General features: G+C 45.6%; 200 protein-coding genes, 2 tRNA genes, 2 rRNA genes, 3 pseudogenes and 1 riboswitch (2 of these 208 running past the window's edge). Of the genes and pseudogenes, 114 read left to right on the top strand and 93 right to left on the bottom strand.

Annotation, left to right across the window (positions count from 1 at the left end):
• The 3 genes from E7747_RS00925 to E7747_RS00935 all read right to left on the bottom strand — a co-directional run.
• Positions 1 to 15, bottom strand: a tRNA-Thr gene (locus E7747_RS00925) (it extends 59 nt beyond the left edge of the window).
• Between the two features lie 137 nt (positions 16 to 152).
• On the bottom strand, positions 153 to 1,574 hold the full coding sequence (locus E7747_RS00930; RefSeq protein ID WP_136413502.1) for a DUF4270 family protein: 1,422 nt from the start codon (positions 1,572 to 1,574) through the stop codon (positions 153 to 155).
• Between the two features lie 27 nt (positions 1,575 to 1,601).
• On the bottom strand, positions 1,602 to 2,426 hold the full coding sequence (locus tag E7747_RS00935; RefSeq protein WP_136413503.1) for a glycogen/starch synthase: 825 nt from the start codon (positions 2,424 to 2,426) through the stop codon (positions 1,602 to 1,604).
• A 278-nt stretch (positions 2,427 to 2,704) separates the two neighbouring features.
• Here E7747_RS00935 and E7747_RS00940 point away from each other — a divergent pair, with 278 nt between their 5' ends.
• From E7747_RS00940 to E7747_RS01055, 24 genes are all read left to right on the top strand, one after another.
• Positions 2,705 to 3,565, top strand: coding sequence for a sigma-70 family RNA polymerase sigma factor (locus E7747_RS00940; RefSeq protein WP_123613127.1), 861 nt, complete (start codon positions 2,705 to 2,707; stop codon positions 3,563 to 3,565).
• 150 nt (positions 3,566 to 3,715) lie between these two features.
• On the top strand, positions 3,716 to 4,879 hold the full coding sequence (locus E7747_RS00945; RefSeq protein WP_136413505.1) for a DUF4861 domain-containing protein: 1,164 nt from the start codon (positions 3,716 to 3,718) through the stop codon (positions 4,877 to 4,879).
• Positions 4,880 to 5,045: 166 nt separating this feature from the next.
• Complete coding sequence (gene gadC, locus E7747_RS00950; RefSeq protein ID WP_136413507.1) at positions 5,046 to 6,659, top strand: putative glutamine/gamma-aminobutyrate antiporter GadC; 1,614 nt, start codon at positions 5,046 to 5,048, stop codon at positions 6,657 to 6,659.
• A 377-nt stretch (positions 6,660 to 7,036) separates the two neighbouring features.
• Positions 7,037 to 7,582: a UpxY family transcription antiterminator gene (locus E7747_RS00955; RefSeq protein WP_136413509.1), complete on the top strand. Its 546-nt coding sequence runs from the start codon at positions 7,037 to 7,039 to the stop codon at positions 7,580 to 7,582.
• 160 nt (positions 7,583 to 7,742) lie between these two features.
• Complete coding sequence (locus tag E7747_RS00960; RefSeq protein ID WP_136413511.1) at positions 7,743 to 9,146, top strand: nucleotide sugar dehydrogenase; 1,404 nt, start codon at positions 7,743 to 7,745, stop codon at positions 9,144 to 9,146.
• Positions 9,147 to 9,157: 11 nt separating this feature from the next.
• Positions 9,158 to 9,607 carry a GIY-YIG nuclease family protein gene (locus E7747_RS00965; protein ID WP_123613122.1) on the top strand — a complete coding sequence of 150 codons (450 nt, stop codon included), beginning with the start codon at positions 9,158 to 9,160 and terminating at the stop codon, positions 9,605 to 9,607.
• A 59-nt stretch (positions 9,608 to 9,666) separates the two neighbouring features.
• Positions 9,667 to 10,683, top strand: coding sequence for an acyltransferase family protein (locus tag E7747_RS00970; RefSeq protein ID WP_123613121.1), 1,017 nt, complete (start codon positions 9,667 to 9,669; stop codon positions 10,681 to 10,683).
• Positions 10,684 to 10,798: 115 nt separating this feature from the next.
• Positions 10,799 to 12,064, top strand: a complete 1,266-nt coding sequence (locus E7747_RS00975; protein WP_394366334.1) for a lipopolysaccharide biosynthesis protein — start codon at positions 10,799 to 10,801, stop codon at positions 12,062 to 12,064.
• Positions 12,065 to 12,086: 22 nt separating this feature from the next.
• On the top strand, positions 12,087 to 13,280 hold the full coding sequence (locus tag E7747_RS00980; protein ID WP_123613118.1) for an O-antigen ligase family protein: 1,194 nt from the start codon (positions 12,087 to 12,089) through the stop codon (positions 13,278 to 13,280).
• Between the two features lie 26 nt (positions 13,281 to 13,306).
• Positions 13,307 to 14,395, top strand: coding sequence for a glycosyltransferase (locus E7747_RS00985; RefSeq protein ID WP_123613117.1), 1,089 nt, complete (start codon positions 13,307 to 13,309; stop codon positions 14,393 to 14,395).
• Entirely contained in the window at positions 14,392 to 15,522 is a 1,131-nt protein-coding gene (locus tag E7747_RS00990; protein WP_136413515.1) for a Coenzyme F420 hydrogenase/dehydrogenase, beta subunit C-terminal domain, read from the top strand. The genes E7747_RS00985 and E7747_RS00990 overlap by 4 nt, the downstream gene beginning before the upstream one ends.
• The gene (locus E7747_RS00995) at positions 15,519 to 16,661 is read left to right on the top strand and encodes a polysaccharide pyruvyl transferase family protein (RefSeq protein ID WP_123613115.1); all 1,143 of its coding nucleotides are present in this window, start codon (positions 15,519 to 15,521) and stop codon (positions 16,659 to 16,661) included. The genes E7747_RS00990 and E7747_RS00995 overlap by 4 nt, the downstream gene beginning before the upstream one ends.
• Positions 16,658 to 17,617: a beta-1,6-N-acetylglucosaminyltransferase gene (locus E7747_RS01000; protein WP_123613114.1), complete on the top strand. Its 960-nt coding sequence runs from the start codon at positions 16,658 to 16,660 to the stop codon at positions 17,615 to 17,617. The genes E7747_RS00995 and E7747_RS01000 overlap by 4 nt, the downstream gene beginning before the upstream one ends.
• Positions 17,618 to 17,622: 5 nt before the next feature.
• On the top strand, positions 17,623 to 18,441 hold the full coding sequence (locus E7747_RS01005; protein ID WP_123613113.1) for a glycosyltransferase family 2 protein: 819 nt from the start codon (positions 17,623 to 17,625) through the stop codon (positions 18,439 to 18,441).
• A gap of 14 nt (positions 18,442 to 18,455) precedes the next feature.
• Entirely contained in the window at positions 18,456 to 19,451 is a 996-nt protein-coding gene (locus E7747_RS01010; protein ID WP_136413517.1) for an NAD-dependent epimerase/dehydratase family protein, read from the top strand.
• A gap of 70 nt (positions 19,452 to 19,521) precedes the next feature.
• The gene (gene gmd, locus E7747_RS01015; RefSeq protein ID WP_136417003.1) at positions 19,522 to 20,616 is read left to right on the top strand and encodes a GDP-mannose 4,6-dehydratase; all 1,095 of its coding nucleotides are present in this window, start codon (positions 19,522 to 19,524) and stop codon (positions 20,614 to 20,616) included.
• 180 nt (positions 20,617 to 20,796) lie between these two features.
• Positions 20,797 to 21,738, top strand: coding sequence for a GDP-L-fucose synthase family protein (locus tag E7747_RS01020; protein ID WP_136413519.1), 942 nt, complete (start codon positions 20,797 to 20,799; stop codon positions 21,736 to 21,738).
• Positions 21,739 to 22,063: 325 nt separating this feature from the next.
• Positions 22,064 to 22,462 (top strand): FKBP-type peptidyl-prolyl cis-trans isomerase, encoded by a 399-nt coding sequence (locus E7747_RS01025; protein ID WP_123613109.1) that lies wholly within the window; start codon positions 22,064 to 22,066, stop codon positions 22,460 to 22,462.
• Between the two features lie 41 nt (positions 22,463 to 22,503).
• Positions 22,504 to 23,061 carry an NUDIX hydrolase gene (locus E7747_RS01030; protein WP_123613108.1) on the top strand — a complete coding sequence of 186 codons (558 nt, stop codon included), beginning with the start codon at positions 22,504 to 22,506 and terminating at the stop codon, positions 23,059 to 23,061.
• Between the two features lie 118 nt (positions 23,062 to 23,179).
• Positions 23,180 to 24,178, top strand: a complete 999-nt coding sequence (locus tag E7747_RS01035) for a class II fructose-bisphosphate aldolase (RefSeq protein ID WP_123613107.1) — start codon at positions 23,180 to 23,182, stop codon at positions 24,176 to 24,178.
• A gap of 118 nt (positions 24,179 to 24,296) precedes the next feature.
• Positions 24,297 to 25,124 (top strand): GLPGLI family protein, encoded by an 828-nt coding sequence (locus E7747_RS01040; RefSeq protein ID WP_136413521.1) that lies wholly within the window; start codon positions 24,297 to 24,299, stop codon positions 25,122 to 25,124.
• 111 nt (positions 25,125 to 25,235) lie between these two features.
• Positions 25,236 to 26,573 (top strand): dGTP triphosphohydrolase, encoded by a 1,338-nt coding sequence (dgt, locus tag E7747_RS01045; RefSeq protein WP_136417004.1) that lies wholly within the window; start codon positions 25,236 to 25,238, stop codon positions 26,571 to 26,573.
• Positions 26,574 to 26,604: 31 nt separating this feature from the next.
• Positions 26,605 to 27,897 carry a TPM domain-containing protein gene (locus E7747_RS16745; RefSeq protein ID WP_175578476.1) on the top strand — a complete coding sequence of 431 codons (1,293 nt, stop codon included), beginning with the start codon at positions 26,605 to 26,607 and terminating at the stop codon, positions 27,895 to 27,897.
• Complete coding sequence (locus tag E7747_RS01055; RefSeq protein WP_136413523.1) at positions 27,891 to 29,276, top strand: alanine/glycine:cation symporter family protein; 1,386 nt, start codon at positions 27,891 to 27,893, stop codon at positions 29,274 to 29,276. The genes E7747_RS16745 and E7747_RS01055 overlap by 7 nt, the downstream gene beginning before the upstream one ends.
• Positions 29,277 to 29,367: 91 nt before the next feature.
• On the opposite strand, the pseudogene gap reads toward E7747_RS01055, so the two are convergent.
• Positions 29,368 to 30,377 (bottom strand): annotated as a pseudogene (gene gap, locus E7747_RS01060) (type I glyceraldehyde-3-phosphate dehydrogenase).
• A gap of 359 nt (positions 30,378 to 30,736) precedes the next feature.
• Here gap and mscL point away from each other — a divergent pair.
• Positions 30,737 to 31,174 carry a large-conductance mechanosensitive channel protein MscL gene (gene mscL, locus E7747_RS01065; protein ID WP_123613102.1) on the top strand — a complete coding sequence of 146 codons (438 nt, stop codon included), beginning with the start codon at positions 30,737 to 30,739 and terminating at the stop codon, positions 31,172 to 31,174.
• A 146-nt stretch (positions 31,175 to 31,320) separates the two neighbouring features.
• Here mscL and glyA read toward each other — a convergent pair whose 3' ends face one another.
• The 6 genes from glyA to E7747_RS01095 all read right to left on the bottom strand — a co-directional run bounded on the left by glyA (position 31,321) and on the right by E7747_RS01095 (position 35,894).
• Positions 31,321 to 32,601 (bottom strand): serine hydroxymethyltransferase, encoded by a 1,281-nt coding sequence (gene glyA / locus E7747_RS01070; protein WP_136413525.1) that lies wholly within the window; start codon positions 32,599 to 32,601, stop codon positions 31,321 to 31,323.
• A 64-nt stretch (positions 32,602 to 32,665) separates the two neighbouring features.
• The gene (locus E7747_RS01075; protein WP_123613100.1) at positions 32,666 to 33,226 is read right to left on the bottom strand and encodes a flavin reductase family protein; all 561 of its coding nucleotides are present in this window, start codon (positions 33,224 to 33,226) and stop codon (positions 32,666 to 32,668) included.
• Positions 33,227 to 33,228: 2 nt separating this feature from the next.
• Positions 33,229 to 33,690, bottom strand: coding sequence for an aspartate carbamoyltransferase regulatory subunit (pyrI, locus tag E7747_RS01080; RefSeq protein WP_136413527.1), 462 nt, complete (start codon positions 33,688 to 33,690; stop codon positions 33,229 to 33,231).
• Between the two features lie 56 nt (positions 33,691 to 33,746).
• Entirely contained in the window at positions 33,747 to 34,661 is a 915-nt protein-coding gene (pyrB, locus tag E7747_RS01085) for an aspartate carbamoyltransferase (RefSeq protein WP_136413529.1), read from the bottom strand.
• 130 nt (positions 34,662 to 34,791) lie between these two features.
• A complete protein-coding gene (locus tag E7747_RS01090) occupies positions 34,792 to 35,346 on the bottom strand; it encodes a hypothetical protein (protein ID WP_136413531.1) in 555 nt (184 codons plus the stop codon).
• Positions 35,347 to 35,396: 50 nt separating this feature from the next.
• Positions 35,397 to 35,894: an RNA polymerase sigma factor gene (locus tag E7747_RS01095; protein WP_123613096.1), complete on the bottom strand. Its 498-nt coding sequence runs from the start codon at positions 35,892 to 35,894 to the stop codon at positions 35,397 to 35,399.
• Between the two features lie 159 nt (positions 35,895 to 36,053).
• Here E7747_RS01095 and E7747_RS01100 point away from each other — a divergent pair, with 159 nt between their 5' ends.
• Together E7747_RS01100 and E7747_RS01105 are read left to right on the top strand one after the other, a co-directional pair.
• Positions 36,054 to 36,989 (top strand): ABC transporter ATP-binding protein, encoded by a 936-nt coding sequence (locus E7747_RS01100; RefSeq protein ID WP_136413533.1) that lies wholly within the window; start codon positions 36,054 to 36,056, stop codon positions 36,987 to 36,989.
• A 21-nt stretch (positions 36,990 to 37,010) separates the two neighbouring features.
• On the top strand, positions 37,011 to 38,321 hold the full coding sequence (locus tag E7747_RS01105) for an ABC transporter permease (protein ID WP_123613094.1): 1,311 nt from the start codon (positions 37,011 to 37,013) through the stop codon (positions 38,319 to 38,321).
• 114 nt (positions 38,322 to 38,435) lie between these two features.
• Here E7747_RS01105 and E7747_RS01110 read toward each other — a convergent pair whose 3' ends face one another.
• The gene (locus E7747_RS01110; protein WP_136413535.1) at positions 38,436 to 39,809 is read right to left on the bottom strand and encodes a glycoside hydrolase family 43 protein; all 1,374 of its coding nucleotides are present in this window, start codon (positions 39,807 to 39,809) and stop codon (positions 38,436 to 38,438) included.
• A 328-nt stretch (positions 39,810 to 40,137) separates the two neighbouring features.
• Here E7747_RS01110 and E7747_RS01115 point away from each other — a divergent pair, with 328 nt between their 5' ends.
• From E7747_RS01115 to E7747_RS01240, 26 genes and pseudogenes are all read left to right on the top strand, one after another.
• Entirely contained in the window at positions 40,138 to 41,232 is a 1,095-nt protein-coding gene (locus tag E7747_RS01115) for a hypothetical protein (protein ID WP_136413536.1), read from the top strand.
• A gap of 102 nt (positions 41,233 to 41,334) precedes the next feature.
• Complete coding sequence (locus E7747_RS01120) at positions 41,335 to 43,014, top strand: OmpP1/FadL family transporter (protein ID WP_123613091.1); 1,680 nt, start codon at positions 41,335 to 41,337, stop codon at positions 43,012 to 43,014.
• Between the two features lie 70 nt (positions 43,015 to 43,084).
• Positions 43,085 to 45,133, top strand: a complete 2,049-nt coding sequence (locus tag E7747_RS01125) for an AAA family ATPase (RefSeq protein ID WP_136413538.1) — start codon at positions 43,085 to 43,087, stop codon at positions 45,131 to 45,133.
• 420 nt (positions 45,134 to 45,553) lie between these two features.
• Entirely contained in the window at positions 45,554 to 46,615 is a 1,062-nt protein-coding gene (locus tag E7747_RS01130) for a hypothetical protein (RefSeq protein WP_136413540.1), read from the top strand.
• Positions 46,612 to 47,097, top strand: a complete 486-nt coding sequence (locus tag E7747_RS01135; RefSeq protein ID WP_136413542.1) for a hypothetical protein — start codon at positions 46,612 to 46,614, stop codon at positions 47,095 to 47,097. Before E7747_RS01130 ends, E7747_RS01135 begins: the two co-directional genes overlap by 4 nt.
• A gap of 2 nt (positions 47,098 to 47,099) precedes the next feature.
• Positions 47,100 to 47,747, top strand: coding sequence for a hypothetical protein (locus E7747_RS01140; protein WP_136413543.1), 648 nt, complete (start codon positions 47,100 to 47,102; stop codon positions 47,745 to 47,747).
• A gap of 67 nt (positions 47,748 to 47,814) precedes the next feature.
• On the top strand, positions 47,815 to 49,251 hold the full coding sequence (locus tag E7747_RS01145; protein WP_136413545.1) for an oligosaccharide flippase family protein: 1,437 nt from the start codon (positions 47,815 to 47,817) through the stop codon (positions 49,249 to 49,251).
• A 467-nt stretch (positions 49,252 to 49,718) separates the two neighbouring features.
• Positions 49,719 to 49,868: pseudogene (locus tag E7747_RS17415) on the top strand (DapH/DapD/GlmU-related protein); the annotation flags it as partial.
• Between the two features lie 21 nt (positions 49,869 to 49,889).
• Positions 49,890 to 51,026, top strand: coding sequence for a glycosyltransferase WbsX family protein (locus tag E7747_RS01155; RefSeq protein WP_136413548.1), 1,137 nt, complete (start codon positions 49,890 to 49,892; stop codon positions 51,024 to 51,026).
• Positions 51,014 to 52,234, top strand: coding sequence for a hypothetical protein (locus E7747_RS01160; RefSeq protein ID WP_136413550.1), 1,221 nt, complete (start codon positions 51,014 to 51,016; stop codon positions 52,232 to 52,234). Before E7747_RS01155 ends, E7747_RS01160 begins: the two co-directional genes overlap by 13 nt.
• A complete protein-coding gene (locus E7747_RS01165) occupies positions 52,212 to 52,766 on the top strand; it encodes a 4Fe-4S binding protein (RefSeq protein WP_136413552.1) in 555 nt (184 codons plus the stop codon). The genes E7747_RS01160 and E7747_RS01165 overlap by 23 nt, the downstream gene beginning before the upstream one ends.
• 5 nt (positions 52,767 to 52,771) lie before the next feature.
• Entirely contained in the window at positions 52,772 to 53,401 is a 630-nt protein-coding gene (locus tag E7747_RS01170) for a Coenzyme F420 hydrogenase/dehydrogenase, beta subunit C-terminal domain (RefSeq protein ID WP_262710054.1), read from the top strand.
• 35 nt (positions 53,402 to 53,436) lie between these two features.
• Complete coding sequence (locus E7747_RS01175; RefSeq protein WP_168185176.1) at positions 53,437 to 54,450, top strand: polysaccharide pyruvyl transferase family protein; 1,014 nt, start codon at positions 53,437 to 53,439, stop codon at positions 54,448 to 54,450.
• Positions 54,447 to 55,793 (top strand): glycosyltransferase, encoded by a 1,347-nt coding sequence (locus E7747_RS01180; RefSeq protein ID WP_136413558.1) that lies wholly within the window; start codon positions 54,447 to 54,449, stop codon positions 55,791 to 55,793. Before E7747_RS01175 ends, E7747_RS01180 begins: the two co-directional genes overlap by 4 nt.
• Before the next feature lie 61 nt (positions 55,794 to 55,854).
• Positions 55,855 to 56,205, top strand: a complete 351-nt coding sequence (locus tag E7747_RS01185; RefSeq protein WP_136413559.1) for an acyltransferase — start codon at positions 55,855 to 55,857, stop codon at positions 56,203 to 56,205.
• 249 nt (positions 56,206 to 56,454) lie between these two features.
• The gene (locus tag E7747_RS01190; RefSeq protein WP_136413561.1) at positions 56,455 to 57,681 is read left to right on the top strand and encodes a transposase; all 1,227 of its coding nucleotides are present in this window, start codon (positions 56,455 to 56,457) and stop codon (positions 57,679 to 57,681) included.
• Between the two features lie 45 nt (positions 57,682 to 57,726).
• Positions 57,727 to 58,830: a glycosyltransferase family 4 protein gene (locus tag E7747_RS01195; protein ID WP_136413563.1), complete on the top strand. Its 1,104-nt coding sequence runs from the start codon at positions 57,727 to 57,729 to the stop codon at positions 58,828 to 58,830.
• A gap of 10 nt (positions 58,831 to 58,840) precedes the next feature.
• On the top strand, positions 58,841 to 59,908 hold the full coding sequence (locus tag E7747_RS01200) for a DUF1972 domain-containing protein (protein ID WP_136413565.1): 1,068 nt from the start codon (positions 58,841 to 58,843) through the stop codon (positions 59,906 to 59,908).
• A gap of 7 nt (positions 59,909 to 59,915) precedes the next feature.
• On the top strand, positions 59,916 to 60,821 hold the full coding sequence (gene rfbA, locus E7747_RS01205; protein WP_136413567.1) for a glucose-1-phosphate thymidylyltransferase RfbA: 906 nt from the start codon (positions 59,916 to 59,918) through the stop codon (positions 60,819 to 60,821).
• A 2-nt stretch (positions 60,822 to 60,823) separates the two neighbouring features.
• Positions 60,824 to 61,399 carry a dTDP-4-dehydrorhamnose 3,5-epimerase gene (rfbC, locus tag E7747_RS01210; RefSeq protein WP_136413569.1) on the top strand — a complete coding sequence of 192 codons (576 nt, stop codon included), beginning with the start codon at positions 60,824 to 60,826 and terminating at the stop codon, positions 61,397 to 61,399.
• A complete protein-coding gene (gene rfbD / locus E7747_RS01215; RefSeq protein ID WP_136413570.1) occupies positions 61,396 to 62,268 on the top strand; it encodes a dTDP-4-dehydrorhamnose reductase in 873 nt (290 codons plus the stop codon). The genes rfbC and rfbD overlap by 4 nt, the downstream gene beginning before the upstream one ends.
• The gene (locus E7747_RS01220) at positions 62,258 to 63,403 is read left to right on the top strand and encodes a dTDP-glucose 4,6-dehydratase (protein WP_136413572.1); all 1,146 of its coding nucleotides are present in this window, start codon (positions 62,258 to 62,260) and stop codon (positions 63,401 to 63,403) included. The genes rfbD and E7747_RS01220 overlap by 11 nt, the downstream gene beginning before the upstream one ends.
• Positions 63,404 to 63,550: 147 nt before the next feature.
• Positions 63,551 to 64,747 carry a GHMP family kinase ATP-binding protein gene (locus E7747_RS01225; RefSeq protein WP_123613075.1) on the top strand — a complete coding sequence of 399 codons (1,197 nt, stop codon included), beginning with the start codon at positions 63,551 to 63,553 and terminating at the stop codon, positions 64,745 to 64,747.
• 37 nt (positions 64,748 to 64,784) lie between these two features.
• A complete protein-coding gene (locus E7747_RS01230; protein WP_136413574.1) occupies positions 64,785 to 65,516 on the top strand; it encodes a nucleotidyltransferase family protein in 732 nt (243 codons plus the stop codon).
• A gap of 34 nt (positions 65,517 to 65,550) precedes the next feature.
• Positions 65,551 to 66,609, top strand: coding sequence for an NAD-dependent epimerase (locus E7747_RS01235; RefSeq protein WP_136413576.1), 1,059 nt, complete (start codon positions 65,551 to 65,553; stop codon positions 66,607 to 66,609).
• A gap of 18 nt (positions 66,610 to 66,627) precedes the next feature.
• Positions 66,628 to 67,938 carry a nucleotide sugar dehydrogenase gene (locus E7747_RS01240; RefSeq protein WP_136413578.1) on the top strand — a complete coding sequence of 437 codons (1,311 nt, stop codon included), beginning with the start codon at positions 66,628 to 66,630 and terminating at the stop codon, positions 67,936 to 67,938.
• 92 nt (positions 67,939 to 68,030) lie between these two features.
• On the opposite strand, the gene E7747_RS01245 is transcribed toward E7747_RS01240, so the two are convergent.
• From E7747_RS01245 to miaB, 4 genes are all read right to left on the bottom strand, one after another.
• Positions 68,031 to 68,118: transfer RNA gene (locus E7747_RS01245), tRNA-Ser, on the bottom strand.
• A 236-nt stretch (positions 68,119 to 68,354) separates the two neighbouring features.
• The gene (locus tag E7747_RS01250) at positions 68,355 to 68,882 is read right to left on the bottom strand and encodes a 30S ribosomal protein S16 (RefSeq protein WP_136413580.1); all 528 of its coding nucleotides are present in this window, start codon (positions 68,880 to 68,882) and stop codon (positions 68,355 to 68,357) included.
• A 343-nt stretch (positions 68,883 to 69,225) separates the two neighbouring features.
• Positions 69,226 to 69,867: a YqgE/AlgH family protein gene (locus E7747_RS01255; RefSeq protein WP_136413582.1), complete on the bottom strand. Its 642-nt coding sequence runs from the start codon at positions 69,865 to 69,867 to the stop codon at positions 69,226 to 69,228.
• 224 nt (positions 69,868 to 70,091) lie between these two features.
• Positions 70,092 to 71,432: a tRNA (N6-isopentenyl adenosine(37)-C2)-methylthiotransferase MiaB gene (gene miaB / locus E7747_RS01260; protein ID WP_136413584.1), complete on the bottom strand. Its 1,341-nt coding sequence runs from the start codon at positions 71,430 to 71,432 to the stop codon at positions 70,092 to 70,094.
• 75 nt (positions 71,433 to 71,507) lie between these two features.
• Here miaB and E7747_RS01265 point away from each other — a divergent pair, with 75 nt between their 5' ends.
• Both E7747_RS01265 and E7747_RS01270 read left to right on the top strand, forming a co-directional pair.
• Entirely contained in the window at positions 71,508 to 71,999 is a 492-nt protein-coding gene (locus tag E7747_RS01265) for a hypothetical protein (protein WP_136413586.1), read from the top strand.
• Positions 72,000 to 72,108: 109 nt separating this feature from the next.
• Positions 72,109 to 73,608, top strand: coding sequence for a succinate CoA transferase (locus E7747_RS01270; RefSeq protein WP_136413588.1), 1,500 nt, complete (start codon positions 72,109 to 72,111; stop codon positions 73,606 to 73,608).
• 92 nt (positions 73,609 to 73,700) lie between these two features.
• Here the strand turns inward: E7747_RS01270 and E7747_RS01275 are convergent, their stop codons facing one another.
• Entirely contained in the window at positions 73,701 to 74,684 is a 984-nt protein-coding gene (locus tag E7747_RS01275) for a gliding motility protein GldB-related protein (RefSeq protein ID WP_136413590.1), read from the bottom strand.
• 200 nt (positions 74,685 to 74,884) lie between these two features.
• On the opposite strand from E7747_RS01275, the gene E7747_RS01280 reads away from it, so the two are divergent.
• The 5 genes from E7747_RS01280 (at position 74,885) to E7747_RS01300 (ending at position 81,335) form a co-directional block, all read left to right on the top strand.
• A complete protein-coding gene (locus E7747_RS01280) occupies positions 74,885 to 76,036 on the top strand; it encodes an N-acetylmuramoyl-L-alanine amidase family protein (protein ID WP_136413592.1) in 1,152 nt (383 codons plus the stop codon).
• Between the two features lie 95 nt (positions 76,037 to 76,131).
• Positions 76,132 to 77,055 (top strand): MlaD family protein, encoded by a 924-nt coding sequence (locus E7747_RS01285; protein ID WP_136413594.1) that lies wholly within the window; start codon positions 76,132 to 76,134, stop codon positions 77,053 to 77,055.
• Positions 77,056 to 77,413: 358 nt separating this feature from the next.
• Positions 77,414 to 77,977, top strand: coding sequence for a Crp/Fnr family transcriptional regulator (locus E7747_RS01290; RefSeq protein ID WP_123613063.1), 564 nt, complete (start codon positions 77,414 to 77,416; stop codon positions 77,975 to 77,977).
• 98 nt (positions 77,978 to 78,075) lie between these two features.
• Positions 78,076 to 80,676, top strand: a complete 2,601-nt coding sequence (locus E7747_RS01295; protein WP_136413596.1) for a TonB-dependent receptor — start codon at positions 78,076 to 78,078, stop codon at positions 80,674 to 80,676.
• An 11-nt stretch (positions 80,677 to 80,687) separates the two neighbouring features.
• Positions 80,688 to 81,335: a GLPGLI family protein gene (locus tag E7747_RS01300; RefSeq protein WP_228449223.1), complete on the top strand. Its 648-nt coding sequence runs from the start codon at positions 80,688 to 80,690 to the stop codon at positions 81,333 to 81,335.
• A 251-nt stretch (positions 81,336 to 81,586) separates the two neighbouring features.
• On the opposite strand, the gene E7747_RS01305 is transcribed toward E7747_RS01300, so the two are convergent.
• From E7747_RS01305 to E7747_RS01325, 5 genes are all read right to left on the bottom strand, one after another.
• On the bottom strand, positions 81,587 to 82,591 hold the full coding sequence (locus tag E7747_RS01305) for a HipA domain-containing protein (RefSeq protein ID WP_136413600.1): 1,005 nt from the start codon (positions 82,589 to 82,591) through the stop codon (positions 81,587 to 81,589).
• Positions 82,584 to 82,913 carry a HipA N-terminal domain-containing protein gene (locus E7747_RS01310; RefSeq protein ID WP_123618267.1) on the bottom strand — a complete coding sequence of 110 codons (330 nt, stop codon included), beginning with the start codon at positions 82,911 to 82,913 and terminating at the stop codon, positions 82,584 to 82,586. The genes E7747_RS01305 and E7747_RS01310 overlap by 8 nt, the downstream gene beginning before the upstream one ends.
• Positions 82,914 to 82,926: 13 nt before the next feature.
• Positions 82,927 to 83,127 carry a helix-turn-helix domain-containing protein gene (locus tag E7747_RS01315; RefSeq protein ID WP_135040515.1) on the bottom strand — a complete coding sequence of 67 codons (201 nt, stop codon included), beginning with the start codon at positions 83,125 to 83,127 and terminating at the stop codon, positions 82,927 to 82,929.
• Positions 83,128 to 83,254: 127 nt separating this feature from the next.
• The gene (locus tag E7747_RS01320; RefSeq protein ID WP_228449224.1) at positions 83,255 to 84,226 is read right to left on the bottom strand and encodes an ISAon1 family transposase; all 972 of its coding nucleotides are present in this window, start codon (positions 84,224 to 84,226) and stop codon (positions 83,255 to 83,257) included.
• Positions 84,195 to 84,566: an ISAon1 family transposase N-terminal region protein gene (locus E7747_RS01325; RefSeq protein ID WP_136413602.1), complete on the bottom strand. Its 372-nt coding sequence runs from the start codon at positions 84,564 to 84,566 to the stop codon at positions 84,195 to 84,197. The genes E7747_RS01320 and E7747_RS01325 overlap by 32 nt, the downstream gene beginning before the upstream one ends.
• A gap of 542 nt (positions 84,567 to 85,108) precedes the next feature.
• Here E7747_RS01325 and E7747_RS01330 point away from each other — a divergent pair.
• Both E7747_RS01330 and E7747_RS01335 read left to right on the top strand, forming a co-directional pair.
• The gene (locus tag E7747_RS01330) at positions 85,109 to 85,894 is read left to right on the top strand and encodes a metallophosphoesterase (protein ID WP_136413604.1); all 786 of its coding nucleotides are present in this window, start codon (positions 85,109 to 85,111) and stop codon (positions 85,892 to 85,894) included.
• Complete coding sequence (locus E7747_RS01335; protein WP_136413606.1) at positions 85,878 to 86,459, top strand: metallophosphoesterase; 582 nt, start codon at positions 85,878 to 85,880, stop codon at positions 86,457 to 86,459. Before E7747_RS01330 ends, E7747_RS01335 begins: the two co-directional genes overlap by 17 nt.
• A 65-nt stretch (positions 86,460 to 86,524) precedes the next feature.
• On the opposite strand, the gene E7747_RS01340 is transcribed toward E7747_RS01335, so the two are convergent.
• The 29 genes from E7747_RS01340 to E7747_RS01475 all read right to left on the bottom strand — a co-directional run bounded on the left by E7747_RS01340 (position 86,525) and on the right by E7747_RS01475 (position 115,247).
• The gene (locus E7747_RS01340) at positions 86,525 to 86,923 is read right to left on the bottom strand and encodes an antitoxin VbhA family protein (protein WP_136413608.1); all 399 of its coding nucleotides are present in this window, start codon (positions 86,921 to 86,923) and stop codon (positions 86,525 to 86,527) included.
• A complete protein-coding gene (locus E7747_RS01345; RefSeq protein ID WP_136413610.1) occupies positions 86,913 to 89,660 on the bottom strand; it encodes an AAA domain-containing protein in 2,748 nt (915 codons plus the stop codon). Before E7747_RS01345 ends, E7747_RS01340 begins: the two co-directional genes overlap by 11 nt.
• 47 nt (positions 89,661 to 89,707) lie before the next feature.
• Complete coding sequence (locus tag E7747_RS01350; RefSeq protein WP_168185178.1) at positions 89,708 to 89,965, bottom strand: winged helix-turn-helix domain-containing protein; 258 nt, start codon at positions 89,963 to 89,965, stop codon at positions 89,708 to 89,710.
• 112 nt (positions 89,966 to 90,077) lie between these two features.
• A complete protein-coding gene (locus E7747_RS17340; RefSeq protein WP_317130216.1) occupies positions 90,078 to 90,425 on the bottom strand; it encodes a winged helix-turn-helix transcriptional regulator in 348 nt (115 codons plus the stop codon).
• On the bottom strand, positions 90,401 to 91,147 hold the full coding sequence (locus tag E7747_RS01355) for a Fic family protein (protein ID WP_317130217.1): 747 nt from the start codon (positions 91,145 to 91,147) through the stop codon (positions 90,401 to 90,403). The genes E7747_RS17340 and E7747_RS01355 overlap by 25 nt, the downstream gene beginning before the upstream one ends.
• Positions 91,148 to 91,191: 44 nt before the next feature.
• On the bottom strand, positions 91,192 to 92,193 hold the full coding sequence (locus E7747_RS01360) for a toll/interleukin-1 receptor domain-containing protein (RefSeq protein ID WP_136413614.1): 1,002 nt from the start codon (positions 92,191 to 92,193) through the stop codon (positions 91,192 to 91,194).
• 8 nt (positions 92,194 to 92,201) lie between these two features.
• Positions 92,202 to 92,879, bottom strand: coding sequence for a hypothetical protein (locus E7747_RS01365; protein ID WP_136413616.1), 678 nt, complete (start codon positions 92,877 to 92,879; stop codon positions 92,202 to 92,204).
• 37 nt (positions 92,880 to 92,916) lie between these two features.
• Complete coding sequence (locus tag E7747_RS01370) at positions 92,917 to 93,837, bottom strand: ATP-binding protein (RefSeq protein ID WP_136413618.1); 921 nt, start codon at positions 93,835 to 93,837, stop codon at positions 92,917 to 92,919.
• 90 nt (positions 93,838 to 93,927) lie between these two features.
• A complete protein-coding gene (locus tag E7747_RS01375; protein WP_136413620.1) occupies positions 93,928 to 95,034 on the bottom strand; it encodes an IS4 family transposase in 1,107 nt (368 codons plus the stop codon).
• A 105-nt stretch (positions 95,035 to 95,139) separates the two neighbouring features.
• The gene (locus E7747_RS01380) at positions 95,140 to 96,036 is read right to left on the bottom strand and encodes a helicase HerA domain-containing protein (RefSeq protein ID WP_136413622.1); all 897 of its coding nucleotides are present in this window, start codon (positions 96,034 to 96,036) and stop codon (positions 95,140 to 95,142) included.
• 2 nt (positions 96,037 to 96,038) lie between these two features.
• Positions 96,039 to 97,190, bottom strand: a complete 1,152-nt coding sequence (locus E7747_RS01385) for an SIR2 family protein (RefSeq protein ID WP_168185179.1) — start codon at positions 97,188 to 97,190, stop codon at positions 96,039 to 96,041.
• 141 nt (positions 97,191 to 97,331) lie between these two features.
• Positions 97,332 to 99,596, bottom strand: coding sequence for an LlaJI family restriction endonuclease (locus E7747_RS01390; RefSeq protein WP_136413626.1), 2,265 nt, complete (start codon positions 99,594 to 99,596; stop codon positions 97,332 to 97,334).
• Entirely contained in the window at positions 99,593 to 101,275 is a 1,683-nt protein-coding gene (locus E7747_RS01395; RefSeq protein WP_136413627.1) for an AAA family ATPase, read from the bottom strand. Before E7747_RS01395 ends, E7747_RS01390 begins: the two co-directional genes overlap by 4 nt.
• A 403-nt stretch (positions 101,276 to 101,678) precedes the next feature.
• The gene (locus E7747_RS01400) at positions 101,679 to 102,866 is read right to left on the bottom strand and encodes a DNA cytosine methyltransferase (protein WP_136413629.1); all 1,188 of its coding nucleotides are present in this window, start codon (positions 102,864 to 102,866) and stop codon (positions 101,679 to 101,681) included.
• Positions 102,863 to 104,035 (bottom strand): DNA cytosine methyltransferase, encoded by a 1,173-nt coding sequence (locus tag E7747_RS01405; protein ID WP_136413631.1) that lies wholly within the window; start codon positions 104,033 to 104,035, stop codon positions 102,863 to 102,865. The genes E7747_RS01400 and E7747_RS01405 overlap by 4 nt, the downstream gene beginning before the upstream one ends.
• 219 nt (positions 104,036 to 104,254) lie before the next feature.
• Positions 104,255 to 104,767, bottom strand: a complete 513-nt coding sequence (locus E7747_RS01410) for a very short patch repair endonuclease (RefSeq protein WP_136413633.1) — start codon at positions 104,765 to 104,767, stop codon at positions 104,255 to 104,257.
• A gap of 6 nt (positions 104,768 to 104,773) precedes the next feature.
• A complete protein-coding gene (locus E7747_RS01415; RefSeq protein WP_136413635.1) occupies positions 104,774 to 105,358 on the bottom strand; it encodes a hypothetical protein in 585 nt (194 codons plus the stop codon).
• Positions 105,358 to 105,963 (bottom strand): response regulator, encoded by a 606-nt coding sequence (locus tag E7747_RS01420; protein WP_136413637.1) that lies wholly within the window; start codon positions 105,961 to 105,963, stop codon positions 105,358 to 105,360. The genes E7747_RS01415 and E7747_RS01420 overlap by 1 nt, the downstream gene beginning before the upstream one ends.
• 5 nt (positions 105,964 to 105,968) lie before the next feature.
• Positions 105,969 to 108,071, bottom strand: a complete 2,103-nt coding sequence (locus E7747_RS01425) for an ATP-binding protein (protein ID WP_136413638.1) — start codon at positions 108,069 to 108,071, stop codon at positions 105,969 to 105,971.
• Positions 108,071 to 109,153 carry a DNA cytosine methyltransferase gene (locus E7747_RS01430; RefSeq protein ID WP_136413640.1) on the bottom strand — a complete coding sequence of 361 codons (1,083 nt, stop codon included), beginning with the start codon at positions 109,151 to 109,153 and terminating at the stop codon, positions 108,071 to 108,073. Before E7747_RS01430 ends, E7747_RS01425 begins: the two co-directional genes overlap by 1 nt.
• A gap of 237 nt (positions 109,154 to 109,390) precedes the next feature.
• Positions 109,391 to 109,894, bottom strand: coding sequence for a hypothetical protein (locus tag E7747_RS01435; protein ID WP_136413642.1), 504 nt, complete (start codon positions 109,892 to 109,894; stop codon positions 109,391 to 109,393).
• Positions 109,895 to 109,984: 90 nt separating this feature from the next.
• Entirely contained in the window at positions 109,985 to 110,743 is a 759-nt protein-coding gene (locus tag E7747_RS01440) for a hypothetical protein (protein WP_136413644.1), read from the bottom strand.
• Between the two features lie 18 nt (positions 110,744 to 110,761).
• Positions 110,762 to 111,736: a relaxase/mobilization nuclease domain-containing protein gene (locus E7747_RS01445; protein WP_136413645.1), complete on the bottom strand. Its 975-nt coding sequence runs from the start codon at positions 111,734 to 111,736 to the stop codon at positions 110,762 to 110,764.
• The gene (locus tag E7747_RS01450) at positions 111,717 to 112,082 is read right to left on the bottom strand and encodes a plasmid mobilization protein (RefSeq protein ID WP_136413647.1); all 366 of its coding nucleotides are present in this window, start codon (positions 112,080 to 112,082) and stop codon (positions 111,717 to 111,719) included. Before E7747_RS01450 ends, E7747_RS01445 begins: the two co-directional genes overlap by 20 nt.
• A 185-nt stretch (positions 112,083 to 112,267) precedes the next feature.
• The gene (locus E7747_RS01455) at positions 112,268 to 112,678 is read right to left on the bottom strand and encodes a DUF3408 domain-containing protein (RefSeq protein ID WP_136413648.1); all 411 of its coding nucleotides are present in this window, start codon (positions 112,676 to 112,678) and stop codon (positions 112,268 to 112,270) included.
• Position 112,679: 1 nt separating this feature from the next.
• Positions 112,680 to 113,102 (bottom strand): DUF6371 domain-containing protein, encoded by a 423-nt coding sequence (locus tag E7747_RS17180; RefSeq protein ID WP_136413650.1) that lies wholly within the window; start codon positions 113,100 to 113,102, stop codon positions 112,680 to 112,682.
• Positions 113,092 to 113,457, bottom strand: coding sequence for a DUF6371 domain-containing protein (locus E7747_RS17185; protein ID WP_136413652.1), 366 nt, complete (start codon positions 113,455 to 113,457; stop codon positions 113,092 to 113,094). Before E7747_RS17185 ends, E7747_RS17180 begins: the two co-directional genes overlap by 11 nt.
• Entirely contained in the window at positions 113,444 to 114,856 is a 1,413-nt protein-coding gene (locus E7747_RS01470) for a DUF3987 domain-containing protein (RefSeq protein WP_136413654.1), read from the bottom strand. The genes E7747_RS17185 and E7747_RS01470 overlap by 14 nt, the downstream gene beginning before the upstream one ends.
• 4 nt (positions 114,857 to 114,860) lie before the next feature.
• Positions 114,861 to 115,247, bottom strand: a complete 387-nt coding sequence (locus tag E7747_RS01475; RefSeq protein ID WP_136413656.1) for a helix-turn-helix transcriptional regulator — start codon at positions 115,245 to 115,247, stop codon at positions 114,861 to 114,863.
• A 267-nt stretch (positions 115,248 to 115,514) separates the two neighbouring features.
• Between E7747_RS01475 and E7747_RS01480 the strand changes: the two genes are divergently transcribed.
• Positions 115,515 to 116,039, top strand: coding sequence for a GNAT family N-acetyltransferase (locus tag E7747_RS01480; protein WP_228449225.1), 525 nt, complete (start codon positions 115,515 to 115,517; stop codon positions 116,037 to 116,039).
• 68 nt (positions 116,040 to 116,107) lie between these two features.
• Here E7747_RS01480 and E7747_RS01485 read toward each other — a convergent pair whose 3' ends face one another.
• From E7747_RS01485 to E7747_RS01505, 5 genes are all read right to left on the bottom strand, one after another.
• Positions 116,108 to 117,421 (bottom strand): hypothetical protein, encoded by a 1,314-nt coding sequence (locus E7747_RS01485; protein WP_168185180.1) that lies wholly within the window; start codon positions 117,419 to 117,421, stop codon positions 116,108 to 116,110.
• Positions 117,422 to 117,597: 176 nt separating this feature from the next.
• Positions 117,598 to 118,134, bottom strand: coding sequence for a hypothetical protein (locus E7747_RS01490; protein WP_136413662.1), 537 nt, complete (start codon positions 118,132 to 118,134; stop codon positions 117,598 to 117,600).
• A 4-nt stretch (positions 118,135 to 118,138) separates the two neighbouring features.
• Positions 118,139 to 119,431, bottom strand: coding sequence for an ATP-binding protein (locus tag E7747_RS01495; RefSeq protein ID WP_136413664.1), 1,293 nt, complete (start codon positions 119,429 to 119,431; stop codon positions 118,139 to 118,141).
• Positions 119,432 to 119,558: 127 nt separating this feature from the next.
• On the bottom strand, positions 119,559 to 120,665 hold the full coding sequence (locus E7747_RS01500) for a tyrosine-type recombinase/integrase (RefSeq protein ID WP_136413666.1): 1,107 nt from the start codon (positions 120,663 to 120,665) through the stop codon (positions 119,559 to 119,561).
• Positions 120,666 to 120,733: 68 nt separating this feature from the next.
• Positions 120,734 to 121,471 carry a helix-turn-helix domain-containing protein gene (locus E7747_RS01505; RefSeq protein ID WP_228449226.1) on the bottom strand — a complete coding sequence of 246 codons (738 nt, stop codon included), beginning with the start codon at positions 121,469 to 121,471 and terminating at the stop codon, positions 120,734 to 120,736.
• A gap of 418 nt (positions 121,472 to 121,889) precedes the next feature.
• On the opposite strand from E7747_RS01505, the gene E7747_RS01510 reads away from it, so the two are divergent.
• The 11 genes from E7747_RS01510 (at position 121,890) to E7747_RS01560 (ending at position 132,381) form a co-directional block, all read left to right on the top strand.
• Positions 121,890 to 122,108: a hypothetical protein gene (locus tag E7747_RS01510; RefSeq protein WP_136413670.1), complete on the top strand. Its 219-nt coding sequence runs from the start codon at positions 121,890 to 121,892 to the stop codon at positions 122,106 to 122,108.
• A 119-nt stretch (positions 122,109 to 122,227) separates the two neighbouring features.
• The gene (locus E7747_RS01515; RefSeq protein ID WP_136413672.1) at positions 122,228 to 123,133 is read left to right on the top strand and encodes a GLPGLI family protein; all 906 of its coding nucleotides are present in this window, start codon (positions 122,228 to 122,230) and stop codon (positions 123,131 to 123,133) included.
• 93 nt (positions 123,134 to 123,226) lie between these two features.
• A complete protein-coding gene (locus E7747_RS01520; RefSeq protein ID WP_136413674.1) occupies positions 123,227 to 124,210 on the top strand; it encodes a TolB-like 6-bladed beta-propeller domain-containing protein in 984 nt (327 codons plus the stop codon).
• A 55-nt stretch (positions 124,211 to 124,265) separates the two neighbouring features.
• Entirely contained in the window at positions 124,266 to 125,141 is an 876-nt protein-coding gene (locus E7747_RS01525; protein ID WP_136413676.1) for a GLPGLI family protein, read from the top strand.
• Positions 125,142 to 125,154: 13 nt separating this feature from the next.
• Positions 125,155 to 126,024, top strand: coding sequence for a GLPGLI family protein (locus E7747_RS01530; protein ID WP_136413678.1), 870 nt, complete (start codon positions 125,155 to 125,157; stop codon positions 126,022 to 126,024).
• Between the two features lie 202 nt (positions 126,025 to 126,226).
• On the top strand, positions 126,227 to 126,718 hold the full coding sequence (locus tag E7747_RS01535; RefSeq protein ID WP_168185181.1) for an RNA polymerase sigma factor: 492 nt from the start codon (positions 126,227 to 126,229) through the stop codon (positions 126,716 to 126,718).
• A gap of 28 nt (positions 126,719 to 126,746) precedes the next feature.
• The gene (locus tag E7747_RS01540; protein ID WP_136413682.1) at positions 126,747 to 127,259 is read left to right on the top strand and encodes a hypothetical protein; all 513 of its coding nucleotides are present in this window, start codon (positions 126,747 to 126,749) and stop codon (positions 127,257 to 127,259) included.
• A 23-nt stretch (positions 127,260 to 127,282) separates the two neighbouring features.
• Entirely contained in the window at positions 127,283 to 128,086 is an 804-nt protein-coding gene (locus tag E7747_RS01545; RefSeq protein ID WP_136413684.1) for a GLPGLI family protein, read from the top strand.
• A gap of 8 nt (positions 128,087 to 128,094) precedes the next feature.
• A complete protein-coding gene (locus E7747_RS01550) occupies positions 128,095 to 130,692 on the top strand; it encodes a carboxypeptidase regulatory-like domain-containing protein (protein ID WP_168185182.1) in 2,598 nt (865 codons plus the stop codon).
• Between the two features lie 121 nt (positions 130,693 to 130,813).
• A complete protein-coding gene (locus E7747_RS01555) occupies positions 130,814 to 131,638 on the top strand; it encodes a GLPGLI family protein (RefSeq protein WP_136413688.1) in 825 nt (274 codons plus the stop codon).
• Between the two features lie 8 nt (positions 131,639 to 131,646).
• Positions 131,647 to 132,381: a formylglycine-generating enzyme family protein gene (locus tag E7747_RS01560; RefSeq protein ID WP_168185183.1), complete on the top strand. Its 735-nt coding sequence runs from the start codon at positions 131,647 to 131,649 to the stop codon at positions 132,379 to 132,381.
• 122 nt (positions 132,382 to 132,503) lie between these two features.
• On the opposite strand, the pseudogene E7747_RS01565 reads toward E7747_RS01560, so the two are convergent.
• A pseudogene (locus E7747_RS01565) lies at positions 132,504 to 134,122 on the bottom strand (ABC-F family ATP-binding cassette domain-containing protein).
• 226 nt (positions 134,123 to 134,348) lie between these two features.
• On the opposite strand from E7747_RS01565, the gene E7747_RS01570 reads away from it, so the two are divergent.
• From E7747_RS01570 to galK, 3 genes are read left to right on the top strand one after another with little or no spacing between them, the layout of a single operon-like run.
• Complete coding sequence (locus tag E7747_RS01570) at positions 134,349 to 135,392, top strand: aldose epimerase family protein (RefSeq protein WP_136413692.1); 1,044 nt, start codon at positions 134,349 to 134,351, stop codon at positions 135,390 to 135,392.
• Positions 135,393 to 135,414: 22 nt separating this feature from the next.
• Entirely contained in the window at positions 135,415 to 136,320 is a 906-nt protein-coding gene (locus E7747_RS01575) for a sugar phosphate nucleotidyltransferase (protein WP_136413694.1), read from the top strand.
• Positions 136,321 to 136,369: 49 nt separating this feature from the next.
• On the top strand, positions 136,370 to 137,512 hold the full coding sequence (galK, locus tag E7747_RS01580; protein ID WP_136413696.1) for a galactokinase: 1,143 nt from the start codon (positions 136,370 to 136,372) through the stop codon (positions 137,510 to 137,512).
• A 155-nt stretch (positions 137,513 to 137,667) separates the two neighbouring features.
• On the opposite strand, the gene aspT is transcribed toward galK, so the two are convergent.
• Positions 137,668 to 139,374 carry an aspartate-alanine antiporter gene (gene aspT / locus E7747_RS01585; protein WP_136413698.1) on the bottom strand — a complete coding sequence of 569 codons (1,707 nt, stop codon included), beginning with the start codon at positions 139,372 to 139,374 and terminating at the stop codon, positions 137,668 to 137,670.
• Positions 139,375 to 139,632: 258 nt separating this feature from the next.
• On the opposite strand from aspT, the gene E7747_RS01590 reads away from it, so the two are divergent.
• The 3 genes from E7747_RS01590 (at position 139,633) to E7747_RS01600 (ending at position 146,942) form a co-directional block, all read left to right on the top strand.
• The gene (locus E7747_RS01590) at positions 139,633 to 141,621 is read left to right on the top strand and encodes a DUF262 domain-containing protein (protein ID WP_136413700.1); all 1,989 of its coding nucleotides are present in this window, start codon (positions 139,633 to 139,635) and stop codon (positions 141,619 to 141,621) included.
• Between the two features lie 2 nt (positions 141,622 to 141,623).
• Positions 141,624 to 144,206, top strand: coding sequence for a DUF262 domain-containing protein (locus E7747_RS01595; protein ID WP_136413702.1), 2,583 nt, complete (start codon positions 141,624 to 141,626; stop codon positions 144,204 to 144,206).
• A 264-nt stretch (positions 144,207 to 144,470) separates the two neighbouring features.
• Positions 144,471 to 146,942, top strand: a complete 2,472-nt coding sequence (locus E7747_RS01600; protein WP_136413704.1) for a transglycosylase domain-containing protein — start codon at positions 144,471 to 144,473, stop codon at positions 146,940 to 146,942.
• A 42-nt stretch (positions 146,943 to 146,984) separates the two neighbouring features.
• A riboswitch (cobalamin riboswitch) is annotated at positions 146,985 to 147,201 on the top strand.
• 484 nt (positions 147,202 to 147,685) lie between these two features.
• Here the strand turns inward: E7747_RS01600 and E7747_RS01605 are convergent.
• The gene (locus tag E7747_RS01605) at positions 147,686 to 148,312 is read right to left on the bottom strand and encodes a porin family protein (RefSeq protein ID WP_123613039.1); all 627 of its coding nucleotides are present in this window, start codon (positions 148,310 to 148,312) and stop codon (positions 147,686 to 147,688) included.
• A gap of 161 nt (positions 148,313 to 148,473) precedes the next feature.
• Here E7747_RS01605 and E7747_RS01610 point away from each other — a divergent pair, with 161 nt between their 5' ends.
• Positions 148,474 to 149,673, top strand: a complete 1,200-nt coding sequence (locus tag E7747_RS01610) for a C1 family peptidase (RefSeq protein WP_136413706.1) — start codon at positions 148,474 to 148,476, stop codon at positions 149,671 to 149,673.
• 92 nt (positions 149,674 to 149,765) lie between these two features.
• Here E7747_RS01610 and E7747_RS01615 read toward each other — a convergent pair whose 3' ends face one another.
• Positions 149,766 to 150,713 carry a DMT family transporter gene (locus E7747_RS01615; protein WP_136413708.1) on the bottom strand — a complete coding sequence of 316 codons (948 nt, stop codon included), beginning with the start codon at positions 150,711 to 150,713 and terminating at the stop codon, positions 149,766 to 149,768.
• 170 nt (positions 150,714 to 150,883) lie between these two features.
• On the opposite strand from E7747_RS01615, the gene E7747_RS01620 reads away from it, so the two are divergent.
• Entirely contained in the window at positions 150,884 to 151,957 is a 1,074-nt protein-coding gene (locus E7747_RS01620; protein WP_136413710.1) for a hypothetical protein, read from the top strand.
• A 32-nt stretch (positions 151,958 to 151,989) separates the two neighbouring features.
• Here the strand turns inward: E7747_RS01620 and E7747_RS01625 are convergent, their stop codons facing one another.
• Positions 151,990 to 152,580 (bottom strand): Maf family nucleotide pyrophosphatase, encoded by a 591-nt coding sequence (locus E7747_RS01625; RefSeq protein ID WP_136413712.1) that lies wholly within the window; start codon positions 152,578 to 152,580, stop codon positions 151,990 to 151,992.
• Positions 152,581 to 152,849: 269 nt separating this feature from the next.
• On the opposite strand from E7747_RS01625, the gene E7747_RS01630 reads away from it, so the two are divergent.
• From E7747_RS01630 to E7747_RS01640, 3 genes are all read left to right on the top strand, one after another.
• On the top strand, positions 152,850 to 153,419 hold the full coding sequence (locus E7747_RS01630; protein ID WP_136413714.1) for a flavin reductase family protein: 570 nt from the start codon (positions 152,850 to 152,852) through the stop codon (positions 153,417 to 153,419).
• Between the two features lie 291 nt (positions 153,420 to 153,710).
• Positions 153,711 to 155,291: a sigma-70 family RNA polymerase sigma factor gene (locus E7747_RS01635; RefSeq protein ID WP_136413716.1), complete on the top strand. Its 1,581-nt coding sequence runs from the start codon at positions 153,711 to 153,713 to the stop codon at positions 155,289 to 155,291.
• An 84-nt stretch (positions 155,292 to 155,375) separates the two neighbouring features.
• Positions 155,376 to 156,149 carry a class I SAM-dependent methyltransferase gene (locus E7747_RS01640; RefSeq protein ID WP_123613033.1) on the top strand — a complete coding sequence of 258 codons (774 nt, stop codon included), beginning with the start codon at positions 155,376 to 155,378 and terminating at the stop codon, positions 156,147 to 156,149.
• 21 nt (positions 156,150 to 156,170) lie between these two features.
• On the opposite strand, the gene E7747_RS01645 is transcribed toward E7747_RS01640, so the two are convergent.
• Together E7747_RS01645 and E7747_RS01650 are read right to left on the bottom strand one after the other, a co-directional pair.
• The gene (locus tag E7747_RS01645) at positions 156,171 to 156,656 is read right to left on the bottom strand and encodes a pyridoxamine 5'-phosphate oxidase family protein (protein WP_123613032.1); all 486 of its coding nucleotides are present in this window, start codon (positions 156,654 to 156,656) and stop codon (positions 156,171 to 156,173) included.
• A 5-nt stretch (positions 156,657 to 156,661) separates the two neighbouring features.
• The gene (locus tag E7747_RS01650) at positions 156,662 to 156,982 is read right to left on the bottom strand and encodes a DMT family transporter (protein WP_136413718.1); all 321 of its coding nucleotides are present in this window, start codon (positions 156,980 to 156,982) and stop codon (positions 156,662 to 156,664) included.
• Between the two features lie 173 nt (positions 156,983 to 157,155).
• Here E7747_RS01650 and E7747_RS01655 point away from each other — a divergent pair, with 173 nt between their 5' ends.
• The 5 genes from E7747_RS01655 (at position 157,156) to bla (ending at position 162,611) form a co-directional block, all read left to right on the top strand.
• Entirely contained in the window at positions 157,156 to 157,611 is a 456-nt protein-coding gene (locus E7747_RS01655) for a Crp/Fnr family transcriptional regulator (RefSeq protein WP_228449297.1), read from the top strand.
• A gap of 171 nt (positions 157,612 to 157,782) precedes the next feature.
• Positions 157,783 to 159,906, top strand: a complete 2,124-nt coding sequence (locus E7747_RS01660; RefSeq protein ID WP_136413721.1) for a TonB-dependent receptor plug domain-containing protein — start codon at positions 157,783 to 157,785, stop codon at positions 159,904 to 159,906.
• A 5-nt stretch (positions 159,907 to 159,911) separates the two neighbouring features.
• Positions 159,912 to 160,718 (top strand): DUF4249 family protein, encoded by an 807-nt coding sequence (locus tag E7747_RS01665; RefSeq protein WP_136413723.1) that lies wholly within the window; start codon positions 159,912 to 159,914, stop codon positions 160,716 to 160,718.
• A 27-nt stretch (positions 160,719 to 160,745) separates the two neighbouring features.
• Positions 160,746 to 161,636 (top strand): hypothetical protein, encoded by an 891-nt coding sequence (locus tag E7747_RS01670; RefSeq protein ID WP_136413725.1) that lies wholly within the window; start codon positions 160,746 to 160,748, stop codon positions 161,634 to 161,636.
• Between the two features lie 12 nt (positions 161,637 to 161,648).
• Entirely contained in the window at positions 161,649 to 162,611 is a 963-nt protein-coding gene (gene bla, locus E7747_RS01675) for a class A beta-lactamase, subclass A2 (RefSeq protein ID WP_123613027.1), read from the top strand.
• Between the two features lie 23 nt (positions 162,612 to 162,634).
• Here the strand turns inward: bla and E7747_RS01680 are convergent, their stop codons facing one another.
• On the bottom strand, positions 162,635 to 163,153 hold the full coding sequence (locus E7747_RS01680; protein ID WP_136413727.1) for a hypothetical protein: 519 nt from the start codon (positions 163,151 to 163,153) through the stop codon (positions 162,635 to 162,637).
• A gap of 225 nt (positions 163,154 to 163,378) precedes the next feature.
• On the opposite strand from E7747_RS01680, the gene E7747_RS01685 reads away from it, so the two are divergent.
• The 5 genes from E7747_RS01685 to E7747_RS01700 are packed head-to-tail and all read left to right on the top strand — an operon-like array spanning position 163,379 to position 166,288.
• Positions 163,379 to 164,263, top strand: a complete 885-nt coding sequence (locus E7747_RS01685; RefSeq protein WP_136413729.1) for a TraB/GumN family protein — start codon at positions 163,379 to 163,381, stop codon at positions 164,261 to 164,263.
• Positions 164,260 to 165,108 (top strand): ATP-binding cassette domain-containing protein, encoded by an 849-nt coding sequence (locus tag E7747_RS01690; RefSeq protein ID WP_136413731.1) that lies wholly within the window; start codon positions 164,260 to 164,262, stop codon positions 165,106 to 165,108. Before E7747_RS01685 ends, E7747_RS01690 begins: the two co-directional genes overlap by 4 nt.
• A gap of 4 nt (positions 165,109 to 165,112) precedes the next feature.
• A complete protein-coding gene (locus tag E7747_RS16435) occupies positions 165,113 to 165,277 on the top strand; it encodes a hypothetical protein (protein ID WP_168185184.1) in 165 nt (54 codons plus the stop codon).
• Between the two features lie 14 nt (positions 165,278 to 165,291).
• A complete protein-coding gene (locus tag E7747_RS01695; RefSeq protein ID WP_136413733.1) occupies positions 165,292 to 165,894 on the top strand; it encodes a hypothetical protein in 603 nt (200 codons plus the stop codon).
• Between the two features lie 34 nt (positions 165,895 to 165,928).
• The gene (locus E7747_RS01700; protein ID WP_123613022.1) at positions 165,929 to 166,288 is read left to right on the top strand and encodes a GntR family transcriptional regulator; all 360 of its coding nucleotides are present in this window, start codon (positions 165,929 to 165,931) and stop codon (positions 166,286 to 166,288) included.
• A 136-nt stretch (positions 166,289 to 166,424) separates the two neighbouring features.
• On the opposite strand, the gene E7747_RS01705 is transcribed toward E7747_RS01700, so the two are convergent.
• From E7747_RS01705 to ispE, 4 genes are all read right to left on the bottom strand, one after another.
• Positions 166,425 to 167,483, bottom strand: coding sequence for a leucine-rich repeat domain-containing protein (locus E7747_RS01705; protein WP_136413734.1), 1,059 nt, complete (start codon positions 167,481 to 167,483; stop codon positions 166,425 to 166,427).
• 236 nt (positions 167,484 to 167,719) lie between these two features.
• Entirely contained in the window at positions 167,720 to 168,883 is a 1,164-nt protein-coding gene (gene dnaJ, locus E7747_RS01710; RefSeq protein ID WP_123613020.1) for a molecular chaperone DnaJ, read from the bottom strand.
• Positions 168,884 to 168,900: 17 nt separating this feature from the next.
• On the bottom strand, positions 168,901 to 169,512 hold the full coding sequence (locus tag E7747_RS01715) for a nucleotide exchange factor GrpE (RefSeq protein ID WP_123613019.1): 612 nt from the start codon (positions 169,510 to 169,512) through the stop codon (positions 168,901 to 168,903).
• A 186-nt stretch (positions 169,513 to 169,698) separates the two neighbouring features.
• A complete protein-coding gene (ispE, locus tag E7747_RS01720; RefSeq protein ID WP_136413736.1) occupies positions 169,699 to 170,523 on the bottom strand; it encodes a 4-(cytidine 5'-diphospho)-2-C-methyl-D-erythritol kinase in 825 nt (274 codons plus the stop codon).
• Between the two features lie 1,099 nt (positions 170,524 to 171,622).
• On the opposite strand from ispE, the gene dnaB reads away from it, so the two are divergent.
• From dnaB to E7747_RS01750, 6 genes are all read left to right on the top strand, one after another.
• Positions 171,623 to 173,191 (top strand): replicative DNA helicase, encoded by a 1,569-nt coding sequence (gene dnaB, locus E7747_RS01725; protein ID WP_123613017.1) that lies wholly within the window; start codon positions 171,623 to 171,625, stop codon positions 173,189 to 173,191.
• A 115-nt stretch (positions 173,192 to 173,306) separates the two neighbouring features.
• Complete coding sequence (locus tag E7747_RS01730; protein WP_136413738.1) at positions 173,307 to 174,365, top strand: leucine-rich repeat domain-containing protein; 1,059 nt, start codon at positions 173,307 to 173,309, stop codon at positions 174,363 to 174,365.
• A 228-nt stretch (positions 174,366 to 174,593) separates the two neighbouring features.
• Positions 174,594 to 175,373, top strand: a complete 780-nt coding sequence (mazG, locus tag E7747_RS01735; protein ID WP_136413740.1) for a nucleoside triphosphate pyrophosphohydrolase — start codon at positions 174,594 to 174,596, stop codon at positions 175,371 to 175,373.
• 158 nt (positions 175,374 to 175,531) lie between these two features.
• Positions 175,532 to 176,308, top strand: a complete 777-nt coding sequence (locus tag E7747_RS01740; protein ID WP_136413743.1) for a hypothetical protein — start codon at positions 175,532 to 175,534, stop codon at positions 176,306 to 176,308.
• Positions 176,309 to 176,431: 123 nt separating this feature from the next.
• Positions 176,432 to 179,251, top strand: a complete 2,820-nt coding sequence (locus E7747_RS01745) for a M16 family metallopeptidase (RefSeq protein WP_455550228.1) — start codon at positions 176,432 to 176,434, stop codon at positions 179,249 to 179,251.
• Between the two features lie 183 nt (positions 179,252 to 179,434).
• Positions 179,435 to 182,113: a 4-alpha-glucanotransferase gene (locus E7747_RS01750; protein ID WP_136413747.1), complete on the top strand. Its 2,679-nt coding sequence runs from the start codon at positions 179,435 to 179,437 to the stop codon at positions 182,111 to 182,113.
• A gap of 178 nt (positions 182,114 to 182,291) precedes the next feature.
• Here the strand turns inward: E7747_RS01750 and E7747_RS01755 are convergent, their stop codons facing one another.
• The 7 genes from E7747_RS01755 to E7747_RS01780 form a co-directional block, all read right to left on the bottom strand.
• Positions 182,292 to 183,050, bottom strand: coding sequence for a TIGR02757 family protein (locus tag E7747_RS01755; RefSeq protein ID WP_136413749.1), 759 nt, complete (start codon positions 183,048 to 183,050; stop codon positions 182,292 to 182,294).
• A 36-nt stretch (positions 183,051 to 183,086) separates the two neighbouring features.
• Positions 183,087 to 184,208: a TlpA disulfide reductase family protein gene (locus tag E7747_RS01760; protein ID WP_136413751.1), complete on the bottom strand. Its 1,122-nt coding sequence runs from the start codon at positions 184,206 to 184,208 to the stop codon at positions 183,087 to 183,089.
• Positions 184,209 to 184,345: 137 nt separating this feature from the next.
• Positions 184,346 to 188,833 carry a pectinesterase family protein gene (locus E7747_RS01765; protein WP_136413753.1) on the bottom strand — a complete coding sequence of 1,496 codons (4,488 nt, stop codon included), beginning with the start codon at positions 188,831 to 188,833 and terminating at the stop codon, positions 184,346 to 184,348.
• 390 nt (positions 188,834 to 189,223) lie between these two features.
• Positions 189,224 to 190,861, bottom strand: a complete 1,638-nt coding sequence (groL, locus tag E7747_RS01770; protein ID WP_123613008.1) for a chaperonin GroEL — start codon at positions 190,859 to 190,861, stop codon at positions 189,224 to 189,226.
• A gap of 92 nt (positions 190,862 to 190,953) precedes the next feature.
• Positions 190,954 to 191,229, bottom strand: coding sequence for a co-chaperone GroES (locus E7747_RS01775; RefSeq protein ID WP_136413755.1), 276 nt, complete (start codon positions 191,227 to 191,229; stop codon positions 190,954 to 190,956).
• 347 nt (positions 191,230 to 191,576) lie between these two features.
• Positions 191,577 to 191,768, bottom strand: a complete 192-nt coding sequence (locus E7747_RS17345) for a lysophospholipid acyltransferase family protein (protein WP_317130218.1) — start codon at positions 191,766 to 191,768, stop codon at positions 191,577 to 191,579.
• Positions 191,738 to 192,247: a lysophospholipid acyltransferase family protein gene (locus E7747_RS01780; protein ID WP_317130219.1), complete on the bottom strand. Its 510-nt coding sequence runs from the start codon at positions 192,245 to 192,247 to the stop codon at positions 191,738 to 191,740. The genes E7747_RS17345 and E7747_RS01780 overlap by 31 nt, the downstream gene beginning before the upstream one ends.
• Before the next feature lie 395 nt (positions 192,248 to 192,642).
• Between E7747_RS01780 and E7747_RS01785 the strand changes: the two genes are divergently transcribed.
• From E7747_RS01785 to E7747_RS01805, 5 genes are all read left to right on the top strand, one after another.
• Entirely contained in the window at positions 192,643 to 193,317 is a 675-nt protein-coding gene (locus E7747_RS01785; protein WP_136413757.1) for a succinate dehydrogenase cytochrome b subunit, read from the top strand.
• A 78-nt stretch (positions 193,318 to 193,395) separates the two neighbouring features.
• Positions 193,396 to 195,375, top strand: coding sequence for a fumarate reductase/succinate dehydrogenase flavoprotein subunit (locus E7747_RS01790; protein WP_123613347.1), 1,980 nt, complete (start codon positions 193,396 to 193,398; stop codon positions 195,373 to 195,375).
• Between the two features lie 17 nt (positions 195,376 to 195,392).
• Positions 195,393 to 196,148 (top strand): succinate dehydrogenase/fumarate reductase iron-sulfur subunit, encoded by a 756-nt coding sequence (locus E7747_RS01795; protein WP_123613004.1) that lies wholly within the window; start codon positions 195,393 to 195,395, stop codon positions 196,146 to 196,148.
• Positions 196,149 to 196,655: 507 nt separating this feature from the next.
• Entirely contained in the window at positions 196,656 to 197,159 is a 504-nt protein-coding gene (locus E7747_RS01800) for an RNA polymerase sigma factor (protein WP_136413759.1), read from the top strand.
• A 572-nt stretch (positions 197,160 to 197,731) separates the two neighbouring features.
• Positions 197,732 to 198,235, top strand: a complete 504-nt coding sequence (locus E7747_RS01805; RefSeq protein ID WP_123613002.1) for an RNA polymerase sigma factor — start codon at positions 197,732 to 197,734, stop codon at positions 198,233 to 198,235.
• A gap of 162 nt (positions 198,236 to 198,397) precedes the next feature.
• On the opposite strand, the gene E7747_RS01810 is transcribed toward E7747_RS01805, so the two are convergent.
• Together E7747_RS01810 and E7747_RS01815 are read right to left on the bottom strand one after the other, a co-directional pair.
• Complete coding sequence (locus E7747_RS01810; RefSeq protein WP_123613001.1) at positions 198,398 to 199,012, bottom strand: OmpH family outer membrane protein; 615 nt, start codon at positions 199,010 to 199,012, stop codon at positions 198,398 to 198,400.
• 74 nt (positions 199,013 to 199,086) lie between these two features.
• Complete coding sequence (locus E7747_RS01815) at positions 199,087 to 199,266, bottom strand: hypothetical protein (protein WP_123613000.1); 180 nt, start codon at positions 199,264 to 199,266, stop codon at positions 199,087 to 199,089.
• Between the two features lie 227 nt (positions 199,267 to 199,493).
• On the opposite strand from E7747_RS01815, the gene E7747_RS01820 reads away from it, so the two are divergent.
• The 4 genes from E7747_RS01820 to E7747_RS01835 all read left to right on the top strand — a co-directional run bounded on the left by E7747_RS01820 (position 199,494) and on the right by E7747_RS01835 (position 203,523).
• Complete coding sequence (locus E7747_RS01820; protein WP_136413761.1) at positions 199,494 to 200,954, top strand: aminoacyl-histidine dipeptidase; 1,461 nt, start codon at positions 199,494 to 199,496, stop codon at positions 200,952 to 200,954.
• A gap of 326 nt (positions 200,955 to 201,280) precedes the next feature.
• Positions 201,281 to 202,039 (top strand): N-acetylmuramidase family protein, encoded by a 759-nt coding sequence (locus E7747_RS01825; protein WP_136413762.1) that lies wholly within the window; start codon positions 201,281 to 201,283, stop codon positions 202,037 to 202,039.
• A 255-nt stretch (positions 202,040 to 202,294) separates the two neighbouring features.
• Entirely contained in the window at positions 202,295 to 203,251 is a 957-nt protein-coding gene (locus E7747_RS01830) for an SPFH domain-containing protein (RefSeq protein ID WP_123612997.1), read from the top strand.
• A 77-nt stretch (positions 203,252 to 203,328) separates the two neighbouring features.
• Positions 203,329 to 203,523 carry a DNA-binding protein gene (locus E7747_RS01835; RefSeq protein WP_123612996.1) on the top strand — a complete coding sequence of 65 codons (195 nt, stop codon included), beginning with the start codon at positions 203,329 to 203,331 and terminating at the stop codon, positions 203,521 to 203,523.
• Between the two features lie 129 nt (positions 203,524 to 203,652).
• Here the strand turns inward: E7747_RS01835 and E7747_RS01840 are convergent, their stop codons facing one another.
• Genes E7747_RS01840 through E7747_RS01850 form a run of 3 tightly spaced genes read right to left on the bottom strand, consistent with a single transcriptional unit; the run spans position 203,653 to position 207,360 of the window.
• Positions 203,653 to 206,205, bottom strand: a complete 2,553-nt coding sequence (locus tag E7747_RS01840; RefSeq protein WP_136413764.1) for a porin family protein — start codon at positions 206,203 to 206,205, stop codon at positions 203,653 to 203,655.
• Between the two features lie 2 nt (positions 206,206 to 206,207).
• Positions 206,208 to 206,882, bottom strand: coding sequence for a DUF4974 domain-containing protein (locus E7747_RS01845; protein ID WP_168185185.1), 675 nt, complete (start codon positions 206,880 to 206,882; stop codon positions 206,208 to 206,210).
• Complete coding sequence (locus E7747_RS01850; RefSeq protein WP_123612993.1) at positions 206,872 to 207,360, bottom strand: sigma-70 family RNA polymerase sigma factor; 489 nt, start codon at positions 207,358 to 207,360, stop codon at positions 206,872 to 206,874. The genes E7747_RS01845 and E7747_RS01850 overlap by 11 nt, the downstream gene beginning before the upstream one ends.
• A 261-nt stretch (positions 207,361 to 207,621) precedes the next feature.
• On the opposite strand from E7747_RS01850, the gene E7747_RS01855 reads away from it, so the two are divergent.
• Both E7747_RS01855 and E7747_RS01860 read left to right on the top strand, forming a co-directional pair.
• A complete protein-coding gene (locus E7747_RS01855) occupies positions 207,622 to 209,715 on the top strand; it encodes a TonB-dependent receptor (RefSeq protein WP_136413769.1) in 2,094 nt (697 codons plus the stop codon).
• Between the two features lie 199 nt (positions 209,716 to 209,914).
• The gene (locus tag E7747_RS01860) at positions 209,915 to 210,697 is read left to right on the top strand and encodes a S1/P1 nuclease (RefSeq protein ID WP_228449298.1); all 783 of its coding nucleotides are present in this window, start codon (positions 209,915 to 209,917) and stop codon (positions 210,695 to 210,697) included.
• A gap of 172 nt (positions 210,698 to 210,869) precedes the next feature.
• Here the strand turns inward: E7747_RS01860 and E7747_RS01865 are convergent, their stop codons facing one another.
• Both E7747_RS01865 and E7747_RS01870 read right to left on the bottom strand, forming a co-directional pair.
• Positions 210,870 to 211,544 (bottom strand): response regulator transcription factor, encoded by a 675-nt coding sequence (locus tag E7747_RS01865; RefSeq protein WP_123613346.1) that lies wholly within the window; start codon positions 211,542 to 211,544, stop codon positions 210,870 to 210,872.
• Positions 211,544 to 213,040: a sensor histidine kinase gene (locus E7747_RS01870; protein WP_136413773.1), complete on the bottom strand. Its 1,497-nt coding sequence runs from the start codon at positions 213,038 to 213,040 to the stop codon at positions 211,544 to 211,546. Before E7747_RS01870 ends, E7747_RS01865 begins: the two co-directional genes overlap by 1 nt.
• Positions 213,041 to 213,214: 174 nt before the next feature.
• Here E7747_RS01870 and E7747_RS01875 point away from each other — a divergent pair, with 174 nt between their 5' ends.
• Positions 213,215 to 214,096, top strand: coding sequence for a GLPGLI family protein (locus tag E7747_RS01875; RefSeq protein ID WP_136413775.1), 882 nt, complete (start codon positions 213,215 to 213,217; stop codon positions 214,094 to 214,096).
• Positions 214,093 to 216,627 carry a carboxypeptidase-like regulatory domain-containing protein gene (locus tag E7747_RS01880; RefSeq protein ID WP_136413777.1) on the top strand — a complete coding sequence of 845 codons (2,535 nt, stop codon included), beginning with the start codon at positions 214,093 to 214,095 and terminating at the stop codon, positions 216,625 to 216,627. Before E7747_RS01875 ends, E7747_RS01880 begins: the two co-directional genes overlap by 4 nt.
• Before the next feature lie 59 nt (positions 216,628 to 216,686).
• Here E7747_RS01880 and E7747_RS01885 read toward each other — a convergent pair whose 3' ends face one another.
• The 12 genes from E7747_RS01885 to E7747_RS01945 form a co-directional block, all read right to left on the bottom strand.
• Positions 216,687 to 218,363: a porin family protein gene (locus E7747_RS01885; RefSeq protein ID WP_136413779.1), complete on the bottom strand. Its 1,677-nt coding sequence runs from the start codon at positions 218,361 to 218,363 to the stop codon at positions 216,687 to 216,689.
• A gap of 42 nt (positions 218,364 to 218,405) precedes the next feature.
• Positions 218,406 to 219,260 (bottom strand): carboxypeptidase-like regulatory domain-containing protein, encoded by an 855-nt coding sequence (locus E7747_RS01890; RefSeq protein ID WP_136413780.1) that lies wholly within the window; start codon positions 219,258 to 219,260, stop codon positions 218,406 to 218,408.
• Between the two features lie 2 nt (positions 219,261 to 219,262).
• Positions 219,263 to 219,913 carry a DUF4974 domain-containing protein gene (locus tag E7747_RS01895; protein ID WP_168185186.1) on the bottom strand — a complete coding sequence of 217 codons (651 nt, stop codon included), beginning with the start codon at positions 219,911 to 219,913 and terminating at the stop codon, positions 219,263 to 219,265.
• Positions 219,900 to 220,397 (bottom strand): RNA polymerase sigma factor, encoded by a 498-nt coding sequence (locus tag E7747_RS01900; protein ID WP_136413784.1) that lies wholly within the window; start codon positions 220,395 to 220,397, stop codon positions 219,900 to 219,902. The genes E7747_RS01895 and E7747_RS01900 overlap by 14 nt, the downstream gene beginning before the upstream one ends.
• Positions 220,398 to 220,690: 293 nt before the next feature.
• Complete coding sequence (locus E7747_RS01905) at positions 220,691 to 221,920, bottom strand: IS4 family transposase (RefSeq protein ID WP_136413786.1); 1,230 nt, start codon at positions 221,918 to 221,920, stop codon at positions 220,691 to 220,693.
• 233 nt (positions 221,921 to 222,153) lie between these two features.
• Positions 222,154 to 222,768, bottom strand: coding sequence for a DJ-1/PfpI family protein (locus tag E7747_RS01910; protein WP_136413788.1), 615 nt, complete (start codon positions 222,766 to 222,768; stop codon positions 222,154 to 222,156).
• 6 nt (positions 222,769 to 222,774) lie between these two features.
• Positions 222,775 to 224,259 (bottom strand): TrkH family potassium uptake protein, encoded by a 1,485-nt coding sequence (locus E7747_RS01915; RefSeq protein WP_136413790.1) that lies wholly within the window; start codon positions 224,257 to 224,259, stop codon positions 222,775 to 222,777.
• A 1-nt stretch (position 224,260) separates the two neighbouring features.
• A complete protein-coding gene (gene trkA / locus E7747_RS01920) occupies positions 224,261 to 225,595 on the bottom strand; it encodes a Trk system potassium transporter TrkA (protein WP_136413792.1) in 1,335 nt (444 codons plus the stop codon).
• An 8-nt stretch (positions 225,596 to 225,603) separates the two neighbouring features.
• On the bottom strand, positions 225,604 to 227,523 hold the full coding sequence (gene dxs / locus E7747_RS01925) for a 1-deoxy-D-xylulose-5-phosphate synthase (protein WP_136413794.1): 1,920 nt from the start codon (positions 227,521 to 227,523) through the stop codon (positions 225,604 to 225,606).
• A 176-nt stretch (positions 227,524 to 227,699) separates the two neighbouring features.
• Positions 227,700 to 229,043 carry an adenylosuccinate lyase gene (gene purB, locus E7747_RS01935; RefSeq protein ID WP_136413796.1) on the bottom strand — a complete coding sequence of 448 codons (1,344 nt, stop codon included), beginning with the start codon at positions 229,041 to 229,043 and terminating at the stop codon, positions 227,700 to 227,702.
• Between the two features lie 245 nt (positions 229,044 to 229,288).
• A 5S ribosomal RNA gene (gene rrf / locus E7747_RS01940) occupies positions 229,289 to 229,397 on the bottom strand.
• A 196-nt stretch (positions 229,398 to 229,593) separates the two neighbouring features.
• Positions 229,594 to 230,686: ribosomal RNA gene (locus tag E7747_RS01945) — 23S ribosomal RNA — on the bottom strand (it continues 1,809 nt past the right edge of the window).

Consider the following 230,686-nt stretch of genomic DNA (forward strand, 5'->3'; position numbering starts at 1 on the left):
CTGAGCTATTGCGGCTTAAATCAAGGGAATCGGTCAATAAGACCGTTTCCTCATTTATTTCGACTGCAAAGTTAATGATTTTTTCGTGATTTAGCACCAATCATTGATAAAAATATAGTCTCCTCATACGTCGAATCACGACCGGAAAACAATCAGTTTCCCAATGTCTGCTTTGTAAAGGTAAAGACTATTTTTGCATTCTCAAAATCAAGCTTACCCATGACAGGCTCTGTCACATAAGGTGTAATCGAGCTAACCTGTGTAGAGGTCGTATTATAACCGTAATAATAGCTATAATAATTTGATGATGAATTTACAAAGAACGAAACAAGAGCGGGACATATCACGAACTCCTCATCTTCAGCAGTAACCTCGCCACGGTCAATGATGTCCATAAGATAGTCACGCATCGAAGATACGGTGTATGACTTTGTAGTTGTATTGTAGGCAGCATAGAATGATGATATGTCATCATTAATCTGCGTACCTGAGAAAAATTTAGATTTATCTTTCTTCTTGACAACAAGTATGTAAGGTGGAGGAGTAAGCCCGTAGTTGTTTTCAATCTCCTCGACAGGAATTGAGAGCGAGAGAGAATTGATAACCGAAAGGGCATTGCTCTGCTCCTTGTAGCGCTCTATAATCTGGCGCGCCGGGAAGGTAAACTCCACATCGTAGCCTGTCGGACCTACAAGGATAGCTTCACCCGATGTGGCACGCTGACGCAAACGCTCCGACATCTTGTAGGCAATATTGTTATTAGTGATAATCTCAGGGGTAACAGCCATATACGTGCCTGTCCCGTTGAGAATTGTGTCGCGCTGCGGATCTGTGTCCGGAATCGGCTGGACAGAACGATAGTAGACATTAATCATATTGCTGACCACACGGGTGACACGACCCGAACCGAACGAGTTGGTGATATACAATCCGGGAAACCATTCGGCAAAAGCCTGAGGTGTGCTGAATGTCGATTCTTTGGTCTTGAACTCGTTGTAGAGGCTGACACCGATTTCACGAGGCAAAGTAACAAATATATCCTTGTAGATACTTCCGGAGTTATCAGCTCCTACCCCGTCTGCACCGTCAATAAGGCCAGAATATGTCGTAGATCCCAGAAGCTTCGACGAGTCATAATAATCCTTCGGATCAAAATTACTGTATATCGGAGACTGAAGCTGGCGTGTGAGAGGATAGACAGAGACACCCATCGGGACGATGGAGTCACCGGCAAAGCCATCCTTGAACATCGTAAGGACAAGTTTCACAGAGTCAATCGTCTCGGGAGATACGCCTATCGTATCGACATAGGCTGTAGGCATATACTGACACACGATGTCGCTTGAGAGCGAACCGTAGCCGTCGGCGTCAATCTTTCCAAGCAACTGAAGCACGGTGCGCGACTGCACAAAATCATTGTCTACCGCACGCCCTGACACTGTAAAAGCAGAATCGACTATAATCTCAACCTCATCCTGAACCAGACTACTACCGGCCGTGGAAGATGTCTCGTCGCATGAGGCGACTGCCATTGCGGCAACAAGGCCAGCTGAAAGCAGAGCTAATTTTTCCATTTAATAATCAATGTGATGAAAACGAATTCAATCTTCTTCCTCACCGAGAAGAGTATGGTAGAAATCTGTATAGGATTCCACACGGCTGTCGTCGTCCTTGTAAGGCAGGAACGGTTTTCCCGACTGGCGTGCATATTCCACGAGTGCCGGATCGACATCGGGTGTAACCTGAATCACCGCATCGGCATAATCAATCGCAATACGATTGAGAGTGGCGAAATCGATAGGTTCTTTACCGAGAGCGGCAATCTCCTCCTCGGTAAAATCGTTCATCAGAAGCTTCTCTACAAAACGCGGGTCAAGAGTACCTTCGAATTTTTCAGGCTGCAGAGCATAGACAATCTTCGAATCGCGGAACGTCGGGTCATCCCCGTATTTACGGCGGAGATAGAGTGGCGCAAGCGCAGAAACCCATCCGCTGCAATGGATCACAGCAGGCTGCCAACGAAGCTTTTTGACAGTCTCAGCCACGCCCATAGTAAAGAACATAATGCGTTCATCATTATCGGCAGCCAGCAGGTCGGTCTCAAGCCCCTTTTCGGGCATAGGCTGAAAATAATCGTCGTTGTCAATGAAATAGACCTGCATTCGAGACGGCAGAAGGGTGGCCACCTTGATAATGAGCGGATGGTCCGTATCATCAATAATCAGATTCATACCCGACAGGCGTATGACCTCGTGAAGCTGATTGCGACGCTCGTTGATGCAACCGTATTTAGGCGTAAATGTTCTTACTTCAAATTCTTTGCCATGAATTCCTTGAGGGATGTCACGGCCAAGCACCGACATTGAGGTGTCAGGGAGATAAGGTGATACTTCCTGAGAGATGAAAAGTACTTTTTTTGACTCCATGCAGGGTTAGATAGACTTATTAATCGAACCGGCGACAGCTCATCGAAGGCACTAAGCTTTATGATTCCGAACCCTGAGCGCCGGTTCTTTGTTATGTGATTCGGATTGCAAAGTTACGAATAAATTTTCATTTTTCCCACTACAACCTCGGTTTAGGAGCAACTTTTCGACCAAAGCCACAAAAAAACCGTCTTAGCCAGCGTGCATTTAGCGTTTTTTATTTTGACATCAGCCGAAAAATTACTACCTTTGCACGAATTATCTGCTATCAGTAGAACATGAGACAATTAAAAATCACTAAATCAATCACCAACCGTGAAAGCGCCTCGCTCGACAAGTTCCTTCAGGAAATCGGACGAGAGGAGCTTATCTCCGTCGAAGAGGAGGTAGAGCTCGCCCAGCGTATTCACCAGGGAGATCAAAGAGCACTCGACAAGCTCGTGCGTGCCAACCTCCGCTTCGTTGTGTCAGTAGCAAAGCAATATCAGAACCAGGGACTAAGTCTCCCTGACCTTATCAACGAAGGCAATCTCGGCTTGATTAAAGCGGCACAAAAGTTTGACGAGACCCGTGGTTTCAAGTTTATCTCCTACGCCGTATGGTGGATTCGCCAGTCGATCCTCCAGGCACTCGCCGAACAGAGCCGAATCGTCAGACTCCCGCTCAACCAAGTCGGCTCTCTCAACAAAATCAGCAAGGCTCTCTCGAAATTCGAACAGGAGAACGAACGCCGTCCTTCGCCTGAAGAACTCGCTGAGAAGCTTGATGTGCCGGTCGACAAAATCGCCGACACTCTTAAGGTATCAGGCAGACACATCTCGGTGGATGCCCCGTTTGTCGAAGGTGAGGACAACAGCCTCCTTGATGTGCTGACCAACGACGACTCTCCAATGGCCGACTCGACGCTCACACAGGAATCGCTGTCGAAAGAGGTGGAACGTGCATTGAAGCAGCTCCACGACCGCGAACGCGAGATCCTCAAAATGTTCTTTGGAATCGGCTGCCAGGAAATGACGCTTGAAGAAATCGGTGCGAAATTCGACCTTACGCGCGAACGTGTGCGCCAGATCAAGGAAAAGGCCATCCGCCGGCTGAAAGGCCAGAAAAGCCATCTGCTCAAAGCCTATCTCGGGCAATAAGAAAGCGACGGCATAGCGTAAAAACTTCGAAGCGTTTTGCCAGAATGCTCCTGAGCCCTACAAAGGCCGTGTGGATTAAATCACGCGGCCTTAAATTTTAAATCCATTACGATAATATATCACCTTAATTATATTATTACAAAAAATACCATGCTCGCGCTTTCTCTATTGCTTTCGCTCACTGTCACTGTGAGCAACCCCATCGGACAGGAACGCACAGCCGTGCCTGTCACAATCCCGGTCGGGAAAAATGGTAAAGAAATAAACTCAGCAACAATCAAGGGCCATCCTGAAATCAAATGGCAGCTTGACGACCTCAACGACGACGGCCGCGCCGACGAACTCGTGTTTCTCGTCGACCTGAAACCAAACGCTACGGAAACATATAAAATTGACCTTTCGTCAGAACCGGCCGACAAGAAATTTGAAGCCGGGACATATGCCTACATACGCCTGAATGATAAAAACAAAAAGCATCCGAAGATACAGGCTATCGCTTTTCCCGGCGATGCCGACAACCGCCAGATGTATAGCAGCATCTACGGACACGGCGCAGTGCTCGAAGGGCTTTACAACGCCATACGCGTATATATGGACAACCGCCAGAGCGTAGACCTCTATGCCAAGAACACTCCCCGTCTTGAACTGGAAGAAACAGGATTCTACACGACACGCCAGCAGCTTGAAGAAGGCTACGGACGCGACGTCCTATGGGCCGGGACTTCAGTTGCCCTCGGGTCATTCAGAGGATACCAGAATGAAACACCTGTCACGATAGACACCGTGACGACACGTTCTCAGCGCATTGTCACCACCGGACCTGTACGATCAATCATAGAAGTCTCTGACCGAGGCTGGATCTACAATGGAAAGCCGGTAGAAATGCGTCAGCGCTACACCGTCTACGACAGACACCGCGACTACGACGTGGAAATAAAACTCACAGGCGCGGATGACAATTCGACATTCTGTACGGGCGTGCAGAAGCTCGCGGTCGACAATCAGGGATTCATCACCAAGTCGGGGCTTGCCGGAAGCTGGGGGACTAATACTCCCGACAAAAACATGGCAGACATTACCGATACCATCGGTCTCGGCATATGGGTTCCGGGCACCAACCTCAAATCGGTCAAGGAAGATGACATCAACTATCTCATGTTGCTGAAACCTGATAAAAACGGAATAATCCGCTACAGTTTCACTTCAGGGGGGATGCGCGACTCCGCCTCTCCACATTCGGCAGACACATGGTTCGACTCCCTCAAATCATGGGAAAACCTGAAGAACAATCCTGTAACCGTAAAAATCAAGTAATATAGACATAGCCTCAATAGCGCCGGGCCGGAAAGTCATCTATAATTGACGAATCCGTCCCGGCGCTTCATTATATACACATGTACATTATCACAAAAACCTTAACACAACAAAAGACGTTATAATCTAAAACAAACTTTTCATAACACACAGATCTAATCTACTCATGGGGATTGACAGCACCAATGCTTCTTCAGGGGAAAACACTCATCCCGAAAGAGCCAAAATAAAATCGACAGCCAAAGGCACTATTACCATGTGGGCGATGGCCATACTCATTATCACGTCGATTCTGAGTCTGCGCGGACTCCCGTCGGAAGCAAAGTTTGGCGTACAATCCATATTCTACTATATTTTTGCAGCGGTTGTATTCCTGTTGCCATTCTCACTCGTATGTGCGGAACTTGCTTCTACCTATACGAAATCCGGCGGACTCTACCGTTGGGTTTCCGAAGCTTTCGGACCGCGGTGGGGATGGACGGCAATGTTTCTCGAATGGATGACAATCATAATCTGGTTTCCGACTGTACTGATGTTCGGTGCGGCATCGCTCGCCTATATATTCTGGCCTGAAAGTTTCGACCAACAGCTCGCTTCCAATAAAATCTACACACTTGTAATCGCATTCATACTCTACTGGGGCGCGACCTTCAACACATTTCGCGGCACCCGCTCGGCAAACCGTCTAAGTACCTACGGAGGACTCTTCGGAACAATAATCCCAACCGTCATTCTGATTGTCCTCGGAATAGTATATTTTGCAAGCGGAAAGACGATAGAACTTTCCGACGAATCATTTTTCCCTGATTTCGGCAATCTTAGCACAATAGTGCTCGCGGCATCGATATTCCTATTTTATGGAGGCATGGAAATTCAGGCGGTGCACATCAACGACATGAAAAATCCGGCGCGTGATTTTCCAAAGGCAATATTCCTCGCAATTGCGGTCATTGTCATCGGCTATGCGCTCGGCACACTCGTCATCGGCATCGTCATACCGACCGAGAACATCGACCTGCTGCAAGCACTCCTCGTCGCATACAATAAACTGTGGGATAGCTTCGGCCTGTCGTGGCTCGGGAATATAATGGCCGCATTTATAATGTTTGGCGTACTCGGACAGGTAAGCGCCCTTGTCAACGGCCCTTCAGTCGGAGTTATGGCTGTAGCGCAGTCCGGCTATCTCCCACGCAGCCTTCAGAGTGTAAACAAAAACGGTGTAAACCAAAATATCCTCTATATTTCCGGAGCGGTCGTATCGCTTCTCAGTCTCGTCATAATCGTACTCCCGACGGTGGAATCGGCCTACCAGATAATGTCGCAACTCGCCACCATAATATATCTCGTCATGGTGCTCATCATATATGGTGCGTTTATCCGTCTGCGCCGTACAGAGCCATATAAAAAACGTGGCTTCCGAGTGCCCGGAGGAAAGGTCGGCGAATGGACCGTCTGTAGTATCGGTATTTTCGGAGCTCTTGCGGCACTACTCCTGAGCTTCCTGCCACCATCACAGATTTCAACAGGTAATCCGATTGTCTATGTTGGCATATTGCTCGTAGGAAGTGCTATTTTCATAGGCTTACCACTGATTGTCTACGCCTACCGGAAGCCATCGTGGCGCAATCCGAACGCTCATTTCGATCCGTTTGACTGGCAAATCGAGGGTCGCGAACCATCGCAAGTGTCAAAATGGGCTTCCGGATATGAACCGGATGAAGATGAGAGCGAAAAAGGACAGGCTAAGGCCATCGCCAACCATGCCAAAGGAAAACATTAGACATTTCGTGCGATATGTGTCGTATTCAAGCGCCATATATCGCACGATTTGCCATGTAGCGCCATAAATCCGGACGACTTATTTTTATGAACGACCTCTTATTTCATCGCTGTTTCACTCACGCCAAATAAAAAAGTTGCTGGTTTCGCACATTTTTATTACTTTTGCGACTGAATTGCAAGCCGCCCTTCGAGGTGACGATTGCTGAATTGTGGGAAGCATCAGCCATCCGCTACATTTAATCTTTTTAGTTCGACATTATAACTGCTTGTTTACCAATCTAATGCAATAACAAGCAGGAATAGAAACTATTTCTAAAAGTGTCCGACTCTCATCCCCAAACCAGATCTTTATCACCCTTAAACCCCGTTTCTGACATGCCGGTTGAAGAAGCGCAATGGTTTGCCATGCGCGATCTGACACGTCCGAATGCCAAAATGCCGGCATTCCGCATGTTGTCCGAACGGGGATTTGAGGTATTCACCCCGATGGTCACAAAGCTGAGCGTAAACCCGGCCGGAAAAAAATTGCGACTTCATGTACCTGCAATCCACGACCTGCTTTTCGTCCATTCGACCACAAGTGCGCTTGACCCGATTGTCGAACACACCCCCACCCTCCAATATCGATATGCCAAAGGCCTCGGCTACCGTGTCCCGATGACTGTGCGCACGGCCGAAATGGCACGCTTCATATTCGCGGCTTCGCTGACGGAAAGCCCGCAATATTACCAGCCGTCGGAAATCACACCTGATATGTATGGACGCCGTGTCAGGATAATCGGTGGTCCGATGGACGGCTATGAAGGATTTCTGCTTAAAGCCCGAGGCACTCGCAAACGCCGCCTGATAGTCAATCTCGACACTTTTCTTGCTCTCGCAGTCGAAGTGGCTCCTGAATTCATAGCCCTTCTTCCCGACTGACACACTACAGTCGACGCATAGCGACCCAATAATATCTCTTATTTATCTCCGACACCACAATGACGGGCAACAACCACCCGTCAGGTTAGCATACGTTCTTGATTCAAGGGAGGCCTACAAAGTGTTGACTCCACGGAAAAGATATCGTTAAAAAAGCTATATGGGAAGTTATAACATCGCCGTAGCCGGGACAGGCTATGTCGGCATGAGTATCGCAACTCTACTCGCCCAGCAGAACCATGTGACAGCAGTCGATATAATACCCGAAAAAATCGACCTCATCAATCAACGACGGTCGCCCGTCAAAGACGAGTGCATAGAGCGTTATCTATCCGAAAAAAAACTTGACCTGACCGCAACAACCAATCCATCTGACGGTTATCGAAACGCAGATTTTATTATCATAGCAACACCGACAAACTACGATCCTGTCAAAAACTATTTCGACACATCGCATGTCGAAGAAGTGATTGACATAGCCCTTGAAATAGCTCCTGAGGCAGTAATCATCATCAAATCCACGATTCCGGTCGGCTACTGTCGCTCTCTATATCTGAAATATTATCGACGGGGAATAAAAAGGCTCAATCTCCTATTTTCGCCCGAATTTCTCAGAGAAAGTAAGGCATTGTACGACAATCTCTATCCCTCGCGAATAATAGTAGGTATACCAAAGCTCATTGACAACGCCGAATATACAAGTGAAAATGAGGCGATTAATACAATAGCCGACATTCCGATTCTCAATCAGGCTGCCCGCACATTCGCATCGCTTCTTCAACAAGGCGCGATCAAGCAGGACATCCCCACGCTGTTCATGGGCATGAAGGAGGCCGAGGCCGTGAAACTCTTCGCCAACACCTACCTCGCCCTGCGCGTCAGCTATTTCAACGAGCTTGACACATACGCCGAGGTCAAGGGACTCGACTCGCAGGCAATAATCGAGGGAATCGGTCTTGATCCGCGAATCGGCACCCACTACAATAACCCCTCCTTCGGCTACGGTGGCTACTGTCTGCCCAAGGATACCAAACAGCTGCTTGCCAACTACGCCGATGTGCCACAGAACATGATGACGGCCATTGTCGAGTCAAACCGTACCCGCAAGGACTTCATAGCTGACCAAGTGTTGAAAATGGCCGGATGGTATGACTACTACGACAATAACACCTTCCGTCCGGCATCTAAAGACTCACAGCTTAATCCCCCAAGTGAATCTGAAGGAAAAGAACTTAATACTTCATCCTTAAACCTTGATACTTCACGCAATTCCGAAGGAAATTGCGTGATTGGCGTCTACCGTCTGACCATGAAGTCGAATTCCGACAACTTCCGCCAGTCGTCGATACAAGGTGTGATGAAGCGAATAAAGGCCAAGGGCGCGACCGTAATCATCTACGAACCGACCCTTGAGGACGGCTCAACCTTCTTCGGATCGCGCGTGGTCAACGACCTCGCCGAATTCAAACGCCTCTCCCGTGCCATCCTCGCCAACCGCACCTCCCCCGACCTCACCGATGTCGAGGAGAGGGTATATACGCGAGATTTATTTAGTCGAGACTAAGAATTATTTATATGACTCAAAAGCGTAAAACTATCCATCTAGATTTTGAAAAAGGAGTGTACCAGGATCTTACTAAGAATCTGATACCTTTTGAACATGGAATTTATTTAGCTTATACGGGTAATTTTAATGGTAAAAATGTGTCTCTTAATAAATTACTTTATATTGGTATGGCAGATGACACGACAATAGCCAAGCGCGTGCATAATCATACAATCGATGATCATACAGATTGGAAGCTACGCTATTGTAAAAAGGGTGAAGATATATATTATTTAGTCGCACCATTGGAAGATGACATTAGAAATGTTGAGGCAAATATGATCTTCCGTTATAAGCCTCCCTGTAACACTAATGATATAGATAAATATAATGGGAAACTTCCTGCCCCAAACATAACAACAAATACTTTATTAGAAGACATTGATGGTCATGTGACAGATATGCTGAGATTGATGTAAAATTCATTAATCTAATTCACGGTTAGTAAGTTTAACTTATTTTATAGGACTTAAATTCTATGGGACATAGTTCACGAATCATATATATTGATATTTTAAGATCTCTGTGTATTTTGCTCTTACTTACCTACCACTCCTTCGCTATATATACTGGAGGATGGATAAAACCTGATAATGTACCTGATATTCCATTATATGGTTGGATAGGCAAGCTGTCATATAGCTTTATGCTTCCTATGTGGGTATTTATTAGTGGTCATATTTGGGGACATCAGGTATATACAACTAAAAAGGTTATAACATTAAAAGGATTAATTATAAAAAAACTAAAAAAACTAATTATACCTACTTTCGTTTTTGGCATACTATATATTCTGGCATTTGGTTCCATATTAGAATTGATAAAACCAATTGGCTTATTTCTATTCTTTTGTGGCGAAGGTCATCTTTGGTTTTTACCAATGCTATTTTGGGTATTCGTATTTTCTTATTTCTTAATTAGAATTCCACTTCCTGAACATATTCTATTTCCTATAGTGGTAATTATATCAATCTGTTCATGGAATTTACCCTCATTAGGTATCGGTAATGGAATATATTATCTAATGTTCTTTTATTTTGGATTAATTACCGCGAAAAATAACTGTATGTCAATAAGATTAATAAATTTAGTTGTATTTTTAATTAGTTTTATACTTTTATTCATTATTTTGAATCCTATTTTGGATAATGTCTGGCATTCGGATAGGTATAGTAGACCAATTTTCCAAATTTTGATTCATCTTATACCGTTACCGTATCAATTTGTAGGAATCATGTTTTTTTATGGATTAGCTTTGAGATTTGAGAAATATTTTCAGGATAATAGTATTATTACTTTTATTGCTGGATATAGTTTCGGTATATACATAGCACATCAATTTATACTTTTTTGGTTGTACTATCATACATCGTTATCAGAACATATAGATCCTATGTTCTTACCATGGTTTGCCTTGATTACCACTACAATTCTATCAGTTTTATTCGTTAATATATGTTTCCGATTTAAGATCGGACGAAAGTTCCTTTCTTGATCACAAATGAAAACTATATTATAAGGTTCTGCTTAATTATTGGGAATTATTCTATGTTATCATTTAAAACCTTTTTTAAGGGAGATCAACGTAGTATCAAAGCGAAAAAAATATAATTGCCTCTTTTCTGATAAGAGGTATCGATGCTTTGATTTATCTGCTATTAGTACCTATTACTCTTGGATATTTAAATCCATACGAATATGGGGTATGGTTGACTTTAAATTCTATATTAGTGTGGTTTAATTCATTTGATATTGGGCTGGGAAATGGTCTTAGAAATAAGTTGACAATAGCGCTTGCAGAGAATGATTTAAAAAAAGGTCAATGTTATGTCAGCACGACTTTTTTCATGCTTTCAATCATTATAGGAGGGGTAATGATATTGGGATTTGTTAGTTATAATTTTTTTGATTGGTATGAGATCTTGGGGACTTCACCAGATGTGATTAAGGGTCTTAATGGTATTATGTTGATTTCGTTTACCTTATTTTGCCTGACTCTTATTTTTAAATTTATCGGTAATATTTTTTTGGCACTTCAAATGCCGGCTCTAAGTAGCACCCTGACTACAGGTGGACATTTTTTATCGTTGTTGATTATATATTTCCTTACTAAATTGACAACCGGAGATTTACTAATTGTGGCTATTGTGTATACTTTATCTCCGCTGATTGTCTATCTGGTAGCGTATCCAATTATGTTTTTTGGTAAATATTCATATTTACGTCCTAAAATAACAATGTTTAAAAGACAAGAGATAAGGGGGCTTATGGGGTTAGGGATTAGATTTTTTATGATTCAGATTGGTGGAGTAGTTTTAATGTCGATATCTAATATTATTATTTCACATCAATTTGGACCGCAAGAAGTCACTCCATATAATATTACTTATAGATATTTTAGTACTGTTTTGTTGATCTTTGGAATCATAATAACACCAGTTTGGTCTGCGACAACAGATGCTTACCATAGAAAGGATATTGAATGGATTAGATCATGTTCAAAACGAATCTCTAAGATTAACATTTTGTTCCTCGTAGGATTAGTATTTATGGTGCTTATTTCCAAATGGATATATTCTCTATGGATAGGAAATGAAGTCTTTATTCCATTAAGTATGTCAGTCCTCATGGCTTGTTTCACTTATTCCTCGATATGGAATTGGACTTATTCAAATTTCTTATGCGGACTAGGAAAACTAAACATTATATCCGGATATGTCACGATAATCTTAATTTTATACTATCCTTTAAGTATTTATCTAAGTAACTTATGCGGAATAAATGGTGTAATTACAAGTATTTTAATTTTAAATAGTATAGGTGCAGTTCTATACTTTACCCAATTTCATCAGATTATTAAGAATATTTCTAATTAGCCAAAATTTTAGTAGAGAATATATGTTTTTAATAAATAATAGATTTTACAATCTTATTTATTCATTATTTCTTCCATTGCAGATATTGAATGCTTGGAGTATCGGGCCGATAAAATTATTTTATATACCTGTTGGTGTTATGGGAATAATTGGATTGTGTTATTTTAATAATTTGATTAAGTATGATAGATACCTTAAATATATTGCTGGATTTGCATTTTTATTAATGCTCTCTGTAGTAATGGGCGGATTTAAAGTCTTTTTCCCATTGCTCTCATTGTATGCGATATTGAGTTCTTTTATCATTTTTTCAGCTCTTGAGAAAATACTATTTTTTCGACTATCCCCGTATATTTATTTTATTTCTTTGATACTTAGTTTCATATTTGCTCCATGGCCTGGCCTTCCTTATCGTTTTACCGGTTTATACAATGATCCTAACTATTTTGTAATGGCCATGATTGTGGGGATTTATATATGTGTGAAATCTTATAGTTTAGGAGGTTTTTATCATAAATTGATTTGTATTTTAAGTATATTACTTTCATTATATTTTACAATTTTGACCCAATCTAGAGGAGGTATAGTATCATTACTGGTTTTTGGCCTATTTTATCTGTATGTACTATATAAGAACAATAGAAAAGCAGCTTATACAGTCATTGTACTGAGCGGAATTTTTTCAGGTATATTGATCAATAATTATGGTGAAGGGCTTACCTTGGTTGTTGAACGATTTGCACAAAAAAAATCAACGGATAAGGGTAGTTCTGAAAGTAGACTTCGAGAGGCTTCAGGAGCAATAGCTTCTATTTCTTTTAGACCTGAGTATCTGTTGTTCGGAGCTGGATATGCAATAACGAATCATGCTAGAATTTCTGGGGATAATAAGAGAGAAAGTTCTGCAATTCTTTTAAAAAAAGAACTTATTGATAATCATTATTTGACAAATATAAGAATACATGTCACTCCGATTGCAATTATATATGAAAATGGATTGCTCCCTTTTATTACTCTGACGATTATAGTTTTAATGTTATTATATAGTTTATATCGAAGTCGTGATTGGTTGACGCTAGGATTCTTTCTTGCTCTACTAATGCAATCATTGACTTTTTTCGCTATACCATTTTTGCCTTTCTGGGAAGGCTTTTTCTTGGTGATTAGTGAGTGTCACACCAGTAAAAATATTCATTCAAATATACGAGAGTTCTAGTCAAATCTCATCTAATAGAAGAAAAAATGAAAATTATTCATATCGCCAACTTAGGTCAGGAGAATTATAATGGGATAACAGAAGTAGTAAAGAATCTATCTATTGCACAAATGCAGTTGGGACATGATGTGTTTGTTTATCATTTATTTCCACGTTGTGTCATTCCAATAGAATCTCACATTAAGGTAATTGAAACGTATAATAAGTTTAAAATAAATATTTCTACTTTTAGTCCTGACATAGTGATTTTTCATTCAATATATAAGCCTCAATATTTTAAATTTATGAGGTATTGTCGAAAAAATCATATTCCATATTTGATAACTTTCCACGGAGCTGCCAATAAAGTGTCGTTAGATAAGGGTAAATTAAAGAAGTGGCTTGCAAATATCTTATTTGTTAATAGGTTTATTAAGAATTCCTGTGGGATTATATATCTTAATGAGAATGAAAAATTAAATGATTATCAATTTTCTCATTTAGCTCCAGGATATATTCTTAATAACGGTATCACTATACCGCAAAAAATTCCCTATGAACCAAAATTAGGAACTAAAATACGGTTTCTATTTATGGGACGATATGATTATCTACAGAAGGGATTGGATATATTGATAAATGCTTTAGATATGATTTATGAAAAAATATCAGATAAAGCAGTGTTTAATTTTTATGGGCAAGGTCTAACTCAACAATTGGAGCAAGATACAGCTAAGTTTGGAGATATGATTTCAATAAATGGACCAGTATTCGGGAAAGATAAAGAAAAAGCCTTTAAAGATTCAGATGTGTTTATATTACCGTCAAGATTTGAAGGTATGCCTATCGGGATTTTAGAAGCGTTAAGCTACGCTATGCCATGTATAATTACTAAAGAGACAAATATGGCAGAGATAGTAAAAGATTCAGGTTTAGTTATTAATTGTAATGCTAATTCTTTAGCAGAGGCTATTCTCACAATGATTAATATGTACCCTGATGATTTAAAGGTCATGAGTTCTAGGGCTTTTAACTATATCCAGCCATTTACATGGGATAATATTGCCAAACAATCAATTGACTTATATTCTTGTGCTATTGATAAGATATCCACTAATAATACAGATTACAAATGATTAAACTTTGTCAAGAAAATTTATGTACAGGATGTTGGGGATGTTATGATGTATGTCCCAAAGATGCTATCTCAATGGTACCAAGGAGTCCTATGGGAGATCGTCATCCTGTCATAGATCGAAAAAAGTGTATTGAATGTCATCTGTGTGAGAATGTATGTCCTATCTTAAATCCACCAAAGTGCAAGTCGCCTGAGAATTCATTTGCATCATGGGCAAATAACTCACAGATTCATATCAAGTCGGCATCAGGTGGCATAGGTAGTGTATTGGCAAAACACTTTTTAAATCAAGGAGGAGTAGTGTATGGATGTACATCTGAGGGTGCAGAAATAAGACATATTCGAATAGCGGATTTGGATGAATATGTAAGAATTCAAGGATCGAAATATGTGCAAAGTTCAATTGGGAAAATCTATTGCCAGATTAAACAGGATTTGATAGCTGGTCGCCGTGTGCTGTTTATCGGTACTCCTTGTCAGGTAGCCGCATTAAGAAAGTATCTTAAGAAGGATTATGAACAGCTCCTGATGGTAGATCTTATTTGTCATGGAGTTCCTTCCCAGTATTTATTTGAGTCGCATATAAGACACATTGCTGGTAATAAGCCTGTGACAACAGTGAAATTTAGGAGCGAAGATGGCTTTTGTCTTAATATAATTAGTGGAAGCCAGTCTATTTATAAGAATTATGTCTGGAAAGATAGATATACTGATGTGTACTTTACAGCCTTCCTGAAATCATATACATTCCGTGAAAGTTGTTATACTTGTCCTTATGCTAAATCCGAACGCGTATCAGACATTACAATAGGTGATTTCTGGGGACTTGATAAAGATATTATTAAAAACTACGATATAAAAGACGGTGTTTCTGTAATCTTACCTATAACACCAAAGGGGAACGGTATTATAGAGGAGTTAAATTCTGAAATATCATTAGTTGCTCGTCCAGTCGAAGAAGCTATTACAGGAAATTCTCAACTTAGACATCCGTCACGGAAAAGTTTTGGTTGTAAGATATTTCGTTTTTTTATGAGTAAAGGATTATCCTTGAAACAGTCTCTTTATTTATCGGATAGTCTCTTAATTCCAGCATATAAACTTTACGATCGAATCAAAAAATGAAAAACATTGGAATAATTACATTTCATGCTGCCCATAACTATGGATCAATGCTTCAGAATTATGCACTTCAGCAAGCAATAATGAAATTATCAGATAAATACTATGTGGAGACTATAAATATGCGTAGTATACGACAAATAGAGCAGTATAATTATTTTAAGGCTCCATGGAAATATCAAGATAAAAAAAGAATTTTGTTATCTATTTTGTATGCTCCCTTTTTTAAAGCCTTAAAAATGAAATATAGGCTTTTTGAGGAATTCCTTGCCAATAATATATCTCTGTCGATGCAAGTTGATGAGTTGAGTGAGAATACTGCTTTAAGTAAGAAATATGATGCAATTATTGCCGGAAGTGATCAAATATGGAATATAACAGCATATGATTTTTCATGGAACTACTTTTTAGATTTTATCCATGGTGATATTCGTAAGATTTCTTATGCAGCAAGTATGGGAACCGCTCCAGCATCACAAATGCAACTCTACATGCAAAAAAAAGAATTTTTAAGGGAGTTGCTAAATTCATTTTATGCGATTTCAGTTAGGGAGCAGAAGACTGCAAGTGCAATCAGCTCTTTGACAGACGGTAAGATTAGACCAGAAGTTGTCCCCGATCCGACGCTATTACTTTCATCAAAGGAATGGGAGAGTCTTGTTCCTTCAGAATCTATTGTGAGAGGGGAATATATATTTCTTTATAATCCTTACTACTTGTCGGAAGTCTATACTCAGGCCATGGAGTTAAAAAAAGCAACCGGCTTACCCGTAGTCGTTAGCAATATAAATACACGATCTATAATTCCATCCATAAGATTTAATTTGAAGTTGTGTAGTGGACCAATTGAATTCTTGAATCTAGTAAAAAATGCTAAATACGTAATAGGAAAATCATTTCATTTAGCTGTATTCAGTACTCTTTTCTCAAAGAATTTTATCGCAGTGAATGGAATGAACGACAGTCGACTTAATAACTACCTATCAAAACTTGATATTTGTAACATTGCAAGTAACGGCAAGATTACTTCTGAATTGATAGATGCATCTATGTCAATAGACTATACAGAAGTAAAAAGGCGTATAGCATTTGAGAAGGAAAAAGGTGTTAGGTTCTTGCAAGAAAGTCTCAAAGGATTATGAAGGTCTTATATTTTTTAATTATTTACAAAAATCCTGAAATAGTGGAGAGAATAGTTACTTCTCTACAATCAGAGAGGTCTTTGTTCCTCATACATGTAGATAAAAATTCAAAACTTGATTTCAGTAGACTCAGGAGATATTCAAATGTTCACTTTACTTCATTTCGCTTCCCTACACCGTGGGGAGGCCCTGAATTAGCCTTGGCGGTGTACGAAGGATTGAAAGAAATACAATCGTGTAATTGGGATTATGTATGTTTATTGAGTGAGTCTGATTATCCTGTAAAAAGACCTGAATATATTGCTGATTTTTTGAATGTGTCTCAAAAGGATCATATTTTAATAAATCCACTTCCATGTAATAATCCATTAGAAATTCCTGGGGGGCATTGGCTGGAAGGTGGTAGGAGGCGGACAGAATGTTATGCTTTGAGATTGACACCAAAACAGATTGCGACTATTGAACCAAAACGTTTTGATATAGGTAACCTCCGACAGATAGCCAAGACATTAAGATATAAGCCAAATAAAATATTCAATGCATTGAATATTTTATTTGCTTATCCCAAACGGCTAAAAACCACAGATGTCCTCTGTGGAGGACATCTGTGGTTTTTCTTAACAAGAAAAACCACTGATGTAATCATTAAATATTGTGACTCCCATCCTGAGTTTTTAGAAGATTCAAAGAATACACAATGTCTTGATGAAATATTCTTTCCGACTATAGTTAATCAGGTCGTAGAGGATAAAAGTCTAATATCCCGAAATATATTACGCTACATATCATGGGAAAATAATGGGAGCAGTTCTCCCAAGGATATTACTTTGGAAGAATCTGACATAATTGATCAATGTATCGAAAATCCCGGAATTTTATTTATCAGGAAAATATCAGATGAACAAATATGTGACTATGTGGATGAACGTCTAGGTCATCACAATATTAGCTTCTAATAATAATGGATAATAATTTTTCTGTCTTGATGTCGCTCTACTATAAGGAACGACCCGATTATCTACGTCAAAGTCTTGACAGTGTATTCAATCAGACGCTTCCTCCGGATGAAGTGGTGATGGTGGAAGATGGACCTCTTACTGATGAACTCTATCATGTTCTTGATGAGTATGAAACCAAATATCCGCAATTCAAGAGAATTCCTTTGGCGGTTAATGGAGGACTTGGAAAAGCTTTGAATGAAGGTTTAAAGCACTGCTCCAATGAGTTGGTGGCAAGAATGGATACGGATGATATATGTTTTCCTGAAAGGTTTGAGAAACAAATTCAATTCATGACAATCAATCCCAAAACAGATATTTCAAGTGGATGGATAGCTGAATTTCAGGATGATATTTCCAACATAAAAAGTATAAAAAAAGTTCCTCAATCGCATGAAGAAGTTGCCCGGTATATTAAATCTCGTAATCCATTAAACCATCCGTGCGTAATTTTTCGAAAAAAGGCTGTTGAAAGAGCAAATGGATATCAACATTTTCCACTCTTTGAAGACTGGTATCTTTGGGCAAGAATGATAAAAAATGGAGCTTCATTCGCCAACTTACAAATCCCTTTATTATACTTTAGGACATCACCAGAAATGTTCAAACGCAGAGGAGGATTTAAATATGCGAAGGACAGCGCACGCTTTCAATGGAAGCTGCATAATTTAGGATTAATTTCCACTTTCGGTGCAATAAAGGCCAGTTTAATTCGAGGAGCTGTGTATATAATGCCGAACAACATGCGAGCGCTAATATATTCTAAATTTCTACGCTCATAAATAATATTTTAATTATGAAAATCGCAATGATCGGTGGCAGCGGATTCGTTGGCACAAGACTTATCGACCTCTTGAAAGAGGACTCTAAAAACTATGAATGTAAGAACATCGACCTTCTTCCGAGCCATTTTTTCAATGACATCACGGTTATCGGTGATGTCCGTGAGCAAGCCCAGATGGACCGCGAGCTCAAAGGAGCTGATGTCATAATCCTCCTTGCCGCGCAGCACCGCGACGACGTAACGCCCGTATCGCTTTATTACGATACGAATGTCGGCGGTATGGAAGTGACACTCAGGGCTATGGAAAAGAACGGCTGCAGGCGCATCATCTTCTTTTCATCCGTGGCCGTCTATGGCCTTAACAAAAAGAATCCCGACGAGAACCATCCAAAAGATCCGTTCAACCACTACGGCAAATCGAAATGGCAGGCCGAACAGGTACTGGAAAAATGGTATGCCTCACATCCAGACTGGAACATCGACATCATCCGTCCGACAGTCATCTTCGGAGAACGTAACAGAGGAAATGTCTACAACCTACTCAAACAGATTTCGTCGGGCAAGTTCCTCATGGTAGGAAAGGGCGAGAACAAGAAGTCAATGGCCTACGTCGGCAACATCGTTGCATTCGTAAAATATCTGATAGACAATGTCACCAAAGGCTACAATGTGTTCAACTACATCGATAAACCCGACAACAACATGAACCAGCTCGTGGCACATGTGTCGAATGTGTTGAACAAACACATCCCTGCGACGCATTTCCCCTACTGGCTCGGCATGCTCGGCGGTTACGGTTTCGATGTGCTTGCAAAAATTACAGGCAAAAAACTCACTGTATCTTCGGTCCGTGTGAAAAAATTCTGTGCCACAACAGAGTTCGATGCCAAGAAAGCCCACTCATGCGGATTTAAGGCACCGTTCACTCTTGACGAAGGTCTCGCCCGCACGCTGGAATTCGAGTTTGTCCATCCGCGTACGGACGACATACAGTTTATAAGTGAATAAATTCCCCAAAATAAAGACATACACCAATTAACGTTGGCTTTGCTAAATATTGAGTTTCTATTATATAACAATTCTGAAAACCGCATTAATCACAGGCATCACCGGTCAGGATGGTTCGTTTCTGGCCGAGTTTCTTCTCGAAAAAGGCTATGACGTGCACGGCACGATCCGCCGCTCGTCGGTAGACTTCCGCGAGCGCATCGCCCACCTCGAGGGACACCCCAACTTCCACCTCCACTACGCGGACCTCGGCGACTCGATGTCGATCATGCAGGTCGTCTCAAAGGTGCGACCCGACGAGATCTACAACCTCGCCGCACAGAGCCACGTGCAGGTGTCGTTCGACTCCCCCGAGTTCACAGCCGACGTCGACGCGACAGGCGTCCTCCGCATCCTTGAGGCCGTACGCCTCTGCGGACTCGCCGCGACCTGCCGCATCTATCAGGCATCGACCTCTGAGCTCTACGGCAAGGTCGAGGAAGTGCCCCAGAACGAAAAGACACCCTTCCACCCCTATTCGCCATACGCCGTCGCAAAGCTCTACGGTTTCTGGATCGTGAAGGAATACCGCGAGGCATACGGCATGTACTGCTGCTCCGGAATCCTCTTCAACCACGAGTCCGAGCGCCGCGGCGAGACATTCGTCACCCGCAAGATAACCCTCGCCGCCGCACGCATCGCTCAGGGCAAGCAGGAGAAGCTCTGCCTCGGCAACCTCTCGTCGCTCCGCGACTGGGGCTACGCACGCGACTACGTGGAGTGCATGTGGCTCATCCTCCAGCAGCCCGAGCCCGAGGACTACGTGATCGCCACCGGTGAGCAGCACTCCGTCCGCGAGTTCTGCCAGCTCGCTTTCCGCCGTGCCGGCATCGAGCTGCGCTTCGAGGGCGAGGGCGAGAACGAGAAGGGCATCGACGTGAAGACCGGCAAGGTGCTCATCGAGGTGTCGCCCGACTTCTACCGCCCGACCGACGTGGTCAACCTCTGGGGCGACCCCACGAAGGCGAAGCAGAAACTCGGCTGGGACCCGTCGAAGAAGACATCTTTCGAGCAGCTCGTCAACCTCATGGTCGACGCCGACATGGCCAAGGTCGCCGTCGAGCGAGCAGGTGAACAGGTGAAACTCAACCTCGCCGAATACCTCGAGAAAGGAATCGTGAAGTAAAGCCTACGCTGAAATTGAGGGGTACAGAAATTCATAAATAACATAAATATTGGAGGGGTTAATTCCTGAATATGGAAGGATTGGAACAAGCCCTCTATGAATTATCATTAAAATAATCTGTTATTCGTGTTACTTCTGAATTTCTGTACCTTACCCACATAAATATTCAAACCAGACAAAATGGAAAAAAATTCCAAGATCTACGTTGCGGGTCACCGTGGCATGGTCGGTTCGGCCATCGTCCGCGAGCTGCGGCGACAGGGATACACCAACATCATAACACGCACCCACGCCGAACTCGACCTCATCAGCCAGCAGGCGGTCAACGACTTCTTCGCCACAGAGAAGCCCGACTACGTGTTCCTCGCCGCCGCCAAGGTAGGGGGCATCGAGGCGAACTCATCGGCTCTCGCCGACTTCATGTACGACAACATGATGCTCGAGATGAACGTCATTCACGCCGCATGGCGGAACGGATGCAAAAAACTCGAATTCCTCGGCTCGTCGTGCATCTACCCCCGCATGGCCCCGCAGCCCATGCCCGAGTCATGCCTACTCACCTCAGAGCTGGAGAAAACCAACGAGGCGTATGCGCTCGCAAAGATCTCCGGACTGAAGTACTGCGAGTTCCTCAACCGGCAGTACGGCACGGACTACATCTCCGTCATGCCCACCAACCTCTACGGCCCGAACGACAACTACCACCCCACGCACTCCCACGTCCTCCCCGCGCTCATCCGCCGTTTCCATGAAGCGAAACTCGCGGGCGAGCCAGTCGTGACATGCTGGGGCGACGGCTCGCCGCTGCGCGAGTTCCTCTATGTCGACGACCTCGCCGAGCTTTGCGTGTTCCTCATGAACAGCTACTCCGGCAACGAGACCGTCAACGCCGGCACGGGCAAGGAGCTCACCATACGCGAGCTGGCGGAGCTTGTCGCGTCGACCGTCGGCTACGAAGGCCGCATCGAATGGGACACCACCAAGCCCAACGGCACACCCCGCAAGCTCCTCGACGTGAGCAAGGCCACCCGCCTCGGCTGGACCGCCTCGACCCCTCTCGCCGAAGGCATCCGCCTCGCCTACGAAGACTTCCTCAACAACCCGATGCGCGCCGAGCGCTGACCTCTTCCATCAGACATCAACTAACAGATAATACAGATTACAATTCGTCTCATCCAACACCGATTGTTCGGAAGCGGATGGGACGAATTTTTTATCCCTTATTCATAACTCTCACTTTAATATTCCAAATCTTTCCACCTTTATTATTATATTATAGGTACTATCAAATATTATTATAGGTACTATCACATCCATAAGCCGGCATGTAGGCATCGTATCATTCCACTCAGCCTGAAACTCATTATAAACGCAGTTTGACCGTTCTGTCAAAATTAACTACTTTTGCATATGCTTAACATCCAAACAAAAACAAGACAGGAATTATATGGCAAAACCGGAATATATTCAGAAAAACAAAGCTTGGCTTGAGGCCAAATCACACGAAGACGGAGTTCATCCGCTCGACAAAGGAATATTTTATAAAGTAATCAAACGAGGACGCACTGACGGACCGAGCCCAAACCGCAGCAGTGTCGTCGTGGCACACTATACAGGCAAAACAATCAACGGCAAAACCTTTGACAACAGCCGTGGAGGTGTCGCACCGGCTTTCCGTCTGCGCGAACTGATACCCGGATGGATTATTGCCCTCCAACAAATGCACGTCGGCGACAAATGGGAAATATACATCCCGGCCGAACAGGCATACGGTAAATTAAACCAGCCCGGAATACCCGGCGGCTCGACACTGATTTTTGAAATCGAACTTCTCGGAATCTCATAATCCGTATCTGAACTACCACCACATATCATAACATAAAAGAAATGCCACAAGATAACGCCTCTGAACTTTTCCCACTCGTCGATGAAACAGGAAAGACAATCGGTTCTGCCACACGCGGACGCTGCCATGACGGAAGCAAACTGCTTCATCCCGTAGTCCACCTTCACGTTTTTAATCGCGAAGGGGCTCTTTTTCTCCAAAAACGACCAGAATGGAAAGATATACAACCGGGGAAATGGGACACCGCTGTGGGCGGACACATTGATTTCGGAGAAGATACCATGTCGGCACTCCGTCGTGAAGCCCGCGAGGAACTTGGCATCGAAAACTTTCAGCCTGAATTTATAACAAGCTATATTTTTGAATCCACGCGCGAACGCGAGTTTGTCAACGCCTTCAAAACGACCGTCGACACGATTCCTATCCCTTCCGACGAACTTGACGGAGGCCATTTCTGGACACATGACGAAATTCGAGCCAACATTGGCAAAAATGTCTTCACACCCAACTTTGAAAGCGAATATCAGCGCCTTTTCATCGAAAAAACCGAAACAACTGACAGTCAAAGCCAAATCATAAGTCAAGATAATATCTTATAACAAAATCAAAGCCTAATTAACGAAATTTTTCAGCAATGATGACTACGGCTGTAAAATTTTTCTTATCTTTGTGCCAAACAATTCTAATTACATTATTAATTAAACCTCTTAACTAAAAATGACAAGTTACAAGGAATTAGGTCTCGTAAACACCAAGGAAATGTTTGCCAAGGCCATCAAGGGTGGTTATGCGATTCCCGCTTTCAACTTCAACAACATGGAGCAGCTTCAGGCAATCATCAAGGCTGCTGCCGAGGAAAAATCACCCGTTATCCTTCAGGTTTCCAAAGGTGCACGCAACTATGCAAATCCCCTTCTTCTCCGCTACATGGCTCAGGGAGCTGTAGAATATGCCAAGAGCCTCGGCTGGGAACACCCGCAGATTGTACTTCACCTCGACCACGGTGACAGCTTCGAACTCTGCAAGGACTGCATCGAACACGGCTTCTCGTCAGTGATGATCGACGGCTCTCACCTCCCCTACGAGGAAAACGTTGCCCTCACAAAGAAAGTATGCGACTACGCACATCAGTATGACGTGACTGTCGAAGGTGAGCTTGGTGTACTCGCCGGCGTTGAAGACGAAGTTTCTTCCGACCACCACACCTATACCGACCCCGAAGAAGTTATCGACTTCGCTACCCGTACAGGAGTTGACTCACTCGCAATCTCAATCGGCACATCACACGGTGCTTACAAGTTCAAGCCCGAACAGTGCACCCGCGATGCCAACGGTCGTCTCGTACCGCCCCCATTGGCATTCAACGTACTCGATGCCGTTATGGAAAAACTCCCCGGTTTCCCCATCGTACTCCACGGATCAAGCTCCGTTCCTCAGGAATACGTTGAAGAAATCAACGAATACGGCGGCAAGCTCCCCGACGCAATCGGTATCCCCGAAGAAGAACTCCGCAAGGCAGCCAAGAGCGCAGTCTGCAAGATTAATATCGACTCTGACAGCCGTCTCGCAATGACAGCTGCAGTCCGCAAGGTACTCGCTACCAAGCTTGCCGAATTCGATCCCCGCAAATACCTCGGGCCGGCCCGCGACGAAATGGAAAAACTCTACAAGCACAAAATCGTTGCCGTCCTCGGCTCAAACGGCAAGGCTGAATAATCAGTCCCCGCTGTATCATACACGCACAATCGCCCGGCATTCCCGACAATGCCGGGCGATTTTACTAACAATCATTTATCAAGACCACCATACTCGCGACCAACAAATCTGCAATATAATGCGTAAGCTGATTTTACTTCTTTCGACATTTATCATATCATCCAGCCTGTATGCGCAAACCGGAACACTCGAGGTTGGATATACTTACATGCATCCCGTCCAGACAATGAGAAGTGCAGAGCCAGATGTGACAAACAGATATATCCTACATACCGACGGCCATAAATCAAAGTTCTATTCGCCCAACACAGAATATATCGATTCGATTGAATCAACCCCTGAAGGTTTCGAGATGTTCAATACACTTAAAAGAGAATTATGGCAAAAAAGAGAACAGGACAAAATACCGAGAGCTGACGGATCTTTCTACGTAACCAAGTTTTTATCTGACAACGAACTCCATACATACGACATAGCCAACGGTACGAAATTCCATGTAAAGGAATCCTTGCCTGAACCACTATGGACGATAGAAGACTCTTGCCGGACAATCCTCGGATATGAATGCACCAAGGCTTCCGCTGATTTATACGGAAGAAAATGGACTGTATGGTTCACCCCTGACATACCTGTCAACGATGGGCCGTGGAAACTCAGGGGACTTCCGGGATTAATCCTTGAGGCCAACTGTGAGGGTGGACAATACAGTTTCATCGCCGGCGACATCAGGCACTCGAATAATCCTGTGACAAATGTCTACGGGCGCGATAAATGGGAAGATATCAGACGCAAGGATTTCTGGAATTTACGCAGATCATGTCTTGACAACCCCTCGCGTAACATCAGGTCACAATCAGGGACGAACATAATTGTCTATCAAAACGTAACCTATCAAAATTACCTGCCCACAGATATTGTCGATTATATCGAAACCGACTATCGGTGATATATGCTCTTAATGATTTTTAGGCTGCCATATTCAAAGCTTGTCATCATTTTTCATTAATTTCGCGTTATAGAATATAACAGACTATTATACACTACCATTATGCACCGAATGTCATGGGACAGGCTTATTAACGACAAGCGCTTCGGGCTTGAACACTACCACGATCCAAAACGAGGGTCGAGGAGCGACTTCCAGCGTGATTTCGACCGTCTTGTCTTCTCGTCCCCTTTCCGCAGACTCCAGAATAAAACTCAGGTATTCCCACTCCCGGGCAGCATCTTTGTACACAACCGTCTCACCCACAGCATTGAAGTAGCATGTGTCGGTCGGTCGTTGGCTGCTGAGATAGCCTCTGAACTACGAAAGAAATATGCCTCAGAACCGTGGGTCGGCAAACTCGACTCTATCGGAGAAATCGTCGCAGCCGCATGTCTCGCCCACGACCTCGGCAACCCGCCGTTCGGACATTCGGGCGAAAAGGCTATCGCCACCTACTTCAGTGAAGGCGAAGGCCGAGAGCTGGAAAGCGAACTCACCCCACGACAATGGAGCGACCTCACACATTTTGAAGGCAATGCCAACGCATTCCGTCTGCTTACCCACAGCTTTAACGGTCGCCGTCCCGGAGGTTTCGCCATGACATACTCCACCCTCGCCTCCATTGTCAAATATCCTTTTGACTCATCGCTTGCTGGCAGTCACGGCAAATTCGGATTCTTCACATCCGAACAGGCCGACTTCATGAAAGTGGCCGACGAGCTCGGAATGCTCCCTCTGAAAGAAGCAGAGGGACAATTGCGCTACGCGCGCCATCCACTTGTATATATCGTCGAGGCAGCCGACGACATTTGCTATGAAATCATGGACATCGAGGATGCACACAAACTAAAGATACTCTCTACCGAAGAGGTAATTCCCCTATTCCTTGGATATTTCGATGAAGCGCGCCGCACACATATCGAACGTATCATGGCAGGAGTCGACGACCCCAACGAAAAAATAGCCTATCTCCGCTCATGTATAATCGGAACTCTCGTCAACCGATGCGCCGAAGCGTTCGTTTCTCATGAAGAAGAGATAATGCACGGCGAATTCCGCGGCTCACTGCTCGACCATATCTCACAGCTTGAGCGTCAAGGCTACCGGGACTGTGAGGCATTATCGTGGAAAAAAATATATTGTTCCGGCGATGTTGTCGATATCGAACTGGCCGGAACAAGAATCATCTCGTTTCTTATCCACGAACTCGTAAAAGCAGTCCGCAACCCAGACCTAAACTACTCCCGGCTGTTGCTTGCAAAAGTACCGCAGCAATATGAAATCAACTCTCCGACACTCTACGGCAAAATACAGGCCGTGCTCGACCACATTTCAGGCATGACAGATGTCTATGCTCTCGGACTCTACAGAAGCCTGAACGCAATGAGCCTGAAAATCAACAACTAATTTTTCGATATCCGCATATCCTATTCCCAGCATGAAATATCTCAATTCACGTCTGACACTTCTGCTTGTCCTCTTCTTCACGACAGTGATTCCCCTTGCAGCGATAACAGTCGATGAAGTACCCAACGTTCATGTGGCTGACCGCACACAATATGTCTCAAATCCATCAGGCATACTTTCGAGTGCAGCCGTAAGCAACCTGAACGCCCAAATCGGCGCTCTATGGGCCAATACCTCGGCTGAACTCGTGGTGGTAGCCGTCGATCAGGTCGACCCGTCAATGACACCCGAAGAATTCGCGACAAAACTGTTCGAGAAATGGAAAATCGGTAAAAAGGACAAGGACAACGGAGTCCTCGTCCTGCTGTCGCGTGACGACCATGCAGCCATCATACGCACCGGCTACGGGGTCGAAGGCACACTCCCCGACATCGTTGCCGGACGAATAATCCGCAACACAATGTTCCCCCTATACCGCGAGGGAAAGTTCGACGAGGGAACTGTCGCAGGAGTAAGCACTATCATCAAAGCACTGAGCGACCCGGCAGTCGCCGACGAACTAAAATCAAAATATGCCAATGACTCGCGCCGAGGCACTGACGATGATATTTCAGGTTCGGAACTCTTCAATCTCTACTTTGGATTCGCCACTGTAATCGGAGCAGGTCTCTTGCTGCTCGTAATCTATTCAATATATTCGACAAAAAAACTCGACGATGTGCAGCGCTACCGCACTCTCGACCAATATAAGACACTAACCCTGTTCGGTTCATTCCTCACGCTTGGAATCGGCCTACCGGCCTATCTGATATTAATAACAAAAATGAAACGTGTCAGACGTCATAAACGCAATTGCACCCATTGCGGGACACGAATGGAACTCATTGATGAAGAACACGACAACGACTACCTGACACCAGCGCAGGATACGGAAGAACGCATCAACTCAATTGACTACGACGTGTGGCATTGTCCGAAATGCCACCAGACCGAAGTGCTCCCCTACATAAACCGTACAACAAACTATACTCAATGCGAGCGTTGCGGAGCGCGCGCCATGTCGCTCGTCGACCGCCGGACACTACGCCAGCCGACCGTCAACACCGAAGGTGAAGGCGTTGACATATATATCTGTAAAAATTGCGGAAACCAGCACAACAAACGTTTCCGCATCCCCAAGAAACCAGATCCGGCGGCAGCAGTCGCCGCTGGTGCAATCCTCGGAAGCGCACTGGGCGGACGCAGCGGCGGTGGCGGCGGATTCTCAGGAGGCTCATTCGGAGGCGGTATGACAGGAGGCGGCGGAGCCGGAGGACGATGGTAAGCACATTCATCACATCGTTAGCCGACTTCCTGTGCGGCTATCCACTTTTCATACTTCTAATCGGAGGCGGATTTTTCCTGTTTTTCTACTCGGGAATGGTCTCATTACGTAAACTACCGGCCGCATTCCATGAACTGCGCAGCAAGCAGTCGCGCGACTCAGGTACTCAGATTTCCTCCGTACAGGCCCTCGCGTCAGTGGTCGCCGCCACCGTAGGAATGGGCAATATTGCAGGCGTGGCCATAGCATTAGTAATGGGTGGACCGGGAGCAATATTCTGGATGTGGGTCAGCGCTCTTGTCGGCATGTCGACCAAATTCCATGAAGGAGTGCTTACCACACGCCACAAACATATTCTTGCCGACGGCCGCAGCACAGGTGGCACAATGTATATAATCGACCGAGGGCTCGGCCCCCGATGGCACTGGCTTGCCGTCACATTTGCCATAGCCGGAATGCTCGGCACTCTTTGCATCATGAACGCCAACCAGCTCACAGAGGCAATGGTCAGCGCTTTTACCACCCCTGAATGGCTACGTGGAAACACATTGGTCGCCAGCCTGTCGTCGACCCTCGGATGGAGTCATGAAAGTGCTTTCCGGCTTCTGATAGGAATCTGCATAGCCCTTACGGTGACGCTCGTAGTCATCGGCGGAATCAGACGCATAGCCCGCGTAGCCCAATGGCTAGTACCGTTTATGGTGGGACTCTACTTCATCCTCGTGCTTTATATAATCGTCACAAATATTTCGGAAGTCCCTGTGGTATTCAAGAGCATCTTTAGTGAAGCATTCAATCTGCGGGCTGGCTGGGGTGCACTTGTCGGCATAGCCATCATCGGCGCGAGACGGGCAGCTCTCGTAAACGATGCAGGAGTCGGAACGGCAACCATCATGCACGGTGCGTCAGCCAACAATTCGCCGGTGCGTGAAGGACTCATCGCAATGCTCGGTCCAAGCATTGATTCCGGCCTCGTGTGTACACTTACGGCCATCGCCCTGCTTCTATGTGGCGACATAGGAACTGTCGAAGGGGTAAAGGGACTCGACGTAGCCATGAAAGCGTTCGGCAACGCAATCCCGATGGGCGAATATCTTCTAATGGTCATAGTCCTTTGCTTCTCGTTGTCGTCAATGTTCAGCTACAGTTTCTATGGCAACCGTTGTGCAGCCTATCTTTTTGGCGAGCGCAAAGCAAAATTCTATACGTGGTTCTTCATTGCCACTTTAGTTATCTTTGCAGTCATGCCGCTGGGTGTCGCCATCGGCTTCTGCGATCTGTTCTATGCACTCATGGCTTTCCCGACTATGATTACAATCCTGCTCCTCCGCAAAGAAGTCCGCGAGGAAGTAGAAAAATTTGATTCTTCCGCCAGATAATTTATTCACATACAAAAAATCACCCTTCCCGAAAATCAATCGGGAAGGGTGACATCAGTTATTTAAGAAGATATTGTTTCTTCGGAATTGATTAGCCGTTTACCTTCTTCATGTGAGCGATAAGATCGAGCACCTTGTTAGAGTAGCCGATTTCGTTGTCATACCAAGAAACGACCTTAACGAAGGTAGGAGTAAGCTGGATACCAGCCTTAGCGTCGAAGATAGAAGTGAGGGGGCAACCAAGGAAGTCGCTTGAAACGACTGCATCTTCAGTGTAGCCGAGGATACCCTTGAGTTCGCCTTCAGCAGCTTCCTTCATGGCAGCGCAGATTTCTTCGTAAGAAGTCGGCTTCGCAAGATTTACAGTGAGGTCAACAACAGATACATCGAGAGTGGGACACGCATTGACATACCGGTAAGCTTACCGTTGAGTTCGGGGATAACTTTACCTACAGCCTTAGCAGCACCGGTAGAAGAAGGAATGATGTTGCCTGAAGCTGCACGGCCACCGCGCCAGTCCTTCATTGAGGGACCGTCAACAGTCTTCTGAGTTGCAGTTGTAGAGTGAACAGTAGTCATGAGACCTTCAACAACGCCAAACTTGTCATTGAGCACCTTAGTGATAGGAGCGAGACAGTTAGTGGTGCAAGAAGCGTTAGAAACGAACTGAGTTCCCTTCACATAGCTGTCCTGGTTTACACCGCAAACAAACATGGGGGTATCGTCCTTAGAAGGAGCAGACATAACTACATATTTTGCACCAGCTTCGATGTGAGCCTGAGCTTTTTCCTTAGTAAGGAAGAGACCGGTTGACTCAACAACGTATTCAGCACCTACAGCACCCCAGCCGATTTCAGCGGGATTCTTGCATGCGGTTACGCGGATGGGCTTGCCATTTACGATAAGGAGGCTCTTTTCGAGATCATAATCAACTGTTCCGTCGAAACGACCGTGCATGGTGTCATACTTAAGCATGTAAGCCATGTAGTCAACGGGAAGAAGGTCGTTGATTGCTACTACCTCGATATCATCGCGCTTGGTTGAAGCACGGAACACGAACCGACCGATGCGGCCAAATCCATTAATACCTATTTTTGTCATAGTTTTATAAAAATTGGGTTGTTAAATCTAAAATTCCTATTGAAAATGTTGAAATCATGAGGGAGAGATTCCGAAGAGCAGGACGCATGCCACGCGCCCTTGCTGCCACCCTCTCAAAAGCGCTACAAAGGTAGCACTTTTTTTTGGATTTCAACTGTTATCCATCGAAATAAAATTGGCGTTTTTTACTCGATTTTGTATAAAAAAGCTAAATAAAGCGCACCGATAATGGTAATACGTCATTTTTTCTCTATTTTTGTGTCATATAAACAATTCCACGTTTATAATGGTTTAATGTGCATAGGAATTTTTTATCACGAACAAAACAACTATTTTCAAATAACATCAAACGATACCATATGTCTATCATCAAAGAATTTAAAGAATTCGCTATGCGCGGCAATGTCATCGACATGGCTGTCGGCGTTGTCATCGGTGCTGCTTTCGGAAAAATTATCTCGTCGCTTGTCGACGACATAATAATGCCTCTTGTCGGGGTCGCAACAGGCGGCATGAACTTTACTGACTATAAGTGGGTAATCCAGCAAGCCGTGGTTGACGGTGCGACAAAAGAAGTGCTCAAGCCGGAAGTCACATTGAACTGGGGCACATGGATCCAGACGATTGTTGATTTCCTCATCGTGGCATTCTGTATATTTGTGGCAATAAAAGCCATCAATCAGCTGAAACGCAAAGAAAAAGACGCTCCCGAGCCTGAAGCCGCCCCCGAGCCGACTAAGGAAGAAGCCCTCCTCACTGAAATCCGCGACATCCTTAAAGAAAAAGAGGCGAAATAAGCCACGATATATCCGAGGATTTTGTCTTCATTCTGATATATTGCCAAAACAGACAGGAGACCCGATAAATTGGCGGGTCTCCTGTCTGTTTTGGTTACACGCGCAATCTGACGCTATAATGCCTGATTGACGGTTCAATGGTTGTATCAGTATGCGAACATAGGATAGGGCTGCATGGTAGCATTGACCTTGGCACGCACCGCAGCGATGTTTTCAGCGCTTTCAGGATTACGGAGCACCGTGTCGATCATCTCGGCGATTTCAAGCATGAGGGACTCTTTAGCTCCACGGGTGGTTATGGCAGGAGTCCCGAGGCGGATACCGGATGTCTGGAACGGGCTGCGCGAATCAAACGGCACCATATTCTTGTTTGCAGTGATGTCGGCAAGAACGAGAGCCTTCTCCGCAACCTTACCTGTAAGTTCGGGGAACTTAGTGCGAAGATCGACGAGGATACAGTGGTTGTCAGTACCGCCGGAGACGATATTGTAGCCCATATCGGCGAGAGCCTGCGCAAGCACAGCGGCATTCTTCTGCACCTGAAGCTGATATTCACGGAATTCGGGTTGAAGAGCTTCGCCGAATGCGACAGCCTTGGCTGCGATGACATGTTCGAGCGGTCCACCCTGCACACCGGGGAACACCGCTGAATCAAGCAACTGAGACATCATTTTGACAACACCCTTCGGTGTGGTCTTGCCCCAAGGATTCTCGAAATCCTCGCCCATCATGATCACGCCACCGCGCGGACCACGGAGTGTCTTGTGGGTAGTCGTGGTAACTATGTGAGCATATTTCACAGGGTTGTCAAGAAGACCTGCGGCGATAAGACCTGCGGGGTGAGCCATGTCTACCATGAATATGGCACCGATTTCGTCGGCGAGACGGCGCATGCGTGCATAGTCCCATTCGCGGCTATAGGCGCTCGCCCCACCGATAATCAGACGGGGACGTTCGCGACGTGCCACTTCCTCCATCTGCTCATAGTCCACGCGACCGGTCTCGCGGTCTACGTTGTATTCGAGCGCATTGAACATCAGACCTGAGAAGTTGACAGGGCTACCATGAGAAAGGTGACCGCCGTGGCTCAGATTGAGTCCGAGGAATTTGTCGCCCGGATTAAGACAGGCCATGAACACAGCCATGTTGGCCTGTGCACCCGAATGGGGCTGCACATTTGCCCATTTAGCGCCGAAAAGTTCTTTCAGACGCTCGATAGCGATGCTTTCGGCCTCGTCAACAACCTCACAACCGCCATAGTAACGGTGGCCGGGATAGCCTTCGGCATATTTGTTTGTGAGACACGAACCCATAGCGCGCATCACCTGCTCGCTTACGAAGTTTTCGGAAGCGATAAGTTCGATTCCCTTTTTCTGGCGCTGATGCTCGCGCTCAATGATGTCGAAGATAACGTTGTCTTCTTTCATACCTTATAAATATATTATATGTGTGATGAGTTTATTCATTATGTAGTCTGACTCCTCTGTGTCGTCATTTCTTCTTGACACTCCAGCCGAACCGTCCGATTTCTTCCCCTTGTCTGAAATAGTGTCCGTGGGAATAATTGATAAGGCCGGCAGCTCCGAGGTCAAACGCACCGGTCTCCGGATCAATCAGAGAATCCTCGGCAAGCACGTTGACCACATCGGCGATGAACATGTCATGGCTGCCGAGACGCATGATTTCCTTTACCCGGCATTCAATACACATCGGGGATTCGGCTATATAGGGAGAGGAAACCTTGACACCCTTGACAGGTGTCAGCCCGGTTTCTTTCCATTTGTCATAGTCCAGTCCCGAACGCACTCCGGCCCAATCCGTAGCACGCGCCATCGGCTCGGTGGTCAGATTGATGGTGAATTCCATCTGCTCCTTTATAAGCGGATAGGAAAAACGTTCAGGCCGAACCGAAATGTAACACATCGGAGGGTTTGTGCATACAGTTCCGACCCATGCCACCGTGAATATGTTGCTGTGATTCTCGTCACCACAGCTTACAAGCACCGCCGGCAGAGGATAGATCATCGTGCCCGGCTTCCACGAAACCTTCATAGTCAGATAATCTTTGCGTCGATGCTGCGGACAGCCTGCGAACAGTAATGGCAGCTTATGGTCACATCCTCGCGGTCAATGACATGGAAGCGGGTGCGCATCGGCTCATTGTTGGTGATACATTTGGGATTACCGCACTTGACGATGCCAACAATCGTGTCGGGAAGCGTCACAGGGAACTTCTCGACTACTTCATAGTCGCGGATTATGTTGACCACAGCCGTCGGAGCGATAAGAGCGATGCGGTTGAGTGTCGATTCCGGGAAAAAGACATCAGCTACCTTGATGATGCCCTTCTTGCCAAGTTTTTTGCTGTCAAGATTGTTTCCGATGGTGACAGCGCCACCGAGATTCTCTATGCCGAGAATCTTTACAGCCTTGAAAAGAGCGGCCGACGGTATATGGTCAATCACAGTGCCGTCACGCAGGGCGGCTACAGCGAGTTCTTGTTTTGAGACAGTCATACTCCGTAAAAGGATTAATTGTTGTGGATTGAATATTTTAAGGAGATAATCGACGTTCAAGCGTCGATGCCGAGCGCACGGCAGATAATCGCCTGACGGGCATAGAGTCCGTTGCGGGCCTGCTCGAAATAATAGGCATGTGGATTGTCGTCGACATCCTGTGCAATCTCGTTGACACGCGGCAGCGGATGGAGTATACGCATGTTCTCGCGTGCGTCACCGAGCATCGAGCTGTTAAGATTATAGAGATCCTTGACACGTTCATACTCCATGATGTCGGCAAAACGTTCGCGCTGGACTCGTGTCATGTAGATGATGTCGCTGCTGTTGATGACTTCGGGTGAAAAATCTGTATGCTCGGTGTAGCGGATACCGTTTTCGTCGCAGAAAGCCTTGTATTCGGCCGGCATTCCGAGTTCCTTGCATGCGACAAAACGGAATGTCGGATTGAAATGACGCATAGCCATGATGAGCGAATGGACAGTACGGCCATATTTCAGATCACCCACAAGCGTTATTGTAAGATTCTCAAGAGTGCCCTGAGTCTTGTAGATAGAGTAGAGATCGAGCATTGTCTGCGAAGGATGCTGATTCGCTCCGTCACCGGCATTGATAATGGGGACATCGGTCACTTCAGAGGCATAGCGTGCGGCGCCTTCGAGATAGTGACGCATGACGATGAGATCCACATAGTTGCTCACCATCTTTATCGTGTCCTTAAGAGTCTCGCCCTTCGACGAGCTGGTGGTGTTGGCATCGGAAAATCCGATGATACGGCCTCCGAGACGGTTGACTGCTGTCTCGAAACTCAGACGTGTGCGGGTGGACGGTTCGAAAAACAGAGTTGCGACCACACGCCCTTCAAGCAGACGGCGGTTGGGATTTTCCTCAAAACGACGGGCCATGTCGAGGAGCGAAAGAATCTCGTCGCGCCCTATGTCGCTTATTGATACAAGACTATTGGTATTCATTGCAGTGAAATGTTGAAATGCTTCATGAGTTCACTGCAAATTTACTCACTTTTCAGCAAAAAACACTCACTTCTGTTAGAAATTATTATTGTCTATTATCATATAGCGGACCTTGGCCGACATCACGGCCTTATTCCTCCTGACTGAGCTGGCTGCGCATCTTACGAAGTATGGAAGTGGCCCGGTAGTTTACGATCAGACCTATCACTGCTCCGATGACAACTCCGGCCAAACAGCCGTAGAGATAATAATCGCCAAAAAGATCTGTGATCGTGAAACACATATAGAGCGCCAACGGAATGCCGAGCGCCATACCGATGGCTCTCAGCTTTATGCGCTCGCTTTCAATCCTGCCGACCGTCATGATGGCATCACGCACACTCATCTCCGAAAAATTCAGATTGCGGATTTTTCGGTAATTCCGCATGTGGCATACACCCATAAATGCAAAAAAGCAGTCGGCAAGGATGGCCAATGTCGGGGCATCATGAAAATAAGGTATCATAATCAGAATACCTGTGATACAAAGCAGCGAGAGGTTGCGGCTTATCAGCCCCAGACGGTCGCGGAGAGTCGAGACGCTTCCCCGCTCCACCCTCGACAGCAGTTCGCGAGTGTCCTCGTGACGGTAGTCAGGTGGAATGTTCATGGAATTCCAGCTATTTTTGATATCGTTTATATCCATAATGTCGGTAGGTGTTTCTTCGATGGTGTTACAATTCTATAAATAATGCGTCAATTGTCGCTGTTGCCGTTGTCTACAAGACGCTGCTTGATACGCCTGAGACGCGTCGCGACATTGTTGCGGGTGAATCCTGTCACCTCGGCTATTTCATCATAGCTCCGCTCGTCAAGCCACATCAGGATTATCGCCTTGTCGATTTTCGACAATTGAGAAATGAGTCTGTACATCTCGCGCAGCTGTTCCGCCCGCCGACCGTCATCGGCCATAAGTTCCGCCGCCATATCAAGCGATGTCATTTCCGACGAATGGCGGTTATGACGGCGATAAAAAGTCACACATGTGTTGAGAGCCGTCCTGTAGAGCCATGTCGACACTGCCGAATCGCCACGGAACGACCCAAGACCTTCCCAGATGTTGGCGAGCACCTCTTGATATAAATCCTGAAAATGATCGCGGTCTGTAGCATACATATAGCATACTTTATACAGGAGCTGACGATTGTCGTTGACAATCGTCATGAATCGTGATTCCCGTTCAGTTAATGCCATATCTTAATATGCGAGTTAGTCTATATGTGTTGACGTTCTTACTCCGTTAGACGCGAATTTATGGAAAAAGTTTCAGCCATGTGAAACTTTTTCCATAAATTCGCGTCTAACAAGATAAAAACAAACTCCAGTCAATTATATCACAGAACACTAATCACAATGGACATACTCCAAGTTGAAAACGTCAGCAAATCCTATTCCTCCCATCTTGCGCTCGACAATGTGTCGGTCAATGTGCCCGAAGGAAAGGTTTACGGTCTGTTAGGTCCGAACGGCGCTGGAAAGACCACGCTGATACGAATCATCAACCATATCACCGCTCCCGACAGCGGACAAGTGCTGTTCAACGGACACCGGCTCACTCAGGCCGATGTCGAACACATCGGCTATCTTCCTGAAGAACGCGGACTCTACAAGAAAATGAAAGTCGGTGAACAGGCCGTCTTTTTCGCACGTCTCAAAGGGCTGTCGAAACAGGAGGCAGTAAGGGAACTCAGGCGGTGGTTCGAAAAATTCGACATTCTATCGTGGTGGGACAAAAAGGTTGAAGAGCTGTCAAAAGGCATGGCCCAGAAGGTGCAGTTTATCATCACGGTGCTCCACAGACCGCAACTGCTGATTTTTGACGAACCCTTCTCAGGCTTCGACCCAATCAACGCCGCACTTCTAAAAGAAGAGATACTCAAACTTAAAGACGAGGGGTCAACCGTGATTTTCTCGACCCACAACATGTCGTCAGTCGAAGAAATATGCGACAACATCACCCTTATCAACAAAAGCCGCAACATCTTAAGCGGAAATGTAGAGGAGATACGCCGTCAGTATTTCGGAAACCGCTATGACCTCACCTTCACAGGCGACCCACGTGTGCTTATGGAGCGGCTGCAGCCGATTGCAAGCGAATTTGCCATCCTCGACCCTGACGCTCAGGGTCGCCCACGCATCAACTTCCACCTCAACGGAGACTCGACGCTCCGCGAAGCCATTTCAATCGCCAACGAAAGCGTCATGCTTGCCGGCATAAACGAAAGCATCGCCTCGATGAATGATATTTTCATCCGTGCCGTCAATGATGACAGCAGAATCAATCCATAACCAATATAAAACAAAACACCCATGTCTAAAATAGGTATAGTAATCGAGCGCGAGTACATGGAGCGCGTCAAGAAAAAAAGCTTCATCATCACGACCATACTGATGCCCATGCTCATGCTTGTGCTAATGGCTCTTCCTGCCATTATCATGAACTACGTCGACTCATCGGCGACAACCGTCTCGGTTATCGACAACAGCAGCATGATTCTCCCGCAGCTCAAAAACACAGAGTCGCTTACCTTCCGCCCTGCAACCGATGCGACAGTTGATTCGGCTCTTACACGCGATGGCATCGACGCAGTTCTCGTTATCCCGGAAAACATCCTGACAGGTAATCGTTCAGGCTTGAAATATTACGCCAACGGTCCGTCATCGGTAGGGACTGAAACCGGCATTGTCGACCAGATCAACAGCATTATCGAGACCGAACGACTCAAGGGCTACAACATAGCCAATCTTGACGACATACTCGAAAGCGTAAAAAGCAATGTCAGCCTCACGACCGTCCGTGCCGACAAAGACAGTGAAGAAAGCAACTCTTCGATGTTCAGCTACGGTGTTGGCATCGGTATGACATTCGTCCTCTACATGTTCCTTCTCATATATGGGCAGATGGTCATGACCTCAATCATAGAGGAAAAAGGCAATCGAGTGCTTGAAGTTGTCGTGTCGTCCGTAAAGCCCGCCCAGCTCATGATGGGCAAGATTGTCGGGGTGGCACTCGTCGCTGTGACACAGATGGTGATATGGGGTATACTGCTCGCTCTCATGTCGGCCTACCTACTCCCCGCCCTCATGCCGGCTGATGCCATGGCTGATGTCGCAGCAGTGCAAAGCGGAAACTTCGACAGCATAAGCGACCAGTCCTCTATAGAAATCATACAGGCTGTCGGAATGCTCGGAAACGTAAGCCATATCCTATCGCTGATCGCACTGATGACCGTCTTCCTCGTCTTCGGCTTCCTGCTCTACTCGTCGATTTTCGCGGCTGTCGGATCGTCGGTCGACAATATTCAGGACGCAAGCCAGCTCACATCGTTCGCTGTTTTCCCGATTATCTTCGGTCTCATTTTTGCAATGGTAGCGGCAACAGACCCTATGGGAAGTGTCGCGTTCTGGATGTCGATGTTCCCCCTCACCTCTCCTATGGTGATGGTCGCACGAATTCCCTTCGGCATTCCGGCATGGGAAATTGCCCTTTCTCTTGTTCTGCTCGCTATCGGATTTATAGCAATGGTATGGCTCGCAGGCAAAATCTATCGTGTCGGCATCTTCATGTATGGCAAAAAGCCATCGATAAAGGAACTGATCCGCTGGGTCAACTACAAATAAATATCCGCCAACTATATAATATCAACAGAAAAGTCTTGCCACGCGATTTACGTGGCAAGACTTTTCTGCTATACATAGATATATTGAATTAAATTCTAGGTCGCCTGAAAGTCATCACTCTGTAATCCACCAATCGAAATCGAACAGTTCACCGTCTCCTCCGCGAAACAGCATGTAGACATCATGAACGCCGCTTACCGAATTGGCAACAGCAGCCTCAACGATCCCGTCGTTATCCACCTGAACAACGGCAAACGGTTTGTTACCGAGTCGGTCGACAGTAAATTCAATCACCGCATCTTTGTCCTTTGAATTTAACACGGCAGCTTTTATCCGGGTCTGTAACCTCTCGCCAAAATCCACAGCACGCACCCGCATCCAGTCACCGTTGTGAATCGAAGTGACATAATGCTCACTTCCAGCCATTCGGTCTGTCTTGAGTCCGTAGCTCTCGGCCATTGTCTCGGCTTCCACCCGTCTGTAGGGGTCGATGTGGCCTATGGGCATCACCACACCATCTTTAGTGAACGGGATAAACGGAATTTTGCCGTCTTCGGCAAACTCGAATTCCTCGACTGCGGTCGAGCGCCGGAATCCGCCTCCGTTGACACCTCTTCCGTTATGGTAAAACATAAAATTGCGTCCTTTAAATTCAATGTTTCCGCCGTGGATCGTGAAGCTACCTTCCGCCTCATCCATAATACGCCCTTCATATTTCCACGGACCATTGATATTATCAGAGGTGGAATAAGCCATATGTTCCGGCACACCACCCGCAGCATAAGCCAAATAGTAGAGGCCGTTACGTTTCGTAACCCACGGGCCTTCCTCGTAACCGGTCTTCATTTTCCTGCGGTTTTCCTGATAGTCCATCTTCATGACCATCGGTCCGAATGCCTCGGGATTATCCAGCCCTTCGACCGGCATCACCTCACTGCCAAGCGAAATCATATCTTCATTTAGCTTCGCATACCACAGCCCGTTATTGCCCCAGAACAGATAGCCTTGACCGTCATCGTCAATAAATACCGACGGATCGATATATCCCCAGTTTCCCGGCACAAGAGGCTTTCCTATGGCATCGCGATAAGGACCTTCCGGTCTGTCGGCGACAGCCACACCTATTCCATGAAGCCCCACGGCAGTGTCCTCCGCACAGATATACCAATACCATTTTCCATTACGCTCAATGGCCTGCGATGCCCATGCGTTGTCTCCCTGCTTGGCCCACTTGAACGTGGCGGTTGAAACAGGCGCTCCGCGATATGTCCAGTTGACCATATTTGTGGTGCTATAGAGCAGCCAATCCTTCATCTTAAAATATTGTGCGTCATCCTCATCATGATCTGTAAACAGATATACCGTATCGCCATGCACATAAGGAGCCGGATCGGGAGTGAACATGGTGTGGATTACTGGATTTTGCGCGGCAAGAACGACCGGCAGCAGAGCCAACGCAGCAAGCGGAATTACAGACAGAGTTTTCATTAATTTTTCCTTTTTCAGTCAAAATGTTTGTTTTAACCATTGTTAAACAAATGATTGCTTTTATCGGTCACAAATTTAACAATCATTCTTAAATATCCACGTTTCAATATGCCTCAATCCATTCTGTTTTCTAAAGGCCGGCGTATGACCATGTCGCAAAACCATACGTGATTGAATCATCCCTCTTGTGGTTTTGCCGGAAAATCGCTATTTTTGCGCTATTTATATTATATACGCGCGTGAATGATTAAACTTTTAATCTTCTCATGTGTCTAAACTATAAGATAGCAGTCAATAGAATCTCTCACTTCTAAGCATATCTATCAAAATGAACTTTAAACGACTTACACTTTTTGTGGCAACCGCATTTGCAGCCGTCGGATTTATGTCAGCCCAGTCATATTTTGACGATGACATCTACTACAATGCGTCAAAAGCCACCAAGCCTGCCAAAACGCAGACAAAGAATTCATCATCCAACTGTAAAGCCGTGGTTGTTTATGACTATCCGTCGGCCGACACCTATACTGTCAACGGGACTCGCTCCATAAGCGTCGACGAATACAACCGCCGTGGCATCTTCGCGACAGATTCACTGAGCGCTGACACAACGGCTACCGATTTCGCATATACACGCCGAATCGAGCAATTCTATAACCCGGACATCGTAAATGCTTCCGGCGACAAGGAACTTGCCAACATCTATTATATGGAACCCGACGAGGTCAACATATATGTCAATACGCCGTCAGGTTATTGGGGCTATGATTATTTCTATCCCTACAGCGCATGGAACACACCCTATTGGGCGAGCAACTACTGGCGCTGGAACTCCAGCTGGTACTGGGGTTCATGGTATGACCCCTACTGGTCATGGAACTGGGGATGGGGACCCGGATGGGGACCGTCTTGGGCATGGGGCCCTGCATGGGGTCCGTCATGGGGATGGGGGCCTGCATGGGGTCCGTCATGGGGATGGGGGCCCTCGTGGGGTGGTGGACGACCATACAATCCACGCCACCCGGGAGCGTTCGGCCATTTGCCCAATGGATCCGGAACTCCGGCAACAAGCGTACGGCCTGGAATCTCCAACCGCCATCATGGCGTTTCCAACCGTGATTTCATTGTCAACAGACCATCAACAAACAGTCGTCCCGGTGTTTCAACCAGACCCGGCATAAGCACCCGACCCGGAATAAACTCCAACACGACGACTAATAACCGTCGACCGACAACGACTACCCGTCCATCCAACAATAACAACTATACACGACCGAATTATAATAATAACAACTCTAACTACAATCGTCCATCAACAACAAACGGCGGACGATACAACGGCGGTAGCTATACCGGCGGTGGAAACCGTGGAGGTTTTGGAGGCGGTTCACGCACGTCGGGCGGAGGCCGTGGCCGTCACTAATCGATAATCCATCTCATAGAGCACCGTACATCATATAATATGTTCGGAATGTACGGTGCTTATAATCTTTTTGTCTATTAAAAAACTCACAAACTTCAGCTTATGAACAAGAATGTATTGGCAGGGATGCTTGTAGCTCTCCCGGGAGCTATCATGGCGCAGACAGCTATTGATGCCTACTCAATATCCCAAAATGACCTAAGAGGATCTGCCCGCTTCATGTCGATGGGCGGCGCGTTCACAGCTCTTGGAGGCGACATATCCACCCTCAACCAGAACCCCGGCGGTATCGGAGTCTATCGCAGCAGCGACCTTTCAGCGACTCTCGATATAACCATGCAGTCGTCGAAATTTCGTGCCGGAGGGTTTTCGAATACCGAAAACCATACTAATGTCGGATGTAATAGTTTCGGCTACGTCGGTGCTGTCAACCTCGGTTCAAACTCCGCCATGCCATTCTTCAACTGGGGTGCAAGCTATTCGCGTCTTGCGTCATTTGACCGCCGCTATAGTGGCAGTATGGGCGCGATAGCTACATCTCTCACTAACCTTGTGGCGGATTTCACCAATGCCGACAGCTGGCATCAGAACGAGCTCTACAGCAACGACTACAATGTCTTCAACCCCTATCTTGACGGTGGAGCTCCTTGGACAAGTATCCTCATGTACAGCGCCTACGGTATCAACCCGGTTTCTCCCGATGCCAACTCCTATATCGGCCTTTATGACTATAACCGCTCGGTAGGGTCAGCAGCCGTCAGCGTAGAGGAAAAAGGTCATGTGGATGAATACTCCATCAACTTCGGCGGAAACGTTTCAGACGTAGTGTACTGGGGCATCGGTTTTGGAATCACAGACATTGATTACCGTTCACGCACATTCTACAGCGAGAGCATCGATAACGCGAATGTACCTGCTCCGAACGGTTCAACAGACTCCTACACATCGGGAACAGCCGACTATACTCTCGGAAACTACAAACACATCTGGGGTAGCGGATTCAACTTCAAGGCGGGTCTTATTTTCAAGCCTATCAATGAATTCCGTCTCGGTATCGCAGTGCATACTCCGACCTACTATAACCTCTCTTATGAAGGCAGCGGTTCTATGACCTACGCATATCAGTCGGGCGCCTATGGTCAGGGCCAAACTCTCAAAGGCACTGAGGTTACTGACGAAGGATATCTTGACGAATTTGACTGGAAAAGCCGCACACCCTGGCGTCTGATGGTCGGAGCAGCCGGAGTCATCGGCGGTCGCGCAATCATAAGCGCCGACTATGAATATCGTGCCTCCAACGACATTAAAGTGCAGGACTTCAACGGCAATGACTACGCAGACATTAATTCTGATGTAAAGACCTACTACAAAGCTCAAAACATAATGCGCCTCGGTCTCGAATACCGTCTGACACCTCAGTTCAGCCTTCGTGCCGGCTATGTCTACGAAACATCGCCTGTCACCACCGAAGCAATGGATGGATACAGCATCACTCCAAACGGACCTGCCGCCACCTATATATATACAAGTGGTCCGCATGATACCGAAACCCTGCCATCCTACACTTTCGACAAAACGACACAGTATATCACCTGTGGTCTCGGCTATCGCTACAAGAATTTCTATGCTGACGCTGCCTATGTGCATCGTTCACGCAAAAGCAAATTCAGCGCATTCACAGATTATAACGAAAATGCCACCGGCGACCTCATCATTGCTCCGACAGGAACTGTCAGCGACAATAACAACTCAATCGTACTGACCGTGGGATTCCGTTTCTAACCCACAGTAAACCTCATCATGAAGATGCGTCTAAGGACGCAGACTTATCAACTCAAATCCCATCTCACAAATGGCAAAAAAGGCTTCGAGAAATCCGAAACGTAAAGCAGCTGACGAAAACATTGACCTTAACAACCCGGAATTCATCAAAGCCTGGGAACTTATCCAACATACCAGACAGTCGATTTTCCTGACCGGCAAAGCCGGGACGGGAAAATCGACTTTTCTGCGCTACATAACTTCCCACACCCATAAGAAGCATGTGGTTCTCGCTCCTACGGGAATAGCGGCAGTCAATGTCGGCGGAGTCACGCTGCACTCTTTTTTCCGTATTCCGTTCAAGCCAATCGTCCCCGATGACCCTGACTTCCTTCCTGACCGCATCAAGCAGCGAATGAAATACCCCGGAAGTCTCGTCAAACTTATCCGCGAAGTAGAGCTTATAATAATCGACGAAATATCAATGGTGCGCGCGGATATAATAGACTTCGTTGATCTTCTCCTGCGCACCTATTCCGGCAACCAGCGAGAACCGTTCGGCGGAAAACAGCTACTCTTCGTAGGCGACATTTTCCAGCTTGAACCGGTTCTTTCAGGCGACATGCGCGACATCCTGCGAAAATTCTATCGCGACCCGTTCTTCTTCTCAGCCCGCGTGTTTGAGCGGATGCGTCTTGTCCCGATTGAACTACGCAAAATCTACCGTCAGAGCGAGGGTGATTTCGTAGAGCTTCTTGATCGGATTCGCACTGGTTCGGTAACCCGTGAAGATCTCATACATCTTAACACACGATACCTCACCATCCCATCGCTGCTTGACCAAGCCGAGACCAAGCCGACAATGACCCTTGCATCGCGTCGCGATATGGTCGACCACATCAATGAAACCCGGCTTGAAGCCATCGAACGCCCCCTTGTGGTATTCACGGGCACAATACGAGGCGATTTCCCTGAAAACTCCCTGCCAACCGACCTTGAACTCTCGCTAAAAGAAGGAGCACAGGTGGTGTTCATAAAAAATTCGCCCGACAGACTGTGGGTCAACGGCACAATCGGGACGGTGGAGACACTCACGAAAGATCTGATAGAAGTCAGGCTTGAAAACGGTTCTATACACGCAGTCGAACCTGAAAAATGGTCCAACATAAGATATATCTACGACTCCCAGACTCGTAAAATCTACGAAGAAGAGCTCGGAAGCTTTACACAATATCCCATAAAACTTGCATGGGCGCTCACAATCCATAAAAGTCAGGGACTTACGTTCAATAATGTCATAATCGACATAGGCCGTGGAGCATTCACCGGCGGACAAACATACGTAGCGTTGTCCCGCTGCCGCAGTTTTGAGGGAATGACTCTGCGCTCGACGGTTGCAGACCGCGATATCTTTGTCAATCCGGCCATAATAAATTTCAGCCGCTCATTCAACGACCCGATAATCATCGACGAGGCCATGCGTAAGGCGCATGCCGACGAATGTTATCTCAACGCCATAGCCAACGCCGACAAAGGTGATCTTGCCCGAGCATTCGAACTGTTTGTCGAAGGAAACAAGTCATGGCCAATACTTGAGAACGCGAGCGCAATGCGCCTTGCCCGAAGGAAACTTGGTGTTGTCGATTCACTCAGACAGCGCGTAGCCGAACTTGAGGCTCGAATCGAGTCTGATACACGCCGTTTCACAGATATGGCACACGAATATACATTGCTTGGCGATGATTGCCGTCTTGACGATATGCCACTACCTGCAATCGCCAATTACGACAAAGCATTGACCCTGCTTCCTGACCATGTGCCAGCCCTATACGGACGCGCGCTTGCCTACATGGCTCTCGAAGACTACACGGCGGCCATAAGCGATTTCGACAAAGTGATCACACTCCAACCTGACCATTTCGACTCACTTGTACGCATGGGACTGGCATATCATAATCTCTCGGACCAACACAACGCGATGGACCGCTGTCTCATCGCCCTTGACCTCAGCGAGACCCACGACTATCCGCGACCTCTGCTATCGACACTTCACTCACTCCTCGCCGACATCTACGATTCGATCGGCGACGCATCCTCTGCCCAACACCACCGCCAGATAGCCAAACGGCTTAAACGATAGCTGCCGTTATAACCGATACAATTATATATGTATAAATATCGAACGGTCCGCAGGTGAAATCACCTGCGGACCGTTCGATATTACTATCTATACAGTTAGCGATAATGCTATGATACCGTCTTTATTTACTGAAAAAGATTGAAAATAATTTCTTTACTAGAAATGTTAATTCTAATTTCTTTGTAAGAGATAATAATGCAGTGCAAAGATACGGAAAATCCCTATAAATCTGATAGTTTTCTGTAAAAATTTAATCATGGCATCGTGGTATATATGTTAAATCGTGAGTATCTTTATTTTAATTGTGATTGTAATATAATGATTGATAGGCTGTTGTGTATTGTGCAAATCTCTTACAAAGAGATGATACCTATGAAAACAAGTTGCTTGCATAGTCTTTCAATGCCGAATACTACTGACATGCCACATCTTAAACCGCTATCAGTCAACACAAAAGCTACACTGACGGCGGGAAGGAAAGAAGTAGCAGACGGAATCGAAAATATTCGCGCAACGCAAATCTGCATCCCCTCTGAGACTCAACCGGTTTCAGCGTTATCCTTTACGGATTATGTCAAATCTGCGGCAGGATCCATATTGAAAGACGACTACATTGCCGAGCGGACGGTAATCTCATTCAACTCCATCCGAAAGGTCACATCGGAAGTCTCGTTTGATGCAGACGAACGCAATATCCGAAACTGGCTTGCCATAATGCTCCGAAAAGGGACTTCGCCTGTGACGCTCCGGCGATACCTTGGCAAGCTCCACAAGCTGTACTCAGACTTCAGAGGCGTGACTATACAAGGAGAGGCACTATTCTCCTCTCTCCGGGAGACAATCTCAGACCAATCGCTCTATGGCAGCCGTCAGGACTGTGAGACATTGAACAAGATAAAAGATCTGCCTTCGAGATTGCAGTCTATGCCAACGGCTCAGGCTTCCATCGCAAAAGCAATGATGTATATATTCTATCTCGGAGGTGCGCCCTATTCTGTGATAAGCGATTTGCGTTTCAACGACGATATTCCTGAAATAGACCAGCTTAGAGAGATTGTCGAATCAATGCCGAGGGAACGGCGGACCTACGTTTTCCCGTTCAAGCACGGCTCAGTCCGCCAGCGACAACTTCACCGTGAAATGACCGCCGGATTCACGACACTGCTTTCTGACCTTGCCATCCGTCCGGGTGACGCATTCTCGGCGGAAACAATCTGCGTATGGTGGATTGACGCAGCAATTGAATGCGGATTGAATCCCGAAGAAATCGCCGGTGTCGTCAGGCATATACCCACGACTCATGCGTGGTTGAGAGCGGTCAATCCCCTGCCGTTGTCAGAAGACGAAAAGACAGCGAGGCTAAGAATTGTTGCAGACATGATTGCCGATACAACGCCAAGATGGTATGCAATGTTCATGCGCGACAATAACACCCCGATGATATCCGCGACACCATCGGCAATGCCGGTTCTACACTCATGAAAGAAATACAGTTCTTCTATCCCACACGGAAGATACTGAAACAAAAAAATGAGAAGAAAGTATGGGAACAAGTGCCATTCATCCCCCATATCCTTTTTTTCAAATCACGTCCTGATAAGGTGAAACCTCTTTTCAATCTTATCGGAGACCTTGCATGGTGTTTCAGGACCGTCAATCGTCCGCAAGCGCCATACGCGGTCATATCAGGGAAGGAGATGGACTGTTTCCAGAAAGTGATCGGAGTCCTTGACGAATCTATAAAGATGGAATTCGTGCAAAACCCTGATTTGATCCCCGACCGTAAAGTCCGCATAACCGGCGGCGAGTTCAACGGCTATGAGGGTACGATATACAGACAGAAAGGCACGGTCGAAGACTCCGACATGAGATACTTCATCCTGCGCATAAACGACAGCAACAACATCGTCTGGCAGGTGAAAATCGAGGAAATTTTCATCGAACCTCTCGACACCGACAATTAAACATGGAAATGAGACCGGGAAACAACTTCCAGCCGACAGCACCGCGCGACAACCGCAGTACTGCCACGATTACGCCCGTCATGCCGGCCGAAGAACTTGCCTCGAAGATGGAGTCGTTCATCACTCGGGCACAGGAGCTTGGCATGCTCACAGACATCGGACATATTCCATCGCAGTCCGAACGGATGCTGACCACAGAGCTGCGAGAGTTCCTGCCATACGTAGAAAATGTGCTCGACAATGGCTCCGCGAAACACATTGTCCTACTCTACTCTCTCTATGATTTCGCATATCGACTTGGCTACAAGCGGTCTCCATCCAAGCAACTCCTTCCCCGGCTCTTTACCCGCGCCATCACCCTTTGGCTCAAAGGCGATAAGAGCGTCGGCGAGGAAGATCTGATTGCAATGCTCCGTAACATCGACCCTCGGTTTGTGGATTTCAAATACATTGACTGGAGCATCAGCGTTCAGGATAAGTGGATCCGAGAACTAGAAGCTAACAACGGCTGCTTCCCTGAATCCACTCCCCCCACCCTCGCCCGCAAACGCCTCCAAATCCTCCTCCACGCCAACCTCTGGACCTACTTTGGAGATAAGGAAAAGGAGGTGAAGGAGAAGTGGATGGAGGTGAATCTAAAAGTTATATGATATTTATCCTTTAAAATCTTATTATAAATTACCAGCAAATGCATAAAATAAAGTTAGTAACTACGATATGGGCTTAAAAAAAAACATTGTTTATAGTGCTGTCCTACAAGGTGCAAATTATATATTTCAATTTATAACTTTTCCTTATGCCTCACGAGTTTTAGGTCCAGATGGCATTGGCCTCTACAATTATGCAACAAGCATTGTCCAATATTTTATGTTATTTGCGGCAATGGGTATCTTAAATTTAGGAACACGAGAAATAGCAAAATGTACATCTCAACAACAATTAAATCTAACTTTTTCCAAGCTATTAGTCACAAATATTCTCATCTCTCTGGGAGTATTAGTTATCTATATCCCTTTGATTTTTTTGATACCACAATTTTATGAAATAAAAGCTTACCTATTCATTGGTATATTCCAAATCATATTTAATGCCATAACCATTGAGTGGTTATTTCGAGGCATTCAAAATTTTAAATTTATAACTCTCCGCGCCGTAATAATTCGTATAATATATGTTATTCTCGTTTTTGTTCTTGTAAATAATCATAATGATGTAATGACATATTATTTACTCTCTGTTTTAACTCTGGTCGCAAATGGCATTATAAATTGGAAATATGCAAAACGTGCGACACAATTTATAAAAGTAAATATAATAGATTCTTTAAATCAATACCTAAAACCAATGTTCCTTTTAGGTTCTCAAGCGCTAATATCATTCTTTTATGTTGGATTCAATACTGTTTACTTAGGTTTCATCTGTAACGAAGCCCAAGTCGGTTATTTTTCCACAGCGACTAAAATTATCATAATAATTTTAGCCTTATATACCGCTTACTCCACTGCCATGATGCCTAAATTAAGTTCTTTGGTTGCATCTGGAAATAAAGAACAAGAGTCATATCTTATTTACTCCTCCATTGAATTATTGTGTTGTTTCTCCTTTCCTCTTATAATTATTTTGTTGTTTTATTCAGATATAATTATATACTTAATCGCAGGTTCCCAATATAATGAATCAATTTCAATATTAACAATAGGAGCTCCTCTAATCTTAATATTAGGCTTAAACCAGATTCTTTTTGTCCAAGTATTACTCCCAAGAGGACACGACAAAGCCATAGCAAAAATTTGCCTTTATGGAGCATCTGTTGGCATTCTTCTAAATATTATATTAGTTGGTTATCTTAACTTACAATCATTAGGTTCTATTATTACTTGGTTTACTGCTGAAAGTATTGTCATAGCAGTTGCAATACTTTACTTACGCAAAATAATCAATCCCATTTATTTCATAAAAAAATTATTGCACTACGGAAGTATATATTTGCCATTGGGTATTTTAGTCTTATTTGTAAATATCTTTATAACATCTAGATGGTTTAGCCTGGCTTGTGCTATCGTAGCGATTATTATTTATAGCCATATTGCTATGATATACCTAATAAAACAAAATCAGTATTTATCATTAATTCATAAATTTAAACATATATAATGATACATTTACTTCGGATTATTGGAGTAGCTTTTAATTTTATAATTCCGTATTTTTTATTTATCAGAGTTAATTAAGCGTTAGATTTAATTTATTCAGGTTATCTAAAAAATTTATTTAGACAATGTGGGAATCGCGTAATATTTCGTAGGGGAAGTAGAATAATAGGTGATTCTAAGGCAATAATAATCGGCCAAAATGTAAGTTTTGGTAAAAATACCATTTTAGAAGCACATATCTCATATCAATCTCAAACATTCAATCCTATAATTAGTATTGGTGATTCTTGTATATTTGGAGACTACACTCATATAACGTGTATTAGTTCAATTAAAATAGGGAAAAATATATTAACAGGGCGTCGTGTTCTTATTACTGATAATTCTCATGGAGATTATAATTCAATTCACCGTGATACATTCTTTCCTCCTATTTCAAGAGAGCTTTTTTCAAAGGGTTCAGTTACAATTGAAGATGATGTTTGGCTTGGAGATAACGTTATCATACTCCCCGGTACTACTATTGGGAAAGGTTCTGTGATTGGAGCTAATGCAGTAGTAACAAAAGATATTCCACCATATACAATAGCTGGTGGAAATCCTGCTAAGATAATAAAAACTTATTATAAAATTTAAAATATGAAAATAATTCCTCTATATCTCCCACAGTTTCACACAATACCAGAAAATGATGAATGGTGGGGAAAAGGCTTTACTGAATGGGTTAATGTCAAATCCGCACAGCCTCTATTTCCCGGTCATAATCAACCACGTGTACCACTAAACAACAATTATTATGACCTTTCTGAATTAGATACACTAAAATGGCAATGTCAAATAGCTCGTGAACATGGTATTTATGGGTTTGCAATGTATCATTATTGGTTTAACGGTCATAAACTATTGGAAAAGCCAATGGAAATGCTTTTAGCTCATCCAGAGATTGATATTAATTACATGATTTCATGGGCAAATCATGATTGGAATGATGGATGGAAAGCAACTGCAGGAAACGTTAGGACTTTAATTGCTCATGATTTTGATGACGAAGATGATTGGGTTAATCATTTCAACTATATGTTACCCTTTTTCAATGATTCACGTTATATAAAAGAAGATGGGATGCCATTATTAATAATATACGTTCCACAGCTCATAGGCAAGCTGACTAAAATGCTGGATACATGGACTAAAATGGCAAAAGAGGCTGGGTTTCCAGGTATAAAGTATATTTATCAGAGCGTAACGGCATGCATTGATAAAAGTTGGGATAGAAGTCGTTTCACATATGGAATTCAATTTCATCCTGGATATGTACAATATATGACTGGAAAATCATGGAAACGATGGTGGTTTAAATCTGTAGTAAAATATTCCCGTAGAGTCAAAGGTATGTTTGGAATAAAACGAGGATTATCTATCCATCATCCTAAAACCGTAAAAACAGTCGATTACGATTCCGATTGGAAAAAGATATTGGCATTAAAACCAGATAATTCAACGATGCTTCCGTCAGCAATAGTCGATTGGGATAATACACCTCGAAAAAAATCATCAGGATGGTGTTATACCGGTCAAACGCCTAAAAAGTTCAAAAAATATCTTAAAGAACTGGTAATTAAAGCTCGGAAAGAATATAATACTGATAAAATATTTGTATTTGCATGGAATGAATGGGCCGAGGGCGGATACCTCGAACCAGATAAAAAAAACGGTTATAGTAATTTAGAGGCCATCAAGGAAACTCTACAAGAAACTGGTGAATGGAATTTTTAAGTTCTCGCTCAAATAGGATAGTATTTATCTGGATTTTAATAACATTATCAATTTCTCCAGCCTTTGCTACGGATCCGATTGATAATCGAAATTATCTGCTTATTGGATCTATGTTTTTGGGCCCTATTATAGTATTATTTTCAGGTAAATTCTTACCAAAATTTGATATGCCGATTTTCGGCTTAATAATATTAATATTAATATTACAAATTGGATTTCATTGGACCACAGTTAAGTGGACATCTTGTCTTTTTAGTTTCATGTTTATGGTGTACTTCCTTGCAGGAATACGTACATTTATATATGGAAAATTCACACCAGAACAATTAAAAAGTATTCTCAAATATCTTATAATTGCCTATGCAATAGTTCTACTTATACAACAATTCTGCACATTGACAGGCCTTCCGGTTATTAACCAATTATCAGATTATGGAGAAAAAGTTAACAGGTGGAAACTAAATTCGCTATCCCCGGAACCAAGTCATACCGCTCGATATCTAGGGCTACTGATGTATATGTTTTTAATTACAAACGACTGGATAGAAAAACGCAAAATTTCTATAACACAGAGTTATAAAAAAAATAAAATCGAATGGTTAGCTTTTCTATGGGTAATGTTGACTATGATGAGCGGAACTGCGATGATCATATTGGCATTAATCATAACTCGTTATATCCGTCGTAAAAATATAATATCAATAGCTTGTATTATTGGACTAATTATAGTATTAGGTGTTATTTTAGATTTTGTACCACTTCAACGTTCTACGAATTTTCTTCAAGCTACAGTTACTGGAGATACAAAATCAATGATAGCCACTGATCATAGCGCCTCTATACGTATCGTACCTACATTATTATGCTTGTCTCGTATTAATCCATTTAGCCTTAATGGATGGATTGGAGAAGGAATGGGAAGCACATCTATATGGATGTCGCATTATATGCCTGGGGTTCCACAAGGATGGTCTGGGGGAGCTATGGCTAATTATGTTTTAGAAAACGGAATGATTATAGGATTATATTTTCTCATATATTCATTCCAACTCTGTGTAGATAAAAGATATAAATTGGTCACATTTGGCTTTTGGATTATGTGTATAGTCTTAATTGGTGTTAATACACAAATCGGTTGGTTGTGTATGTTAGTTCTCACTATTTCTAAAAAACTAAGAGTAAACAATGCGAACACATGTATTTTATAACTTACCAGAGTCGGCTTGTTACGGCTGTCAGGCTTGTGCCCAAATATGTCCGGTAGGAGCTATAGAAATGCTCAATAACAGAGAAGGTTTCTTGTATCCTAAAATTAACTCTACGAAATGTATAGAGTGTAATCTTTGCGAAAAGACATGTCCAACACAAGAAAATGTAGTGAATCCTCTTTTCCATACATTACCAAAAGATGTACAAGCTGCATGGAATATAAATTTTGAAGATAGACTCACATCAACTTCTGGTGGTATATTTTATGTATTAGGCAGGAAATGGATAGAAAACGGAGGGATAGTCTATGGAGTAGATTTTGATGACCATCTAAATGTTGTTCATACAAGAGTTAATAACATAGCTGGACTTCAGCGTTTAAGAGGTTCAAAATACGTACAAAGTGATATTACCGGAATCTTACAACAAGTAAAAGACGATTTAAAAAATGGGCTAAAGGTTCTGTTTTCAGGAACTCCTTGTCAAGTCGGAGGCTTAAGAACATTTCTAAAAAAGATTATGAGAATTTAGTATGCGTGGATTTAGTTTGTCATGGGACACCAAGTCCTTTAATATTTAAAGAACATATCTCTTTCATCCAAAATAAAACGAATCAAAAAATCATTGATTACAAGTTCAGAGGAAAAGAAAAAACTGGATGGAGAGCTTATATAAAATATATTTATCCGGATGGAAAATCTGAGAAAAAAATTTGGGGGAATGACTTTTTCGCATATAGCTTTTACAAGTCACGATTTAATCGTAAAAGTTGTTTTTCATGTGGTTTCTCAAGATCTGAGAGAGTAGGAGATATTACATTATCTGATTTCTGGAATGCAGAAAAATATTATAAGCCCCTACGGCTTCAACGTAAATATGGTTTTAATTTGATTATGTGTAATAATCAAAAAGGTCAGAATCTCTTAAGAAAAATTTCAAGTGACATTGAATCAATAACACTCCCTGTTGATGTAGCCATAAAAGGAGATGTTCGCCTCCGACACTCTGAACCGATACCACCTGAACGTGATTCAATATTCGAGGAATTTTATTTACATGGATATGAGTGGTTAACCAAAAACCGATGTATCCGTCATAGTTGGAGAAATAAAATAATTCCTATATTTATCAAGAACTTAATTTACGAAATTAAGGCACGAATATGACTATTGGTATATTAACGCGCCGATATGGTTACAATATGGGCTCGACATTACAAGCATTTGCAATGAGCGAGATGCTAGCCAGTTTTGGCCATAAGGTAGAAATTATTAATTATGATGAAACGGCAGCTCACTTTAAATGGAAAATTAGACCGTTTTTAGAACGGCTGATGTATAAGTTATGGATTCCTCCTACTGGTGCTAAAAGAAATTATCTTAGTCATAGGATTTCTCAAGAAAAGAAATTTAATGAATTTGAAAATAAATACATTCCATTATCTAAAGAAAAAATAAGGAGTAAAAGACAGCTCACTCAAATTTCTAAAAAATACAATAAGATCGTCATTGGTAGCGATCAAATATGGAATCCTTTTTTATATGATCCAGTATTTTTCGGAGAGTTCCTACCAGTATCTGAAAGAAAAAAGATAATAGCTTATGCTCCAAGTCTCGGAGTAGGAAATTCCGAAGAAATTCTTACTGAGCAGAAGTCACTAATTAACTCACTTTCATTTATTTCCTGTAGGGAAGAAAAAGGTGCAGATGTTCTTAAAGAAATTACAGGCAGAAAAATCCCCGTAGTTCTTGATCCAACCTTAATGGTAAATCGGGAAATCTGGGATAAGATTGCAGATGAACATTCTGTCGATGGACTTCCAGATGATTTTATTGTTACTTATTTTCTTGGAAAAGATATCCATCAGATGGAGTTAGATTCTCTTTCAATAAAGTATAATGCTAAGATTATAAACATCTCAATGTTTAATAAGCCTAATGCTATCAATGCTTTTTGCCATCTTAAAAATTTAGGTCCAGGTGAATTCCTATATTTGATAAAGCATGCAAAATATGTTGCTACGGATTCGTTCCATGCCACAATTTTTTCTTGGATATTTCAGACTGAATTTAAAACTTTCATGCGTTTTAAATTACGGGACAAAGAGAGCCAAAATTCAAGAATAGAGACTTTATTAAGCCTATTTGAAGTTAAAGACAAGATTATTGAGGCAAAAAAAAATAGTAAAGATTTCTTATCCCTATATCTTAAATGACAATTTTGCATTATACCATCGGTTTACCACCAAAACGTCACGGAGGGAGCGTGCAATATGCATCGGATTTAATGCACGAACAAGCTCGCCAAGGACACAATGTTTATGCCTTGATTTGTGGTGACACTCTATTCCGAGCTACCGAGTGTAGATTCAAAAAAAGCCATAAAGTTAGAGATATAAAAGTAATCAAACTTACTAACCCTACTACTCCGACACTCCTATATGGAGTTAAAACTCCAGCCTCTCAGTTTCGTGATGTAAAAGTCAATCTTAGAAATATCCAAGAGTTTATTCGCAAGAATGACATTAAAATTTTTCATATCCATACGTTTATGGGGCTACCACAAGCTATCGTAAGGAGTTTGAAGGATATGAATATAAAAATAATCTATACGACTCATGATTTTTATGGTATATGCCCCAAGAACAATTTAATTGATTACAATGGGAATTTATGTTCAGGTCCAAAATCAACAAATTGTGCAATATGTTGTCATAGCTCTATGTCAGATTATGCGCTAAGATTATGTAATTCATCTCTTTATCATTGGAGTAAATGGTTGCGATTACCTAAAAAGAAGTTAATTTCAACTATACATAAGCCTACTGATACGCCCCAATTTATTCCAACAAATGAAATTATTAAAAATTATGCTATATTAATAGAGTATTATCAATCATATTTTAATTTAGTTGACTATTTCCATTTTAATAGTAAACAGACAGAATCAATATTTCGACAATTTCTCCCTAATATTAAAGGGCACTCAGTACCTGTCACAACGGCAAAAATAATAGACCGAAGAAAGAAACTCATCCTTAACGAGTGTTTGACGTTTGGTTTTATAGGCAGTTTAAGTGAATACAAAGGATTTCCAATTCTTAAATCTGTAATAAAAGAACTATATCATGATGGATTAAAAAATATCAAGATTAAAGTTTATGGAACAGCTGAAATTGGCATTGATATAGATATACCTTCTATAGAATACTGCGGACTTTATAAATATGATAATTTATCCGATATTCTATATCATTTAGATGGAATTATAGTTCCATCTAAATGGCATGAGACATTTAGCCTTATCACTCTTGAAGCTCTATCTCATGGAATACCAGCAATTGTAAGTGATACTGTAGGTGCTAAAGAAATCATAAAAGAAATTGATAGTAAGTTCATTATAAATAACAGAGAGTCGCTTAAAAACAAGTTGAAAGACATTCTACAATCACCAGCACAATTAGAGAAGTTTAATGATAAATTATTACTCATGAACTTCAATTTTTCAATAAAAGACCATACTCAAAAGATTCTTGACATTTACAAACTTAATAATTAATGAACGGTAGAACAATCTTTCGACTATATAATCAGGTAAAATATATATTCATCCTCATTGGATGGATTTACAAAAAAAATTTTTATGGCCTTTTAAATCTTGGCTCTACTGGAGTGGCATAATGTTTCGTTATGCTTATTATAAATATAATTTTAATACCTGTGGAACGAATGTTTCAATTCATCCTAAGGTATATTTTAAGCATATCGACAAGATTAAGTTAGGAAATAATATTTCGTTTCATCCTTTATGCTACATTGACGGTGAAGGTGGTATTGAAATTGGGGACGACGTTTCAATCGCACATAATGTTACAATTATGAGTTCAAATCATGGTTGGAACAATGAAGATATTCCTATAAAATACAATCCAAAATCATATGGTAAGGTTGTGATTGAGAATGATGTATGAATTGGTTGTGGAGCATGGATTATGGCAGGTGTTAATATTGGTTCTCTATGTATAATCGCTGCTGGTGCAGTCGTTACACACGATTGTGAATCAAATGGTATTTATGGTGGAATACCAGCAAAATTAATCAAACGTATTTAATTACAATGATTCGGTAAAAATTACCGAAGTAGTTGAAACTTAAGTTAATATGTCGAATTGTCAAATACAAATGAATCGCCAAAGCGTTCATTATAAAACACTTATACCATGAACGTATTGGCGATTCTCAAAGACTTCACCTTTCGGTGTAAGTCGGTATTTGAAAATACTACAACCAAGATGAGCAAAAGGTTCCTCAACTGGCTGATTTTAACAATACGCACTGTAGCGTTGATTCCGGGCAAAGTCAATTTTACCCGGCTGTCGCGCTATGGCGGTCGTACAGCCAAGACCTTTGCCTCCAATTTCAAGACATCCGTAGACTGGATGAAAGTCAACATAGGTATGGCGCAGGATTGTTTTGGGCCGGCCGATGACATGGCAGTGGCAATCGATCCGTCGTTCATTTCAAAAGCAGGCAGACTGACGTATGGCATAGGCCGTTTCTGGTCAGGGGTGGCACAACGTGTCAAACGCGGTCTGGAGATAATGGCGATCGGGGCAATAAGTCTGAGTAAACATACATGCGTGATGCTCGGTGCTGTCCAGTCACCGAACTTCAGGACTCTTGAATCTGAGAAACAAATGTCAATGCTTGACTGGTATGTGGCACTTGTCAGGTCAAAGGCGACAGAGCTGCTCTCACTGACGGATATTCTGGTTGCCGATGCCTTTTTCTCCAAATATGAGTTTGTAAATGAAGTGATTGGCATGGGATTTCGATTTGTCGGGAGATTACGTGCCAACTCATATCTGAGGTATCTGGCCATACCGGATTCCTCCGCCCCGCGAAGACGCGGCAGAAAGAAAAAGTATGGAGAGAAAGTGGATTTCTCCAATCTTGATATGTCCGTGTTCACCTCATTCATATATGAGGATTCCAAAGGAAACAAAAACCGATGTCACACGGCGGTCGTACATTCGAGGGCATTGAAACGCGACATCCGTATCGTGGTCTGTCCGGTTGAAAACGCAGAGCCTCTTCTTTACTTCTCTACAGACACCAATATGAGGTCTGAAAAGATCATCGGTTTCTACCGCACCCGCTTTCAGATTGAGTTCGGCATACGCGATGCCAAACAGTTTACAGGACTCCAGTCGCAACAGACACGCGACAAAGACCGGCTTGACTTCGCATTCAATCTTTCCTTCACTGCACTCAATGTCTGCAAGGAGGTCATAAGGAAAGATTATCCGGATCTTTCGTTAGCACAGTTCAAACGGCTTATGTTTGAATCTTATCTCGCCTCAACAATTATTTCGACTTGCGGAAAATCTCCGCATCTCAAAATAATTCAGAAAATAAATCATCGGTTGGCTCAGTTAGCGGCTTAGCCTAGGCTGAACAACCTCAAATTTTACCGAATCATTGTAATTACAATGAACGTTTTATTCTTATCAAATAGTATTGGTGGTCTAAAATCTTTTCGAATGGAACTCATCGAAGAACTGCTAAAACTGGGGAATAATGTTGGCATTTGTTCTCCTTGTGAAATATCTGCAGACTTCTTCTCCAAAATGGGATGTAAAGTATATCCTATTAAATTGAGCAGACATGGAAAAAATCCATTTAAAGAACTAAGTTTACTTAAAGCCTACAAAGATGTAATTAAGAAATTTTGTCCTGACGTAGTCTCTGCATACACAATTAAGCCAAACATATATGGAAGCATAATCTGTCATAAGCTTAAAATACCAATAATATGTAGCGTCACTGGTTTAGGGACGGCTGTTGAAAACAGAGGCATCATGCAAATAGTCAGTGTGGCTATGATGAAATATTCAATGAAATTAGCTAATCACGTGTATTTCCAAAACCTAGAAAGTCAACAATTTTTCAAAAGACATGGAATAAAACTCAAAGCGCAATCATTGGTAGCCGGATCAGGAGTAAATCTTGAGAAATTTGTATTCAAAGAGTATCCATCTACTGATAAGCACATAAATTTTTTATATACAGGACGTATACTTGAAGCAAAAGGCATCGGATTATATCTGAACGCAGCAAAAAAACTCAAAGCAGAAAATCCAAATCTTAATTTCCACATTGTTGGAATAAAAGATGATGAGAAATATTCAAAAATGGTGGATGAATTTGCTGAAAAAGGAATTATTATATTTCATGGCTATCAGAAAGATCCACGGAAGTTCATCGAGCTATCTCATTGTCAGATTCATCCGACATATTACCCGGAAGGAATGAGCAATGTCCTTTTAGAAAGTGCAGCAATGGGTAGACCTGCTATTACCACAGATAAAAGTGGATGTAAAGAAATCGTAGATGATCGTATTACAGGCTATATCATCAAACAACGAGATGAAAATGCACTAATCGAAGCTATAAGAAAATTTATATCACTTCCTTTTAATCAAAAAAGAGATTTTGGTTTGAATGCACATAACAAAGTGGCAAAGTATTTTGATAGAAAAATTGTTGTGGATGAGTATATCAAAAAAATGGAATTGTTAACTAAATCAAACTAAATTCACATAAATGAAAGTTGCTATCGTCGGGACGCAGGGCGTTCCGGCAAATTATGGCGGATTCGAGAGTCTTGTCGAGAATCTGCTGGGAGTCCATTGTCCTGAAAATGTGGACTACACGGTGTTCTGTTCATCAAAGGATATGCCCGAGAGGCTTCCTCAGTACAAAGGTGCGACACTCAAGTATGTCGGTCTTCACGCCAACGGAGCACAGTCAATTCCATACGACATTCTTTCAATGTGCCGTGTAATCAGCGGATATGACGTAGTCCTTGTCCTGGGAGTGTCCGGTTGTCTTTTCATGCCAGTCCTGAGGACACTGTGCCGTAGTAAAATCATCGTGAACATCGACGGACTGGAACATCGACGAGCGAAATGGGGCAAAATGGCTCGCTGGATTCTCCGCACGTCGGAATCTATGGCTGTTAAGTTTGCTGATATTGTAGTCTCTGACAACAAAGGGATACAGGATTATGTAACTACGACATACGGTAAGCCGTCGGAACTTATAGCCTACGGAGGAGACCATGTGAAACGGGAGCTTACAGACGATTTTATCGATTCTACCCTTGACACATACGGATTGAAAAAGGGAGACTACGCTATAACCGTATGCAGGATCGAGCCCGAAAATAACAGTCACATTATTCTTGAAGCCTTCTCTAAGACAGATAAGACACTGGTATTCATTGGCAACTGGAATCACAGCGAATATTCAAGAAAACTTAAAGAGGATTATTCAAAATACCCCAATATAAAAATCCTTGATGCCATCTATAACCTCGATATTCTATATGCACTCCGTTCAAATGCCGGAATCTATATGCACGGCCACAGTGCGGGTGGAACAAACCCGTCTCTCGTAGAAGCAATGTTCTTCGGTATTCCAATTATAGCCTGCGATGTTGTCTATAACCGAGAAACGACAGAAAACAAAGCTTACTACTTTAAATCTACTGACGACATTATTTCCCATATAAATTCCACGTCCCTTAACGGACAGGAAATGGTCGAGATTGCCGGCCGTCGTTACACTTGGAAACATATTTCAGATCAATACTGTAAACTATATCAATAACATATTTATGAAAGGAATCGTACTTGCCGGTGGGTCGGGCACACGCCTCTACCCCATCACCAAGGGGGTATCGAAACAGATGCTCCCAATCTATGACAAACCGATGGTCTACTATCCGGTCTCGACCCTCATGCTGGCGGGAATCAGGGATATACTGATCATCTCGACCCCGACAGACCTCCCCGGATTCAAGCGCCTCCTTGGCGACGGCAGCGACTACGGAGTCAGGTTCACATACGCCGAACAGCCATCGCCCGACGGCCTCGCACAGGCATTCATCATCGGCAGGGACTTCATCGGCGATGACTCCGCATGCCTTGTCCTCGGCGACAACATCTTCCACGGAGCAGGATTCTCCGGCGTGCTGAAGGACGCAGTGAGGACAGCCGAGGAGGATGGCAAGGCAACGGTGTTCGGCTACTGGGTCGACGATCCCGAACGCTACGGCGTGGCCGAGTTTGACAAGAACGGCAACTGCCTGTCGATTGAGGAAAAACCCGAGCACCCGAAGAGCAACTATGCCGTCGTCGGCCTCTACTTCTATCCAAACAAGGTGGTGGACGTGGCTGCGCGCATCAAGCCGTCAGCACGTGGCGAGCTCGAAATCACAACCGTAAATCAGGAATTCCTCAAGGACGGCGAACTGAAGGTCCAGACCCTTCCACGTGGTTTCGCATGGCTCGACACCGGCACACACGATTCACTCGCCGAAGCCTCAATCTATGTCGAGGTGCTCGAAAAACGGCAGGGGCTCAAGATCGCATGCCTCGAGGGCATAGCCTACCGTCAGGGATGGATCTCACGCGAGCGCATGGTTGAAATCGCCCGTCCCATGCTCAAGAACCAGTACGGACAGTACCTCATGAAAGTGGTTGACGAAATCGACCGCACTGACACACCCAATCTTGACTGAATATGAACGTAATCGAGACATCAATCCCCGGAGTTGTCATAATCGAGCCGCGCATCTTCAAGGATGCCCGTGGCTATTTCTTCGAGAGCTATTCGAAAAAGGAGTTCGACGAAAAGGTGCGTCCGGTCGACTTTGTGCAGGACAACGAATCATGCTCGGCCTACGGCGTCATGCGCGGACTCCATTTCCAGCGTCCGCCGTTCGCACAGTCAAAACTTGTGCGTTGCGTTAAAGGCCGTGTGCTCGACGTGGCCGTCGACATCCGCAAAGGCTCCCCAACCTACGGCAGACACGTGGCCGTCGAACTCACGGAGGACAACCACCGCCAGTTCTTCATACCCCGCGGATTCGCCCACGGATTTGCCGTCCTCAGCGACATTGCGGTGTTCCAGTACAAATGCGACAACTATTACCACCCGGAAGCCGACGGCGGAATCTCGATACAGGATGAATCGCTTGGAATAGACTGGCTGATTGACCCCACGAAAGCTATCCTGTCCGAAAAGGATCTAAACCATTCAGTCCTTGCCGGTTTCGATTCTCCATTTGATTTCAACATAGACCAGTACAAAAAATGAACATACTTGTAACAGGAGGCAACGGCCAGCTTGGGAACTGCCTCCGGAACGCCGTCAAAGGTTCAAAAGACAATTACATCTTCACCGATGTCGCAGAACTTGACATCACGGATGCCAAGTCTGTCAGACAGATGGTTATGGATAACGACGTAAAGGTAATCGTCAACTGCGCCGCCTACACCAACGTGGACAAAGCCGAGGACGATACCGAGCTCGCAGAACTGCTTAACGCAACAGCTGTCCGCAACCTCGCGGAAGCCGTAAAAGAAAACGGCGGCACCCTCATCCAGATTTCAACGGACTATGTCTTCGGCAAAGAGCCATACAACGTCCCCTGCCGGGAAGACCAGAAGGGCACACCCACGGGTGTCTACGGCCTCACCAAGCTCCACGGCGAGCAGCAAATCGCAGAATCAGGCGTTAGATCACTCATATTCCGTACCGCATGGCTATACAGCGAATACGGCAGGAATTTTGTGAAGACAATGCTAGCCCTGACATCGACCAAACCGCAGCTGAAGGTCGTGTTCGACCAGGCCGGTACGCCAACATATGCTCAGGACCTTGCCGATGCAATCTTCCACATCATCGAGAACAGGAAGATGGAAGGAAACGAAGGCATATACCACTATTCCAATGAAGGTGTATGCTCTTGGTTCGATTTCACAAAGTCCATCGCGGAACTCGCCGGCAACACCTCATGCGATATACAGCCATGCCACTCCGACGAGTTCCCATCCAAAGTGATACGTCCCTCATACTCCGTCCTTGACAAATCTAAATTTAAACAGACTTTCGGCATGAAAGTTCCTTACTGGACCGATTCTCTCAAAACCTGTATCAAAAATCTCAAAGAAAATGAAGCGTAATATACTAATAACCGGCGGAGCCGGTTTCATCGGCTCACACGTGGTGCGCCTTTTCGTAAACAAGTACCCCGACTACCGCATCGTCAACCTCGACAAGCTGACCTATGCCGGCAACCTCGCAAACCTCAGCGACATCGAGGACATGCCAAACTACACATTCGTCCGGGCTGACATCTCCGACCTTGAAGAAATGCGACGTATCATCAGGGAATACGAGATTGACGGCATCATACATCTCGCCGCCGAGAGCCATGTCGACCGCTCGATTAAAGACCCGTTCACTTTCGCCCGCACAAATGTCATGGGCACTCTTGCCTTGCTACAGGCCGCCAAGGAATACTGGGAGTCACTTCCTGAAAGATATGAAGGCAAAATGTTCTACCACATATCCACCGATGAAGTCTATGGCGCTCTTGAGCTGACAAACCCCGAGGGTATCGAATCGCCTTTTACAACCACAGCATCCTCCTCTGAACACCACCACGCTTACGGCACAGAGTTCTTCCTCGAAACAACAAAATACAACCCGCATTCACCCTATTCGGCATCGAAGGCCTCTTCTGACCACTTTGTCCGCGCCTACCACGACACATACGGTATGCCAACGCTCGTGACAAACTGCTCCAACAACTACGGCCCTTATCAGTTCCCTGAAAAGCTGATACCGCTGTTTATCAACAACATCCGTCACCGCAAGCCACTTCCTGTCTACGGAAAGGGCGAGAACGTACGCGACTGGCTCTATGTCGTCGACCACGCCCGAGCAATTGACACCATATTCCACAATGGCAAGGTTGCCGAGACATACAACATTGGCGGCTTCAACGAGTGGAAAAACATCGACATCATCAAGGTAGTAATCCGCACAGTCGACCGTCTGTTAGGCAATCCCGAAGGCTACTCCGACGAACTCATCACCTACGTCACCGACCGCCTCGGCCACGATATGCGCTACGCCATCGACTCCCGCAAACTCCAGCGCGAACTCGGCTGGGAACCATCCCTGCAGTTCGAGGAAGGAATCGAAAAAACCGTCCGCTGGTATCTCGACAATCAGGAATGGATGGACAACATAACCTCCGGAGAATACGAAAAATATTATGAGGAGATGTATAAAAACACAATAGTTCGGTAAAATTTGCATATTCAATTGAATATCAATAAGATGCAACAATAATTCAATATCAATGCAAACTATTGTATATCAGTGCGATACAGCTATGCCTGCTCAAAAATTACCGAACTGTTGAAAACAGATAACTCTCCAAAATTCCAATATTAAATGTACAATAATGATCTTCACCAAGCGTATCGCACTTTCTTTGGGAAGGGCGATGCGCTTTATCAGTTATTTGCGCCTTACCGTATATGTCCATTGGGGGCGCATGTCGACCATCAGCACGGTCTTGTAAGCGGGTTCGCTTTCGATTCGGGAATAGAGTTTCTGTTCTCGGCAACCGACAACGGAAAAGTCGAGATGGCCTCTCTGTCATTCGAAGGTCTGATGACGTTCAATGTACAGCGACCAGTCGATGAGAAACAAGGCAACTGGGGCGACTATCTGCGGGGAGCCGTCTGGGCGCTGCAACAGGATTTCAGGCTTGACAAAGGAATACGTGGAATTGTCAAAGGTTCTATGCCTATAGGTGGGCTGTCGTCGTCGGCAGCCCTTCTTTGTGGCTTTGTGATGGCCATTGATAAGGTAAACCACCTCGAACTGACCCGCCAGCAGGTCATCGACTACGCCTCTATAGCCGAGCGGAAATATGTCGGACTCAACAACGGAATTCTCGATCAAGCATGCGTAGTGCTATGCGAAGCCGACAAACTTCTGTTTCTCGACACAGAGACAGGCGAACACCGCCTTATCCCCTTCGGAGGCGACAATCCCAGACCACTACCCTTCAAGCTTGGCATCTTCTTCTCCGGTGTCACCCGCAAACTGACCGGCACAGACTATAACCTGCGCGTCTCGGAATGCAAGACCGCAGCGTGGATTATGCAGGCATATGAAGGAGAGCACCTTAAGGAACTTGCCGACACGCGTCTGCGCGACGTGCCTGAAGAAAATCTTGAAAAATATGCCGAACGTATGCCTGCACGGTTCGCACGCCGTGCACGCCACTTCTTCACCGAGTGCGAACGTGTCCGAAAAGGAATCGAGGCATGGGAAGCCGGTGACATCGCACGGTTCGGACAATATGTCTTTGACAGCTGCGAAAGTTCGATGAATAATTACGAATGCGGCTCGCCGGAACTCATATCACTCCATAAGATAATGAGAAAGACCGACGGAATATTCGGCGGACGTTTCAGCGGAGCTGGATTCAAAGGAGCATGTATAGCCCTCGTCGATCCTGAAAAAATAGATTCAATCCGTGAGTCCGTGACAACTGAATACCTGAAAGAATATCCGCAGTACAAGGATTCATTCGAAATCTTCTTCTGCGACCCGGCAAACGGAGTCGATTTCCTCTGACCAATGCCATCACTACAATTATAATCCACTGAAGTCTATGAAAAATATAATAATAGCGGCCGGTTATGCCACACGTCTCTATCCTCTGACTGAAAACTTTCCAAAACCATTGCTAAAAGTCGGTGACCGAAATATCCTCGAACGCATGCTCGATGACATCGACCCGTTCCCTGAAATAGATTCACACATTATCGTGACAAACCATAAGTTCACACCAATATTTCAGGAATGGCTGAAAACAACCTCATATGAAAAAACGGTGACCATAATTGATGACGGGACTACATCAAACGACAAACGTCTCGGTGCGGTCCGCGATCTTCTTCTTGCCATCAAAGACTGTAACATCAATGACGACATAATGGTACTTGCAGCCGACAACATCCTTGAATTCTCACTCCGAGGATTTATCGACTATTTCAATGAAAAAGGGACATCAGTGATCATGTGCCATCACGAACCGGAACTGAAACGCCTTCAGCGCACCGGCGTAATAGCCGTCAACGACGAAATGAAAGTTCTCGAAATGCAGGAAAAACCCGAGACACCTGTTTCAAACTGGGCTGTACCTCCCTTCTACATATATTCAAAAAACGATCTACCTCTTATAAAAGAATGTCTTGACCACGGATGCGGGTTCGATGCCCCCGGAAATCTTGCCCACTACCTTACCGAGACCTCTGCCCTCCACGCATGGCCCATGCCGGCCGGACGCTTCGACATAGGCTCACTCGACTCCTATAAAGAAGCACAAATACGTTTCAGCTAACTTTTATCCCCAATTAAACACACATACACTTTTTATGAACATTCTAGTAACAGGCGCAGCGGGATTTATTGGTTCATACGTAGTCAGACGCTTTGCCGAACTCGGACATAATGTCACAGGTCTTGACAATATCAATACATATTACGACCACAGTCTGAAATATGCACGTCTCTCGGAAGCAGGAATAGCCCGGGAAGAGGCTGAAAAATGGTATAAATTCACCAAATCTTCAATGTATGGCGAGCATTACCGCTTCATCCGCATGAACCTCGAAGACACCGAGGCTATGAAAATGCTTTTTGCCAACGGAAATTTTGACACAGTAATCAACCTCGGGGCACAAGCCGGAGTAAGATATTCCATAACAAACCCGCATGCCTATATCGAAAGTAATGTCGATGGGTTCATAAACATTCTTGAGGGATGCCGTGACAACGGCGTAGGTCATCTGGTATATGCGTCATCCTCAAGCGTATATGGTCTTAACGGCAAAATTCCTTTCTCGGAACATGATGGTATCGCACACCCGGTGTCACTTTATGCCGCCACAAAGAAATCAAACGAGCTTATGGCTCATGCCTATTCAAAACTCTACGGACTCCCGACCACCGGTCTGCGATTTTTCACCGTCTATGGACCATGGGGACGCCCCGACATGTCGCCATTCCTGTTTATCGACGCAATTCTCCACGACAGACCGATAAAAGTGTTCAACAACGGCGACATGTGGCGCGACTTTACTTATATCGACGACATCGTTGAAGGAATCGTCCGTATAACCTCCGTAATTCCGCAGGGTAATAAAGACTGGGACGAGACTAATCCTGATCCGGCAACATCATCCGTTCCATACCGCATATATAACATCGGCAATTCCCAGCCAACACGCCTAATGGACTACATCCATTGCATCGAAAATTCAATCGGGCACGAGGCTCAAAAAGACTTCCTCCCCATGCAGCAGGGGGATGTCTATCAGACATACGCCGACTCGTCAGCCCTTGCCGAAGCCACAGGCTTCCGTCCGTCGACACCACTACAATCAGGTATCGACAGAACTGTTGCATGGTTCAAGGAATTCTATAATCTCTGAAACATTTAATCAAGCCCTATGAAAAAATACAATATTGCAGTCGCCGGTACAGGATATGTCGGTCTGAGCGTGGCGATACTACTCGCACAGCACAACCACGTGACCGCCGTAGATGTCATCCCTGAAAAAGTCGAAAAAATCAACAACCGCATTTCCCCGATTCAGGATGACTACATTGAAAAATATCTCGCTGAAAAGGCTCTTGACCTGACCGCCACACTCTATGGTGCAGAAGCATATCGCAACGCAGACTTCGTTGTCATAGCCGCACCGACGAACTATGATCCTGTAACAAACTATTTCGACACCCACCATATCGAAGATGTCATTGACCTTGTGCTTTCTGTCAATCCCAAAGCAGTGATGATCATAAAATCGACAATCCCGGTGGGATATTGCCGAAATCTCTATGTCAGATATGCGGCCAAGGGTGTCAAGATATTAAATCTGCTATTTTTCCCTGAGTTCCTTCGCGAATCAAAGGCACTCTACGACAATCTCTACCCTTCCCGCATAATAGCAGGAATCCCCAAGCTAATAAACCAACCACTGTTTGCCGAAGAGAACGAAGCAATCGAAAAGGTCGCTGATATCGAAAAACTCGACAAAGCTGCTCGCATATTTGTCGAACTGTTACAACAAGGCGCGTTAAAGCCTGACATCGATACTCTCTACATGGGGCTGAAAGAGGCGGAAGCGGTTAAGCTTTTTGCCAATACCTACCTTGCCCTGCGTGTGAGCTACTTCAACGAGCTTGATACATACGCCGAAGTAAAGGGCCTTGACTCCAAAGCTATTATCAATGGAATCGGATTAGACCCGCGCATCGGCAACCACTACAACAACCCGTCATTCGGCTACGGCGGTTACTGTCTTCCCAAAGACACTAAACAGCTCCTCGCTAACTATGCCAACGTTCCTCAGAACATGATGAGCGCCATAGTTGAAAGCAACCGCACCCGCAAAGACTTCATCGCTGACCAAGTACTTCACTTGGCAGGCTATTACTCTTCAAACAGTCAGTATAATGCAGAATACGAACAACCATGCACCATCGGTGTATATCGCCTGACAATGAAGTCTAACTCCGACAATTTCCGCCAGTCTTCAATACAGGGAGTCATGAAACGCATCAAGGCAAAGGGTGCGAAAGTCATAATCTACGAGCCAACCCTTGAGGATGGTTCTACATTTTTTGGTTCGATTATTGTTAACGACTTGGCTTCATTCAAACAGATGTCACAGTCAATCTTGGCAAACCGCTATGATGCCTGTCTTGATGACGTAATCGACAAAGTATATACAAGAGATATATTCCGTTGCGACTAACAGCAATGTAAACTGGCAAAAACTCATTACCGGGCTAACGAGAAAATCGCTGAAAGTGCAGTTTTATCTGACTTTCAGCGATTTTAATTTTGCGGAGTGAGCGAGATTCGAACTCGCGATACGCTTTTGACGTATACACGCTTTCCAGGCGTGCCTCTTCAGCCACTCGAGCATCACTCCATAGCTGTTATTCTCAACTGACAGCAATCGCAAATAGGTGGAAACTATTTTGCGGACGTTTGCAGGACTTCCTACAATAATACCGTAGCTTTTTAACGAGTGCAAAGATAGCTATTAAATTCGGATTATGCAAATTTTATCCGTTTCAAAAGCAAACCTCAAAACAAACAAAACCCACGGAAAAACACCGTGGGTTTATGCTGTCACAGACTCTGAGTCTGCAATTTTGCCGATAATTATTCAGCAGCGGGAGCTTCCTCTGCAGGAGCTTCTGCAGCCTCAGCTTCAGCAGCGGCGGCAGCGGCTTCAGCTTTCTTCTTTGCCACTTCCTCGGCCTTAGCCTTGTTCTTTGCCACTTCTGCTTCAAAGCGGTTCTTAGCGTCAAGCTCCTGCTTGTCGGCCATAGAGGCGCGGAGTTTGTCTACGCTCTGCTGCTTCTGAGCCTTCCATGCGTCGAAACGGCGCTGAGCTTCAGCTTCGTCAAACGCACCCTTCTTCACGCCACCCTGAAGGTGCTTCATGAGAAGTACGCCCTCGTTTGAGAGGATAGTGCGGACAGTGTCGGTGGGCTGTGCACCAACGTTCACCCAATACAAAGCACGCTCGAAGTTCAAAGTTACTGTAGCAGGATTAGTGTTCGGATTATATGAACCTATCCTTTCAATAAATTTACCATCTCGTGGTGCCCTGCTATCGGCGATTACAATAGGATAGAACGCATAGTTCTTACGACCATGGCGTTGCAGTCTGATTTTAGTTGCCATTAATTAGTTTGTGATTTGTATTGATTCGATTTTGGGTGCAAAGTTAGGTATTTTGCCTCAATCGGCCAAACAGTCCACAGGCGTGAACAGTCCGATAAAAACATGTTTAACTATTTTTAATACTTCATATTTCAAAATTCAAACTATTGATAGTAGTGAAAGGGGATGGCCCGAAGCCTTTTTATAATGACGACTATTTACAATTGGGAGCTAACATTTGCCGGAGACGAGACCTCGCCTGCGACTCCAAGACCCGGAACCATCCCGCGGACGCATCTGTCACAGATGTCACTATCGGTGTTTCGTAGCAGCCTAGCCTTCTTGGTTCGGCCGTTTTTTTCTATCAGTTCGAATGCAGATTGCGCGGATGATAAAGCCATCCCCTGTATTTGTGACCCATCGCACGGACAATATTGTGCCAATAAGAATCCTCCTCTCCCTCAAGCAACCGGCCAATCGAAGGTATTTCTGTCACAGCCCAGACGTTTTTCAAAAGCTCTCCGTCAAGCTGCTCCATATCCCAACCGCTATAACCGAGGAAAAACCGAATATGTCCATCAACGGCATAACCGAGGAAAAACCGAATATGTCCATCAACGGCATAACCGTCATTGACTATTGAGAGAACCGTATCAAAATCACCACCTATATATAATCCCGGTATTATTTCACGCGAATCAGGAATCAGGCCTCCGAGCGTGTGCATGAAATAAAGCCGGTCGCACGACATCGGGCCACCACAATAGACGGGGATGGCATCCGTAGCAGTCACAGAGGGCAATATATCCTGAAGAGTATAGGTAGTACGGTTATTTAGCACTATACCCATAGCCGACCCCTTCGGTTCATAATCGACAAGGCAGATGACAGCATGATGAAAATATCTTTCCCGCAGGAAAGGCTCGGCGACAAGAAGCGAACCGGGACGCGGAATACACCTCGTGTCTATGTCTATATTAAATATTAATGATTCAAAATCAATCATGGTTAAAATTCGCCTCCAGTCTTTATTCTAATGGATATTTTATTTGTTGCTGATTGTGCGTGTAAGCCTTCGGATTTTCCACCAATAAACTTATGCACCTCTAATTTAGTACATTTTGGCAGGAAAAACCAAGAAAAAGTGTTAAAATTATCAGTTGTACCCACAATCGGAACATTTGTGTTCCGATTGTGGGTACAACTGATATGCTTTAGTAACCGGAAAGCTCATGCAAGCTCTCCGATGAGAGTCGCCGACGATGAATCCACCACCTTGACTTTTACGGTATCTCCGACACGATAGCCCCCACGGGGAAACACAAGAGTTTTGTTTTGCTGATTACGTCCGACAAACTGTTCCTTAGAGCGTTTCGACACTCCTTCGACAAGCACATCGAATGTCTTGCCGACATCTTTTGCATTGCTTTCACGCGACAGCTCGTTTTGTAGTGCTATCATTCGGTTCAGGCGGTCGATTTTCACTTCCTCAGCCACATTGTCGGGCATCGTGCGCGCCGCAAGTGTCCCCGGACGCTCAGAATATTTGAACATAAACGATGAATCAAACCCGACCTCACGCATAAGCGAAAGTGTCTCCTGAAAATCCTCTTCCGTCTCATCATGGAAGCCGGTGAACAGGTCGGTTGAAATACCGCAGTCGGGAATCGCCCGGCGGATTGCTGCTATACGCCCGAGATACCATTCGCGCGTATATTTTCTGTTCATTGCCTTGAGCACCTTGTCTGACCCGGATTGGACGGGGAGATGGATGTGATTACAGAGATTTTCGTAAGACGCTATCACAGCAATTGTCTCGTCGCTCATATCCTTTGGATGCGATGTCGTAAAACGTATACGCATATCCGGAGCAGCCTCAGCCACCATTGCAAGAAGAGCCGGGAAATCAATCTCGCGTCCGTCAGGAGCAACGTAGCGATAGCTGTTGACGTTCTGACCAAGCAGAGTAGCCTCCTTAAATCCACGCGCACGGAGATCCGCAAGCTCTGCAAGAATGCTCTCGGCACTGCGCGAACGCTCACGTCCTCGCGTATAGGGGACGATGCAGTAGGAACAGAAATTATTGCATCCACGCATTATGCTGATAAATCCGGAGACAGGATTGCCTGTGATACGGGCCGGAATGATGTCACGATAGGTTTCTGTGGTGCTCAGTTCGACGTTGACAGCCTTCTCTCCGGCTTCGACAGAAGCAAACAGGTTTGGAAGGTCGAGATATGAATCAGGCCCTGCTACAAGATCAACCCCGTGACGGCTTACAAGCTCTTCGCGGACACGCTCGGCCATGCAGCCTATCACACCGATAATCAGTCTTGGAGCGTCTTTCGGCCGTTTGCGTCGGAGTGATGCAAGATAGGCGAGACGCGAAATGATTTTCTGTTCCGCATTGTCGCGGATCGAACATGTATTGATAAGCACCGCGTCAGCTTCTTCGACCGTAGGCACAATGTCATATCCCACCGTCTCCATGACGGAAGCCACGACTTCACTGTCGGCCACATTCATCTGGCAGCCGTAGGTTTCTATGTTTAATTTGCGTGATATGCTCATAATTAATCTGTAGATTCTTTGGCAATAAGCTCAAGATTCCTTAATTTTGTGTGCAAAATTACGAAAAACCGCGTAATGGTAAAAATTATATTATTACTGTTTTTTATCGGCGCAAGCTCTCTCTTCGAATATCTCAAAAAAAGGAGACAAGAGAGAGAAGAGTCGTCACATCCGTCTGATTCGTCAGACCTGATGACCATAAAGGCTAATCCGTTTGCGCAGTTTTTCAAAGCTGGAGCCATCGCAGCCACCAACCAACAGCCCGGTAGGAGACCTCATGTCAGGCCAAACCAATCCCCGGATCTCGATCAGGAAGTTCCGGCTTACAAATCCACGACAAAAAATCGTAAGACACCGCAGCCGTTTCTTCCCGGCGAACTTCATCAGTCACCGTTCGAAATGCCGCCAATGCCTGAGAAGACGCTCACTGATCTTGACGAAATCAATGACACCACGGTCTCTGCACAGAATAATCCGAATGACGACACCGAAAGGCACTATGCCCGATGGCGACAGGCAATAATTGACAGTGCGATCATAACGCCTAAATTCCGAACGCCGGACTGACGGAGACCGACCGCTCCCCTACTCTCCACATTAATCCACACTTATAGACAGAATTAATACATCAATAAACTCGCTCCTCCACTTAAATTCAGAAAAAGAGAAAAAAATTATGAAATTCCCCATCCTGACTCCCGAAGAGGCAGCTGAATTGTTCTTCAACGATGCCAAATGCGGATTTTCCGGTTTTACCGCTCCCGGTTCACCAAAAGTTGTCACACAAGCCATAGCCGCGAAGGCTGAAAAGCTACACGCTCAAGGCGAGCCATTCAAAATCAACATTATCACCGGAGCTTCTACCAGCGACAATTGCGACGGAGTGCTTGCTCGCGCCAATGCAATCGGCAAACGCACTCCCTATCAGAACCATCCTGACCTGCGTAAACGAATCAACGCCCACGACGCTCATTATTTCGATCTTCACCTTTCAGAAGCCGCACAGAAACTCCGCTACGGATTCTTCGGCGACAAACTCGACCTGGCCATCATCGAAGTCAGCGACATTCAGGATGACGGAACAGTGGTTGTCGGGACAGGTGTCGGCAACGTCCCCACCATCGCAGAGAAGGCCGACAAAATCATCATCGAGCTTAACGAAAAACTTCGCCATGCACTCTATGGCCTCCATGACATATATCTCCCCCTCGATCCTCCTCACCGCACCGAAATACCTATCTTCAAGCCGAGCGACCGCATCGGCTCTCCGGTGTTGAAAATCAATCCCGACAAGATTGTCGGAGTAGTCATGAGCGACCACTACGAAGGTGTAAAGGCATTCACTCCACTTGACGATACCACCAAACAGATCGGTGCCAATGTCTGCAAGTTCCTCATGTCCGAACTCCACGCCGGACGCATCCCAGCGTCTTTCCTTCCTCTCCAGTCAGGTGTAGGCAACGTAGCAAATGCCGTTCTCTACGGTCTCGCAGACGCCAAGGAAATTCCCCCATTCGAAATGTATACCGAAGTGATGCAGGACGCTGTCATCGACCTTATGAAAAAAGGCCGTTGCAAATTCGGTTCGTCATGCTCTCTCACCGTCAGCAACGAAGTTGAGGACGAGGTGATCGACAATATCGAATTCTTCAAGGAACATCTTGTGCTCCGCCCCTCTGAAATATCAAATAACCCCGAAGTAATCCGCCGACTCGGTGTCATCGCAATGAACACCGCTCTCGAAGCCGACATATTCGGCAACATCAACTCGACCCATGTGACAGGCACAAAGATGATGAACGGCATCGGTGGTTCAGGCGACTTCACCCGCAACGCTTACATCTCAATCTTCTCCTGCCCCTCTATCACAAAGGAAGGAAAGATTTCAAATATCGTCCCGATGGTGTCGCATGTCGACCACACCGAACATTCGGTAGACATCATCGTAACTGACCAAGGCATAGCCGACCTCCGAGGTCTTGATCCGGTGGAACGCGCACACGTGATCATCGATAACTGTGCACATCCGATTTACCGCGAACTGCTCCGCGACTACCTCAAGCTGAGCACTCACGGAGGCCAGACCCCCCACACTCTCCACGCATCGCTCGCATTCCACACAGAGTTCCTCTCGTCGGGCGACATGCGTAACGTTGACTGGTCAAAATTCGCATAAAACAAAATTAGTTTCATACGAACCATAAAAACAAATCACTCCGGCGAAATGGACTGTCGCCGGAGTGATTTGTTTTTATATTCCAAAGCGGATCACTTATATTTCGACTCGGCCAAGGCTGTAAGAGACTCGTAGAACGATGGAGACAGAAGCTCGGAGAGAGCCACGGCACGGTTATCGAGAAGCGACGCTATGATACGGTGACCTATGAACCGGCCTGCCATCCCCGGGACTTCCGGCCCGACTACAGAAGTGAAAGGAGCCGGCGATATCAGCGACGACGCAAGTTGCCGATCACTGCTGAAAAGATATTTACGGCCCACAATTTCTCCCCACAGCTTATGCTCGTTTTTGTTAAGCCATTCCATCTGCCGATCGTCATAGCCGAGTGCCGTCTGCTCGCTGACCCCGCCAATCTGCATAACGGCCTCGACAAGCACCCCTTCATATAGAATCCGGGACAGCACAGTCGGATAATCACCTTCCGGCGCGTATGGGAAATCACGATGCAGCAATGTCTCGACAATATCCGGAATGACACGCGCAGGAATCTTGCGCACACGCAGGTAGTCCGGGAAATATCCATACGGAGGATAATTCTCTCCAAGATAGTGATTGAGACCTACATACAAAAAAGTATCGACCGTAAAAACCGACTGTCTGAACGGAGATATGACGGCATAGACCGACGGAAAACTCTTATCATGAAAAAGCCTTGCATAGTGAGCTTTCACCGTCCCGAGCTGCGATTCAAGCCTGTCTGTATTTTCCCACAGTGAATCTACGGCAGTCTCATGTATTCTCACTGACGGATTCGACATATATGCAGTATATGTCGAATCATTCAGACTGCCATAGCCCGACACTTTGAATAACGCTTCGGCCGGGGCAATAAATCCGTCGGCCAAAGGCCATCCATCGCGGAACACATGGTCAAGACGTCCGACCTTGACGGATGGGTCAGAACCGGCAGATGAACAACCGGTCAATACTGACGCTCCTGCCAGCCCGGCAAGAATAAATAGACATAACAGTGGCATATATATTATATAGGTGGAGACTTGCTGTTTCTTCATAAAATTAAATTTTGAATCGGAATACACCGGTTGAAGCTTAAAAATAATTATTTAACACATCCATTATTGAACAAAAGGTATGGGTATGATTGTTCAAAAGTAGCTATTTTTTGGCATTTACTCACAAAATTCAGTCCAATAAGAGGCATTTAGGGATAGTTTTGCTAACTTTGCCCAAAATTTGGCTAAGATTTTCACTTATGTCACTGACACGTATCATACGACTATTTATCATCATTATGCTCCTGCCTGTTGTCTCCCGCGCCGAGACCGACAGGGAATTTATCGTAATGATTGATCCGGGCCACGGAGGCAAGGATGCCGGAGCGCTCGGCCGACGGACCAACGAAAAGACCGTCAACCTTGCGGTAGCAAAGAAACTGCGCAAACTCATCGAATCAGACATGAAAAATGCCAGAGTCGAAATGACCCGAGACGGCGATTTCTTCGTTCCGCTAAAAGGCCGCTCGGAAATGGCCAACCGTAAACACGCCGACATCTTCGTGTCAATCCACGCCAATTCCATTGACAAGAAATCGCCCCTACACAACACAATCAATGGTGCGGCCGTCTATACTCTCGGATTACGCAAAAGCGACACTAACCTGAGCCTTGCCATGCGAGAGAATGAAGTGATAAAGCTCGAGCCTGACTACACTACCACCTATGAAGGCTTCGATCCTTCATCGGCCGAAAGCTATATAGCCTTCGAGATGATGCAGCTCACCAACATGGACCAGAGCATCGCACTCGCCGAGGCGGTTCAGAATGAGCTTGTGCGCACAGCCGGTCGCAAGAACAACGGTGTACGCCAAGAACCGTTCTGGGTGCTTGTCGGCACAACCATGCCTGCAATTCTTGTCGAGCTTGATTTTATCTGCAACCCGGCCATGGAAAAATTCATGGCTTCCGAAAGCGGACAGCAGAAACTTGCCCTTGCAATCTTCCGTGGCATCGAACGCTACCGCAAAAACACCGTCAAGTCTGTCGACAAGGCATCGCCTACCACAAGCGACATACGCAAGGCCGAGCGCCAGACAGCCCAACGAGAAATCGAAGCCGACAAAAAAGCTGCCACTGTTGAAAAGAAGACACGGACAGACATCACTCCGACCAAAGGGCAGATAATATATAAAATCCAGTTTCTCACCTCTCCGACCAAACTCAGAAACAAGGATTCAAGACTCAAAGGACTGTCTCCGATTGATTTCTATAAAGACGGAGGGTCGTTCAAATACACCTACGGCACATACCGCACGCAACCCGACGCGGCTTCCGACCTAAAAAAAATAAAGAAGCGCTTTCCCGACGCGTTCATCATCAGAACCCGCGACGGCAAACGAATCAAATAGCTGTCAACATAAACCATAAGAACAAATAACAGTCAAGTAACTCCAAACTCTCATCCGAATCAGCCACAAGGCCATAGAACCATACCAAACCGATTATGAAAAAACTACTATCTAAGGAACTGATCATCGGAGCAAGCGTATTGCTATCGCTGCTAATCCTCTTCTTCGGAATTGACTATCTGAAGGGAATCAACGTGTTCAAGTCGGCTAACTACTACTACGCATCCTACACCAATGTGGCCGGCCTTACACAGTCTGCCCCCGTGACGCTCAACGGCTACAAAATCGGCCTCGTCCGCGAAATAAACTATGAGTATGACAATCCGGGTCATGTACTCGTGGAAATCAGCCTCGACAAGCAGCTTAAAGTACCCATAGGCACAAAGGCCGCCATTGTCACCGACATGCTCGGAACCTCAAGCATCGAACTGCGCATGGCTCCCGGAACTCAATATTATGAAGTCGGCGCTAAGCTCGAAGGCGAGACCACAGGAGGAATGGTCGACAAACTCAGCTCGGAACTGATGCCGTCGATCATGACCATCGCTCCTCACATCGACTCACTTGTCGTGGCTCTCACAGCAGTCACTACCGATCCCGCTCTTATCAGTTCAATCAAGCGCCTCGACAATATCATGGCTAATCTTGAGGTGTCGACAAACAATCTCAACTCAGCCATGAAGGGTGTCCCAATGCTAATCAACAATGCTAATGGAACAATGTCGAATGTCAAGGAGATTTCAGCCAATCTGACACAGATTTCATCGGCTCTCGCCGTGCTTTCCGAAGACCTGAAGGATATGCCCCTCGACTCGACCATGCGCAACATCAACCGCATCACTTCGCATCTCGATCTCGCGACCGAACAGCTTAACTCAACCAATTCGACCCTCGGTCTGCTTCTCAACGACCCGTCGCTCTACCACAACCTCAACAATTGTGCTGCGGATGTCGACACTCTCCTTCTCGACATCAAAAAGCAGCCCAAACGCTACATCCCACCGATTAAAATATTTTAAATCATAGTATAGTCTTAAATATCAAAGGCTACACAGCCCTCCTAAACTTATCATCCGCACCATGCCGTCCGGCTCATTCCGGACGGCATGGTGCATTTTTATAACATATTCAACCATGATTAAGAGTAACGACTATTCAGCGAATAGCTACTATAAAACAGCTTAAATCAACAATAATTCAACACATCATGTTAAATTTCAGACCTATGCGCAATTTTATCATCATAACAGAATAGGAAATCTCAATTTTTTCGTTATCTTTGTGCGATTAGTTACACGACTAAAGCGTCGGCAAGACAAACCTACAATTATCACAGTTAACTATCGAAAAACGAGAAAAACTTTAACCTGTCTGCTAATGCACGAGAACTTCAATACATATTATGACAACATCGACCATTCCTTCTGGCGTAATCTTTGCGTAGAAGAAGGTGCGATATGTCAATTCTCAAAAGGAGAAGAATTCATATCAGCCGGCGAAGTGGCCCGGTATATCGGATATATCAAAAGCGGAGCGTTAAAATATGTCGCATATTCAGCCGATGGTACTGAGCATGTTGTCGGTCTTGAATTTGCCGGAGGATTCGTCGCTGACTTCCCCTTTTCATTGCTCGGCGAAAAGTCGCGCATATCAATTGTTGCAGTCACAAACTGTGAGATATTCTGCATACCGACCAAGGATGTTGAAACACGGTTGGAGACCGACGAATCACTGCGCGACATTGTAGCAGCCACAAATGTTGCTCTTTTCGACACTCTCTATGACCGCTATATAAGCCTTCACACAAAGAATGCGCAGAAACGATACGACGAACTCATCACAAAACATTCCGATCTATTCGCGATATTCCCTCTCAAGGACATCGCATCATTCCTCAACATCACTCCAACCCATTTAAGTCGTCTCAGAAAATCAGACTAATTAAGCAGCCAATTAACTTATCTATTTGCGTAATTTCAACATTTGTTGAGAGATTTTTCATTTTTTATTGCGAAGTTTGTGATATTATTCCAACCAAAATGAACCATCGTATCATCATATCCTACCTGTCCGGCATAATTGCCCTTTCAACAATGGCCGAGACGGTTATCAGCGGAAAGATAAAAACCGCCGATGGCAGCCCTGCGGATTTGGTCACAATCGTCGCTTATCCATCAAACTCTCCAAAAAACATACTGACCTCGGCTTTCACTGATGAAAACGGCTGCTTTGAAATAACCGTCAACCACGGTTGCGACAGTCTCCTTCTGAAAGCGTCGGGGATTGAAATCGCACCCATCCAGATTACAGTCCCCAACCGCAGCGGCAGCCATGACATCAAAGTCGAAAAACGCACCGTAGAGCTTAAGGAAGTGGTCGTGAGATCAAAGAAAGTCTATTCGCAAGGCGACACTATCAACTATAACGTAGCGTCGTTCCTCTCTCAGACCGACCAATCGGTTGCCGATGTGCTTCGAAAAATGCCGGGCATCACCGTTTCGGATGCCGGACAGGTGTCCTATCAGGGCAAGCCTATCAAAAATTTTTATATAGAAGGACTTGACCTAATGAAAGGGCATTACGGTATAGCCACAAACAATATCGACCCCAACAACATCGCAACCGTGCAGGTGCTTGAAAACCATCAGGACATAAAGGCACTCAAAGGACTGCGCCCTGAAGAGCAGGCATCCATCAACCTGAGGCTCAAAGAAGGAGTCAAGGGCGTGTTCAACCTTATTGCAACACTCGGAGGCGGCTACGGCGACGAAGGACTCTGGAACAACTCCGCGATAGCAACGTATTTCCGACGCAACAGCCAGTTTCTTGCTACATACAAAGGTAATAACACCGGCGAGGATTTATCGCAGGAACTCTATTCCTTCGATAATGATTATTCACGCACAAACAACATTTCGTCGATATCCATGCCGTCAGCTCCCGGTATCGACAAGCGATTCTACTATTTCAACCGCTCGCACAACGCCACATTCAACAATGTATATCGTGTAGGCAAGTCCGGCGAGTTCGGTATCAACGCCGCTTATCTGAACGACCGCGACACGAGACAAAGCTATTCATCGACTACCAATTATCTGCCTGACGGCGGAATGAACACCGTTGACGAAACAATGTATGGAATCGCACGAATGCAGAAAGCATACGGTGATTTTACATATATGAACAACGGAAATGAAAACTATCTCAAAGAGCAGCTGAAGTTTGACTGGAGCACAACCGACGCCGAAAGCAGAATTCTTGCCGAAGGCGACAAAATCAGTCAGACAGGAAAAACTGATACATACCGCCTTCTGAACAAATTCCATGCAACACACCGCAATTACGCCGACCGTGGATTTGAGATCTCATCGCTTATCAACGTGGAAAAACGTCCCCACAGTCTTTCGGTATCGCCCAATCTGTTCACAGAACTGATACCCGGAGGTATGCTGTATCAGCACGTGGATTTCAGAAACATATCCACGGAAAACAGTGCCGGATTACTTTCGGCCTTCAAAATCGGCAATTTCACCCTCCACCCGTCAGCGATAGTCAACTACCACCACAATTCACTCGAAAGCCGTCTTGATGCCGTCGGCAACAATCTCGCTCTCGATCATCTCGATGCAGGCATGGGGGCTGAAATAATGTTCAGCGCTCGAAAAATCCATGCCTCGCTATATATGCCGATGAAATACAGACTATTCCTGTTAAACAACAGACTTGACGACAACATTACCGACAAAAATCGTTTACGCGTCGAGCCGTCGCTCAACTTCTCCTACAAATTAAACAGCAGCCATAACCTCAAAGCATCGGCAATGCTGAACTATATGACACCATCGATTGAAACTCTATATTCGGGTCACATACTGACATCTTACCGTCAGTTGTCGGCTTACGATGTGGCAGGGCTTTACGAGGGTATGAATCAGCACTACTCTTTAGGATATGATTTCAAAAATATTCTTTCAATGAGCTTTGCCGGAGCGGAGGTTTATTGGAACAGACAATCGCCCGAAGTGCTTTACGGTTCGTACTATGACGGGATGGTCCAGCATACCATCAGCAGACGTACAAAAGAAACGGGCGATATGCTTTCGGCTAAAATCCATGCAAGTCAGGGATTTGACTGGCGACGGCTGAAAATCGGAGCCTCGGTTACATACTCCTATTACGACAGTCCGTTGCTCATTCAGGACGAGGTGTTGCGCTACTACGGCAACAGCATAGGAGTGAACGCCGACCTCAGCCTGACACCGTTCAAATGGCTGGGTGTGACTTATCAAGGCAATTATTCACAGTCGGCGACACAGCAGAAAGGCTACGACAGATTTCCGTGGCTGCGCACTGTAACGAACAAGGCTTCTCTCGACTTTACGATTCCCGGAGGTGTTACACTGACCACATCGCTCTACCATTACTACAACAATTTCAACGACGGTGACAAGTCTTTCCTTCTGCTCAACACCGAGGCGAAGTACACCATAAAGCGTTTCAGTTTTATGCTGTCATGCGACAACCTGCTAAACCGAAAATCGTATATCTACTCTAACCTGTCAGCTCTAACTGAGTCAAAGGCAATCTACAACATACGCGCTCGCAGTGTGTTACTCAAAATCCGATGCAGAATATTCTAAAATACACCGTTATGAAATATCTTTTATCACTACTTTTTGTTTTCATGTGGATAACAAGTGCTGCACAGGAAACCTGCTCACGAATTATCGACCGGGCTACGCCTGTAGATACCGCCCGATATAAGGTGACATATTCGTTAAAATACAAATTCCACCCTGACCAAAAGGACATCTTCAACGACACGCGAATCGTACAGATTGGCAAACGCAATGTCAAAGATTACAGCGACATAATCAATCACTTCGATTCGTTGGCTACTGAGCAAATCCGTCGTGGAGCTGATTCATATTCCAATGTGTCGGGTAACCCGTGGCCTTTGGAAATCATCAGACCCATACGCGGTACTACTGCGGATTTGAAATATCGCCTCTCCATATCGACATTTCTTGACTATTCCGATTCCGTCCCTGTAATCAAATGGGAGTTCTTACCTGATGAAATCGAGTCTATTCTCGATTATGAATGCAGTAAAGCCTCCTGTGAGTTTGCCGGACGAAAATACACGGCGTGGTTCACATCTGATATACCTTTGCCATTCGGACCTTATAAATTCGGAGGGCTACCCGGTCTTATCCTAAAAATCGAGGATTCAGAACATCAATATGTCTGGGAGGCAATAGGTTTCGAGAATACAAACGTTCCGATAAGAAGCGGTTAATTTATTGATATACAGATGGGTATAATTCTAATCCGTACAAGTGACGTGCATTTTCTACGTTTGTAAGTAGTTAACCGTCTGCTGCTTAAATCGTTACAAGCCGCATTTGCCAAACCGACAACAGTGACTCAATACAAAGTTAGCCATAATCTCCCGATTATCAAAGTAATATCCAAATTTTAACATTCATAGTCTTGCTCCGCGCCGTACAAAACTGGCGAAAAATGAGAAAAAACGATTCTCTACAATAATCACTCTGATTCTCTGATAAATCGGGTTATTCGCTCGTTGACGATACGGGTGTAGTTGCGCTTAGCTTTGTCTGGGAGGTCGCTTTGGGCAATGAGTTTTATTGCGCCATCGGGTAGGGAGGTGTACTTGTTGAGGATTTTATCCATACGTCTATTTACCAAGCCGATTTTGTTGCCGAATCTTTCAAAGTCAAGACGGCAGGGATGACCGGTTCTTTCAAATACATCACTTTTCTCAATGTCGGGTGATAGTCCTCCGTCAAGCCCAAGATCATCTCCGTTCACATGAAGGCTGGTGTTCAGAAGGTCGTATGCGGGAGCTAAACGGTAATCTTGCCCATTAAGAATCAGTGAGAAATTTTTAAGGTGAGCATCGCCGTTTGCATAAATATAGTTGAATACGACTAATTCAAAGAATCGTTCCATATCAACCATCCATGCGGCAACGTTTGCCCGAATTGCCTTGGCAATATCCTCGTAGCTACCATTATATTTGAAATGAAGGCCGGCGGTCTGTTCGTTTTTGCCGACTAACGAAGCGAAATCTTCCATCGGCAGTTTTGAGCTGTCGGGCAGAATATCGAAACGGCGTGTGATATATACCGGCTGACCTTTGGGTGTGAAACACAATCCATTAGCTGCTGTATGTATGCCATAGACCTGCGATGCTATCTGCATGGTCAGATGCTCATTAGCTGGAATAAGTTTGCGATCACGAAGCGTTTTATCCCAAGGTGCAGGTTTCAGGATATGAGTAGAGCGTTCATCGTCCCCCGCAATTCTGATTTCGCCCGATTTAATTATTGCAGGGAATTTTTCTTGCACACCGGAGACAGAAATACGGTGCATCGCATCGGCAATCTCACCGGCATTTCTAAATTCATCAATATCAAAATTGAGAATAGGATTTACCTTTACTCCGTTAAAGAGCATTTTTGTCGCTTTGGGGCTATATGTATTAAAGCCATCTAAAAGTAGGGACGGACAGTTTTTTATTTCAGTCATTGTTAATCCTCCTTATATTTACCGCTCCGATGAAGTCTTTGTCGGCCATAGCTTCAAGAATCCCGAAAAAATCATTCTCATCAATTCTTAGCGAACGGCATATAACCCGTCGATTGGCTCCTTCAGGAACCATATTAGAAAAAAATGGGAAAAGATGCTCGGAATTGAATGCGGTGCTTTGCTTGGGTAAAGTCGCTGAAATCGGAGGCAATGCGGAATTTATATAGTCTTCTTTGTACTGGAACGTATAGTCTGCACCGGGATATTTTTCAGTAAGTATTCCGGCTTCTGTATCATTGTAATATACTGCTAATTCTCTCATCTGTCAACGGTAATTATATAGTCTGTCGTACCTTATAATCTATCTCAATACCAAGCACTTCAAGAATCTTCTTTACGGTGTTTAGTGCAGGATTTCCCTTGCCACGCTCAATATCCTTGATTGTGGCAACTCCGACCTGCGCCATTTCAGCGAGATCCTGTTGTGTGAGGGATAGGATTTCCCTACGTTGCTTCATTATATCTTTAAGCTCCATAGTATGACATAGTGAACTTTTGTGCAAATATAGCAAGAAATCCTGACGCAACCAAATAAGAGTATGATAGGGTCAAGCCGAAATCCCGGTGCATATGTTAAATTGAGTAGACCGAAGTGTTAAATATTCAAGCGTACAGTTTGACCAGGCGGAAGATGAAGAAGTCTCGGTCTCTGACGCCGCGCATTTGCGAGCGGAAAATCTTGACTTTAGAGTTGAATGCTTCGGCGGAAGCATTGGTCGCACGACGACGGAAGTAGTTCAGGATAGTTGGGGCGTGGTTCTTGAATGTCTTGATGACAGAGCGGAAATTGTTGTTACCCAATGCCATTACCTTTTCATACCACTTGTTCATCCGACCCATGGCTTTTGTCGGTGAGATTTTAGCGTTGAAAATCTTGCGCAGCTCCATCGCAAGGCTGTATGCAGCCTTCAATATTGGATAGTATTTGAACAGTATGTTGACACGATGGCGCTGTATGTCAGACCATTTGTTCTGCGATATCATCAGCGTATGCTTGCTGCGGGCCAGTATCTGGCGCATGGTCTCTCCGTTGGAGTACGTTACCGGCGGTTCGGACTTGTCGCGGTTGTTTTCCTCTGCGATGAGCTGTCGGCGAATGTCGATGCGGATTTCGTCAACGGCCTCATTATAGACCTGTTGGACATGAAAACGGTCGTTGACAACATGGGCGTTATAGAACACTTCTGCGGCGATAAGCATCATTGACGGCGAAAGATCGCAGGTCACTTCCTTGACCCTGCGTCTGATTGATTTCCCCATAGCTCCGATGAGTATGGATATAATTTCGTCACTCTTTGTTCCAGGAATGGCTGCCGCAAGTGTTCCCTTGCATCCGTGGCCGTCCTTGTTGGTCAGGAACGTCCATACCTCGCCGTTGCTCAGACACGTCTCGTCAAGGCTCATGTACGGACCAATATTGGCGGCATTGAAATAGAACCCACAACCAAGCTCCCGGTCGCACCAGTCGGCGTAACCGCTTATCTTATTGCGGTACAAGTCGGCAAAATGTTTGCCGTTGACGCAGTACATCTGCGCTATATGCTTAATCGACAGGGCTGTCGTCTCCACCTTCATCTTTTAAAAAAGCCACAAACTCGGAGCTGAGTCGTGTGCCTTCCTCGTTGGGGAGTTCGAGGTTGTATGAGAATATATCATTGGTCTGCTTGTCCCACCACTTATTCTTGCGCATGTGGAGATATACGGGGCGACCTCGAAGCGGATAGTCCTGTATTGTAACGTATTCCGTATAGCCTCGCGCGACTATGTTCGGATTACGGCAGTCCTCGTCAGAGAGTTTCTTTTTCTCATCAAGCCATATGTCATATGCCTGTTCTGTGCGTTCGAAGCGCACCATCTCAAACAGTTCGTCCAGCCCCTGGGGCAAGAACATCCAGAATGCTTCCGATGTTTTCATGACACAAATTTAACAATTTACGAGAAATTACATGCACCGGGATTTCGGCTTGGCCCGTATGATAAAGCATACTTTCATTAATACAGTTGCCCAGTAAAAGTATTTGGAACGAATAGAGTATTATATGTTGTACTTTTATGAACGAGATTAGGCGTAAAGTATTCATATTCTAAAAATAATTTGGTTGAATTGTGAAAAAGTATTAACTTTGCGCCCACAAATTCTGAAACAGATGTTTAGACAGCATTATAATATACCAACTACAACAGGCATTCAGAGCTTAAAACGCTCCGAAAGCATGCCTTGTGTGCTGTCAGCAAATACTACATCATTACGCGGAAATTCCCGACTGCGTTGTTTCAGTGGCTCTACCGAGATAAATTAATCGTCAAAACAGACGAACTGAAATACACCAACTGTCGGAAAGTCTTTACCAACTTCCCGACAGTTGTTTTTTGTGTCCATATTGGTTTAACCTTCTCCACCACGATTAGCTGCGGACACAGTAAGTACTAACGTTTCAACAACTAAACAAAAAATGTATGAAAATCCAATACGCATCTGATTTACATCTGGAGTTTCATGAAAACTGCAGATGGCTCAAAGATAATCCCTTGTTGCCCGTCGGCGACGTACTCGTTCTTGCCGGTGACATTGGTTATCTCGGAGATGAAAACTACGAACGGCATCCGTTCTGGGGTTGGTGTGCCGAGAACTTCCGGCAGACAATAGTCATTCCCGGTAATCACGAGCTCTATAAAGGTTTTAACATTAACGAGCTTCACGAAGGTTGGCAACTCAACATTCGCCCAAATGTAAAGGCGGTCTATAACTGTGTTATTCCCATATCTCAAGATATAGAGCTTATAGCATCTACTCTTTGGGCAAAAATTCCTCCCTACGAGGAATTCCAGACCGAGCGAGGTGTAACCGATTTCCATAGAATACGCAACGGACAGTTCCGACTTTCTACACAACGTTTCAATCAGGAACATGAAATGTGCCGCGAATTCATTGAGCGGAGTGTTGCTGAAAGCAACGCTCAACACGTGATTGTCGCAACTCACCACGTGCCGTCTTTTGCGCTGATGGCTGATGAGTTCAAAAGAAGTCCAATCAACGGCGCATTCACCGTGGAATTGGGCAACTATATAGCCGACAGTCGTATAGACTATTGGATATACGGTCATTCACATCGAAACATAAACAAAATAATAGGCAATACCCGGTGTATATGCAATCAGTTGGGCTATACATTCCACGGAGAGCAAACCAGTTTCCGCCGGGATGCCATAATAGAAATTGAAGACAATGAACTACAAATTTGACGGGGATAAGGTGTTTTTTACATCGGATACCCATTTCAATCATACCAATATCATCCAATATTGTCAGCGTCCTTTCAAAAGCACTGATGAGATGAACGAGGCGATGATAGACAACTGGAATAGTGTTGTCGGTGAAGACGATACATTGTTCCACCTTGGAGACTTTTGCCTTGGAGGCGCAGAAGAGTGGAATAAGATTCTTAATCGACTCAACGGCCGGATTTATCTGATTCTCGGTAATCACGATCTCAAAAACATCAGGCACGGTTTTATCGAACGCTTTGAACATGTTGCAATGGCGATGCGCATAGAGATAGGGAAAAAGAAAATCTACCTCAGCCACTATCCCTACCTGTGTTTTGAGGGAGGGTACAATGATGACGTGTGGCAGTTGTTCGGACACGTTCACACTCGCCCTTCCAATACCGGAATAGATGCCAGGCGTCTCCAGTATCTTTATCCGACTCAACTTGATGTCGGAGTTGACAATAACAATTTCACGCCCTTGTCATTCGAGCAAGTCAGGACAAAAATCCTGAAACAAATCGAAACAACAAGGAAGTAAATCTGAAAAAAGCTCCAACCCCACAATTATCGGTTTGGAGCTTTTTGCATAATGATTATCGAAAATCAATTTGTCTGAGAATCCTCCGAAGAGATCTTCTCTCTTTTCTTTCTCTTGTCAAGTTCGGCATATAGTGCCGGGCGGAGTTTACGATTGTATTCTTCAATCTCCTTTATTCTTGGAGAATCGGGAGGGATGATTTCATATCTACCATCAAGTCCAGATTTAGGCTCTACAAATACTGTATCGCCATAGTGCTCCTTTAACCGTTGGCTTACTTCGTCACGGGAGATTTCGCCCTTTACGTTTCTGATTGCCAAATCAAGCAAAAACGCTGAAACCTTCAGTTCGGCTGCACCTTGCAGTCCGATACTGGTAAGCCACGCATCAGCCTTATCTTTTATTTCAGGGTTTTCGCTATGCGACAACTCCACAAGCTCCTGATATTTCTTACTATATTCCATTATTGTTATTAATTCCTTTATTTAGTATGTCAACAATTTTTTGTTCTTCACCATGACCTACTGTTGAAAGCCGCAGTAGTGGAAGACCGAATGATTCAAGGATTCTGTCTTTCATGCGGTCTCTTTGAAACTGTTCAGTCTTTTCATTATGGAAGCTATAACCGTCTGTCTCAACCGCAAGAAGAGGCTCTTTCGTAACTCGGTTGATGACTAAAAAGTCAATATGCGTTGATGGATGCAGAGCATATTTTCTCTCCCGTTCTGATAAGCCCTGTGTATCGTTTATAAGATACTGCATAGGATAATGACAAAGAGCCTTGATGTGAGACAGGTGAGGATAATTTGTTCGGATATTCTCAATTAAATCAAAAGTCAGATTTTCCGAATCGTATTCAGATACAGGCTCATTATCGCGATTATAAGCCTGAATTTGAGAAAAAAGATAATCAAAGATTGAACGAAGTTTACTCTGTATAACAATCCCTTGCTGATATTTGATGTAATTGATTAGATCATGAATATTACCGTTAAGTTCCTGTGGATTACCGGTTACAACAAGGCAAAATTTGTTTTTAGCTCGAGAGACTGCTACATTCAGAAGGTTAGCGTTATCGGCAAATTCAGTAATAGAATCATCCGTAACACTCATAATTATGGTATCTTTTTCTCGCCCTTGATATTTATGCACTGTCGCTACTTCAATTTCGGGAATCTGATAATGAAATTGATTAACCTGACTATTGTATGGTGCGATTATACCCGTATCCTTGAAATTATCAAGCAACGGCATTAGCTCAATTTTCACTGCATCGATTTCACGTTGGTTATAATGACCTCTGCAATGCTGTCCGGGAGCGGTCGTAAGAACTAACAGATGTTTCTTGATATCGCTCCGCTTTGTCATGATGAGCAGATTTCCGCCATAGAATTTCTGATTGCAAAAGTTGATTATATCGGGATGACAACGATAATGTTCACGAAGTAGCGTCTCCGGAACGTTAGGAATTGTCGCTAATACAGAGCTTAAGAAGCTGTGATTGGAGGCATCATATGAATCGGAGATATTTGTTGATTTCCTAATCTCATCCATTTTTAATCTATCATCTTCGGTAATCACGTTCGGCAGTTGCATGGTATCTCCTACAATAACAGCATTTCTCGCGCATGTCAGAGCTAATAAGCCGGTTTCAACTGAAACCTGAGATGCTTCGTCCATAATGACATAGTCAAAGATGGTGTCACTATTGAAGCAGGTCTTTGATGAGAATGTGGTACTAAGTATAATAGGATAATCGGCTAATACAGATTCCCCATTGTTGAATAAATCCTTTACAGAATCTATGATTGGTCGTTCTGCCTTATATCGGTGGGCTAAAGAGGCTTTAAGGACTTCCATTGAACTTTCAGTCAGAGACTTCATTAAGGCATCAGCATTAAGTTGAGATAGATTGGTTTCTAAATCATCAATCTCAGATCTAAGTTCATGGACTCTACGTATATAGAACAGCCAGTTGAGCAGTAAGATAATCCGGGAAATTGATTCTGCTGTCAATTCGTCCTTTATGTCAAATGATAATCTAAGGCGTAGTTCAAGACTGAATTTATCAAAAAGACGTTTGAAACGATTCAAAAGGCCATTTGAGTCATGTTGATATTTTGAGAATGTTTTTATTCGACTTAATATTTTGAGAATCTTGGATGAGGATGTCTTGACTTCTTTATTGCTGAATTTATCGGGATGCTCTTGTTTATAATGAGACATTTCTACTTCTACCTCAGCTAATTCCTGACGGCATATTGCCAGCCTTTCCTGCATATCGAAGATGTTCTCAACTTTCTCAAGGCTGTCTTTGACTTCATGATATGCACGGTTTGTCTCCATTGTGGTCTTGTTCCACGTTTGAATTTGCGGATTCAACGGAGGTTGATTTGCAATAAAAGCTTCTTTATTCTCTTTTTTGCCTAATGAAGCAACCAGAAAATCGAGCCCATTTTTAGCGAGTTTTTCCAATACATTCTCTGTCGCGGAGTTATTACTGGAAACCACTAAAACAGATTTCTTATCTCTCAACAGGTTCGCGATAATGTTGAGAATCGTCTGAGTCTTACCTGTTCCCGGAGGTCCTTGGATAACACTTATCTGATTGGTTAGAGCTGCTTTCACAGCTCGCATCTGACTTGAGTTGCAACCAAAAGGGAATAATGGAGTTTCAAGATTAAAACGTTTTATACCCTGATTGGGGTTAATATAACTGGATGCAACGGTTGATTCATCAACAAAATCAATTCGGGCATAAACCGATGATAATATTCCTTCTGACGATTCATCCTCCACATTAATCCCAAGAGTATTTATTCCCGCACATTGTTTAAGATAATCAAACACGTTTATTGCCTCACCGGTCAAACATGAACGACGAATGTCAACCTCGCTTCCTGAGTAATGTTTGACAAAACCTTTACTATAAGTTATAGCATAATATTTAGTTGTATTTTGGGCAAACAAATGAACTGCCTGAATATTCTTTTCCTTTATGCCATTGACAAAAATGTGACAGTTCTCAAAATCTATTGTGATCGGATTTGTTAGCCACAAAACATTGTCTCTTGAGTAAGAATAGATTTTATCAGTATTCTGAAATTTGATGGCGTATTTATAACCGTCAAGTCGGATGGAATCAACCTGATATGTCTTGTCCACCCCATTGATTATTATGATATGATTTTCGAGATTCATCTGTTACTATGCCTACAAAGTTACTTGATACCGTTCAAAAACAGAGGTTATTTCATAATTATCCATCTGCCGGTTTTGTCAGATCCCTCTCTTTTGATAATGCCAAACTCTTTCAATTTTTTAAGATTTCTTTTTACTGTAGCGATTGATTTATTTAATTGATTAGCAATGTCAGAGTAAGTCGCTGAAGGACTACCTTTAATTATATTATATATTGAATGAAGATTCTTTTCAAGAGTCTCTTCTCCTTTTACAGGGTCATTTACAGGGTCATTTACAGGGTCATTTTCGTTACCATTAAGCAATGCCCGAGAGATACCTTCTTCTCCTTCATGGCAGGGGATACGGACGAGGAATGAAAGACAGTCTTAAAATTTATCGGTAGTGTCATGATTCAGTTGTTAAGTTGGGCGAAAATTATCCAATAATTTCTTTAGTGAGGATTTCCCACCAGCCGTTACGACGACCGTTGCGACGCACAATGATTCCTTTCTCGACGAGGGCTGACGTAATGGTCTTGACTGTGCGCTCTGATTTACGAATTGTCGAAGCCATTTCCTTTTGGGTCATCTTGGGATTGGATTCTATACAGCGGAGTATGGCTGTTTCCTCCAAAGTGCAGTCTAAAGTACAAATATTGCTCTTTGGACTATCTTCGGTTGCACTTTGAATTGCAGGAGCAGGAAGGGAAGCTCCGACAAGCATATCACGGTTGCGTAGTTCATTCTTTTCGCCGAGAATCACATTGCGCAGGAATCGCTCCAAAATTCGGTTGTGGGAGTGATATTCAACCCTTTATATGATGCTCTGACGAGTGCATTGCGAAAATGCCATGAATGTTCCTTGAACATATCGTTGGTTGCCGGAATACCCATCGAGCGGAGATACTTTATGAGGAATACCGCAGTTGTGCGAGTATTACCCTCACGAAAAGGATGGATCTGCCACAGGTCTGCGACAAACTGAGACAGATGCTTGATAATCTCAGCCATCGGGCGATTTGAATAGTCAAACTCTTTCTCCCGTGACAGGTCATATTCGATAGCTTCGCGTAAGTCAATAGCAGGCTGATAACTTACGGAGGCACTACCTCCAAGCACCCATTCTTTCTTACTTAGTTCGACCTGTCGCAATTGTCCGGCAAACTTGAATACACCGTCAAAGATACGCCGATGAATAGATGTAAGCCCAACTAAAGAGAAAGCAAACGATGGTTCACTGAGAATCTTTGCAATGTTGACGGAAGCCTTGTCTCCCTCTTCATCCACAGCATCATGTCCCGACTTGGTCTCATAATAAACCTTGATGCGGTCGCGAGCCTCATCAATGGTAATGTCACCCTCGATATGCTGACGCGCAGTGTCAAGGAGATAGGTCGAAACCTTCAACCCATCCACATCCTGAAGACCGATTGCCGTTTGCCAAGCATCCGCCCTCTCTTTCTGTTCCGGTTCACCGTGGACTATGTACTCGTCAAATTCGCTCATATATTGTTCTCTTAAATGATACTACTCTTATTTCTGTATAATAGTTAGAACGGCAAATCTTCAGCAGAGGTCTCATGGTCTCCAAAAATAAATAATGAAGTTGACATATTATATCGTTTTAATAAACTATTGATGCCTTGCAACACGTCAGGTTGTAATAAAATTGGATTATGGGAGTATTCTTTGTAAATTAATTCCGCATAGACACGTTCTATTGTTGGAAAGCTATTAATTACGTCAATCCATTGTAATGCTTTTTCGGATGTCTTTGAATTAATGAGAAGTTTGGCTAAACTGTTACAGTAGATACCATGAGTACGTTCATCTTTAAACACACATTCTGCAACCTTTTGTGCGACATGGGATGCATCAAGACCATCGGCTTTAATCATTTGATATCTACCCAAGAAGCCATAAGGAATAATGTCTTTTTTTATAGGAATACATAATTTGTTTTGTCCCAATGCTATTCCAACCTCTTGATCACACCAACTACTATATCTAAATCTTTTTACTAATATGGCGCAAAGAGCGTTCATTGAAAATAGAGCATCAGTTAGAATCGAGGACCATTCTTTAGATGGTTCTATGTCTTCGTGGGCTACAAAGCCGTGAATCCCCCATTTCTCTAAGCAGACTTTAAGATTCTTCGCCGAGACTTTATTTTCTGAGATATGACTTATGAAAAGACGAAAATAATCCAGACCCCATATAGGTTCTGTTGTAGGTGTATAAACGGTAGCATCATCGTATGGTACAATGATTATTTTGTTAATTACAAGCGACTCATTGCTCTTAAGAGCATTATTGAATGCATCAGTAATATCTTCTATAATTATATTTTCGTCATCACCTTTTATTTGAAGATATTGTTCTACCGAAACCTTTAATTCGATGGTAAAGTAGTCAATTCCACCGTTCCAATTATCGTGATTATCAAAAATTTCATATAGATTCTCCTCTATAAATAGTTCAAAAGCCTTTTGATTCTGATATTTCAGAAAATTGTGGACGGTTCTATAATATGTCTTGAATACATCTAACATAATAGAGTTTACATAAATGTTTGCATGTCGAGGACTTTTAAGTTGCCTGTCTTATCAAACATGAAGTTACCTTCATTCAAGTCAATTCGTCCTTCGGGACATATACTAAACAATTCATCATATGCGTTTTCTATGAATTCAAAGAAAACAGATACATTATGTATCCGTGTGGATATTTGTTTATTTGAGAATTTTATGAACGTGTCCTCATCGTCATTGATATGCGATATATAATTTTTACACAGCATTATGCAACGATTGATTTTAGCGAGTTCTTTGTTCTTGTATATTGACCATAGATCGCTCCAAGTTAGAAATTTGCAGAGTGAGCTATCTGGAAAAAGAGAAAACCATGCATGTCTAAAGTCGTTAAAAGCATCATTAACCCATTTTTGTTCTGATGATTTATATAGTTGTTCCATAATAATCCATGTGTACATTCGCTCCTCACTGACGGAGTAAAAGTCTCCCATAGATTCAATATTACATAGATATTTACAATGATGACCTTGAAGAGCGTTGCATACAAACACCTCTTGTGAATCAGAGGTTAATTTCAGTGCTTTGCCTTCAGGTAGAGCAAAGGCAACCCCGTGATTACCAGTCCCAAGTAATCCTATAAACTTAATATGAGGATATTTGAGAGAAAGTTCCTGTTTTAATTTATCGATTTTCTCTTTTTTCATTTTTACAAGTTTTCATCTATATCTCTATCAGCATCATCTATGTAATCGTCATCTTCATATTCATCATTACATTCATCGTCGACCCAATTTTCAGACAATTTGATAGTTTGGCTCTTGGTTGAACAGATAGAGGCAACTGAGAGACTTGCATGACTATAGGCAAGTCTGCAATCTGACCTGAAAGTATACAAGCCCCTACGGGAAGTATTGGCAATGATTCAATCGAAATCTTATCTAAATAAGCAACAGCCTTCTCTATCATCTCCACATCTCTATTGTTGACAAGACGATGGATTAGGTAATTATGCAACTGAGAAACAATGGTAGGAGATATATCCGATGGGCGTTGGCTTGATATTGTTAAGAAAACTCCAAATTTGCGTCCTTCTTTAATAATTTCTTCATAAGTCTCAAGTCTATAATCTTTCCAACTCTCTGTTTCTCGCTTAGATTGAGTAGAAAGGATATTATGGGCTTCATCTATAATAATGTTCAAAAATCGCAAACTCCCCTTTGTCTTAACTTTATGTTTGCGATATAATGACATCGAAATCATTAAAGGAATTAGTTTTTTTAATTCAATCTTTAAATCATTGAGATTTATGATTGAAATATTGTTCCCTTTAAAGATATCCGTATCATTGCTAACATCAAATACATTAGGCATGTCTGCAATGAATGATTCAAGTCGCCTAACAACGGGAGCAATATGCTCATTATTAGCTCTATTCTCAACAACGTCCATTATTAAACGAAGGTAAAGAAATGCGACAAATCGTTCAAGTGGATTATTTGGAATCTTGTATTCCTCCAACATGGAGCTAAGCACTAACCGATTGATATTTTCATCGTAGTTGTCTGAATCAAGAAAAATCTTTGTTCCTATAATATGTATTGAACCAGTATTATATAGATCAATGCCATCAAAAACAGATTTATCTGCCCAATCTTCAGTCAAGCCGTTTATCAGTATTTGGTTGATTAAGTCGAGTAGATATCGTTCTCTTTGAACATCTTTAAGTAATATGATATCTCTGATAAATTTCTTTTAAGTACATGACAAAAATTTGAAAACATCGAATTTAGTAGTATAAGCCGGACGCAGAAGTATGGTCGCAATCTCCTCCAAACCATACTTGACAAGCGACTTTGCCTTTCTTCCATGTTTCAGAATCCTTATCGGTTTAATATTTATATCTTTATGTTCACCAACGAGATACGCCCATACAAGAGCCATGCAGACCATCGCCGTAAGACGAGCGATGCGGTTGATGTCGCGCAGGTGGGTGTCCTCGATGTTGAAGCCGGAGGATTTCATAGCTCTGAAGCATGTCTCAATCTGCCATCGTTGTTTGTAAGTGGCAACGGCCTCTTCGGGGCGGTTATAACAAATCAGAATTTGCAGTTCAGGCACGCCATCGGAGTTTTTCAGCAAGGCTCCGGAAATATAGACATATTCCCCTTTGAGGAGAAACAGCTTGTCGTAGACACGTTCCTGGCCGAGCTTAAGACCGTGAAACAGATGCCACGCCCTGACATCCTGGCAGGATTTGGGATTGCGCAACCAAAAATTCTGTTTAATCCGCAGATAGTATCGGATGCGTCTGTTGTTGAGATATTCGACCCATTCCTTGCCGACAAACTCGCGGTCGGCAACAAGAGAGTCGATACACTCGGCTCCGAACAATCGTATAAATCTATCAATCAGCCACGTCCGTTCTTTCCAATTGGAATTGCCGCGTTTGTCGAGCATGGTAAAGAGCAGAGGAAAGGCAACACCCTTGTAAGTGACACCAAGCATAAGGATATTGATGTTGACCTCACCGAATTTCCAGTTGGTGCGGTCAAGGCTCAGGACCAGTCCTGTCTTGACGGGCAGAAGAGCAAATATCACTTTGGCGATAAGGTCAAGGTTGAGGGCATATCCGGCAAGGAACCTTTGCAGACGGCGCAGGTTGGAATCACGCTCCACACACGTAGGCATTGCAGATGCTATCTTGTGGAGACTGACTGTCTGCACAACGCAAAGTGCCTGAAGAACAAACGCAAGCAATTTTATGCGGGCAAGATTCATTACCGAGCCAAGATGCTCTTGCATAATCGGGACAATTTGATTAACTTTGCCATTGTCCCTGAGAGTTGTCGTAACTTTCATGGAAAAAGCGGTCAAACTTTTCTTTAAAGTTACTAATTTTCAGGGACTTTTACAAGTAATAACTAATTAAAAATCAATCATATAACTGACAAAAATTAATTTTTGTCATCTACTAAAAAATTTCTTTATCAAATTCTTAAAGTGATTCTCAATTTCTTCGTAGGTCTCGTGTTGAGTTACTCTATTATATAGTCTAATTGTTCTTTTAAGAAACGGTTGCTGAGTTTTTTCCGTTGCGTCAGAAAGAATACTAAGGGTTTCCAGACGTATTAAATCATCTAATGAAATAGGCAGCTTATCTTTTGTTCCCGACATAGAAGACAAATTGAAAATAGTCTTTGATGGTGTTATAACGTCATTGGATGAATATTCACCATTGAAGTCAAATAGAACAAATCTCGCTGTTTCTTTGAATTTTTTATACTGACCCATTTTTGCAAACAGCTCTTGATAAAGCTTTGCAAGTGTATGACTTTTCCCACTACCTGTGTTTCCAAAAATTCCAACATGTGATGCAAAGAGTTTATCGATACTTATCTCTACAGGTATATTTTCATCACTTATGATATGGCCTAGATTTATGGCAATCTCATCGGGAGCAGCAAATCTATGTATTAACGCAAATTCCTCATTGTCCAATAAATAGCAAATGTCACCAATCAGTGGGATTTCTTTAATACCTTTATGATACATAGATCCATCAAAATACCCAATGATTTTTACGATTAGGAAGCGGAATAATCGATCCTCTTGACTATGATAATCCTCATTAATGTGATTCTCCTTAAGAAGCTCTCCCTCTACTTTTGCAACGAGGCGATTAAATCCCTTCTTGATTTTGAGATAACTGCCGACAGATACATTCTTCACCAACTGGCCTTGATAAAGAATATGTGATAAGTTTTTATTCTTATCTACTTTGATGGTTATTTCGCGACCATTTACAGCATAAATCTCTCCAATTCTAAAAATTGAATCTTTGAGGCAATTTTGTTTTGACATAATTATTCTACGATAGCCCGAAGTTTATTGAACACAACGTTATTCAGCACTTTTAAGGAGAATGGTTGAAATGTTACCAGTTGCTTGCTTTTCGTCTTGCCATCTTCATCCATTTTAATCTTCTGTATCGTTCTAAAACACTGCTTATCTAGTATCTCCCGCGTCTTTTCATCTTGTGCTTCATAGTATAGCTGTGGAGACATAATCTGAATGTTATGGTTTATTGCACTTCCAGCTAAGCTTAGATTATTTTCAATCTCCATCACCTTTTCGTCTGTATATGCAAATACTATTATTTGAAGTGTTGGATTTGTATTTGCAGCTCGCATAGTTATCTTTGCGATGTGTTCGTCGGCGAATGAAAAACCGGAAACAAATAAGATTGCGTTAGTTTGTTCCAAGGCGTTTGAAAAACGTCTCATCAATTCATAAAAGTGGGAATCAATAACGCTCTCTTTGAATTTTGTTTTACGGGGATGTATCATAACGAGTTCTTTATATGTATCCATGAACTCAGTGATTTCCTTTGGCAAAACATAGTCATCCCCCTGTGCTATGTTTTCTGCCTTCTCCTTTAGTGAATCAATTGTTTCCAATGGAGCAATTTTAGAAATCAAATGTCCCTCTGGCACCTTTTTTAGACAATCCTGAATTTTACGGATGAGATCAAGTGGCCTATCATAGGTTAGATAACCAGATTCTATAGTAGATTCTATCCAATTTATGGAACCATGGATCTTAATATAGTTGAATATAGGTATCTGTGCAAGATTTTGATATATTGGGCTAATCTTAGTCAAGACATTATTAAAGCTATCCTCTCTAAATATAGGATGTAAATGCCCATGGAAACCATCGTTGAACTCCAATTTTAATTTTTCAGCAGCGGTCTCAACAAGATTGTCGATGTTGGTTGTAAAGATATTAACTGTCTTATCTAACAAAGAAGTTGAACGATGTGACATTATTGCATTCCATATTCTCAAAAATTCAGAATAGTTTGAAATAACAATGTCATATTTCTCTTTCAGTTCACCAGTAATATGTTCAGTAATACAAGGATACATAACAGAACTAAAATACTCTGCAAATAAAGATGCCTCAACAATCTGTTTAAGCTTGTTATCTTTTATTTGTTGTGCGTTGGTCAACAATCGTTCTATTGAGTTTAGTGTGGATAAGAATGGACATGACAATCCTGACCCAAATAAAAAATTTATATGGGATGATTGTACTACGTTCCGTAACTGTCCAAGTTGACATATATTCATAACTGTGCGTTTTTTCTAATAATCTCAATTTTCGATGTAGTCCAGGTCTTCTGGTTCTTCGTCGCCATACACGAACTCTGGTTCTTCTGCAAGATTGGAACCTGCGTCACCAATGGAATAGGCGTTGGTCCTGACCATGACATTCTGGAGTTGGGCGTAGCTCCAAATTTGATTTGCCATGCGGGGAACGATGCCTTCGGTGCAACGGCGTTCGAGTGGATGATATGCACCAATCTTTATACGGAGAGTGGGGTAATTCGGGATATATTGACCGTCCTTCGTCACCTTCGTACGTGAGCCGAACGAGATGCGCTCAATGTCATAGTAACCGTCGATGGTGTTGTCGATGAGAGGCAACAGATACTTAGCTTCAGATATATCACCTCCGGGCATATTGAGCATAACATAAGTCGCGCCCTCTGCCTCGTGGTTGTAGAAGAGTTGATAGAGCTTCGCAATATTATTACGTCCGTATTCACCTATTTCTTCCTTACGCACAAGGCAAGTTAGGAACTTGCCCATGCCACCGGGACTCTCAATGTCGCCTTTGCGAGAGCGTTCTACACTGAGACTGTCCGAAGGATCCTCGCCGAGTTTCACAGGAACTACATAGAAGTTCTCGCCGAGCGAGGTCAGCAAGCGGTCGTTGTCAGCCGGGAACTCCCTATCGAGCGCGAGCGAGAAAAGCTGTTGGTTCTCGTAAGGTCGGAAAGTCTTGCCGAGGGTTTCCTGAAAGTGCGCTTTGAAGTAGGACGAGGCATCGACATCGGGGTGAGCTGCCAGAGCGTAAAATTCGAATTTCTCTTTGAGCATATCCTGTACGGCACGACGAAATTTGTCGCGAACGCTGTGCCGCCACGCGGCTTTTGTCCCAGCATTGTTGCGAGCGTAAAGCGCAAGCACAAAGAGAAAATTCACATCGTAATGCGAGAGCAACAGCGTGTCGCGGTCGTAAAGTCGGTTCTTGAACTGACGGCTGACCGGCGGCTGATTGGGATGCGGCTCGGTATAATCTTCATACGACAGGGTTTTCTTGTCGATGGAGGCTGAGATGAAGAAGTTAGGGATAACATTGTAGCCCTCGGTAACTTCATCGAATAGTTGTATGCGCTCGAATGGGTCGGCCATGTTCGGCTTGTGTGGCTTGCCATTGAGCCATATATCAAGATTCCATTGGATTACATTACGCGCATAGGTGCGCTGTTTGTAGATGGATTCCTTACCGAGCGAATTGCCGATTTTATAATACTTGGAATCGCCGATGTAGTAAATATCATCGTCGGCTTTATCGTCAATGAGCAGACCGTCGTAGGTATAGAAGTGGTCAACGAGCTTACCATCATCCTGTTCTTTCAGGCCACGCGGTATGTCGGTGTCACCGATAAGTTCGTCAATCATCGCCTCGAAGACTATGTGGAATGATTTCACTAGCAAGTATTCGCTTTGCGAGGTATTGACGCGGATTTTGTATGTCTTATCGAAGAAAGCATAACACAAATCCCAAAGTTTGACGGCGGTGTCAGAGAAGTATTTATACTTTATCTGACGCAGGCGTGTACGCCCGAAGCCGTCAAGGTATCGCTTGAACTTGGCACCGGTGATGAGCTTGAAACCGAAGTTTATGTTTGAGCGGAAGCCGTATGTGTCCGATATGTATTGCAGAATTGAGAAGAAGATTACAATGAGTTCTTCATCGAAATTCACCTGACGCTTTTTGTTGACCGGGTTAAGGTAGGTCGGGCTGCTGTCCTGAACAATGGCCGTAGTCCGGGCAATGGTCTTGCCCCAGTTTATCTTGTTGAAGCCGGAGTGCAGGTTCTTCAGTATGAAAGTGAAGAACTGCTGATTTTCCTTATTGAAGCGTATTAGCGAAAGGATAACATCAAGGAGCGTGTTGCTCTTTTTCTTGTGCGAGCCTTTCCCCTCGTCTTGAATCTGGCGGTGGAGAACGATTTCGTTCTTCTCGTGCGAGTCGTTGTAGACTACTATTGCGCGGTGAATCCACACGGCAAATTCGTAGATGAACTTGCGGTGCTTCTCGTCCATTTTCGCATCGTCGAGGTGGATAAGGTCTTTCGGCTCGTATTCGCCAAAGACCAATCCCTGCTCGTCGATAAGCACTTTCGGGAGAATGAAAACTACGTCGCGAACTTCGGGGTGCGGATTGTAATAATACCCAACGTAGCTGACCGACACTTTCTGCTCAACGTCTTGCAGGGTAAAAAGCCCGTCAAGCACGTTTTCAACGTCGGCTACGTTATATTGGTATTCTTCAATCAGTAGTTTCATTCAGACACTTTTTCGATGTGGATGCCAAGGTCAGAGCTATTTACAAGGTTCATAAACTCCCTGATGCGGTTCGCATTCCATTGATTTGTGATATAAACCTTTTCGCCATCTCCGGTTGTGACGGACCAATAGCGGTCGCGCTGATTTGGTAAATCAGCGATTCGAGCTTCATATTCTGATGTAGAAAGAATGAAGTAAGGAAGCTGCGGGTTTACAGCATTCCATTTCTCGATTACTTGTGTGGCGGTAAGCGAAGGATTTGCTTCGACGTATTTTCGGAGAGAGCGAAGTACTGTCTGACGCTTGTTATTCTTACCCTCGCCATTTATGGAGTAACGAGATAAATCACGTTGGCTTTGACTATTTTCCGAGGCTTCGCCATCTAAAGGTTCTTCGTCTTCGATTGAGTTAATGTCAATCTCGACGATATTGAGGTTTAAGTTGGCAATGAAGTTGCCAAGAGCTTCTGAGTCCTCGAAGAAGTCGGTGAAGCGGAACGAGCGGTTGGCTTTCTTGTTTTTGAAAAGTTCACTCGATACGTCGAAGTCTTTGAATACGTCAGTCCAGAGATAGAACAGCACCTTGTTCAAGAAAACATCCTCGGAGATAATGCCGGTGGCATTATCGGCCTTGGCAAAGAAATAGCCCATCTGCTTGTCCGAAGATTCGGTAAGCGTATAGATTTCGGGGTTGATTTTGCCAAGGAATTGCCCCCAAGAATAGAGGTTGTCACCGATTTGGAATTTCCAATCAATCGGCTGCTGAGTTTTCTTGTCAAGGGGATTGTACTTGATAGGCATATACTTCCAGTTCCAACGACGCTTGAAAGCGGAGTCAATGGGGAAAAGCGACTGGTCGCTTGTGTTCATCGTAGCCCAAATGTAGAGATTGGGCGGCAGAAGCAAGAGTTTACCGTCAAGTATATCCTGGCCGAGCGAAACGGTCTTGCCGCTGTCTTTCGACAGTACGAAGGTGCGGATAGCTTCTTTCTGCTCGTCTGACAGTCCGGCGAATCCTTTGGAATCGGAACTGAGGAATTGGGCAATATCCTCGTCGGCATGGATGGCGTATGAAGAGCTACCCGCGTTGTTGCGGTCGAGCAACTGGAACAGGTCACCGAATATCTGGGCGCAGTTGCCACGGTTGATTTCCTCGATAACGAGAAAATACGGCTCGTCGAGATTGCTCCATGCCGCAACGTATGCTTTCAGAAATGCCTGCGGCACGTATTTGTAGACAATCTTCTTTTCGGTGCCGGGATGTTGCTTTGTTTTTGTAAGGTATTCACCGAAAGTTCCTTCCTTTGTCTGATATGTAGCCGACATAGGGACATCCTCCATCGTTGGCTTATATGCCCCGACAAATGAAGCATAGTCACTGTCCGGATGGAATGTTGTGCGTATCGCGCCAAACGTGTCAGTAGCTTGGTCGATGGAATAAGACTTGCCCGTACCCGGCGCGCCATAGTAAATCACCTGCAACGGCTCGTCAAGGGGGTTGCTGTGTTGATTATCGTTTCTTATTTCAAAATTATTAAAAAACGAATCTCTGTCGTTTCTGTTTGGCATATCGCTCATATAGTCCATGCAATTATCGGTGAGGGATACTATTTGATTTTCTATTTTTAGGATATGTGAGAAGTTGTTGATGGCATTTGTTACAATGTCAAGATTACCCATTTGATCATCGTAAATGTTTTCCAAGGCCTCTTTAATGGGGCTTGGGCCATTCTTCTCTACATAATGAAGTAACTCGCTGACTAAATACTTGGGGGTATCACTCGCTTTCAAACTTTTTGTAAAAGGATTTGGGGCATAGTACCACCTTATCCAGTGCGATAAATAGGTGCTTGCCTCAGCTTCGCTCAGGTCGTGAGTAAAACGAGGCGTGTACGTATTGTTCTCTTCACAATACAAACCAAGTTGGCAAGCTAACTGGTAAGCAGTTCTGAAATAATCGGGGAAAAGCGTTTGCTTATCCATGATGTCTCTGAACCGCTCTGAACTCATCCGTTCTTTTGGAAGAACAGAGACGAATTGGCATACTGTCTTGGCGGTAGCATTTCGCCACCTGCATATAATGTCAGCCATCGTATCCGTATTTAGTGATATCCAGTTGCCGTAAAATAGCTATCAGGACATCGACAACAATACTGTTACCTGATTGCTTATAAGTCTCCGTATCTGAGACAACTATCTTGAAACTGTCATCAAATCCCATTAATCGCAGGCATTCACGTGGAGTAAATTTTCTAAACCAACCTTTTGCCACGGGGAAATCCGGACTAAGCTGCTCCTTAATCATAATCTGGTAATTATCCTCGCAAGGCTGAATTATGTACTCTGATATATTATCCGTTATAAAATATTTCTCTTCTCCATTTTTAAGTTCATGAAGCATGGACGAAAAGTCCGGACTCTGATGGATGGAGGATACATAGGGATGAAAAACGAAATCTCCATGCCAATTGAACTGCTGATTTCGCTTTTGGCACAGCATTATCCTACCGTTAATCTGAGTATAACTTTTCTTATGATTGATGGTTTGGGTGATAAACTTAAATCCCTTATCTTTGAGAAAATATTTGTTGTGAATCTTCGTTTCCAACAAGTCAATAACTGAGCGCTCCAAATTGATAGGATGAGGAAATTTAAATTCTGTATCTTTTTGGAACCCGATACAGTATATCCTGTCCCTGCTCTGAGGTATGCCATAGTTCTTGCTATTCAGAACTTGATAATGCACATCGTAGCCACAGTCCTCAACAAAAGTTCTATGAATTGTCTGCCATGTTCGACCTTTGTCGTGAGAGAGCATACCCTTGACATTCTCAAATATAAAGACTTTGGGGTGGCACTCCATAACAATGCGAGCAAACTCTCTAAACAAAGTACCTCTCGTATCATCAAATCCACCATGTTTTCCTCTTTGAGAAAAAGCCTGACAAGGAGCACCTCCTACAAACAAGTCGACTTGACCGTCGTAAGGCGTTGCATCTAGCTTATGGATATCCTTATGCCATCGATCTTCCGAAATATCATAGTTGGCGAAATAAGCCTTTTTACAATTTTCGTCAATATCCCCAGCAAAAACAATTTCCGCTGAAAGTCCTAATCTTTTGAACGCATGTTCTATCGCGCCAATGCCACTAAAGGTTGTCCCAAGCCGGATCTTCCTCTTTGGAAAAGCAAACGAAAAGGTTCTCCAATCATGATCTTTTGAATCAATATTGGCCGTTGTATTCTGTATGTCGTCATTTGCCTTTTTCATTCGCTTATGCCATATTTTGTTATATCCAATTGCTTTAATAAAGCAATAAGGACATCTACTACAATACTGTTCCCCGCTTGCTGATATGCGGATGTATTCGCGACTACAATTTTAAAGTCGTCACGAAATCCCATTAATCTAAAACATTCCCTCGGTGTCAACTTTCGCAATCCATTGATACCTTTGGATTTATTGTATGAAACGTAGTTGTCAACTCCTGCTCTATGCATTTTGTGCATCGATTGCAGTAATGGCCTTGCTACATCCAAGTCCGTCTTCGTAGAAGTCTTGAATGTCTTCGTTCCACCTGCCAATACATACTTGGCAACCTTTTCGGATAGATAGTATTTATCCTCTACATCCGATAATTGGAAAACAAATTCATTGAACTCAGGCTGTAAATCTCCTGATAGTATTCCTTCACGTCTGTCCTCTGAAACGCCAAGCATCTTTATAGCTTCTCCTTCAACGGTAAACGGTTTGGATTTGTAATCCTCCATAAAATCATACATGCGGTATGATAGTGGTATTGGAGCAGGATACTTAAACTCTGTAGGTTTCTTGAAACCAATACAGAATAATCGCTCTCTCGTTTGAGGTATTCCGTAATCACGGGCGTTCAAGAGTTGAAAATGAATATCATAACCACAATAATTTTCAAAAGTGTGCCTTATGACATCCCATGTTCTACCTCCGTCATGACGAAACAAGCCCTGGACATTCTCGAAAATAAACAACTTAGGCTGACATTCCTTGATAACACGAGCAAACTCCCGAAATAATGTTCCTCGTGTATCTTCAAATCCCAACTGAGCTCCGACAGTTGAAAATGCTTGACACGGCGCGCCACCGACAACAATGTCTACTTTTCCCTTGTGAGGACGAGCATTAAATTCACATACGTCGGTATGCCATTGGTTGTCCTCAATTTCATAGTTTGCAAAGTAAGTTTCCTTACATTTTTTGTCAATGTCTCCTGCAAAGGCAATCTTATGCTTTAGTCCTAAACGTTTGAAGGCATACTCTATCGCCCCTATTCCACTGAATAGGGAACCAAGTCGTATCGTTCTTTCGGGATGCGAGAATTGACGATAGACCCATGAGAGTCCATCAATATCTATATTAGATTGACAGTTTTGTTCAGTTCCGCTACCGTGTTTAGCTGCCATGTAATAATAAAAGAACCTCCAGGCAGAGCTGACAGGCGACCAAACCTTTTGCGTCCACGAGGAAGTTCCTTAATATATTGTATATAAGTTAATACTTACATGATTGGTCTGATGTCAGCGCAAGCGCGTTAGATTGCAAAGTTACGAAAATTTTTCAAGACTTCAGCTGTCGGCGACAAAGTTAATGAATGGCATGGGCAAAAATCAGACACACCAAGGTTAAGAATGGTTGTTGCCATAAATTTGCTCTGATTCAGGCTCGGCCGCTATGGATTGGTTATCCATGTCTGTCTCTATATGGTATGATTGAGTCGGATTGACAATGCGGTTATACAGGCGTTTAAGATATTCCTCTCGCTGTGCTACGGTCTTGATTTCGCACTCCCATACCCCGACGACACGCCATCCAAGGGCTTTCAGCTCGGCTTCGTTACGGACATCGCGGGCAACATTGCGCTCTATCTTCTCTTTCCAAAACTCAATATTGGACTTTGGCAATCGGAAATACCTACAACCCTCATGCCCATGCCAGAAGCATCCATTGACGAAAATAACGGTCTTGTACTTCGGCAGTACAATATCAGGATTTCCCGGCAGCTTCCTGACCTGAACACGGAAACGCAGACCGCGTGAGAAAAGATACTTCCGCACAATCATCTCCGGCTTCGTATCCTTTCCCTTTATCGACGCCATGCAGCGGCTCCGCTGCTCCGATGTCATCACATCAGACATGTGTAATCATATTGTTGATTTCATATCTCCCTCAAAAACCAAATGTTCTCTATTGTGTAATAGGTGTAAACCATCGAAAAATGATGCACTGTCAATCGCTTTGTTATAGGTACTTATCATGTGCTCTTTGGCAATGCCAAATTCATTTCCATCCAAAATGCTTTCTATTCCGGAGTTAATACATTCGATAAAAATATCTTCGAATTCTCCGATAATTAAACTATCATTGTAGCCTACATAAAGCTTAACACCCATTCGAATCATATTTTCTTTTAAATTTTGCCCAGTATGACATGATACGGAATACAATATTTTATTTCGGAAGTCATAGTTCGTCGTGTTGACTGAAAGAAAATATTCATTGTTTTCGTTTATTATCCCCTCTGCATCTCCATGGGCAGCGATATAACACATATCGTAATTGACTACCATGGGCCTTATTATATCGTTAACAAGGTCAGGAGGCGTTAATGATGTATACTGATGGTTTGTGTCAATACATTTTTGTTTTATATTGTCCGAACAGTTTTCAAAAAAATCGCATAACACCACACCAGGCATATTATTATATGCTATTAATATATTGGCCATCAGTTTTGCTTTGTGAATTGATAAATATAGTATTGATTTACTAATTCTTCAAAACTCTTTCCTAACTTGGTTTGGTTTCTTAGTTCTTGAAGAATATCATTCCAGGTATATCCACGACCATCTTTCTTTAAGACCACTTTTTGAGCATCTGCAACATGTCTTGCTAACCAGTTTTCCAAGACGCAATCAAAGCGTACATTCCATAATTGTTTAATTTTCTCAATTACACGACACGCATCCTCTGGAAGATTATTATTGCGATCAAAAAAACAAATATATTCTTCATTAATCATTCGGATTATTGAAGACGTATGCATCTGTGCCAGATTGTTTGCAGACATCATGACAACATAAAGTAGAGATGTCTTTTCCCTAATAGAGGACAGTACATCAATACCTTGTAATTTGTAGCCGTCCAATTTGCAATCCAAAAAAACAATCATTCTTGTATTCAAATGTCCTAGGATATAGGATAGACCTTCTTCCGGATTTGTAAATACAGCTACCTCTGCATCTGTATTTAGATCGGCAATAGTTCTCACAAACGGATCCAAATCAAGATCTCGCATATTGTCATCAATAAAAACCAAGTTGAATTTCTCCATGAATTTTATGATTTAAATGGTAATTCTATTTGGAAAGTCGAACCGTGTTCGCCGTATTCACTCTCTACAACACTAACATTTCCCTTTAAAGATTCTACGCGCGTTTTTACAATATATAGCCCAATACCTGCGCCTCCTTCTTCCTGGGTAGTTGAGTTATAAAGGCCAAAAATCCATTGTTTTTTTTCTTCAGGAATCCCACATCCATTATCAGATATAAGTATGATTAGTTTATCCTTTTGTGCAAATGAAGATATACGAATCATCTTCGTTTCTGTATGGCGTAGCGCTTTGATAGAGTTGTCTATCAAGTTCTGAAATATATCTCTAAAGAAGATCTTGTTTGTGTTTCTTAACACGACAGTTTCAGGCATTACTAACTCTGCATTTATATCTGAATCCCTAAATCTATCTTGATACTCGTCAATTACCTCTGATACCGTTTCCTTTAAATCAATATCTTCAGGTCGTATCTCGGATTGAGAATAACTCAGCATGTAATTAATAACCTTATTCAGCGACTTAAATTCATCACTCATACGGAGTGCGTATAATTTAAACACTTTTTCCTTAGATACATCAGGAAAAAATTTCTTTATATATTCTACGCGATCTCTAATCTTATTGAGTGTTGTTCGAACCGCATGGGTAATATGTATTGCATAATCCTGCAATGACATAATGCTCATATATATGCTTTCTCTTCTCTCAAATTCTTTCTCCGCTTCTTGTTTCTCTCGTATTGCAGTCTTAACGGCAGCTCCTGTTTTTTTAGCTTGTCTAATGACTGGTTCTAATTCGTTCTTTAGGTCAGGATTCTTCTCCGAAAGAGTTTCGACGGAAGAAATAAATGAGTGAATATCTTCTTCTGCGCCTTCTAATGATGCTTTGTTTGCAAGCCGTTTTTGTTTACGGACAAAGATTTTATATTGTTCTAACGCATCCAGTTGAACAATTATAAAATCCTTCAATGCGCGATACTCCTCGTTATCTACGAAATCCTGTCTATTGGTTGCGTCTATAATCAAAGGATTATCCTCTTTTGTTATTTCAACGTAACCAATGATTTCACGGGTGCTGACTCTATCGAATAAATTCATCCATAAACGTTTGTCTATGCCAAGAACATCCCTTTTCTTGTCGCTGTCATTTTGGCTTTCTGCAAAAGGAGTGGTAATCACGCTATCTCGATATATCTTGATGCCATCAATTTGATCATTAGGGAAAGTTCTTCGATATTTCTTCCTTGCTGATTCATCGAAATAATAAACTTTCATTTTTATTCCGCCAAATATTGGCAATGTGATTTTATCTATTTTGATTTTGCCTGTTTGGGGACAAAAATATGCAGTTTCCTGCACCATATTGTCTAAATCAAAATCCAATTCAAAATTGATGGTTGCCAAATCCAAATCGTCCAAGCTTTTAGATGCTATTGTATTAATATCGTATTCATCTGATTCAACATGGATGGTCATTGGGTAAGAAACGTTTGTTAACGGGGAGGCTATTTTTGAGACTTCAGAAATAAATCTCTTAATGTCAGATTTTAACCATTTTTCTCGAACATTTTTTATCGTTAGCGTAGTTCCATGTATGTCGGTGTTAGATTCCGGCTTGAACGTATATTTATTTTCTATATCGGTGAATAAAATATTCTCTTTATCATCTGCAGACTTGAAATACTGGCTCCAATCAATTGTTACTTCCAGCCAAGAATCGGATTTATCTTGCTTGGTCAATATAGTTACATTATCACCGAGTTTATCTACGGCAAAACGACCTATTCCCTTTTCTCCAACACAACGGCGACTAATAGGGGCTGGCGTTATTTTATTTTTTCGTTTGTTGGATGTGCCAATAACCATCCATTTGTCACGGATATCTTCAAATGACATTCCAATACCATTGTCAGAAATGGTAATGCTTGAGTTATCATTATCATTACCAACATTCTCAAATTTAACATGTACAGATGTGGCATTAGCATCATAGCAATTCTTTATTAATTCAAATAATGCTGTCACCCGGTCTGTAATCAGATCCCGACCTATCAGGCGGAATGTACTGATGTCAAACCTCCATTTTAGAGAATTGTTCGATTCCATTATTTATGGTATTTGATGTGGTGAATGATACTAAGCGCTATGATTTCGCCTAATTTTGGTGGTACGGCATTGCCGATATACCTTGATGCGATTGTAAGAGAAACGGATTTTTCGTCTTTGAAAAATTTATAATCCGAAGGGAACGTTTGTAACAATGCTGCTTCACGAGCGGAAATGGCTCTGTCTTGAGAGGGATGCCCAAAGCGACCATTGCCAATTCCGGTACATTGAGTCGTCATGGTTGGAGAAGGCTCGTCCCATTTCATTCGTCCATATACGCTGCCAAAACTTTTGCCTCCTTCTTTCTTATGGCATTCCAACACGAGTTCTTTCGGCCAGGATTTCCAACCGCCTCCTTCTTGAGTAGACCTAATGCGTCTTAAATTTAATTCACTAAGGGCACTGCATCTGTGAAGAGGGTCACTCGGATCTGTTTGACCGGCGTTAAGTACTGGAAGGTTCTCAATAATATCTCGAACTGTAACATAATTTTCTTTGTCATGGGTTGCTACTAATGGCTCAACATCGCCTAATTTAGATGCGATTAAAACTAATCTCTTACGAGTCTGAGGTATGCCAAAGTCTGGACAATAAACTACATCGCACCACACATGGTATCCTTCTTTTTTAAGTAAGGATATGAAATCTTGGAGTACCGATTTTAATTTAAACTTACGAATTGCCGGAACATTCTCCATGGTGACGATATCTGGTTTAACCTCTCTGACCAAACGTCCGAATTCATAAAGAAGGTCGTATTTGTTTGGATCTTTCTCTTTGTTCTTGAATGCGTAAGATGAAAACGGTTGACATGGGGCACACCCCGCAAGGACACGAATGGCACCTTTGGAGTATCGAGGCAAAATGTCTTCTGCCGTAACTTTTACAATGTCCTTATAAATAAAATTACCCTCTGTATTGGTTTCATAAGCATACTTGCATGTTTGATCCAAATCGAAGCCTGCAAGTATCTTAAATCCAGCAGTTTTCATGCCATAGCTCAAGCCTCCTATTCCGCAGAATAGATCGACGACCTCTATTCGAGGTAAGCGCCCAGGCCGTTTATGGGTGAGTCTTGCCATGTTTGTACGCTGTTTATTGCTTTCATTGTGGGTATATTATTATGCAAAGTTAACGATTTTATTCCATTTGGAAAAGGATTTTGTCGTAATATTACGACAACAAATGCACGAGTTTCATCTATGTCACATTTGATTAAGGACTTGTCAGCGGTATGACGTTGAACGATCAACAATGAAAACGCCCCGCAAGAGCGGCAAGAGGGGGTGTCTTGTCGGGGCGTTGGGTGTGACTACTTATTAGTAGAGGCGGAGGCAGGTGACGTCGGCTTCTTTGACGAAGCGGGGATCGTCACTCTCGGTCTTGTCGAAGGCAAAGGCAAGGTGCTGGATACGGTGCTTGGGACAGAGCTGCATGAGGAAGTTGGTGAACTTTCTCAGCTCGACAGCGAGCCATTTTACATCGTTGGTTGATGTGACTCCGCCGAGCAGCAACACGTTGTCGGGGAGATGAGCGGCTCCTTCCGCCTCCGTGAGGATTACGAGCGACACGGCAAAGATCGCATCTTCGGAGGTCAGACTGGTCCCGTTGGCGTAGTCCTTATATTGCAGCTTCGCGGTCGGAGTGCCGAAGTTGTCGGCGAGATATTTCTTGATGTCAGCGAGTGCGGCTTTCAGTCGCAGGTTGCTTACGACCGAGATGTCGGTGGGTGGCTCTGCCAGAGGAGGCGCGGCTGCTGCGGTTGTAACCTTGTGGCTGAAGATGTTTTTTACGCGAGAGAGGAGGTGGTTGAGTGCTGTCATTTTTTTCGTTTTTTTGTGAGTGAAATCAGGAGCAATGGATAGAAGCACTTGCTTCGATTGCGAGATTCAAGAGTCGGTTAACTTTCATGATTACCAGAGTGGTTTTGATTCCGGTGTCCATGAATCAGAAGGCCGGAAATAGACGTGGGTACGGTCGGCTCGTTTGCGGCGTTCAAGCCGGACGGTCAAAGCCTTGATGCTATCCTGTTCCTGCTTGGAGCCAACCATCATCGCTTCTTCGCGGAGCATCATATCGCGGATACCTTCCGCATTGTAGCTCATGCGCTCGTAACGATAGAGCCATTCGACTTTCTGATATTTCTGGTTCTCTGATACCATGTAGAAGAATCCTACGGCGAATCCTATGGCTGCGATGATTGAAACTATAGCCGTGATTTTTGCCCATTTGGGCATTACCAGCCACCAGTGGCCGCTGATTATGCGGTTTACTTCGTAGCGGATGTCATTGACGGCATTCTTCAGATAGCTTACCGATTGAGCGTATGTTGAGCTGATACCGTCCTTAATTACCTTGTCAACGCTTTCATAGAGGTCTGCTTTGACTGCTTCGGAAAGTCCGTTTTTGAGGTTTTCTGCCAGTCCGTCTGTCTTCATCTCGATATTATAGGTTGGTGGATTCTTTATCAGCTCGTTCACCTTATTGACAGCCGGGATGACACCATCTTGAAGTATGTTTTCGACTTTTTCGGCATACTCTTTGAGGTCATCGGCGGTGGCGCAGTTGAGTTGCGACTCCTTGATTTCGGTACACGTACCGTTGATTGTGCTGAGGTCATCAGCGATGTTTTGGAGAATATTCTCCGAGAAATTTTCAGAATTTTCTTTCATGTTTTTCAGTTTTTGAAATTACACACTTCTGCCTCTTTTTCTCTTTTGACGGCGTTTCATCTCGTTGATGAATGCCTCTTCTTCCGGATCGTAGGCAGGTCCGACTTGGAAGAGGTCACCTAGTGCATTGCCGAGTCCTTCGACCATATCGGCACCGGCTTCGATGATTTTTGCAGCGGCACCCGGTTCCTGTTTAGGCTGCTGTCGCATCGGTTTTGGCGAGGGCGATGCAGGCTGGGACTGTCGGTTTTTATTTCGGTCGAGTGCCTTGCAGATGACATCGTAGGAGCATCTGCCGTTGCGGTCAACCTGCGAGGCCTTGAACTTTTGCCCGTCCTTGAAGTAGGACAGACCATCGACTTCGGTAGAGCCTCGTCGGAATTTTTTCCTTACGGTGACACCTTTTTGTGCGAGTTCGCGCTGAAAAGTAGTCCAGTCCTTTGCCAATCTTTTGGCGGCTTGAACGGCGAGATAAATCTCCTGTCGGATTTTCGGCCGTCCTTTCAGACTTTGGGTTTTCACGTTGTCTTTGTTCTCACCATAGATCAGACTATATTTCTGTTTCATTGCGTCACAGATTTCATTGTTGCGGTAATATTCGAAACTGTCGCTTACACATTTACCGTCATTATCCACCCGGTTATAGACGATGTGGCAGTGCGGATGCTCCTTGTCAAGATGCCGGACAATGATAAACTGGGTGTTTTTTATCCCCATTTTATCCATATATTCCAGCGCGAGCTTCACCATAAATTCATCGTCCATGCGCTCGGCATCTTTCGGAGAATAGGACAACGAGATGTGTCCGCACCAGTGTCTGACCCTGCTGTTGAGATGCCGCTGACACTCAAAACCGTCGATAATATCTTTCGGCGTGTCGGTCAACAGACCCTCGGAATAGAGCAGACGAGCCTCCTTGTTTTTCTCTTTAAGCGCGAGGGCATACTCTACACAACCGGAAAAACAGCTCCCTTTAGTTATGCCTCCAATCATACGACAGCTGTGTGTAAAGAGTTTTCATCTCTTTGCTAAGACCTTTGAGAGACCACTCCACGAGCTTGAAACCCGCTTCGTTTGCCTTCTTTGCAAGCTGATTCAGATTATTCGCCATGCTCCCGATCTGACGCAGAATCGCCATATCATCGGGTGTGGCTACTGCCGTAACCTTGGCGTTGAGCAGAGCGTGGCGCCAGAAGTCAGACATCTTTCTGCCGGATTTTCGACAGTTTTCCTGCACGGTCTGATACTGTTCTTCATTGAGCCTGACACTGACAATGTATGACTTGCCAGACTTCTCGGTTGCTCCCGGAGGAGCTTTCTTTCTTCTTGTGAATGTCATTGTCTTGGGATTTTGAGATTTGACTTTGTGACCATCGGGAGCGGACTCCAGCCGCCCGGTAACGGAGGATGCAAGGTCGGAAATGTTTACATTGCCACTACCTTGCTATCCTCCTATTCCTTACAGAATATCCGGATACCGGCGTTGCCGATGGCTTCGCCATTTTCACTGCCTTGGGGCAGTGGTCAGAACGATTTACTGATTAGAGTGAACCAGCCTTCATAGTTGGCAGCGTTGCTGTCGAGATGCTCATTGATGATGTGCTCGACAAAGTTGCTGACGCTATAACCGGACCCGCCGAAGAATCGTGCGATGCGCTCGACACGGTCAAACGTGTCGTTGCTGATGGCTACCTGATGCTTGTTGTCCTTGCCGAGTTTAATCGGGGCAAAGAAGGCGGTGCGGTAATCTTCGAGTTCGCTCTTGCGCTGCTTGGTGGTGGGGCGGGTTGATTTTGACTGAGCGGCTTCGCTCTGTTCAGCGACGGGCTGAACTTCGGGGTTGGTTGGATTTTCCATAGTTTCAGAGAAAATTGAGTTGTTAGACATGCCAGTCATTTCGGATGACTGAGGATTTGAGATTTTTGATTGTGCCATTTTATTCAGATTTTAGTGAGCTTTCGCTCGGTTTGTATTCTTCGATGCCTACGAGTTCCAACTGTAGCGCGTCAACGAGTTGTCGCAATGCCGGATTACGTTGCATCATTTGTTCAAGGATGCCATGTGGAGTTTGCTCGGCTATCAGAAAGTCGGCAATGTCAAGACCTTGTTCTCGCTGTTCATAGGTAGCCATCTGTTCAAGCGAGTCAAACAGAGTTGCCTTTATTCCCGAATCATCGAATAGCGTCAGTTTCTTGCGCCAATCGTCAGTAGCGTTAAGGTCTGGCACCAGCATCACCTCTCTGCCTCGGAGTGCTTGGATTGCCTCGCGGTTGAGACAACTGCACTTGCCGCCTGTGGCAAGCCACAGATATTGCGAAAGGTAATGAGTTGCGAGTATTGCCGTCTTTTCACTCTCCACAATGGCAACCGGTTTGTCGCGGATGTATGGGATCACCGAAGAAACATTGGGTTAACTTGAAGTCGGGCAATCTCAACACCGAGTGTACCCAGTTGATGTGTGGAAACGGCTCCTGAACACGATGTCCGGTCAATCGGTCATACAGCATAATCTTTCCGCCACGGACTTCACCGTCATTTGAGATTTGCCAGAATACCGTGGCACCTTGCCAATGCTTCGATGTGCCTACACGATACATTTTCATCAATTGCCGGGCTTTATCACTGCCGACAATCGCTGCCACGAAAGCGAAGAGATTGTTCCGGTCGTAGCCACGCATGGAGGCCTCCACCATTGCATCATCAATCCTGCTCATCGGTAGTAACTTTGTTAGCGGAGTAACACGACAGCTTCTTATACCACCCTTGGCGTACACGACGGAACAGGGTGTTGAGATTGCGGGTAAGGAACATCTTGAAGGTATGGTCTTTCATCCCGAACCGCTCGGCTATACGGATGCCGTCAGCGGTTGAGAATTCCTCGGTGAGATGCTCATACACGGTGCGGTGCAGTTCATTCAGTTTCTCCTCGCTGATGCAGGTTAGTACACTAAGCGCGTTGCCCCGGAAGTATTCAGCCAATTCTATCGCTCCGGCCACGTCATCATCTTCGATGTCCGAGGGGCGCGGTTCTTCCTCGCTGACAGCCCAGCGAACAATCCGGAGTATCAGGCAGAACCGGAGCACATAGATTTCGAGCTTGCAGAAGAAGCTGACAACGTTGTCGCTCATCTCATTGTCGCATATGGCGGCGTTCTCATGTTGCCACTCATAGAGTCTGCGCTTGGCATCCGCTGTGAACCGCATGACAGTGGGTATTGGCTCTTTCTCCTCGTTGACCACACACTCCACTGAAAGAAGACGGTTGAGTATGCGCTCCCATTCACGGTCGAGATCATCGCGCACTTCATCCTCGTTCCATCTCGGTTTGCCGTTACTCTTGGTCATCGCAAATAGTATGCGGTCAATAAAACCGTTGGTGGCTCTCTCACCGTTGGCAAGTTCGGTGAGCAGTCGTTTCTGGATTGTTCCGACCACCGAAATGAACGGACGCTTGATGAATATGGAGTTCTGACAATTCTTGCGGTCAGACATTGTAGTGCTGCCGTTGAAAGCCGAAAGCCAGAATTGTTCTTCCGAGCCGGTGTTGTAGCGGGTGAAGTTCTTGAACCATGCCGACAACTCATCAACCCAGAGGCATAAGCCACGAGGATTGTGGGAGTGAATGGCACTCAGACCCTCCTGCGTAACGTCAGACACGAGATAGCGCAGACGCTTCGGCTCTTTAGGAAATTCTTCCAGTCCGGCACTGATGCGTTCCTTACGACTCATAGCCACAGCCTGCTGATACTCGCAATGCTTCTTTTGAAACTCCTGATTGTTCTTCCAGTCGGCATTAACCAGCGGACGCATCACGAATGTAAGCGGGTGTGACTTGCAATCTCCGGGGCGTCCGACAATCGCGATATACACGATTGCCGATTCCTGCCAGTTGCGTTTAACCTCGATTCGGTGGGTATTGCCGATTGCCACGGATATGGCGGCAATCATAGCCGATGCCGTGTAGTCAATTGGGAAACCACAGGTGGTGTTGAGCTCGAGTATAATCCGTTGCATCTTGGCGGGGAACACCTGCACCGGGAAATCACTGTCGGATGTCTTGGCGTGATTCATCAACGCGCTGATAACTGAGTCTGGGGTAATATTCTTTTCCATAAGCTCAGAAATTATAGCCCCCGCGGGGACGGCGTTTCATACTGGCAGTGATGGTCGCTGCTGTTTCGGCGAGGGAAGGAGCGGCGGAATGTTTGCGGCCGCCCTCAATCCATGCGTATATTTCATCCTCATAAAAATAGAGGAGCTTGCCGCGCTTATAGCTCGGAATGGGGTCATTCGGAGCTTTGACGGCGCGGTAGAGAGTCGAAAGTGACTTGCCGATTATCTGGCAAGCCTCTTTCGCATACACGAGTCTGCGTGAGGGCTTGGACTGTTTGGAGTGGCTGGCGATGCCTGCCTTTTCAAGCAGGTCAAGCACTCGGTCGAGTTTCTCGGAGAGACCGCTTACCACATGTGGCAGCTGGTCGAAAGTTGGTGTTGATGTTTCCATTTCAGTACGGTTTTAAATTGTTTTACGGAAATAAAACCGCACTGATTGAAAGTGAGTTGATGGTGAAATAAATAACCATACTCACTTCCTAAAACAACCGATTGGCAAGTGTTAACGCTTTGAAAATCAGACGATATTTCTTGGAAATATTTGTATGGTGATTTAATCAAAGATTAGGTGATTTTGTGGTTATTTTGAGTAATAACCATAGATGACTTTCGCCGGTGTGAAAAATTGAGTAATTTTGTACCATAAATCGGACTCATTATGATATATATCGAAACTGAACGACTTATTTTACGTTCATGGAAACCGGAAGATTTGCCTTTATTCATTGCAATGAACAAGGACTCACGTGTTATGCGCTATTTCCCGGCAACACTGAGTGATGCTGAGACAGAGGCTTTCTACAATCGTATTCAGAATGAGTTTGACTCTAAAGGCTGGGGATTATATGCTGTGGAAATAAAATCCACAGGTGAGTTTATCGGATATGTTGGACTTCATGAGATTGGTTTCGATGCAGATTTCACTCCCGGTGTCGAAATAGGGTGGCGTCTTGCCGCTGACTATCACAATCAGGGATATGCAACCGAAGCCGCCAAAGCTGTGCTGAGTCTGGCAAAGAGTGTGGGTATTGAAAGGCTGTTTTCTTTCACTGCCAAGATAAATGCACCGTCAGAGCGTGTGATGCAAAAGATTGGAATGGTAAAGGCCGGAGAGTTCAGGCATCCTAATCTGTCGGATGATTCTCCTCTGTGTGTTCATGAGCTTTATAAGATTGATTTATAACAAAAGGGGCGAATAACCATGACAAAAGTCACGGCTATTCGCCAATACTATACCGGGAAGTTCCCATATTATTTCCTGTTCTTCTTTCTAGCTGCCTCTAATTTGGCTTTAACCTCTTCCTCTGCCAATCTCTTAGGGATAATGTCGAGATTAATGGTCTTATAGCGTTTATAATGCTCGAAAAGATAATTCATTTCTTTGGCAGAGAGTAAAGGAATGCGGTCTTTTCCCGGATTCCTATCGGCAAGTTTCGCAATAATAGTTCCCACCTGCACGGTGCCGAAACTTTCAGCAAATACATTCTTGATGAATAAGGCGATGTTTTCGCCTTTCAGTTTCAGGAATTTCCCGACATTATAGCCAAGATGCTTCAGGTCTTCTTTTGACAGGTGATTGCTCCGTAGCTGAACAGCATCGAACTGGGCTAACGGATTGACTGTCCAGATTTTTGCATTATTGTGTAGTTTGTCCAGTTCGTGAGACTCCATGAACTGTTCCATCGTATGTGTGATATATGCACAGATAAACGACACTTGTTCAAGATTATATAGTTCTTCGTGACGTTTTAGTTCGTTAAACGCCTCATCACATCGCTGCTTTCGTGTCATTATCTCCTCATGCGATTCGATATTGTCTTTGTGTTTCTCATAAAAATCACAAATTGGACCCATGTCCTCAAGATAATACACCGAACCATCGGGAGTAACGTAAACCTCTTGCTCTGTTTCCTCTATCAAAGTGGACCCATCCGGATTCTTGTGAACATCCTGAATGCATCCTGATGAGAAGAAACCTACATCTTCATCATATTCCCGCTTCTTTTGAATGCGGGTAACTCCGTGCTCATGGTCATAACGCTCCTCATCTGTCATAGAGTCAAGATATACGTTGTATGCTTCCTCAAGTTCAGCATCATAGTCTCTCGAATCATTATATGATTTCTCAATCAGAATCTCATCGTCAGATAATTCCATGCCTACATAAGCCTCTTCTCCATCAGGGAAACGTATATGACGCATATCGTCTACAATTTCCAATACCTCAAACGGTCGGTTTTCATTCATGGGAATGGCGACTTTCGATTCTCCTTTGTTCTCTGCTACACAAGCAGTTTTTGGAATCGGCGTTGAGCATTGTTCCTGTATTTCCTGTACATCTGTCGTGGATATTGAGACCTTTTCACCGGTCGGTGTCTCGGCAATAGTCATGACTTCACGGCGGCGAAAAAGTGTCGAGAGACGATTGAACACGTCTTCGATTACTGATTGGAAACCGCAATAAAGACCGACTAAAAGGACAAAGAAAACGGCAAAGAGTACATTGCTGGTAAATTGGTCAGTGCCGAAACGGTGAATGGCAGCGTGGCGACCAAGTAAAGCCATGATGCCACATCCAGCAACAACGGTACTCCAGATAAAAATTTTGTCCCGGTTAGGGGGAGTATAGCTCCTCGTGCGCTGGGGCGTATTTCTCATAAGCAAACAGTGGATTAAAATTTTATGTCTTTATAGACAATTTAATCCACTGTTTTGTTCAGCACTCAAGAGTTAATATGAAATCAATCCCACCAGCTTCGCATAAAGTAAAGCCTGAGTGTATGGTAGATATGCCATGCCTTTTCAACTCTCAGATGTGATTGCCACAGTGCGCCATCTTTACTATCTGTATATCTGGACAATTCTATCTTACTAAAACGCATGGCATTTTTGTAATTCACATAAACCGGAATTGTGTAGTATGATTCAGGATCGTCTTCAATTTCATACAAATTCTCCTTGCTTTCACTTTTTACTAAGTTAAAAGGCTTGCCGACACGTTCGCTACATCCGTCCTCTTCTATAATGTCCAACAACCTTATAGCAAGATTAAGGCGTTCAATATCACGCTCGGCGTACATATGATTATGGAAATGAGCTATTGAATCGCGCACTCGGCTTATCTGATGCCGTTCAACAGCGAGAATGCTTGAATAATCAAAGTCATAGATACGACGTGATATATTGAAATAGGAAAACCATCTTCCGATATTCTCCCAAAATCTGCGGACGCTAAGATCCTTGGCACGATAGTATAGTCGTATAATTCTATTTCTCATTTAGTTATGGTTTAAGAGCCGCAAGTGGTATTACTTTTACGCCATCATTCCGGGTATAGGCCATTGTGCCTCCTGTGAGGATAATCAGCAGATCCGGTTCTCTAATGGGCATCTGCTTTTCTGCCTTGTTTTTCTCACGGATGAGTTCTTTGATTTTTAGCAGGTGTTCTGCACCTTTTTCAATTTCCATGCTGCCAAGTTTGCATTCTATCAGAGCATATCTGCCATCTGGCAGATGAAGGACTACGTCAGCCTCCAGTCCATATCTATCGCGATAATAGGAGATTTGACTATCAAGGTCAATCGTATATGCACGAAGATCACGAATACACATCTGCTCAAAAATGAAACCGAAGGTCTTTAGCTGCATTTTCAGCGCATCCGGAGTTAGACCAAGTGCGGCTACCGCAATAGAGGGATCACAGAATCCCCGCTTGGGCGCACTGCGAATAGTAGTTTTACTTCTGATTGCCGGACACCATGCCTCTATATCTTGAATGACGAACAAACGTTCCAGAGCTGTGATGTAATCATCAAGAGTCGGAATACTACAATTGATATCCTTAGATGCCGTTATGTCTTCAAGTATGGATGTCTTCTTAGCTAAAGTGGAAATATTCCGGGCATATGATTTCAAAATTTGTCTTGATAGCTTTTCATCACGATTCTTTCCATCAATGCGAGAAATATCTTTAGCACAAACACTATTGATGTAGTTACGGGCTACCAACAGCTGCGCGGCAGGAGTATTGCCATTGAGAGACGCAGGCCATCCCCCTCGGCAAGCCGCAAAAATTAAATCTTCAATTGACAGTTTTGATGTTGCGCCGTCAAAATCATAATCAGCATTGTTAAACAATTCCGAAATTGACACTTGCCCAGATGACTCTTTAGACTCCCATAAACTCATGGGTAGCATTCTGAGAGTAGCAATACGTCCCGTTCCTGAATGTTTGATTTTGTCTTGTGGCACGGTGTTAGATCCTGTAAGAATGAACTGTCCCGGTTTACTGCGTTTATCAACCATCGTACGTACTGAATCCCAAAGGACAGGTATGTCCTGCCACTCATCGATAAGACGAGGCGTTTCGCCGTTAAGCAAAAGCGATGGTTTTGATTGAGCGGTGACGAGATAGTCTTCTTGCATATCCGGATCTTGCAATTTTATAACGCTCTTAGCCATTTGTTCCGCGGTTGTAGTCTTTCCACACCACTTAGGCCCTTCTATCAAAACTGCTCCAAAAGCGTCTAATAGAAGATGTAATATTGGGTCCGCGGTTCGAGATAAGTATTCCATAAACTGTATTTTGCGCAAAGCTACTAATAATTAACGATATTCGCAAGAGGTTTTGTGTTTTTGGGGTAATTTGTTTTGTGTTTTTGGGGTGATTCGCTTTTAATATTTGGGATGTTTCACTTGGAAGTTATTTCAGCGAGATGGAATTAGCGGCATCGCGCTTCTTTTGGTTTACGACCTCGGCGTAGATCTGCGTCGTGGCCACGTTTTTATGCGTAAGCATTTTGCTGACGGTATAGATGTCTGTGCCGTTGGTAATGAGGAGCGTAGCGTATGTGTGGCGAAGTCCATGAAAGGTGATTTTCTTCTTGATACCGGCATCTTTCAGCCATTTCTTGAATGGTTCACGGGTGTGTGCTCGGCTCAGTCCTTTGAATACCATACCTCGACCTTGTTCGCCACAGTATGACAACGCCTCATCGCTCAATGGCAGTGTTGCCTGCGTCTTGGTCTTTTGGGTGCGGATGCGCATACAATAGCCACCGTCGGGTGACAGTTCGATGTTCTCCCAACGGAGCTGGAGAATATCGCTGATGCGAAGTCCTGTCATACAGGCGAAGAGTGATGCACGTTTTAGTACATCGACTTTGCATGGCGTGGCAGCCAGCTTCTTAACCTCCTCTATTTCGAGATAGTTGATTTTCGGTTCCTCCCAGTCGATGCGGTCAAGATAGTCGTTGACATTTTCCCGAAGCCAACCTTCCTTGTATGCCAGCTTCAGCAAGGCTCGGAACGTTGACCAGTATCCGGCGGCAGAGTTGCGCGAGATTATGTTGCCCGTCTGTTTCACCCGGATTTTGAGAATATATGTGCGGAAGTCGTTGCATAGTCCGATGGTCACATCTTTCATCAGACATCTGCCATTACAGAAATCTTTGAAGTGCTTATATACGATTTCCCATTTCTGGTATTTCTCTTTGGTCTTGCTCTCGAAGTATTCAAGAAAGTCCGCCTGTTTCTTGGTGCGGTCGAGAAAACCGAACTCCTCGTTGATGATAGCCAACTCACGTGTGGCACGTATGCCACGTGCTTTAAGCATGATTTCCTCGTTGTAGTCAAGCTCAAACTTGTCCTTAGGATTGCCGATGAGATATAGACCGAGGAATTCCCGGCGAGACATCTTCTTGATGTGCGGATTCCAGATGGGTGGGTAGTAGTCGAGATAGAGCGACAGTTTGCCGCTGCGGAGTTTCTCTTTTCGGAGGGTCACTTTGGTGATTGTTGCTGATTCCATATTTCTTTGTTTTAGATTTATAATGCGCAAAAGTATGAGGTGGTTATAGGGTGACAAAAATCACCGGATTATAACTCAATCTTGGGATTGAAAAGTTCGGATAACTCCTTGGCGTTCAGTTTGACATACTTGCCGCAACGGAGCTTGGTTATCTTGTGTGTTTTGACATAGTGATACAGTTGGTCACGGGTAAGCGAGTATTTTTCCATGGCATCAGCCACTGAAATAAACTCGACATCCTCGGCCGACTTGGCACCTTTAGCCACATCAAAGTGATATTTGGAGTAATAGACCTTCGGACCCTCCTTGCGCTTCGGAATACCGATTTTCGACACCAGCGTATATATCGCTGAGAGCGTCATCCCATACTTGGACTGAATATCCTTGACAGAATACCACTCTGTAATTTCCGGATTCTCCTTTTTCGCCGAGAAAATCCGGTCGATATGGCTCTTGCTGAAATACGCCTTACCACGAAGGATTGTCTTAGGCACATTGTTCTCAGCAACGACCTTGTATATCCACGAATCCTTGACCCCGAACTTCTCACGGATCTCGGCACGGGTATAGAACTCATTTATAGTTTTCTTTTCATTGGTTTCTCTTTTTGTATATGGAGAACCATCAAGCATTTTGTCTATACTCTCACGTTTGATAAGTGTCAGGCGAGAACTGAGTTTGGCTGCAACAAGATCGCCGCGATAAATCAGTTTATAAATACCCTGTCGAGTCATGCCCAACACTTTCGCTGTTTCTGCGACTGTCAGATAATCTTTCTCCTTAATAGCAGATGTCGTCGCTGGCACAGTTGAGTTTGCCAGTTGAATCTTCTGCTGTCTCATTCGCTCCTTATAGGAGTGCTCCGCACATCGCTTCGAGCAGAAACGAGTGACGGTAGTCTGAGCGGTGAATTGCTTGCCACACCACTCGCAAATTTTCTCAATTCTAATGTTGCTACTCTTCTCATTTGTGGAGATTTCTCCGTTGTTTGTAAATGTTCGTAAACCATTGACAACCATTGTCAACTTTCTCCACCACCTTGCTGACGCTTGGGGTGAAATGAGTCGCTGTCGTACAAAATCCGTACAAAATAGTGCATAAAAACGCCTAACACTGACAGTTATCAGCATTAGGCGTTCTTGTAAGAGTTAAGTTTTATCGTTCAGTAACAGTCAATTACTATCAATATAACACATTGATAATCAACTAATTACTTGCCGATGCATGAAATATACTTATCAGGACGGCAACGACAAACGGTGTTCCGTTTCCGATGTTGAAAAAACACTTGCCCGCTATTTCAACTCACCAATAGGCTTCTTGATTGCATCAATGGGTGGAGATGGCAACAGGATACATGTTGTAGGCAAAGACGGTAAACGAATAAACAATGCCGACGCTGCCAAACAGTCAATCCCATATAAGCCCCTTGAAATAAAATGAATATATTATATAATACAATAATGTCCACATTTGCAGGATCAAGAATGACTTTTCAGAAATAGAGCATCCATCACAAACCGGCACTATTGATATATAAAAATCGAACAACTGACATAACAATGAAAACAATCAGAATCATCACGATTTTCCTTGCAATTTGCATCGCTCTCGGAGCGTGTGCAAATTCATCGCCAAAAGCACCACGCCGTGCAAAGAATAAAAAAGAATATCCCCGCGCTGAAATCATGGTCAGCTATCTCTGCCACGAAGAGCATCTGAAGACCGATGCCAAAGCCTACACGGCCGAGTATCAGATGATATTGCTGGCTAACGGGACGGAATCGAAATTCTACAATGCAAAATGTGAATATATCGACTCACTCCGCTCCACACCCTCAGGCAAGAGAATGTATCGTGAGATATTTAGTAATATATCAAGAAAGTATGCTGAAACCGGAGTTTTTGACGACAGTGCACTGCCTGAAAACAGGATGTTTATCTTCAAATCCCGAAATGATTCGATCACGTCGCTGTTTGACAGAAACGGCAGTTCAAGTGCCCATTATTACACAGAACCTCTCGGCGGAATGCAATGGCAGATAGTCGACTCCACGAGAATGATACTCGGATATGAATGCGTCATGGCCGAGACCGATTTCCGTGGTCGGCACTGGACGGCATGGTTCGCTCCGGAAATACCCTTGCAGGACGGTCCATGGAAACTATGCGGACTCCCGGGTCTGATTTTAGAAGCCGCGGATTCAACAGGACAACATTCTTTCACTGCCGACGGAATTGAATCATCCGATATGGAAATGACTCCTGTATATAATATGGAAAGTTATGAAAAAGTATCGCGAATTGAAATGCTCGCTGCTCAGAGAGAGTTTTTGCTGAAAGGCGACACTATGTCGCGAATGCTTATACAAAACGCTCCCGACGGCAGCAAAATCGACATGCCTGAACCTGAATACGAGAAAAATCCCGACTTGCACATTGATTTCCTCGAAACCGATTATCATTAAAAATTTGAGAATCAATCTAAAAATCCCTGACGGCAAATTCAATAGTCCAGACAGGAACAGACCGACCACTCTTAACAAACGTCTAAAGATAAGATGAAAATATTAAAGACAATGGCACTGTCGATGTTAATGCCAGTATGTGCCAACGCACAATCAACCGCATTACATGCGAAATTTGATGTCGCCGGAAATGCGCTGCCGGCTATACGCCACATGACAGACATGAAAATGACAGGCGACACACTGCTGTTTGTTTACGAAGGCCATGAAAACAACGGACAGCGATGTCTTCGCCGTGCGGTCGTTGATCGTGACAGCAATACGATCAAGGTAAGTCCCGATATGGGCAAGCGCGATGACGGTTACTATGTCTCGTATATGCCTCTTCCTTTTATTGCCGACAATGGCTCGATTCGCGTCATCGGACAGGATGACTGCGAAATCTATTCCGTTGAGAATGATACCGCGTTTGTCAGGACACGGCAGTATCTGATGGACGGCAACAGTTCTGTACCCTTCCCGCTCTCGCTATATGCACAGGATGTCTTTATGACCGGCACTGATAAATATGTATTCATAGGCCGTGAACCCAAAGGAGGACGTCAGTATGCGATGAAGGCCGACCTTACATGCTCAAAGATTGACACAATAAGACAAATCAACATCTCGCCGGAATTACAGGCATGGATGCCGAATATGGGCGAGATGGCATATTTAGGCAAACACGACCGCCTCGCGTTTGCCTATAGGTTTCATCCTATTGTCGAAATATTCGACACCGACGGAAATATCATCAGTTCCATCAGAGTCGGAGAAGACACCTTCGACCCCAAGACTCTTGAAGAAGCGGATTTCGATGAATTGAATCGTCTACATTTCATCGATATTACGACGACCGACGATTATATCTACGCCCTGCATAATGGATACTCCGAATCAAGCCGGTCAATCTACAAAATTGACTGGAACGGAAATATTATCAACTGTGAGGCCGTAAAAGTAAATCTGCAAAAGATAGCCGTCGGCAATGACAATTCGGTGACAGGGTGGACAGGAAATGACTTCATCGCAATGTAACCTCCGTTATAACCAATAACTATTGACCATCTAAAAATAAGCATAAGACATAGCAATGAAAACAATCAGAATCATCAGAATTTTGCTTCTTCTCTCTGTCACACTCTGTGCCAATGCGAAGAAGAAGCCGGAATACCCCCGTGCAGGAATCAAAGTGAGCTACAATTATCATTATCAAGCCTTGCGTCATGATGGAGAAGCCGTAACTAACGATCATGACTATCTGCTGCTTGCCAATTCCGATTACTCAAAATATTATAATTATAACAATGAATATCTCGACTCGCTTAATTCGACTCCACAGGGGAGGAAGCTACATGATAATCTTATTACTATAGGTATTGACAAAGCCCTTAAGGATGGCGATTATTCAGCCATTCCACACTACAAGGGAGCATTATATGTTTTTAAATCACTACAAAACAGGACTACAACAGTCTATGATACATACGGTCTTGGCGAGTATGGGCGTTACGACGAGCCATTCACTGAATTTGTCTGGTCAATCTCAGATTCAACAAAAAATGTACTCGGTTATGACTGCTTTATGGCTGAAACCGACTACCACGGACGCCACTGGACGGTATGGTTCACACCTGAAATACCTCTTCAGGATGGTCCGTGGAAACTTTGCGGGTTGCCGGGACTGATTCTTGAAGCGACAGATTCTACTGACCAACATAGTTTCATCGCCACAGGTGTAGAAAACAGCAATCAGGAAATATATCCGATCTATGAGCCGCGCAAATACGACAAGATGAAACGTATCGATATGCTAAAAGCCTACTCCGACTACCAAAAAAATGCCGGAGCGACTTCAAGAATCCTGATAATGGATACACCCGACGGAAGCAAAGTCAACATGGATGCGCCCAAACAGCGAAAGGCTAACTCTCAAAACATAGACTTCCTCGAAACCGATTATCATTAAAAGCCAGCAGGATATGAAACATATTGTAAGATTGTTGACTGTCTTTAATCTATTGCTAATCGCATTAGCTATAAAGGCCAATGACAAGGGGCAAGTCTATCGTGCTGTCTATGAACTCAACGAAATATACACTTATATAGGTAATAATCGGGAGCCGGATCTTTCCGACGAAAGATCTGAAGCAAAATTCCGGAAGGATATACTACGCCTTGAACTGTATCCTGAATCATCATTCTGCTACAGTTATCACACGTGGATGACTGATTCATTGAAAATGGAGCCGAACGGTGATAAGATATGGGATGAAATGTTTTTTGCATGGTATCGCAGCGGACGTTCCGGTGAAAGGACATATCCCCACAAACGCAGCAACTGGCTAATTGAGAAAAACCGTTTGGCAAACTCCATGACAGTATATGATTTCTTTGATAGTCAATTCTATCAGTATACGGATTCTCTTTTATCGCCGGTAGACTGGATTATCACTGATTCAGTATCAACTATAAATGGTTATGATTGCATGCTTGCGACATGCTCCTATCATGGACGCGACTGGCATGTCTGGTTTTCTCCTGATTTACCGTGGCATGACGGACCGTGGAAATTCAGTGGATTGCCCGGGCTTGTAGTGTCAGCGTCAGATGCCGAAGGATTATACCGGTTTGAACTGAAAGAGATATATCCTGTTTCGCAACCTGTAAAGCCTTGGGTCAGGAAACCGAAAAAAACTACAAGACAGAAATTCCTGAAGGAGAATTTTGAATACCTGAAACAATTAGACGGCGGTGCTCTTTCGGCAGAATTTGATATTAAGATTGATTCTTCTCCTGATAAACCGAAACGTTACCGTATAGGTATCGAAAAAGACTATGATTATAAATAAACAATACAGATTTCCATGCTTTCGATCTCGGCAGTTACAACCGCTAAGGCCACCAACCGATTTATAAAAAAATGATTAACAAATAATATCCACGTTAGACACTTGTTTTACAGCTATTTAAATAAAACACGCAAAAAAATTTTTAAGTCTTATGAAACTATCCGGCTAATTCATGCACCTTACAGAGCAAAACCACAATAAAATGAACGGTCCACCAATAACAGAAAGGGATTTTGCCCGCTTGGTAAAGGAGCATTCCCGCATCATCAACAAAATCTGCTATTTCTATAGTTCGGAAAAACTGCCGTTTGATGACCTCAGGCAAGAAATCTATGTCAATATCTGGCAGGGATTGAGTCAGTTCAGAGGAGAAAGCAAGATGTCGACATGGATATATCGTGTGGCAGTCAACTCAGCACTGATGGCAATAAGGTCTTCAAAAGTCAGACCGGAGACAGTCTCTATCGACTTATCAGCTCTTGCTCTGACTACGGAAATAGACGATGCTCAGAAAGAAAATCTTCAAATGCTATATGATTTGATCAACAGGCTTGAAGATATCGAAAAAGCCATTATCCTGCTTTGGCTTGACGAGTATTCCTACGACGAGATAGCTGACACAATCGGCTTAAAACGAAATACGGTAGCGACTAAAATCCACCGTATCAAAGATAAACTCTCAAAACAGATATGATATGCAACTCGACGAACTCAAAAAAAATATGTCAAAGCTTGATAAGGTCCTCGACAAGACCGGCTCCGACATCAAGATAAACGTGGCCGCATCAGAAACCGCACAGACCAAGATACTCAAAAAATTTCGTCAGGTAATGACAAACTGTGCTATGCTCGCAGTCGTTTTCACTGCAATGATAATCGGAGGCTTCAGTCCGCAAAAATTCACCCTTCAATTTAAAATATATCTTGTCATATATCTTCTGATCTGTGCTATCTGGTACGGATATCTGTATTTCACACTCAAAAAAATCAACATCGCGACTCTAACTCCGGCAAAACTGTTCTACAAGACTGCAAAAATAAAGAGGCTGATGATTTCCGGCGAAATATTCTTTGGAGTTGTCATCGGATTGATTCTTATTAACGGATTGTATAACAACCCGACGGCACTATGGGCACTGTCTGTCTCGTTTGTGGTCTGGATAGTTTTAGGCGTGTCACACTATTGGCCACAATATATCAGACTATTCCGCGACCTTAACTCCATCAAGGATTAATCTTACACGTAATACGAAAAAATATGAACAGACTTATTTTAACCTTACTTATGTGCCTTGCCGCATCAGGGGCTTTCGCGCAGATTGCAGATATTAAAGTCACTTATGGCTACAACCATCATGATCCGACCGGCAAAGCTGTCAACAGCAAGATGGTTCTCCTCGCTGACAGAAATCAATCAAAATTTTTCAGCATTGTCAACGAGCAAGTGGATTCAATGATGACAACTGCGGAGGGACGAATGGCTTACAGCCAGATGGTTCAGGCTGCTATGGAAAAGAGGGATGTAGCCAACCTACCAATAAAAAAAGAGCCAATGTATGTTCTGAAATCCACGAAAGACAGTGTCACCTCGGTATATGATCTCGTGGGAGCTGACTTCTGGGTATATGATGAACCTCTCATTGCACAACAATGGGAAATAACCGATTCAACAAAGAAAATCCTTGACTACGAATGCGTGAAAGCGACATGTAATTTCAGAGGCCGTAACTGGGCTGTCTGGTTTACTCCTGAGATTCCACTGCAGGACGGTCCTTGGAAACTTTGTGGACTTCCCGGACTCATATTGAGTGCGGAAGACTTGACCGGTCAATATTCGTTCATTGCAGACGGTGTCCAGAATACTTCTGAAATAATACGCCCTATCTTTGGAAAAGAAAATTATGAAAAAACAGACAGAATAAAGTATCTTCAGTCAACGAGATCGTTTACCGACAATGCTTTAGAATATATACGGGCTGCCACAGGCTCAAATGTAGCAGATATGCCAAGAATAGAGATTGACGAATCTTACGACTTCCTCGAAACCGATTATAGGAAATGAAAAAATTAATGTTACATCTTCTGTGCCTATTAGCCACTGCAAATGCAATAGCTCAGACAGATGTCACGGGAATGGTTGTTGACAAGGAAAGCAACGAACCGATTACCGGGGCTTCAGTTATTGTCAAGGGGGCTGACGGCAAGATAAAGAAATACACCACGTCGAAGAGTGATGGTGGTTTCACTATGTCGTTGCCGTCAGTTGCCGGTTGTCGATTAGAGGTGTCGATGATGAGTTTCGCCAAGAAGACCATCTTTCTTGACAGCGTTTCTTTCCCGCTTACCGTCAGACTCGAACCGGGCTCTACATTGCTCAAAGAGGTTACGGTCAAGGCTGACCGTATCCGTGAACAAGGAGATACCATTACTTATAATGTCGGAAGTTTTGCCCAACAGCAGGACCGCTCAATCGGCGACGTGCTCAAACGTATGCCGGGTATCAACGTCGAGAGTTCCGGCAAGATCCAGTATCAGGGCGAGGATATCAACAAATTCTATATCGAAGGCTCTGATCTGCTTGGTGGTAAATATGGCATAGCCACCAATGGCATAAGCCATGAGGATGTGGGTGCGGTCGAGGTCATGGAGAACCATCAGCCGATGCAGGTGCTTTCTGGCATCTCCTTCTCCGACAAGGCTGCTATCAACCTCAAACTGAAGAACAAGGCAAAAGCAACATGGACTTTTCACGGTGATGCCGGAGGTGGTTACTCATGGCAGCCAGAAGGTGCGATATGGGATGGCGAGTTGTTTGCAATGGCGGTAATGTCAAACTTCCAGAATATAACCACATTCAAGACCAACAACATCGGTGAAGACCTCTCGGCTCAGGCAACAGACTTTTTCGCTGCGCGACGTGGAACAGACCTTCACAGATATGTAGGCGTATCTCTCCCCGGTGTGCCTAACCTCAGCCGGAAACGCACTCTGTTCAACCGCTCGGCTCTTGTATCCACCAATTCACTCTGGAAACTCGGACGGGGCGAATTCAAGACTCAGATTGATTACTCTTTCAACCGCGTGAAGGCAGAAGCAGCCAACATCACGACATACTATCTCAATGAAGGCAACCGTGTCGTTACCGAAGACCGCAACGGCGTTGACCGTTCACACTCACTGTCCGGCAAGCTCATCTATGAACTGAACCAAAAGACCGCGTTCATCAACAACACTCTGAAAACAAATATCGACTGGGATGATATAAGCCTCAGTGTCTCAGGTTCATTGTCCAATAACCAGACTGCATCGCTCCCCGACTACTATGCAGGCAACGATTTCAAACTTATCAAGCGTTTCAACGGCCGTCACCTTATCACGTTTATCAGTAAGAACGAATGGGAGTCATTGCCACAGACGCTTTCCGTGTCGATGAATGACGGATTTATGCGTCAACAAGTCAAAGACCATGCTTTCTATACCAACGAGAGCGCGACATACGCTTTCTCCATCAAAGGTATAACAATCAGTCTTGAAGGAGGTGTCAATGGGTATTTACGCTCTCTAAACACGGGATTACCCGATATGCTGGAGGAAATACCGGGAGTCATCGACGGAGTCGCTTCGCTTGACGAAGAAACAACGAATATGCTGAACACAAACTATTTGACGGTATATGCGACCCCGAAATTCGAGTATTGGGTAAGGCGAGTGAATTTCTCGCTTAACGCTCCCGTCAGCTTCGCCCACTATACATTCGACAAGGCTCTCGCCAACCGCAGTGAGGTCTATTTCTCGCCGTCGCTGAGTATGAACTGGAAACCAAACAACCGGTTCTCAATGGCTGTGCGTGGTGGCACAGGACGTTCGCCGATGAATCTGAACCTTATCCAGCCAGGATATGTGATGACAAACTACCGATCTTTCCGCCGGGGTGTGGATGATTTCTACAACTCAACATCGCAGAACGTATCGGTCAATCTATCCTATAAGCATACCCGGCGCGGAATGTTCGCCAACGTTTTTGCGATGCAGTCATGGAGTCATAATCCATATACACTCGCCCAACAGCTTTACGGTGATTATGTAGTCTATTCCTACACATCGGCAAAGAGTGACGGAAAAATGCTTATGGCGAGCGGAAACATAGGCAAGACACTTGACTTCATGAGAGGCAGTGCAAACATAAACGGCTCATTCAGCCGAAACGAATCATATCTTATCTCTGAAAACAATTCGGTAAATTCAGTCGGCACGTCGTGGTCTGCAGGAGCTAAAATCAACGGTGCACTGCTCCGATGGCTCAGTTTTGACTACAGGTTCGATTTTTCTTCAAGCCGACTCGCAATGAACGGCTCGAACGCCTCATGGCTCGGCAGCATGGAGAACGAGTTTCTTCTCAACATCATGCCACACAAGAAATGGGAGTGGCACATCAGCGGCGAGTACTACCGCAACGAACTGAGCACCGACAACTTCAAAAACGTATTCCTGCTCGACACAAAGTTAATCTTTAAGCTCAGCAAGCGACTGGAATTATCCTCATCATTGAGCAATATTTTCAATCAGCGCACATACAATTACATAACATACAACCAGCTCACGTCATTTGAGAGCCAGCGTTGGCTCAGAGGCCGCGAGCTGCTAATCTCAATATCACTCAGTAAATAATCAAAATTACAATAGTTATGAATCTTCTAATTTTTCTCCCGCTTGTCGGAACTGTAATCGGAACCATAATAGGCATCCGCACACATAAGAATTACAAACGCAAACACAAGAAATAGAAATTATGAAAAAGATACTTGCATCAACCATCATGTGCTTTGCGGCGATGGCTGCAATGGCGCAGACCGCTGACATCGAGGTCAGCTATACGACGCGTTCATTGTACCGGAACGAGATGGAACGAATCAACAAATATCATCTCTTGGCAAATTCGACCTTATCAAAATTCTATAGTCCACGTTCGGAAGAAATAGACTCATTGATATCAACTCCGGAAGGGCTTGCCGCCTTCAAGAAGACGCAGGAAGCAGCTTTGAAAGCCATGATTGGACAAGGAATGATTGACATGAAGAATCTTCCTCGAAAGAAAGAGAACGTTTATGTAATCAAATCCGTCAGAGATTCGATGATAACCGTATATGACATGCTCGACAATGAACCGGTTTATTACACTGAGCCTTTCGCTGAATTGACATGGGAAACCGGCGACAGCACTAAAAACATACTTGGATATGAATGTATCCAAGCGCAGACCGACTATCACGGCCGCCATTGGACGGTCTGGTTTACGCCGGAAATACCTGTTCATGATGGACCTTGGAAGTTCAGAGGTTTGCCCGGACTTATCCTTGAAGCCACCACGGGAGACGGAATAGGATTTTTTGCAGACGGAATCCAGCAGTCTTCCAAAGATATTGGAAGTGTCTATGACGCAGAAAAATATGAACGATATAACCGAAAGGATATTCTACGTGCACGTCGTGCCGTAATCGATAATCCAAAAGGAACGCTGACCGCAAAAGGGTTGCTTGATGGAGTCGAAATAGATCCTGATCTGCTGAAACCGAAATCAGATGGTGGTGACTTTATCGAAACTGACTATAGGTGACAATGTATATGAAAAAGTTATATCTGATAATTCTTAGCTTCGTATTTTCACTTGTCACCTTTGCCATTACCAAGGATACACCTGAAATAGAGATGATCGATGTGAAAGGAGGCACTTTTTCAATGGGATTTAATCCCGATGAAACCGAGCATGCCTATGAAACACCACGCCACGAGGTCACATTACATGACTACAAGATAGGGAAATACGAAGTGACACAAGAACTATGGGAAACCGTCATGGGTGACAATCCCAGCGTCTTTAAAGGAAAGAGCCGCCCTGTAGAGAATGTTTCATGGAATGATGTGAGTCTATTCATAAAGAAACTCAACAAGGTTACAGGCAGACATTACCGTCTGCCGACAGAAGCAGAATGGGAATTTGCAGCAAGAGGGGGCAATGAATCTAATGATTTTGTTTTTATCGGAGGCGATGAAATCGATAAAATCGCATGGCACTTCGGCAATTCTGAAAAACAGACTCATCAGGTCGGATTGTTAGCGCCAAATGAACTGGGCATCTATGATATGGCCGGAAATGTCAGCGAATGGACTCAGGACTGGTTCGGACATTATAAAGCCAAAAGTCAGACAAATCCAAAAGGGCCGAAATCATCTGATATTGGAAAAATATTCAGAGGCGGCCACTATTCAATTCTTTCAGAATATAATCGTCCGGCATGGCGTGCTGTAAGCAATCCGAATTTCAGATCTTCAACCATCGGTTTCAGATTAGCAGAATAAGTCTCACCTGACTACAAGGCCTCAAAGTAAAACAATGACGGCTCTGCCTGTGGAATCATATCCGACATGCAGAGCCGTTATAAAATTTGACCGCAGACTCGCGGATCGCTAAATCATATCAATCATGCTTTGGCATAGAGCTTCTCGCGTGTAGCCATCACCTTTTCGTCCGAAATATAGTCGTCATAGTCCATAAGCTTGTCGATAGTGCCGTTGGGGTGAGCTCGATTATACGGTTGCAGACAGTCTGTATGAACTCGTGGTCATGGCTCGACAGCAACACATTGCCTTTGAATGCCTGAAGAGTGTTGTTGAACGCCTGAATCGATTCGAGGTCGAGGTGGTTGGTCGGCGAATCAAGCACAAGAGTGTTGGCATCGGTCATCATCATACGGGCTATCATACAACGCATTTTCTCACCACCTGAAAGCACCGAAGCTTTTTTAAGAACCTCTTCGCCGGAGAACAGCATCTTGCCGAGGAAGCCTTTGAGATAGATTTCGGAGCTGTCGTTGGAGAACTGCGAGAGCCAGTCGACAAGATTGAGGTCACAGTTGAAGAAAGCCGAGTTGTCGAGAGGCAGATAGGCGGTAGTGATGGTCTGTCCCCACTCGTAAGTCCCCTCGTCAGCCTTGCGGTTGCCGGTGATGATTTCAAAAAGTGCAGTCATGGCACGCGGGTCATGGCTAAGGAAAGCAATCTTATCGCCTTTCTCGACCTGAAAGTTCACGTCCTTGAAAAGCACCTCGCCGTCAACAGAAGCAGTCAGACCCTTGACCTCAAGAATCTTGTTGCCCGGTTCACGCTGTGGAGTGAAGATAATGCCCGGATAGCGGCGCGACGACGGCTGAATCTCCTCGACATTGAGTTTTTCAAGCATCTTTTTGCGCGAAGTGGTCTGCTTTGACTTTGCCACGTTGGCGCTGAAGCGCTGGATGAATTCAAGAAGCTCCTTGCGCTTCTCCTCAGCCTTCTTGTTGGCCTGCTGCTGCTGACGGAGAGCAAGCTGCGAGGATTCGTACCAGAAGCTGTAGTTGCCGGCAAAAAGAGTGAGCTTGTTGTAGTCAATGTCAAGAGTATGCGTACACACAGAGTCGAGGAAGTGACGGTCGTGGCTGACAACGAGCACAGTATTCTCAAACTTCGATAGATAATCTTCGAGCCATGCCACTGTTTCAAGGTCAAGGTCGTTGGTAGGCTCGTCGAGCAGAAGATTGTCGGGATTGCCGAACAGAGCCTTTGCGAGAAGCACACGCACCTTTTCGTTACCGCTCATGTCGCGCATCAGCGTGTAGTGTTTGTCTTCCTTGATGCCAAGACCGCTCAGGAGGGCGGCTGCGTCGCTTTCGGCATTCCAGCCTTCAAGCTCGGCGAACTTCTCTTCGAGTTCCGAAGCGCGGATACCGTCTTCATCAGAGAAATCTTCCTTGGCATAGAGCGCGTCTTTCTCCTGCATGATATCCCAGAGCACGGAGTGTCCACGCAACACGGTCTCCATCACCGTGCAGTCGTCAAATTTGAAGTGGTCCTGTTCAAGCACGCTCATACGCTCGCCCGGTCCCTGCATCACAGAGCCGTGCGTGGGCGAAAGCTGGTCGCTGAGTATGCGCATGAGAGTCGACTTTCCGGCACCGTTCGCGCCGATTATACCATAGCAGTTGCCCGGAGTAAACTTAAGGTTCACGTCCTGAAAGAGCACCCGCTTGCCAAATTGCATTCCTAAATTGTTAACAGCTATCATTCTAACATTTTTGATTTCGGGGTGCAAAGATACAAAAAATTATTTATATTACATCCCTAATGTCCCCCTATGACTGATATTAATCAAACATTATCTTTTCAAAATTATTCCCATTTCTATCATTTTTCGTTTTTTTAGCGGCCTATCATTGCGAAGAAGTTTTAGAATAACTACATTTGCAAGTAAAGAAACAAAATGCCGTTCACGGCACTTAAATTCGACAGACATGAAAATCCAGACCAAGACATCTCATTCTCCGGCCGGAGAAATCACCCTCTATACATTGACTAACTCATCAGGCGCGTCGGTCACTCTTTCGAGTCTCGGCGCAGGCATTGTGGCCGTATACGTTCCTGACGCATACGGCAAACTCGCAGATGTGGCGCTCGGATACAAAGATCCAGCGTCATATCTCGGCGACGGGCCGTGTGCCGGAAAGATTCCCGGCCGTTTCGCCAACCGCATAGCTCTCGGAAAATTCACTCTCGACGGCAAAGAATACAGTCTTGCCATCAACAACGGTCCTAACGCCCTCCACGGCGGTCCGACAGGATTCATGAACCGTATCTGGGAAAGCAATGCCGAAGACAATAAAGTCACATTCACCTATCATGCAGCCGACGGCGAGGAAGGTTATCCCGGAGCACTTGACGTGAAGGCTGAATACACATGGAGCGAAGATAACGAACTGACTCTGCGCATCACTGCCGAAACCGATTCGGCAACCGTTGTCAATCTCACAAACCACGCATATTTCAACCTTGACGGAGAAAACGCAGGAAGCGTACTCGACCATGAGATGCGTCTCAATGCCTCACGCTATCTCCCGACCGACGACACCCAGATTCCTACCGGCGAACTCGCACCCGTAGCCGGTACTCCGATGGATTTTACCCAGTTCAAGGCCATTGGCCGCGACATTGAAGCCGACTTCCATCCCCTCAAAGTAGGAAAGGGCTACGATCACTGCTGGGTCATCGACAACTACGAGAAAGGAACGATGAAAGAAGTAGCCGAACTCCGCTCATCAAAGTCTGGACGCGCACTCATAATCTCCACCACTCAGCCCGGCATGCAGATTTACACCGGCAACTGGCTTGCAGGATGCCCCGAAAGCATCTCCGGCGGTGCCTATAGCGACTATGACGGTGTTGCCATTGAATGTCAGGGATTCCCCGATGCTCCAAATAAACCCTGTTTCCCCTCCCCGGTGTTGCGCAAAGGCGAAAAATATGACGAGACTATAAAATTTAAATTCACCACATTATAAAAAATACAGTTTCTATACAGCAATGAAACCAACTCTATTTGTACTTGCTGCCGGCATGGGCAGCCGCTACGGCGGTCTCAAACAGCTCGATCCATTAGGACCTCAGGGACAGACCATCATGGACTATTCAATCTATGATGCAATCCAAGCCGGCTTCGGCAAAGTAGTCTTCGTCATCCGCAAGGATTTCGAAAAAGATTTCCGCGAAAAAATCCTCTCCAAATACGAAGGCCATATTCCAGTCGAAGTGGTATTTCAGGCTACCGACAAACTTCCCGAAGGCTATACCTGTCCGGCAGACCGCACCAAACCGTGGGGTACAAACCATGCCGTCATGATGGGAAGCGAGGTCATCAATGAACCGTTTGCCGTAATCAATGCCGACGACTTTTATGGACGTGACGCATTCCGTGTGATGGCCGAAGACCTCATGCGTCCGCGCGAACGCAAGGGCGACTATTCGATGGTCGGTTTCCGTGTAGGCAACACAATGACCGAAAACGGCTCTGTGGCACGTGGCGTCTGCTCAAAGGGTGAAGACGGCAACCTCACAGGAGTCGTTGAACGCACTGCCATCTCCTACGCCCCCAACGGAGATATCGTGTTCACCGATGAAAACGGAGTAGAACAGACACTTGACCCGATGACACCGGTATCAATGAACCTCTGGGGCTTCACTCCTGACTATTTCGACTATTCCGAACGCGAATTCCGCACCTTCCTCAACAAAGATCTTAACACTCCGAAGGCTGAATTCTTCATTCCGCTTGTCATAGACACTCTCATCCACTCAGGCGAAGCGACAGTCAAGGTTCTTGACACCGACTCACGCTGGTTTGGCGTGACATACGCAGCGGACCGCCCCGGAGTTGTCGAAAAATTCGCACAGCTCCACGCCGACGGCATCTATCCCGACAAGATGTTCTAACCTAACGGCCACGCCACACATTCAAACGCACATCTACATTACCTTACCCATGGAATTAAAAAATAAAATCAGCGAAGCATTCGCATCGCACTTCGGAGGCGAAGGCACATTCTATACTTCAGCCGGACGAATCAACCTCATCGGCGAGCACACCGACTACAACGGCGGCTTCGTGTTTCCCGGAGCTATTGACAAAGTAATCATGGCCGAAATCCGTCCAAACGGAACGGAGAAAGTCAATCTCTACTCGGTTGACCTCAACGACAGTGCCTCGTTCGGACTCAACGAAGCAGACGCACCCTCGCAGCAGTGGGCACGCTACATCTTCGGAGTCTGCCGCGAGACCATCAAGCGTGGAGGCTCTGTCAAAGGCTTTGATGCAGTGTTCGCCGGCAATGTTCCTCTCGGCGCAGGACTGTCATCGTCGGCCGCACTCGAATCATGTTTTGCATTCGCGATCAACGACCTGTTCAATGACAACACAATCGACAAATTCGAGCTCGCAAAAATAGGCCAGTCCACCGAACACAACTACTGTGGTGTCAACTGCGGCATCATGGACCAGTTCGCATCCGTTTTCGGAAAGAAAGACTGTCTCATCCGTCTTGACTGCCGTTCGCTTGAATATGAATACTTCCCATTCAAGATTGACGGTTACAAGCTCGTGCTTGTCGACTCAGTGGTGAAGCACGAACTTGTCGACTCTCCCTACAACAAGCGCCGTGAATCATGTGAGCGCGTGGCAAAACGCCTCGGACTCGAAACACTCCGCGATGCCGACATGGAAATGCTCGATGCTGTCAAAGCCGATATTTCGGCCGAAGACAACATGCGTGCACGCTTCGTCATCGGTGAGAAGGAACGTGTGCTCGGAGTGTGTGACTCTCTCAACCGTGGCGATATCGCCACGGTGGGACGTCTCATGTACGAAACACACGAAGGTCTCTCAAAAGACTACGAGGTGTCGTGCGAAGAGCTTGACTTCCTCAACGATGTAGCCAAGGAATGTGGCGTTACCGGCTCACGTATCATGGGAGGCGGTTTCGGAGGCTGCACAATCAACCTTGTGCCCAACGAAATCCACGACAAGTTTATCGAGACTGTGACAGCCAAGTTCAACGAACGCTATGGTCATGAACCCAAAATCTACGACGTTGTCATCTCTGACGGAGCACGCCGTCTCGATGACTGATTTGAACTAATCCGGATATTTTAACCGTTTTCCGCAGAAACACCACTTTTTATTATCATCCTGTAATTATCATATTGGTATAAAGATAACACCCGCACTACGACAAAATTTCTATTGTCAGTAGTACGGGTGTATTTTTTTGCGATATATATATTTCAGACAAGAAGCACAGTCACCATTCCCCAGACGACAAGAAGAATATTGCTGACAGCATAAGTCACCGTATAGCCGATTGCCGGAACCGTACTTCCGATAGCATCCTGCACAGCGCCGAGAGAGGCGGTGCAAGTTCTTGTGCCGGCACAGCACCCGAGAGTAATCGCCGGATTGAATTTGAAAACTTTATGCCCCATCCACATCCCGATTAAAAGCGGAATTGTAGTTCCCACCGCTCCGGCGACAAAGAGCATCCAGCCTACATCGCGCAACCCGGAGACAAACGATGGAGCCGCCTCTATCCCGACAACAGCAATAAACATATTGAGACCCAGATTATTCATTAACCACAATGCTGATGCCGGAATATAGCCGAATGTCGGGCGTCGCGAACGCAGCCATCCGAACACTATACCTGCGAGAAGCGCACCTCCGCTCGTCCCGAAACTGACCGGGACATTCCCGATCCATACACTCAGACTGCCGACAAGACCTCCGATAAAGATGGCAAGCCCGACAAACATCAGATCGCTCGAATTAGTCATGCGGTCGGCATAGCCAATCATACGTGCAGCCGCCGCCACTGCTCCACTGTCGCCGACAAGCCGCATCGTGTCGCCACGTTCGATAGTCTCTGCCGGATCAAGCGCAATCTCTTTTCCTCGACGCATCACTCTCCTGACCGAAACGCCACGCATCACAGGCGATGACAAAAGATTGCTGAATGGACAACCGACGATGTCAGGCGATGCGACAAGAACCGACACACGTTCCACAGGATATGTGAGAAGTTCACGGTTGTCATCCTCCGGCCCGGTATAGTCGCCGACCTTTACCATGAATTTTCGCGGGCCGCAGACGACCACACTGTCACCGCGATGAAGCATATCGGAAAGTCCGGGCGTAAAAATCCTGTCATCGCGCTGCACACGCCCGACATAGACATGAATACCGCGCACTTCGAAAAACGACTCCAGTTCAGCCACACTCATTCCATTCTCAAAAATCCGGTTTGTCAGCCGATACGAACGGAACGAGACTCCACGGTGGGCATTGAACTTGGCCGGATCTGAATCCCACGACATATTGTCGAGACTTTTTTCAAGATCATGAGCCTGCCGCGCCACTCGCTCCACCCCTCCCAACAGTTTCGGGCCAAAATTCCCGAGAATGATGACAGTCCCGAGTGTGCCGAATATGTATGTCACCGCATAGCAGACAGGGATAATCGAAATCTGCTCATCTTTTATTTCCTGACCGACAGGTAGCTTGCCTATAGCCTCTGTCCCCACGCCTATAAGTGACGAACATGTCTGAGAGCCGGCGAAAAGTCCGACCGTCTCACCTTTAGTATATCCGAACAGAAATGCAAGTCCGACAGTGACCGCAAAGCAACACATGCTCATCAGCACCGCAAAAAGTACCTGCCGGAGCCCCATGCCACGCAACGACTTGAAAAACTCAGGCCCGACACTGTAGCCTATCGAAAAAAGAAACATCAGGAAGAACACAGTCTTAAGCGGACCGGAAACAGTTATACCGAACTGCCCGACAACCACTCCGACCAGCAGCACCGCCGTCACGCTGCCAAGCGTGAACGAACCGATGCGGAGTCTCCCCAACAAAAATCCCATGCCTACGGTCAGAAAGACCGCCAAAGCCGGATAATTTCGCAATATATCTCCAAAAGATTCTATAATCTCCATAACATATATAATAAGTAGAGACGTGATACTTAACAAGACATCCCGGACCTGATATGTATATTATCTAAACATAACTCCTTCCTATTTGTTTCAACGCAAATGCAAAACAGCCTTTTTTTAAGTAATAACATGGCTACATTTTCACAGACAACAATATATTTGTAAAATATCACGGCAATGACTATATTTGTGTAAAAATATTTGACATCAAACAACTTCAGCGAGTCAATGATATCAACAATTCCCGATTAAATACAAATGACATCTGAGACAAACAACATAATCGAACGAAAAGCAATATCAGACCTCCTTAATGGCGGCTATTTCTATATACCACCCTACCAGCGTGGCTACAGATGGACTCCGACGCAGGTAACACAGCTTCTTCACGACCTTTTTTCATACGCTAATGAACCTCACGGTTCAAACCACCAGAATATCGAAGGTGACTACTACTGTCTTCAACCGGTCGTAGCTCGCCCTGTCACTAATGACAATATTATAAAACCAATCTTATCGGAGGGAGCTGTGGTAAACGAAGACAACCCGGTGTGGGAGATTATCGACGGCCAGCAGCGACTGACCACGATATATATTCTCTACAAATACCTGATGACAAAAGAAGGAATTTCTGACGAAGAGCTGGAAGAGGATTACGGAGGGAAAAAACTGTATCATCTTGTATATGCCACACGAAAAGATTCAGCACAGTTTCTGGAGGATTTAGGAAAGTCTGACAAAGATACAGCAAGCAATATCGATTATTTCCACATGCAACAGGCTTATGACACCATTGACCAATGGATACGTGGAAAAGGTGAATACGCAGAAACCGGAGGTATAGCCCTGTGCAGACGCTACCATCTTGACGAGACTGTCAAAAACGTACGTACGACATTATTCAACTTATTGAACGCCGGCAAAGGGAAGAGAAATACCACCGGTTCAGTCCAGATATTGTGGTATGAGCTGTCGAAATGGTCTGATGCAATCAACGAGTTCCGTAAGATAAACACAGGCAAGATATATCTGACGGATGCAGAACTCATCAAGGCATTATTTTTAAAAAGGCAAACCGAAGGACTTGAGCACATCCAGATGCAAAGAGCGCTGGAGTGGGAAAATATTGAAAATACGCTGCATAACGATTCTTTCTGGTATTTTCTCAACAGGCGAAAAAACGAAATGCCCAACCGCATCGACATCATATTTCAGCTTGCCTACAAAGCGGAATACATGAAAGACGTTCCGGATGATAAGATAGACGAGAAGTTAAAAGAATGCGAGACCAAACTTCAAGACAAGAACAGAATCTTTAATTTCTACTACGACAAGTTTGACGGTCTCAACGGCGAGGCACTGACTACGAAAATAGAGAAAGAATGGGATGCCGTATCGAAAGTGTTTCATGTACTTGAAGACTGGTATGAGGATGTGGTCTGCTACAATCTCATCGGTATGCTTTGCCAGTATAATGGAAATCTACTGCCTAAAAGCTACATCCACTTCATTGGGATGGAAGAAAATCAATCAAGGGAGGATTTTAAGAAATGGCTAAAAAACGAGATAAGGAAGCAGGTAGCCGACATATCAGCTAGAAGCGGACAGATAAATATAAGCTACGGTGATCCAAAAGTGTTCAACCTCTTGCTTTTGCTCAACGTGAATCACCTCAACCGCCAGGTCGAACAAACCAAGGACGACCTAAATAAAATCGGCGCAATCTACAAATTCCCTTTTGCCGTCCTGACCTCGCAGGACTGGGACATCGAGCACATAGACTCCTTCACCAAAAACGGACTGAAGCGAGTCGACGACCAAAAAAAATGGATAGATACCGCGATGGACGATCTCAAAAACAAGCTCGAAGAAAATGAGGAAGCTAAAAATGAGATTAACCGTTTGAGAGATAACGAAAAGCTGATGGATGCCATCAACAAACTCCGTCAGCTGGCCGAAGAGACAGATGCCGGAGAAGAAATCAAGAACAACATCGGCAATCTTACGCTCCTTGACTCGACCACAAACCGGTCGTATGGCAACAGCCTGTTTATCACAAAACGCAAGACCATCATCGAAAGAATGAAAAACGGAGTGTTCGTACCGGTTTCGACATCCTACGTGTTCATGAAACTCTTTGACGAGGAAGGGACACGCCGGACACAGTGGACAGAGGGCGATATGAAATCATATCAGAAATACATCTGCGAAGAATTAAGGGATTATCTAAACACCGAAGAAAATTAAGCATGAGCCAGACATATTCATTTACCGGGATATTCAGTAAACCAGTGCCCTACTCGTCAGAAAACAACCTCGTGACAATCTCAAAAATCATCGTCCCCCGCATCCAGCGCAATTATGCACAGGGGCGCAATGGCGAAAACGAGACGAAAATCCGAGAGAACTTTCTGAGAGAAATATTCAAAAACCTTGCCGTGAACACGGTCATGGGCATGAACTTCATGTATGGAGCAGTCAAGAAAAACAAGGAGAATGACAAAGAGGAATATGTGATGGAACTTCTTGACGGCCAGCAACGTTTCACTACCCTCTATCTGCTCCACTGGTATCTACTCAACAAAGAGAAGAAGCAGAATGACCCGGCTTTTAAACCGGTACGCGACGCTCTGAAGTCATTTTTATATGAAACCCGAACCACCGCCACGAAGTTTTGCAAATCATTGGCGGACTATACATGTGATTTCGGAGAAGACAAGCCAAGCGAACACATCACAAAGGCGAGATGGTATTACCGCACCTATGATAAAGACTCGACAGTCGCGGGCATGCTGGTGATGCTTGACGCAATCGACGCATATTATAAGAAATATGATATTAAAAATGCGCTCGAACGGACGGATAATCTCCAGTTCTATGTGTTGCCACTGATGCAATTCAGCAAATCGGAAGAACTGTATATGAAAATGAACGCGCGAGGACTTCCGCTTTCAGTGTTCGACAGTTTCAAGGCGGATTTCACAGGGGCCATGAGAAAAGTGGAACAGCTAAACAACGAAAAGGTACAACTCGAAGGCGGCATGGAAGGTGAAGAGGTCACTCATATCGAAAACATTTCCATAAAGCTTGATGCCAAGTGGATAGACCTCTTCTGGAACAGCAGCAGGAAGAAGGACTCTGACATATCATACATGAGATTCTTCAGCCGCTTCTTCGCGTGCCGCTATCTCATCGACAATCAGCGTGCCCCAAAAGAGATGCGCGACACTGAAGCTGCCGTGAATCTATTTTATACACGAACTGAGAAAAGTAAAGACCAGTATCTCGGCTTTGATAAGTATGCCGAAGAGCTTCAGGCACATCCGGAATATTTTACCGCAGCAGAAAAGGTGCTCGACACTTTACAGGAACATCAGGGTCTCATCAAGGAATCGCTTACCCCTGTGTGGGATAAAGACAAAGAGGAAAAAGGAAACTTCTTTGTAGACGCGGACATAACATTCACCCAGACGTTGCTGACAGTCATGGGAGCAATTGAGGAGTTCATACTGACATTCGAAACCTTTGACGAAGAGCTCTACAAAAAGTGGATGCGCGTGGTCTGGAATATCGTGGAGAACACCGACATCGACAATCTGGAACGCGTGGCCACCACTCTCCGCAGCTTCGGACGAATGATTCGTCACATAGCCGCTGAGCTTGGTGTCGAAAGCAAATTCGGAGCGGAGAGAGGACATGCTTCCAAAATAACAAATACTGATTCTTTTTATCAGGCCATGGCGAATTGTGCTGACATGCCCTCAACTGATGACGACAACCGCTGGGCGCGTCCATTTAAGGAAGAAATGGAAAAAGCCAAGCTCATCAGCGAAAACGGGGAATGGCTGGAGCAATTCTTGAAGATGGAAAGACACCCTTACTTCAAGGGCACTACAAATTTCTATTACACCGAAGGCATCACTCTTGACTCTTTCAAGCATCGCTGCGAGTTCGTCGCGGAGATGTTTGATGCAAAAGGCATCACTAAGCAGTATCGGAAGAGACACGTGCTGCTCCGTGCGATAATGTCAAGAATGTCAATGTGGGAAGACATAGAACGTCAGTATTTGACCGAGAACAACGAGACTCACAAATATCTTAAACTCCTGCTGATCAGTGACCAGAGAATCCATGACATGCTTGCCGACATTCTCGACAATAGCCACAACGAGAAAGAGATAATCAGAGCTCTTGAAGGAGAAACAAAGAGCCTGATTCCCTACGATGACAAAATCGGGTCAGAACTTCAGACCGCGATTGCATGCAACGCACTCCGCCGGGATGTGAAACTATATGACTGGATTACAGAACAGCCATCGCCTGTATATGTCCACTGGAAGAACGGGCACATCGCGGTAGCAATCCCAGGCAAGTGGTTTGACCGCTATTTCATCGACTCCGAGCGTGACAAAATGGCGCAGAGATTCATTGAAAAATACAGCATGGAGTATTATGCTGACGAAGAAGTCCACAAGAGTCCGGATGACTATACAACCTATGGAAGATATAAGGGCGAAGACGCAATATTTTATTTCAACTATGATGAAAACGATGATTATTCATTCAACATAAATTTCAGCAACAACCACCGCTTCAGGATATTCGTGGAGTTACCTAAAAAAACAAGAGCTAAAAAATTCCATGAAATAGCCAAAGCCGGACATATTTATAAAGACGATCCGTATTGTGTCTATTTTGATTGCGATAATGACGGAAATCCTCTTTTTCGATACTATCTGGACTGCGAATTCGATGAACTGGATGCGTATGTCGAGAAAGCGATGAAAACCACTCACGACACACTAGTCAAAATGGGAATAATCAGTACATAAACCACTGATATCAACGCACATATCCCTATACCTACACGAAGTCTGCACCACATTTCCCGGATAATTTGGTAGCGCAGATGCTGAAATTCGATCGAGCATCCGACCGAGGTTTCATTATTTCAGGGAAAATGCGTAAATTTGCAGCTTGGTAAGTGTGCGGAGAAGGCTTTTGTTCAAAAGACAGTTTAAACCAGATCTCCACATCACCGTCAAACCCAATAAACCCCGATCTCTCCAACAATCAATTTCCACTGTCAATCCAATATGCCACAGCAAGGATATAATCATCAGACAAACGGCGGACAATCAAAGAACCCCACCAGACAAAATTCCTCAAAACAGGCTTCACGCAGTCGTGGACAAAAAGGCAAGAAACCGCGCCGACACCGCGGCATCATAGCCACATTGTGGATTTTATTCGCATCTGTAATAATCGGAATTTTTGTATTCCTGTTCCTTATATACAATGGCGTAATCGGCTACATGCCACAGGTCGAGGAGCTTAAAAATCCGACCGACCGCTTCGCCTCTGTGCTTTATTCGTCAGACGGCAAGGAAATCGGCCGCTACTTCGTCGGTACGGGCAACCGTGTCTATGCCGATTTCGACGAAGTGTCGCCACACGTAATCGACGCACTGATTTCAACAGAAGACGTACGCTTCGAGGATCATTCCGGTATCGACATGCGTGGTCTCGGACGTGTGCTCGTCAAAACCGTCCTTATGGGAAACAAGAATGCAGGTGGCGGCTCAACTCTCACCCAGCAGCTCGCCAAGCAGCTCTATTCGCCCAACAGTTCCGGTCTTCTTTCGCGAGCAATGCAGAAGCCCATCGAATGGATGATAGCCGTCAAGCTCGAACGCTACTATTCGAAGGAGGAAATCATAAAAATGTATCTCAACCAGTTTGACTTCCTCTATAATGCCGTCGGCATCAAGTCGGCCGCACATGTATATTTCGGCAAGGCACCTAAGGACCTCAAGATTGAAGAGGCAGCGACTCTCGTCGGAATGGTAAAGAACCCGGCCTACTACAATCCGGTGCGCCAGAACGAACGCACCCGCCAGCGCCGCAACGTGGTGCTCGCACAGATGGAAAAGAACGGCAAAATCACCAAAGCCGAGCTTGATTCTCTCTCTGCATTGCCGCTGACTCTGAACTTCAACCGTGTCGACGCCAAAGACGGCATCGCACCCTATTTCCGCGAAGAGTTGCGCAGGATGCTCAGAGCACAGAAACCCGTACGCGAAAACTACCGCGGATGGGAAGCCCAGAAATTCATCGACGATTCAATCGCATGGGAAACCAATCCGCTCTACGGCTGGATTGAAAAAAATCCCAAGCCAGACGGCTCTAAGTATGACATATATTCCGACGGTCTTAAAATTTATACGACCATCGACTCCCGCATGCAGAAATATGCAGAGGAAGCTGTGGCCAAACACCTCGGCGGCTATCTCCAGCCGGCTTTTTTCCGCGAGAAACGCGGGACAAAGGGAGCACCCTACACGACTGACCGCGCAGAGCTGTCAGAGATACGCCGAAACCATCTCGTACGTAATGCGATGAAAAATACCGACCGCTACCGCATGATGGTCAAGGCCGGCGCATCGAAAGATGAAATCAACCGTGCGTTCCACACCCCGCGAGAGATGAAAGTGTTCACTTACAACGGTTCTGTCGACACGGTTATGACCCCTCTCGACTCCGTTCTTTACAATAAACACTTCCTCCGCACCGGATTCATGGCAATGGATCCGCTCAACGGCCACATCAAAGCATATGTCGGAGGTCCGAATTTCTCCTATTTCCAATATGATATGGTTTCGACCGGCCGCCGTCAGGTCGGTTCGACCGTGAAACCCTTCCTTTATACCTACGCTATGGAAGAGGGCTACACGCCATGTGACGAATTTTCCAACACCCAGCCGGTGCTCACCGACGAGACCGGCAAGGTATGGGCACCGCGTAATGCCGGATCGGCAAGAGTCGGCGAGATGGTCGACCTCCGCTGGGCACTCACCAACTCCAACAACTGGATTTCAGCACGCCTCATCTCGCAGCTTTCTCCCCCATCCCTTGTCAGAACGATGCACAATTTCGGCATCACGGCCGAACTGCCTCCCGTCATGTCGCTCTGCCTCGGCCCGGCCGACGTATCGGTCAAAGAGATGGTCACAGCCTACTCGGCCTTCGCCAACAACGGCATGAGAGTCGATCCTATGTTTGTTACAGCCATTGCCGACAATAACGGCAACATCATTTCCGAATTCTCACCTCGCCACACTGAGGTCATCAGTGAAAAAGCCTACTACCGTATCCTCTCGATGCTGCTCAATGTGGTCAATGAAGGCACTGCCCACAGGGTGCGCTCGCGTTTCGGCCTCACAGCCGAAATGGGAGGCAAGACCGGTACGACAAACTACAACGCCGACGGCTGGTTCATGGGATTCACCCCTAACCTTGTGGCCGGAACATGGGTAGGAGGCGACGAGCGCTTCATTCACTTCAACACGATGGCCTATGGTCAGGGCGCATCAATGGCCCTCCCTATCTATGGACGCTTTATGAAGAAGGTTTACGGTGACCCCTCGCTAAACTATTCGCAAAGCGCCAAGTTTGACTTCCCTGCCGATGTCAATCTCTGCGAAAAGGAATTCTACGGCTACTATGACGAAGAGGTCAACGCTGACAATAATGCCGAAGACACCACTATGGATGGCGTTTTTGACTGATAAATCGAACAAAAACGGTTGATTTTATCAAATTTTCTACTTATCTTTGCAATTGAAAATGGTTGCTCAGAATCAGAAGAGTCTGATTCATCATGAGCCGAAGAGGGAATCCGGTGTGAATCCGGGACAGTACCCGCTGCTGTAAGTTTCATCTAAACGACAGCTTCCGACATAAAGCCACTGGCTTATTACAAAATAGACCGGGAAGGCGTGGAAGCAGGAAACAAGTCAGAAGACCTGCCATTTTCAACACAAGCCTCTTGTCTGCGGGACTTTACGGACATCTGTTGCAGAAATCATTACCGGCTCTCGCTCAGGCATTGAAGGTAATTGCGACTGTAACCACCACACAACGGAACTTATACAATCGTATAAAAAACTAATCCGTATCTGTCCATCGTCCTTATTGAATAAAGGCGCAGGAAGATACGGATTTTTTGTAAACTGCTATATCGTGTTTTAACTTTTTCTATCTATCGTCAGTATTAGTCCTTCTTTTTCGGCCATTTGCGTAGTGATTTCATAAATCCGAAAGCTTTATTTCCCGCAAACCGAAGGATATGGCAATTAAACTATCAGCAAACAATTTTTCTAACTTTGGCATTGCTTCCGTAGTGGTGACGGGAGCAATGTCTGTTTTTATCTATTTTTACCCCGGCAAATAAATGCTCATGAAACAACAAAGGCTGTCGTCCGACAGCCTTTGAAAAGAGCTTTTAAGCTCTTCACATAGAAAATATAATTTAGAAATAATAGGTAAGTCTTACGTCCCAAGTTCGGTTGCGGGCGCTGTAGTCGGTAAGGACTTTCGCCTTAAGAGCATATGTCATTCCCCACGTATATGAAGCAGACAGCTGCCAGCGTCTGAAAATCTCTGCTCCCGCGCCGACTGTCAGGCCGAGATCTCCACCAGAAAATTTCAGTGCGTCACATTTGCTATGTGCAGCCTGAATGTTGAACACAGGACCACCGAAAACAAATGGAGCGAGATAGTCTTCAAAACCCTGCAGACGGGTATATTTGAATTTCAGATTGAATGGAATCTGGATATTGTGGATATAGATACGTTCGTCAGTCGAATAGCCCTGCGACTCCCATAGAGGAAAATCGCCGAGATTCAGCTTCGCACCGAGCTGCTCATAGCGGAGACCTATGTCAATACCGAATCCGATTCCCGGAAACATCATTTCACCATTGATTCCTGCTGACTCGCCAAAGCCTTTGCCGACAGAAAGGATTCCTGACTGCTTGAACTTTAAATCATTGAAATTAGCTCCGACCGTAGCACCCCAGCGAAACTGAGCGTTGGCCTGATGAACGCCGCAAAGGGCTGCAAGAATTATAATGAACGTAAGAAATTTTCTTTTCATGCGGAATATATGAGTTTATTTTTATGCACAAACAAGCACACAAAGTTACAACTTTTTCTTTAAAAACCTTGAATTGCCATAAATTTATAATAACTTTGCATGTGCCTTATGACAATATCAAGATCATTAAAATTGAAAACCATAAACCAATCAACCACATCATGAATAAGTATTTATTCGGAGCGATGGCTCTCTGTCTGGCATTAGGCGCTCAGGCTAAAGACAAGAAAACCAGCGAAAACGACAGCACCGGCGGTTTCAAGTTCACAGACGTGACAGTCGTGAAGACCACACCTGTCAAGGATCAGAACAAGTCAGGAACATGCTGGAGTTTTTCAGGCATTTCTTTCCTTGAAGACGAAATCCTCCGCAAGACTGGCAAGGAAGTAGACCTCAGCGAAATGTATGTCGTCCGCCATTGCTACAATGACAAAGCCGATAAATTTATCAGAATGAACGGCACGATCAATTTCGCTCAGGGCGGAAGCACACTCGACGTTCCCTACGTAATGGTAAATTACGGTCTCGTCCCCGAAGAAGCATATCGCGGACTTGAATACGGCGAGGAGAAGCATGACCACACAGAACTGAGCGACGCATTCACTTCATTTGTAAATTCCATAAACAAGGCCAAGAAAAAATCTCCGGCTTGGAAAAAGGCCTTCAGCGGAATGCTCGACGCTTACTTCGGCGAGCTCCCCGAATCATTTGAATATGAAGGAAAGACCTACACTCCTCAGTCGTTCGCTCAGTCGCTCGGCATTAATGCCGCCGACTATGTTCCTGTGACTTCTTTCACTCACCATCCTTTCTATGAGTCGTTTGCAATTGAAGTTGCCGACAACTGGCTTTGGGAAAAGTATCATAACGTGCCTCTGGAAGAAATGAAGGCTATTGTTGACAACGCTCTTGACAACGGCTACTCGATTGCATGGGCAGCCGATGTCAGCGAACCGGGTTTCAACTGGAAGAAAGGCTACGCGCTAATCCCCAAGAAGAAGACTGCCAACGATCTCTCGGGCACAGAACTTTCGCGTTGGGTGAAACTCAGCGACAAAGACCGTGAGGCAGAAGCCAACAAAATCACCGGCCCCACACAGGAAATCACAGTCACTCAGGAACTCCGTCAGCAAATGTTTGACAATCAGGAGACCACTGACGACCACGGTATGGTAATCGTCGGCAAAGCCGTTGACCAGAAAGGCAACAAATATTATAAGGTCAAGAATTCATGGGACACAAACCAGATTTATGATGGTTTCTTCTATGTCTCAGAGCCTTACTTCCTTGCCAAGACTCTCGACATCCTTGTCAACCGCGAAGCAATCCCCGAGGATATCGCTAAGAAGATGAAACTTTAAGACAAAGCCACATAACTGAAAATGTCCGTGACAGCCATCACACAGCCGTCACGGACATTTTTCATTTCATAAAATTCCGCGTAGTCCGATAGCTACTCTTTGCGTGTCTGCTTGCGTTTGGCCCGGTTTGTTATAAGCATACCGGCTATTATGACAATCATCGCAAGAATCTGAATCCAATGTATCTTGGCGATGCCCATAATGACCGAAGCGATGGTCGCGACTACCGGCAGGAAATACTGGTAGATTGACACCAGCTCGCTACCAATCAGCTTCTCGGCCGGATTTATAAGGAAATAAGACAGGAAAGTCGGACAGATAAGCACAAAAGCTATACAGGCCCACGGCTGCCAGTCAGTGGTATGGAAAATCTCAGCTTTCGGCAATGACGGCAACAAGACGAGCATCGGTAGACATGACATCAGGAATACCCAACGCAACATCGAAACCGGACGATAGCGGAGCATCGGTCCTTCAAGAATCACAAGATAAAAAGCATAGCAGAGAGTCGAGGCAAGCGCGAGGCAGTCGCCAAGCATATTGTCAGAGCCTTTCTCGCCTGAATGCTGGGTGATGATAACAAGGAATGCGCCGATAAATCCGACGGCTATACCGCATATTTCAAGCCATGAGGTGCGTTTATGCTGAAAAATAATTCCTATCAGAATGACAAATATCGGGGGGAAGGTCATGATGATGGAAACGTCAATCGGATCGGCATAGCGAAGCGACAGATTGAACAGATACATGAAAAGAAAAAGCCCGACAGCCCCGCCAAGAAATATGCGGAGATAGTCGTGACGCTGAATCTTGTCGGTCTTGATAAAAATCGAGGCAAGCCACATCAATATGCAACCGCCTCCAAGGCGGAATATGGTGACATCGACCGAACTCATCCATTCAGGTATCAGAATCTTGACCACAGGAATATTGACACCGAAAAATATTGTGGCGATAAGGACAAACAGATTCCCCTTGATTATGTCACCCACACTATGCGACTGAGGTGGAGAGGCTTTGGAAGTTTTTATGTCAGACATTTCTTCGTTTTTTATTTATATGTTCATGTTTTCAAAGATGTACAGAATATTAACATCAAAGCGTCACATTCAGTTTCGCATACATGAAACCGAATGATGTAATATTTCAAAAATCACCGCGAAATCTGTAAATTTGCATTCTGATAAAAGAAATCCATACCCCAGACAAAGTGAGACTTCACCTCTTCAATCCCGAAAACGACCTTGCATTGGCGCTCGGATGCCGCCACTATACTCCCCCGCCACATGCCGTGGCCATACATAATGCCGGAGCACTCCTGCCTATGTGGTGGGCAGAGGAAGGCGACAGAGTGATCGCCCCTGAAATCATGCAGACCGAAGCCTCGCGTCTCGCCAGACGTTTCGGGCTTAACGGGGTAATTGCCGGCGATGTCTGCGGAGCGACATCGCTATCTCCGTGGGGATGGAGTCTTGATGCGAAACGCCAGTTTCTCCGAGCTGGAGTAGATGGCGGCATACTGCCCGACGATACCTCCATAGAGCGAATCCGGCAGTTGAGCCACAGACGTATGTCGGTCGAAATCCTCACACGGCTTGACTCAGACAATCCTATTGCAATCGAAACGACCGATCCGAACGTGGTGGTTGAAGCCGAACGCAACAATCCCGGATGCTATGTGAAATCCCCATGGTCAAGCAGCGGTCGCGGTGTGTTCTGTGCTCGCTCACTCGACGAAAACGCACTCCGCCGGCGTGCCGCAGGGATTATCCACCGTCAGGGAAGTGTGATGGTCGAACGCGGGCTTGACAAAGTAGCTGATTTCGCAGCTCTGTTCCACTCCGATGGCCATCGCGTCTGCTTCCGTGGTCTGTCTTTGTTCTCGACAGAAACACGAGGGATGTATAGCGGTAATATCGTCGCGCCACAGTCCCACATTGAATCAAGGCTGTCGGAAATGATTGATCCCGAAATACTGATGACACTGATAAACCGCGAAGAGGAAATACTGACAGAACTTACAGCCTCTGCCTATCAAGGCTGGATGGGAATAGACATGATGGTCTACAATGATGGCGGCCGATTGCGCGTCATGCCATGCGTGGAACTCAATCTGCGCATGACGATGGGAGTCGTAGCTATGAAAGTCTGCGAACGGCTCGGAGTCGAGACTCCTCATTTCCTTGCGTGGGAACACAAGGAAAACAACAGTCTGGAAAGCTCCGAAAGTCTTATCATGCTACCTCCGACCGACGGCTTCACTCTCCGACTGACTAAAATCTAAAAGACATACGCATCCACATTTGCTATCTTGGCCTATATTGACTTCAGATGTGAATACAGACGCTGGACAGGTAGCCCCATGACATTATAGAAACTGCCTGTTATACCCTTGATTCCGGCTGCGCCGATCCACTCCTGTATGCCATAAGCCCCCGCTTTGTCAAATGGACGATACTTATCGACATAATATGCTATCTCATGCTCTGTCAGCGGAGCAAACTCCACCTCCGACAAGGCGCTGAACGTAGTCATACCCTTTGCCGTCCTGACTGTCACACCTGTAATTACCTTCTGAGTTCTGCCCTGAAGACATCCAAGCATCCTGCGGGCATCAGCCTCATCTACAGGCTTGCCAAGAACCTCTCCGTCTATTATAACGACGGTATCTGCCGTTATCACGAGCTTCTTTTCGTCTGCCGACAGCGGATAAGCCTCGGCTTTAAGCCGCGACAGATAAGGGGCGACCTCTTCTGCCGGAAGTCCTGCCGGAACAGTCTCATCAACAGGATGTGAAGTGTCGACGCGAAAATCAATGTCAAGCATACCGAGCAGTTCACGGCGGCGTGGCGAGCCACTCGCCAGAATCACATCATAGTCTTTTATATTTTCAAGCGGATGGAACATAGTCAATCAAAACGATAAATAACTGTTTATTAATCTGTTGTCTTTTTAGCGTAGAAATCATCTGCACTCTATCCGACAAATTTACAATAATCCATGAAATATTGCCTTATTTTTCGATGTTAAACCCGGACATACATCGCCCGGAACAGATTCATTGAGATAATAAATGTAAAAAACGAAACTTTTAACCGTGAGCACAGGTTATAACTTGAAAAAACACTTTGCATCCGAACGGATGCCGGATTTCAAATCTTAAAAACCTTAATATTATGTTGAAAGAAATAAAGACACGCCCGGTAATCGCTCCACTGCCGGTACTTATTGTTGGTACATACGATAATAATGGTGTTGCCGATGCCATGAATGTCGCTTGGGGCGGACAATGCTGGGACAATCACATAGCCCTGAATATATCATCGAACCATAAGACTACGGAAAACATGCGGCTAAAAAAAGCGTTTACCGTACACATAGCCACCGCCGAGCGGGTTGAGCTTGCCGATTATTTAGGAATTGTTTCAGGACATAGCGAACCTAAACTTGTCCACGTTCACGCATCCGTAGTCAAAGGCAAGACAGTGGATGCCCCGATTATCGAGGATTTCGTTCTGGCGATGGAGTGCAAGATAGTCTCCATGACAGATAATGGCGACGGAGGCACACGTGTGGTAGGTGAAGTCATGAGAACTGTCGCAGACGACACCATACTCGATTCTGACGGAAAAGTCGATTTCAGTATGCTCCATCCAATATGCTTCGATCAGGAAAAGAAAGTGTACCGTCCGCTGGGAGAACCTATTGCTGAGGCTTTCCTTGTTAGTAAAAAGCTCATGGCATAGACAGCTGTAAATAAAGATATAGATACTTAGACCGGGGTTGATGTAGACACACTCAATCAACATCCGATCTTCGACGACCGCCGTTACAGGTATGGCAACCATACCTGTAACGGCGGTCGGGTTTTATATTAATAAATACAATGCTCTATAGGATATTAAATCTCTTTTTGGAATGACAATGAATAGAACAGGCAAAAAAATTTCATCAGTCACATGCAGTATTCAGTAAAAAATACGCTCTTGTTATAGAGCGGGGGCTACATAACGGCCTCCCTGTGCATTTTCACCGACATGAATATGACCAATCTTATAAGGCGATGCGAAAATGGTGATAAGGATGCGATGGCCGAGCTTTATCGTATCTATTCGCCATGTATGCTCCGGCTCGTGAAACGCTATGTCACGGATCTGTCAGCAGCCGAAGATGTGCTCCACGATGGATTTATCATAGTGTTTGCCAATATAGGCAAACTCAAAAATCCTGATAAACTTGAATTTTGGATAAGAACAATCATGAAAAATCTGTCCCTGCAATATCTGAAGCATCTCGAAGCGACACAACTTATTGACGAAGAAGAGGAAATTACAGATACTCCATATACTGAAAACAAACTGAGCTACGAGGAACTTGATGAAATCATCGGAAAACTTCCAACCGGGTATCAGAAAATATTCAGACTTGCTGTATTTGAAAACAAGTCTCACAAAGAGATTGGCGAAATTCTCGGCATAGCCCCGAATTCGTCATCATCACAACTTGCAAGAGCCAAAGCGATGTTGCGACGACTTATTAACGACCGAGAAGCGAAACTGTATATACTGGTGTCGGTCTCGATGCTCACATTCTCAGCTCTGTACCTAAAAAATCGACCTGAACCACCCGTTTTATCCAATTCTGATATCCCTGACCAGCAATCAAAATCAACAACAGACTTTGATTTGAATTATGGAAATATAATTGTGTCTGAAGTCACGCGGAATGGTGTAGATGCGACAACGGCAGAACCTGCTGTTTCGAAAAAAAGTTCAAGCCAACAGGCTACTATCGGGGGAAATTCATCATGCACTCCATCCGGCCATGATACAGCGACAGAAGACATTTCACCAAACAAACATGACCGCCATCAAGAAGAAATGACAGAAAATATGCAGCCACATGCACCGACTGACACCGTCATACGCGATATGATAGATTCACCAACCGACTTATCAGATATTCCGTCATATATAGCCGATGAAAAAAACAAATCCGGATGGCAGAAATATAGCATTGGTGCGACCATGCGTTATACTTGTATTAAAGCAACAACAGAATCTGATATTCTTCAGCCGGGTCTGCCATCAAACGTGAAATTTGTTGAACGAAAAGTCCATCATTATTTCCCAATGATATTTGGTATAACTTTCTCACGCAGCCTCTCACCAAGGCTCGCACTCGAAACAGGTGTGACATACACCTGTCTTAGAAGCAAACTGGAATATGAGAGCGACAATGATTATGCAGAAATGAAAACTACAGCCCATTTCGTCGGAATACCGCTTAAACTGAATTACAGTCTATTTTCTTATGACGGTTTATCAGCCTATACAACAATCGGATGTAAAATAGATTTACCAGTCAACACACACTGCGAGACAATTCATAACACGACCGACACCCCTTTACCGATGCTTAAACCGAGTCTGCAATTTTCAATCGAAGGCGGAATCGGCATTGAGTACCGACTGACACGCGGTATTAACATTTATACCGAACCATCAGTGACATATCATCCTGATAACCATTCTTCATTACCGACTACATGGCAGGAACGACCTCTGATGTTCAACATCCCCATAGGCATACGTTTCTGTCTGCAAAATGAGATATGATTATTTTTGAATCAGGCAGACGCAGTATATGTCCGTTTCCGACATCATTAGAGTGAACGCTAAAAAACCAGCTTAACCATAATCATGCAACATAGACACAAAGACCGAAGCCAATATTTTTCAGAACTCGCGTATACCAGCGAAAAATATTTCATGCCTTATATCGCCGGTAATATGAATCTTGACCGACAGCTGGAAATACTCGAAATCGGATGTGGAGACGGAGGAAATCTTCTGCCTTTCGCAAAATCAGGACATTTAGTGACAGGCGTAGACATTTCGACCAACCGTATAAAAGATGCAACATCTTTTTTTCAAAAAGAGCGTGCCAACGGAAAATTTATATGTTCCGACATATTTGAAACGAAATTTGACAAGCATTTCGATTTAGTCATTTGCCATGATGTCATCGAGCATATAGCCGACAAGCAAAGACTACTCTCAAGAGTTTCAGAACTGCTGAGACCGGAAGGAATGGCATTCATCGGTTTCCCTGCATGGCAAATGCCATTCGGAGGCCACCAGCAGATATGTCACAACAAATATATCTCGAAAATGCCCTTCATCCATTTATTGCCGGCAGCAATCTACAGATTCATACTCAAAATCGGAAACGAAAAAGCCAACTGCATCTCTGAGATATTGGCCATAAAAGAACATAGAATCAGTATCGAACAATTTGAAAGATTTGTCTTCTCTTCCGGCCTCAGAATCAAGAACCGCAGTCTCTATTTTATAAACCCGCACTATGAGATAAAATTCGGTTTGAAACCACGCTTATTACCTCATGGCATATCTGGCTTGCGTTATCTACGCAACTATTTTTCTACAAGCTGTTTTTACCTCCTACAACGATAATACAGTCCTCACCCACATGGCTTATGGGCGGGAGCGGGTAAGCTCTATCGACTCTTTTCCTGTCATCCCGGTGATTTCGAGCCGCAGGACGGCAACATTGTTTATGAACCGTGAGATTTCCGCCTCGCTGTCAATGCCCGGTGAATATTTTTCGGCGAGCAGGAGGAGACCTTTTTCCAATTCTTCGCGGTCGCTGACAATAGTAACACGACCGAAGCAGACGACACAGCGGAAATAGGTAGTGAACTCTTCGGGCACGATAAGATCCTGAGCGACCACACAGAAAGAGCACGATGCGTTGGCCGATATACAGTCAATCTTATGACCCGCACATGCACAATGGAAATAGATTATATCTCCACCGTCATAGACAAAACTCAGAGGCACACCATAAGGCATTCCGTCGGCATCGACAAGTGACAGGACACCGTGAGTGGCCATCCGCAGAATCTCTTTTGTTTCCGCTTCGGGAAGAAGCTGTTTGAAACGTCGCATTTTATGTTGCATAGCGGTCATAACATTTTAAGTCCGACAATAGATATTATAAGGGTAGTTATAAAGAATATCCGCCAGAATGTCACCGGCTCGTTGAAAAACAAGATTCCAACGATAACCGCGCCGACAGCACCGATACCCGTCCACACGGGATAGACCGTACCAAGCGGAATCGTGCGCGCGGCCCGTGCCATGAGATACATGCTTAGAGTGAGAGCGACAAGAAATCCTCCCCACCAATAATAGAGACCCGGAGCGGAGGCTATCTTTGTCTTGCCGAGACAGAAGGTAAAAGCAACTTCCATTAGCCCGGCTATAATAAGAGTAATCCAGTTCATCAATATAACAGAGTCATAAATCAGACTGCAAAATTACTACTTCATTCAGCATATTTTCTTATCATTTGATAAATCCGTATCTTTGCCGTGCTATGGAACTACGAGAAATTCTCACCAAAATATATCCCTTGCTAGAAGATTAGCTTGACAGAATCGTATGCGAAGCTGATGAAATAGCCTTCGACCGGAATACAGTCATAATCGAGGCGGATAGAATAGAAAAATATATCTATTTTGTAAAATCCGGACTGTTGAGAGCCTATGTCCTGACCGACGGACGCGAGATAACTTTCTGTATAGGTCAGGAAGGTGCGGTAGCATTATCAATGGAGAGCTATATCAACCATCAGCCCGGTTACGAATCAATCGCCACCCTCGAACCGACAGCGCTCTACCGCATTCCGTCGGAAAAACTGGCCGGACTCTACAAGACAGACATACACATAGCCAACTGGGGCAGGAAATTTGCTGAGACAGAAATTATACGAGCCGAGAGAAGCCTGATACCTCATCTCTCGACCACAGCCTCAGACCGCTACGAAAATCTGCTCAATCAAAACCCTGCGCTGCTAAACCGCATCCCACTCGAAAAGCTCGCGTCATACCTCGGCATAACGCCGCCGTATTAGAGGGAAATTAGGACGGAAGCAAGGCTAATGGGATTCGGAAATATTAGGATTATTGAATCTTTTGATGTCTTCATTACTGGGCCGGGAATGACAGGCAATCCGTCGTATCTTTGACGACCTTTTTTATTCTACCGATGTATAAATCTCGTGATTTATCACTAATTTTGCATCATGTCGAAAAAGATAGGCCACCGGACTTGCAAGGCTATCATAGAAATCGGTAGGTTTATGGTAAAGAAAACAGTTGTTTTAGGTTTATGTCTGACAGGCTCAATGGGAACTGCCATTGCGGAAGTCGTAGGCGACAGCATAGCTTCCGAGCAGCTCAAAGAAGTTATCGTCGTCGGTAACTCTGCGCGCCAGCGTATCGGCAACACACGACTTGGCTCAGAACGGCTCGAAATGTCAAAAATAATGCAGGTTCCAGCCTTTGGTGGTGAAGCTGATATCATAAGGTCAATCACTTTGCTTCCCGGCGTGCGCAGCGAGAGAGACGGTGGTGGCGGATTCGAGGTCAGAGGCGGCAACGCCTACCAGAATCTTGTCCTGCTTGACGGTATATCACTCTACAACCCGGCTCACGTAATGGGCATATTCTCCACATTCAACGAAAATGCCCTCGGTGGCGCAACGCTCCACAAAGGGCCGCTACCGGCAATGTATGGCAACGCCACTTCCTCTGTGCTTGAAACTACCCTCGCCCCCGGTGACATGGAAAAATATCACTGTTCAGCAACTATCGGCATACTTGTAGCAAAGATTATGGCCGAAGGACCAATCGTAAAAGACAAACTATCTTTTGCGGTCAATGCACGGCGCTCATACGTGGATGCCTTCTTAAAGATGATTCCCCAATACAGCAGCACCGTCATGAACTTCTATGATGTGTCAGCAAAACTGCGTTACCGCATTTCTTCGGATTATTTGCTTGACGGCTCGTTTTTCATCAGCCGCGACAACATGGCGGTCGCCGACCTGATGGGAATGTACTGGGGCAATCTCGGAGGTTCACTAAACTGGACAGCCATGAAGGGTGATAATCTTTCGTTCAAGACAACAGTAGCGCTGACCCACTTCAACCCGAAAATGGGCGCTGATATAATGGACATGAACGAGACAATGTGGACCTATATCCATAATTATTCGTTAAACGAGAAGATAAACTGCCGTATTGCTGAAGGTCAAGGACTGGAGTTTGGACTCCGGTCTGAGCTTCTGAAAGTAAAATCTGCCGAATGGGAGCTAATGGCCTCTCGCGAACGGGAAATACGGTCGCTCTGGGAAAACTCCGCTTGGACTGAATACTCAGGCTCGTTTGCCGAAAAATTTGATGTCACCGCAGGTCTACGTCTCAACGTTTCATCCACACTTTCGCAAAGCCGGTTTCATAAGTTACAGACCACAAGCCAGACCACCGATCAATCTGACGACGGCAAAACCTACATAGAAGTCGAACCCCGTATAAATCTGAAATACGACATCACGCACCTCCACAACGTTAAGGCGGGGTTCGGCGTATCGACGCAGAATCTTCACGCTATACGCTCAAGCGCAACGTCGTTCCCTTTTGACAGATATGCCTTGACATCGGCCACTGTAAAGCCGGAACGGTCACAGCAATACGGCATCGGCTATAGCGGCATGACCGGCAACGGAGCGTTTGACTGGTCGGTCGAAAGCTATTACCGCACTATAGATAATGTCTACGACTACAAGGATGGAAAAAGCTCATTCTCCGATATAATGATTGAAAACATCATACTTGGCGGACGTGGCCGGAGTTATGGTGCCGAATTCATGTTTCGTAAGAATACAGGACGACTCACAGGATGGGTGTCATACACCATTTCCCGTACCGAGACCAAAATACCGGGCATTAATGACGACCGATGGTATAATGCCACCAACGACCGATGCCATGACTTTTCCCTCACGGCTATCTACCGGCTGACCGACCGATGGAATCTCTCTTCTTCATGGATTTTCATGTCAGGGCAGCCGTTGACAGCCCCCGATGTAAAGTATGAGATAGGAGGAGAGACCTGTTATTACTACTCAAAGAGGAACGCATACATGGCACCTCCGACCCACCGGCTCGATCTTTCCGCAAAATATACCCACATCGGAAAGCATCTCACATACGAATGGGCTTTCGGTATCTATAACACATATTGCCGCTACAATCCGTATGTGGTCTATTTCGAAGACGACTCCTCCAAGCCTTCCGGCACACGCGCGGTTCTTCATGCCATGTATGGTCTCGTACCATCCGTATCCTACACACTTAAATTCTGACACTTATGAAACTACATAGCATTATATCAGCTCTGTGCGTGCCCCTACTGCTTGTGTCGTGCGAGAAGGAACTCGACCTCAAATATCATGATATAGCCCCACTGACAGTCATCGAGGCGCAACTGACCCCTGACGGCGCGAAAGTAGGTATCACCTACACGACTCCGATGGACGAGCCTATGGACCGGACACTGCTCACAGACGCGGTGGTAACTCTGACCGATCTGACTGACGGAACGGTTTATGATCTCCACACTGATTCCGAAGGATTTTTCGTCGACCCGACACCGGGTATAACAGGACATGACTACCGTCTGGCAGTGGAGCGTGCCGGCTTCCGTTACGAGGCCGACGCAACAATGTATCCTCCCACAGAAATCAAAAGCCTCGAATTCAACTGGATAAAGATGCCTTACGACGACGTGGCTGTATTAAAGGGTGAGTTCTATGACAACGATACCTACGATAGCGAATGTTATTGGATAAAACTCTATCGCAACGGGGAGATTTATATGTGGGGGGAGATGGATGATCGAAACGCCATAGATGGTGTGAGCACGTTCATAACGATGACCACCCGCAGGGATACGGATGAAGAAGATGACGATACGGTGCTCTTTGACGGCGATATCATCACTGTCACCGTATCGCCGATTTCACTTGCTATGCACGACTATCTCGAAGCATTGCAGAATGGCAGTAACGGTCCGGCAATGTTCAGTGGCGACAAATGCCTCGGCTATTTTATGGCTACCTCTCCTGTTTCTGACTCCATTGTGTTTCACCCCGACGAAATCCCGGAATACAAGTAAAATGCAGAAAATAATAAACTAAAATATATGAAAACGTTTCTCTCTCTTATGCTTATTGCCGGATACGGACTGTCGGGAACGACAGCCGTCGGCCAGAATGCGTTACCGGATATTCCGGTCAAAGCTATCCCGGACTCCATTGTGAATGGAAATGAAGCCGTCGGAAACGGCAAAACACCAGATTCTCCATCCCTACCGTCGATTGCCGGACAGGAATTATCGCCCAAAGACAGTCTTATAGACAGAGGTATATCGAGGTCACAGCCGTCACTGCCCTCTCCCTATCCGACTCAACTGCAACCGTTCACCATGAGCGTCCCTACCGACGGCCGGATTGCCGTCTGGAACAGCGGTGGACTGTTCGCCAGCGGAGGTTCTGCATCGCTGCCCGGAATGATGGGCGTTGAAAGCGGCTCACTGATATTTATGCAACAGGCAGGACGATTCACATTCACAGCCCACGGAGATGCGATGAAATACGGCTATTTCGGTGGCTTGCAGACCATATTCGGATTCGGGGGATCAATTTCCTACCGATTCAGTGACCGCGTCAGCATGACACTGTTCGGAAGTTACTACACATCACTCAACAATGCGACCACTTTCCGCCATGCCGGCATGACACCCGGAATGATGGGCTACACGGCGATACCGAATTTCGGAGGATATGTCGATTACAGCATCGGAGATCGATGGGGTGTCAAAGTCGGTGCTCAGGCATATCGTTCGTCAATGACCAATCGTTACGAGGCACAACCGATAGTCATTCCCTACTACCGTCTGTCGAAACACGCAGAACTCGGTCTTGATGTAGGTGGCATACTCTATCAGCTGATAAAATCCAATCAAGGGAAGTCTCACGGCAATATGAATCCGACAATCGCACCTCCCGTCTCAGGACCACCACCGGTAAGATAAATTATTTACAACATGGAGAAGATTCACAAAACCCGCTTATTGCTATCAAGCATTCTTATAATCTGTTTAATAGCCATTTCAGTGAGATTGACACACCGGTCCGCAAGCAGCGCCGGCCACGTATCGGACTATATGGGTATGGCTGATTCAATCACTAAAATCGTAGATGACTATCCCGGCGAAATCGGAGTAGCCGTGATAATCAATAACACGGATACAATCACTGTCAATAACGAAAACATCTATCCCATGATGAGTGTGTTTAAGACTCATCAGGCATTAGCCGTATGCGATGATCTCGACAACAAAGGAATATCTCTCGATTCATTGATGACCATACAAAGAGATGAACTTGACGCTAATACGTGGAGTCCTATGCTGAAGGAGCACCATGAAAATGTAATTTCTTTGCCGGTCAGAGATTTATTGCGCTATGCGCTAAGCCAAAGCGATAACAACGCAAGCAATCTCATGTTCAAAAAACTGGTTGATGTGGCTGCCACCGACTGTTTCATTGCCACTATCATTCCACGTTCAAGTTTTAAGATAGCTTACACGGAAGAGGAAATGTCGGCTGATCATGACAAGGCTTATGCCAACAGCACCTCTCCACTCGGCGCGGCAATACTGATGAACCGATTGTTTACAGACAGTCTGGTCAGTCACGAAAAACAAAGTTTCATCACCGCCACATTGAAAGAGTGTGTGACCGGTGTTGACAGAATCTCCGCTCCGTTGCTTGACAAAGCCGGTGTTACCATCGGGCATAAAACAGGGTCGGGCTATACCAACGAACACGGTGTGCTGGCAGCCCACAACGATGTTGCCTATATCAGTTTGCCCGATAATACATGCTACTCATTAGCCGTCTTTGTAAAAGACTTCAAAGGAAATGAATCAGAAGCTGCAAAGGCAATCGCACGCATATCAGCAACGGTGTACTCGCTACTGGAACAGTCGAGAAATAATCATTAAAATGAAAGTTGAGTGGAATCTATTCACTCAACTATTTCTTTTAATGTAGCAGGAGCTACTTCTACCTCTATGGTCTTGCCGGATTTAGAACCGTTATATTTATAAAGCAGTCCACGGCCTGTTGTCACAAGAGCCTGCATTTCAGACAACATTGTCGAATCGGATTTATTTACACGCAATGCTTCAATTATCCCTTGATAAAGGGCATCTTTTGACACCTTCGGATCGTCAAGTTCCAATCCAAGCTTCTTCTCGTCAATTGAAAACGTATGGACCATATTTTCCGGGAGGACTTCGACTGCGGTCTGCGATGTGAAATCATCAATCACCAGAGGAAACTGGGCGTTTGCTTTAACGCATCGCGCCTCAAGAAGAGCGTCGGCCTGAGCGGAAACTGCCGCTATTGAGTCCTGCCGGGCCATCACACTGTCACTGCCTGAATTATCGCCCGAAGAACTTCCGCATGAAACTGAAATCAGACCAAGGCAGAATGTCGCACAGATTGCAAATGTGTGTTTATGAAAGACGGTTGAAAATTTCATTGTAACGTGATATTTATAAGCTGTTGAATAGTTTGCCAAAGTTAATGAAAAGCAACTGTCTCCACAATATATTCACCATAGCTTTTTCAAAAAATTAAAAATTTTCATGCAAAAATTTTGTGAATTGCGACAAGTAACATACCTTTGCAGTGTGTTAGTCATGTACAACACCTAAACACCATATCACTGCAAATACAAAAATTCGTCACAATAACACCTGAAACAATGAAAAAGCTTCTCCTTTCAATCCTCGTAGCGTCAATAGGCACATTTGTCAGCAACGCCCAACTCTTGTGGGAGGTGACAGGCAACGGACTGTCGAAACCTTCATATCTTTTCGGCACACACCACATAGCTCCTGTCTCCGTCATGGACAGCGTCCCCGGATTTGCATCGGCTCTCGCTTCGGCCGACAAGGTATATGGCGAAATGGTCATGAGCGAGGCACAGACACCACAATCACAGCAGGTGATGCTCACATACGCAATGGCTCCTCAGGACAGCACACTGACTTCTGTTCTTTCAGCCGCCCAGCTCGACTCTCTCGACAAAGTTCTCAAGCACTACATGGGCCCGATGGCCTCTGCTTCACAGATGGCAACACTCAAACCCGGCATGGTAAACATGGTGCTAGCCCTCGCACAAAGTCAGGCAGCATTTCCCAATTTTGATCCGACAAAACAGCTTGATGGGGAAATCCAGAAGCGCGGAGCTGCCGCAGGCAAGGAAATCGGAGGTTTCGAGACCATTGAAGACCAATGCAAGGCAATGTTCGGAACATCCATATTGACACAGGCCGATGAGCTGATGGATATGGTGCGCAATGATGAAAAGGCAAGCGGAATAGCAATCAAGCTCGCAAAAGCCTATCTCTCAGGCGACCTGAACGCAATGCTTGCCATCATGGAAGAACCGGAATCGGGAAACAGCGGCGAATGGAGCGAACGCATGCTTAACAAACGCAATGCCAACTGGATGCGTATCATAGCCGGACTCCTCCCAACCGCATCGGTGTTCATTGCAGTCGGAGCGGGACATCTTCCGGGCGACAAGGGGCTCATCAGTCTGCTTAGAAAAGAAGGTTATACTGTAAAATCGGTCGAAAAATGATTGAACTGAAAAATCTTACATACGCATATCGCCGTGGCCTTGTCGCCATTGACAACGTCACGGCCGATGTGCCGTCAGGCATACATCTGCTACTCGGCGAAAACGGAGCCGGAAAAACAACACTTCTGCGTCTGATAGCCGGATTGCTCATCCCGACTGAAGGATGCTGCATGATTGACGGAACGACTATGACCCGACGCGAGCCGTCAACACTGAAGAGGGTGTTCATGATGCCCGACACAATGGAAATCCCGACTAAGTCAATCCGCGAATTCGCAAAAATCCACAGCAAGTTCTATCCGAGATACTCGCAAGAGGCTTTCGAAGAGAATCTACGTGAATTTGAATTAAACGGTTCGGAGACATTCAATCATCTATCGCTCGGTCTGCGCCACAAGACTCTTTTAGCCTACATTATCGCGCTCGGAGTTGATGTATTGTTACTTGACGAACCGGCAAACGGCCTTGACATAAATTCAAAAAAAGCATTGCGCCACATACTCGCCCGCTGCATCTCGCCGGAACAGACAGTAATCATCTCGACACATACCGTGTCAGACCTACGGGAACTATATGACGGAGTGCTTGTGCTTTCACGCAGCAAACTCATACTGGCAAAACCCACATGGGAGATTTCTGAACGAATTTCATGTGTAGCCACTCCTATCCCACCCTACGGAAGTCTGTTCATGGAACAAGGCGCGGGTCTTTTCCACTCTATCATCGTCAACAAAAGCGGTGAACCGTCAGACCTCAACTATGGACTGCTCTATTCGGCACTTATGTCCGATTCACGTACAAAAATTCTTGAAATCATAAACGGACAAACTCAAAACATTGGCTGATAAAATGGAAATATCCACGCTTTCTGATAAATTCTCATGGAGACGCATGTTTGCATTCGGCATGATTTTCAAGAATTCCATGCGTGTCTACCTTGTTGTAAGCGCACTGACATCGTTGGTGTGCTATTTGCTGGTCCAGTTAACCATCTATCTCGGGGTAATGAAGTAGGAATCTACACCCTGTTGAGTTTCATCGTCGGACTCACACTCAATCTCAGCCCGCTGACATTCGCACGCCGCGACGATACGCTTCTGGCTCTTATCCCGGCAAAACCGGTTGAAAAATGGCTTGTATACATTCTATATTCATTAATTGCCGTCCCATTGGTTGTCGAAGGCGTATGGTATAGCCTTGAATTCATATTCCGAATACTCAATTCAGGATATACTATACAAGATATAATGTGGGCGCGTGTCAAATTGGATTCAGACATGATGGATCTTCCAGAACGGAGTCTAATTATAGCGTTGAGCTTGGTTCAGAGCTACGCCATCATAGCCACAGTGCTCTATGTCGTGCTCAAAGCAGTGCGCAACCGTGTGGTAAAAGGTCTTCTCGGCTTGCTCGGTATATTATTTGCAAGCAGTATACTCGCAGCCATAATCGGTGGCACCGTCGCTTATTTTAATATTTCGGCCGATCCAAAAATGATTGACAATCCCGCAGATCTTATCAAAAACATGATATCCGTTTTTGGTATTATCTATGTGTTGCTTGCGGTATATTCAATCATACTCACTGTGATGATTTACCGCCACGTAAAGGCGGGCGAAATCAAAGCATGAAAACACCTTTATGGTCAATTAATAAATTTTTCAGATGGATTTCAATTCAAATAAACCCATATACAAACAGATTATTGACTATAGTTTCGGGCAGATTCTGACGGGAATGTGGGCGGCCGGCGAACGAGTTCCTTCAGTCAGGGAATTGTCTGTCCAACTGTCTGTAAACAGCCATACGGTGCTTAAAGCCTATGAATTTTTACAGACTGAAGGTATTATAGTTCCCAAACGCGGCATGGGCTTCTATCTGACCGCCGACGCGCTCGAACATGTAAACGATGTGCGCCGTAAAGAATTTTTCGAAACTTCGCTTAAAGAATTGTTCAAGGAAATGCGTCTGCTCGACATTCCGATTGAGGAAATCGTGAAGCGCTATAAGGAATCAGAAGATTAATTACAAACCGAAATAAAAAACTCCGGCCGGGAGTCCTTTGGGGGGCTACCGGCCGGAGAGTGTTTTATGTTTAGTGCGTCAATCAGTCCTTGATTGAGGATCGAGATCGGGTGTCAGGCTTTGCTGACGGCTGCGATCAGTAGTTCCACTGGCATGCCACCATGCGGAGGTTGTTGCAGGCTACGGTGCGCAGGTCGGTGATCGTGTTGAAACGGCAGTTGATGTAGGTGAGTGCCTGGTCGAATGAGACATCGAGCATTGTCAGCTGGTTGTTGTTGCATAGCAGACGCTGCAGGAATGTCTGGTTGGAGAGGTCGAGCGAGGTCAGGTCGTTGTATGAGCAGTCGACATACTGGATGTTGGGACAGCCTTCGACAGAGAGGGTCGTGAGGTCGTTGTATGAGCAGACGAGGTCGAGGAGCGCGTTGCAGTTGCGTACGCCGAGGGTGGTCATGTTGTTGTCGGAGCAGATGAGCGTCGCGAGCGAGGGAAGACCCGAGACGATGAAGTTCGTGATCTCGTTGTCGTCGACGTTGAGGTTCTGGAGGTTCTCGACTCCGGCGAGTGTCACGGATGACAGTTTGTTGTAGCCGCAGTAGAGGTTCTTGAGGTTGGTGCATCCGCTGACGTTGAGTACCTCGAGGTGGCAGCCCTGACAGTTGAGGGTCTTGAGGCTTGTGGTGTTGGCGAGGCTCAGCTCGACGAAGAGGTTGTTGGAGACGTTGAGGTTCTCGAGCATCGGGGTGTCGGAGAGGCTGATGTCGGTCAGCCGGTTCTTGTAGACGGCAACTTTCTGGAGGCTCTCGCAGCCGTTGAGATCGATTTCGGAAATCTTGTTGCGTCCGGCGTTGAGTTCGGTCAGCTGGGCGCATCCCTCGACGCTGAGCGAAGTCAGGTCGTTGCGCGAAACGTCGACTTTCTTAAGTGCCTTGAAGCCGGAAAGGTCGAGGGCGCCGCCGAGCTTCTTGTCCTTCCATTCGATGGCCGTCACATGGCCGTTCTCGACGGTGACACCTTCGATTGAGCCGAATGAACCGATATTGGAAACCTTGAGCGCCGAGGCGTTGGTTCCGTCGCGGGAGGGTTCTGATAGGAACGCCTTAAGCTGTTTGGCTTCGTTCTTGTCAAGATTCTGTGCTGATGATGCAGCCACGCTTCCAAGCATGAGTGCAATGATTAATAACGCTTTTTTCATAAAACAATAGTTGATTTGTTAATTTTAATTATCTAACAAACCTTGTTTGTAAATAGTTTTGTAAAAGTTTGAAAAATAAGGACAAACTAATCTCAAACCCTGCCCTGGATAAGCCAGATTCATGTTTTCCGTGAAAATAAATTTCCAACGGACGGCAATAAAAAATCAGTGGCACGTCTACTGCAGACATGCCACTGATTTTTTATCTGAAGCCGGATAGACCTGACTTAGATTTCTTATTCGAAGATATGTTTCAGCTTGCTGAAGATACGGGTCTTGGTCGACTCATTCGGTGTCATGTTGGGCTTACCCTGAAGAGACTCGATGGTCTTCTTTTCATCGTCAGTAAGATTTTCCGGAATATAGACCATCACATTGATAAGTTCGTCACCTGTTCCATAGCCTTCAGTCGACGGGAGTCCTTTGCCTCTCAGACGAAGCACCTTGCCGGGCTGAGTTCCGGCAGGAATCTTAAGACGTGCGCGTCCGTTGATGGTCGGCACTTCCACAGAACCACCGAGAGCTGCAGTCGGAATATCGAGCATGAGGTTATAGATCACATCATTGCCGTCGCGTATAAGTTCCGGATTCTTTATTTCCTCTATGACAACGAGCAGGTCGCCGTTGACACCGCCATGAATGGCAGCATTACCTTGACCCTTGACAGTAAGAGTCTGGCCGTCTGCAACGCCGGCAGGGATTGTAAATGTTACTGTACGGTCTTCGCGGACTACGCCTTCTCCATGACAATATTGACATTTGTCAGTGATAATCTTGCCTTCACCCTTACATTGCGGACATTCCACAGCTGATTGTGAAAGGCCGAACAGAGTCTGCTGTTGGCGCAGCACTGTTCCCGAACCGCCACAAGTCGGACATGTAGTGAAAGCCGTGCCGTCTTTCGCACCTGTGCCGTCGCAGTGGGTATCCTTTACAAGAGTAGGAATCTTGAGTGTCTTTGTAACGCCTGTAGCTATCTCGGCAAGAGTCATCTTGACCTTGATTCTCAGGTCGGAACCTCTGCGCTGACGACGACGGGTGCGTCCGCCGGCCGTCTCGAATCCACCCATGTTTCCGAAGCCTCCTCCGAAGATGTCGCCGAACTGCGAGAAGATGTCTTCCATCGAGAAACCTCCAGCATGGAATCCGCCACCTCCGCCCGGGAAGCCCTGCGGGCCCATGTTGTGGCCGAACTGGTCGTATTTCGCACGCTTCTCCGGATTGGAGAGGACATCGTAAGCCTCAGCGGCTTCCTTGAACTTCTCCTCAGCCTCCTTGTCGCCCGGATTCTTGTCGGGGTGATACTGGATGGCTTTTTTACGGTAAGCGCTTTTTATGGTCTTTTCATCGGCATTCTTGTCGACTCCAAGCACTTCGTAGTAATCTCTTTTAGTAGCCATGAATAGTGTGTGGTGTATTATTGGCCCACGGCCACTTTTGCATGGCGGAGCACTTTATCGTTGATAGTATAGCCTTTTGACGGGGTGTCTATGACAATTCCCTTTTGCGACTCATCTGTCACGGGAACCATAGCAATGGCTTCGTGATATTCCGCATCAAAGGGTTTGCCGTTGCTCTCGATCGGTTTCACTCCGTTTGCAGCAAGGAATTTGACAAGTTTCTGATAAATCAGTTCCATGCCCTGACGTACAGATGCGGGATCATCGCTTTTGGCGCTTGCTTCGAGACCACGTTCGAAATCATCAACAATAGGCAGAAGACCCTTGAGGACATTTTCAGCCGCATTCTTGATGAGTTCTGATTTTTCTTTGACAGTACGTTTGCGGAAGTTGTCAAATTCAGCCATTAGGAAAAGATATTCCTTCTTCTCCTTAGCAAGTTTGTCTTCCGCGTCCTGAAGTTGCTTGTTGAGGGCATCGATATCAGACAGCTGCTTATTAATCAGATCGTTTTCCTCGTCTTCTATGGAATTTTGTTCGTCGAAAGCCTCCTGAACGTCATCAAGAACAGCTTCTTCCTGCTGTGGAGCTTCTTTCTTGTCTTTCGGATTATTTGGTTTGTGGCTCATAATGCTTCTTATATCTTTATCTATATTTACTAATTATAATATCACTATCAAAAATGTTGCCAAAGCCTTTGACAGACATCTTTTTTTGTCTGCAAAAGCCAAAGGTGACACAACAATGATTTTAAATTACAACAACCGGCAGTGGATAACGTTCAATCATCCAATAAAAAGGAGTGCATTGGGCTATCATTCAAACCTGTCGGAAAAGACAGTGCAACCAGGGAAACGATCTGTCAGTCTTTCTGACAAAATGTCACTTTCAAAAATTCCGTAGACCGCCGAGCCAGAGCCAGACATAGCGGCATATACCGCTCCAAGCTCTATGAGGCAGTCCTTGATTTTACTGACAGACGGATAGGCCGGGAAAACCGATGCCTCGAAATCATTTTTAACCTGTCCCTGCCATTGCGTAGGCGGAGCTGAAATTTTATCTGCAAGCCTTACTGTCGGTTCAGCAGGTGTCACACGGCTGTAGGCCAATGCGGTCGGAACGCTTACTCCCGGCTTCACAATGACAATGCCATAACCTTTAAGATTCAGGTCGACCGGGGTGAACTCAGTTCCGATACCTGTACAAAGCATCGGACGGTTATAGACAAAAAACGGACAGTCCGCTCCCAGCCCGGCAGCGACATCGGCAAGATTCCTGTCGCTCAGACCAAGAGCAAAAAGCTGATTGAGCCCGACAAGTGTGAAGGCTGCATCGGCCGAACCTCCTCCAAGACCGGCACCGTCAGGAATTATTTTCCGCAGATATATGTCGACAGGCGGTAATCCGATTCGTGAGGAAAGAGCATTATAAGCCTTCATTACGAGATTTTTTTCCGGAGGACAGTTTACCTCACGTCCGGTGACTGTCAATGTCGTTTCGCTCCCTTTGGCCGGGACTATCTCAAGGACATCACGCCACGGAACAGGATACATGACTGTTTCGATGTTATGATAACCGTCGGGACGCTTGCTAACGATGTCAAGCCCGATATTGATTTTGGCATTTGGAAATAAAATCATGACAACAAGTAAAAAAACTCTTTATAAATTCGTTTAAATTCTGAAGTACATATATTTCCCACGAGGCAACGCCAGTCTTTATAATATACTTTTATTTTAAGGTAAAACCAAAGCACTTTTGGCGGTTTACATCTAAACCGCCATCTTTTATCAGTCGCATTACCATAAATAAAATCTTAAGGTTGCCAATGTATATGAATAATATGCAGCGCAAATTTACATATAAACCGTGAGCTTTCTACTCCGAGAGAATAAAAATGTCAAAGCATTCACGGATAACGACTCGAATCGTCAGTAATCAGTCAGGTCATGAACTACGTTCACTAAAACAAAACGACAATTATTTTATTAGTAATCTTCTGCGACGTTACTTGGCTTTGTCAGGCACTTAATAAGTGAGGAGCTACCAATCTCTGAGAGTTGTACACACAGCGGAGCGACACCACCGGGAATGTATAATTTCTATTGACAAATCTCACCGAAATTCAAAATATTTTAGTACCTTAGCGAACACTTAAATATGCAACCATGATAGGAATAATTCTTTGGGCAATACTTATCATATTCATCGTCATTTGCTCCTGTCCGGGTTTCTTGACGTTCTTCTTTTGCGTGGCTCTTCCTGTGGGTGTCGCCGTGTTTTTCTGGCGAGCTGGGTTAAAGACAAACTTTCAATGTAAATAAATATAATTCAGCAGACTATTCATCCAAGGCAGGAAAACCAGTAACAACGATAGCGGATTTATAATCTGTCGAAAATCTTGACAAGATAACAACTGAGACCGTTAGGTGGGGAGGAGATTCAGAGGCTGTTTAACAGTAAAATATTGGTTTTAGCTGGCATCGTGTTGTAGCAAAACGATTTTGAGTTTGACGAGCAAGAAAAAAGGAATAATCAGTTTCCACATAATCAGCCAAATAGGCCGTCAAACTCCATGATTTTTTAAAGCAAAACGACAGATTTTAGCAGTTAATTTTGCATGACCGCACCATTTCGGAGCTAAAAAATCCTTAACTTTGCAACTGAAAACATTCTCCACTCTCACAACCCTCACCTCCACACACTACAGTTAAACTCAAATCCCCATAGACATCAATCATGCCACAGGACTCCAACAGTTACACCTCCCGCTCTGGCCGACAGAAACCGCAACATGTCTCAGTCTTTGATCATGGAGGACGCATCCCTCCGCGCGACAACGATCTTGAAGAAGCCGTGCTCGGAGCATTGATGCTTGAAAAGGATGCCTATACTGTGGTGTGTGATATTCTTAAGCCCGAATCATTCTACGAACCGGCCAATCAGAAGATATATGCTGCCATTCAGAGTCTCGGTGCTTCCCAGCAAAGCATCGACATGCTGACTGTCACCGAGAAACTTCGACTGATGGGCGAACTTGAAGGAGCCGGCGGCCCTCTACGCATTTCAGAACTTACATCGCGTGTGGCGTCGGGCGCTCACGTTGAATTCCATGCCCGAATCGTGGCGCAGAAATATCTCGCGCGCGAACTTATTAAATTCGCTTCTCAGATTGAAGCTCAGGCTTTCGACGAAAGCTACGATGTCGACGACCTGTTGCAGGAAGCCGAAGGCAAACTGTTTGAAATCTCGCAGCGCAACGTAAAGAAAGATGTCACACAGATTGACCCTGTCATCAATGCAGCGATTGAGCAAATCCAGACTGCAGCCAACCGTACTTCTGGTCTTTCCGGTCTTGAATCAGGCTATCATGAACTTGACAAGCTTACATCGGGATGGCAAAGGAGCGACCTTATAATTATCGCTGCGCGTCCTGCGATGGGTAAGACAGCGTTTGTATTGTCAATGGCCAAGAATATGGCGGTTGACTATAATATCCCGGTGGCTATATTCTCGTTGGAAATGTCGAATGTGCAGCTTGTCAACCGTCTGATTCAGAACACCTGCGAAATCGAAGGTGAAAAAATCAAGAGCGGACAGCTCTCACAGATGGAATGGGACCAGCTGATGTCGCGTGTAAAGAATCTCTACAGCGCTCCGCTCTACATTGACGACACTGCATCACTGTCGATATTTGAACTCCGCACCAAAGCCCGTCGCCTTGTGCGCGAACACAATGTGTCTTTCATCATCATCGACTACCTTCAGCTCATGAATGCCTCAGGCATGAAATTCGGCTCGCGCGAACAGGAAGTCTCCATGATCTCACGTTCGCTAAAACAGCTCGCCAAGGAACTCAACATCCCGATTGTTGCCCTTTCGCAGCTCAACCGAAGCGTTGAGTCACGTGGCGCTGACAGCAAGGACGGCAAGCGTCCGCAGCTTAGCGACCTCCGTGAATCGGGTGCGATCGAACAGGATGCCGACATCGTATGTTTCATCCACCGTCCGGAATACTACTTGCGCTCTGGTGTCGACGCTGCCGGTAACGACATTCGCGGACTTGCCGAATTCATAGTTGCAAAACACCGTAGCGGCCGCGTGGACGATGTCAAGATGCGCTTCAAATCGCGCTATGCGCGTTTCGAAAACTGGGAGGGCGAACTCGAAATGACAAGCGGAAGCAAAGTGTCGCGCCTGAATTCCGGCGACGATGGCTCGTCAGATTCATTTGCCTCCTCAAGCCCCTTTACGGGTGGTTCTGCCGACATACTCGGTGCGACATCCGACGATGTTGCACCGTTCTGACAGTCAGCATCTCATCCTCGATTTTAGTGCCTTCGTCCATAAATAACGCATTCTTAAAACTTTTTTTAACTACGGTTTGTTAGATAATTAAAATTAACAAATCAACTATTGTTTTATGAAAAAAGCGTTATTAATCATTGCACTCATGCTTGGAAGCGTGGCTGCATCATCAGCACAGAATCTAGACAAGAACGAAGCCAAGCAGCTTAAGGCGTTCCTGTCAGAACCCTCCCGCGACGGGACCAACGCCTCGGCGCTCAAGGTTTCCAATATCGGTTCATTCGGCTCTATCGAAGGTGTCACCGTCGAGAACGGCCATGTGACAGCCATCGAATGGAAGGACAAGAAGCTCAGCGGCGCTCTCGACCTTTCCGGTTTCAAGGCTCTTAAGAAAGTTGACGTGTCGCGCAACGACCTGACTTCGCTCAGCGTCGAGGAATGCGCCCAGCTGACCGAACTCAACGCCGGACGCAACAAGATTTCCGAAATCGATCTCAACGGCTGCGAGAGCCTCCAGAAAGTGGCCGTCTATAAGAACCGCCTGACCGACATCAGCCTCTCCGACACCCCGATGCTCGAGAACCTCAACGTCTCCAACAACCTCTTCGTCGAGCTGAGCCTCGCCAACACCACAAGCCTCAAGACACTCAACTGTCAGGGCTGCCACCTCGAGGTACTCAACGTCAGCGGATGCACCAACCTCAAGAACCTCTACTGCGGCTACAACAAACTGTCATCCGTGACACTCGCCGGAGTCGAGAACCTACAGAACCTCAACGTCGACGACAACGAGATCACGAACTTCATCGTCTCTGGTCTGCCCTCGCTCGCGACGCTCATCTGCTCCGACAACAACATGACCACCCTCGGCGTACGCAACTGCAACGCGCTCCTCGACCTCGTCTGCTCCTACAACGACCTCACAACCCTCTCAGTCGAAGGCTGCCCCAACATCCAGTATGTCGACTGCTCCTACAACGACCTGACCTCGCTCGACCTCTCCAACCAGACATTCCTGCAGCGTCTGCTATGCAACAACAACCAGCTGACAATGCTCGATGTCTCATTCGACCAGGCGCTCACCTACATCAACTGCCGCTTCAACACGATCACCGACCTGCGCACCGTAGCCTGCAACAACCTCCGCATGGTGGCATGCCAGTGGAACTACTGATCGCAGCCGTCAGCAAAGCCTGACACCCGATCTCGATCCCCAATCAAGGACTGATTGACGCACTAAACATAAAACACTCTCCGGCCGGGAGTCCTTTTGGGGCTACCGGCCGGAGTTTTTTATTTCAACCGTATGTTGGATATACCTCTTTGTTTTCGTACCTTTGTGCATCAAGTTACTACAAAACATATACATCAGCAATTAAACTTGTAACACTAAGAATCAACCATGCATACACGCGAAGAAAAAATAGAAGCGCTCGGACGTGTGATCGACACTCTTGACATCCTGCGCGTCAAATGTCCTTGGGACGCTAAACAGACCAATGAATCACTGCGCCCGAACACAATCGAGGAAGTCTATGAACTCTGCGACGCACTCATAAATTCAGATGACACCAATATCCGCAAAGAACTTGGCGACGTGTTGCTCCACGTGCTTTTCTATGCGAAAATCGGAGAAGAAAAAGGAGCTTTCGACATCGCCGATGTCTGCGATGCGCTTAACACAAAATTAATCTTCCGCCATCCACATGTGTTTGGCGACACAGATGTAAATTCAACTGACGATGTGCTCCGCAATTGGGAAGAATTAAAGCTAAAGGAAAAAGGTGGCAACAAAACCGTACTGTCAGGTGTCCCCGCAGCGCTACCGGCAATGATCAAGGCTGACCGTATTCAGGAAAAAGCATCAAACGTCGGTTTCGACTGGGAGCGTCCAGAGCAGGTATGGGACAAAGTAAGGGAAGAAATGGCCGAGTTTGAAGAGACCGTAGCCGAAAAATCGCCCGAACGGATGGAGGAAGAGATGGGCGACCTGCTTTTCAGCGTCATAAACGCCGCACGCCTCTATAAAATCAATCCCGAAAACGCACTTGAAAAAACGAACAAAAAATTCATTGCCCGTTTCAATCATCTCGAAAAGCGAGCTCATGAAATGGGAAAAGAACTCCGCGACATGACACTTGCCGAGATGGATTCAATCTGGGAAGAGGCCAAAAATCTGTAATCTCACCTCTTTTCAAAGACCAACAGTTCGGTAATTTTTGAGCAGGCATAGCTGTATCGCACTGATACACAATAGTTTGCATCGATATTGAATTGTTGTATCTTATTGATATTCAATTGAATATGCAAATTTTACCGAACTATTGAAAGACCAGACTGATGAACTATAACGAACTCAACGCTCACCCGCGCGACCCCTATCTTGATTTCGATGCCGAGAGCCATACATACACCCTCGGCAACCGCACACTCGTCTCGGTGACCAACATTGTCGAAGACTGCTTCCCGAAATTCGATGCCGACTACTGGGCGCTACGCAAAGCTCCGGCCATGGGACTCACCCCTGAAGAACTAAAAGCGAAATGGGAGGACAACGCGCGCCGCTCACGGACACTTGGCACTGAAATGCACGAGAAAATCGAACGATATTATCTCGGTGATGATGCCGGAGATGACGGAGATGCCTATACCCTGTTCCGTCACTTCGCAGCAGCCGAACGCCTCTACCCCTATCGCAGCGAATGGCGCATATATATGGAAGAATATGGAGTCGCCGGTACTCTCGACTTTCTTGAACGCCGTCCTGACGGGACTTTCAATATCTATGACTGGAAACGGTCTAAGAAACTCATCGCAGCCGATGGCTCTGTCGAACAGACCAACCGTTACGGAAAGCGAGGCTTCTATCCCGTCAATCATCTCCACGACTGTTCATTCCACCACTATGCCCTACAGTTGAGCATCTACCGCTACATCCTTGAACACTGTTACGGAATACAGGTCAGCCATCTGAAACTCGGAGTATTCCATCCTGACTATTCGATGGCCTACATTGTCCCAGTCCCTTATCTTGCCAATGAAGCGGAAGCCGTCTTGCGCAACCATGCGGCCATTATGGCAAGAATCCCTGAATTGAGCGCCGCGACAGAGTATTAAATTTAGTTAAAACAATTTTAATTGCGTAACTTTTAATAATATGCTTACGTCTAATATACCATAATAACTATTAAACCATTCATTTTTTATCCATTCATCATTATGAAAGCTACATCCAGACTGATGTCGGTGCTCGTGCTCCTTGCGTGTGTGCTCTTCCCCGGCATAGTCAGAGCTCAGGGTCAGAACCCAATGCTCCAACCGCTTCCCGTTGACACAGCAGTGCGCATCGGCAAACTGCCAAACGGCCTGACCTATTATATCCGCCACAACGAATACCCCAAGGGACAGGCTGATTTCTACATCGCACAGAATGTAGGTTCGATTCTCGAAGAGGACAACCAGCGCGGTCTCGCACACTTCCTCGAACACATGTGTTTCAACGGCACCACCAATTTCCCCGACAACCAGCTTCGCGAATGGCTCGAATCGATCGGCGTGAAATTCGGTGCGAACCTAAACGCCTATACCGGTGTCGATGAAACCGTCTATAACATCAACAACGTCCCCGTCGCACGCGAAAGTGTACAGGACTCTTGTCTCCTCATTCTCCACGACTGGGCCAATGACCTGACTCTCGATCCGAAAGAAATCGACAAGGAGCGTGGTGTCATCCATGAAGAATGGCGTCGTTCGATGCAGGGACAGATGCGTATCATCGAAAAACTCCTCCCGATTGTCTATCCCACATCTAAATATGGACATCGTCTTCCTATCGGAACAATGGAGGTTGTCGATAATTTCGCTCCGCAGGCTCTCCGCGACTACTATGAAAAATGGTATCGTCCCGACCAGCAGGCAGTTGTTGTCGTAGGCGACATCGATGTTGACCGCATCGAAGGTAAAATAAAAGAAATGTTCTCGTCAATCGAGATGCCTGAAAATGCGGCAGAACGTAAATACGAACCTGTCCCCGACCATAAGGGCACTATTTATGCCATCGGAAGCGACCCCGAGCAGAAGACTCTCATTGGCCAGCTCATGTTCATTTCCGATCCTCTCCCCAAAGAGATGAAAAACACCCCCATGTACTATGCGCAAAGCTACATCGAGGGCATGATTGGCGCTATGATCAACAACCGCCTCTCTGAAATCTCATCCAAGCCTGACGCTCCATTTGCCGGGGCCGGTGTCAATTTCGGAGGCTTCTTCCTCTCGTCGAAAGTAAAGGATGCTCTTACCGCCTCAGCTGTCGCCAAGGGCAACGATATCATCGAACCTCTGAAGGCCGTCTACCGCGAGGTGCTCCGCGCACAGCGCGGAGGTTTCACTCAGAGTGAATACGAACGCGCACGCAACGAATACATCTCATCAATCGAACGTGTCTACAACAACCGCAACACCCGTGAAAACAGCACATTTGTAAGCGAATATGTCGGCAACTTCAAGGATGGCGATCCTATTCCCGGAATCGAGGCTGAATGGCCACTGATCCAGCAGATAGCAATGAGCATCCCCGTACAGGTCATCAACCAGACAATGTCACAGGCCATCACGCCCGACAACCGCGTTCTCATGGTGCTGTGTCCTGAAGCCGAAGGAATGACCAATCCGACCGAACAGCAGCTGGCTGACGCACTTGCTTCGGTAGATGCGGAAACTATCGAAGCATTTGTCGACGAAGTGAAATCCGAACCTCTCATACCCTCCGACCCGGTAGCCGGTACTGTTACCTCAACCGTGAATAATGAAAAGTGGGGAACTACCGAATGGACTCTTTCAAACGGTGCTAAAGTCATCATCAAATCAACCAAATTCAAGGAAGACGAAATTCTTTTCACAGCCTATGCCAACGGTGGATATGCCGACTATTCAGCTGACTACGACAACTCGCTCATGTTCCTTCCTGTTGCAATGCAAGCTTATGGCCTCGGTTCCTACACCAACACCGATCTCAGCAAATATACTGCCGGAAAGCAGGCTTCGCTCTATATAAGCTTCAGCAACTACAGCCGTTCAATGGGCGGTTCGGCAACACCAAAGGACCTCCCCACTCTTATGGAAATGGTCTACATGGGCTTCAAGGACATAGAATTTACAGAAGATGAATTCGCAGCTCTCCAGAAAGCCTACAGCGGTATCCTCGCAAATCAGGAAAAGAGCCCTGAATATATTTTCCAGAAATCACTGCTCTCTACCCTCTATGACTCTCCGCGCAATCAGGCCATCAATTCATCCATCATTGAGAAAGCATCGCGCAATCAGATTCTTGAAGTTGCTCACGCGATGACTGCCAACGCTGCTGACTGGACATTCATTTTTGTCGGCAATGTCGATCCGGCAACACTCCGTCCGATGGTTGAAAAATATATCGCCTCGCTCCCCGGCGACGAAAAGACAGCTGTAAAGGAAGTGAAATCCTACAATCCCGCATTCTTCATGAAGGGCGGCGACAAGACTGATACATTCTCGACTCCGATGTCGACACCTCAGACCCACGTTGCGATCATCGAAAAAGGCGATATGGAATTCACTCCAAAAAATTCGCTGCTCGCCTCTATCGCAGGTCAGATTCTGACAAACCGTCTTATAAAGACAGTCCGTGAGGATATGGGCGCCGTCTACTCTATCAGCGCAAGCGGACAGCTCGACCGTACAGGACTCTCACCGGCCTCCCTCATGACATCATTCCCGATGAAGCCTGAAATGAAAGACGAAGTCCTCCCCTTCATCAAAGGCGAATTCAAAGCCATGGAGACCAACGTGACCCCCGATGAACTAAATCCGATCAAGGAATATATGGTAAAAGTGTTCACCGAAAACAGAGAGAAGAACCCTGCATGGCGTTCTGCAATCCTCGGCACACTGGCCAATGGCGTTGACACGTTCAACGGAAATGTCGACACAGTAAACTCTATCACGGTTCAGGATGTGATGGACTTCATGAAAGCCCTTAATGCCCAGAACAATTACCGCGTCGTTATCCTTGCCCCCGAAAAATAAACGCAAATAACCGACTTCACCAATCACGGAGCATGACACCTCATACGTCATGCTCCGTTTTTTGTTTTTTTAGCTAAAAATATACTTCGGTCCAAGCATTTTGCTTTTCAATATTTAGGCTTTTTTAGTTTGAAAATATTAACTTTGCCTCTTATTAGGAAATATCATTATTATATCATACTTATGAAACTTACCTTTAATGTCAATTACCGTACCGAATGGGGCGAATCTCTGTTCCTGACCGGCTCGGCCGAAGCTCTTGGAGGCAGTGATCTGTCAAAAGCCGTCCCCATGACACTCTCCGGGACTGAGACATGGAAAGCCGAGGTGGAGATTCCTGATTCAGTAGAGGAATTCTCTTATGGCTACATTGTCCGCCACGACAACGGCTACGTCCGCCATGAATGGGGCAAACCGCGCCGCTTCACACACGCACCTGAAGCTCATTCATTCAGAATCTTTGACCGTTGGCAGGACCAGCCGATGGATAAACCCTACTACAGCAGCGCATTCACCGACTGTATCTGCCACCGTGGACAACGCGACGAACCCGTTGTCCCTTCATCGGGAATGCTTACTCTTTCGGTTGACGCACCGATGATTGCTCCTGACGAAGCTGTAGCTGTAAGTGGCGAGGCCAAGGCTTTCGGAGAATGGGATACAGAGAAAGTTCTCCGCATGAGCGATGCAGCCTATCCGACTTGGACTGTCAACATACCGGCTGCCGGATTAGAACCGGGAAGCGATTATAAATTCCTGATAATAAAGAAATCGACTGGAGAAATCGTCGCTTGGGAAGGCCGTGACAACCGTCACATCGACATTAAACTCACCCGTTCTAACGAATCGGTTATAAGCGCCGGCGAACGCTTCGTCAATCCTCTTGCTCCATGGCGCGGCGCAGGTGTCGCGATTCCTGTGTTCTCGCTCCGCAGCGAAGAAGATTTCGGTGTCGGCGATTTCATGGATTTGAAACTAATGATTGACTGGGCGGCGCAGACCGGTCAGAATTTTGTCCAGCTCCTGCCGATAAACGACACTACAATGACCGGCTCGTGGACCGACTCCTATCCCTATAACGCCAATTCGACATTCGCGCTCCATCCGATGTACCTGCGCCTTTCAGCAATGGGACGACTGGACAACGAGGAGCGTCAGCATTATTTCGAAGAACTTGGCCGCGAACTCAACCGACTCCCTCAGGTTGACTATGAACGCGTCAACAACGCCAAAAATGAATTTACTCGCGAACTGTTTGCACAAAACGGCGAAGCAACCCTCGCCTCCGACGAATTCAAGGCTTTTTTCAATAAGAACGAATCTTGGCTTACACCCTACGCGGCCTTCTGCGTGCTTCGCGACAAGAACGGCACTCCTGACATGTCGAAGTGGGGCGATTATGCCGTTTATGACGAAGCAAAAGTCAAGGACTTCATCACGCTCCATCAGCTCGACATCAACTACGTCTACTATATCCAGTTCTATCTTGACAAGCAGATGCGTGAGGTACGTGACTATGCACATTCACACGGAGTAGCCATCAAGGGAGACATTCCTATCGGGATTTCGCGCACCAGCGCCGACGCATGGATTTCGCCACGCCTTTTCAATCTCGACTGTCAGGCCGGAGCTCCGCCGGACGATTTCTCGGTGCTCGGACAGAACTGGGGATTACCGACCTACAACTGGGACGAAATGGCCAAAGACGGTTTCGCATGGTGGAAAGCCCGTTTCCGTAAAATGGCCGAATACTTTGATGCCTACCGTATAGACCACGTGCTCGGATTTTTCCGCATCTGGCAGATTCCGATGGATGCCGTACACGGACTGCTCGGAGTATTTAACCGCGCCCTGCCCTATTCGCCTGACGAACTTCGCAACAGTTACGACTTCTGGATTGATGTCGACCGGCAGACACGCCCATATATCATGGACTATATGCTCAACGCCTTCTTCGGCGACTATACCGATGAATGCCGTGACCGCTTCCTCATCGACGAAGGCTATGGTCGATACCGTCTGCGCGACGAATTCAACACCCAGCGAAAAGTCGCCGATTACTTTGCCGGACTGGAAAAAGACGACAAGAACAACCGCATCTGCAACGCTCTTCTCGGCCTGATCGACGAAGTGCTCTTCGTGGAAGACCCATACGAAAAAGGCAAATACCATCCCCGCATCTCGGCTCAGTTCACCTTCGCATATCAGGCTCTCAACGATTATGAGAAATGGTGCTACAACCGCATGTATAACGACTTTTTCTACCGTCGCAACAACGACTTCTGGTATGGCAAGGCCATGTGGAAACTACCACCGCTCACCGATGCGACCGACATGCTCGTCTGTGCCGAGGACCTTGGTATGATTCCTGCATGTGTCCCTGCGGTGATGAACAATCTTCAGATTCTCGTCCTTGAAATCCAGCGCATGCCTAAAGATCCCAATTCCACATTCGGCAACACATGGAGTTATCCTTACCGTTCGGTATGTACGACCTCCACACACGACATGGACGGTATCCGCCGCTGGTGGGAAAGTGACCGCGATGCAACCCAGCGCTATTACAACGAAGTTCTCGGCGAACCCGGCCCTGCACCCCAATATGCCGAACCGTGGATTTGCGAGCGTATCATCCGCATGCACCTGCAGTCGCCTTCAATGCTCTGCATTCTCCCGCTTCAGGACTGGCTGTCAATCGACGGAGTGCTGCGCCGTCAGGATCCACGCGAGGAACTCATCAACATTCCGGCAAATCCGCGTCACTACTGGCGCTACCGCATGCACCTGACCCTCGAAGACCTCAACGGACAAAAAGAATTCAACAACCGTCTCCGTGACGAAATCACCAACTCCGGCCGATGAATAGAATAATAAAAAACATCATCGCGTGACAATATGATTTAAAGGCGTGAACCAGCAGCGGTTTCACGCCTTTAAACTTATTTAACGTATAATCGCTTGCTTCTGAGTATTCAGGATATGACTGATAAGCGGAATATAAATCTGTAATTTTTTATCAAGTGAGAAAACAATTACAGCTTCATGCCGATTCCGAAAAGGGCGAAGTCGTAAATTGTCGGGTCGGCGGGGTGAAACGGCGGAGATGGGCGGTTACCTCATCGACCGAACGGCGGTCGTTGGCCTTGCGGGTGAGCAGTCCGAGCTCACGCGAAATGTCGCCGACATGGACATCAAGAGGTATATAGAGCTGGGAAGGGTTGATTACGTCCCATACCCCCATGTCGACAATACCGTCGTTTCTGACAAGCCAGCGCAAAGCCATATTCACACGTTTGAGGGCTGTTGTCGATAGATTCTGTGGCAGACATCGGGATGCAAACTCATTGTTTGCCGGATCGGTCCCCTCCAGAACACGGTTTATACCCTCGACCAGTCTCCACGCCGGAGCTTCTGATGCAGCAATCCCCTCGCTCCGTCCAAATTCCTGAAGCGAACCGTGGCGCAAGTAAATTACACGCAGCCCACGGAGGTAGTGTTTGAGATGCTGCGTGAAAAAAGTGCGGTGGATATTCTGTCCGTCAGGCAAATCCTCATAGCCCTCGTCCATAACGTAGGCATACGGTTTGTTATCCATGAGCGCGAGCAGACGGTCGCAGTTACGGCATATCATCTTTCGGTTTCCCCATGCGATGCCGGAAGTCAGCAGAGCGGCTATCTCTATGTCTCGGATATCTTCAAATCGCCGTGGAAACTGAACGGGATCGTCCTCAATGAAAGACGGCGAGTTGATTCTCGCCGCCTCTGTATCAAGGAGATTTTTTAGATCTATTTCTGTCATAGTCTATGTTTCTTCAGTCTTTTGGATCGATCTGTTTCAGAAAATCACATTTGTATCCGTATTCACTGCAGCAGTATCGTTGGCTGATGTCGTGGCTGGGATTACGAGAGCCTGCGGCTCGTAGGTAGACATTGCTTTGTCAACATCGTCGATGAGAGCCTGACTCTGCTTGTCGCGCGACACTATGATGCCCTCAGGATTGATGAGTATGATGCAAGGTATGCCGGTGATACCGTAGAGGTCTGTCGGGACATTCTGGGCATTGATGATGCAGGGCCAGTCAAGACCGTGGCTCTTGATGGCTTTAAGGGTGTTGTCAGGTTCATCCCACACGGCTACACCGAGGACATCAAGGCCCATATCTTTGTATTTTGCATAAAGTTCCTTTATGACCTTTGTCTGACGGATGCACGGACCGCACCAGCTTGCCCAGAAATCGACGAGCGTATAGCGCCCGGGCTTCACATAATCGCTGAGTTTCTCAGTCTTTCCGTTGTAGGTCACCGAAAAGTCCTTGTAGTGTTTGCCTTCGGAAGTTTCTGCACGGGCAAGAAGCGAGTTGCGGAGAGTCTGCACACGTCCTGACGAAGCGAGATTCGCATCTGCTGCTATCGCAGCGTCAATCTGTGCAAGATCCATTTCATATGCCATCTGGAGGAAATAGTAGAGACCGAGAGCATTGCCTTTGTTTTCAGAATAGGCCTTTGATGGTATTGCCTCATATTCTGCCTGCAGAGCCTTGGCCTTCGGCATCTGAGTGGAATCATTCTGGTCTATGTTCTGGTACTCACCGACAATTTCTTTCATACGTTTGGCATATGTCTCCATTTTGGCGTTTAGCGGAGTGCCGGAAGCAACTCCTTCAGGAGAAAGCGCCACATTTCCCTCTTCTACAATGAAAATCGGGCCACGCGCACCGTCGACCACCAGACGTCCGATAAAAGGTGACTGAGAGTTGCCTGAAAACTTAGCCTGACCGTCAGCAACAATTACTGAATCAACCTTCTGACCGTTGTCCCAGTTGAGAAGATAGGCCATTGTATTGTTTTTCTCAGCCGGCACATTCGCTGTCACAGAATAGTTTGACTGCGCGTTGATAGTGCAGGCGCTCACTGCAAGCATTCCGGCAGACAGCGCAAAAATAATTTTTTTATCCATAAATAACAATGTAGTTTATTGAGACAAAAGTACGTAAAATCCATCAAACAGCCAAACCGTCCATACGTAATAAAAGCTCCCGACTGATATATGCCGGGAGCTGATATAGAGCTGAATGTCTTTATAGTGGACTATCCTTACTTCACAACGACTTTTGTAGTGACGGTGCGGCCGGATTCGAGAGTATCAACCTTGATAAGAACACCCTGAGTGCCTTCGTTCACGCGGATGCCCTGAAGATTATAGTAGACGGTGGAAACGACAGCCTCTTCAGCCGAGATGCCGTCAATGGCAGATGTCGCGCCTCCGACGGCAACAGCCTCTCCGAGACCACCCATTTCGTTGGCTGCACGGACAGAATAAACTTCACCCGCACGGCCTACCTCTACCTCAAACTGAGGCTCGATTGTAAAGGCGATAACCTTGCCGTCCTTGCATACTGCCCAACAAGACACGTAATCGCTATTATCCCATGAAAGCAGACCGTTTTCAAGAGTGACATTGGCCGGGGCCGGAGCCTGCTCAGTGTAGCTTGCGGGATCCCAGTCGTCGTCCGAACCCATGACGGCCTCATAGCTCATAGCATCGGCTTCTTCCTTAGTCAGCACAGGATTGTTTTCGTGTGAATCGGCAAAAATCTTCTTGCGCTGGCTGAGATCAATCACTGTTCCGGTAGAAGTCATCGAATTGTACTCGGCAAAGCGTGCAGGCCAGCCTCCGCTCATTTCGTTCCATCCGATTGCCGAAGGCTTGACTGTCATTTTGGTGTCGATATAGAGAGCAGTCGGCGTACCCTTGCCCCAAGGACGGCCGAGAGTATAGTTGCCGTCGATGTCATCTTTCTCTCCTACAATCTCGCAATCCTTGAATACATAACCATACTTTTTAGGATTGGAAGGAACAGCAAGGTAGCCACCCTTCTCACACATCTGTAGAGTAACGGCATTGTAATAAACGTCGCCCTTGCCGCAGAGGAAGTCAGTGCGTCCACGGAGGAGACCGCCTTCAAAGTAGAAACGACCCTGATCGTTGTTCGACACATAGGTATCCTGATAAGCCCATAGACAAACATCCTTCATCATTGTCTTGTCAGAACCATCGTTGAGCACGATGTCTCGGCCACGCGAATCACCCATAGAGCTCTTCATAGTCAGATTTTGGAAATAGGTAGATGTAGCGGCCTTGTCTAGACGAAGAACATCGCCCTTACCTATACCTTCAAGAAGATTTGCCGTACCGGAACCATTGTTGCCCTCACCTTCAGGCACGGTATTGGTTATGACCACTCCTTCCATGCTTTCGCCGATTAACGAGATATTAGGTGTATTGATATATGTGGTGGGATCGGGATAAGCCTTGCCGTCGCTGCCGGTCTTGGTAGCTGTAGTGCTTGCGGGAATCTTATAGAAACCGTCGTGGATGAAGATGCGGAAACGCTTGGTCTTGTCTTCACGCGCACCTGCAGCCTTTATGGCAGCCACAAGTTCGTCTACATTGCTGACCTCTGCATCATAGAGAGCCTTGGCCACGACCGGACGCGTCTTGGTAGTGAAGCGGATCTTAATCTCGTCACTGATTGAATTGTCAGTAAGGTCCATCACACTGTTGGCGGGAAGTGTGAACGTGTAGTTGGTAGCGTAGGCAAGATTCTTGTACTGGAAAAGTATGGTCTTGCCTGACACCGAAGGCGTGAGCACCTTGTCGCCGAGAGTAGCCGTCGTTCCCTCCTTGACCTTCACCTTCTCGTCGAATGTAAGCACTATCTTGCCGTTAATCGAGGCCGACGAAGATCCATCCTCGGGAATAAACGAAACAAGCACAGGTGCCGTCCCGTCGTCAATAAGCTTGCTTGTTCCGAGGATGTAGCTTGCTCCGATACAAGCGCCGTCATTGTCAGACTTAGTTCCGTCAATTTCGGAATCACGGTCGGCAATCCAGCGGATATATACGGCTTTCTGATTGTTTGCCTCAGCGGGGAGATCAAACTCTCCGTCGGTCCAGTTCTTTGCTCCCTGCATGAAGAGAGTGCCCACAGTCTGCCAGTTTTCACCGTCAAGCGAATACTGCACATTGTATTTCTGATAGGCATTGTAGTTGTAGACCATAGCGGTGATTACCTTGAGGTCAGTGAAAGCCTCGGCATTGACCATAGTCTGCCAATAGTATTTTCCAAGACCGTCGGTGCGCCAGTTCACACCACCGGGACGCCCCTCATAGCCACCGGCCGAAGCACTCTTGTCGAGCCAGCCCTGCGAATTGCCCGCCTCGTCGCGAAGCACCAGAGCAGCAGCGTCATTGTCGGCCGCAGCGAAGTCAGCGACGCGTCCGTTGTTGCCCGCACGGTGGAAATCCCATCCGGCAACGAAGTCAATCGACGAGTAGCTTGCGGTAAACGACTTGTCAGCATCCATTACAAACTGTATTTCGCTCGATGACTGACCATCGTTCCAGTTAGTGAACGTTAGAATCGGGTTACTGCTTGCAGTGAGGGTCACGGTCGTGCCTTCCTCATACATGTTCTTTCCATCGACAACAGTCGGAGCAGGAGTCGGAGCGACCATGTAACTGTTAGCTCCACCCTCGACATTATAGTCAAGCGCGAATGTGCGGAGCGCTTCGAAATTAGCAATGATTTCCGAATTAGCGTCGACGACGTATGTGAACGAAGTTTCAGCCGACAGTTCCTTGCCTGCACCATCTGTCCAGTTGATAAATCTGTAACCGAAATTGCGGGCAGCCGTAAGAGTCACTTCCGTGCCGGCCTCATATTCCTCTGCCGAGGGATAGGCTGTCACCTTGCCTGCGCTCTCAATGTTCTGAGAAAGTTTGAGAGTGTATTTATCAACAGCCTCGACTGTTCCGTCAAGAATACCGTTGATACGGACATCGGAAACAAGAAGACCCTTGTTGTTGGCATAGCCATTGTTCATGACGAGACTAAAACCATCGCCTGAAGCAAGAGCCTTCTGCTGCTCGGGAGTCAGAGCGTATTCAAACTTGACTGTATATGAATCGAGAGAGCCTTTGGCATCCTCAGCCTGAGTCTTGTTGTTGCGGTGAGGAGTAATCGAGGCAAATTCAACAGATTCCCCGCCGGTGATCTCGCCACGGACAGTCACATCATTGCCTGTGCCATCAGTGCCGTCACGTCCGACATAGAAGCTGACGCTTACAGGAGTAAAGGTCAGCCCCTTGGCAGGCTTAACCGTCCACTTGATTATGTCAGACGGACCGTTGGCCGACGTAATGTCGACAAACTGTATGTCAGGGCACATAGTTGTGCTGATAACCTTTTTGAAAGTACAAACACCGATATCGAAATTAGCTATCGAGAAAGCTCCCTCAGGCATAGCCACGACATCTTCCATGAAACTTGATGAATTGAAGGCCCATACGACCGACGCATCCTGATTTTCGAAAGTAGTGCCGGCAAGGTCCTTGGGGACTACAGGCAGAAGCACCTGAATGTAGCGATAGTAAGATCCGTCGCCGATGACGAGATCAACGAACTCTGCCTTGCCCTGACAGGTGAAGGACGGATTCTTAGTGCCGTCGGCAATAGAAACGCCGTCGACAGTCGTTGTTGTCGGCGAATTGTATGCCTCGGTCGAAACTACAGCGCCTTTACATGACGGAACTTTAAACGTAGTTCCGGCATTCATCTGCGCCCAGTCATTCCAGTTGCCGTTGGCAATCTTGCCACCGTTGTTTGTGTCAAAGTCAAGTTTCACATCAATGATTTCAGTACCGATTTTGGCCTGAGCTACCCAGAAACCTGTGACATTCTGAAATCCCACTGTGGGTGCTCCGTTCTGACGCTGGAAATCCCACTTGATTGTGACGGGATCTTTGCGGTCAGCGAGCGCGACGGCGTTATCGACGAAAACAGGAGTCAGTGAGACAGGGGCGGTGACTGTCATAATCTCACCGATTTCATAGTTCTTGCTTCCGTCGGTCCAGCCAACGAGAGTCTTGCCATCCTGATACATGGTGAAGTTTGCCGGTATGGTGAAAGTCTTGCCAGATTCAACCTTCGCAGACTCGGGAAGGATGCCGGAATCGACATAGTCACCAAAACCGAATGAAACCTCATACTCGTCAAGGAGCTCAGAGGGATTGACCTTTTCAACTGCAATGTAGGGAGTGTAGCTTCCACCTGCTATCGTAAGGGTGGCGGCATTACCTTTATAGACAGCCGAAGCGATGTTTCCGGTCTTGTCATTGTGATAGCAGGCACCGGTGTTTGTATTGAAGGTGGCAACAGTTTCACCGTCGGCATTTTTGACAGTCACATCTCCACCCCAAGCGCATGTGCCCATAGAAATCCTCACAGGACCTTCGACAGTCACAGTAGAGCTGAAATTACCCCAGCCGTGCTCATTTGAATGAAATTTGCCTGATACCACAATTGCAGCGGAAGCATCGTCAGCTGCAACACGCGAAACAGCACCGTCGGCAGCGACGGCAACTCCGAATGTAGTCGATGACTTATCGGCAATCTCGCTATCGGTAAGCATGTTGCCATTGGTCAGATCCACTCTGATATCCTTAAACCCGGCACGCGCCGACTGGAATCCCAACAGGCACGCCAGAACAAGGACAACATTCCAAATTCTTTTTGTCATGAGTAGAAATTAATAATAATTGGTATTAAATTTATTGATAATAAAATAGTGATGTCACATCAAGCCACTTATTGTAATAAGCCATAAATCAGCTACTAAGCGAAAATGTCTCTGAATGCAAAACTACAACTTAATTCGCTAATATACAAGCGTTGAGCAAAGAAATATTAAAATATTTTAAAAATTCATGTCTGAATATATTTTACCGACATAAAAACTTTTGAAGACGGAAATAACTACTCAAAGTTAATCATACACAAAAGCGTTCAAGGCATTGCAAAGCATAAAAAACCGGTCCGTTCAATCTATCTAAGAAAGAACGAACCGATTTTTGAATTTTATTTTATCTTCCTTGGTTCAGGAAGAGTCAGGTCGACTGTTATGGAACAATTACATCATGCCGCCCATGCCACCCATACCGGGTGCGGGCATTGCGGGTGCAGGATTTTCTTCCTTCTTGTCTGCGATAACGCAAGATGTGGTGAGGAACATACCTGCAATCGAAGCGGCGTTCTCAAGAGCCACTCGTGTAACCTTTGCAGGGTCGATGACACCCGCAGCGAGAAGGTTTTCATAATTTCCAGTGCGGGCGTTGTAGCCGAAATCTGCGTTTCCGTCCTTGACTTTCTGAACGACCACAGCACCTTCCTCACCGGCATTGGCAACAATCTGGCGAAGCGGCTCTTCGATGGCACGGAGGACGATATTGATACCTGTGGTTTCGTCATCGTTAGCACCTTTCAGATTTTCGAGCGACTTCACGCAGCGGATATAGGCCACACCACCACCGGGAACGATACCTTCGGCGATAGCCGCACGGGTTGCAGAGAGAGCATCGTCAACACGGTCCTTCTTCTCCTTCATCTCAACCTCACTGGGAGCACCGATGTGGAGCACGGCAACACCGCCTGCGAGCTTTGCGAGACGTTCCTGAAGTTTCTCGCGGTCATAGTCGCTTGTGGTCTGCTCGATCTGAGTCTTGATCATAGCGATGCGCGATGCGATAGCCTCCTTGTTGCCGGCACCATTGACGATTGTGGTGTTCTCTTTGTTGACAGTGATTTTTTCAGCACGTCCGAGCATGTCAACAGTAGCTGTAGTGAGCTGCATGCCCTTTTCTTCCGAGATGACCACACCGCCGGTAAGCACTGCGATGTCCTCAAGCATTTCCTTGCGACGGTCGCCAAAACCGGGAGCTTTCACAGCACAAACCTTGAGCGAACCGCGGAGACGGTTGACAACAAGAGTTGCGAGCGCTTCCTGATCGACATCCTCAGAGATGATGAGAAGGCCACGGCCAGACTGTGCGGTCTGTTCGAGTACGGGAAGGATATCCTTGATGTTAGAGATTTTCTTGTCATAGATGAGAATGTAGGGACTTTCCATCACACACTCCATCTTTTCTGTATTGGTCACGAAATAGGGTGAGATGTAGCCACGGTCAAACTGCATACCTTCAACGATATCAACAGTAGTTTCAGTGCCCTTGGCTTCATCAACAGTGATGACACCCTCTTTCTTCACCTTCTTCATAGCCTCGGCGATTAGATGGCCGATAGCCTCGTCATTGTTGGCAGAGATACGGGCAACGTCCTCGATTTTCTTGAAATCGTCACCGACTTCCTCGCTCTGAGCCTTGATGCCTTCAACGACAACGGCAACCGCACGGTCGATACCACGCTTGATATCCATCGGGTTTGCTCCGGCAGCAACGTTCTTGAGACCGACGTTGATAATAGCCTGAGCGAGCACGGTAGCAGTGGTTGTTCCGTCGCCGGCATCGTCGCCGGTCTTGGATGCCACTTCCTTCACGAGCTGTGCGCCCATGTTCTGGAATGCATCTTCAAGTTCGATTTCGCGAGCCACGCTGACACCGTCCTTGGTGATATGGGGTGCGCCAAACTTCTTCTCAATGATTACATTGCGGCCCTTAGGACCGAGTGTCACTTTCACGGCATCGGCGAGAGCGTCGACACCCTTCTTGAGCTCTTCGCGAGCCTTTATATCGAATTTAATTTCTTTTGCCATTTTATTCTTAAAATCTAAGAGTTATCGTTTATAAAAATCCTCAAGGGATTACTATTTATCTTTCTGTCCTGATAATTCCTGAACGCAGAGAATTACTTTTCAAGAACGGCAAGGACATCGCTCTGACGCATGATGAGATATTTAGTGCCGTCAAGCTCGATTTCAGAACCTGCATATTTGCCGAAAAGGACTTCGTCGCCGGCCTTAACGACCATTTCCTCGTCTTTTGTACCGTTGCCGGTAGCCACGACTGTTCCACGAAGGGGTTTTTCCTTTGCCGTATCGGGAATGATGATACCGGCGGCTGTTACTTCTTCGGCAGGAGTGGGGCTAATCAGCACTCTGTCAGCTAATGGCTTGATATTCATAGTTTCTGATATTATAAATGATTATTATTGATTAATTTTTTAATTACTTTAAGGTTAGTCGGGTCACGCGACCCGTCGCCTCTGCTTCATGATATCGCATAAATCGTGCCAAAGGCAAGGATTGTCAGTCGCGACTGACAAAATGTCAATCAGGCAGACATGTGGACTCATGGCATAATGACAAGACCGGCACACAGCGCCGGCTATCTATATTCAGAAACATTTTAAAAGGCACGAAAGTTCAGGCTCTCAGTAAAAAGCCATCCGTAGTTGCCGACAACAACAATACAATGACATCACATCGGGTCTTGTATATACATATTTATAATAAGGAGGCAATATCCAGATCAGAGTACTGAAGCAATTGAAGAACGAGACTCTTCCATTAGCCTTGAAAGATCATGACCGTCAGTCGAAGGGAGTATGGGTTTATGTATTGTCAGATGGATATGTCCCGGGACAGGCAGTTTCTTGAATCGCGGAAGCACCTTGAATGCGCCGTCAATGGTCAGCGGCACGACAGGGAGATTAAATTCCACGGCAAGTCGGTAGGCCCGCGCTTGAACGGGCGCATCTCGCCGGTCCATGTCCTCGCACCTTCGGGAAAAACCACAAGCGACATTCCTCCACTCAGCAGGCGCTCGGCCCGCTCCATTGTGCGGCGAGTGGCGGCAGGCGATGAATTGTCGACAAAAATCTGCTTTGCCCAGCGGCATGCCCACCCGACAAATGGAATTTTCTGAAGACTCTGCTTCATCATCCAGCGGAAATTATGGCCGAGATAGCCGTAGACAGTAAAAATGTCGTAAGCCCCCTGATGGTTGGCTACGAACATATAGCTGACCTTTGAGTCGATGTTCTCGCGGCCACTGACGGTCACCCTGACAAACGCCAGCCAGCAAAACAGACGCGACCAGAGGATTTCAGGATAATATCCCCACCATCCGCCGAAACCGAGGCCGAACCAATGACTGTAGCGACGGCGGTGAGAATAGTCGCCACTATCAGAAGCGGACACATGATGACCACCTGATAGATGCGATAGAATATGAGCAAGATTGCTGGCATGTGCGTATGTTTTTAGAACGTCCTTAAAAGGTTTACATGGCGCTTGGGCCGTTTATTGCTCACAAAAATACACATAATTTCTAAAAGAGTCAAAAAATGTGTGGAATATCTCAGAAACACATCTGTCACGAAACAAAGAGGTTGATATTAGTTAAAGAAATTTTTCTTTAATTCTTGTAAAGACCGATGTTTTGACGTAACTTTGCACTATCAAGAGCACAATGCGCATCTTTGGCAATGCCGAACATAGAATTCCGGCCTTCGGGTCTCGGGAATCTCTCATTTTCCCATAGCACAATTTCATAAATCCAATCTAATAATTTCTAATTTCATTTCCAAACTACTATGTGGTTAACATGCTCATCTATAGGAAGGAAGTTCGTGATGGCACTCACGGGCATTTGCCTTGTCCTATTTGTCACGTTTCACTGTCTGATGAACGGAGTGGCTATTTTCTCGCCTGATGGCTACAACGCTATCTGTGCATTCCTCGGAGCCAACTGGTATGCTCTCGTAGCATCAATCGGCCTCGCAGCCCTCGCTATCATCCACATCTGCTATGCAGTGTGGCTCACCATCCAGAACCGCAAGGCCCGTGGCAATGACCGCTATGCAGTCGTTGCAAAACCCGCACAGGTTGAATGGGCTTCGCAAAACATGCTCGTGCTCGGCATCGTGATTCTCGCCTTCCTCGTGGTCCACATGATTCAATTCTGGGCCAAGATGCAGCTGGCAGAAATCCTCGGCGAGCACTTCCCCGATCCACAAAACGGCATCTACTTCATCAACGAAGCCTTCAAGCTCGTGTGGACACCCATTGTCTACATCATCGGCTTCATCGCCCTCTGGTTCCACATGAACCACGGTTTCTGGTCAATGTTCCAGAGCTGCGGATGGGACAACGACACATGGCTTCCGCGCCTCAAAAGCATCGGCTTCTGGTGGACAACCATCGTGGTTCTTCTCTTCATTGCCGAAGCTATCGTGTTCACAGTCCGTGCCCATAGCGGATGTTTCTAATCTCATCGTTAACAATCCCACATCACAGATATGGCAGACAACAAGAACCTTGAGGGTATGATCGACTCTACCCCCATCATGAAGGATTACGCCGACATCGAATCCTCCAAGCTTCCTGAATATCAGATTGATTCAAAGATTCCCGAAGGCCCTCTCGCCCAGAAGTGGACCAACTATAAGGCTCATCAGAAGCTCGTGAACCCCGCCAACAAGCGCAATCTCGACGTGATTGTCGTAGGTACCGGTCTCGCAGGTGCGTCAGCAGCCTCGACTCTCGGCGAACTCGGCTTCAACGTGCTCAACTTCTGCATACAGGACTCACCCCGCCGCGCGCACTCAATCGCAGCTCAGGGCGGTATCAATGCAGCAAAGGATTATCAGAACGACGGCGACTCTGTTTACCGCCTCTTCTACGACACCATCAAGGGCGGTGACTTCCGCTCGCGCGAGGCAAACGTCTATCGTCTCGCAGAGGTGTCAAACAATATCATCGACCAGTGCGTGGCTCAGGGTGTACCTTTCGCACGCGAATACGGCGGCCTCCTCGCCAACCGTTCGTTCGGTGGCGCACAGGTGTCGCGTACATTCTATGCTAAAGGCCAGACAGGCCAGCAGCTTCTCCTCGGCGCTTACGCTTCGCTCAACCGCCAGATCAAGAAAGGCACTGTGAAGTCGTTCAACCGTCGCGAGATGCTCGACGTAGTAATCATCGACGGCCGCGCACGCGGTATCATCGTCCGCAACCTCGTCACCGGTGAAATCGAGCGCTACGCCGCTCACGCAGTGGTGCTCGCTACCGGCGGTTATGGCCGTGCATTCTTCCTCTCGACAAACGCAATGGGCTGCAACGGTTCGGCCGCAGTTCAGGCATTCAAGAAGGGAGCTTATCTTGCCAACCTCGCTTTTACACAGATTCACCCCACCTGTATCCCCGTCCACGGCGAAGACCAGTCGAAGCTCACACTCATGAGTGAATCGCTCCGTAACGACGGCCGCATCTGGGTACCCAAAAAGAAAGAAGACGCCGAGGCTATCCGCGCCGGCAAGAAGAAGCCGACCGATATCCCCGACGAGGACCGCGACTTCTATCTCGAACGCCGCTATCCCGCCTTCGGTAACCTCTGCCCCCGTGACATCGCCAGCCGTGCAGCCAAGGAGCGCTGCGACGCAGGCTTTGGCGTAGGTACAGGCAACGCCGTTTACCTCGACTTCAAGTATGCGATCAACCGTCTTGGCGAAGATGTCGTGCGCGATCGCTACGGCAACCTCTTCGACATGTATCAGATGATCTCTGACGATAACCCCTATGAAACTCCGATGATGATCTTCCCCGCAAGCCACTACACAATGGGCGGCATCTGGGTTGACTACGAGCTCCAGACTTCAATCAAGGGTCTCTTCGCCATCGGTGAATGTAACTTCTCCGACCACGGAGCAAACCGCCTCGGTGCGTCGGCTCTCATGCAGGGTCTCGCCGACGGTTATTTCGTGATTCCCTACACAATGCAGAACTACCTCAGCGACCAGATCAAGGTTCCCCACTTCACAACCGATGCCAAGGAGTTTGACGAAGCAGAGAAGGCCGTACGCGCCCGCATCGAAAAGCTCATGAACATCAAGGGAACAAAGTCGCCTGACCAGATCCACAAGCGTCTCGGCCATGTGATGTGGGATCTCGTTGGTATGGGCCGCACACTTCAGAGTCTCGTCAAGGCTCTCGACGAAATCGAAGAAGTACGCAAGGAATTCTACACTGACCTCCGTGTCGTAGGCCGCGCCGACGACCTCAACACCGAGCTTGAAAAGGCACTCCGTCTCGAAGACTTCCTCGTGATCGCCAAGATGATGGCCATCGACGCCCTCAACCGCAACGAATCATGCGGCGCACACTTCCGCGAAGAATATCAGCTCGCCGACGGCGAAGCCGCACGTAACGACAAGGATTACATGTATGTTTCCTGCTGGAAATATACAGGCGACAACGAAAAGCCCGTCCTTCTCAAAGAACCCCTCAATTACACCGAAATCAAGGTTCAAACACGTAACTACAAATCATAAGCAAATTTCGAAGACAAATGGAACATACTATAAATGTAAACCTCAAGATTTGGCGTCAACGTGGCCCAAAAGAACCGGGTTCATTCCAGACCTATCGTGTTGAGAATGTTTCGACCGGCAGCTCATTCCTTGAAATGCTCGACATGCTCAACCAGCAGCTCGTCGACCGCAACGAAGAGCCTGTGGTATTCGATAGCGACTGTCGTGAAGGCATCTGCGGTATGTGCTCTCTCTATATCAACGGACACCCCCACGGTCCTGTACAGGGCATCACTACCTGCCAGCTCCACATGCGTAAGTTCAACAACGAGGACACCATCACTATCGAGCCTTGGCGTTCGGCTGCCTTCCCCGTGATCCGCGACCTCATGGTCAACCGTAACGCCTTCGACCAGATTCAGCAGGCCGGTGGTTATGTGTCGTTCAACTGTGGTGGCGCTCCCGATGCCAACAACCTTCCCATCTCAAAGGAAGTGGCCGACGTGGCTATGGACTCGGCAACATGTATCGGTTGCGGCGCTTGCGTTGCAGCCTGCAAAAACGGCTCGGCAATGCTTTTTGTCAGCGCCAAGGTAAGCCAGTTCGCACTCCTGCCGCAAGGTCAGGTGGAACGCGCACGCCGTGCCCGCGCAATGGTCAGGAAGATGGATGAACTCGGATTTGGTAACTGCACAAACACAGGCGCATGCGCAGCCGAATGTCCCAAGAACATTCCTCTGAGCAACATTGCCCGCCTCAACCGTGAATTTGTCAAAGCCAAATTCGCTGACTAAAAGCCGACCGCGCATAAGCGTATCAATAACAACACCGCCGTCACCACCTTAAAAGTAATGACGGCGGTGTCGTTTTTATGTCCTCTTTTCAATCTTCAGCATCGCTTTCATATAGCCTCTCGCAAACCTTAACTGCAAAATTTAGTTAAAACATCCGTCAGACAAAACCAGATCTGTAATCAGATGTATTAAAAGTATGCAAGCGAATCCAAAAATCAAAGTCATTGAGGATTTAATTGCAAAGCACACTAAATTGTAACATTTTCGCAATAATTATGAATCCAAATTAATCCTCTATAATTCAGAATACTATCTTATTTTGTAATATATTTGTCATCAATTTAACAAAATTTTATATTAAATATATTTATCACGCTAAGATTTTGTTGTAATTTTGAATTGTCAAATGTGTCCGTGGATTTACCAGAGGCATATTGAGGACAAAAAAGGAACACAACAACAATCCTCGATTCTTTTTGATACGTTCAACTCTCTAAATTTTCAATTATGGGAACTCAGGAATTTCAAAACAAGCTTATGAGTCTTCAAGGCAATCTTCTAAACTTTGCCTACATGCTCACCTCAAACAGAGACAACGCTTACGACCTGCTGCAGGATACCACCCTGAAAGCCCTTGATAATGAGAGCAAATATGTTGACAACACCAACTTCAAAGGTTGGGTTTTCACCATTATGCGCAACATCTTTATCAATAATTACCGCCGCGTCGTTCGTTCCTCTACCGTTATTGACCAGACTGAAGATCTCTATCACCTTAATCTCTCGCAGGATTCAGGACTTGAAACACCGGAAGGATGTTTCGGAGCAAACGAGATTTCAGATGCAATCAACGAATTTCCCGACGAATACCGTATTCCTTTCTCCATGCACATCGCCGGGTACAAGTACAATGAAATCGCCGAAAAGATGAACCTCCCTCTCGGCACTGTCAAGAGCCGCATCTTCTTCGCCCGTAAAAAACTTCAGGTGCGTTTTGCCGACTATCGCTGATAATCGGATAAGGCCCGCATCTTGAAAGAGAAAAACATGCACGACCAAAGCTAAACATAAAAACTATTTTGTAGAGATTAAATTTTTCCTGTATAACTAACTGTTGGTTTCCATTAGGCAGACCGGTAAAATAAGATTGTTTTACGATTCACGTTATCGAAATTTATCATGGTATTGATTCGACAGAAACATACATAGAGATAAATATGTCATTACTTTTCTTTAAGATGCTAATTTTATCCTTACTGCTATAGGAACATTACACACACTGATAACAGATCCGGAACGCCTGCGAAGTTGATTCGCGGGCGTTTGTTTTTAGGAATTCTGTAATAAAAATATACATTGCAACAATTCCGCAACATTAACAAAAAGCAAATAACAAACTAATATCCAACAAATTACCCACAATTCACGACATCACGTCCTCATATTAACATTCTTTTACAACAAGAGTGATTCATTACACGATTTTGGCGATAACTTTGAAGCGTAAACAAAAAACAACATTGTGAAAAGCCCGCTTTTCACAAAACCAACACTCCGTTCAACCGCATAAAAACGATAAATTTATGGGAACTCAGGAATTTCAAAACAAGCTGATGAGCCTGCAGAGCAATCTTCTTAATTTTGCCTACATGCTCACCTCAAACAGAGACAACGCTTACGACCTGCTGCAGGACACCACCCTGAAAGCCCTCGACAACGAAAGCAAATATGTTGACAACACCAACTTCAAAGGCTGGGTTTTCACCATCATGCGCAACATTTTCATCAACAACTATCGTCGGGTGTCACGCTCGGCGACAATCATCGACCAGACCGACGACCTCTATCATCTCAATCTGTCACAGGATTCAGGACTCGAAACCCCGGAAGGCTCTTTCGGTGCAAACGAGATTTCAGATGCCATCAACGAATTTCCCGACGAATACCGCATTCCTTTCTCCATGCACGTTGCCGGCTATAAATACAATGAAATCGCCGACCACATGAATCTCCCCCTCGGCACAGTCAAGAGTCGCATCTTCTTCGCCCGCAAGAAACTCCAGACTCGCTTCGCGGATTATCGCTAAACGTCATCTTTGGATTGTCAGTTCTGCTAAAAGCCCCCTACGGACAACTACGACTTACACATCTAACATATATCAATTCTAAAAAAACAGACTTCCCGCCTGATTTTGAATCATTCGGCGGGAAGTCTGTTTTTTCAATTTCTTATTCAGATTGCACGCTTCTTACTTGGAAGAGTCAACCTTATTGTAACGGGCGTTGAGCCCATCGATGATATCACGTGTGATATCGAGCGACGGATTGAAATAAATGCCCGCAGCTTTGAAAAGGATAGCATCATATCCCTTGGAAGCATTATAGACCTTTACATAATTCTCAATCGAGTCATTCAGCTGAAGCTGCTGCTGGCCAAGCTCGTTTTCAGTGTTGCGGCTAAGGTTAGCAAGATAATTCTCGGCATCCTGCTGCATCTTCTGGAGCTTCTGCATATCTGCATTGTAGCTGGCCTCGGAAAGATAGCCGTTGCTGCGCGCCTTCTGCTCGATGGCTGCGGCAAACTTCTGAATCTCGCCGGCTTTAGCCTGACGTGCGCTTTCAATCTTCGACACAGCTCTCATTGAAGCCTCCTGAAAATCCTTTGCAAGATTGTAGTGGGTCATGAGAGAATCTGAATCGATATAACGTATATTAAGTGCGGAAGAGGTTGCGCCATCGGCTGTTGCTGCTTGAGCCGGAGCTCCGGCTGCAGGATCGCTTGACGTTGAACCGCCGCACGAGGTAGCAGTGAGGGCAAAAAGACTTAGAAGCAGCGTCGAAGCTGATATTGCTAACTTGTTCATGTGTTAAAGATGTGAGATAATATTGAATTTTGTGATGTTTATATTCTTGATGTTCACACTGAAAATCCGATGTTTCATGGTTCTTTATGACGGTGCGCGCACCCTATGCCACGGCGCTTTAGCTCCGGGATGTCGTGCGCATGCCCTGTCGGAAATTTGCCTCCTTTGACAAAGAGCGCTTTCACTCCCATAATCACTACAGCCAACCCGATAAGGACAACGGCCGCAACTACTGTCAGAAGTACAATTTTCATAGACAATCGGGGTTTTCAGATGCAAAAGTAGCAATTTAGCGCAAATTATAGCGTCTATCTCAATTTTATTTTATAATTTAGTGGTGCAAATGTGAGATATTTAACAATTGTTTCACACTTGCGCTAATATTCCTAAAAGATGCGTCTGCAGATACCATCTGCCGCATATATTTTTAACATGTCCGTAAAAATTTCAATTACGTCCATAAATCCTTAAATATTTCTATATGGAAATCAAAGATCTTCAACCGCGTGAGGTTTTCTCTATCTTCGATGAGATCACTAAAATCCCCCGGCCTTCCAAGAAGGAAGAAAAAATCCGTGAATACCTTCTTGAATTTGCCCAAAAGCACAATCTGACAGCAAAGACCGACAAGGTTGGCAACGTGGTCATCTCCAAACCGGCTACACCCGGCCATGAAAACGCCCCGACCGTTATCATGCAAGGCCACATGGACATGGTATGCGAGTCTAACGACAAGCACTTCGACTTTGCCAACAGTCCGATTCCTGCTGTGATTGACGGCGAATGGATCCGCACAAACGGCACGACTCTCGGCGCTGACAACGGCATCGGAATGGCTGCATCGCTCGCAGCCCTCATCGATGACTCCTTTGAACACGGACCGCTCGAGGCTCTCTTCACAGTAGACGAAGAAACAGGCATGACCGGAGCAAACAACCTCGGTCCTGACATGATCACCGGCTCTATGCTCCTCAACCTCGACTCTGAGGACGACGCTGAAATCTTTGTCGGATGCGCAGGCGGAGTCGACACTCAGGCCTTCTTCACCTACAACCGATCATTCGCTCCATCCGATTTCCTTTACTTCAAGATAAATGTCGAGGGACTCAACGGCGGCCATTCAGGCGGTGACATCCACCTCGGACGCGCCAACGCCAACAAGCTCCTCGCCCGTTTCCTCTTCCTCCTTTCAGGAAAGCACGAAGTTGTGCTTTCAGAAATCGACGGCGGCAACCTGCGCAACGCCATTCCCCGCGCAAGCCATGCGGTCATCGGTGTCCACACATCGCGCAAAGAAGATGTCCGCGTCGCCCTCAACCACTACATCGCCGATCTCGAAAACGAATACCAAGGCATCGAACCGAATCTCAAGATTACGATGGAAAGTGTTGATGCGCCTGACTTTACAATTGACCAGACCACATCAACCAACATCATCCGCGCCCTATACTGCGCACCTCACGGAGTTGTTTCCATGAGTCGCGAACTCGAAGGTCTTGTCGAGACTTCGACAAATCTTGCATCTGTCAAGATGGCTCCCAACAACACTATCGTTGTCACCACCAGCCAGCGCAGCTCTGTCGAATCGCGCAAATGGGACATCGCCCGTCAGGTAGAGGCCGTCTTCCTCCTCGCAGGCGCACATGTCGAACATGGTGACGGCTATCCCGGATGGCAGCCCAACCTTGAATCACCCATCATGAAGATTACCCGTGATGCCTATCAGGAACTTTATGGCGTGACTCCTGCCATAAAGGCAATCCACGCCGGCCTTGAGTGTGGCCTTTTCCTGACAAAATACCCGCACCTCGACATGGTTTCATTAGGCCCGACCCTCCGCGACGTCCACTCTCCTTCAGAGCGCATGCACATTCCGGCTGTCGAACGTTTCTGGTGTCAGCTCAAACGCACACTCGAAAAGGTAGGCGAGCTTAAGAAATAAAACAACTTAAATACTCACGTGTCACATCTGCGCGCATGCAGATGTGACACGGATTATTGGAAAAACATACTCCGGATCATACACTTATCCCGGAGATAATCCCATCACCAGTTCCGGGTTTTCAGAGGAAAAACCGATCGAAAAACAACATTGAGATTAAACCTCAACGCCGATATGGCGTCTTATTGTCAGGTGTAATGCCGAGCCAATGCAGCGAAAGGTATGGACTCTGCATGAAACCCTGAGTAAAATCATCACTTCTGAGATAGTTATCCCCTCCGCACCGTGCGGTGCACAAGGGAATTGTTTTACTAAAGTAAATTTTTATGTACAGACGTTTCGCTCTGCTCATGCTTGCTGCTCTCTTCTCGGCGGTGCTTTTCTCTAAAAACGAAGAATCTTCGTTGAACTCAAGCCCCGACAACCTCTCCCAAGTATTGGCAGAATGTGAAAATCTTCTCTCCGACACGATCATCAAGCTTACAGAGGAAGATTTTGAAGAGGTGGCCCAGCGACTTGGAGTCGAGGTAGCTGCCATTAAAGCCGTTGTCGAAATTGAAGCCGGTCATTCACACGAAGGCTTCGCTTCGCCCGGCAAACCGCTTATCAATTTTGATCTGACTATGTTTCGCCGTTTTGCCACCCGCCGCGGTGTCAATCTCTCGAAATACAGCAAATCACACTCCGTTGTCTTCACCTCATCGCGAGGCTCACAGACAAGGGCTTACCGTCGTCTCGACGCTGCTATGTCAATAAACCCGCATGCGGCCATTGAAGGCACATTCTGGGGCATGTTCCAGATTGGCGGATTCAACTGGAAGAAATGTGGAGCTAAGAATCTCGACGATTTCGTAGAACGCATGTCGACCTCCGAACGCGAACAGCTCGAAATGTTTGCCGAATTCATAGTCAACTCCAACCTTCTCAAACCGCTTCAGGACAAAAACTGGGCTACGTTTGCCCGAGGCTACAACGGCCCCGGATATGCACGCCGAAACTACCATACCCGCATGGCAAAAGCCTATAACCGCTACTCACAGGCTGCCTCCGCAGCAGAAAAAGCCGAGGAAGAGCCGAAAGCCTGAAAAACCGGGCGTATGCCGACATTCTAAAAATCAGACATATCTCTCAGACGACAGCGATGACAGCTTCCTTTTTATGGGGCGCTGTCATCGCTGTTTAATTTCCGACGGTTTTACCGTCTGTTACATGGATGGAAATTTCAATGAAAAAATTTGGAACTAATCGGAAACAAAGCTATCTTTGCGATATAAAATAATATCATTTTAATATCACAACTGACTCGTTAAATATTTCAACATACTCTAAAATACATCGCCATGACTAATCCTGACACCAACAAAGAATTCAACTATGAAGGCCGTGTCTACAATGGCTTCTTCATGCTTTTCGTCAACATCATTCTGATTCCGGCAATCATAGCCGCGATGTTTTTCCTTACCTCCGACATGGAATCCATCCTGTTGTGGCTGGGCTCTCTTATACTCGTATTTCTGTTTTTCATCTGTCTTGGAGGATTTTTCATCCAGCAGCCCAATCAGGCACGGGTTATGATATTTTTCGGAAACTACCGTGGCACATGCCGCCAGACAGGCTTCTATTGGGTAAACCCCTTCATGACCCTAAAGAAAATCTCGCTCCGCATACGCAACATGGACATTGCTCCAATAAAGGTCAACGATAAAATCGGCAACCCGGTGATGATCGGCATGGTGCTCGTATGGAAAGTAAGAGACACCTACCGCGCAGTGTTTGATGTCGACGCCGACTCCGGCGCTCCCGCGACTACGTCAAGCGCAGCTTCCCGTGCAACATCCAACGCTCTCGAAAACTTTGTCAGCATTCAGAGCGATGCCGCTCTCCGCGAAGTCACCGGACGTTTCGCATATGACGAGGAAGACTCATCGTCAACTGAAATCACACTCCGTGGCGGCAGTCAGGAAATTGTCGAACTCCTCGAAAACAAACTTAATGAACGCCTGTCAATGGCCGGTATCGAAGTTGTCGAAGCCCGTCTCAACTACCTTGCCTATGCTCCCGAAATTGCAGCCGTCATGCTGCGCCGTCAACAGGCCTCTGCAATCATTGCCGCCCGCGAAAAAATCGTCGAAGGAGCGGTCTCAATGGTTAAAATGGCACTTCATCAGCTCAAGGAAGAAGATGTGGTCGAGCTTGATGAGGAACGTAAGGCAGCTATGGTAAGCAACCTGCTTGTGGTACTCTGTGCCGATGAGCCTGCACAGCCGGTGGTAAATACTGGAACGCTTTACAACTAACCGCAAATCCCAATCCGTCGCGTCATCCACTCCCGAGATGGCGCGACATCACAGCAACCATCAGCAAGTATTATAGAATGGCAAAGAAAGAAACAGGCAAAAGCTTCCTGCTGCGACTCGACGCCACCACAATGGAAAAAGTTGAGGCATGGGCGGCGCAGGAATTCCGTTCTGTCAACGGACAGATCCAGTGGATAATCGCCGACTCACTACGTCGCCACAACCGGAATACCCATCCTAAACCATCGGCTGACCACAACGAATCTGAATAGCATCAACTCCCGCTAAACAGACAGCCACATCACAACCGAAATCTGAAAAACCACATTTTCCGGTTGCTTTCAGCGAAAAGTCACCGGCTTCAGTTGCCGGGGACTTCACTGTTAATAAGCTCAGAGATCTTATTTCAATATCGCTGATGAGCCGCCGGCTTGTTCACCTACTTCATTGCTCCTTTGCACCTTCTTGCCATATCCGAATGTATAGGTGACCGAAAAATTAATCCTTCGATGATAATAAGTTCCACCCTGCAACATCGTTTCCGAGTATATCGGAGCATGCAATGTCTGAGTTGCCGCAAGCCAATCGCCCCTGAACATATTGATGGCAGAGAGGCGTATATTCCAGTTCGAATTACCCCAACCGGCCTGTAACTGATAGAAATCTCTGGACCTGTACCATGTGCCCAAATTACCGTTGATAGTTTTATCCTTACTTTGATAAGATGCCTGAACGAAAAAACGTTTTATATAATATGTCGCAGAAGCATTGACCACGAAAGGATTTTCTGACATATTGTAGTAACCATTATATCGAAACATGGAAATTGACGGCTGCGCAGCCAACTGCATGCTTCCATCGAATAATTTAAGGTTAAGTGACAAACCAATTTGAGTTCGATTATAATCCTGATCCGAAGAATATGTCTTCAATATGGCATGACCATTTTTGTATGGCTCGAATATCGGAACATATAAATCATATTCACCGAAATACTGACCAAAGAGTGACATGGAAAATCTATTATCCGCAATCCAGTTATACTTCATATTAAACGTGACCTGACGGGAAAGGGACAGATTCGGATTGCCGGTCTTATACATTAGCTCATTATCCTGCAAAATGTTAGGGGTCTTGACACTCTCCCCGGGATAGTTCGCACCATAATGGATAAAAGCCTGTAGCGAATGATGATCTGAAGGAGAGTATGTACCTGAAACATTTATCAATGGATATGTCTCACTTGCGTATACCCCATTGATGCCGTTGCGTTCCCATTGCAAGGCTACATTCGAATTGAACCGCCATCTACGGTTATTAAAATTATATCCGATTCGCAAACCCGCGTAGCTATCTGAAAATTTATTTTCATAAGGTGAAGAGCCCCTGTATTCCACGTCATTCCGATTTGTCCCCGTATAGATAGCGGCAAAAGCGCTATGATTGGCCGTGAAACCTTTATACAGTGTGGCACTCCCGCTTACCTTATAATAATTTTCACGCGAAGTATTGTCAATCGCTTCACTTCCCGGCAACGAAGCAACATAGGAATAAGCGTAGTCGGTATGTCCGTAATTTACCCTCGTGCTCAGGCTTAACTGAAAATTATCAGGGAGAATAAAATAATACGCTCCTGACCATATAAAATGTCGGGTAGTATAGGGCTGATTATTTTTGTAGGAATAAGCAGTGGCGTTACTCTGTGAATAAGAAAGATGACCTTGGGTTTCAGCCAAAGGACTCTGGTCGAAATTGAAACCGATCGTATTGCCAATCTGTGTTTTGTCACTGTCATACACTGCACGCAGTGTGACAGGATACTGATTGTATTTGAAATGCGAGTTGTCAAATTTCTCCTTTCGTATTATCGTATTGTCATTCCTGTCATCGGCAGTCAGTCTGTATTCCCCAATCCGGGATGTACCGGCATGATGAAAATCATGATTTGACGCACCGGCATATAAATCAAAAATCATATTCTTATATATAAACTTTGAATATAGGGAAGTTCTGCTTGACAGACCGACCATAACATTCTCGCTCGCGGATAACTTTGTATATCCGCCATATTCATACTTCTGCATTATAAAGTTTATGACATGCTCATGACCATTAAACCGGGGATCTGTAGGAAAATCGAGATACTCCACCCTTTTCACATCCGCAGTCCTCATCCCCTGCAGTTCTTCGGATGAAGCCGGCAAGCCGTTTACATATATGGCCACCGCGCCACCTGTCAGAGTCCTTACGGATTCATCCACAAGATTTATGCTTATTTGTGGTATTGCAAGATTCCTTAGTAAATCAACCCCGGTCTGCGACGCATTTTTTTGACGCTGAGTCGGGCGATAAACCGTTTTATCAGTGTATGTCCGTGAATATTCGGCTTCAACATTTACATTCCGTAGGCGAACCGGCAATTCTGTCATGATTATGTTACCCAATGAGAATGATTCACATTTCCTGTATGTCGGCTTATATCCGAGACAAATAATTTTTGCTGTCACTCCTTCTCTGTCGCATGGAATGGAGAAACATCCCTCATAATCAGTCATACCATACGTGACGACAGTGGAATCTTTATGGGTAAGCAACATAACCGTTGCTGCAACGACAGCTTCTCCATCCGTACCGATTGTACGGCCTGAATACATAAACCTGCCATACTGAAGCGCCTCGATATAATAACGTCCATCCCGTTTTATCACGGAAACAGGATTAAGGCCGACAATCTGTCTCAATGCTTCGTGTGCATCATCCGTATCCACATTTGCTGTCACTTTGTAGTTGCCAAGTTCGTTATAGATAAAATTGACCTGAAGATCAGGATGCTCCTCAGCAATACGGACAAGAACATCCGACAGGCGTACCGAATGGAGGGCATAACTAAACCTGTTTGCGTATGTTGTGATGACACACAGCATAGCTACAAGGACAAAACATAACTTTCTCATCGTTATTCTATGGTCAAAGTGTTACCGGCAAGTTTTATATTGATTTGCTCGAAATTGTTGAGTTGCTCAACGATTTCTTTTAGAGAAAGTGTCTGATTCCATTTAAAATACAGATGAAGATCCTTTGATTTATCGCTGTCGTAAGCCACTGTCGCACCATAATACTCTGCAATCGTCCGTATCACGGCAATGAATGGTTCATCTTTGAAAATCAACGTCTTTGGTTCTATAGGCATAATGTCTGAATCATACACCGTATCACTCTTTTCATTACAATCTGACATGGCGACAACGGAAATCACATCTCCACTATGCTGATGCTGCAATTCTTTCCGGGGATGTGTAATCGAATATTTAATTCCAATTGTAGCTGCCACGACCGCAAGAGAGCCAACCATACATATCAGTATGGCAGCAGCATTTCGAGAAAAAAAGGCTTTTATCGAACTGTATGACCCGCTTGGAAGCGGAACCGTCTTACCGTGTCTCTCGACAAAACATTCCCATTCTATATCTATGTCCGGGTCTTTTGTTTCGGTCAGAGCATCGGAAGTTTTGTTGGTGATCTTATAAAGCTCTTGGATTTCACTGTCTTCGAGCATTCTTCGAAGTTCTTCATCTGAAAAACGGTCGGGATATTCGATTGCCTCTAAAAGCCGGTCGGTATTATCTTTCATGTTCATTGAAATATTGGCGTAAAACATTCATCGCATGACGCAGGTGCTTATAGACACTGACCTCACTGATGGAGAGAAGTTTCGATATTTCCTTATAAGTCATTAGCTCGCAGAATCTAAGACGGACAATCCTCCTCGTCTGTTCAGGAAGATGGCTGTCAACTATATCATTTAGCTTTGCGATGTCCTCATCATCAGGCCACTTATCATCTTCGATTTCTTGGCAATCAACAGCATACAGACTATTGAGGCGTTCCCTGACTGATAAATGCCTGATATGTTTCAGACAGGCAAAACGCACCCCGTTTAGAAGATAAGCGGTTGTAGCGGTCTTTACATTTCCCGACAGCAATGAGGCAAAGACATCGTGCACTATGTCTCTTGCACTTTCCTCGTCGTGCAGAAGCCGCTTAGCGAGAATAAGCATTTCCTTATAATTGCTCCGGAAGAGTTGTTCTATGTCATCTGTTGTCATCATACATATATATAAACCGTAACTTTCAATTTCCCTAACCTTACATCTCGTTTTCCATAGTTTTTCTTACAAAGTTATACAATAATCAAAAATAGCGCTTATTAAAATTTTTTCTATTTTTTTGTTACACTCCGCAGCATGCTTCGTTAAGATAAGTGAAAGCTACTACAAATAGGTTTAAGTTTATTTGTACACTTTTAGGTATGGCAAGGAATTTTAATAGGCCATAACTTTGCATCGTAGTAATTCAAATTATAGAACAACATGAAAACTGCTTTACCAATCATCTGCGCATTGTTCCCGTTGACAACCTTGGCTCAGTCAGCGCAAAACGACAGCATTGAGACCCAGCAACTCAACGAAGTCGTGGTCGAAGGACAGATGCAGAATGTCAAACCCGGAATATCGACATATTACCCTGAAAGCAATCAGAAAAAATCAGCTCAGGATGCAATTGACCTGCTCTCGCAGATGGGTATGGCACAGATCAGTGTGAATCCCGTATCAAACTCGGTTCTCACCCTTAACGGAAATACTGTCTCAATTTATATCGACAAGCAACCCGCCTCACAAGCCCAGCTGGATGCTTTAAAGCCGGAGGACGTAAAGAAAGTGGAATATCTTGTCTACCCTACCGACCCTCGCTACCAGCATAAACCCTATGTCGTAAACTTCACCATGCGCAGATACGAAATCGGAGGCTATGCCAAATTTACAGGGAAAGACAATATTATGACCGGCTCGGGCAGCGGGATGGCCTATGGCAAGATGGCCTATAAGAGCATGACTTACGACCTCGTGGTTTCCGACAGATACACCGACCGTCACAATCAGGGCTCTGACCGGAAACAGATATTCCGTTTCCCCGAAGCCGACGGCTCTCTGAAAGAGATTACGCGGGAAAACGTCATGGACTACAGCCGGTTGCAGCGGAACAATCTCGGCATATCTTTCCGTGCCGTCTACGGGACTGAAAAAATCTCCATATCCAACACAGTCTCTCTGGATGCCACAAACCGTCCACGCCTCAACACTGAGGGTTCAGTGATTTTCACTCCCGATATTTACAGTCAGTCAGACTACAGCTCAACGGCAAGCTCTAATGTTATATATCCCACTTGGACCGGCAACTTTTATTTTGACATCGGCCACGGTTATCAGTTAAACGCCGTGACACAGTTGCAGTATCAGCACACGACAAGCAACAGCACCTATCGTGGCGCTGGTGAGACCGCCATTGTCAATAATGCCCGCGACAAGGCGATGTTGGGTCAGCTGATGGTGCAGCTCAACAAGAATATCAATGACCGGAATACGGTAGACGTGCAGGCATACTATGTAGTCAACCACGACAAAGTAGACTACTTAGGCTCAACCCGCTCGACCGACCGTTTCAGGCAGATTGCCTACGGTGCTCTCGCCGGATACTCATATAATGCGGAAAAATTCTACGGACGCTTTGAAGGTGGCATAATCGGCGAACAAAACAAAATCGACAACACGACGATGTCTGACATTCTCCCTCTCTTCAATCTCAACATGCAATATGTCTTCAACGATAAAAATTCGCTCAATTTTTCCGCAAACTATAACTGCAATTTCGTTGACCAGTCCGACAAGACATCTACAATCCTACAGGAGAATGAACTTCTCTACAAGACAGGCAACCCCGACCTCAAAAACACGCGGTGGGGAGCGGCTGACCTCCAATACACTTGGCTTCCGAATAATCGATTTCAAATTGCAGCCTCAGGCGGCTGGAGTCAGTATTTTGACAGACCTGTCCCGATGTTCACACCCACAGGGCCCGACGGCATGATGCTCCGCTCCATAGTAAACAGCGGCGACTGCCGGAATTTTGATGTCGGCGTCTCGTTTACGGCACGTCTGTTCAAACGATCACTTGTCTTACAGCTACAGCCACGCATGTGGTTCGGCAAACTGACAGGAATATACAACGACTCTTACAACTACCTCATGGTCTCGGCCAGCGCCACATACTACTTTAAACCGTTCTATGCCTCACTGTATTATTCGACAGCAGACCGTGGACTTGTGCAGTATTCACTCAATGAAACCTTCACCCGAGGCAAGTCGCTATATCAGTTTAAACTCGGCTGGCGAAATAAAAACTGGAACATCAGCGTCGCAGCCGTAAATATCTTCCGCAAAAGCTGGATAGACCAGACGTCCAGTCTCAAAAGCGAGTACTTTGACCAGTATAACACTGTATACAATTCCAGCAGTCACAGATGCATTCGTCTTACGGCAAGCTACACCTTTAGCTTCGGCAAGAAAATCAAAAGAGGCGACGAAATTCAAACCATAACCTCATCCGGCTCAGCCATAATGAAATAAAGACAATAAATAATCTGGATTGTGTCGGGATTCCGGCGTCACCGCCGGTGGAGTCCTGACACCATTATTATCTTCTCGTCAAACAATCATGCAACTCAAAAAGTTTTTTGGTTAATCGGCGGAAGTTATGTAGATTTGCATAGATAAAAAATCCATGTAAACCGGTTGAATAATGAAACGCAGTTTTATATCTATTTTTATGTCCGTGGCTGCGATCTCTGCCTTCGGATGGGGGCAAAAAGGTCACGATGTGACAGCTTTTATAGCCGAAAATCATCTTACGCCCACAACCCGGGCGGCTGTCGATTCGCTACTCGAAGGCCGTTCGATGGTCTATTGGGCAAACTGGCTTGACAATGCAAGCCATACTCCCGAGTATGCCTACACTAAAACTTGGCACTACAAAAACGTCGATGAAGGCGAACGCTATGAAGAAGCCCAAGCCAACCCATCGGGAGATGCAGTCACTGCCATCAAGGCCCAGATTGAAACCCTCACCGGCAAAGATACTCCTTTGAATGATTCACAGCTCGCCCTTAAAATACTCGTCCATGTGATGGGCGACCTCCACCAGCCACTCCACATGGGCCATGCCACAGATCTCGGGGGCAACCGAACGCAAGTCAAATATTTCGGCCGCGACACAAACCTTCATTCCGTATGGGACTCTTCAATCCCAGAATCGGCTCACAAATGGAGCTATACGGAATGGCAGAACCAGATTGACCGCGTGCCCGAAACCGTAGAAGCAGAAATCATTTCCGGCACAATCGACGACTGGGCCAAACAGACAATAGAAATATGCGACGACGTTTACAAAGCATTTCCAGTCGGCTCTAAGATCTCATACAATGAAGTAGCGGAGTGGACACCTGTCGTCGAGAATCAATTCCTCAACGGCGGCCTTCGCCTCGCCCACGTGCTGAATCTGATTTTCGACCCCGCCTACCGCTCGTCGTCCACATCAACAATCGTCAGATAGACATCCATTTTGAAAGCATAAAACCCGGCAACAAGGGGGCTGAGTCCTGAAAACGGAATCAGTCCCTGTTTTTTCATCCAACACCCACATCCGACCATACAGCATTGTTATGTCGGTTATGTCATTTCCTATATTATGCGGATCAAAAGCCATTATTACAGCCAAGCCATCGTCACTTCACAGAAAGGATATATCCTCTTTTCTTAATCGACGCAATTGAAACTGACGGATCTGTCAGCATCCGGCGGATATATGTTATCTGCACGTTAAGAGCGAGAGAGTTTGAATAGCTTGAATCGCCCCATATCCTGTCGAGTATCACATCACGCTCTACCGTATTACCCAAATTGTCGGCAAGCATTTGGAGAATTTCTGTCTGGCGTACTGAAAGTGAGTGGGTTTCTCCACGGTAGGTCAGCGAAGAGAGATTGGGACGGAAAATGGTATCACCCAACTGATACTCTACATCCTGATTCACCGTCATGCTTTCAAACCGTTCATTGATCTTGGCAATCAGCTCTTCAGGATAAAACGGTTTTGGTATATAGTCGTTCCCTTTGAGAGAAAAACCGTGCAGACGGTCTACCTTGTCTGTCCTGTCCGTAAGAAAGAAAATAATCACCCTCTTGTCATTCTGCCTGATAATCCGTGCCATTTCAAATCCGTCGAGTTCAGGCATATTTATATCAAGCAGAATCAAATCGGGGCGGATTTCACGATACATCTCCAACCCAACCCTCCCGTTGTTGGCATAGGTTACCTCATAGCCTTCCGACTCGATAAAGCGCTTGAGAAGCATCGAGTTTTTTATGTCATCATCAACCAACAGAATTTTAATCGCTTTCATCATTGCGGTAATCTTATTGTAAAACTTGTCCCCTTGCCTTCGTCGCTCCCAGCTGATATAGAGCCGCCATGAGCATCGACCAGCAATTTCACATATGCAAGGCCGAGTCCCATTCCGGGTTGCTCTCCGGCTGAAGCCTTTCCGCGATAGAAACGCTGAAATATATGCTTCAGATCGCCTGACGAAATGCCATTGCCTGTATCGCTTATGTGAAGCTCGACATTTCCGTTGTTCTCAATTGCGTCTGCTTTGATTTCAACCGAATCACCTGAATACTTCACGGCATTTTCAACGAGATTATTCAATATATTATATAAATGTGACCGGTCGGCTGACACCTCAACAGATTTATCAATATTGTTGCTGATTCTTACAGTCTTACCGGGAGGCAACACCGTCGCCGACGCCACGGTCTCAAACAGCTCATGCAGATTGACACATTGAATATTCAAGGGGATTTGCTCCACATTGTTGAAGGTTATGTCCCTCAGTTTCGAGAAATAGGCCGAAAGATTGTCGAGGGCATTTCTTGTTTCAGACAACAATTCTTTCTTTACATCCCTATCCTCCATCATCCGTGGGTTCTCCAACCCTGACACACACATTTTTAACGTGGAAATCGGTCGTTTAAGCTCATGAATCATCGTAGTGACAAAACTGTTGCGCATCCTGTCGAGCCGCGACAGCTTCAACACGGTGGAAAATTGCAAAACAAGACAGACGATGAGCATACACGATGCCAGCAGTGTTATGATAAGTGCCTGCCACATCTCCGGCAAAACATCAAATGGATTGATCTGGCTTGTTATACATACGGTTTTCCCTTGCAACTCTGAATAAGGAATTGTCATTGTCAGGGCCGGCGAGAAAACTGAAATGTGGTCTGTTACCGTCGTATTCCATACCATACTGTCGGCTTCAATCAGTCGTATGCGGGCTTTTATTCCGGATTTGTGCAAAATTGAGTCAATGCCTTCCACGGCAAACGGACATTTTCTTTCAATCTGGACATTGCTTGTGGCAAGCCACGCCTGACTTTCATCTCTGGCGCCCGATGCGTCGAAAACCATCGAATCAACCGGTGTCGCCATCTGAACCTGAGCAAGATCCATCGCCCGCTGTTTCTGCCCCTCTGAAAGAGGCGTTCCCGGTTCTAATCCGAGGAGTTCGTGGGCAGAAAAGAGATATGTATAAATTTTAGAAGTACGCGTCGTCTTTACCGTATCGCCATACTCCTGTTTCAATGAAAATGTCGGGACAGAGAATACTTCGGCGTTGTTTCCCTTTTGCTTCAAAGAATCAGCGCTTTTATCAGGTCTTTTTGCCCTGATCGCATTATAATCGTCCACACATGCCGTGATCCTTTCACTCAAATTCCTGTCATATTCCTTGAGCGAAAACTCATAGCGGCCATACAGCCAATACATCTGCATTCCGAGGAAAGCGATGATAGCAATGATTGTGACTATATAAAGTGTCTTTATCCGTTTTTCCATGATGCAAAATTAAACAATTTTAATTTGTCGGAGTGACTGTATATCAAGCCATTTGCCTGACAGTAATAATTTAGTAACAATTCCATAATGTTTGAGTAATGATTATTTTCGGCTCTAAGACCGGCTCGCAAGTAACTTTGCAGCAAGAAAATCAATCAACAAAAGACAACAGACATGAAAAAATCTTTTTTATTCCTCACCATCGTTCTTACCATCTGGGCTACAGTATCAGGAAAAGTCGTGCGCCGTCAACTCAGCATCTTTCAAAACACTGTCCCCGAAACAGAAACACTCGCCAATGAGACAATGGAGTTTGTCTATGACTACCGCTGCTGCGTAGATACCACAGGCTTGCTTGACGACAACATATCAAGCGACAATATGCTCCTTCAGATAGGGCCGGACGGACTCTCGAAGTTCTCAAGCTACAAGAACCTCACTGTTGATTCCATTCTCATGCGCTCTACTTCCGAACAGATAGCCGACGCAGCAATGGAAGGAAAACTCAGCAACGGTGAGTTCATGACCATCTACAAGAATTATCCGTCAGGAAAGCTCACCCACACTGAAAAAATATGTCAGGACTGGTTCCGCTACGAGGAAGAGATGCCGAAGTTCGACTGGGAACTAACCGATTCGGTCACAACCGTACTCGGTTACGAATGCCGGAGCGCTCAATGCAAGTTCCGCGGACGCGAGTGGACTGTATTCTACACCGAGGATATTCCCCTGATGGACGGTCCTTGGAAACTCCACGGTCTTCCCGGTCTCATCATGAAGGCTTCGGATGAGAACGGACACTACACTTTCGAGTGCATAGGTATCCGATCGAAAGCCAACCGACCAATCACCATCTACAAAGTACCCTTCAACAAAACAGACCGCAAGGGATATTATGACACCAAACATCGTTACGAAATAAATCCTTACGCCTATTATGAAGCCACGACAGGCGGTCATATCACAGTCACCGACATGGAAGGAAATCCATCACTCGACGCATACGACCCCATAGAACTGCCATACGATTACCTCGAACTTGACTGGAAGAAATGAACAGATACAGCTTTTTTATATTTTGCGTTTTCCTCGGTCTGCTGTCGGTTTCGGCAGCAGACCCGGGTGAACTGCGTGGCAAAGTCGTTAATGCCGACACAGATGAACCGGTAACCGGATGTATTGTGAAATCCAAAGGTGCGTTTACCTCAACCGACAAAGAAGGCCGCTTCGTAATCACCCCCAAATCCGGTGCTGACTCCATATCGTTCCGCTTCATGGGCTACGAATCCTTGTCTCTACCTGTAACTGCCGACTTTTCTTGTGTACGTCTTAGTCCCAGAGTCACGCAACTGAACGACGTGATAGTCAAAGCCCCCGATATATATGCCAAAGGTGACACACTTGTGTTCAATGTGGCTAAATATGCAAATGCAAAGGACAATGCCATCATTGATGTCATCAAGCGTCTGCCCGGTATAAAAGTGAAGGATGACGGCACTATAGAATATCAGGGAAAGCCAATCAATAAATTCTATCTCGATGGCAACGACTTCATAGGTGGCCAATACGGTCTTGCCACCAACAACATCTCGCATAAGGATGTTGCATCAGTCGAAGTGATGGAAAACCATCAGCCTGTCAAGGCTCTTGAAGGCATCGAGTTCCCGGAGGAGGCAGGTATCAATCTCAAACTGAAGGATGATGCCCGCAGCCGATGGGTAGGCGTTGCGCAGGTGGCGGCCGGAGCTCAGCCATTACTCTACGACGGTTCGCTGTTCACAATGCGCATGGCTTCCAAAATTCAGAATATGTTTACATTAAAAGCCGACAATACAGGATGGAACCCGGCAAATGAGATACGGGAGCATGATTTTGACGATATGTTCTCTTCGGACTATACCGAATCCCTTTGGCCTGAGTACATTTCCGCCGACATTATCAACGCACCACTGACTGAGAAGCGCACCCGCGACAACCTGTCATGGCTGGCCAACGCGATAACGGCATGGAAAAAGAATGATACTTCAATGCGCTTAAAACTCAATTATATGGGCGACCGCCTTGACTACAATTCCGGGATGACCACCGATTATTTCAGCTCGCAGATTCCTCAGTTCGTCCAGAATAATGCACAGCGGACTCAGACACATGACATGTCGGCTCAGTTCTATAGCCAGACTAACAAACGTGATTATTTCCTTAAGGAAAAATTTACGGTAGCGGGAATATGGGACAAGTCCAACTCGACAGTGACGGGTTCGTATGACCTCGCCCAGCTTGTTGACCGAAAGAGTTTCTCTGCCTCAAACGACCTGAAACTTGTGAAGCGCAATGAGAAAAAACTCTTCACTCTTATATCGCGAAACACTTTCGGGCATAATCCGGACCTATTGACAGTGGCCGGTGACGAAGATGCTGTGCAGAGTCTGGGAACTACTGATTTCCGAAGCACCACGGAAACCAGATTCGGGAAGATGACACGTTTCTGGAAATATTATTTAACTGCCGGACTTGATCTTGACTGGCTCCGTATGAACAGTTCTCTTGCCGGACTTGGCGAATTTGACAACAACGGAATCCATGAAGCATTCCTGTCTAATCTATATGCCACTCCACAGATTGATTACGAACGTAACGGCTGGCGCGCATCGCTTCGGATACCGCTGAAATGGCTGCATCACTCCGTGGCCGGCCGACATGATTATGTCAATACATCCCCGCGTCTATATGTCAGACGGCAACTGACTTCCAAATCAGACGTTTCCGGTTCGGTGGCCTATAGTCTCGGTTCTCCGCAGCCATATATGAATATCACTGCCCCGGTGCTTTCCGACTACCGTAACCTCTTCATTGCGGATAACCCCGACAAATATTCACAGAAGATTGCGGCCACGCTCTCTTATCGTTATCGTAATCCGTTGAAGTCTCTGTTTTTCAACCTTTCGGCAACATATAACCACAGTCGTACATCAATAATGTCAAACCAGTTATTTATAGACGACTTCATAGTGTCGACCTATGCGCAACGTCTGAATAACAGCAATTCATGGTATGTCAACGGCGGTTTCAGCAAGGGACTTGGACACAGCAGGATAGTGGTAGGTTGCGATGTCAATGCCTCTGTGTCGTCCGCTTCCTCCATGCGCGATTACGATGTGATACCATACCGCCAGATGACAGCCGGTGTAAAACCCTACTTCAAAGGAAGTCTGTTGAAATGGCTCTCGGCCAATTATGAAGCAGACTATGGATTCTCAAAGATGAAAATCAACGGCGAGACCAACGACTATCATACCTTCAGGCAGAATATTTTTACAACTATAATCCCCAGCGATATTGTGCAGTTTACCATAGGAGCCGAGCATTTTCTGACCCGTTTCCCCGAAGGGAACACTGCAAATCTCCTACTCCTTGACGCCTCAGCGGTGTGGCGTCTTAACAACAAAGTACGGCTATCGCTTACAGCCGACAACCTGCTCAACCGGCGCAGCTACGAATATGTCAACTACGGTACACTATCCCGTTCCGAACACCACTTCCTTATACGCCGGCGCAGCATCCTCGCCTCTGTCCAATACCGCTTCTGACAAGTCAAGTCCCCGACATCACTGCCGAGGACTTGACTGTCAGTATGATTAAGCTGTTTTTATTTCAGAATACCTGATGACGCACCTGCCTGTCTGGTTATATCATCGCCTTGTTTCACTTTCTTACCAAAACCGAGTGTATATGTTACTGAAAGCTGAACAAACGCATGACCTGACGCATTGCTGCTCCATTTATTGACTGAATAATTCTCGCTGCGCATCGTTTCGTATGAAGATCTCCAGTTCCACCTTTGAAGATTCTGAGCTGTCAGCCGAATATTCCACGACGCATTGCTCCATCCAGCCTGCAAGACAAAGGCATCCTTGTTTTTTGTCCATATCCCGGACATGGAATTATAATTGTCGGTTGCATTTTCCGAATTGTATGATATGGCAAAATTAAAATTGCCCAGATAATATAGCGCCTGTAGATAGAAGTTGATACAGGAGTGGTTTATGCTGTATGGCAATCCATTGTGGACATAAAGCTGAGCCAGTTGCCCTGACAAATAGAGCTTGCCATCAAGAAAACTGGAAGAAGCATTTATCCCGTAGTTGTAATGACCGAACTTGCCTACAGGCTGTTGAATCGTTCTGACTATACCTTCCGAAGTCGCCTCATAGACAAACGCCGCCCGGTTACCCACAAGCCATGAATTAGCAAAAACGGTCATGTTGAATCTGTTTGATGGAATGAATGTGTAGTTGATGCCTATATCATAACTTCTGTGAGACTTCAATAGCGGATTGCCCGTATGCCAGAGAAATGGAGACACCTGAATGATATTGTCGCTTTTATAGTTGGATGAGGGTGGCCATACTGAATAATGGAACACCGCACCAAATGAGTTTTTTCTGTCAGGCACAAATCTGAATGAGGCATCGATATATGGATAGTCTGAAATTGCCTTGTTGTCATTAAGGTCTGTTGCCAGCCAGTTCCACCCGAAGCCTAAAGATGTGGAGACTTTCTTATCGGCAAAACTATAGGAAGCACCAATCTGTCCGAATTTAGTTGTTGAATTGTCAAGAGCATTGACCGAACCTGAATAGTCGGTGCGGTTATGTTCATATAGTCCTCTGATATGTGTCATTATAGAATGTTTCTCACCGAAGGTCTGACTGTAATTCAATCCAATGTTTCCCTTATGGGTATTATCTCCAGCATTGTTATATATTGAAGCGATATCAGTCTCTGAATATTGTGAGCTTTGATTGGTGTGGGAATATGAATAACCAAGTGAAGCTGTAAGAGAATTATTCTCAGGCAGACTGAAAAAATAATATCCATTGTAATTAAGATATTTTGCTTTTGAGTCTGCAATGGATTCATAATATGACCGGCCTAAAAGATTGTCTGTATATTTTACCTCTCCTGTATTGTCGTCATGTGGTGTGGCGTCAAGTCCAATGGAAATCTGACTGTTGGCCGTAATCTTATCTCCTGAGTACAAGGCTCTGAAACTTGTCTCATAATTACGTCTGCGGTATCTGGAGGTCTCCGTCCGAGACTCACGCTGAAAACTTTTTATTTCGCCGTCATCCTGAGGCAGCCGGAACGTCTCGGTCTGATCCACTCCGAAATGGTTGTTAGACATATAATAACCATAGCACATTATATCGTATGTCATCTTGTTTTTCACAAATCGGACATTGCCTTGCAGAAATCCGGAATTTGCAATGAAATTCTCTGTCCCCAAAGCTTTCACATATCCGCCATATTCATATTGTGTCATTCTGAAATTGATGACGTATCTATTACCCTGAAATCTTGGATCTCATGGATATTCGAGGTATTCAACGCATCTGACATCCGACATTCTCATCATTTTAAGATCATTCTCCGATGCAGGAACATAGTCTATGTAGATAGCTACCGGCTGATTGGAGGCTGTAGTTACAACGGATGAACCTAACTTTACATTAAGTTGAGGAATTGCCATCCTGACAAGCAGATCAGTCGCGGTCTGGGAAGCGTCCTTCTGTCGTTGGGTAGGTCTGTAGATACTTTTATCAGACAATAACAAGGCATTATCTCCTTCTACTTTAACGGATTGCAGATTGATAGGCAACTCCTTCATTAGAATTGTGCCCATATCAAACGTACTGGACTCTTTATAGGTCGTTTCATAACCGAGGCATGACAATTTGCCGACTACTCCTTGTTTGTCACAAGGTATCGAGAATCGTCCTGCCTCATCGGTTATGCCGTATGTGATGACAGTCGAATCTTTGGGCGCCAGCAGCATCACTGTCGCCGCAACCACAGGCTCGTTGTCGCTACCGATGGCTCGGCCCGTATAACAGAATTTTCCATGTTGCAGTGCCTCGATATAGTAATTATGGTCTTTTTTGATAATTGATATTGGATTAAGTCCGATTGTCAGACGCAAGGCTTCATAGGCATCATCAGTATGTATTCTTGCTGACGTTTTGTAGTTATCGAGTTCCTTATATATAAATGTGATATTTACATCGGGATGGTCTTTGCAGATTCTGATGATAGCTTCTGATATGGGCGTGTTGTCAAACGAATAGTCGTATTCGTATGCACCGGCTGAAATGCAGCTCATCGCAACCATTATCAGGGTCAGGAGAGTTTTCTTGCTGCGCAAGCGATAGGTCGATAACATTTTCAGTCGAGGTTTAGGATATTTCCGGTTTGTCTGATACTAATCTGCTCAAATGTGTTAAGTTGCCCAACAACGTCGTCAAGCGTCAACGACGGATCGAGTTTGTAGTAAAGACGCAGTGATGCCGCTTCCTTGTTGTTGAACCTGACCTCTACACTGTATGTGTCGGCGACCTCTTTCATTATCTTTTCAAGAGGCTCATTCTCAAACAATACAGGAGTCTGACTAACTTTTACAGTATCGCTATATACGGTAATGCTATCTGTTGAAACGACAGCGACTGATGGCGCAACAGTCACGTCGTCAGCGGCCGATTGCGGTTTATGGTCAATCACAGCCACAGTGACAACAAATCCGGCTGCAACGGCAATGATTGATGAGCCTATTATAGCTGCGATTGAGGCTGCTCGACTGCCGGACCATAAGAATGAACGACGCGGGCTGACAGTATGTTTCGCCGAAAGGGTCTCCCATTCGGCATCGACATCTATCTCTCTTCCGGCTTCTATCGCAGAATCGGTTTTGCAAAGAAGATTGTAAATCTCTCTGGTTTCAGAATCCGACAGTATTTCAGTCAGCTGCTCCGGCGTATAATTTTCCGGGTGCTCTATAATATCAAGCACCACATCATATTTAGACTCATACTTCTCCATTTTCATTGAGTTTTTTGCGGATGATTGTAATTGCATGACTCAGATGACGATACACGGCAGTCTCGCTTATGCCCATTACTGCTGCGACTCTGGCAAAGGGCAAACCGTCGGAGAACCGCAGTTCCATCACCCATCGTGCCTGAGGAGAGATTTCAGACTTGATCAGACCGTAAATCCGGGCAATTGTTTCATCATCAGGCCAATCCTCGGTGTCATATTCATCATTGTCAAGGAAATAACGGTTAGCTATGCGCTGATGAATCTCACAGTCCCGGATATGGTTAAGACAGCGGTTGCGGATTGCCCGCAAAAGATAGGGACGCGATAAAACGTGTCCGCCGAGTCGTGAGTCGAGTAGCGAGACAAACACATCGTGTACGATGTCGCGCGCAAAATCATCGTCGTGCAGAAGTGCCACGGCCATCCGGTACATCTGCGCATAATGTGCTTTGAAAAGCTGCTCTATGTCGTTTCTGTTCGTCATACATTAATAAGACACACAACATCCGCAAAACTCAACCCTGAAAAAGAAAAAATTTTGAGAAAATCACATATCTGTCTGTAAAGTTACTGAAAACAATCCGATTACACATTAAAATATTCGCCCCATGTCAATATAATACCATATACCCATGACCTCACCGAGCAAATTTTACCGATATTACATCAAACAATAAAAAATATTGCTGTCCGATAAAACTCAAATAGCGCAATAAAGTATGGCTCGAACGCTGATTTTACGGTGTTCGAGTCTTCTTTTTTACCTTACAAGCCCCCTCAGTCAAACAATGACGGTTCGGGAGGCGCTCCGGAGGCCTCGGAAAGGATGATTTCCCACTCTTTTTCCGGGTTGTTAAACAGGCTGTTGAAGTCAACGTAGTACATCAGGGTAATTCTGACCATTGTTGCCAGCCCGGAGAAGCTCCACTGGCGTTTCAGCCCCTTCTGCATAACCATCAGCAGTAGATTGGCGATTAGTGTGATCCAGATCTGGATCTTGATGGCATTGGCGCTCTCGCCATAGAAGTATTTAAGTGGAAAGTTTTGTTTCATCTGCTTGAACAGCAGCTCAATTTCCCATCTCTGTCGGTATATCGCGATGATTTCCTCCGGGTCGGACTCCATATCGTTGGTCAGCAGCGATATCAGTTTGCGCTTCTTGACATCCACATAAGTGATTATGCGTGATTTATGTCGAATGACCTCTCCGCCTTTAACCTGCTTTACAAACTCCACTTGCTGTATCCTGACCTCCATCAGTCCGTCAGGAGTCTGATACATAGTGTCCGACAATATGCTGTATTTCAGGTTCTTCTTCATCTTGGTGACGTATGTTACGCCACGCTCCGTCAGTTGTTGGAACTTCTCATAGTCGATGTATGCGCGGTCCATTGCCATTATGTCGCCTTTACTCAATGTTGTTGGCTTGAGCATGAATGAGTCGTTTGTAGCCGCTGATGTGAACTTTATATCCGACGGCACACCTTCGTTGGCATGTATGACGGTATGAACCTTGATTCCGCCTTTCTTTTTTCCGGTCTTTGGATGGCGTCCGACTCCCTTGAACAGCAGGTTGGAGAACAGAGTAATAGTCGTGGAGTCGATAATCTGCAGTCGTTTCATCCATTTTGGAGTCTTGCGGCTGTGGCTGTCCGAGGAAAGAACGTGGCGGTAAGTGGCATATAGATCACGATATATAGCCTCAAATATAGCTTCGGGGCGCCTCTTGTTGGCATCCGCAAGTGTGCTGCGCCCGATTTTGAAAGTAATACCTATATGAGACAGTTTACGCGTCTCGGCAAGCAAACTGGCTGTTATCTCACGCAATGAGTCGAATCGCATTATCACGGCATAGAGCATTACCACCAGATGAATCCAGCAGTTAAACCGTTTGGTATATCTCTCTCCTCCGTATTCGCGGCTAAACTGAAGAATTTTCGACTTGTCAAGCAGTTTTATTACCTGACCATAGAGCGGCTGTCCGCTAAAATGACTACTTTTGGGCATAGTTTAGAATATGTTTTGACCAACACAAACTAAACTAAAAGGACTGACTCCTGCAATAGGTGCCAGTCCTAATTTTGTTTTGCCTCAAAAAGTTTTATCGGACAGCAATAAATAAAAAATCAGCCATTCAGTTTCAATAAGAAACCGAGTGGCTGATTGTCTTGATATACTCACAATAAATCCTAAAATCGGCTGTGTGAGACTATAATATTGACAGGCTGTTTATATCGTTTCTAATTTTCGGCAGGAAACATGTTACAGAATCCCTGCTTGTTGAACTGATAGTACATTTCTATGCGTTCCGGTGTGTCGTTTTCAAGCAGAAGAAGCAGTTCCTTTGCAAATTCAAGGGCCGCAGAACCATTGGCCGTCACTATCATCTTGTCGCTGACAGCCTGAGCATGGACATATCCGTCCGTATTGGTATAATTTTCACCGCCCCACAGTTTCAATTGTTCCAGTCCGTTGCCGGTGTGTGTGACCGCGTTAAGAAAACCGTGTTTTGCCATAAAGGAAGCAGCATTGCAGATTGCACCTACAACCTTACCTCTCTCAATGGCCTGTCTGACAATCGGCACAACCTTATCCGCGACAGGCGTAGTCCAACCGAAGCCACCAATCAATACCAATGCCGCATAATCGTCAGGCATCGTCTCAAACGAATAGTCGGCCATCGTGCGGAAACCGCCGATTGACTTGACAGGCTCCAAAGACGGAGCTAAAACCTTATTGACATATTTCGGATTTTCTTTAAGCGCGAACTCATCGGAAGCTATGGCCTGTGAAAGATATACAGCCTCATGTGCCGCATAATCCGGCAAAAGAACATATAGAATCTCGTTGCTCATTTTTATTTATTTTTTCCAGAATGTAGGGGTAAAGAGAATCAGAACAGTGAACAGTTCAAGACGGCCGATCATCATAATTATGGCCAATAACCATTTACCAACGTCAGGGACAAGGGCATACGAACCTCCGTAGCCTGTGACACCCGCTCCAAGGCCGGTATTGCTTATGCAGGAGAATGCCGAGAAAAACGAGTCGACCAACGGAAGCCCCAAAGCAGTGAGAATGATGCCTCCCGCCATGATAATCATGACATACAGACACAGAAAGGCAATAACCTTCGACACTGTCTCATGTGGAATCACACGACGGTTGACACGGACTGTAAAAATATTGTTCGGATAAACGCACCTTACAATCTCGTTACGGCAGTTTTTCAATAGATAAATCAGACGGTCAATCTTAGCGCCTCCGCTGGTAGAGCCGGCACACGCTCCGAAAAACATCAGGGCGAATACAAGCGACAGAGTAAACGTACCCCAGTTAGAGAAGTCGGAAACCTCATAGCCCGTCGACGTGATAGTCGACACTATCTGGAACAAAGGATCAAGCGTTACCGACTTTATGGAATAAGCCTGTCCGTGATAGAATATGGCGATGACAAACAGCACGTAGCACACAAGAATTATACCTACATACGCACGGAACACATCGTTTTGCCATATCGGCTTGAAATCACCGTGGGCCGCACGGTAAAGCAACACGAAGCTCGTCCCGCCAAGGAACATGAACACCGTCACCACAGATTCTATATATATAGAATCCCATGCCTCGATACTTGCATCGGCCGTAGAGAATCCACCGGTCGACATTGTGCTGAACGCATGACATATCGCTTCGAACGTATCCATCGGGCCTATTATAAGCAATATGAAAAGTACAAGGGTCAGCACAATATAGATGAGCCACAGTCCCTTGGCCGTCTGCGAGATACGGGGACGCAACTTGTCGTGTGTAATACCCGTCACCTCCGCGTTAAACATCTGCATGCCACCCGAATGATTGAGCATCGGGACTACAGCCAAGGTAAAAAGAATTATACCCATGCCGCCTATCCACTGCATCAGGCTACGCCACATGACAATACCGTGGCTGAGATGACTGATAGAGTCCATGACCGTCGCCCCGGTAGTGGTGAATCCCGACATAGCCTCAAAAAAGGCATCGGAGACCGACATCGGCTGCTTCTCCATGAGTATGAATGGAATCATGCCGAAAATCGAAAAGAAAATCCATATCAGAGCCGTCAGCAGGAACCCCTCTCGTTTACCCATGCGGGGATTACGCGGACGGATGCCGAAGGTCATTATAGTTCCGGCCACAGTAGTGACCACCATTGTCAGCAGAAAACACATCCAGTCGGTTTCGTGATAGACAAGGGATGTAGCAAGCGGGACTGTCAGGAAAAGTCCCTCGATGATAAGAAGCAACCCGATGATACGGAGTATCATCGGGAAATTTATGGCTGTAGGTCGGTAACGAAGAAAATTCATGTCATTTAAACAGTTTTTCGACCTTGTGGATGACACCGTTGAGTGTAAACACAACCACACTATCACCCGGCTCGATGACAGTGTTACCCGAAACAAGATAACCTTTACCATCCCTTATGAGACCTGCGATAGTCATGTCGCGCGACAGTTTCAGATCCTTTACAGGGCCTCGGGTGATTTTTGAGCCCTCACGAGCCACAATCTCTGCGACTTCGGCATCGGCCAACGCAAGACATTTCGACGTGGAAGTATCACTGTCGAGAAGCATCTGGAATATTCGCGAAGAAGCAAGGAGCTTTTTATTGATGATTGTTCCGATATTCAATCCTTCTGCCTCAGAGATAAACTGCAAATTCTCCACCTCGGCGATTGTTTTGACCACTCCAAGCTCTTTGGCGGAAAGACAGGTGAGAATATTGGTCTCACTGCTGTCGGCAAGCGCGATAAAAGCATCCATATCGGTTATGCCGGCATCAAGAAGAGCATCGGTGTCACGTGCATCGGCATTGATGATTGTCGCGTCAGGACATTTTTCCGACAACACAAGACAACGGTCGCGGTCCATATCCATGATTTTGAAGTTGAACTCATCGCCGGCCATCGCACACAGCCTTATCGCAATACGGCTGCCTCCCATGATGAGCACATCGCGTATCTTGCGCTGAGTCTTGCCACAGAGCGCGACGAGCGAATCGACATGCTCACGCGTAGTCATGAAGTAGACAATATCATTTACTTCCAGACGGTCATGACCGCCGGGAATAATCGTCTCATGATTGCGTTTGATTGCAGCCACGTGAAAACTGTGTTCGGTCATTCCAAGCTCTTTGAGCTGCATTCCCTTAAGCGGGGCATTGTCTCTCAATTTGACACCGACGAGAATCAGCTCCCCGTTGTGAAGCTCAAACCAGTGTCTGACCCAGTTGTGACGCAAAGCCTGAATAATCTCAATCGCGGCGAGATACTCGGGATAGATCATGTCGTCAGCCCCGATATGGACGAAGAACTCATGATTAGCCGGATCTTTAAATTCGTAATTATCAATCCGGGCCACAGTCTTGGACGCTCCAAGGCTTTTTGCTATGGCACACGCAATGATGTTGCGTGTCTCAAACGGAGTGACCGCGATAAAAAGATCGCAATCCTCAACACCGGCCTGACGAAGAGTTGAAAAGGAAGTCGGAGAGCCTTTGAAGGTAAGGAGATTATAGTTTGAATCAAGCATGGAAAGCTTTTCACCGTCACTGTCGACTACGGTGATATCCTGCTCTTCGTTTGACAGAAGCTTGGCAAGGTGAGTACCGACCTCTCCCGACCCGGCAATAACTATTTTCATCTGTAATATCAGCCTTTAACAGGATTAGCAATCTTGGCAATGGCCTCGTAGATACCCTCTTCGTCAAAGCCGCAAAGATGTTTAAGCTCTGCCGGTTTGCCCTGAGGAATAAAACGGTCAGGAACACCAAGACGATGCACCGCCACATCAGAACCGGCCTCAGAAAGCGCTTCAAGCACTGCCGAACCCATTCCTCCGTCAACCACACCGTCTTCGACTGTGATGACAGGAACGTTCATCGCGACGATACGGTCAATGATTTCCTTATCCATAGGTTTAAGGAATATCATATCATAGTGGGCAATGGAGATGCCGAATTCCTTTTCCGCACGGTCGATCACCTTTCGTGCCTCCGAAGCTACCGGTCCGATGGTAAGCACCACCATGTCGCTGCCGTCCTTGAGCAGTTCGCCCTTGCCGACAGGCAATTTGTGCATCTCTTCCGACAATTCCGAGTCTCCGTTTCCTCGCGGATAGCGGATTGCAAACGGACCATCGAAACTTTCAGCGGTAAGCATAAGATGACGGAGCATGTCGAGACTCCTTGGCGATGCGACTGTCATGCCTGGAATCGAGCGGAGATAAGCCATGTCGAACACACCGTGGTGTGTAGCGCCGTCCTCCCCGACAAGACCGGCTCTGTCAAGACAGAAAGTGACAGGCAAGCCCTCAATCGCCACATCATGTATGATATGGCTGTAGGCTCTCTGAAGGAACGATGAATAGATGGCTACAAATGGTTTCATACCCTCTTTTGCCATTCCTCCTGCAAATGTCACAGCATGTCCCTCGGAAATGCCGACATCGAAAGTCCGTGACGGGAAAGCCTTTTCAAGCTTGTTCATTGAAGTGCCCGACGGCATGGCTGCCGTCACCCCCACTATTTTAGTATTACGCTCGGCGAGCGCGACAAGCGTTTCGCCGAACACGTCCTGATATTTTGGAGCCTTCTTCACGCTGTCTTTTATAATCTTGCCGGTTTTCGCGTCAAAGCGCCCCGGAGCATGCCAGCGTGCAGGATCTTTCTCAGCCGGTTCGTAACCTTTGCCTTTTATCGTACGGAGATGAAGGATACGCGGACCGCTGAAATCCTTTATTTCATTCAGCACATTGATGATAGTCGGCAAATCATGTCCGTCGAAAGGTCCGAAATACCTGATATTCAGGCCTTCAAAAATATTTTGCTCCTTGGTTATAAGTGACTTCAGGCTATTGTTGAAGCGCATGATCATCCCTTTGCCCTTGTTGGTTACAAGATGGTTCTTGCGCAGAAACCTCGCAAACTTATATCTGAGATTATTGTAGGCTTTCGATGTTGTGAGATGGGCGAGATAGGAATTGAGAGAGCCGACATTGCGGTCAATCGACATATCATTATCATTAAGAATGATAAGAAGATTCGAATTGGCATTGGCAGCGTTGTTAAGCCCCTCGAACGCGAGACCGCCACTGATGGAGGCATCGCCTATAACCGCTACGACATTGCGGAGCGGGGTTTCGTTTTGCAACGAACTTGCCACAGTCATGCCAAGAGCTGCCGAAATGGAGTTCGAGGCATGGCCTGCAGTAAATGTATCATATTCGCTTTCCTTTGGCGAAGGGAAGCCGCTTAGACCGCCAAGCGTGCGATTGGTACTGAAACGCTCGCGACGCCCGGTCAGTATTTTGTGGCCGTAAGCCTGATGTCCGACATCCCATACGATGCGGTCGTAGGGGGTGTTGAACACATAGTGCAAGGCAACTGTAAGCTCTACCGCCCCCATACTCGATGCAAAGTGCCCCGGATGGGTTGAGAGCGAGTTGATCAGAAACGAACGCAACTCGCTACACACTTTCGGCAGCTCCTGCACCGGGAGTTTGCGCAGGTCGGCCGGAGAGTCGATCTGCGACAGGAGAGGATATTTATCGTCCTTCGTTTCTTTTTCCATTCTTAATATATTTCTTATAGAGAGGAACCCACACAATGATACCGGAAGCGGTTATGATAAATATGGTCCAGAGAGTGAACGGCCGCGATGCTATGACAAGATAACACAGAAAAAGCCATAGCACCGCTATAAAGCCGAATCGTATTTTTGTCGACGTATCCATTAACGGCGGATTATCAATAGCCGGTATAACTGTGAGGTGAAATAGTCTTCAGTTCGGCTTTCACTTCAGCGGAAACATTGAGCGTATCAATAAATTCGGCGATACTCTCGGCAGTCACAGCCTCGTTTTTACGGGTGAGAGCCTTGAGTGTCTCGTAGGGCTTCGGATAACCCTCGCGACGAAGCACTGTCTGGATAGCCTCTGCCACGACACTCCATGTGTTGTCGAGATCAGCGTCTATCGCCGCACGGTTGAGAAGAAGTTTCCCAAGTCCCTTCATAGTCGAAGCAACAGCGATAAGCGTATGAGCAAGAGGCACACCGATATTGCGCAGGACGGTTGAATCGGTGAGGTCTCTTTGCAGACGAGAGACAGGCATCTTGCTCGCGAGATGTCCGAAAACAGCGTTCGCGATGCCGATGTTGCCTTCCGAATTTTCAAAGTCAATCGGATTTACTTTGTGGGGCATAGCCGACGAACCGACCTCTCCTGCCTTGATCTTCTGTTTGAAATACTCCATGGAGATATACATCCACATGTCGCGGTCAAGGTCGAGAATTATGTTATTGATACGTGCGAACGCATCGAAAAGAGCCGCAAGATTATCATAGTTTGAAATCTGTGTCGTATACTCTTCTCTGACGATGCCTAACTTCTCCGAAAGGAACTTAGCACCAAACTCGCGCCAATCAAAATCTGGGAAGGCACAAAGATGAGCATTGAAATTACCTGTCGCACCACCGAACTTACCTGAAATCTCGACAGCATCAAGAATTGCAAGCTGACGGCGGAGACGGTAGCTGAACACACGGATTTCTTTGCCGAGACGGGTGGGCGATGCCGGCTGGCCGTGAGTCTTGGCAAGCATAGGTATGTCATACCATTCGTCGGCACGGGCCTCAAGATGCTCGATCATTTCTACGATACGCGGACGATAGACATTTTTGATGGCATCGGCTATCGACATCGGGACGGAAGTGTTGTTTATGTCCTGCGATGTAAGGCCGAAATGGATATATTCTTTATATTTTTCTATGCCCAAGAGATCAAAGCGTTCCTTGATGAAATACTCAACAGCCTTGACATCATGATTGGTCACACTTTCAATCTCCTTGACTCTGGCGGCATACTCCACGGAGAATTGGCCGTAGATATCGCGTAACTTACCGAATAGCTCGACAGGGAAATCAGCAAGAGCCGGCAGGGGCAATTCACAAAGAGCGATAAAATACTCGACCTCTACCTTTACACGGTAGCGGATAAGAGCAAATTCTGAAAAATATTCATCCAGATTCTCACATTTTCCGCGATAGCGGCCGTCGACCGGTGATATTGCTGTCAGTTCAGTAAGTTTCATGTCAATCTCTTTGATTGGTTTAATAACTCTAAAAAATATAAACGGTATAAAAACTCATAAGTAGCCCGTCAAAATTAGGTTTCAAGTGCTACCATGTTAATTTAAGTATTGCAAAATTACAAAAAAACGGTCATATAACCTTACGTCCCGCTGAAAATTCAATCGCAAAGCACTATATTGACATAATTGCATAAAAAAAGCCGAAGCCTGAGACGCTATCTGCATCTCAGGCTTCGGTCGTTTAGAAGGGGCGGTTATCTACTTTCCCACTTTCGCAGTATCATCGACGTGGTGAGGTTTAACTTCTCTGTTCGGAATGGGAAGAGGTGGAGCCCTCACGCTATGGCCACCTTAGTATCTTCATCAGGAAACTTCCTGACGTGTAAGGTTAGAAAGAGGCGGTGGAAGCGAAGTGAAGCTACATGAGTAACCTTCTCTTGAACCGGCCACCGAACGATTCCCGAGGCCTTGTTACGTTTGCCAGCGGATGTACGATTCAGCGACTGAAATTGTCCTTCCATCAATGGGAAGGCTATTTTTGGGATTGCTCCCAAGAAAGGGTTTGGGCGATTAGTACCGCTCGGCTGTGTACGTTACCGTACCTGCACCTGCGGCCTATCTACGTCTTAGTCTTAAACGGCCCTTGTGTGGAGATCTTATCTTGAGGGGAGCTTCGTGCTTAGATGCTTTCAGCACTTATCCTTACCCGACGCGGCTACCCGGCGGTGCTCCTGGCGGAACAACCGGTAAACCGGAGGTCGGTCCAACACGGTCCTCTCGTACTAGTGTCGGGGCCTCGCAAATCTCCCGCGCCCACAACAGATAGAGACCGAACTGTCTCACGACGTTCTGAACCCAGCTCGCGTGCCACTTTAATAGGCGAACAGCCTAACCCTTGGGACCTTCTCCAGCCCCGGGATGTGACGAGCCGACATCGAGGTGCCAAACCACTCCGTCGATATGAGCTCTTGGGAGGGATCAGCCTGTTATCCCCGGAGTACCTTTTATCCTTTGAGCGATGGCCCTTCCATACGGAACCACCGGATCACTATGCTCTAGTTTCCTACCTGTTCGACTTGTCTGTCTCTCAGTCAAGCGCGCTTGTGCCATTACACTCTGCGGCCGGTTACCAATCGGCCTGAGCGCACCTTTAGAAGCCTCCGTTACGCTTTTGGAGGCGACCACCCCAGTCAAACTACCCACCAAGCAGTGTCCTCGCTCATGCGAGTTAGAGACCAAATGTGCAAAGGTCAGTATTTCAACGCCGACTCCACGGTGACTGGCGTCACCGCTTCGATGTCTCCTGACTATCCTACACATCGCACACCCGGTCACAGTGCTAAGCTGCAGTAAAGGTTCACGGGGTCTTTTCGTCCCGTTGCGGGTAATCGGCATCTTCACCGATACTACAATTTCACCGAGCTCACGGTTGAGACAGTGTCCGGATCATTACACCATTCGTGCAGGTCGGAACTTACCCGACAAGGAATTTCGCTACCTTAGGACCGTTATAGTTACGGCCGCCGTTTACCGGGGCTTCAATTCAATGCTTCCCTTGCGGTGACATCTCCTCTTAACCTTCCGGCACCGGGCAGGTGTCAGGCTGTATTCTTCATCTTTCAATTTCGCACAGCCCTGTGTTT

It is taken from the genome of Duncaniella dubosii, from assembly GCF_004803915.1.
In the GTDB taxonomy this organism is placed as follows: domain Bacteria; phylum Bacteroidota; class Bacteroidia; order Bacteroidales; family Muribaculaceae; genus Duncaniella; species Duncaniella dubosii.

Coding starts and splice junctions, on each gene's coding strand:
- E7747_RS17185 (WP_136413652.1), bottom strand. CDS start 113,457: ATGAGCAGGATTGATGATGCAATGGTGGAGGCCTCCATGCGTGGCTAC.
- E7747_RS01255 (WP_136413582.1), bottom strand. CDS start 69,867: ATGATTGATTTTGAATCATTAATATTTAATATAGACATAGACACGAGG.
- E7747_RS01105 (WP_123613094.1), top strand. CDS start 37,011: ATGTCTAAAATAGGTATAGTAATCGAGCGCGAGTACATGGAGCGCGTC.
- E7747_RS01305 (WP_136413600.1), bottom strand. CDS start 82,591: ATGACTGAAATAAAAAACTGTCCGTCCCTACTTTTAGATGGCTTTAAT.
- E7747_RS01530 (WP_136413678.1), top strand. CDS start 125,155: ATGAAACATATTGTAAGATTGTTGACTGTCTTTAATCTATTGCTAATC.
- E7747_RS01785 (WP_136413757.1), top strand. CDS start 192,643: ATGTGGTTAACATGCTCATCTATAGGAAGGAAGTTCGTGATGGCACTC.
- E7747_RS01760 (WP_136413751.1), bottom strand. CDS start 184,208: ATGGATAAAAAAATTATTTTTGCGCTGTCTGCCGGAATGCTTGCAGTG.
- E7747_RS01670 (WP_136413725.1), top strand. CDS start 160,746: ATGAAAACGTTTCTCTCTCTTATGCTTATTGCCGGATACGGACTGTCG.
- E7747_RS01625 (WP_136413712.1), bottom strand. CDS start 152,580: ATGTTCCATCCGCTTGAAAATATAAAAGACTATGATGTGATTCTGGCG.
- E7747_RS00990 (WP_136413515.1), top strand. CDS start 14,392: ATGATTAAACTTTGTCAAGAAAATTTATGTACAGGATGTTGGGGATGT.
- E7747_RS01690 (WP_136413731.1), top strand. CDS start 164,260: ATGATTGAACTGAAAAATCTTACATACGCATATCGCCGTGGCCTTGTC.
- E7747_RS01865 (WP_123613346.1), bottom strand. CDS start 211,544: ATGAAAGCGATTAAAATTCTGTTGGTTGATGATGACATAAAAAACTCG.
- E7747_RS01345 (WP_136413610.1), bottom strand. CDS start 89,660: ATGAATCTCGAAAATCATATCATAATAATCAATGGGGTGGACAAGACA.
- E7747_RS01560 (WP_168185183.1), top strand. CDS start 131,647: ATGAAAAAGTTATATCTGATAATTCTTAGCTTCGTATTTTCACTTGTC.
- galK (WP_136413696.1), top strand. CDS start 136,370: ATGGAATTAAAAAATAAAATCAGCGAAGCATTCGCATCGCACTTCGGA.
- E7747_RS01110 (WP_136413535.1), bottom strand. CDS start 39,809: ATGAAAACTCTGTCTGTAATTCCGCTTGCTGCGTTGGCTCTGCTGCCG.
- E7747_RS01330 (WP_136413604.1), top strand. CDS start 85,109: ATGAAAATCCAATACGCATCTGATTTACATCTGGAGTTTCATGAAAAC.
- E7747_RS01715 (WP_123613019.1), bottom strand. CDS start 169,512: ATGAGCCACAAACCAAATAATCCGAAAGACAAGAAAGAAGCTCCACAG.
- E7747_RS01875 (WP_136413775.1), top strand. CDS start 213,215: ATGAAAAAATCTTTTTTATTCCTCACCATCGTTCTTACCATCTGGGCT.
- E7747_RS01510 (WP_136413670.1), top strand. CDS start 121,890: ATGAAATATACTTATCAGGACGGCAACGACAAACGGTGTTCCGTTTCC.
- E7747_RS01665 (WP_136413723.1), top strand. CDS start 159,912: ATGAAACTACATAGCATTATATCAGCTCTGTGCGTGCCCCTACTGCTT.
- E7747_RS00935 (WP_136413503.1), bottom strand. CDS start 2,426: ATGGAGTCAAAAAAAGTACTTTTCATCTCTCAGGAAGTATCACCTTAT.
- E7747_RS01125 (WP_136413538.1), top strand. CDS start 43,085: ATGGCAAAAAAGGCTTCGAGAAATCCGAAACGTAAAGCAGCTGACGAA.
- E7747_RS01115 (WP_136413536.1), top strand. CDS start 40,138: ATGAACTTTAAACGACTTACACTTTTTGTGGCAACCGCATTTGCAGCC.
- E7747_RS01310 (WP_123618267.1), bottom strand. CDS start 82,913: ATGAGAGAATTAGCAGTATATTACAATGATACAGAAGCCGGAATACTT.
- E7747_RS01835 (WP_123612996.1), top strand. CDS start 203,329: ATGGCAAAGAAAGAAACAGGCAAAAGCTTCCTGCTGCGACTCGACGCC.
- E7747_RS01910 (WP_136413788.1), bottom strand. CDS start 222,768: ATGAGCAACGAGATTCTATATGTTCTTTTGCCGGATTATGCGGCACAT.
- E7747_RS01515 (WP_136413672.1), top strand. CDS start 122,228: ATGAAAACAATCAGAATCATCACGATTTTCCTTGCAATTTGCATCGCT.
- E7747_RS01840 (WP_136413764.1), bottom strand. CDS start 206,205: ATGAGAAAGTTATGTTTTGTCCTTGTAGCTATGCTGTGTGTCATCACA.
- E7747_RS01810 (WP_123613001.1), bottom strand. CDS start 199,012: ATGAACAAGTTAGCAATATCAGCTTCGACGCTGCTTCTAAGTCTTTTT.
- E7747_RS01365 (WP_136413616.1), bottom strand. CDS start 92,879: ATGAAAAAAGAGAAAATCGATAAATTAAAACAGGAACTTTCTCTCAAA.
- E7747_RS01590 (WP_136413700.1), top strand. CDS start 139,633: ATGACATCTGAGACAAACAACATAATCGAACGAAAAGCAATATCAGAC.
- E7747_RS01915 (WP_136413790.1), bottom strand. CDS start 224,259: ATGAATTTTCTTCGTTACCGACCTACAGCCATAAATTTCCCGATGATA.
- dnaB (WP_123613017.1), top strand. CDS start 171,623: ATGCCACAGGACTCCAACAGTTACACCTCCCGCTCTGGCCGACAGAAA.
- E7747_RS01400 (WP_136413629.1), bottom strand. CDS start 102,866: ATGAAAAAGGCAAATGACGACATACAGAATACAACGGCCAATATTGAT.
- E7747_RS00960 (WP_136413511.1), top strand. CDS start 7,743: ATGGGAAGTTATAACATCGCCGTAGCCGGGACAGGCTATGTCGGCATG.
- pyrI (WP_136413527.1), bottom strand. CDS start 33,690: ATGACTGTCTCAAAACAAGAACTCGCTGTAGCCGCCCTGCGTGACGGC.
- E7747_RS01775 (WP_136413755.1), bottom strand. CDS start 191,229: ATGAATATCAAGCCATTAGCTGACAGAGTGCTGATTAGCCCCACTCCT.
- E7747_RS01190 (WP_136413561.1), top strand. CDS start 56,455: ATGAACGTATTGGCGATTCTCAAAGACTTCACCTTTCGGTGTAAGTCG.
- E7747_RS01855 (WP_136413769.1), top strand. CDS start 207,622: ATGAAAACTGCTTTACCAATCATCTGCGCATTGTTCCCGTTGACAACC.
- E7747_RS01180 (WP_136413558.1), top strand. CDS start 54,447: ATGACAATTTTGCATTATACCATCGGTTTACCACCAAAACGTCACGGA.
- E7747_RS01905 (WP_136413786.1), bottom strand. CDS start 221,920: ATGCCCAAAAGTAGTCATTTTAGCGGACAGCCGCTCTATGGTCAGGTA.
- E7747_RS01360 (WP_136413614.1), bottom strand. CDS start 92,193: ATGTTAGATGTATTCAAGACATATTATAGAACCGTCCACAATTTTCTG.
- E7747_RS01895 (WP_168185186.1), bottom strand. CDS start 219,913: ATGGAGAAGTATGAGTCTAAATATGATGTGGTGCTTGATATTATAGAG.
- E7747_RS01200 (WP_136413565.1), top strand. CDS start 58,841: ATGAAAGTTGCTATCGTCGGGACGCAGGGCGTTCCGGCAAATTATGGC.
- mscL (WP_123613102.1), top strand. CDS start 30,737: ATGTCTATCATCAAAGAATTTAAAGAATTCGCTATGCGCGGCAATGTC.
- E7747_RS01090 (WP_136413531.1), bottom strand. CDS start 35,346: ATGGATATAAACGATATCAAAAATAGCTGGAATTCCATGAACATTCCA.
- E7747_RS01610 (WP_136413706.1), top strand. CDS start 148,474: ATGAATAAGTATTTATTCGGAGCGATGGCTCTCTGTCTGGCATTAGGC.
- E7747_RS01335 (WP_136413606.1), top strand. CDS start 85,878: ATGAACTACAAATTTGACGGGGATAAGGTGTTTTTTACATCGGATACC.
- E7747_RS01900 (WP_136413784.1), bottom strand. CDS start 220,397: ATGACGAACAGAAACGACATAGAGCAGCTTTTCAAAGCACATTATGCG.
- E7747_RS01685 (WP_136413729.1), top strand. CDS start 163,379: ATGAAAAAGCTTCTCCTTTCAATCCTCGTAGCGTCAATAGGCACATTT.
- E7747_RS01285 (WP_136413594.1), top strand. CDS start 76,132: ATGAAAAAACTACTATCTAAGGAACTGATCATCGGAGCAAGCGTATTG.
- E7747_RS01325 (WP_136413602.1), bottom strand. CDS start 84,566: ATGAAAACATCGGAAGCATTCTGGATGTTCTTGCCCCAGGGGCTGGAC.
- E7747_RS01645 (WP_123613032.1), bottom strand. CDS start 156,656: ATGCAACATAAAATGCGACGTTTCAAACAGCTTCTTCCCGAAGCGGAA.
- E7747_RS01405 (WP_136413631.1), bottom strand. CDS start 104,035: ATGGCAGCTAAACACGGTAGCGGAACTGAACAAAACTGTCAATCTAAT.
- E7747_RS01450 (WP_136413647.1), bottom strand. CDS start 112,082: ATGACATTCACAAGAAGAAAGAAAGCTCCTCCGGGAGCAACCGAGAAG.
- E7747_RS01830 (WP_123612997.1), top strand. CDS start 202,295: ATGACTAATCCTGACACCAACAAAGAATTCAACTATGAAGGCCGTGTC.
- E7747_RS01870 (WP_136413773.1), bottom strand. CDS start 213,040: ATGGAAAAACGGATAAAGACACTTTATATAGTCACAATCATTGCTATC.
- E7747_RS01390 (WP_136413626.1), bottom strand. CDS start 99,596: ATGAAACTACTGATTGAAGAATACCAATATAACGTAGCCGACGTTGAA.
- E7747_RS01700 (WP_123613022.1), top strand. CDS start 165,929: ATGGATTTCAATTCAAATAAACCCATATACAAACAGATTATTGACTAT.
- rfbC (WP_136413569.1), top strand. CDS start 60,824: ATGAACGTAATCGAGACATCAATCCCCGGAGTTGTCATAATCGAGCCG.
- E7747_RS01195 (WP_136413563.1), top strand. CDS start 57,727: ATGAACGTTTTATTCTTATCAAATAGTATTGGTGGTCTAAAATCTTTT.
- E7747_RS01820 (WP_136413761.1), top strand. CDS start 199,494: ATGGAAATCAAAGATCTTCAACCGCGTGAGGTTTTCTCTATCTTCGAT.
- E7747_RS01410 (WP_136413633.1), bottom strand. CDS start 104,767: ATGTCTGATGTGATGACATCGGAGCAGCGGAGCCGCTGCATGGCGTCG.
- E7747_RS01000 (WP_123613114.1), top strand. CDS start 16,658: ATGAAGGTCTTATATTTTTTAATTATTTACAAAAATCCTGAAATAGTG.
- E7747_RS01800 (WP_136413759.1), top strand. CDS start 196,656: ATGGGAACTCAGGAATTTCAAAACAAGCTTATGAGTCTTCAAGGCAAT.
- miaB (WP_136413584.1), bottom strand. CDS start 71,432: ATGAGCATATCACGCAAATTAAACATAGAAACCTACGGCTGCCAGATG.
- E7747_RS01270 (WP_136413588.1), top strand. CDS start 72,109: ATGAAATTCCCCATCCTGACTCCCGAAGAGGCAGCTGAATTGTTCTTC.
- E7747_RS01155 (WP_136413548.1), top strand. CDS start 49,890: ATGAAAATAATTCCTCTATATCTCCCACAGTTTCACACAATACCAGAA.
- E7747_RS01640 (WP_123613033.1), top strand. CDS start 155,376: ATGCAACATAGACACAAAGACCGAAGCCAATATTTTTCAGAACTCGCG.
- E7747_RS00945 (WP_136413505.1), top strand. CDS start 3,716: ATGCTCGCGCTTTCTCTATTGCTTTCGCTCACTGTCACTGTGAGCAAC.
- E7747_RS01395 (WP_136413627.1), bottom strand. CDS start 101,275: ATGGGTAATCTTGACATTGTAACAAATGCCATCAACAACTTCTCACAT.
- gadC (WP_136413507.1), top strand. CDS start 5,046: ATGGGGATTGACAGCACCAATGCTTCTTCAGGGGAAAACACTCATCCC.
- E7747_RS01705 (WP_136413734.1), bottom strand. CDS start 167,483: ATGAAAAAAGCGTTATTAATCATTGCACTCATGCTTGGAAGCGTGGCT.
- E7747_RS01765 (WP_136413753.1), bottom strand. CDS start 188,833: ATGACAAAAAGAATTTGGAATGTTGTCCTTGTTCTGGCGTGCCTGTTG.
- E7747_RS01035 (WP_123613107.1), top strand. CDS start 23,180: ATGACAAGTTACAAGGAATTAGGTCTCGTAAACACCAAGGAAATGTTT.
- E7747_RS01535 (WP_168185181.1), top strand. CDS start 126,227: ATGAACGGTCCACCAATAACAGAAAGGGATTTTGCCCGCTTGGTAAAG.
- E7747_RS01145 (WP_136413545.1), top strand. CDS start 47,815: ATGGGCTTAAAAAAAAACATTGTTTATAGTGCTGTCCTACAAGGTGCA.
- E7747_RS01885 (WP_136413779.1), bottom strand. CDS start 218,363: ATGACACAATATGAATATGGCGGATATGTGAAAGCTTTGGGGACAGAG.
- E7747_RS01860 (WP_228449298.1), top strand. CDS start 209,915: ATGTCCGTGGCTGCGATCTCTGCCTTCGGATGGGGGCAAAAAGGTCAC.
- E7747_RS01265 (WP_136413586.1), top strand. CDS start 71,508: ATGGTAAAAATTATATTATTACTGTTTTTTATCGGCGCAAGCTCTCTC.
- E7747_RS01470 (WP_136413654.1), bottom strand. CDS start 114,856: ATGGAAAAGAATATTACCCCAGACTCAGTTATCAGCGCGTTGATGAAT.
- E7747_RS00970 (WP_123613121.1), top strand. CDS start 9,667: ATGGGACATAGTTCACGAATCATATATATTGATATTTTAAGATCTCTG.
- E7747_RS01680 (WP_136413727.1), bottom strand. CDS start 163,153: ATGAAATTTTCAACCGTCTTTCATAAACACACATTTGCAATCTGTGCG.
- E7747_RS01055 (WP_136413523.1), top strand. CDS start 27,891: ATGGTAAGCACATTCATCACATCGTTAGCCGACTTCCTGTGCGGCTAT.
- E7747_RS01790 (WP_123613347.1), top strand. CDS start 193,396: ATGAAGGATTACGCCGACATCGAATCCTCCAAGCTTCCTGAATATCAG.
- E7747_RS01005 (WP_123613113.1), top strand. CDS start 17,623: ATGGATAATAATTTTTCTGTCTTGATGTCGCTCTACTATAAGGAACGA.
- E7747_RS01295 (WP_136413596.1), top strand. CDS start 78,076: ATGAACCATCGTATCATCATATCCTACCTGTCCGGCATAATTGCCCTT.
- dxs (WP_136413794.1), bottom strand. CDS start 227,523: ATGGAAAAAGAAACGAAGGACGATAAATATCCTCTCCTGTCGCAGATC.
- E7747_RS01850 (WP_123612993.1), bottom strand. CDS start 207,360: ATGATGACAACAGATGACATAGAACAACTCTTCCGGAGCAATTATAAG.
- E7747_RS01730 (WP_136413738.1), top strand. CDS start 173,307: ATGAAAAAAGCGTTATTAATCATTGCACTCATGCTTGGAAGCGTGGCT.
- E7747_RS01120 (WP_123613091.1), top strand. CDS start 41,335: ATGAACAAGAATGTATTGGCAGGGATGCTTGTAGCTCTCCCGGGAGCT.
- E7747_RS01745 (WP_455550228.1), top strand. CDS start 176,432: ATGTCGGTGCTCGTGCTCCTTGCGTGTGTGCTCTTCCCCGGCATAGTC.
- bla (WP_123613027.1), top strand. CDS start 161,649: ATGGAGAAGATTCACAAAACCCGCTTATTGCTATCAAGCATTCTTATA.
- E7747_RS01165 (WP_136413552.1), top strand. CDS start 52,212: ATGCGAACACATGTATTTTATAACTTACCAGAGTCGGCTTGTTACGGC.
- E7747_RS01635 (WP_136413716.1), top strand. CDS start 153,711: ATGAATATGACCAATCTTATAAGGCGATGCGAAAATGGTGATAAGGAT.
- E7747_RS01250 (WP_136413580.1), bottom strand. CDS start 68,882: ATGGCAACTAAAATCAGACTGCAACGCCATGGTCGTAAGAACTATGCG.
- E7747_RS01890 (WP_136413780.1), bottom strand. CDS start 219,260: ATGTTATCGACCTATCGCTTGCGCAGCAAGAAAACTCTCCTGACCCTG.
- E7747_RS01545 (WP_136413684.1), top strand. CDS start 127,283: ATGAACAGACTTATTTTAACCTTACTTATGTGCCTTGCCGCATCAGGG.
- E7747_RS01375 (WP_136413620.1), bottom strand. CDS start 95,034: ATGAAAGTTACGACAACTCTCAGGGACAATGGCAAAGTTAATCAAATT.
- E7747_RS16435 (WP_168185184.1), top strand. CDS start 165,113: ATGGAAATATCCACGCTTTCTGATAAATTCTCATGGAGACGCATGTTT.
- E7747_RS01100 (WP_136413533.1), top strand. CDS start 36,054: ATGGACATACTCCAAGTTGAAAACGTCAGCAAATCCTATTCCTCCCAT.
- E7747_RS01030 (WP_123613108.1), top strand. CDS start 22,504: ATGCCACAAGATAACGCCTCTGAACTTTTCCCACTCGTCGATGAAACA.
- E7747_RS01755 (WP_136413749.1), bottom strand. CDS start 183,050: ATGACAGAAATAGATCTAAAAAATCTCCTTGATACAGAGGCGGCGAGA.
- E7747_RS00995 (WP_123613115.1), top strand. CDS start 15,519: ATGAAAAACATTGGAATAATTACATTTCATGCTGCCCATAACTATGGA.
- E7747_RS01290 (WP_123613063.1), top strand. CDS start 77,414: ATGCACGAGAACTTCAATACATATTATGACAACATCGACCATTCCTTC.
- dnaJ (WP_123613020.1), bottom strand. CDS start 168,883: ATGGCTACTAAAAGAGATTACTACGAAGTGCTTGGAGTCGACAAGAAT.
- E7747_RS01555 (WP_136413688.1), top strand. CDS start 130,814: ATGAAAAAGATACTTGCATCAACCATCATGTGCTTTGCGGCGATGGCT.
- E7747_RS01660 (WP_136413721.1), top strand. CDS start 157,783: ATGTCGAAAAAGATAGGCCACCGGACTTGCAAGGCTATCATAGAAATC.
- E7747_RS01445 (WP_136413645.1), bottom strand. CDS start 111,736: ATGATTGGAGGCATAACTAAAGGGAGCTGTTTTTCCGGTTGTGTAGAG.
- E7747_RS01225 (WP_123613075.1), top strand. CDS start 63,551: ATGTACAATAATGATCTTCACCAAGCGTATCGCACTTTCTTTGGGAAG.
- E7747_RS01750 (WP_136413747.1), top strand. CDS start 179,435: ATGAAACTTACCTTTAATGTCAATTACCGTACCGAATGGGGCGAATCT.
- E7747_RS00965 (WP_123613122.1), top strand. CDS start 9,158: ATGACTCAAAAGCGTAAAACTATCCATCTAGATTTTGAAAAAGGAGTG.
- E7747_RS01315 (WP_135040515.1), bottom strand. CDS start 83,127: ATGGAGCTTAAAGATATAATGAAGCAACGTAGGGAAATCCTATCCCTC.
- E7747_RS00955 (WP_136413509.1), top strand. CDS start 7,037: ATGCCGGTTGAAGAAGCGCAATGGTTTGCCATGCGCGATCTGACACGT.
- E7747_RS01845 (WP_168185185.1), bottom strand. CDS start 206,882: ATGAAAGATAATACCGACCGGCTTTTAGAGGCAATCGAATATCCCGAC.
- ispE (WP_136413736.1), bottom strand. CDS start 170,523: ATGATTTTATTTCCAAATGCCAAAATCAATATCGGGCTTGACATCGTT.
- E7747_RS01160 (WP_136413550.1), top strand. CDS start 51,014: ATGGAATTTTTAAGTTCTCGCTCAAATAGGATAGTATTTATCTGGATT.
- E7747_RS01430 (WP_136413640.1), bottom strand. CDS start 109,153: ATGGCAAGACTCACCCATAAACGGCCTGGGCGCTTACCTCGAATAGAG.
- E7747_RS01275 (WP_136413590.1), bottom strand. CDS start 74,684: ATGAAGAAACAGCAAGTCTCCACCTATATAATATATATGCCACTGTTA.
- E7747_RS01300 (WP_228449223.1), top strand. CDS start 80,688: ATGAAATATCTTTTATCACTACTTTTTGTTTTCATGTGGATAACAAGT.
- E7747_RS01805 (WP_123613002.1), top strand. CDS start 197,732: ATGGGAACTCAGGAATTTCAAAACAAGCTGATGAGCCTGCAGAGCAAT.
- rfbA (WP_136413567.1), top strand. CDS start 59,916: ATGAAAGGAATCGTACTTGCCGGTGGGTCGGGCACACGCCTCTACCCC.
- E7747_RS01540 (WP_136413682.1), top strand. CDS start 126,747: ATGTCAAAGCTTGATAAGGTCCTCGACAAGACCGGCTCCGACATCAAG.
- E7747_RS01320 (WP_228449224.1), bottom strand. CDS start 84,226: ATGAAGGTGGAGACGACAGCCCTGTCGATTAAGCATATAGCGCAGATG.
- E7747_RS01435 (WP_136413642.1), bottom strand. CDS start 109,894: ATGACAGCACTCAACCACCTCCTCTCTCGCGTAAAAAACATCTTCAGC.
- E7747_RS01185 (WP_136413559.1), top strand. CDS start 55,855: ATGGATTTACAAAAAAAATTTTTATGGCCTTTTAAATCTTGGCTCTAC.
- E7747_RS01355 (WP_317130217.1), bottom strand. CDS start 91,147: ATGAGCGAATTTGACGAGTACATAGTCCACGGTGAACCGGAACAGAAA.
- E7747_RS01630 (WP_136413714.1), top strand. CDS start 152,850: ATGTTGAAAGAAATAAAGACACGCCCGGTAATCGCTCCACTGCCGGTA.
- E7747_RS01095 (WP_123613096.1), bottom strand. CDS start 35,894: ATGGCATTAACTGAACGGGAATCACGATTCATGACGATTGTCAACGAC.
- E7747_RS01795 (WP_123613004.1), top strand. CDS start 195,393: ATGGAACATACTATAAATGTAAACCTCAAGATTTGGCGTCAACGTGGC.
- E7747_RS01525 (WP_136413676.1), top strand. CDS start 124,266: ATGAAAACAATCAGAATCATCAGAATTTTGCTTCTTCTCTCTGTCACA.
- mazG (WP_136413740.1), top strand. CDS start 174,594: ATGCATACACGCGAAGAAAAAATAGAAGCGCTCGGACGTGTGATCGAC.
- E7747_RS01020 (WP_136413519.1), top strand. CDS start 20,797: ATGGAAAAAAATTCCAAGATCTACGTTGCGGGTCACCGTGGCATGGTC.
- E7747_RS01570 (WP_136413692.1), top strand. CDS start 134,349: ATGAAAATCCAGACCAAGACATCTCATTCTCCGGCCGGAGAAATCACC.
- glyA (WP_136413525.1), bottom strand. CDS start 32,601: ATGAAAGAAGACAACGTTATCTTCGACATCATTGAGCGCGAGCATCAG.
- E7747_RS01475 (WP_136413656.1), bottom strand. CDS start 115,247: ATGGAAACATCAACACCAACTTTCGACCAGCTGCCACATGTGGTAAGC.
- E7747_RS01815 (WP_123613000.1), bottom strand. CDS start 199,266: ATGAAAATTGTACTTCTGACAGTAGTTGCGGCCGTTGTCCTTATCGGG.
- E7747_RS01025 (WP_123613109.1), top strand. CDS start 22,064: ATGGCAAAACCGGAATATATTCAGAAAAACAAAGCTTGGCTTGAGGCC.
- aspT (WP_136413698.1), bottom strand. CDS start 139,374: ATGGAGATTATAGAATCTTTTGGAGATATATTGCGAAATTATCCGGCT.
- pyrB (WP_136413529.1), bottom strand. CDS start 34,661: ATGAATACCAATAGTCTTGTATCAATAAGCGACATAGGGCGCGACGAG.
- E7747_RS01490 (WP_136413662.1), bottom strand. CDS start 118,134: ATGAGAAATAGAATTATACGACTATACTATCGTGCCAAGGATCTTAGC.
- E7747_RS01575 (WP_136413694.1), top strand. CDS start 135,415: ATGAAACCAACTCTATTTGTACTTGCTGCCGGCATGGGCAGCCGCTAC.
- E7747_RS01235 (WP_136413576.1), top strand. CDS start 65,551: ATGAACATTCTAGTAACAGGCGCAGCGGGATTTATTGGTTCATACGTA.
- E7747_RS01500 (WP_136413666.1), bottom strand. CDS start 120,665: ATGGAATCAGCAACAATCACCAAAGTGACCCTCCGAAAAGAGAAACTC.
- E7747_RS01175 (WP_168185176.1), top strand. CDS start 53,437: ATGGGCTCGACATTACAAGCATTTGCAATGAGCGAGATGCTAGCCAGT.
- E7747_RS01600 (WP_136413704.1), top strand. CDS start 144,471: ATGCCACAGCAAGGATATAATCATCAGACAAACGGCGGACAATCAAAG.
- trkA (WP_136413792.1), bottom strand. CDS start 225,595: ATGAAAATAGTTATTGCCGGGTCGGGAGAGGTCGGTACTCACCTTGCC.
- E7747_RS01425 (WP_136413638.1), bottom strand. CDS start 108,071: ATGGAATCGAACAATTCTCTAAAATGGAGGTTTGACATCAGTACATTC.
- E7747_RS01495 (WP_136413664.1), bottom strand. CDS start 119,431: ATGGAATACTTATCTCGAACCGCGGACCCAATATTACATCTTCTATTA.
- E7747_RS01420 (WP_136413637.1), bottom strand. CDS start 105,963: ATGGAGAAATTCAACTTGGTTTTTATTGATGACAATATGCGAGATCTT.
- E7747_RS01480 (WP_228449225.1), top strand. CDS start 115,515: ATGATATATATCGAAACTGAACGACTTATTTTACGTTCATGGAAACCG.
- E7747_RS01615 (WP_136413708.1), bottom strand. CDS start 150,713: ATGTCTGACATAAAAACTTCCAAAGCCTCTCCACCTCAGTCGCATAGT.
- E7747_RS01880 (WP_136413777.1), top strand. CDS start 214,093: ATGAACAGATACAGCTTTTTTATATTTTGCGTTTTCCTCGGTCTGCTG.
- E7747_RS01140 (WP_136413543.1), top strand. CDS start 47,100: ATGGAAATGAGACCGGGAAACAACTTCCAGCCGACAGCACCGCGCGAC.
- E7747_RS00985 (WP_123613117.1), top strand. CDS start 13,307: ATGAAAATTATTCATATCGCCAACTTAGGTCAGGAGAATTATAATGGG.
- E7747_RS01740 (WP_136413743.1), top strand. CDS start 175,532: ATGAACTATAACGAACTCAACGCTCACCCGCGCGACCCCTATCTTGAT.
- E7747_RS01130 (WP_136413540.1), top strand. CDS start 45,554: ATGCCACATCTTAAACCGCTATCAGTCAACACAAAAGCTACACTGACG.
- E7747_RS01825 (WP_136413762.1), top strand. CDS start 201,281: ATGTACAGACGTTTCGCTCTGCTCATGCTTGCTGCTCTCTTCTCGGCG.
- E7747_RS00930 (WP_136413502.1), bottom strand. CDS start 1,574: ATGGAAAAATTAGCTCTGCTTTCAGCTGGCCTTGTTGCCGCAATGGCA.
- E7747_RS01040 (WP_136413521.1), top strand. CDS start 24,297: ATGCGTAAGCTGATTTTACTTCTTTCGACATTTATCATATCATCCAGC.
- E7747_RS01650 (WP_136413718.1), bottom strand. CDS start 156,982: ATGAACTGGATTACTCTTATTATAGCCGGGCTAATGGAAGTTGCTTTT.
- E7747_RS01550 (WP_168185182.1), top strand. CDS start 128,095: ATGTTACATCTTCTGTGCCTATTAGCCACTGCAAATGCAATAGCTCAG.
- rfbD (WP_136413570.1), top strand. CDS start 61,396: ATGAACATACTTGTAACAGGAGGCAACGGCCAGCTTGGGAACTGCCTC.
- E7747_RS01520 (WP_136413674.1), top strand. CDS start 123,227: ATGAAAATATTAAAGACAATGGCACTGTCGATGTTAATGCCAGTATGT.
- E7747_RS01340 (WP_136413608.1), bottom strand. CDS start 86,923: ATGGAATATAGTAAGAAATATCAGGAGCTTGTGGAGTTGTCGCATAGC.
- E7747_RS01230 (WP_136413574.1), top strand. CDS start 64,785: ATGAAAAATATAATAATAGCGGCCGGTTATGCCACACGTCTCTATCCT.
- E7747_RS00940 (WP_123613127.1), top strand. CDS start 2,705: ATGAGACAATTAAAAATCACTAAATCAATCACCAACCGTGAAAGCGCC.
- E7747_RS01135 (WP_136413542.1), top strand. CDS start 46,612: ATGAAAGAAATACAGTTCTTCTATCCCACACGGAAGATACTGAAACAA.
- purB (WP_136413796.1), bottom strand. CDS start 229,043: ATGAAACTTACTGAACTGACAGCAATATCACCGGTCGACGGCCGCTAT.
- E7747_RS01010 (WP_136413517.1), top strand. CDS start 18,456: ATGAAAATCGCAATGATCGGTGGCAGCGGATTCGTTGGCACAAGACTT.
- E7747_RS01595 (WP_136413702.1), top strand. CDS start 141,624: ATGAGCCAGACATATTCATTTACCGGGATATTCAGTAAACCAGTGCCC.
- E7747_RS01440 (WP_136413644.1), bottom strand. CDS start 110,743: ATGAAAGAAAATTCTGAAAATTTCTCGGAGAATATTCTCCAAAACATC.
- E7747_RS01415 (WP_136413635.1), bottom strand. CDS start 105,358: ATGGCCAATATATTAATAGCATATAATAATATGCCTGGTGTGGTGTTA.
- dgt (WP_136417004.1), top strand. CDS start 25,236: ATGTCATGGGACAGGCTTATTAACGACAAGCGCTTCGGGCTTGAACAC.
- E7747_RS01380 (WP_136413622.1), bottom strand. CDS start 96,036: ATGTCAAAACAAAATTGCCTCAAAGATTCAATTTTTAGAATTGGAGAG.
- E7747_RS01605 (WP_123613039.1), bottom strand. CDS start 148,312: ATGAAAAGAAAATTTCTTACGTTCATTATAATTCTTGCAGCCCTTTGC.
- E7747_RS01455 (WP_136413648.1), bottom strand. CDS start 112,678: ATGGCACAATCAAAAATCTCAAATCCTCAGTCATCCGAAATGACTGGC.
- E7747_RS00980 (WP_123613118.1), top strand. CDS start 12,087: ATGTTTTTAATAAATAATAGATTTTACAATCTTATTTATTCATTATTT.
- E7747_RS01280 (WP_136413592.1), top strand. CDS start 74,885: ATGTCACTGACACGTATCATACGACTATTTATCATCATTATGCTCCTG.
- E7747_RS01220 (WP_136413572.1), top strand. CDS start 62,258: ATGAAGCGTAATATACTAATAACCGGCGGAGCCGGTTTCATCGGCTCA.
- E7747_RS01075 (WP_123613100.1), bottom strand. CDS start 33,226: ATGAAGGTTTCGTGGAAGCCGGGCACGATGATCTATCCTCTGCCGGCG.
- groL (WP_123613008.1), bottom strand. CDS start 190,861: ATGGCAAAAGAAATTAAATTCGATATAAAGGCTCGCGAAGAGCTCAAG.
- E7747_RS01240 (WP_136413578.1), top strand. CDS start 66,628: ATGAAAAAATACAATATTGCAGTCGCCGGTACAGGATATGTCGGTCTG.
- E7747_RS16745 (WP_175578476.1), top strand. CDS start 26,605: ATGAAATATCTCAATTCACGTCTGACACTTCTGCTTGTCCTCTTCTTC.
- E7747_RS01485 (WP_168185180.1), bottom strand. CDS start 117,421: ATGGCTTTACTTGGTCGCCACGCTGCCATTCACCGTTTCGGCACTGAC.